We start from the raw sequence: 227,926 nt of genomic DNA, 5'->3' as shown, positions 1-227,926 counted from the left end.
ACGAGGTCAACAATCTGGTTGGCCACAATCTGCGCAGCTATATCGAAGACCTTGAGAAGCGGATGCGTGCAGCCGCCGCCGATCTGGAATTTGAAGAAGCCGGGCGCCTGCGTGATGAAATCCGGCGGCTGGAGAATGACGAGCTAGGCTTGCTCGACGCAGACAAGCGCGCCGCACCCAAGGGCAAGAGCACTGAAGGAAGGCCGGGGACGCGCAAAATGCGCTATGGCAAAACGCAAAGGAAGTTCGGCAAATGATGTGGCGCTGTGCCAGCCTAGCGCTCGTTTTAGCACTATCCGCCTGCAAACCGCCGCCAACGGATGCGGATATTGCGGCGCGCGATGTGACAAGCAACCAGAGCGGTCCATCCGCGCCTATCGACAGCCCGGATACCGAAGGCGCGGTCTGGTCTGACAGCCCGATAACTACAGGCCGCATCATTTACGGCATCCCCGGGCAACCACCGCTGCTTGCGCTGGGCTGCGGCGATATGGGCGACCATCCCAGCATTCTGATCACACGCTATGCGCTGGCAGACGAAGGCGCAGAAGCGATGGCGGCGTTCATCGGCAATGGGCACATTGCCCGTATCCCCGTCGACGCAACCGAGATCGACAATGGATCGTTCTGGCGGACAGAGCTGTCCGCTTTCAGCGAGGATCTGGAAGTGTTGACTGGCACGCGCCAAGTGGCCGTGACGATCCCGGGCGCAGGGCGACTGGTGCTCAACCCGAGCCAACGCCCCGCTCAATTCATTGAGGATTGTCGCGCATCGCCCTCTGTATGAGCATGTCCGGCGTCAGCACCTGCGGTAGCTGTTCGGCTTCCTGTCCTGGCTCATACCATAGGTAAAGCGGCACCCCTGCCGCGCCTTGTTTGTTGAGGAACATGCTGATTTCAGCATCGCGCCGGGTCCAGTCGCCCACCATCGCGATCACGCCCGCTTCTTCGAATGCGGCCTTGGTGGTCTCACGTTCGATAGCGACGCCTTCATTGACTTTGCAGGTAACGCACCAATCGGCGGTGAACCATACGAAAACCGGCTTCCCGCTCGCGCGCGCTTCGGCCAATGCGGCTTCACTGAACGGCCGCGGGCTGAGGATTGACTCAGCAGTGCTCGAGCTTTGCTCGGCATAGGCAGACGGAAGCGCAAAGGCTCCAAACACAAGAAATGGTGCTGAGATAAGGCCAAATGCGGGCCATGCCATCTTGCCTCGCTGCTGAAGCTTGCCGACCACCCACAGCGCCATGATCACGCCGAACACGACGATCAGAGCAAACATCGCAAAGCCGCGTCCGCCCAGCTGCTGTGTCAGCCACACCAGCGCGAGCGCGGTCAACCCCATCGGGATCGCCATCACGCGGCGAAATGTGTTCATCCATGCGCCGGGTTTGGGCAACATCCGGCGCAGCGCCGGGACAAAACCGATCAGCAGGAATGGCAGGGCAAGCCCCAGCCCCAAGGCCGCAAACAGCAGCAAGGCCTGCAAGGGGGGCAATAGCAGTGCCGCGCCCAATGCCACCGCCATAAATGGTCCGGTGCAAGGCGTTGCCGCGAAGGCTGCCAGCAAGCCGGTTGCAAAGGCGCTTGCCGGCTCGCCGCTACGCGTGAATGAAAGTGAGGGCAGCTCGAACACACCTGCAAAGTTTGCTGTTATGACTGCCGCCAGTATCAGCAGGACGACGACAACACTCGGGCTTTGTAACTGGAATGCCCAGCCTACCTGCTCGCCCGCCGAGCGTAGCGCCAGCATCACGCCGCCCAGAGCCACACAGGCCAGCACCACGCCAGCCGTGTAGGCGATGCCTTCACTGCGCGCTTGTGCTTCGCTTTCACCGGCGCGCGCCAGGCTGATCGCTTTCAAGCTCAAGATCGGGAACACACATGGCATAATGTTGAGGATCAATCCGCCTACCAACGCACCCAGGATCAGCGTCCACATCGGCGGCGTGCTGGCTGGCTGTCCGGCGATCAATTCGCCGCCTGCCGGTACTTCGCCCGCCTGCGCGGCAAAGCGAATCCCATTGCCATCGCCAAGCGCCAGAATGCCTTCGAGTGTCTCGAACTCGCCGCGGCCTTTGCGCGGGATTTCAGCGACCAACACATCGCCATTGCGCCGGAAAGTCTGCGACGCAGCATAATCGACCACGCGGGTGTTGCTTACAAAGACATGCGGCGCGCTGAGACTCATCGTCGCCGGGATCGGGATCGCTATGCGCAAAGTGTCCGCTGTAAGTTCGTATGTGCCCTCACGATCAAGCGGAGGTGCAATCGCTGCGCGCCACATGGCAAAGCGCTGGTCGGGCGTGAACGAGCTGTCTTCGGCCGGAATGATGGTGGTCATCCGCCCCTGTTCAGGGACACAGATCGCATCGGTGCAGGCAAGCCATTCGCCTTTTGCCGCAATGGGCAAAGGTCCTGTTGGAACGTAATCAGCAGAAACGCTGATCGGCACCAGGACTGCATATGCGCCTTTGTAGACGTGGTTCATCAGACCGGAGATCGAGAGTTTCTGAGGGACAGGGTACAGCGGCTCGCCCGCTTGCCAGCCTTCGGGCAGTTCCCAGTCCAGCGCCATGCCCAGCCCGGCATCGCCGGGATTAGACCAATAGCCGTGCCATTCTTCCGATACCGGTTCAAAATGGATCGCCAGCGTCAACGTTTCGCCTGCAACGGCTGGTCCCTCTGCATGCAAGCTGCCGACAAGATTGTTATCCTGCGCGCGCGCGGCAGTGGCCAGCGCCAGCATGCCGAGCAGCGACAACAGCAGCCAAAAGGCACCAAAAGACTTGAACATTCTTGCTTGGGTCACACCTGTCCCTCTAGGGGTCTCACATACAGTTCGCAAATCTATACTGAGAGTTACAGTTCCCTATGTCCGATCCACAGCCTCAAAAACACGATCTCCTGATCATCGGTGGCGGCCTAGTTGGTATGACCCTGGCGATTGCGGCGGCGCGCAAGGGATTTTCCAGCCATGTGGTGGACCGCGCCGATCCTGACAGTCTGACAGCCGAAGGCTTCGACGGGCGGGCATCAGCCATCTCGACAGCCAGCTGGAACCTGTTCACCAATATCGGAATTGCGGACGCGCTGGAGCCATATGGCAGCCCGATCGACAGTATCGCGGTGAGCGATCAGATGAAGCCCGGGCGGCTCGACTTCACGCCGGAACCGCATGACGGCACGCTGGGCCGTATGTTTGCCAACCGCCAGTTGCGCTTGGCGCTGTTCGAAGCGGCGGCGCAGGAACCGCTGATCAGCTGGCATGCGCCGGTGAATGTCGCATCGCGTGAGCGCGGCGAATTCGGTGTCTCGGTCACACTGGAAGACGGACGAAAGCTGGAGGCCGACCTGATGGTCGGCGCGGAAGGTCGCTTTTCGCCTAGCCGCGAGGAAGAAGGCCTCAAGATGGCGAAGTGGGACTATGGCCACCGCGCGATCATCGTAGGTCTGACTCATACAAAACCGCATGACAATGTGGCGTGGGAAATCTTCTATCCGGCTGGCCCATTTGCCCTGTTGCCCATGCTTGATGGCGAAGATGGCACGCATCGCAGCTCGCTGGTCTGGACCGTCGACGAAAAGGACGCAGCAGGCATTCTGAAGCTGTCAGACCGCGCGTTTCTGGCCGAGGTTACAAAACGCATGGGTGATCTGCTGGGCGAAGTATCGCTCAACAGCCAACGATCTTCATATCCTTTGAGCCTGCAGCACACTGCCAAGATTATCGGAGAACGGCTTGTCTTGGTGGGTGACAGCGCGCATGGCATGCACCCGATTGCGGGCCAGGGCCTTAATCTGGGCTTGCGCGATGTAGGCGCACTGGTCGAAGTACTGGAAGAAGCGCAGCGGCTGGGCCTCGATCTCGGCAATGAGCAGATGCTCAAGAAATACGAGAATTGGCGTGCGCTCGACTCGCTGATGGTAATGGGCGCGACAGACGGGCTGACCCGGTTGTTCGGCGTGCCCGGCAAGGCAGCATCGGCCGTTCGGCGCCTGGGCATGGCTGGCGTCCAACGAATGCCGGGCCTTAAGCATTGGTTTATGGACGAAGCCCGCGGCGTTTCTGGCGATGCACCCGCTTTGCTGCGCGGCTAACTCAACGCTTTATTCGCCACCGGGTGCTTCAACCGGGCTACGCTGTTCAACAGGCGTACCTGTGCCATCGCGCAAGCGGCCCGGATCAAGCACGGCTGCCATCTCGATGGTTTCCAGCGCACTCATTGCAGCGGCATAGCGTTCCGCATCGGCAATCCAGTCTTCTGCGGTTGCCGCCCCGGGCATATTCTTGATCTCTCCGATAGCGGAATCGATCCGCCCGCTCTCCAGGAACTGCCGCGCGCGTTCCAAACGCCGCGCGGGCTGAGGCGATGGTGTGCTTTCACGCCGCACAACGAACAATTCACTCAATTCGCGCCGGAAATCAGCCCAACTGTTGATCCCTTCGCTTTTCTGAAGCTCTGGAGCGAGGCCATCCAGCCGCGCCAGGAGGGAATCCAGCGTTATCGGATCACGCGAGAAACTGATCACGGTTCGCACCGCATTGGGCCAGCTGTCGCCGAAGCGCAGCCTTAGCTGGTCTGCCAGATAACCCAGCTCTTCGCCGCGCTCGATATAACGGCGCGTGGCAAATGCGATCAACAGACCTTCGGCACGCGCGGCATTACCCGCTGCAGCCTGTGCTTGCAGGTCCAGACGCGCAAGTCGCTGTTCCGCCGCTGCCAATCGCTGATCAAGTCCGCCTTGTTGCTCAGCAACGCGTTCAACCGCTTCGGTTGCTTCTACCGCGGCTACTACCACGGCCGCCTCTTCAGCTGGCGTGGGACTGGGTGCTGGCGCGTCTTCGGCGCTATCGGCGATGGCGGGGAGATTGGCCTGCGCCTGGCCCGCTTCATTGGACAGCGCGACCGGCTCTTCTTCTTTCGTATCTTGCCAGTAGAAAATCCCTACAATCGACGCACCCAGTAGAAACGCAGCCGCAACCGCCCCGAAAATCGGGCCCTTTGAAGGCTTTGTGCGTCGGCTACCAAACCTAGATTCCATATTTTTCCGTTCTACGACCCACAGGCTTTCGCCAGCCTTTAACCACCATCACTCTGTCCCGGTCTTATTCTTGGCACATTGCAATTGCCAAGGCCAAGAGATCGTTCTCGTTGGGACTAGCAGCCGCGCGCGCCGCTTGCCAACCCTCTCCGACCGGTTCGAGAATGCGCGGGCCCAGCGCACAAAGCGAAACATGCGTCCGATCAACGCCCAAACGATTGCATTCATTCACGAAGTGCTGCGCCGCCTCGGCTGAGTGCAACAGGACAAGCGCCCCCTTGGATAGTTGCGCCGCGACCTCTTCTGGCAAGTCGACCTTGCCAATCCGATAGACGATGCGTTCGGTGATCTGCACATCAGCGGGAGAGGAAAGCGTCACATGATCTTCGCCTGAAAGGCGCAAGAGATGCTGAAAATCGCCGCCGATCCCGTCGAGTACTTGCTGCAATCCGCCAGAACCGACCCGTGCGACCGTAAAGCCAGCGTCACGCGCGGCATCCGCGGTCGTTTGCCCTACGGCGAGGACCGGTAGATGAGTGAGAGCGGAAAGCTTGTCCCCGCCATGGCGGAAGGCATTGGCGCTTCCCACCAGAAGTGCATCAAATGCCTCCAGATCCGGCAAAGTCCAACCACTCGGTATCACTTTGAAAAGCGCTACCCCAGCGATGGGTAGCGCGCGCGCCGCACCCGCTGCGATGGTCTTGGAAAGCCCCGGCTCGGGCCGGATGGCGAAGGCCTTTGTCACACCTCGTGTTGCCCGAAATGTGGTGCCATGCCGGGCGTAAGGCGCGCGATCAGTTCTCTCCCCATGGCCGCGACCCATGCGAGGTCCTCCGCTGAGCCGCTATGCGTCGCTTCGATCCGTTCACGACCATCCGGGCTGAACAGGGCGCAGCGCAGCGCCAATACATCATCCTGCGCTGTGGTCAGCATCGCGATCGGGCTATGGCAGTTTCCGCCCAGTGCCTTTAGCAGAGTGCGTTCGGCCATGACTGCGCGGTGACTCGGCGCGTGGTCTATTGCCGCCAAGAATTCTTGCGTCTGTGCATCATCGGTGCGGCATTCGATCCCGATCGCGCCTTGCGCGGGCGCGGGCAACCATATCTCAGGATCAAGCCGCGCGCCGACCGAATCCTCTCCCAATCGATCAAGTCCAGCAGAGGCCAGCAGAGTGCAATCCGCCTCGCCTTTTTCCAGCTTGGCGAGCCGCGTTGCGACATTGCCGCGAAACGACACAACCTTGCAGTCCGGCCGCGCATGCAGCAGCTGCGCCGCGCGGCGCGGCGCGCTGGTTCCCACTGTCGCGCCTTCAGGGATGTCCGCAACCGACTTTGCGCCAACCAAACTATCCGCGGTGTCCGCGCGCGGCATGACCGCCGCGATTGTCAGCGTACCGGGCCGTAGCGTCTCCACATCTTTCATCGAATGAACCGAGGCATCGATTGTGCCATCGTGCAGCCAATGATCGAGCTCCTTGGTCCACAGCGCCTTGCCGCCGATTTCCGCCAGCGGACGATCGAGTACTTTATCCCCGCTCGCCACAACCGGCACCAATTCGACCTTTGATTCATCCCAGCCATGCGCGCCGCATAGTCGCCGCCGCGTCTCATAGGCCTGCGCCATCGCCAGCGGGGAATTGCGCGTTCCCAGGCGGATAATTGGTGTTTCGTCGTTCATCGCTGAGCTTGCTCTAACCTCGCAAACCTCTAAGGGAAAGCGCGATGAACGCGAAGCCGAAAATAGTTCTGGGCATTGAGTCGAGTTGCGACGAAACCGCCGTGGCGCTGGTTACGAGTGATTGGACGATTATTGCCGAAAAAATCGCCTCACAGATCGAAGAGCATGCACCCTATGGCGGGGTCGTGCCCGAAATTGCCGCGCGCGCGCACGCCGAAAAACTCGCGCCGATGCTCAAAGCCGTGATGGACGAAGCGGGCCTTTCGCTGGCGGATTGTGATGCGATTGCGGCGACTGCGGGGCCCGGTCTGATCGGCGGGGTGATGGTTGGCCTCGTAACGGCCAAGGCGCTTGCAATGGCGTCTGACACACCGCTGCTCGCGATCAATCATCTGGAAGGGCATGCGCTCAGCCCGCGCCTTGCGAATCCGGACCTCGAATTCCCCTATCTTTTGCTGCTGGTTTCCGGCGGGCATTGCCAGATTCTGCTGGTCGAAGGCGTCGGTGAATATCGCCGATTAGCCACCACAATCGATGACGCGTTGGGCGAGGCCTTCGACAAGAGCGCCAAGGTGCTCGGCCTTGGCTATCCGGGTGGGCCTGCATTGGAAAAGCTTGCCATGCAAGGCGATCCGCAAGCGGTGCCATTGCCGCGTCCGCTCAAGGGATCGAAAGAACCGCATTTCTCTTTTGCCGGCCTCAAGAGCGCAGTCTTGAGAGCTAAGAACAGCGGCGAACATACCGACGCAGACATCGCGGCCAGTTTCCAGCAAGCCGCCGTCGATTGCCTGATTGACCGGCTTGAATATGCCTTGGAACGTATCGAGACGCCGGGCAATCTGGTCGTCGCAGGCGGTGTTGCCGCGAACCAGACCATCCGCACTGCACTGGAAAAGCTTGCTCAACGGCACGGCATGCGCTTCACTGCGCCGCCAATGGCGCTTTGCACCGATAATGCCGCGATGATCGCTTGGGCTGGCTGCGAACGCTTGCCGCTTGGCGTTTTCGATCCGCTGGATGTCGCCGCGCGTCCGCGCTGGCCGCTCGACCCTCAAGCCGAGCCGGTACGCGGCGCAGGAGTGAAAGCATGACCTCTCACCGACCGGTGGGTGTCCTTGGCGCAGGCGCATGGGGTACGGCCTTGGCGCAAATGCTGGCCAGTGATGGCCGTGATGTGGTGCTTTGGGCGCTGGAGCCTGACGTAGTCGAAGAGATCAACAGCACGCACCGCAACACAACCTATCTGGCGTCGGCCAAACTTGCTGAAACCATCCGCGCGACAAGCGATCTGAGCGAGTTTGCCGAGCTTGAAATTGTTTTCGCCGTCACGCCCGCTCAGCATCTCGGCAGCGTGCTAAGGCAGATGCCCAAGGCGCCGGGCGATCTTGTGCTGTGCAGCAAGGGTATCGAAGCGGGCACCGGCCGCTTGATGAACAATGTCGCGAAGGACGCGCTGCCTGACAGTGAAATTGCCGTTCTGTCCGGCCCGACATTTGCACATGAAGTTGCCGCCGGCCTGCCCACGGCAGTCACACTCGCCTGCACTGGCGGTGAAGCACAATGGGATCGGCTGATCACTGCTATCGCGCGGCCGACTTTCCGCCCCTATTTCACAGAGGATGTGACCGGAGCCGAGATCGGCGGGTCGATCAAGAATGTGCTCGCAATCGCGTGCGGCGTGGTGGACGGGCTTGGCCTGGGCCAGAACGCACGTGCGGCGCTGATCGCGCGTGGCTATGCCGAAATGCTGCGTTTCGGGCAGGCGTTGGGCGGGCAGCGTGACACGCTGTCGGGTCTGTGCGGTCTGGGCGATCTGGTTTTGACTTGCAGCAGTACGTCGAGCCGTAACTTCTCGCTGGGCAAAGCGCTGGGCGAAGGCAAAAGCGCGGCCGAATTGATGGCGGATCGCAAGACAGTTGCCGAAGGGGCGCACACGGCCCCCGTCCTGCATGAACTGGCGCAAGGACGCGAAATCGATATGCCTATCGTTGAAGCGGTCAATGCCATCCTGGGCGGCGCAACCCCTGCCAAAGTTGTTGCGCAACTACTCGCACGGCCATTGACCACCGAACAGGGCGAGCCTGTGTGAGCAGCGCTGATTCTGCACACAAAGACGACATGGCAACTCTCGCCAAGGGCGGGCGAACCAACACGCTTGGCTTCCTGATCCGCTTGATCGGCGGCATCCCGTTCCTGTTCATTGGCTACCGCTTGTATGGCGTCGAAGACATGGGCCGCTTCGCATCGGCCTTCGTCATTATCGAGATATTCGCGCTGTTCTGCGCTCTGGGCGAGAAGCGCGGGCTTGCACAACGATTGACCGAAGGGGCCGATCAAGACGCTCAGAAACCCGTTAATCTCGTGTTCGACGGGATGCTGGCCGCACTCATCGTGTCCGCTTTGGCGGCAGTGATTGTACTGATCTTTCCAGCAATCATGTTCCCGAACGGCGTCAACGGCCCGCTTGACATCCTGATGGTGGCAGCGATCCCTGCCTTTGCGCTGACCGAGATCTTGCTCGCCGCGCAGGCCTATCGATATGATATTACCACAACCGTACGCGCACGCGCGCTTATCGAGCCATGGGTCAAGTCAATCGCTGTGCTCGCATTCTTTTACATACCCGGCGCACGCGAGAGCGGGCTGGCACTCGCCTTTGTCGTTGCGATTTATGCCGCGCTTCTGACAGCCTTGTGGTCATTCATCCGCACTTACGGCTTGCCTGATGGATGGCGCCCCCGCCCGCGCTATCTTGGTTCGATGGTCCTGCGGGCCTTACCGCTTTCCGGCGCCGACGTGATCGAGCGCAGTACGCGATTGCTCGATGTGTTCTTGCTTGGTCAATTCACGTCAGAGCGCGCAGTGGGCATCTACTTCTTCGCGAAAGAAATCGCCACTCTGCCGCAAAAGCTGAAGTCCAGCTTTGAACCCATTCTGTCTCCAGTTGTGACCAAGAACCTGAAGATCGGCAATATGGACGCGATCGCGGCGCAAGTGCGCCAGGTCGGGTTCTGGATCATTGCGGTTCAGGCTGCGATTGCGCTTGCGCTGGCCATTCCTGGCGAAGCGGTGATGGGGCTTGGCGGCCCGGCAATTGTCGGCGGCACAGGCGCGCTCGCAATCCTGCTTGCCGCCGAAGTCGTTGCTTCGATGGCGGTCGTTTCCGAAAGCGTGCTGGTCTATATTGCGCGCAAACGTAACCTCGCGATTTCAATCGGGATCATCGCGCTTCAAGCCGCGCTGACTATTGGCCTCATCATGCTGGCAGAGTATCTGCAGCTGGACGAAGGCTTCAAAGCCGCTGGCGCCGCTGGCGCACTGTTCCTGGCGCTCGGCGCCTCCAGCCTGATAAAGGCATTGCTGCTCAAGAATCTGCTTAAAGCGCCGGTCAGCAATTGGCGCTGGGGCCTTGTATGGGCAACCGCGCCTGCGGTAATTGTGGGCTTCGCGTTCACGCAATTGCCCGAATGGATGGAGTTGATCTTCGGCATTCCGGCGATTCTGGCAACTTATGGCTTTGTGATCTGGCGCAAGGGATTCGGCGAAGAAGACCGGCTGCTGTTTCGCAAGAATGTTGGCGGTGACACGCCGAGCTGAGGAAGATGTTGATTGATGACTGCTGCTGAAATTCTGGAAGCCTATGGAGTCTATATCGCGATCGGATTTGTGGTCGCGATCGCAATTGTCTGGCTGATTGGCCGCGCCAACCGCAAGGCCAAGGTTGTGCGAGAGAGCTCGACCAGGGACGTGCTCGATGAAGGCGCAGAGCGCGCGAGCCGTAATCAGGCGCTGATTGATGCAGGCACACCTGCGCCGCCTCTTGACGCTGGCCCCGCACCAGCTTCGGTTACCGCGCCAACTCCAGCCGGCGCCGATGACCTGACCCGGATTAAAGGCCTTGGACCCAAGATCGCGACATTGCTGCGCGAACAAGGCGTGACGCGTTTCGCAGATATTGCCGCATGGAATGATGCGGATATCGAGCGCATCGATGCCCACCTCGGGCGCTTCCAGGGGCGCATCCGCCGCGATGCATGGGTGGAGCAAGCCAAACTGTTGAGTGCAGGCGACGAGGCCGGCTTTACAAGCAAGTTTGGCCAGAACGGCTGAACCAGTCGCGACACCGGTTCAAGAGAGAAACCTCGATAGGGAATGTGCTCATTCGCGCCTTCCGCATCGCCCCTTTCACGCACACTCTTGAATCGCTAGACAAGACTTGTCGCCGCACGCCATTCCTGCGAATGGAGCCGTAAAATAGTTTCAGGAGTAACTAATGGCCGGAATGGTGCCGTTTAACTGGGAAGATCCCTTTGATCTGGAAACCCAGCTGACCGAAGACGAGCGGATGATCCGTGATGCCGCGCATGGCTTTGCACAAAGCGAGTTGCAGCCGCGCGTAATAAAAGCTTTCGCTGACGAAATCGACGCACCCGAACTTTTCCCGATGTTTGGCCAGGCGGGCCTGCTGGGCGCAACCATTCCGGAGGAATACGGCGGCGCAGGCGCTGGCTATGTTGCGTACGGATTGATTGCGCGCGAGATCGAACGCGTCGACAGCGGGTATCGCTCGATGGCTTCGGTCCAATCATCGCTCGTGATGTTCCCGATCTATGAATACGGATCGGAAGAACAGCGCCGCAAATACTTGCCCGGCCTCGCCTCGGGCCAGCTGATCGGCTGCTTTGGCCTGACCGAGCCCGACGCAGGTTCTGACCCTGCTGGCATGAAGACCGTCGCGAAGAAGGACGGCGATGGATATGTCCTCAATGGTTCCAAGACCTGGATTTCGAACGCGCCTTTCGCCGATGTGTTCGTGGTCTGGGCAAAAAGCGAAGAGCATGGCGGCGGCATTAGCGGCTTTGTGCTGGAAAAGGGCATGAAGGGGCTTTCCGCGCCCAAGATCGAAGGCAAGATTTCACTGCGCGCCAGCACCACTGGCATGATCATGATGGATGATGTGAAGGTAGGTGCGGATGCGCTGCTGCCCAATGTGCAAGGCCTGAAAGGTCCCTTCGGGTGTCTCAACCGCGCACGCTATGGGATTAGCTGGGGCGCGATGGGCGCAGCCGAATTCTGCATGCACGCTGCGCGGCAATACGGGCTGGATCGCAAACAGTTTGGCCGCCCGCTGGCCGGAACGCAGCTTTACCAAAAGAAGCTGGCAGATATGCTGACCGACATCGCGCTGGGCCTGCAAGGCTCGCTTCGCGTCGGTCGCCTGATGGACGAAGGCCGCTTTGCGCCGGACATGATCAGCGTGGTCAAGCGCAACAATGTCGGTAAAGCGCTCGATATCGCGCGTCAGGCGCGCGACATGCATGGCGGCAATGGCATCAGCGGGGAATATCAGGTGATCCGCCACATGGTGAACCTTGAAACGGTCAACACCTATGAAGGTACACATGATGTCCACGCTCTGATCTTGGGTCGCGGGATTACGGGGATCGCGGCGTTTTGATGAAGGAAACGCGCGAGTTGCTGTCCTACGCTGCCAAGAACTGGCATAGGACAGGCATACGTGCCAATCCAGCATTGCGCCCTACATGCTACAACAAGCGCATTTTGCAAGTCCCTGAAAAACGGATGACTTTTCCACCCCTGAACAGTGTTCCATCCTGTAGGAGTTCTGCGTGATGAAACTGTATGGCTACTTCCGCAGTTCGACGACCTATCGCTTGCGCATCGCGCTGGAGCTGAAAGGGATCGACTACGAGTATATCCCGGTGAACCTGCTGACGTCCGAGCAGAAGGGTGAAGCCTTCACCAGCCGCAACCCGTTTGGTAGCGTGCCGATGCTAGAGGCTGACGGGTTCGACCGTGCCCAATCCATGGCGCAGATCGAATGGCTGGATGAAGCCTATCCTGAAAACTTTCTGCTGCCAGCCGATCTAGAAGACCGCTACACCGCGCGCGAGCTTGCCTATGCGATCGCAACCGAGACGCACGCCGTGAACAACCTGCCGGTGCTGAAGTATCTCAAGGATCCGCTCGGCCATTCGCAGGAAGAGATCGACATTTGGTATCGCCACTGGCTGGCGCGTACATTCGCGCCACTGGAAGCGCGGCTGGCGCAGCTCGGAACGGGCGATTTCCTGTTCGACAGGCCCGGCTTCTTCGAGGTCGTGCTGTTGCCGCAGTTCTACAATGCGGAACGCTTCCAATTCGATTTCAGCGACAAACCACATATCGCGCGCATTGCGCAAGCATGCCTCGCCCTGCCTGAGTTCCAGCGCGCGCACCCAGACAATCAACCAGATAATCCCGAGATGTCCTCATGAAACTCGCCTCACTTAATGACGGAACCCGCGACGGTAAGCTCGTCGTCGTATCGAAAGACCTCACCCGCTACTGCGCGGCGGACAATATCGCGCCGACATTGCAGGCAGCGCTTGATAATTGGGAGGAAATCGCTCCCAAGCTCGAAGTGCTGGCCATGGATGTCGAGCATGAGGCGGTGCCGTGCGAACGCTTCCACGAACGCGAAGCCCATTCGCCGCTGCCGCGCGCGTACCAATGGGCCGATGGCAGTGCATACATCAACCACGTCGAGCTGGTGCGCAAAGCGCGCGATGCCAAAGTACCGGAAAGCTTCTATCACGATCCGCTGATGTATCAGGGGGGCAGCGACAGTTTCCTGGCCCCGCGCGAAGACATTCCGCTGGGCGACACTGCCTGGGGATGCGACATGGAAGGCGAAGTGGCGGTGATCACCGACGATGTGCCCATGGGCGTATCGGCAGAGGACGCAGCAAAACACATCAAGCTGGTGATGCTGGTCAATGACGTGAGCTTGCGCGGGCTGATCCCGGGCGAACTCGCCAAGGGTTTCGGCTTCTTCCAGTCCAAGCCTTCCAGCGCATTCTCGCCAGTCTGTGTGACGCCAGATGAGCTGGGCGATGCGTGGAAGGATACGCTGATCCACTTGCCGCTGATGGTCGATTACAATGGCGAAGCCTTTGGCCGTGCCGAAGTGGGCGTGGATGCCACCTTCAACATGGCGCAATTGGTCGCTCACGCGGCAAAAACGCGCAATCTAGGTGCCGGCGCGATCATCGGCTCAGGCACGATTTCGAACAAAGGCGCGGATGGTGGCCCGGGCAAGCCGGTCAGCGAAGGCGGGCTAGGCTACAGCTGCATCGCGGAAATCCGCATGATCGAAACGATCTATGATGGCGCACCCAAGACGCCATTCATGAAGCCGGGTGATCAGGTGCGCGTGGAAATGCGCGATCGTGACAATCACTCAATCTTTGGCGCGATCGAACAGAAGGTTGTGCAGGCCTGAACTAGCGCAGGCTTAGACTTCGATGGGTTTGAATGCCGTTTCCCCATCGCCGGTGTTCGGTGTGCCATCTGCATCCATCACGAACAGCTTGACCTCACCCTTGCGCGCGCAGGGGCGGTGTTCAGTCCCGCGCGGGACGACAATCAGGTCCCCTTGTACAAGATTCTCGGTCCGGTCGCGCAACTCCATATCGAGCTCGCCTTCGATAACTAGGAACAGCTCATCGGTGTCAGGATGCTGGTGCCAGTGATATTCGCCCTCGACCTTGCACAAGGGCACCTCGTTGCCATTGTACCGTGCAGCAAGGGGGGTGCCCAATGTTCTGAAAACAAGGCGAATTTCTCGGACAAATTTACTTTTGTAGCCATCAGTACACCACCACGCTCCGGATGCTCTCGCCTGCATGCATCAGGTCGAAGCCCTTGTTGATCTCTTCGAGGCTCAGCACATGAGTAATCATGGGGTCGATCTGGATCTTCCCGTCCATGTACCAGTCAACGATTTTCGGAACGTCGGTGCGACCCTTGGCTCCGCCAAATGCGGTACCGCGCCAGTTGCGTCCTGTCACCAGCTGAAACGGGCGGGTAGCTATTTCCTTGCCCGCTTCGGCCACGCCGATGATCACGCTGGTTCCCCAACCACGGTGGCAGCATTCCAGAGCGGTGCGCATCACTTCGGTGTTTCCGGTGCAGTCAAAGGTGTAATCCGCGCCGCCATCGGTCATGGCCACCACCTTGGCAACGATGTCGTCGCGGCTCATGCCACGCGTGTTGAGGAAATCGGTCATGCCGAACTTGCGGCCCCATTCCTCGCGGGTCTCATTGATGTCGATGCCGATGATCTTGTTCGCGCCAGCCAGCCGCGCGCCCTGGATCACATTGAGGCCGATGCCGCCGAGGCCGAACACCACCACATTGTCGCCCACCTGCACTTTGGCGGTATTGGTCACGGCGCCGACACCTGTCGTCACTCCGCAGCCGATGTAGCAGCTGGTCTGGAACGGGGCGTCCTCGCGAATCTTGGCCACAGCGATCTCGGGCAGGACAGTGAAGTTCGAAAAGGTCGAACAGCCCATGTAGTAGAAGATCGTCTGCCCCTTGTAACTGAAGCGACTGGTACCGTCCGGCATCAACCCCTGCCCCTGTGTCGCGCGGATCGCGGTGCACAGGTTCGTCTTGCCGGAAAGGCAGGATTTACACTGGCGGCATTCGGGTGTGTAAAGCGGGATCACGTGATCATCTGGCTTCACGCTGGTGACACCGGGGCCGACTTCGCGCACGATGCCCGCCCCTTCGTGGCCCAGCACGCTGGGGAAGATGCCTTCGCTGTCGAAGCCATCAAGCGTATAGGCATCGGTGTGGCAAATACCGGTCGCCATGATCTCGACCAGCACTTCACCCGCCTTGGGGCCTTCCAGATCCAGCTCGACAATCTCAAGCGGCTGCTTCGCTTCGAAAGCCACGGCGGCGCGTGTTTTCATACCTTGTCTCCCCTAGGCGCTTTCATGCACGGTCTTTGAAACGAGACAGGCGGTCACGCCCTCTGCGCCATCTTCCAAGCCGGAACCGGACCATTTGACTCCGCCGAAGGGCGCATCGGCGGCACTGACCGAACCGTTGTTGATTGCGACCATACCCGCTTCGATATCACTAGCCATGCGCATCCGGCGCCCGGCATCTTGTGTCCAGGCATATGCCGCCAAGCCGTATGGCAGCCGGTTCGCCTCCTCGACCATCGCAGCTTCGCCCTTCATCGGGTTGATCAACGCAACCGGACCGAACGGCTCTTCGTTCATGATCTCGGCATCCAGCGGGACTTCGGAGAGCACTGTCGGCTCATGGAAGAAGCCCTGATTGCCGATCCGGTTGCCGCCGGCTTCAAACTTCGCGCCTTTGTCCAGCGCGTCCGCAAGCTTCGCCTGAATACCATCCGGGCCACGCTGACTTGCCATCGGGCCCATCTGCGTATCCCCATCCATGCCATTGCCAACCTTGATCGCTTTTGCTCGTTCAACGAACCCGTCACGGAAGCGTTCGAAGACATCTTCTTCGACCAGAAAGCGCGTTGGGCTGACACATACCTGCCCCGCATTGCGGAACTTGTTGGCGGACATGGTGTCGAGCGCCTTGTCAATGTCGGCATCGTTGAAAATCAGGACTGGGCCGTGGCCGCCCAGTTCCATCGTAGTGCGCTTCAAATCCTCGGCAGCCAATTTGGCCAGATGCTTGCCGACCGCTGTTGATCCGGTGAAGGTCACTTTGCGGATCACCGGGCTGGCCAGCAAGTGTTCGCTGATGTCCGATGGAACGCCGAAAACGCATTGCAGCACCTCTCCTGGAACACCTGCGTCGTGCAGCGCCTTGACGATGCCGAGACCGCCTGCGGGTGTTTCCTCGGACGGTTTGACGATGACTGAGCAACCTGCCGCCAGCGGACCGCCCACCTTGCGCATCACGTTCAATGCCGGGAAATTCCATGCTGAAAAACCCGCCACCGGACCGACAGGCTCATACCTTACTTCTGCGCGCTGACCATCGGGACGAACAAGTGTGCGACCATATAGCCGTTTGCATTCACCCGCATAGAATTCCAGCAGCATGGCGCAGTAAATCGTCTCGCCTACAGCTTCCTTGAACGGCTTGCCCTGCTCTAGGGTGATTGCCGCACCGATTTCCTTGGCGCGTTCGCGGATCAGTGCAGCACCTTTGCGCAGCACTGCTTCGCGTTCGTCAGCAGATGTCTTGCGCCAGCTTTTGAATCCTTTTGAAACTGAATCCAGCGCCGCATCAAGATCCGCCGCGGTCGCTGCAGGCAATGCTGCGATGACATCGCCGCTGGCCGGATCAAGCACGTCGATCGTCTCGCGACCAGCAGCGCCAATTGCTTCGCCGCCAATAAGAAGTTCGAGTTGGGGATAATCAGTCACTTGGGTCTCCTTGGAGTCGGGCGAAGGTCTTACCAGCCTGTGTATCAAGGTCCATCGCCAAGGTGCGACCAAATGACTGTGACTGGACAAATTCAAAGGAAAGCTGCCATGCATTGCCTTGGAGGGGACAGTATGAGCGAACACGAGCACGAATCCGCAGCGGGCGAATCAAATAGCCTCTATTGGACAGCGAATATTCGACTGTTGCTCACGCTCATGGCGATCTGGTTCGCCGTCTCTTTCGGTGCAGGTATCCTGTTTCGAGACTGGCTCGATCAGTTCATGCTGGGGGGCTATCCGCTTGGCTTCTGGTTTGCGCAGCAAGGGTCAATTTACACCTTCATCGCTCTGATATTCTTCTACAATTGGCGAATTCACAAGATCGAACAAAGTTTTAACCTTGATGATGACGACGAAGTCGCTGCCTCTATGGAAGGTGGGGCCGGTTAATGGAGACGCAAACACTGATCTATCTCTTCGTCGGTGCGAGTTTTGCGCTCTACATCGGCATTGCCATCTGGAGCCGCGCAAGCTCGACAAAGGAATTCTACGTCGCTGGCGGAGGTGTAAATCCGGTTGTCAACGGCATGGCAACCGCAGCCGACTGGATGAGCGCGGCAAGCTTCATTTCGATGGCGGGCATCATCGCTTTCGCAGGCTATGATGGCTCGGTTTACTTGATGGGTTGGACCGGCGGCTATGTGCTGCTCGCGCTACTGCTTGCGCCGTACCTGCGCAAATTTGGCCAGTTCACAGTTCCGGATTTCATTGGCACGCGGTATTATTCCAAGGCTGCACGTGTGGTCGCGGTGATTTGCCTGATCTTTATCAGCTTCACCTATATCGCAGGCCAGATGCGCGGCGTGGGCATCGTGTTTAGCCGCTTTCTGGATGTGCCAATCCTGTGGGGCGTGATCATCGGCATGGGCATAGTGTTTGTCTATGCGGTCCTGGGCGGGATGAAGGGCATCACCTACACTCAGGTCGCGCAATATTGCGTACTGATCTTCGCCTATATGGTGCCAGCCTTCTTCCTGAGCTTCATGATCACCGGCAATCCGATCCCGCAGTTTGGGCTGGGCTCACAGGTCAGCGATGGCAGCAGTCTGTACGTGCTGGAAAAGCTCAATCTTGTCCTGATGGACCTAGGGTTCGGGCAATATACTAAAGGCAGCAAGTCGATGATTGATGTGTTCTGCATTACGCTGGCGCTTATGGTTGGCACTGCAGGCCTACCCCATGTGATCGTGCGCTTTTTCACCGTACCCAAGGCATCGGATGCGCGCCGCTCGGCCGGGTGGGCGCTGATCTTTATCGCGCTGCTTTACACCACAGCAGGGCCAGTAGGCGCATTCGCACGGCTCAACTTTGTCGATACCGTCAATGAGACACAATATGCCGAAGCGCCCGAGTGGTTCACCAATTGGGAAGCCAATGACCTGATTGCCTGGCGCGACAAGAATGGTGATGGCGTCATGCAATACCGGGCCGGCGACGCATTCGCAGGCAGCCCCGAATTTAGCGAGAGTGGCGTTGGCAATTCGGGAGAGCGGCTGCTCGACAACATGGCGACGGTCAATGAAAACGAAGTTTATGTCGACCGCGACATAATGGTTCTGGCGAACCCCGAGATTGGCAACCTGCCCGGATGGGTAATCGCGCTGGTGGCCGCTGGCGGCTTAGCCGCCGCGCTGTCCACAGCTGCCGGACTGCTGCTGGTCATTTCAAGTTCGGTCAGCCACGATCTGCTAAAGTCCACTCTCAAGCCCGACATATCCGAGAAGGGTGAACTGTTGGCGGCGCGCATCGCTGCAACTGCAGCTATTGTGGTTGCGGGATATCTCGGGATCTATCCGCCGGGATGGGTGGCGCAAGTGGTCGCTTTCGCCTTTGGCCTCGCTGCCGCAAGCCTGTTCCCGGCGATCTTTATGGGTATTTTTAGCAAGCGTATGAACCGCGAAGGCGCGATTGCAGGGATGGTAGCGGGCCTGACTTCGACATTCCTCTACATCGCTTACTTTAAGCTGTGGGAGCCAGCCGCAAACACAGCCGAAAATTGGCTGTTCGGCATTTCGCCTGAAGGAATCGGCGTGGTCGGAATGGTATTGAACTTCGCCGTTGCGATCGGGGTCGCACGGATGACCGCCAAACCGCCCGCAGAAATCGATGCCTTGGTCGAGAATATCCGTGTACCGCGCGGTTCTGGGGCCGCACGGGTGCATTAGTCTCTACCGATTCTGTCGCCCCTCAATCAGGCTTTCGACCACGCTCGGATCAGCCAGCGTAGAGGTGTCGCCCAGCGAGCCGTAGTCATTCTCTGCAATCTTGCGGAGGATACGCCGCATGATCTTGCCGCTGCGAGTCTTTGGCAACGCGGGCGTTAAGTGGATGTGATCGGGCGTGGCGATGGGGCCGATTTCCTTGCGCACATGCTGGCGCAGCTCAGCGACCAAATCGTCCGTAACTTCAGCATCGGCATTCAGGGTAACATAGCAATAGATACCTTGCCCCTTGATGTCGTGCGGATATCCCACGACCGCCGCCTCGCAAACAAGCGGATGTAATACCAGCGCACTTTCCACCTCTGCAGTGCCCATCCGGTGTCCGGAAACGTTGATCACATCGTCTACGCGGCCCGTGATCCAGTAATATCCGTCTTCATCGCGGCGACATCCATCGCCGGTGAAATACTTGCCATGATAGGTGCTGAAATAGGTCTGCACGAACCGCTCGTGATCACCGTAAACGGTGCGCGCTTGGCCTGGCCAGCTGTGCGTGATGCACAGATTGCCGCTGGTTGCCCCGTCCAGAACTTCGCCTTCATTGCCCACCAGTTGTGGCCGCACACCGAAGAACGGCCTGCCCGCGCTGCCGGGCTTCATGTGATGCGCCGCTGGTAGTGTTGTGATCATGCAGCCACCGGTTTCAGTCTGCCACCAAGTGTCGATGATCGGGCAGCGCCCCTCGCCCACCACTTCGTGGTACCAGCGCCAAGCCTCTGGATTGATCGGCTCGCCCACTGTGCCGAGCAGCCGCAGCGATGACCGGTCATGCACCTCCACGAAGCTATCGCCCTCGCGCATCAGTGCGCGAATAGCGGTAGGTGCAGTGTAGAAAATATTGACCTTGTGCTTGGCGATAACGTTCCAGAAACGCCCATGGTCCGGATAATTCGGTACGCCTTCAAACACGATCTGCGTGGCGCCGTTCATCAGCGGGCCGTACACGATATAGCTGTGGCCCGTGACCCAGCCAATATCGGCCGAGCACCAGAAGACCTCGCCGGGCTGATAATCGAATATGTAGTTGAAGGTGGTCGCGGTCCAGACGCCGTATCCGCCGGTGGTGTGCAGCACGCCCTTGGGCTTTCCGGTCGATCCTGATGTGTAGAGAATGAATAGCGGATCCTCGGCATTCATTTCCTCGCAAGGGCAATCCGCGTCAGATTTCAATTCATGATACCAGTTATCGCGGCACTCACTCATCGCAACATCTGCGCCGGTATGCTTGACCACCAAGACGCCCGATACATCGACGCCGTCGATCTTCAGCGCGGCATCGACATTATCTTTCAGCGGTATCGGTTTTGATCCTCGGAGCCCACTATCAGCCGTAATCACGAACCGGCTGCCGCAATCGACAATGCGCCCCGCAAGCGCTTCAGGAGAAAACCCGCCGAATACCACTGAATGGATCGCACCGATCCGTGCGCAGGCGAGCATGGCCAGTACGCCTTCGATTACCATCGGCATATAAATCGTGACGCGTTCACCTTTGGTCACACCCAGCGATTTCAGCGCATTGGCCATCTGAACCACTTCGGCATGCAACTCGCGATAGGTCAGACTGCGGCCCGGCGATGCTGGATCATCTGGCTCGAAAATCAGCGCAGTCGTATCGCCCCGCCCGGCATCAACATGACGGTCCACCGCATTGTAGCAAAGGTTAAGGGATCCGTCCGCGAACCACTTGATAACGACAGGGTCATACGACCATTCACCGCCTTTGTCTGGAGCCTGCACCCAGTCCAGCAGCTGAGCCTGCTCTAGCCAGAAACCGTCCGGATCTTGGAGCGAACGCGCATACATCGCGTCATATTGTTCGGTCGCACAATGCGTTGGGTAGCTAGGTACTGGGCGGGCAACAAAGCCGGTCATAGAGCTGAATCTCCTTTAGATCCCGCTTTCATAGCGCAAAATGCAACCGACACACCCTGCGCTTTTGTTATCTATTACCTTGGCACTATTCCGTCGGCTCTGTTCGAAATACGTAGACCGGCCCAATATCGACGATCTGCGCATATCCAGCAAAACTAAGCACCAGTTCCGCGGCTCTCGGAGCATAAGCACGCGGCGACTGGGCCCGCAGGCGGATCAGTTGCCAGTCTTCGCCCAATGGGAAAAGCGCCTGCGCAAAATTCCCACGGCCTGGCTCCAGATCGTCGATCTTGGCTTCTACACGCGCACGGCGATCAGGTGTTATGGCCTGTTCGGTCCTTCCGGCCACTGCAATTAGCAGACTATCGCCAGCTTCGATCGAGGCGTCGAGAGGGATCGCTAGCGACAACGAATCCGGATCATCGGAAGGGGTGCCCACAGTGAAACGCGTTGCTCTATTGAGCCATATTGCTGGCTCTTCACGCTGCTCCGCAGCCGCCATATCGCCTATCACCCGCCAATCGCTGCCCCGCGGATCATTGAGCAGTTCGCCTGCACCCTGCAAGGCGTCAGGGATCAAGGGTTCTTCACGAACCAAAGGGATAGGCGTCGGCTTAGGCTTGGGTTCAGCTATAGCTGTGGGCTGAGTTGGCGCTGCGGGGACGTCCGAAGCTATCCGACCTGATCCGGATACCACGATGGTCTGTCCAATTTCGAGCACTTGGCGTGTGCGTCCAAATTGAAGAGCCACGATTCCATCTTGCCTTCGCAAGCCCTGCTCGGCATCAGCGGTTACTTCGTACCATTCCCATTCGTTGCCAATAGAAAGCGTCTTTTCTCCAAAACCGGGATAGGGTGGCGCATTTTGCTGGAAACGAACCCGCAGAACGCCTCTACCATCGTCCGTCTGTGCTCCAATCGCTCGGGCATAGAACCCGATAGTAATGGTATCGCCACGGCGAACCGGTTTGGTCAGAGGCACGTTGGTCCCCGCAGTGTAGATAAACTCGTCCGCCCGCTTGATATCGAAGCGGACAGCAACGCCGCCGCCAGGTATCGCCTCGTCTTGGACGACACTACGCTCTAAATCACTGCCATAACTTTCCCAATCAAGCCTTGTAGGGTCGTTGACCAGTGTTCCTGGAAGTTGCGCATCAAGTTCTGCAATAACATTTTGGTCGGCAGATAGCGGGGCAGCGCTTAGGCCAATAAGTGCCAATGCCGCCACAGCGATTATCGGTTTCCACATTGTGCATGAGCTCCCAAAACCCGGTTTTTGGGAACGTTAACATATGAATGGCATCGTAACAAGATTCGTCTTATCGCGAAGCCGATTTGACTTCAGTTTAGTCGCGCGATTCCAGACCGTGCTCTGCGTGCGCAATCTCATGCAGCCAGTCGGCGTGGCGCGGGGCCTTCTTGGTTTGGCTCCATTCGTCGAGCATCGGCGGCGCTACGCGTTTGAGCTCGGCGTATTGCTCGTCCGTGCCGATATCGGCGGCGAGCTCGACCCGGTGGCCGTTGGGATCGAAGAAGTAGATCGACTTGAAGATGCCGTGATGGGTCGGGCCAAGCACATCGATGCCTTGCGCTTCTATATGCGCCTTGGCAGCGAGCAATTCGTCTTCCGATGCGACCCGAAAGGCGAGATGCTGGACCCATGCCGGGGTGTTTTCATCGCGGCCCATGGTCGGCTGATTAGGCAGTTCGAAGAACGCGAGGATGTTACCGTTACCTGCATCAAGGAAGACATGCATGTAGGGATCATACTCGCCAGTTGACGGTACATGATCCTCAGCAAAGGCCGTGGTGTATTCCATGCCCAGCACACGGCCGTACCATTCGACAGTTTCTTTTGCGTCCTTGCAGCGATAGGCGGCATGATGGATGCCAGATGGCTTTATGGCTGCTGTCATTCTGCAGGCTCCGCAGTCTTTGTGTCGAGTACACCACGCGCGATCTGGTCACGCTCGATGCTTTCGAAGAGCGCCTTGAAATTACCTTCTCCGAAGCCATCGTCGCCCTTGCGCTGAATGAATTCGAAAAACACCGGACCAACTTGCGCTTCTGCAAAAATCTGTAGCAACAGGCGGGGCTGACCACCCTCCGTCGTGCCATCGAGCAGGATACCACGCATCTTCAGCGCTTCAGCATCTTCTCCGTGACCCGGAAGACGCTCATTGAGCATCTCGTAGTACGTGACAGGCGGCGCGTTCATGAAGGGAACGCCCATGTCTTTAAGACGGTCCCAGCAAGCGACCAGATCATCGCAGATCAGCGCGATATGCTGGATGCCTTCACCATTGAATTCGCGCAGGAATTCCTCGATCTGGCCCTTGCCGCCCTCGCCCTCTTCATTGAGCGGGATGCGGATCTTGCCGTCAGGCGCGGTCAGCGCCTTGGACGTCAGGCCGGTATACTCGCCTTTAATGTCGAAGAAGCGGATTTCGCGAAAATTGAACAGGCTCTCGTAATAGTCGGCCCAGTACTTCATCCGGCCGGTGTAGACGTTGTGCGTCAGGTGATCGATCAGCTTGAAGCCTGCGCCTTCAGGGTGTTTTTCAACGCCGGGCAAATATTCGAAATCGATGTCATAGATCGACAGACCCTCTCCATTCTCGTCTTCGTAACGATCAACCAGATATAGGATCGCGCCGCCGATGCCGCGGATTGCAGGGATCGCAAGTTCCATTGGTCCCGTTTCAACTGCGACCGGCTCTGCGCCCAGCTCCATCAGATGGTCCCAGGCCGCGGCAGCGTTGCGCACACGAAACGCCATGCCGCATGCCGACGGTCCATGCTCGCGCGCGAAATACCATGCCGCGCTGCGCGGCTCGTAGTTGGCGATCAAATTGATGCCGCCTTGACGCCACAGATGCACGTCCTTGGAACGGTGCGAAGCCACATGAGTGAACCCCATTGCTTCAAAAACCGTTTCAAGCTGCCCCTTCTCGGGCGCGCAGAATTCAACGAATTCAAATCCATCAAGGCCAGCGGGATTTTCGAAGAGGTCGCCAGAGTGAAGGGTTTCGTGCGTGTTCATGAGCTTAGTCCAGTGAGAATCAATATAGTTTCTTTTGTAACTAAATACGCGAAGCCCGTCATTTTGTCAAAGCGGCGGTGAGACTGGCAGGCGGCACGCCGCCCCACCTATCTGATCTGCCTATTTGCCAGCGTGCAGCGATGCGTGCACGAAGGTGGCGGGAGAAGGCGAGATGATCAAGACCAAAGGTATCAACCATATCGCACTGGTGTGCCGCGACATGAAGGAAACGGTTCGTTTCTACACCGAAGTGCTCAATATGCCGCTGTTCAAGACGGTTGAACTGCCGGGCGGTGGACAGCACTTCTTCTTCGACTGCGGCGGCGGTGCGAGTGTCGCTTTCTTCTGGTGGGCAGATGCTCCGCCCGCTGCCCCCGGCATCGCCTCAGTCAAAAGCTTTCCTGGCGACGCGAAGACCGCCGTCGGATCCATGAACCACTTAGCATTCGACATGGACGAAGATGAGCTTGAAACAGCGCTCGACCGACTTGAGCAAGCCGGTGTCCCTCATACCCATGCTGTCGTAAACCATGACGACAGCCCGATGGGCGTCGCGCGCGAAAAACACGAAGGCGTGTTTGTCCGCTCCGTCTATTTTACTGACCCCAATAGCATCATGCTGGAGTTTGCCGCCACGACAAAAAGCTTCGGGCCCGAAGATGTCGCACATGAACCCGCGACAGCGGCCGATAGAGTGGAGGCCTGAGCCATGCCCCGATTGAGAGAGGTTCCCAAGGCGGAAGCTGACGAAAAGGTCGCATTACCGCTATATAAGCTGTTGTTCGGAGATCGCGATCCAGTCGCAGAGCCAGGTACGCCAACCGGCACGCCGGGCGATTGGTGGACTATCTTTGCCAATTCGCCCGCAACATTGAAGCACGCCGCGCAAGGCTTTGCCTATTATCGCGATCCTTCGCGCAAGCTGGATCCGGTATTGCGCGAGCTGGGCCAGACTTGGGCCGGATGGGCCACGGGCAGCCAGTTCGTATTCTCTCAGCACTGCAAGAGCCTGCGCGGGCTCGCCTATCCCGACGCCAAAATTGAAGCGATCCCGGTGTGGCAAACGGCGCCGTACTTTGATGCGAAAGAACGCCTCGTACTGGCCTATGCAGACAGGCTTGTCACACATCAAGGCCGCGTGCCCGACGCGTTATTCGTTGAATTGAAAGAGCAGTTCTCAGACGAGGAAATCCTCGAGCTGACGTACACCACCGCGATGTATCACATGCATGCGATCATGAGCCGGGCCTTACGCACCGAATTCGATGATCGGGAAGATCCGGTCACGGAAGTTCCTGCGCCTGAAGGCTTTGACGCGCTCGATTTCCTCGGGGGTGAACGCAAGAACGATTAGGCAAGCTTGCCCATATTACGCCCGCGTTCGTCCTGTGTGACGGTCAGCTTTGCACCAAAAGGTTCACCGCCTTCGAATGCTGTGCGAGTAGCTTCGTCGGCAAGGTCGGCGTTGCCGCATACGCGCGCACCCGCAGAATTGCGCCCGATGAACACGGCGTCGCTGCCGGTCTTGCTGTAGTTTATAGTGTAGCTCTCAACCGTGGCGCTATCGAATGGCGCGTCGCTGCACGGCACGCCATTGTCCGCCATCGGCAGTTTCTCAAACCGATCGTTCGCAGACCAGTCGGCAGGTTCAGTCGAGTAAATGCCCGTGGCGTATTTGCTCATCCAGCCGCCATTGGCTCCAACCAGAGCATATGAGCCACGATTGCCGCGCACCCGCTCCACCGCTTCGCAGATTGCATGCGCGGAATAATTGTTCCCTGCCCCGCCGAAGAACGGCAGGCCGCCTGTCAACGTAAATCCGCGAGGGTCATCCACGGCCAATCCAAAGTGATCGCATTGATTGAACACTGGAATTGCAAAGCAGGAATAGAAATCCAGGAATTGCATGTCGTCTATGCCTTTGCCCGACCGATCCAGTGCAGCTTCGACCGAAGCAATTGAGGCTGGGTTTGCGGACAGATCGGGCCGCGCAGATAGCATCAGTTCAGTAGCGGCAGTGACAGAGTGAATGTGTACCCACCTCTCTTCCGGCACACCAAGCTTTCGAGCGAGGCCGGCACTTGCGATGATGATCGCCGCGGCCTGGTTTACCTGATCGCGCGCGACGGTCATTCGTGTATATGGCTCTGCCACGATGCGGTTGCGATCGGTAACTGTCGCAAGCTCTTCAGCACTGCGTTCAACGGGCGCGGCAGAATGCGGGTTGGCCGCTGCAACTTTGGTGAAAGGCTCGAACAGTTCGCCAATGTCGTGACGATATTCATTCAGGCTCTTGCCCAGTTTGGCGCGCCGCGCATTTTCGGCGATGGCATAAAGCGGGATCGCCCCGGTCGCGCCATGCGCGAAAAGCTGCATCTCCATCATACCGTCCAAGCCAAAGCCGCGATCTTCGAACTCGCCGCCGATTTGTTCCGACCAGTCGGGCTTCTCGCCCTTGGCAGCGAGCGCCAACGCCGTTGAAATCACTTCCGAACCGACAATGACTGCGCACTGGCTGTCACCCGCCGCAATGTCGGTTGCAAATTCACCGACATACTGCTGGTTCGTCTGACCACCTGTCGGGGACAGGATTAAGCGCGCAGGCTGGGCATTCACACGCTTCGCCAACGCACCCGGAATATTGTCTGGCCCGCCAAAGGGCGGCTCTTTACCGGGACGCGACATTTCAAACGCCCGGATCGCGGCCAGCGTATCAATCTCACTCGCCAGATCGCCAGTTGCGCCCGCATTGCCAATGGCTGCTGCAAGTGCTCGGCCGCCCAAATCCATGTAGGACAGAGCCTCATAGTTCGGCTCGCCAACGCGCTCCGAAGCTTGTCCTACCCCGATGATGATGGGCGTGTTGTCAGCGATCATAGCGTGAGACTCAGTCGACGAAGTCGTCTACGCGCTCAACGATGATGGCGGGAGCCATTCCGCCCGCAGCGCACATGGTGACTAGGCCATAGCGCTTGTCCTGACGCTCCAGTTCGTCAACGATCGTGCCGATCAAGATCGAGCCGGTTGCCCCGATCGGGTGACCCAATGCGATGGAGCCTCCATTGACGTTGACCTTGTCCCAATCGAGATCAAGATCGCGCACGAACTTGGCGGCGACCACGGCGAAAGCCTCGTTGATCTCGTAAAGATCAATGTCGTCCTTCGTCATTCCGGCCTTTTCGAGAACCTTCTTGGCCGCTGGCACAGGCGCGTTGAGCATCAGCGTAGGATCATCGCCCATATTCGCGGTCGCAACGATCCGTGCGCGCGGTTTGAGACCGTTCTTCTGCGCGTATTCCTTGCTGGTGACCAGCACAGCTGCCGCGCCATCAACCACGCCTGAGCTATTGCCCGCATGGTGGAAATTCTGAATCTCAAGATCGGGATACTTCTGGTTTACCAGTCCGCGAAAAGTGGTACCATTGGCATCCAGCGGCACATCAGCGATCTTGGTGAAGGCAGGCTCCAGCTGTGCCAGCCCTTCCAGCGTTGTTTGGGGACGCGGATATTCGTCATGGTCGAGAATAACATTCCCGTCATCGTCCACCACCGGGATCACTGACTTCGCGAAACGCCCCTCTTCAATTGCTGCGGCTGCGCGTTGCTGACTACGATAACCAACTTCGTCCAGCTCTTCGCGGGTGAAACCTTCCATGCTGGCGATGGCATCACCGCAAATGCCCTGATGGCTTTGCGGGTGAACGCGCTGAAGCCGTTCGTTATAGCTGCCCATCATTGGCGGCTTGATCCCGGCCTGCATCTTCTCCTTGGACATTTGTGCCGTCAGGCTCATCATTTCCGTACCGCCGGCAACGATGCAGTCTTCCATACCGCTCATAACCTGCGCAGCTGCGAGGTTCACCGAAGTAATCCCGCCCCCACAGAAGCGATCAAGCGTGGTCCCGCTGGAAGTGATGTCATAGCCTGCATCAAGCGCCGCCATGCGGCCCATGTCTCCAGCTTGCATCCCGTCTTGGGTCGAAACAGACCAGATCACATCATCTACGGTCGAAGTGTCGAGGTGATTGCGCTCGGCAATTGCTTTCAGAACGGTCGCTGCCAGATGCTGCGGATGTTCAGCTGCCAGCGCGCCCTTGCCTTGCTTGCCAATGCCGCGCGGGGTGCGGACTGCGTCGATGATATATGCTTCGCCCATGGGGAATCCTCTCGCTTATCGAAAATGCGGTTGACGTTTCCGTAAACCCCCTGCACCACTCACACAAGATTTCAGTTGCATTCTGAAATGCCAAAAAGTGATAGGAGAGCGCTTGATGAGCGAAGAAGTTCTGACGCAGGAAGAAGACGGTGTCCTGATCGTCACGATCAACCGTCCAGAAGCCAAAAATGCCATGACAAAGGCCGCAGCCGAAGGAATTGCGGCCGCGATGGACCGGCTCGATTCTGATGACTCGCTGCGAGTCGGCATCCTGACCGGTGCAGGCGGTACGTTCTGCTCTGGCATGGACCTGAAAGGTTTCCTGCGCGGTGAACGCCCGACTGTTGAAGGGCGCGGGTTTGGCGGCGTGGTCGAAGCACCACCGCAAAAACCGCTGATAGCCGCTGTCGAAGGCTATGCGCTCGCGGGCGGCCTAGAGCTGATGATCGCTTGTGACCTTGTCGTTGCCAACAAGGACGCAAAGTTCGGCATTCCTGAAGTGAAGCGCGGGCTGGTGGCGGCTGCTGGCGGCGTGATGATGCTGCCCGATCAGATCCCGCAACGCGTGGCGATGGAACTGGCTCTGACAGGCGACTTTATCGGCACCGAACGCGCGGCGAGCCTGGGCCTGATCAATCAGGTCGTTGATGGTTCTGCACTGGACGGCGCGAAAGCACTGGCTGCCAAGATTGCCGAAAATGGCCCACTGGCAGTGCGCATCTCAAAGAAGATCATGAAGGAATCGCGCGGATGGCCAATGGATGAGCGCTACAAGCGCCAAGGCGAGGCTCTCGGCCCGGTATTCATGAGCGAGGACGCACGCGAAGGCGCCGCTGCCTTTGCTGAGAAGCGCAAGCCTAACTGGAAGGGGAAATAATATGTCAGTCTTAAACGTTCCCCAGCCCGAATTTATGGAGGACGAGGAAATCTCGATCTTCGCAGACGCCGTGGGCAAGTTCTACCAACAACACGCGCCGGAAAAGCGTGTGCTGCAATGGCGCGAAAACGGTCAAGTCGAACGCGGTTTCTGGAACGAAGCAGGCGAAGCCGGGCTTCTCGGCGTATCTGTGCCTGAAGAGTATGGCGGTCACGGCGGAGACTTCCGCCACGATATGGTCGTGATCGATCAGCAGGCAAAGCACGGTGTTGAAGGCTTTGCTGCGTCGCTGCATAACACGGTCATCCTGCCATACCTAGTGCGCCACGGCACTGAAGAGCAGAAGAAGAAGTATTTGCCCAAACTCGTCACTGGCGAGCTGGTCAGCGCGATCGCAATGACTGAACCTGGTGTTGGTTCGGACCTTCAGAGCATCACTACGACGGCCCTGAAAGATGGTAACGGGTACAAGATCAACGGCGCGAAGACCTATATCTCGAACGGTCAGACTGCCGACTTCATCATTGTCGTCGCGAAGACCGATCCCGATGAGCGTGCCAAGGGTATCTCCTTGATGCTGCTTGAAACCGAAGGGGCCGAGGGTTTCCAACGCGGCAAGAAGCTCGACAAAATCGGGCTGGACGCGGCTGACACATCAGAGCTGTTTTTTGATGATGTGTTTGTTCCGGCCGAAAACGTACTTGGCGGCGTGGAAGGCAAAGGCTTCTACCAGTTGATGGGTGAATTGCCGCAGGAACGCCTGATCATTGCGATGGGCGCGATGACCGGCATTGAGAAAGCGCTTGAGACAACCATGGACTTTGTAAAGAACCGCAAAGCCTTTGGACAAACGATCTGGGATTTCCAGAACACGCAGTTCGTGATGGCGGATCTAAAGGCTCGCGCGACTGCAGCGCGAGTGTTCGTCAATGACTGCATCGCGAAGCACCTCAAGAAAGAGCTGAGCGTTGATACCGCGTGCATGGCGAAATATTGGGTCACAGAGCTGCAAGGCGAAGTGGTCGACAAGTGCCTGCAGTTCCATGGCGGGGCGGGCTTCATCAATGATTACCCGATCGCGCGGATGTACCGCGACAGCCGCATCACGCGGATCTTCGGTGGCTCCAACGAAGTCATGAAGATGGTGATTGCTCGGGGAATGTGACCGCCCTATTTCGGACTAAGTAAAAGGGCGGCGGGTTTCCCCACCGCCCTTTTCTTTTGGCTTTAACGCAGAAGTCCTAGAACTTCGTGCGGAGCGTCACACCATACATCCGCGGCTGCTGTGTAAAGGCAGAGCGCGAGGTGCCACGAAGCACTGTGTTGAAGGTGACACCGCGGGTGACTTCATCGGTGAGGTTTGTCACCCACGCTTCAATGCCCCAAGCTTCGTCAATGTCACCGATCCCTGCGCGGAGGTTGATCTTCACATTGCTGTCCTGAACATCGAAGGGTTGCAGCGGAGTACTGCCAAGCTGTGCTGCTGTAGTTGGAACCGCCCGCGCTTGCGTGGTAGTGCGGCGGTCACTCTCGGTGCGAATTTGACCGTTCAGGAAGTACCCCAAACTATCGCCGATCTCCCCTTCATAAGTCGCCCCCATGATCGCAACGATCTTGGGTGCGTTAGTCAATGAGTTCCCACACAGGTTCTGCACACGCAGTGCATCGCTCGAGTCCGCGCAATCGCTCGGATATTCGGCATCAACGTAGGTCAGGCCGGCATTGATCGAGAGGCCATCGGTTGGTCGGATCTGAGTTTCGAGCTCGAACCCTTGGGACTCAGCCGTTGGAACGTTGAACGTCTGGAACTGCGCTCCGGTAAACTCGAGAACCTGGAAATCGGAAAATTCCTGATGGAACAAAGCAATGTTCGCGGTCACGGCGCCGTCCATAAAACGGCCCTTCATGCCGATTTCCCATGCGTCCACTTCCTCTGAATTGAAGCGTGGATCGGCACCACCAGCCGCAGCCGTCGAGTCCAGGTTAAAACCACCTGCCTTATAGCCGTGCGTAAAGCTGGCATATGCATTCAGATCGCCGAAATCATACCCGACCTTGGCGGTGTAGATCAGTTCGTCATCCTTGAACTTGCCACTAAATGTGCGTGGCAACGGGAATGGGTTGGCATCCGATCCAACCGCAGGTGCCACAAACGGGAAACACCCAAGGACAAATACGTTTGTAGCCAATGAGGCCGGGACGTTACCCGCTCCAATCGAACCTTGAATGGCGGGGCAGAGTGGGTTGTTGATTGTCGGCTGCGTAAAGCTGCCGTCCTTGCTTTCATCCGACCAACGAGCGCCAAGCGTAAGGGTTAGATCATCGGTGATCTCGAACGTGTTGTGCGTAAAGATCGACCAGCTCTTGCTGTCCTGCGAATATGCATTTGTTGCCGTCACAACTGAAGGGCTGATCCCGCCGGCTACATTCAAAGGTCCGGCGAAAACATTGCTGTTGGTGAGCAATTGCAGCGGTGCTGGCCCAAATGCGCCGCCGAATAGCGCACCAACCAACCCGTCATAATCATCGCCCAGTCGGAAATTGACTTCCTGATCGATAGTCTCATCAGAATAGTAACCACCGATCATCCATTGCAGGCGACCTGCATCGCCTTGCAAACGGAGTTCGTGCGTCATGGTCTTGATTTCGGTTCCACCACCGGGTGCAACATCAAAAATGTCCAGGGCAGAGAAGTCTGAGTCATAGCTCTCAGCTGACTGATACTTTCTGTACGATCCGATGTAGATCATATCGATTGCATCGCTCAGCGGATATTCAACCTCCGCGGTAATGCCCCATTGATCGGTATTGTTGAGATGCGGCGTATTGATTGACGCGATCTGATTGTCGGTCGCCCTTTGGGCGGCATTGGTATCAAATGGGTCGATCGCGACGTCCGGACCGGCCATCCCCCCTCTTGCACCAAGTCCAACCAAAGCAAAATTGCCTGCTGTCTCAACTGAAGATTGCAGCACTTCTACTGCTGAACAACAGACACCTTCCGACTTCGAATAGTCAGCAATCAATCGGCCACGGAAACCGGTGAGTGTTTCCCAACCGATCTGCCCACGGATAAGATACTGGTCCGCGTCGTTACCTTCGCCAAACTTGGTCCCATTGGCATCGACCCAGTCAACAAACCCATCGCGCTGACGGTAAGCGCCAGTGACGCGCATGGCCACAGTATCACCAGAAAGTGGAACGTTGACCGCACCCTGCAAATTGAAGTGATCGTAATTGCCGTAAGTAGCATTCACAAAGCCGCCGAACTCGCCCAACTCCGGACGCTTGTTGGTAATATTCAGCGCGCCTGCAGAGGTGTTGCGGCCAAACAGCGTGCCTTGCGGACCTCGCAGGACTTCAACGCGTTCCACATCAACGAATTCACTCAAGGCGATACCGGCTCGCGACTGGTAGGCACCATCCACAAACACGCCAACTGCACTTTCAAAGCCGATGTTGTTCGATGTCGTGCCCACACCGCGGATACGCAGCACCACTGTGCCGGACGAGTTCTGCGCTTGCGAAGTCGAGAAGCTAGGCGAAACCTGAGTGATTTCCTGGACGTTGACAACACCCTGCTTTTCCAACTGCGCCGGGCTGACCGCAGTAACCGCGATAGGAATGTCTTGAACATTCTCGGCGCGGCGGGTCGCGGTAACGATGATCACATTGTCATCAAACGACTCATCAGCTTGCGGAGCGCCATCGGCGTCCTGCGCATATGCTGGCGCGACCATAAATGTGCTGGCCAAAAGACCAGCCGCGAGCGGGGTAAGTTTGCGTGACATTGGTTTCCTCTCCCAAAAACCTTATTGATGGGCTGAGAGACTACCAATTGCTTGGATAATACCACAAGAGCAGGCGGCGCCAGCCAGCAAAACCGCAAATGTCACGATGCAAAAATGCAACATCTTGTCGCATTTGGCTTACCGCGAATTTTACGTGACAACTTTAGAAGCCGTAACGTAATCCCGCCCAAATTGTGCGCGGCGTGCCCAAGTCGATCGCACCACGCGAATTGCGTGTGACGATGCGTTCGTCAGTAAGGTTCTCTCCGCGCAGCACGAATCTTAGCTTCTCGGTGACCGGAACTTCGGCAAACAGACCCAGAGTGGTCGCAGGCTCAAGCCGGTCAGTTTCCTGATCATCTTCAAATTGAGCACCGACATGGCGCAGCGTCAGCGCGATGTACCAATCCGGTTTTGGTGACCAGCCCAACGTAGCTGAAGCCGCCCAACGGGGCGTTTGTGGCGGACGATTGCCATCCAGCGCTAATGACGCATCTCGACCGTCAATAGTGGCATCGGCGAACGCGAGTGAGCCATCCAGGCTAATTGAGCCAGTTCGCACGCGCATTACAGCTTCAACACCTTGCGCGTCGATAGCCGGAAGATTCTGCCGCTGCCGCAAATTTGGTTGCAGCGTAACATTGGCAATGGCGTTCTTCACGAGATTGTCGAATGCGGTCAAAGAGAAAGAGACAGCCTCTGTCGGCATAAGATCAAAGCCAACCTCGAACCCTTCAAGACGCTCATTCTTCAGCTCTGCGTTCGCCTGAGTGACAACCGGGAAGACCACGAATGGCCGGTACAATTCGTTGAGCGTCGGCAAGCGCATACCGGTATAGGCAGCCGCACGCAGCGTGAGCGCGTCACTGGTTTCGAATGCTGCACCGGCCCGCCAGGACACTGCCCAATCGCTGCGCGTTGAAGCAATTGTTTCTGTCACCAGTGCGCCAGAGGCGTCGAGCGCGCGATAGAAACCTTCGCTGATCCGCGTGCGATCTGCCCGCAGTCCACCAGTCAGAGTCAGCGCGCCCAGGTTCCAGTCATTCTCCGCAAACAAGCCCAGATTAGTGTTTACACCGCCTGCTCTGCGGCGCTGGGTCAATGCACCTGTGAATGCGGAATAGGCATCTTCCTGCAATTCACCGTCGGCGTGGCGATAATCACCACCAAGGCGCAAAGTACGGTCATTCCCGACCGGAGGGCGCAATTCGAATTTTCCACCAAGTCCGGTTGAAGGCGTATTGCGTTGATCGAGCACACGCACAAAGCGGGTCGAACTGATGACAATGTTCGAGAAGTTGCGCGCTTGCATGTAGGCAAGCGCATCGAATTCCCAATCACCATGGCCGACAATTCTCAGGCTTGCGTCCTGTCCTTCGCTTGATGAATCCGCGCCATCAAAGCGCAAGGTCCGATCATCGCGAAAAGCGGCGGCGCGCATCTGCAACTCGACCGTGTCGGACAATGGCGCGGCACCACGAATGCCGACGGACCAACTATCGAAGCGCGCGCGCGCACTGGCAGGCACACGCTGATCATCGGGTGTTGTAAAGAATCCCTGGCCGCGATCCCAACGTCCGGTGATCACGCCAAAGCCCGCACCCAGCTCCTGCGAAAGACTCGCCGTCGCTTCGGTCGCGCCGCGATTGTTTGCGAGCAGACTCGCATCGAAGGGTCCAAGTGTTGCTGCGTCCGCGCTTTGCAGCTCGATTGTACCGGCTAAGGCGCCCGCACCGAACGGGCCCGAGCCGCCGCCGCGGGTCACGCGGATGCTACTAAGCTGCTCCGGATTGATCGAATTCAACGGGACATAGCCGAAGAACGGATCGGCAATCGGCACTCCATCCAACAGCACAAGCGCGCGACTGGTGGCATTCCCGCCCAGTGCCCGCAAAGTTACGCCTTGCGCACTGGGGTTCGAAGACCGGCTGTCTGAACGGCGAAATTGCTGGAAGCCGGCGACATTGGATAAAACGTCTTCGATTCGCCCGGATGGGGCTGAGATGATCGTCTCGAGCTCTATCTCGCTTGACGAATATGCGACAACCGATGGCGTGTCCTTAAGGCCTTCACCAAGGACAACGATTACGCCCTCTTCTGCTACGTTTTCAGTTTCTTGTGCAGCCAACGGCGCAGCAAGTGCAAAGGTGAGAAGGATCGAAGCAATGGGAGTTAAGATACGCATGAGGCCGCGCTCTAAACGATCCTCTCAATGCAGTCAGTTGCAAAATGCCATTTGCGATCGCATGATGCTTCAGGATGTGCTTACATCTGTGTAAGCAAGGGAGAGAAATCGATGCTCGCAACACCGCCTGATTTTGACGTTCTGATCGTCGGCGCCGGTATTTCCGGCATCGGGATGGCCGCGCATCTTGAAATGATGTGTCCGAACCGAAGCTACGGCATTGTTGAGCGGCGCGCCGATATCGGCGGCACATGGGATCTGTTTAAATATCCCGGCATTCGTTCTGACAGCGACATGCACACGCTGGGCTTTGTTTTTGAACCATGGAAGCATGAGAAATCCATCGCAGATGGCCCTGCGATCCTGGACTATCTCAACCGCATTGCAGACGAGCGCGGCATTCGCGATCACATCCGCTTCGGGCACAAGGTGGTCTTGGCTGATTTCCGTCCTGATGAAGCGCGCTGGCATGTGACTGTGGAACTGGAAGACGGTGAGCGCAAATTACTCACAGCCAACTTCCTATATCTCGGCTCTGGTTACTACGATTACGACGACCCCTATGATGCCGGCTTCGATTTCAGCGAGTTCGAAGGACAAGTCATCCACCCGCAATTCTGGCCCGAAGATCTGGACTATACCGGTAAGAAAGTTGTCGTTGTGGGATCGGGTGCGACGGCAGTGACCATCGTTCCTTCTATGGCGGAGAAAGCGGCGCATGTGACGATGCTTCAGCGCACGCCAACATGGATGTTCTCGCGCCCCGCGAGAGACGCAATCGCTAACTTCCTGCGCAAAATCCTGCCTGAAAAGGTCGCTTATGCGATCACGCGGTTCAAGAATATCCGGATGCAGGATTTCACCTTCAAGACTGCGCGCGACAAGCCGCAAAAGGTGAAGGACGCGCTGCATAAGCGCATCTCGAAGACAATGGGTAACGACTTCGATCTGAAGGATTTCACCCCGCCCTATAATCCGTGGGAACAGCGGCTTTGCCTGGTCCCTGATGACGATCTGTTTGAATCGATCAAAGCGAAGAAGGCGTCTGTCGTCACTGGCCATATCGACAAGTTCGAAGCTGGTGGTGTCCGCTTGAAATCAGGCGAGTTGCTCGAAGCGAATATTATTGTAACCGCCACCGGCCTTAGCTTGGCAATTGCAGGCAAGATTGATCTTCGGATGGCTGGAGAACCGGTCAAGTTCGATGAACGCTTTTACTATAAAGGCGTGATGTTCTCCAACCTGCCTAACCTTGCCGTGGTGTTCGGATATTTGAATGCCAGCTGGACTCTGCGGGCAGATATCAATTCCGAATTTGTCTGCCGAGTTTTGAACCAGATGGAGGCCAACGGCAGCGATCTGGCAACGCCAGTGTTGACGCCTGAAGCCGAAGCACAGCTGGAAGAAGACGATTTGTTCGATTTTTCTTCCGGTTATATTCAGCGCGGGAAGCATATCATGCCGAAAAGTGCCACTGCGTATCCGTGGCGGCTCAATCAGGAATATCTCTACGATCGCAAGGTCATGCGTAAGGGTGATATCCTGGATGGCGTGCTGACATTCACAAAAGCAGGCGCGAATGCACAATCACCCGATGAACAATTGGAAGCAGCGGAATAAACGCTCTTCCCTCGTGTGGCGCAGTTGACTAACGCTTAGGCCATGACCGCATCGGAAAAGATTTGGACCGCAGGACTGGTCGTGATTGGCGACGAAATCCTGTCCGGTCGCACGCATGACAAGAACATCGCCCAGGTTGCAAGCTGGCTGCAAGTGCAAGGCATTCGACTGTCCGAGGTTCGCGTCGTGCCAGACGTTATGGAACGCATCGTCGAAGCCGTGAACGCATTGCGTGAAGGCTATGATTACCTCTTCACGACTGGCGGCATCGGGCCCACGCATGATGACATTACAGTTGATGCCGTGGCGCAAGCGCTGGGCGTCAATGTCATTGTTCACCCTGAAGCACGCGAGATGCTTGAGAATTATTATAGCAACCGGGATATGGAGCTGACTGAAGCCCGACTGCGCATGGCGCGTGTACCGGAAGGGGCAGAGCTTATCCCGAATCGCATGTCCGGCGCCCCCGGCATCAAGTATGGCAAAGTCCATCTGATGGCGGGCGTCCCGCATATCACGGCGGGCATGTTGGACGCTTTAACCGGCACGCTGGAAGGTGGCGCACCGCTTCTGACTGAAACAGTGGGATGCTGGACAGCTGAAAGCGAAGTGGCCGATGTGCTGCGCGAGGTCGAGAAAGCCCATCAGAATTGCCAGATCGGCAGCTACCCGTTCTTCCGCGAAGGCCGAGTGGGCGCGAATTTCGTTGTTCGTTCGACGAGCGAAGATAATCTGAGAAGCGCGGTCGACACGCTTTGCGAAGCGCTGGGCGAAGAAGGCTTAGATTTTACGCCGGGTGGCATCTAGCACCTTGGGCTCATCGGCGCTCGCCATCGCCGGATCAGAGCGAGCGATACCGGCTATGACAATCTCTTTTCCGCCGGAGACTGGACCTATACCGGGCTCAATTACGGCTGCGTGGAAGCTGCGACCATGTCTGGCATGGAAGCATCACGAGCGGTATGCGGCTTTCCCAAGGTCATCTTTGGAGAGAATTACCCCAAGGAAACCGCATAGCAATCGGATCGATTTGCGACCTCCGCGAGGTTTCAGCCTATCTTCAAGGGTTGTGCCGCCCTGCTGGCAAGCGCCGAATATCGAGTTCGGGAAATATCCTTCCCATCGGCTCGATTGAGCTATGCCAAGATCGCGTGCTACGTCGGGAGCATGGTCGGCAAATTTGTAAAAGGGCATTCTTGATGAAGAATTTTTACCAGGGTCTTGCTGTTAGCGCGTCCGCGCTTCTTCTTGCCGCTTGTGGTGGCGAAGCTGGTGATGACGGATCAGCGCAATCAGCTGAAATCGAAGCCCCGACCCAAACCGCCACGGATGCGACAGTAGAAGAAGCAGCGCCGTCTGTTCCGGCGGCAGATGATGTTGCAACAGTCGATGGCACAACTTTGGCTGATTTCACGGGCGACGCGGCGAATGGTGAGAATGCGTTTCTCCAATGCAAAGCCTGTCACGTAGTCGATGAAGGTGTGAACCGGGTTGGCCCCTCACTTGCTGGTATAATTGGTCGCACAGCAGGCACCGTTGATGGCTTCAGCTATACCGAAGCCAATGCAAACAGCGGGATCGTATGGACTCCCGAAAAAATGTTTCAATATCTGGAAGACCCACGCCGCGTCATTCCTGGCACGCGCATGGCTTATGCCGGACTGAAAGACGGGCAAAAAAGGGTTAACCTGATCGCCTATCTGCAAGCGCAATAACTCAGGCCTTGGCGGAGGACCAAACCGGCTGAGCGCTTTGTCCGAGCAGTACCCGGTTCACTAACAGCGACACGAACACCGATAACAGCAGGGTCACCGCCATGCCGTGGATGTAGTGCGCTGGTTCCCAGACCATGCTCCAGAAGCCGTAGATGACCACGCCTGACACCACGCCTATCATGGCCGCAGCAGCTTGCACATTGGTAAAAAGCAGCCCCACAATGAAAGCCGAAAGTATCGGCATGGAAAGCAGGCCGTAGAGCTGCTGTACAGTGTTGATCAGGCTCTCCTGGCTGGCGAAGAACGGCACCAGTGTCAGCGCGAGCAGGCTCATGATGATCGAGACAATCGCACCCAGACGGCCGACTTTCCTCGGCTTGTCGATATAAGCTTCATGCATATCGCAGACATATAGCGCGGCAGAAGCGTTCAGAATCGAATTGAATGTGGTGAGTGCGGCTGCAAACAAAGCCGCAGCAAACGCGCCAGACAGCCATGTCGGGAGAACTTCCGCGACTATCATGCCGTACGCCCCATCGGACGGCACATCGCCGAACAGCTTGTAAGCCACGATACCTGGTACGACCACAATCAATGGAACGATCATCAGTCGGATAGCAGCCGCCACGAGCACGCCCTTCTGGGCTTCCTTCACGGTCGGTGAAGCCATCGCGCGCTGAGTGATCGTCTGGTTCGTTGACCAGTAAAATGTCTGGATGAAGATCATGCCTGTCAGCAACGTGGTCCAGGGTATATCGGAATCGCCATCTCCGATCAGCGTCAAACGATCAGCCGGAATGCCGCTGAAATCGAAATTGATCGCTTGAAGAGCGAGATAGACCACAACCAACGCCAAGCTAAGTATCAGAACCCCTGAATAAGTGTCTGAGACCGCGACAGCGCGCAATCCGCCGAAGACCGCATAGGCTGCGCCCACGATCGCGAGAACCACCGAGACCAGCATGATGTTCTCTATTCCGCCATCATAGCCCAACAGCGAAAGGAAAAATCGCGAGCCGCCATAGAGTATGGCAGGCAAGAATATGAAAAGATTGCCGGCAAGGAACAGCAGACTGATCAGCGCGCGAATGTGCTTGTCGCCATATTTCTTCTGCAGCAGCTCGGTCGTCGTCGTGCAGTTGTTTTTGTAGTAAACTGGCAGGAATACGAAGGCGAGAATGAACAGGCCGACGACTGCGGCCAATTCCCACCAGACGATCAACAACATCTGATTGCCATTCATGCTGACAAGCTGATCCGTAGACAGGTTCGTCAGCGTGATAGAACCAGCAACGAAGTACCAGGCCAACCCGCCATTCGCGAGGAAGTAATCACGTTCATCACCGGTGCCGGTGCCGCGTTTGCCCCTGCAATGAACGAATGTAGCAAAGGCAATTAGAGCTGTGATGCCAAGGAATACCGCGACCTGGATCGGATTGGCCATTGATTTTTCTCCCCTTCCCTCTTCTCGCGCGATAGCGGCCTCAATCGAAATCCGATAGAGCCATCAGCGAAAAGGTATCGGATAGTGAGAGCATGACAGTAGATTCGGGCACAGGTTTCATTGTTCTTCGCGCAAGCGGAACGATGATCGCTGTCGATGCGCGAACAGGTGAACGCCCGCGTATCCTGTATGCTGGACCAGACTTGCCCGATGCCACTCCGGAAGAGCTGGAAGACTTGGCAAAGCGTCAGCATGCGCCGGGCGGACCGCAGCAGCCCATTGCACCCTCCTGGCTTAATTGCATCGGCACCGGGCATCCTTCGCCTCCGGGCCTGCTCGCGCATTTGGCGGGAAAGCATTGGGCGCCCGATCCGCGAGTGACAGATGTTCAAACCGACGGAATAGGGTATTGCTGCATTACTGCAATCGACCGGTCGAGCGGAGTAGCGCTGCACCACTTGATCAATCTGGTCGGTGACAGCGGCGGAGCGCAGTTTGCAACAATTCTCAGCAATGACGGCGATACGCCGATCTCGCTCGAGTGGCTCAGCGCGATATGCCTGCCGCTCGATCCGCGTCTCACTCGCGTCACCAGCTTTACCGGCAAATGGGCCCGCGAATTCCAAACCGAACAACACAATCTGGTGCGCGGATCTTTTGTGCGGGAAAACCGCGCCGGACGAACCAGCCATGACAGCTATCCGGGATTTTACCTTGGCACTGCGCACACAAGCGAAACCCACGGTCTTGCATGCGCTGTGCATCTGGCTGCCAGCGGCAACCACCGTATGCGTGTTGACCGACTGGCCGATGATACCGTGTCACTGCAGGCGGGCGACCTGCTGCTACCGGGCGAGATTACACTGAAAGCAGGCGAGCAGCACATCTGCGCGCCAATCTTCGCGGCCTGGTCGGACGCAGGTTATGGCGATGTCACCCGCAAGCTGCACAGCTTCGTGCGCGATGACCTCGTCAAAGGCCCAAAGTCGCGCCCGGTCCATTTCAACACATGGGAAGCGGTGTATTTCGATCATTCGCCGGAGAAGCTGTTCTCATTGGCAGAGCAAGCCGCCGAAGTGGGCGCAGAGCGCTTCGTGCTCGACGATGGCTGGTTCGGCGCGCGGCGCAATGACCGTGCCGGACTGGGTGACTGGTACGTCTCCAGGGATGTCCATCCCGATGGGTTAAGACCTCTGGCCGATCACGTCCGTTCGCTCGGCATGGAATTCGGCCTATGGTTCGAACCGGAAATGGTCAATCCCGACAGCGATCTCTACCGTGCGCATCCCGATTGGGTACTGCAGGTCGAAGATGCCGAGCCCATCGTCTCTCGCCATCAGCTGCCGCTTGACCTGACCCGGCCAGAGGTCAGCGATTACCTGTTCGAGCGGATAACCACGCTCGTGCAAGAGCTCGACATTGCCTATATCAAATGGGACATGAACCGCGATATCCAGCACCCCGGTGGTGCGGATGGTCGCCCGGTGATGCATGCGCAGACCGCAGCGGTGTCGACACTGATCAACCGAATTCGCGGCGCATGTCCTGAACTCGCCATCGAGACCTGCTCAAGCGGAGGCGCGCGGGCTGATTACAATATGGTTGAGCGAACAGGGCGTGTGTGGACGAGCGACAATAACGACGCCCGTGCGCGCCATTCGATCATGCGCGGCGCGGCATACTTTCTGCCACTTGGCGTGCTGGGCAATCATGTGGGACCAAAGAAATGCCACATTACCGGGCGGCGGTTCGATATGCATTTCCGCGCGGGCACAGCCATGTTCGGGCACATGGGTATGGAGCTCGATCTCGCCAGGGAAAGCGAGGCCGATCGCGAGGTTCTGAAGCGTGCCATCGCGCTGCATAAACAGCATCGCGATCTGATCCATGAAGGCAATTACCACCGGCTGGAGACTAGCGATCATATTGCGGGGATTGCTGTCGTTTCGGCCGACGGACACAGCGCGATCGCCCAGCTGGCCGTTCTCGATCAGCACCCTGCCCCGCATCCGCCGCGGCTCAATTTCGTTGGCCTTGATCCAGCGAAGCGATATCAGGTTGCACTCTTGTGGCCCGAATTTGTGGCGCAGGGCGCAGGTAGCTTTGCCGGATCGGCATTGATGGGCTACGGACTTCAGCTTCCGCAAACTCATCCAGACACCTGCATGATTTACCACTTGGAAGCAGAGACTTGAGCGACGACAACACCTATGATTTGTTGATCATTGGCGGCGGGATCAATGGCGCGGGGATCGCTCGCGATGCCGCCGGGCGCGGGCTGAAGGTACTGCTGGTAGAAAAGGATGACCTGGGTTCGCACACGTCCAGCGCGTCTACAAAGTTGGTTCATGGCGGGTTGCGTTACCTGGAGCATTTCGAGTTCAGGCTGGTGCGCGAAAGCTTGATAGAGCGGGAGCGTTTGCTCAGGATTGCGCCGCATATAATCTGGCCGCTGCGCTTCGTTCTGCCGCATGACAAGGGGCTACGGCCCAAGTGGCTGCTCCGCCTGGGTCTGTTCCTGTATGACAATCTTGGCGGTCGAAAACTGCTTCCACCCACCAGATCGGTCAATCTACGCGATCATCCGCATGGCGAGATCCTAGAGGACCGCCTCTCTCGCGGGTGGGAATATTCGGACTGCTGGGTGGAAGACGCGCGGTTGGTTGCGCTCAATTGCCAGGACGCAAAAGAGCGCGGTGCGGACATCCGAACCCGTACCGAATGCGTGGAGTTGGGGCGCGGCTACGATGTTTGGAACGCGAAGTTGCGCGGCCAGCAAGGCGAAGAAACCGTGTCCGCCAAGATCGTGATCAACGCGGCCGGCCCCTGGGTCGACGATGTGCTCGACACCGCGCAGCCGGGCCGCAATCACACCAATCTGCGGCTGGTGAAGGGAAGCCATCTGGTGTTCCCCAAACTATACGAAGGCAGGCACGCCTATATCTTCCAGAACCGCGACAATCGTATCGTGTTTGCGATCCCCTATGAGCGCGAGTTCACCTTGGTTGGCACAACCGACGTGCTGTTCAAGGATGACCCCAACACTGTTGCTATTTCCGGCGAAGAGAAGAACTACATCTGCGATGCGATTAACGAATATCTGCGGCATGATGTGACCCCTGACGATGCGGTATGGGATTATGCCGGTGTTCGCCCGCTTTATGATGATCACCAATCCGACAACTCCACGGTAACGCGCGATTACGTGTTCGATCTGGATGAGAGTGGCGGCGCGCCGATCCTGTCGATCTTCGGGGGCAAGATCACCACCTATCGCAAGCTGGCCGAGCATGCGTTGCAAAAGCTGGGGTTGGCCGAAGGTGAAAGCTGGACCGGCAGCACCGCTTTGCCCGGCGGAGATATCGATCCCGCACGTTTCGATACTTTCTTTGCCGAAAGCATGGCCAAGTATCCATGGTTTGGCCCCGAGGGCGTACGGCGGCTTTGCCGAGCCTATGGCACCAACATCGATGCGATACTCGGGAAGGCCAAGGGGCTCGAAGATCTTGGCATGCATATGGGCGGCGATCTTTATGAGGCAGAGCTACGCTATCTTGTCGAGAATGAATTCGCACGCGATGCCGAAGACGCGCTGTGGCGGCGCAGCAAGCTGGGCCTGCATCTGGATAAGGCTGCGCAAGAGCGGGTTGCAGTATGGTTCTCAAATGCCGTGGTGCCAGCATGAGCAGGCCATTTGAGCTTGCGCGAAGCGTCGGCGGCGAACCGGTTTACTGCCGCGAACACATCAAGGCGGACGGGCGGATGCTGCGTCTTTATGGGCATGCGCCGCATGGACTCGAGCCCATACCTGAAGCTGCCGAGGACCTGCCGCATGGCGGCGAAATTCGCCACCATCCACTGCGCGACGAATGGAACGTTTACGCAGCACATCGGCAGAACCGTACGTTCAAACCGTCCGCAGCTGACGATCCGCTCGCGCCAAGCAGACCGGGCGGACCTGCGACCGAGATTCCCTTCGCAGATTTCGAGCTGGCGGTGTTCGACAACAAGTTTGCCGCCTTCCATCCGCGGGCCAACGAAGCCGCTTCGCTCGAAGGGATCGCGACTGAGCCGGCACGCGGCAAATGCGAAGTCGTCGTTTATGGGCCGGAAGCTGAAGGGAGCCTTTCAACGATTGGTCAGGACCGACGGCGCGTATTCCTGGCGGCGCTCCTCGATCGATATGAAAGCTTGTTTGCGAGCGGGTGCAAGTATGTTTTGCCGTTCGAGAATCGCGGCGACGAGGTGGGCGTGACGCTGCATCACCCGCATGGGCAGATCTACGGATTTGAACGAGTGCCAATGGTGCAGCAACGCGCGGCGGATGCCTTTGCGGGGGGCTATGATCTGGAGAGCGAGATCTCGACGGCCATGCCCGAATACGGAATTGAAGAGCAAGGCGGGATCGCCGCTCTCGTGCCGCGCTATGCCCGGTTCCCCTATGAAGTCTGGCTTGCTCCGCGCGTCCGCCGCGAGGGGCCGTGGGATTGCTCTGACGAGGAATTGGATGCGCTGGCGCATATGCTGGGCGAAGTTACCCGCCGCTATGATGCGCTGTTCGAAGGACCTGCAGCGACGATGATGGCATTCCACGCCGCGCCGGCAGGCGGTTCGGCTGGTTATCACTTCACCGTGCAGTTCTATCCGCTACTGCGCGCGCCAGGCAGGATCAAATATCTCGCTTCGGTCGAGCAGCATACCGGCGTGTTTACTGTGGATGTGATGCCCGAGGATGCAGCGAAGGCGCTGCGCGATGTCTGAAGTCCATATTCGGGTTCCAGGTCGCGTCAATCTGATTGGCGAGCATACCGATTACAATGGCGGAATGGTGCTTCCCGCGGCACTGTCGGTTGGGCTTGAACTGACACTTAGAGCAAGCAGCGATGATCAGGTCATCGCGCGGTCTATCAGCTATGACAAAGCAGTGCGTGATCTTTCAGATAGCGCGAGCGGAGAATGGTCTGATCCAGTCGTCGGCGCGCTACGGGAAGCCCGTAACATGGGGCTCATCGCGCAGGGCGCAGATGTTTCAATCACTTCGACAATACCGGCAGGCTCAGGCTTATCTTCCTCCGCCGCGCTGATCGTCGCGATACTGAAAGCCGCGCGAGAAGCTGGCGATGGAGCGCAGTCGGACGCTGAGATCGCTATCGCCGCACGCCGGGTCGAGAACGAATATATGGGTGTGCCTTGCGGTATCATGGACCAGATGGCGGTCGCACTCGCGACGCCCGGCACTGCAATGGCGCTTGATACGAAGACTCTTGAATACGAACTGTTGGCTCTGCCGAAGACCCACAAGATCGCGGTCATTCATTCCGGTGTGTTCCGCAAGCTGACCGAAGGTCGCTATGCCGAGCGCAAGCAGGAATGCGACGAGGCCAAGGCCTTTTTCGGGACCGAGGATCTTTGCCTGCTCGACCCCGAGAAGGTGACGCAGTCCTCGCTCGCTGAAATCCCGCGGAAACGCGCGCTCCATTGCGCAACCGAGCATCGCCGCGTGCTGGCAGCGATACAAGCGCTCAAGGCCGATAACATTGCCGCGCTGGGTCAAGCGATGAACGAGAGCCACATATCGATGCGCGACGATTTCGATATGTCGTTGCCGGAGATTGACGCCTTGGTCAGCGATGCACAGGAGTTTGGCGCGCTTGGAGCACGGCTAACAGGCGGCGGATTTGGCGGGTGCATCGTCGCTTGCGTTGAAAACGATGTGCTGGACAATTGGTTGGCCAAGCTGTTGGCTTCACATCCGCAAGCAACGCTGAATGATACCATTCGCGGCGCTTAAATCGCCCCCAGCGCGCCTAGCACCGAGCGCGCACCAAGCCCCGCCGCGATCACCAAAACAGCCACGCCCGCTACATTGGCTGCTATCTTGTTTACGTGCTTACCCAGCAGTTTTTCCTGATTCATGGCGTAAAGCAGGAAGCCCGCGATGACCGGCAGCAAGATGCCATTGGCGAATTGCGCGGAGAGAATAATGGTCACTGGACGAATACCAGTCAGCGAAAGTGCCGCTCCGATCAGGATCACACTTAGCGCCACCCAGCGCATGACATTCGGCTTCGTCTCTTCGCTGACGCCAAGAATTTCGGACATCGCATAACCCGTCGCCAGCGGCGCTGTGATCGCGCTGGTCAACCCGGCTGCGAACAGCCCCACCCCCATCAGATATTTCGCGTTCGAACCGAACAAGGGTTCAAACTGCGCTGCCATGTCAGCCGCGCTGGTAACAGCAATTCCGGCTGCAAACAGGCTGGCAGATGCAGTCGCGACAACCAGCATGGCTATCAAACCACCGATCCCGATAGTCACGACCGTGTCCGTGCGTGCGGCCGGTAGATCTTCCGGCCCGCTGAACCGGTTTCGCACAGCACTCGCGTGGAGAAACAGGTTGTAAGGGACCACAGTTGTGCCGATCAGCGCAACGACGGTCATCAATGCGCCGTCTGGAATAGTCGGCAAGAACGTGCCGCGAAGCATCGCGCCCAAGTCTGGTTGCACGATCAGAAATGTCGCCACGAAAGCAAGCGCCATGACCATCACAAGCGCTATCAGCACACGTTCGATATGGCGATAATTGCCCGATGCAAGCAGCGCTGCCGCCAGCAGCGAAATGGCGCCAATCGAACCGCGAAATGCCCATGCACTCTCCCCGGCAATGGCGGAGAGGCCCAGCGCAGCACCAGCCAGATTGCCACCTTCATATGCGGCATTGCCCATATAGAGCGCCGCGCCGACCAGTACGATCAATGGCCACCGCCAAACGGACGCATGGAATAGCTCTGCCAGTGCATCGCCAAGCCCTTTGCGCGTCACCACACCAAGCCTTGCAGCCATTTCCTGCAGAATGATCGTGGCAAACGTCGCAAACAGCAGTGCCCAGAGCAGCACATAACCAAAGTTCGCACCCGCAAGCGTCGACGTGGTAACGGTCCCCGGGCCGATAAAGGCCGCAGTGACTATCGCGCCCGGGCCCAAATTTTGCCCGATTTCTCGCAGCTTACCAATCATATGCTTCCCTCTGGCTCGCGATCGTGCGGGTCGCCAAACCCGCCCCCGGTTGGCGACCGGATAACAATGCAATCGCCCTCTTCGACTTCGGCCCGTCCGCACCCACCGAGGTCATCCTTGCGTCCATCACCGCGCTCGATCCAGTTCCGGCCCAGGCGACCCACCTCGCCGCCCAACACGCCAGCAGGCGCGACTTTCCGATGTTCGGATAGGATCGAGCATTGCATGGCTTCACGAAAGCGGATCCGGCGGGTGATCCCGTCTCCGGCATTCCACGTTCCCTTGCCACCTGAGCCGCGATCAATGCGGAATTCATCCAGTATCACCGGATATCGATGCTCCAGGATTTCAGGATCGGTCATGCGCGTATTGGTCATATGCGTGTGGACCGCCGACGCGCCATCGAAACCCGGCCCGGCAGGCGCGCCCGAACAAATCGTCTCGTAATATTGATAACGCGCATTGCCGAAGGTGAGATTGTTCATCGTACCCTGGCTGGACCCAAGTCGCCCAAGTGCCCCGAACAGGGCATCGGTGACCGCCTGGCTCGTCTCGACATTTCCTGCCACTACTGCTGCCGGAAAATGCGGATTCAGCAATGACCCTTCCGGCACCTCGATTTCCAGGGGCTTCATGCAACCTGCATTGAGGGGGATCTCGCTATCGACCAGGCAGCGGAAGACATAGAGTACCGCGGCGCGGGTGATCGCTGGCGGTGCGTTGAAGGCATTTGGCATTTGTGCGCTCGTACCGCTGAAATCGATGCGCGCGCTGCCCGCTTCCTTGTCGGCTGAAATCGTAACTTCGATCACCGCGCCGCAATCGAGCTCAAGCCGAAAACCGCCATCATCCAGCTCGCGTATAACCCTGCGAACTGCATCTTCGGCGGCGTCCTGAATGTGTCCCATATATGCGTGGACAATGCGGCGGCCATAATTTGCGACCAGTTTGCGAAGCTCGGCAGCGCCGGCAGCATTCGCGGCAACCTGAGCCATTAGATCAGCGATATTCTGAGACGGATTACGAGCGGGAAATTCGCACTCGGTCAGCGCCTGTTCAATCCGCTTGGTCATGAACTCGCCGCGCTCGACCAGCTTGAGATTGTTGAGCAACACACCCTCTTCATGGATTGTGGTTGCAAAGGGGGACATGGATCCGGGTGAAATCCCGCCGATATCCTCGTGATGCGCGCGGCTCGCAACGAAGAACATAATCTCCTCACCCGCTTCGTCAAAAACCGGAGAAATCACAGTTATATCAGGGAGGTGAGAGCCGCCATTATATGGATTGTTGGAGACAAAGACATCACCGGCATTGATCTCCCCACCGGATTCGATGATCACTTTGACACTCGCATCCATCGATCCCAGATGGACCGGCACATGCGGCGCATTGGCGACCAGATTGCCTGATGGGTCAAAGATCGCGCAGGAAAAATCGAGCCGCTCCTTTACGTTCACCGACTGGGAGGTGTTGCGCAGCACGATCCCCATCTGCTCGGCAATCGACATGAATTGGCTATTGAAGATCTCAAGTATGACCGGGTCCGGTTGAGTAGTGTCCGGCAACTTGTCCTGTGGGACACCGACCTGTGTCAGGATTAAATGCCCAAAGCTATTGACCAAGGCACGCCAGCCGCGCTCGACAATGATCGTATCGGTGTCGCTGATGATGATGGCAGGGCCGAAAAGCTCGTGACCAAAATCAAGCTGGCTTGCCTGATAGACAGAAGCCGAATGCCATTCGCCGCCAGCGAAGATTTCGCGTTGTGAGATTGGGGTGAGCGGTTCTGGCAGGGGTCGCTGTGCCTGCCGTTCGGTATAGGCTTCCCCGCCACATTCAGACACAACTACCAGGGTGTCGAGCAATAGCTCTTTGTCAGGCGCGACGAAGCCGAACTGGCGATTATGTGCACTTTCAAACTCACGGGCCATTTGCCCCAGGTCAACCACAGGCACACTGATCGCTGTCTCAGTTCCGCGATAGCGGAGCAGAGCCGATGCAGTATGGCTAACCGCGCTCGCTGCTACACCTTGCAAGGCGAAACTGGCGACGTTCGCCGCCTCTAATTCGGCAGTTGGGGAACGCAATGCATTGATCGCATCTCCACTAAGCGCCGTATCGATCACGCGCTGCGTCTCGCACTGTGTCTTCGCCAGACCCATCCCCAATGCTGATAGGACACCCGCCATCGGGTGCAGCATTATCGTTTTGATGCCCAGCCGCTCGGCGACAAGGCAAGCGTGTTGGCCGCCGGCGCCGCCGAAGCAGTTAAGCACGTAATTGGACACATCATAGCCGCGCGAAATCGAGATCTTCTTGATCGCTTGCGCCATGTGCTCAACCGCGATCCCTAGAAAGCCTTCGGCAACATCTTCCGCGCTGCGCCCGTCGCCAATTTCCTCCGCGATTTCCGCAAAGCCCGCATGCGAAGCCCGCGTATCGAGCGGCTCATCCTGTACAGGCCCGAAGATCGCCGGAAACAAATCCGGCTGCAGCTTGCCGAGGCAGGCATTTATGTCCGTTACAGTCAGAGGGCCGCCACGCCGATAACAGCGCGGTCCGGGATTGGCGCCCGCGGACTCCGGCCCGACACGCATCCGACCGTCTTGGTAGGACACAATCGAGCCGCCGCCTGCTGCCACCGTGTGAATATGCAGCATCGGGACGCGCATCCGCACACCAGCGACTTCGGTTTCGTAGACCTTTTCGAACTCACCGGCGTAATGCGAAACGTCGGTCGAGGTCCCACCCATGTCAAACCCGATGACCTTGTCAAAGCCGGCCAGTCGCGCAGTTTCGACGCATCCTACGATGCCGCCGGCAGGCCCGGATAGTATTGCATCGCGCCCACGGAACTGCGCAGCATCGGTGAGGCCGCCTGAGGACTGCATAAAGGACAGCTGACCAGGCGCGGGAGAATCGCCAAAGGCCGCAGAAACACGGTCAACGTAGCGTCTCAGGATCGGCGTGAGATACGCATCGACGATCGTCGTCTCGCCGCGCGACACGATCTTGGTCAGCGGGCTTACCTGATGGCTGACAGACACTTGAGTGAAGCCGATGTCATGCGCGATCTGCGCCAGCGCTTGCTCGTGCTGCGTATATTTGCACCCATGCATCAGCGCGATAGCGATGGCGCGATAGCCATCGTCAAAGGCGGTCTGCAAGACTGCAGTTGCCTGCGCCCGATCCAGCGGCATCTCGACAGTTCCGTCCGCCAGAATGCGCTCGTCTATTTCTAGCGATGCCGAGTATAGAGGCGCCGGCTTCACAATATTGAGCGCAAAAGTGTCGGGTCGCGCTTGGTACCCAATCTCTATCGCGTCACCCAGGCCGCGCGTGATCGCGAGCAGTGTGCGCTCGCCTTTGCGCTCAAGCAGGGCGTTGGTGGCGACGGTCGTCCCCATTTTGATCGCCTGAACCTGCCCAAGAGGAATCTCGGCATCTGCATCCAGCCCTAGAAACTCACGAACGGCATGCAGTGCAGCATCCTCGTGATTCTCCGGATTTTCGGAGAGGAGTTTGCGCGTATGCAATGCGCCATCTGGCGCGCGCGCAATCACATCAGTGAACGTCCCGCCTCTGTCGATCCAGAATTGCCACTTTAGGTCCGGCTCTGAAGTGGAGTTCGTTGTCATGCCCGGTCAGTTCCTGAACAAGATGCGCTGCTTTGGCAACGCCTTGCTTGCTAGCTTCGTACATGCCGCTTAGACAACTGGAGCCTGGGTCGCACCATGCTTGCCGGAGACCAGACGTTGCAAACCGCCCTGATTTCATTCGTGCTCGTCGCAGCAACGATACTGATACATTATGAAACGCTCCGTTTCACATCCTCGCGGCTGACCCATCTCAAGATTACACCGCAAATGCGGCTGGTGTTGATGCTGACTGCGGCCCTTCTGTCCCACATCGCGCAGGTTATGCTCTATGCACTTGCGTTCATCGGTCTTGAGGAGATTGGCGGGTTCGGATCTATTGACGCCCCCCGGGACACGGTTTCGATGACGCGTTCTATTTCTCCATAACCAGCTATACCACGCTTGGGATTGGCGATCTTTATCCCACTGGCGCGCTGAGGATTATCAGCGGGATCGAAGCCTTGAATGGCCTTGTCATGGTTGGCTGGACCGCTTCATTGACATATCTCTACATCGAGAAATTCTGGCATCTTGCCCCGCGCAGGCCGCGCGACAAGTAACGGATTCTCGAGCCTAGCCCGCTGTCTCGGTTAGCATGGCTTTCAGCCCTGAAAGTGCCTGTGCGCCAAATGGGTGCATGAGCGTTAATCAGAGTTATTGGTGACGCGCGCGATGGCGGGGGTCAGGAACCGATCATTGGCGGTTCGCGCCGAAGCGACCAGGCGCATCTGGATTATTGGTGCTGGATTAGGGGTTGCTGCGAGAAACAAGGAAAGAACGAGAAGGGGCCGAAGGATTACTCCTCCGGCCCCTACATAACCCACATCGCTGTAAGAAAGACTTGATACGGACCATTCCTGATCACATTAGCCAATGGCCAGCCAGATCAGGCGCCCTCAACCTCTGCTGCGTCGATCTTCAGGCCTGGGCCCATAGTCGAGGTCAGCGAGATCTTCCGGACGTATTTGCCCTTCGAGCCCGACGGCTTTGCCTTGACCACAGCCTGTGTCAGAGCTTCGAAGTTGGCTTTGAGGTCTTCATCCTTGAAAGACAGCTTGCCGATGCCCGAATGAATGATACCCATCTTCTCAACACGAAACTCGACCTGGCCGCCCTTGGCGTCCTTAACGGCCTGCTCGACGTTCGGTGTAACCGTGCCCAGCTTCGGGTTTGGCATCAGGCCCTTTGGACCCAGAACCTTGCCCAAGCGGCCCACAACGCCCATCATGTCAGGTGACGCAATCACGCGGTCATAATCAAGGTTGCCGGCCTGCATGTCTTCCATCAGGTCTTCTGCGCCAACCTTGTCAGCGCCAGCAGCCATTGCCTTGTCCGCATTCTCACCCTTGGCGAAAACAGCGACCTTCACGTCCTTGCCTGTGCCCGATGGCAGTGACACCATGCCGCGAACCATCTGGTCAGCGTGACGCGGGTCAACGCCCAGGTTCATCGCAACTTCAACGGTTTCGTCGAACTTCGCCTTGTGCTCACGCAGCGTCTTGATTGCTTCGTCAAAGGTGTACAGCTTCTCGCTATCGAGCGTAGCGAACGTCTTTTGCTTCTTTGTCAGCTTTGCCATGTTCTTAGCCCTCCACCACGTCGAGGCCCATCGAATGAGCAGAGCCTTCGATGATCTTGATTGCCTGGTCGATGTCATTCGCGTTGAGGTCGGCCATTTTGACTTCAGCGATTTCCTTCAGTTGCGAACGGGTGATCTTGCCAACCTTGTTCTTGTTTGGCTCGCCCGAACCCGATTTGATCTTCGCTGCTTTCTTGAGCAGGAAAGATGCCGGCGGTGTCTTGGTAACGAAGCTGAACGAACGGTCTGCATAAACGGTGATCGTCGTTGGGATCGGCGCGCCTTTTTCGAGGCTGTCCGTCGCGGCGTTGAACGCCTTGCAGAATTCCATGATGTTCACGCCGCGCTGACCCAGTGCCGGGCCGATCGGGGGTGACGGGTTTGCAATGCCCGCGGGCACTTGCAGCTTGATATAGCCTTCAATCTTCTTGGCCACTTGTGGCCTCCTTTCACACTGTCAGATGCAAGCAGCGGAGATCCCGCGAACGCATCTTCATGTTAAGTGGTCAAACAGCGAGTTTCCTCGCCTCCCACACGAATCCCCTTCGGGAAGGCGCGCAGTTAGCGATTTCGCGGCGATTTGCAAGCAATATCGCACCTTCAATCCCTACAGGATGGAACACATGGAACACTGTACTGGGGCAGAAATTCCGCGTGGGGAAAGGCGCCTTGTCAAGAACGATTTGCAACTGGGATTCTGCGATTTTCATGGCCGATCTTAACACAGTTTTTCAGCGAGTAGGAAAGCGGGGCGGATCGTCCGCAATTGGGTCGATTGCGGACACAATCTAACCGACGCGGATCACACGAAACGCTGACATGAAAAAGGGCGCCGCAGCGGGCGCCCTTCTAGATTATCGATAACTGTCGAGGTTACTTGACCAGTTCGACCTGTTCGAACTCCAGCTCAACCGGGGTTGCGCGACCAAAGATCGAAACCGAAACCTTGACCTTCTGCTTGTCGAAATCGAGTTCCTCGACTGTGCCGTTGAAGCTTGCAAACGGACCGTCGAGCACTTTGACCTGATCGCCAATCTCATAATCGACGCTGATCTGTTGTTTCGGAGCAGCTTTCGCTTCTTCGACGCCGCCGAAGTAACGCGCAGCCTCTTTCTCGCTGATCGGCTGCGGCTTTGCACCCGAACCCAGGAAGCCGGTTACCTTGGGCGTGTTCTTGACCAGGTGATAGACATCATCGGTCATCTTCAGCTTCGCAAGAACGTATCCAGGCATGAACTTGCGTTCGACCTGTACTTTCTTGCCCCGCTTGACCTCTGTCACCGTTTCAGTCGGAACCTGGACGTCCTCAACCGCTTCGGCCAAGCCGAGACGCTCTGCTTCATGCAGAATCGCGTCGCGAACCTTGTTCTCGAAACCGGAATAGGCGTGAATGATATACCAGCGGGCCATCGGTGAGTCAGTCCTTCAAACTTAAGCGAGCGAGAGCAGCCATTGCACGACTGCGTTGAAAACCGTGTCGACACCGAGGAAAAACAGCGACAAAATCACCATCATAATGAACACGAAAATCGCCGTGCGGATCGTCTCCTCACGGGTCGGCCACACTACCTTGCTAGTTTCGCTGCGAACCTGGTTCACAAATTCAGCCGGTGATGTCTTGCTCTTTTTCTCTTCGGCCATGATGTCAGCCTTCATCCTCGAAACAAATCGTTGCACTTCCGCTAGCGGGTTTCAGGTAGGGTTTCTCGCCGCCCCGAACAAGGTCCGGGAGGGGCTAAGAACTGATTCCAATGTCGGAAGACGGGGATGCAGATAGGCGGGGGACGGAGCAATTGCAAGCACAAGAAAGGCAGCATTGCGACTTGTGAAGTGCTGGACAGCACTCTAGCGTGCAGCGCTTCTTTACGGGTTGCTTTTGGGGAAGCCACAAATGGCAGTAGCAGATACAGCGGGGGTCAGCATGATCGACCGCGTGACCAACGTTTCCGATTTCATCTGGGGCGGGACATGGAACGGAGAGCTGGTTCCATGGCTATCCGTTGGCGGACAACCAATCCCGCCGATGACAATCATCTTGCTGGGCATTGGCCTGTACATCATGATCGGACTGAAATTCTATCCGATCCGCCAGTTAGGCAGCGCTTTCAAGGGCTTGTTTGCTGGCCGTAAAGGCGAAGGTGATGGTGAAATTTCACCGTTCGCAGCGCTTTCGACCGCGCTTTCCGGCCAAGTGGGCACAGGCAACCTGGCCGGTGTTGCCACTGCGATTGCTCTGGGCGGACCCGGCGCGATCTTCTGGATGTGGGTGACGGCACTGGTTGGCATGGCGCTCGCCTTTGCAGAGGGTTCGCTGGCCATTCGCTATCGTGAAACCACGTCGGATGGTGTGAAACGCGGCGGCCCGATGAGCTATATCATGATGGGCTTGGGGCCGAAATGGACGTGGCTCGCGATCCTGTTCTGCCTCGGCACGCTGTTCAGTGCGATGGTGACGGGCAATTCGATTCAGGCAAACGCGGTCGCTGACGGTCTCAACGAGCTGTTCGGCATCGAAGAATGGCTAGGCGGTCTGATCGTCGCGATTGCCGTCTTTGTCGTGATTATCGGCGGCATCAAGTCGATCGGCAATGTGGCGGAGAAAGTGATCCCGTTCATGGCTGGTGCGTATATTGTGATGGCGGTGATCGCGCTGATCCTGAACGCGTCAGATATTCCGGCCACTTTCGGCCTGATCTTCCACGGGGCGTTCAATCCGCAAGCAGCGACCGGCGGCTTTGTCGGTGCAGCGATTGCGCTGGCAATCCGGGCCGGTGTGGCACGCGGACTGTTCTCGAACGAGGCAGGTCAAGGTTCGACACCAATCGCGCACGCAGTCGCGCAAACCAATGATCCGCAGCAACAGGGCCGCATGGCTATGCTGGGCACGTTTATCGATACGATCGTGATCTGCACCATGACGGCTCTGGTGATCCTGACTGTGCAGGGTGACTTCACCGGCAATGGCGAAGCGGTTGCCCATGCGTGGAATTCGGACTTACAAGGTTTTGCGATGACGAGCGGCGCGTTTGCAGCGGCATTCCCGGTCGAGATTTTCAGCATTCCGATCGGAACGCTGATCGCATCAACCGCACTGATCCTGTTCGTGTTCACGACTTTGCTGACCTGGAGTTACTACGGCGAGCGTGCGATCACCTTCATTTATGACCGTGTCCCGGGATCGACCCGCGGTGGTGAGAAGATCCTGCACATCATCTGGCGGGTGCTGTGGTGCGTGGTGATCTATGTGGGTTCGACGCAGGATCTGACGCTTGTCTGGCGCTTGGGCGACATCTCCAACGCGGCGATGGCTCTGCCGAACTTGCTCGCTCTCGCGCTGCTATCAGGCGTGGTCTTCAAGCTGGCACAGGGTGATAAGACCGCCGGCAAGGATTTCCATGCCTAAACGCCGGAAGAGCCTGAAGAATATTAGGCTCTCCAAACCGGAAACCATAAAGGCCGGCCCAGCGATGGGCCGGCCTTTTGCTTTGATTAGAGTTTTTCGCGAAGCGACCCAAAGGGCGACTACCCGCCCGCAGCGACGCGATCTTCAGATCGCGTGAGCTAGGATTTCGTACGCCGGAAGGCGTGCAGGTCCACAAAAGAGAAGAAATGGCAGGGGCGACAGGATTCGAACCCGTGGCCCTCGGTTTTGGAGACCGATGCTCTACCAACTGAGCTACGCCCCTGCACGAGGGAAAGCCCTCTATCGCCAAGCAAGGCACATGGCAACATCAATAGCGCGCCAAATCCGCACCGGATGCATTTGCGCTTGGATTCCTCGCTCCAAAGCCTGCTATGCTGCTATCCCCATGCATTCACCGTTTCCTCCACCCATACCAGCCGAGATGTTGCTGCTTGCCTATCGCAGCGGCATTTTCCCCATGGCCGACAGGCGCGATGACCCTGAAGTCTTCTGGGTCGAGCCCAAAGAGCGCGCGATCATACCATTGGACAGGTTTCGTGCGTCGAAAAGCCTGCGTAAACTGATCTCGAAAGATGTGTTCCGCGTCTCAGTCGATGAAGCATTTGACGAGGTTATCAACGCATGCGCGCAGCCGCGCGAGGATCATCCTGAAAGCTGGATCAGCGAGCGGATCATCGCCAGCTATCGTCAGCTTCACCGCGCGGGGCATGCGCATTCGGTTGAGTGCTGGGCAATGGAAGATGGAACAGAGAAGCTGGTCGGTGGGCTGTACGGCGTCAGCTTCGATCAGGTATTCTGCGGCGAAAGCATGTTCAGCCAGCGCAGCAATGCCAGCAAGGTCGCGCTCGGTTGGCTCGTATCGCTGATGAATGCAGCGGGATACAGGCTACTCGACTGCCAGTTTATGACCGATCATTTGCGTTCGATGGGCGCGGTTGAGATCACGCAGAAGCAATATCTGGAAGCGCTGGCGCATTGCGGCGGTTCACCCTTTACAACATTGCCGAAAGCGCACGAAACGCTGCTCAGCGATGCTGAGCGCGGTCACTCTTCGCCTGGAAAGCTCATTGCACAATCTTTGACCCAAACGTCATAGACCGGGTGTTCGACGACGTTGAGGCTGGGCGATTCCTTGAATAGCCAGCCTGAGAAAATCCGCTCGAAATTGTCCGAACCGCGTGGTTGCACTGCCACTTGAACGAAAGCACCGGTTTCGCGCTGCATTTCCCATGGCGCGGTACGCTCGCACGCGCTCAGAGTGATGCGGATAGCGCCAAATGTCTGGGTTTCGCCTGGCGCGATCTGGATATCCTGGCTCGAATTGTTGCGTTTATTGAGCAAGCCCAGCGTGGCGACGCGTTCTTGCATCGGCGTGCCGATTTCCGCCCCGTCGGCCACGTCCATCGCGTCCCCAGCCGCAAATTCCTGAACACTTCGCGCCGGCATCTGAGTGGTGACCGAATCTTCAGGAGCGACGTCGCCTTGCGAACAGGCCGCGATCAACAAAGCCGCAAGCGCAACCGATCCAAGGCGCATAACGCGCATGATCAGCCTTCCGGGCTCCATGCCTCATAATCGCCTGTAGCCTTGGCGCGTTTTCCGCCGCGCTCCAGCGCCCCTTGCGGGCGATAGGCAGCGGCCGTTCCCGTCGCATTGGGCGTGTAATCAGCTTCCCAAATCTTGGGCGGCGGCAAATAGCTTTCAGGGACATCGCCAAACGCACCGTGAAGCCAGCCGTGCCATTCAGCCGGCACGCGGCTTGCATCATTATTGCCATCATAGATCACCCAGCGGCGCTCTTGCTGACCCTGCTGGGATTTGGAGCGGTAATATTTGTTACCTTGCGCATCCGTGCCGACATGCTCGCCCTTGCGAGCGGTGTAGAGCATGGTGCCAATGGTCGCGCCATCCCACCAGGTGAATATTTTGTCGAAGATTCCCATAGCGAGGCTGCGCTTAGCCCAATGCGCGTTTATGGCCAAGCAGGAACGTCATTCCGGCAGCGAATATTCCACTTTATCGCCCGGCTTGATGCCAAGCGCGGCCGAGCGCCCTGCGCGCAGCTCAAATACCGCGCTCGTCAATCCGCCTGACGACACCGACAGGAGCGAATAGGGCTCCGTATTGGCGGCGATATTCAAGATCCGACCGTCGGTGCCCACGAAGATGATGTCGAGCGAAAGCGGAGTGTTCTTCATCCAGAAGCTGCGCGGCTCCGGCCCGTCAGACGGGAACAGCATCCCTTCAAAATCGCCCAGCTCGGTACGAAACATCAGGCCCCGGCTTTGCGCTTCATCGGTATCGGCCAGTTCAACCCGAAATGTATGGACTGTCTCACCCGACTGCACGGTCAGATCCATGACTTGCAGCCCCGACAAGGGGTGACGCTCGACCTCGCCTTCTGCAACAGCGGCTTCGCTGGGGCTGGCCACAACATTGACTTCGGACGCTGGCGAGCACCCGATCAGCATGCACGCACTCAACGCCAGCATTGCCCATTTGAAAGTCATGTCCAATCGTCCGCTGCTTCAGAAACCCATTGCTCTGCTTCGTCCATACTGGATGCATCCACTATGGCTTTGGCCGCAGCGAAATCATGGCCTGCGCGCACCATCGCTGCAATCTGTTTCTCACGCTTGGCGAGGTCAATTCCACGAGACGCATCGAAATCACGCCCAAACGGCCCGAACCCGCGTTTGCTGGCCAAGGCCATTGCAGCATGACGGCGATGGCTTTCATCGGGGGCAACATCGCTTCGGATAGTTTCATCCACACCCGCTGAGCGCAGGGCCTGTTCCACGCGCCTGCTCCCATAACCTTTGCGCAGCAAACCGGCAGACTTGGCCTGCGCGTAAGCTGCATCGTCAATATAGCCCAACTCGACGATCCGATCTGCAACCGCGTCGACATCAAGAGTGTCAGCCCCCTCTTCCACTCCGCGTTCGCGAATCTTGCGATGCAGATACGTTACCAGTTTAGCTCGAGTGGTGGAAAATCGCGCGACATATGTAAGCGCCAAATCGCGCAGTTTGGCCTGATCCAACGGCGTTGCGGCGCACGTTTTGCGCGATGAGCGGGTTTGCTTTACGGCCATTTCGCCTTATTCGTGCCACACTCCTTATCAAATGGGAAAGATGGATTGGTTGCGGAATGAGGGTTTTTTCCGCATTGGTGACAAAAATGGTATTGTTTCAGATGCCACAAGTAACGGGTTCCGCTAGATAATTATGACCGACGCCGCATTGCAGCCGACGCCGAATGATTGTCCTTTGCCACGGCGCAAATCGGACTTTTCGACCTTTAATGAAGCGATCGATTACGCCGCACGGAGCCAAAAGGGGCTCAATTTCCACGATATGCGGGGCACTTTGGAGCGCCCCTATCCTTTTTCCGAAATGCGCGACGACGCATTGGTCATGGCACGCCAGCTGATCGCCTACGGAATTGGCAAGGAAGACCGCGTTGCCCTGATCGCGGAAACCGGCCCGGATTTCGCAGCCATGTTCTGCGCCTGCGTTTATGTTGGCGCGTGGCCTGTGCCGCTACCCTTGCCCACATCATTTGGTGGCAAGGAAAGCTATATCGATCAGCTGACCGTCCAACTGAACAGCTCGGACCCAAAGCTTCTGCTTTACCCGGAAGAGATCGGCGAGATGGCAGCCGCCGCGGCTGAGCGTCAGGGTTGTGCAGGCGAAGCCTACGAGCAATTCAAGACACGCGAAGCGCCCGAATGCGAACTGCCGAAGGCTGATCCGGAGGACATTTGCTATCTGCAATATTCATCCGGCTCGACCCGTTTCCCGACCGGCGTAGCAGTGACGCACCGCGCACTGCTGCACAATCTGTACGGCCACTCCACCAGCATGCATGTTGGGGAAGGTGACCGCTGCGTCAGCTGGTTGCCGTGGTATCATGACATGGGTCTGGTCGGCTGTTTCCTCTCGCTGATCGCCAACCAGGTCAGCTGCGACTATCTGAAACCTGATGCCTTCGCGCGGCGTCCACTGGCATGGCTCGATCTGATCAGCCGCAATAAGGGCACAACGCTCTCTTACTCGCCAACATTCGGATACGATATCTGCGCGCGCCGCATCTCCAGCCAGAGCCATGTCGCCGACCGGTTTGATCTGTCGCGCTGGCGCGTGGCCGGCAATGGCGCGGACATGATCCGCCCGGATGTCATGCAAAGCTTCGTGAATGCGTTCAGCGACGCAGGCTTCAAGGCCAGCGCCTTTACGCCCAGCTATGGTTTGGCTGAAAGCGTGCTCGCGGTCACTGTCATGCCCCCAGGTGAAGGAATACGCGTCGAACTGGTCGAGGAAGAACGCCTGTCCGGCACTCCGCGCGATCTGTCACGCCCGGCCCGATACCGTGCCATCGTCAATTGCGGCAAACCGGTGCCTGACATGAAAGTCGAGATCCGCGGCGAGAATGGTGCGGTTAAAGGAGATCACCAGATCGGCAAGGTCTGGTGCGAAGGCCCCAGCGTCATGCATTCCTATTTCCGGAATCCGGAAGCGACTGAGGAATGCCTGGTCGATTGTTGGCTCGACACAGGTGACATGGGTTATACCGACAAGGGTTATCTGTTCATTGTCGGGCGCGCCAAGGACATGATCATCATCAATGGTAAAAACCATTGGCCGCAGGATATCGAATGGGCGGTCGAGCAATTGCCCGGATTCAACCATGGCGATATCGCGGCCTTTTCCGTCGAGAAAGAGAATGGCGAAGAAGCACCGGCGGTGCTGGTCCATTGCCGCGTGTCTGACCCTGAAGAACGGGTCAAACTGCGCAATGAGATCGCAGACAAGGTTCGCGGCGTAACCGGCATGAGCTGCGTTGTGGAACTGGTGCCGCCACGCACGCTTCCTCGCACCAGCTCAGGCAAATTGAGTCGCGCGAAGGCTAAGAAGTTGTATCTGGCGGGCGAGATTGTGCCGCTGGAGATTGCTGCCTAAGCGCCTTTGGCCCGCTATTCGGCAATCCCACCCCAACTGGCTTGCAGCGTCCCGGCGCGTCGCCGAACATTGCTTTCCACGGTCAATCCCGCGGCGGCCAACATCGTTTCGATCGCTTCGACTTCGTCCGCCTGACCTGTAATCGAAACCTGCATATTCAGCCGGCGCGCCGCCCACACAATCAGTTGGACAGACTGAACGCCCGCCTGATCGGGCGCACCATCAGCAAATGTGACCGCAGGCAGTGGCAGCCGTGGCGGGGTCAATTCGATTGTCCAATTAGGCTCGGTCGCAGCGATACGCATCTCGAGCTCGCGATAGGTTGCAAGGGTTGCACCATCAAGCGGGCGGGCGCGGACAATCGCCCGGCGCCGCTGACGGTCAATGGTCAATTCTTCTTCGGAAACGCCAGCGACCAAGGACAAGCGCTCAGCCAATTGCTCGGCTCGTTGCTGGGCCGCTTCCTCTTCGCGCGCACGGGTCGCGGACAGTTCAGCCTGCTGCGCAGCGGCAGCACTCCGGCCCGACTGGACTTGGTTGAGGGACAGGTCGACCGGGCGACCAAGGATTCGCGTCAACGCACGCTCAGAATCAACCTCGGCATCCGCCTCTAGCTGCGGCGTAAAGACAGTCGCATCAACCTGAACGGGTTCGGTATCGAAATTGATATCCACTTGCCCCAACCGCGACCGCGGATCGAAATTATCAAGCAGTTCAGCGCGCACTTGCCTTTGCGCATTGGTTTCAAATGCGATCGATTGAAGCGAAAGAATAAGCGGGAATGCGAGAACCACAAAGACACCGACGACGGCAAAGTTTTGGAAGACAGTCTGTTTGCCGCTCAAAGCGGTGCGAAAGCCGTATAGCCTTGCCATCACCAAGGCTGTGAGCGCTATCGTGATCAAGTTGGTGATGTACAGCAGCAACGCGCCCCAAAACACCGTTCCATTCCAGGTGGCCAGGCCGAAGCCAACCACTGCAAGTGGCGGCATCAAGGCGGTAGCAATCGCCACGCCTACAATCGTGCCTTCGCGGCCGCGAATCATCGCATATGCACCCGCCAGAGCGGAAAAGAATGCCACGAAGAGATCGAAGATGTTGGGCTTGGTTCGCGCCGCGATTTCTGTCGTAATCGTCTGGATCGGCGAGACAAAAACAAGCAGCGCACACAGCAATACGGCCATTACTGTGCCCCAAGCCAGCGAGCGTGCGGATTGCTTGATCCAGTCATAGTCCCAGATCGCCAACGCAAACCCCAATCCCATGATCGGCCCCATCAGCGGAGAGAGAAGCATTGCGCCGATCACAACCGCTGGCGATGAAAGCAGCAGACCTAGGATCGCGATCCCCCCCGACATCGCTGTCATGAACAGGTAACGCTCTGTCAGTCCGCAATCGTCGCGGCGCTTTTCGATCACTGATGCCTGATCGACGGTCCCGACCACATCTTGCAGCCACCACCGGCGCCAGCTGAATATGACGCGGCCAAAATTCGAGACACTGGAAGTTGCTTCGCTGGCCTTGATTTCAGGCGAAACCGGCTTGGGCTCAGGTATCTCGTTCAAGTTACTAATCCGTCCCCATGGAAAATCCCGCCTTCACTTACCCGTTTGCGAAACCAAACGAAAGCATAGACGAACTGATTGGTTTCAGGCAGAATCCTTGAAGTTTGTGTCTTAGGGCACTAATACAGTATCAAAGAGGCGGCGTTTTGTCGCTTGAAGGAGCTGAATACCGATCATGAGCACACAGGAAACGACCACAAAGACGGCCACTGATTTTGACCTGACGCCGCCTGATCCTGTGCCGACCGTTGCACCGGAGAAAGCCGCTGGTCTGGTCCCTGTTGCGGAAGAGAAAAAGTCCAAGCTGGACGAGAAGGTTGACAGTTTTGTCGCTGATCTGGTGGCAGAAGATGCCAACTCACCAGCCTTTGGTGAGAAAGTCGATCAGATCACCCGTATGGGTCAGGAACAAATTCGCGCTGCAGCGGCCATGTCAAACCGTTTCCTTGATCGTCCCGTCCGCGCGATGGATCAGGAGACCGGCGTAGGCAACGATCTGATGGATCTGCGCAAGACAGTTGAAGACCTTGACCCGGGCCGCAAGGGCAAACTGCGCGGGCGCAAGCTGTTTGGCATCATTCCGTTCGGGAATAAGCTGAACCGGTATTTTGACAGCTACACCTCTGCACAAGGGCACATTCAGGCAATCCTGGAACGGCTCGCGTCGGGCAGGAAAGAGCTGCACGTAGACAATGCTGCGATCGATGTAGAGCGGCAGAAGCTGTGGGAAGCCATGGGCGAGCTGGAACAGATGATCCATATCGCCAAGACGCTGGACGAACGCCTCGAGCAGAAAGCCAACGAACTTGATGCTACCGATCCGGCGAAAGCAAAGGCGCTGAGGGAAAGTGCGCTGTTTTACGTTCGTCAACGCACGCAGGACTTACTCACCCAAATGGCCGTCAGCGTGCAGGGTTATCTCTCCCTCGACCTGGTCAAGAAGAACAATATCGAGCTGGTAAAAGGCGTTGATCGCGCGAGCACCACGACGGTCGGCGCGCTACGCACTGCGGTGACTGTTGCGCAGGCGATGACCAATCAGCGGCTTGTTTTGGGCCAGATCACGGCGCTTAACGACACGACCGCGGGCATTATCGATTCGACCAGCACTTTGCTGCGCGAACAGACCGGCCAGATTCACGAACAAGCTGCCTCAAGCACGATCCCCATGGAAACGCTGCAGCGCGCTTTCCAGAACATCTATGACACCATGGATGAAGTTGATGACTTCAAGGTTCGTGCACTTTCGAGCATGAAACAGACGGTAGAGACGCTGAGTGCTGAAGTAGAGAAATCGAAGGGTTATATAGCCCGAGCAGAAGGCCAGGCACAGGCACAGCAGAAGGTTACATCATCTGAGCCTTCGTTGCTGGCGCTCGACAGCTAGGGATCTGAATCCATGTCTGATTCAACTCGTGAATCCGATGCCATACTGAGTGCAGCCGGAAAGAGCCTCGTCGCCAATCGCGATCATGGCGGTACACATCGATCCGCAGAATCAATCGGGCGTTTCTCTGCCGAGGCAAAATCGAAGCATTGGAAGAAAATGATCAAACGGATCCTGATCGCCTTTGCCGGGATTTGGGCAGCAGCAGTGGCCATTGGCCTGATCATCGACGGAATTGGCTTTACAGGTATCATGTTGACTCTGCTAGCGGCGATGGTCGCCGTGGGCGTTATAACGCGCGGTCGCAAGCTCAAGATCCCTCAGCGTCATGAACTCAAGAAAGGCGATGCCAAGCAGATGGTCGCCAGCACCGAGCTCTGGCTGGAAGCACAGCGCCCTGCACTGCCGGCTCCCGCTGTCCTACTGGTGGACAAGCTTGGCGTGCAGCTTGATGCGCTCGGGATGCAACTCCAGACCATCGATCAGGCCGATCCGGCGGTCAATGAAGTGCGTGAGCTGGTTGGCGAATACATCCCTGAAACAATCGACAACTATCGCAAGATCCCTCAGCACCTTCGCCAGGAAACACATGCCGGCAAGACTGCGGACGAGCGCCTGACGGACAGCTTGACCAAGCTTTCCGGAGAGGTCGATCGTGTCACGCGCCGACTGGCAGAAGGCGCGCTTGATGATCTTGCGGTCAAGGATCGATATCTCGAGTACCGCTATGGCGGCCCTGAAGCACTGGAGGATCAAAGCAAGTGAGAGTTGCCCTACCCCATGAACTGGGCCGCGAAGAAGTGCGACGCCGTTTGAAAGAACGGACGCATGAGATCACTGACTATATCCCCGAAGGCATGGCAGATGTCGAGACGGACTGGGTCGAAGAGGATCGAATGGCACTGCATATTACAGCCATGAACCAAACGATTACCGGACATATCGGCGTCTATGACGAACAAGTCGTTTTCGAGATCGAGCTGCCTGGCATGCTCTCTTTTGTTGGCCCCGCGATTGAAAAGGCGATCCGCGCTAACGGCCAGAAAATGCTTGCGGCACCCAAGTAATCGATAATCCGCCTGGTCAGTTGAAGAAGCGCTGCCGGTAATAGAACACCGCCGCAACCGGATCGCCATTGCTGTCTCGCGCGGGTTCGAACCGGATCTGCTCGTAAGCCAGTTTGCAAACAGTCGCATCGGTTTCAGGAAACGGACTGGCGCGGTAGATACTGCAGCTATTCACTCGACCCTGCGTCGAGACCATCAACCTTACGATGACCGATTCACCTACACGCGCCTGGCGGCCACCCGGCGGTATGGGAAACGCGCTTGCATCGGTGATGGTGCGTATCAGCACCGGCTTGCGTGCCATTGTTGAACCTTGCCCGCTTCCCTCATCACCTGCGCCTGTGCCATCGCCTTTGCCGATTGCGCCCGCCCCGTCTCCACCCAAGGTTGCACCTGATGTGTTGGCATCCCCGGATGAGGCGGCTTGAGGCAAGTCACGCGGGCGCTCAGGCGGAATTTGCGGCGTCGGCGCGCTGACAGGTTGCGGCACAGCCTCTTTGCCGGGATTGCCCTGCATCCCTTCATCTAGCTGTTCGGGTTCTTCCGGCGGTGCTGTGATTGTAACGGTGAATGTTTCCAGCACCGAACGTTCGATCGTTTGAGTGAAATCAGGCGCTAATGCGCGGGTCAGCCCGTAAAGGGCGAGGATATGCAAGAGCGCGAGAACAACGATAATGCCAGGCCGTGGCCCGCGTTTGCGCTTCAGATATCCATTGTCGCTCATCCTGCTTGCTAAACTACGCGAAGCAGCATTGGCGATGCAAATGTCATTCGTCTGGACAAAAGCAAACGGCGGAGCCCGAAGGCCCCGCCGCTCAATAGTTAAGCGATCTGTGCGAGTATTAGAACTCGTAACGGACGCCAACCTGGACACGCCATGCTGACGGGTTGATCGCAATGCGGTTCTGATCATCAGGGTTGAACCCATCAATGATGTAACGACCTTCATCGTCCACATCACCATCAGCAACATCAACTAGGCCGTTGAATCCACCGCGCGAACGCAGGATGTTCCAACCGCTATCAAGCAGGTTAAGGAAGTTGGCAACATCAGCGAAAAGCTCAATGCGATCTTCCTTGATGCCGGTTAGGCTTCCGAGGAACGGCAGTTCCTGGCTGAAGCGCAGGTCCATATCGACATGCCAATCGTTGCGGCAGGTGTTGCGCTTGATCGTTGCACCTGGGGTAAACTTACAACCAGAAGCATTCACGTAGTCGACCACAGCCTGAACGGCGTCCGGGTCTGACAGAGGCGATACGTTTGGATCACTCACGCCTGACGGAACATAGAGCAGTGCGTTGTCGCTGCCCGAGGACGAGTCGTTGAACACACCGCCACCATCAAAGGTCAAGCTGTACGGACGGCCTTCGCGTGCGCGGAAGAAGAAGCCCAAGCTGGTGTCGTAGCCATCGATGAACTGCTCCTTGAAGTTAACCGCCGCGGTGAAGTTGTGACGGGTTTCTGTAGTTGCGGTTGAGACCGCTGGGTTCTGACGATCAAACGCTGCGGTAACATCATAAGACGAGGTCGCCGTCGAAGACTGGTTGTTACGTGCGTTGTTCGAGTCAGTGAAAGCGTAGCCGAACGTTACGTTGGTGCTGCCACCTTGAGTGAACAAGCCGCTCTCAAAGCGCTTACGGAGAACAGCTGAGAACGAATGCGAAGTAGAGTTCCCATCATTCGTTAGCTGGATGTTGTCATCACGACGGGTGTTGAAACAGTCCGCCGTAACGTTTGTGTAGACTGGCGGTGTCCCACCGTTGCCCTGAAGAACAGCATTACAACCGGCAGCTGTCGAATCGATGGCCTGATAGATCGGGCGACCGTCAACGGTGAAGCCGTTCAGGCCCTGACGGATATCCGGAGTCTGCGACAGATCGACAAAATTTAGCGCGTTATTGTAACGCGAGTAGATGTAGTCGAGCTGCAGGTTCCAGTTGCTGAAGAAGCCGGTTTCCGTGCCAATGTCGGTTTGGAACGCCAAGCTTGCGCGCGTCACAGTTGGAACTTTGAAGTTCGGATTGGTTGACTGCACGTCGTTGCCGCCGTTTGCCGCCACATTTGCAGCTGCAAGAACTGCACATTGCGGGAAGCCGGCGAACTGACCACCGGACAACACATTGAATGAGCCGTCTGGATTGGTCAGACCAGCACACTCGGAATCAAAAGTGTCGCCATTGGCACTAGCAAAGCCATCATTCGAAAACGCGTTCGAATAGTATACGACCGGGTCACCACCTGAGAAGATGCCGACGCCACCAGTCAACCGGCTGTTCGAGAAGAAGCCTTCGTTGTCGAACTCATAGCTCGCCGAAACACGAGGCAGGAAAACCGGGTCGATCTTTGCGAATGAGTTGGCATTGGTAAAACCATAGCGTTCAAGGAAATTTGGGTTCGCACGAGGAGCATCTCCATCGTACACCTGAACGCGAGCGCCGACGTTCAGCGTCAGCTGATCGGTCGCCTGCCATTCATCCTGAGCGTAGAACGAATAGATCTGACGGCTGAAGCGGGCCGCAGCGTTGTTGATGTCCCCATCGAGGCTAGATGCAATCGTTGCCCCACCCAGTGCGCCGCCGCCGACGAGATCGTCAACGTCGCCGAAAACACTTGAGAAGAAGCCTGGCGCTACGTCGCCAGCTTCGAAAGCATCAAGGCCGTCGAAAAACAACGTTCCTGTCGCATTGATTGCGAACAGGTTAAATACTTCTAGATCGTTATACTCTACGCCGAATTTCAGAAAGTGACCGCTGCCGGCATCGTAGTTAAGCTGGAAACGCAGTTGGTCGATCTTCGTGTCGAGCTGGTTAGCCGAGCGGAAGATACCCGGACCGGTTGAGAGCAAGCCATTGCGGTCAGTTACGCCGCCACCTGACACTGCCGTACCGTCGGGCGCGACGCCGACCGCAAGTCGCGGAGTCGGGTTGCCAGACTGTGCTTCGCCGAAACCTACCGGGCCTTGAACGTCACCAACCTCTGCACGGCTAACGCGCAGTTCGGTCGAGATTGAATCGCTCCATTCCGAGTACAAACGAACCGAGTAATAGTCCGAGATCGTGCCTTCGTCTTCGAAGCTGTTGAAACCGGTCAGGTTCGAACCACCGAAGTCGCTTTCGATGTTGGTTTCTTCCAGACGCTGATAGGTCGCCTCAAGGCGGTGATCATCGGTGATGATCGCGTCAAGACGACCGAAGTAACGCACGTTGCCTTCAGCCAGCGATGTTGGATAACCGCCAACATCCTGACCATACACATCGCGCGCGATCTGTGCGAAACGATCAAATTGAGCCTGGCTCACAAAATCGGCTTCATTGGTGAAGCCGCCACCAGCCGGGCCGAAGTTGTTGCCACCCGACAGGTCAGCTTCCTCGTAACCAAATGCGAAGAACAGGCGATCCTTGATGATCGGACCGTTCAGCGTAGCGCCCCAGCGCTTTTCTTCGTTAGCCGTCAGAGGACGACCATCGATGCTGTTGGCGAAAAGACCACCATCGAAGTAGGTGAAGAATGCCGAACCGCTGAATTCATTGCCACCGCTTTCGGTAACAACGTTGATAAGACAGCCGGTGAATTCCGAATATTCCACATCAAACGGCGCGAATTCGACCGAAATCTGGTCGATCACATCGTAGGGAAGCGGCAGCGAGTTACGCGCTGCGAAAGGTGTGCCATTCAGACCGAAGACGTCCGACTGGACGATGCCGTCAACGGTAAAGGTGTTGGTGCGGTCATTGCCACCCAAGCAAGAGATACGATCAACATCGTTGTTCTGCTCAAGGCTGACGCGCGGGTCGATGCGGATGATGTCGCGAACGTCGCGTGTAAGCGACGGGAAAGCTTCCAGCGTGGCAGTGTCAAACGCTACGCCCGGGCCAACCGCCAGCTGTACCGCGCCTGCACGTGCGCCGGTCACGATGATCACATTGTCCGATGCACCAGCAGCGGTCGATGTCAGGTTGAATGAGTAAGACGTGTTACCCGAAAGGTTGATGAACTGGTTCTCAACAGTCTGACCTTCATAACCAGGTGCGGTTGCAGTCACTGTGTAAGGACCGCCCGGTACAAGCGAACCGACACGGAAGTTGCCGCCTGAACCAGCAGTCAATGTGCGGGTCTGGCCGGTGCGTGTGTCAGTTACAGTAACAGTCGCGCCGGGAATGGCTGCGCCGGTTTCGTCAGCAACCTGACCTTCAACACCTGATGTAATGGTTTGCGCGGCAGCTGGTGTCGCAATCGTCGCAGCAGCCGAAAGGCTGACAACGCTCGCTGCCAAAAGATACTTTAGTTTCATGACAATTAAGCCCCTGGTGAGAATATGAGGATGGGAGATTGATTCTCGACGCCGTCCGATAAAGACGAACAGTGAATCCCAAAAGTCAGTTTTGTGACAGATTTATGAAGCGGGCCGCGTTCGCACCCGCGCTTCATCCTTTCGCAACTGCGAAAAACTTGCAAACCCGCAGATTCCCTAGGATTCCTCGCTGTGTTGCGACTCCGCAACAGAATTGGTTTATTTCAGTTTTTCCACACGGAGCCAGCGCGGCTCAGGCGAGATTTATCTCTCGCAAGCGCTGCTGCAAGAATTCATGGCTTAAGATCGGTTCGGGCGCTTCCGATTCTTTGCCCGGTTCAATGCAGCTTTCCAGCGTTCTGATTTCATAGTCCGGGCGGAAATGCAGGAAAAACGGCATCGAAAAACGCGAACGTTTAGCCGCTTCACCGCGCGGGTTCACAACCCGGTGCGTAGTCGAGCGAAGCTTGCTGTTAGTCAGCCGGTCCAACATATCACCAACATTGATCACCAGCGCGCCGTCAGGAGTATCGACAGCTTTCCACTCACCTTGCTTGGTGAGCAGTTCGAGCCCTGCCTCTTCTGCGCCAAGTAAAAGTGTGATCGTATTGATATCACCGTGTGCTGCTGCACGGATCGCGCCTTCGGGGGCCTCGTCGCCCAATGGAGGGTAGTGCAGCAAACGCATAACCGAGTTGCCATCTTCGACGGTCGGCGCAAAATAGCCGCGATCAAGCCCCAGATGCATAGCGATCGCTTCCAGCACTCGGCCGCCAGCTGTCTCAAACGCAGAATAGAGCTGACTGAAAGTATCCTTGAAACTCTCAATCTCTGACGGCCAGATATTGGGCGCCATGAATTCGGCCAGTGCGTGCCCTTCAGGCAAGCTGCGCCCGACGTGCCAAAACTCTTTCAAGTCCTGCACCTCCGCATCCTTGGCTTTCTCCGTGCCAAACGGCGTGTAGCCGCGCGCACCGCCGCCACCCGGCAGCTGATAATCGCGCTTCACATCTTCCGGCAGGGCGAAGAATTCCTTCGACTTTTGCTCGGCGCGATCGATGAGATCTTGCGGAATTCCGTGATCACGGATCACCGCAAAGCCATATTCGGCAAAACTGCGGCCCAGCTCGTCGGCGATGGTTTCGAGCGGCTGCTCGAGCGAAACGATTGCGATATCTGTCATGGCTCTAACTTAATATGGAAGGAACACACTTGCCAGTGCTGCGCTCATCAAGTTCGCTAAGCTACCGGCGGCGAGCGCTTTTAATCCCAGACGCGCGATCACAGGTCTTTGATTTGGCGCAAGTCCGCCCGTTACTGCCATCTGGATCGCGATCGAGCTGAAATTGGCAAAACCGCACAGTGCAAAGGTAACAATCGCACGGCTTCGGTCGGACAGCATGCTTGCGTCCATCGCACCCAGTTGGATGAAAGCGACGAATTCATTGATCACCACTTTCGTCCCGAACAATCCGCCGGCAAGCCCGGCCTCTTCCCAAGGAATACCGATCAGGAACATGACCGGTGCAAAGATGTAGCCGATGATTTGCTGGAAGCTCAGCTCAGGATAGCCGAATAGACCGCCAACCCCGCCCAAGATGCCATTGGCGAGCGCAACCAGCGCGACAAACACCAGCACCATGGCTCCCACAGCGACTGCGAGCTTTACGCCCGTCTGCGTGCCTTGCGCAGCGGCTTCGATGATGTTGGCGGGATGGTGCCCTTCTTCAAAAGTTTCCGACACTTCGACCGGATCATTGTCATGCGCGTCATCGCCCTCCTCATCGGGGTAGATGATCTTCGCCATCAAGATACCGCCCGGCGCAGACATGAATGCCGCTGCAAGCAGGAATGGCACGGCGTCAGAGCCGATGAAGCTCGCATAGGCTGCAAGGATTGTGCCCGCGACGCCTGCCATGCCCACGCTCATCAAAGTGAAAAGCCGCGCGGGAGGCAATGCCGCCAAATAGGGGCGCACGACCAGCGGGCTTTCCGATTGGCCAACGAAGATGTTTGCCGCGCTGCCAAGGGCCTCGACCCGGCTGATCCCTGTGATCCAGCCAAGCGCGCCGCCGACCCAGCGCACCAGACGCTGCATGATACCCAAGTGATATAGGATTGCGACAAGCGCCGCGAAGAAGACGATCACCGGCAATGCTGCGATCAGGAATGTGTTGGTGAAAGGGTTTGCGTCCATCGGGCCGAACACAGCTTCGATACCGACTTTCGAATAGTCCAGAAGCGCGATCACTCCGTTAGAAAGGCCGCCGATGGCTGCCACTCCGAAGGGTGTCCGTAGCACGAGCAGGGCCATGACGATTTGCAGAGCAAAGGCCGCACCCACCACACGCAATCTGATACGCTTTTTTCCATTCGACAGCAGGAATGCGATGCCAAGAATAGTGAGTATGCCGAACAGGCTGATGACGAATTGCGGCATAAGACCCCTATGTTGCCGTGAAGATCGAGATTGGCGCTGGGTGTTGCCGTTTCTCTTCGCTTAGTCAAACCCTGCGCGTTGGCTCGCCTGAAGACTCCCACAAGGATTTGCGTGGAAAGGCTTTCCTTTTACGCCCTGCGCCGCTTAGAAACCGCGCATGACAGATACCGCAGCTTCATCGACCGACCTGCGCATACCGCGCGCCTTCTTCATTTACGCCATCCTCTATGGCGGGATGACTGTGCTGGCGGGTGTGGTCGCCTTCAAGCAAGTGCAGCTTTGGCCCAGCCAATTGGCAGTCGAGGCTGGAATCTTCCCGTTCCTGATGCTGGTTGTGATCACCAGCACTATTGCGCAGCTCTACGGGCAAAAAATGGCCAATAAGATGGTGTGGATCGGCTTCATCCCCTTGGCTGTTTCGGCGGCGCTGATCTTCCTGGCCTTAAGCTTGCCACCGTCTTTGGAGATGATCGAATATCGCCGCGAAGACCTCGCCGCTTTCGAGCGCGTACTTGGACAAACACCTCGCATCTTGATGGCTGGCCCTGCGGCCTACATCACTTCGCTGCTGCTTAACGTATGGATCTTTTCTAAACTGCGCGGAAATGGCGAAGGCGGCGCGATCAGCCTGATGGTGCGCGGCGCGATTGCCTCAGCGCTAAGCCAAGCGATTGATTCGGTGATTTTCATCACGCTCGCTTTTTATGGTGAGTTCGACATTACCGATCTGATGATCGGACAGGTTATCGCAAAGGTCACGCTCAGCTTTGTGCTGGTGCCGTTCCTGATAACCGGCGGTGTCGCGCTGGCGAAGTGGCTCGACAGCAAGGATTAGTCAGCGGCGAATACTGCATATCGAGCAGGCGCGAGTTCGCGTAAACCGGTGATCGGAGCGCCCGCAATCGCTTCAGGTATCGCAACCTTGTGCGACGAATAATTGAAGACGAAAGTGTATTTCGCAGTCCGCCGAACGCGCAAACCATCGGGCAATTCAATCGCTCGAAGTTCCGCTTCACTGACCGCGCGCGATGTCACTTCGTCAAGCACGGCACCTAGCGGCCAGGTCGCGAGATAGCGCCGGCTGCCAGCGCGCCAAGAAGCCACAGCACCGTCTTTGGCCACCAGCTCTGCCTCCATTGTGCCTTCGACATGGTCCAGCCAGCGCGCAATCGCCCATCCGTCGCCAGCGTGCTCCAGCCCGGGGCGCAAGCTTTCGCTGCGTGTCACCTTCACCGGCATGGTGGATTGCAACGGTCCAGGCGGCAATTCGTCCGGAATGCGGAAATCGATTGTCCGGCTACCCGTTCGAGGGCCGACAATCACCTGCCCTTCGAAGCTCTCGAGCGATGCCGCCAGCGTTTCCGGCACGATCGGCAGGCAGGGGATCACTACGAGCGCGTACGGCGATATGTCCGCATGGGGTGGAACGATATCGACATTCAAACCCAGCTTGCGCAGCGCGCGGTAGCTGTCGAATACCGCCCAAAGTGCAGACAATCCCTCCCCTTGCGGCTGGGTCTGCGTGATCCATTCCGAATCATAAGAAAACACGACTGCGGCTTGCCGAACAGGCTGGCCCACATTGCCCAGCTGCGCGACAATGTCAGCCGCGTGCTGCGCTTCTCCAAGAGCAGGCGCTGGCTCTCCATCAGGCCGTAGCAATCCGGCATGCATTTGCTCCTGCGCGAAAGGTGCCTGCCGCCAACGGAAATAGCTGACCAATTCCGCGCCATGCGCCATGGCTTCAAGCGTCCAGAGCGCAACCATGCCATCAAGCGGTGCGGGATTGTGCCGCGCCCAGTTTACTGGCCCCGGTTGCTGCTCCAGCACCGACCAGCGCTCATCTTTGGCGCAGCCACGATACAGATCGTGATGGAACGCGGCGATGTCGGGCTGGCCCTGCCGCGCGAAATGCAACTTCTCCTGATCCGAAAAGCGGAACATCTCGAGGAAACCGAGCGGATAACTATCCCACCCCAGCACATCGAGGTCACTCGCCAGATCATGATGGTCATAGCCGGTGTAAAAGCCCATCGCGTTGTGGGTAATGTCGCGGCCCGGCGAAAACTCCCGCAAGATTTCAACCTGCATTTGGTTGAAGGCGATTACCTGATCTGAAGAAAATCGCCGGAACGCAAGCCAATGTGCTGGGTTCGCTTCCGTGGCGGTCAAATTCGGCAGCTCGACTTCATCGAAGCCGCGATACTCCATACTCCAGAAAACATTGCCCCAGGCCTCGTTGAGTGCCGTTATGTCGCCGTAGCGCTCGTTCAACCAGAGCCGGAACGCATCGCGCGCAGCAGGCGAGAAGCTCTGAACCGTATCGTGGCAGCCATACTCATTGTCGGTCTGCCAGCTGACGATGCCCGGATGCTCGCCGTAACGCTCCGCGACCGCGCGCGTGATCCGCGCCGCTTGCTCGCGATATCCCGCATGGCTGAAGCAATAATGCCGCCGCGAGCCGAACCCCCGCAGGCGCCCTTGCCGGTCGAGCGCGACCATATCTGGCATGGAGTCGACCAGCCATTTGGGCGGGGTGGCCGTGGGCGTACCCATGATGATGCCCAAGCCTGCCTCATGGAGAACATCTACCGCATCATCGAGCCATTGCCAGTCATAACGACCCGGCTCCGACTCTATACGGCTCCATGCAAATTCGCCAATCCTAACGCGGGCTAGCCCTGCCTCGCGCATCATGCGCGCATCGGTTTTCCAGCGCTCTTGCGGCCAATGTTCCGGGTAATAGCAAACGCCCAAGTGCATGATGCCAGCCTTTGCGCGAGCGACCGTAGCGGTCAAGCCTTCTGCCAACGCGCGACGAAGAAGCTATCCAGTCCGCCTTCGTCCGCCAGCAGACCAGGATGGGTACGCAACCAGCCTTCCGCAGTTGGCTGCAGCCCCGCAGGCAGCTCTCCGGCTGTGATGGCAAGCGGAGCAAGATCGCAATTCGCATTGATCCACTCGGCTTGGTTCTCGCCTTCTTCATGTTCGAGCGAGCAGACCGCGTAAATCAGCACTCCGCCGGGTTTGAGCCATGTGGCAGCTCGTTCCACCAAACCGCGCTGAAGCTTCACCATCTCCTCTATCTGATCTGGACCGATCCGGTGGAGCACATCGGGGTGGCGGCGACATGTGCCCGTTGCTGTGCATGGCGCATCAAGCAATATCGCGTCATACAGGTGCTTCGGCTCCCAAATCAGCGCATCAGCACGCAATGGTGATGCTTTCAGGCCGGTGCGCTCTAGGTTTTCCTTTAGCAGCCCCAGCCGCCGCTTGCTAAGATCGAGCGCCGTTACATTCCAGCCATTGGCCGCAAGCTGCAGAGTTTTGCCGCCCGGCGCGGCGCACAGATCCAGCACATGCTTTGACCCTGATTCATGGGTGCCTTTGCCCAAGAGGCGCGCCGGCAGAGATGCTGCCAGATCCTGCACCCACCATTTCCCTTCGGAAAAACCGGCAATTTTTTCAATTGCTTCACCCCGGGCCAGTCGCAAATGGCCGGGTGCAAGACTATCAGCCGCCAATTGCACAGCCATTGCTTGCGTCTCGCTGGCATCGCGCAGAGTGAGGTCCAAAGGCGGCGGATCGACCAGTCCCGGTGCAATGGCCTCAGCGCGCGCTCCCCAGCGTTCCATGACCGGCCCGGGCAGGCTCGGCGCCTCTGGCAATGCTGCCTCGCGCTTGATCAGTGTCGAGAAGACGCCATGCGCAAGACGGCGCGGGCCGCCAGCAAGCAATGGCAAGGCAGTGGCAATCACTGCGTGTGACGGAGTTTCCAGTCGCAGCGTCTGCGCCAACATCATCCGCAAAACCATCCGCTGCCTTGCATCATCCGGCAGGCGCTGCTTCGTCGCGCTGTCGATCATTGCATCGAAGTCAGTCTGCCAACGCAAACTCTCATTCGCGATCGCCAGCGCCAGGCCCCTATCGGCTGGCTTGCGGACCGAACGAAGCGCTGAATGTTCTGCCTGTTCCAGCGTTTCGCCACGGCGAAGCACTGCATCAAGCATCTGTAATGCGGCGCGGCGCGAATGAATTCCGGAAGGTTGAACCATGCGCGGCTCCTACTCGCGCTTGAAACCAAGCGCCAGTCTGCGCATTTAGTTTGTATGACAATCAAGAAATCCGCCAAGAAATCCAGGGCTGCCAGGGACTTCGAAAAGCCTGCCCATTGGAGCAATGATCCGCCGCCCAAGCCCAAAGCGGGCAAGATCGACGAGAAGCTCTCTCCCACGCGCTACGGTGACTGGGAGAAAGATGGGATCGCGATTGATTTCTAGATCGCGCGCTCCCGCGAAAGCAGGAGCCAAGGGCCACGGTTGACTTGCCAGCCGTTTCAGGTTTCTGCCTCCGCAGGAACTCAGAGGCAGATGGCTAGATCACAACTTCCTGAAACTCACCTTCAGCCCATCTTTCGGCTGAGGGATCGGCCACGCCTGCCACTCCGGTTCATATCCCGGCGCCACTTCAATCGAATATTGTTGTAGCAATTGCGCGAGTAGGATCTTCACTTGCATATATGCAAAGTGCAGGCCCAGACACATATGCGCGCCGCCACCAAACGGCACCCACGCATATTTGTGCCGCGCCTTCACTTTCTCCGGCGTAAACCGCATCGGATCGAATGTGGAGGGATCTGGCCACAGCGTTTCATCATGGTGCGTGTGGTGAATATTGATTCCAACCGGAGTTCCAGCGGGAATGGAACACCCCCCGAATTCAAACGCCTTGAGCGCCCGGCGCGGCATGGATGGGACCGGCGGAATAAGCCGCAACGCCTCCTTGAACGCCATCTCGGTCAATTCAAGCTTGCCCAGATCGTCATAACTCAACGGGCGCGGATTGCCTTCTGCATCCGGGCCGCCGGTGACAGCGATGATCTCGTCGCGGATATTGTCCTGCCACTGCGGATATTTGGCGAGCAGAAAGATTAGCGATGTCGCTGAAGATGTGATCGTATCATGCGCAGCCATCATCAGGAAGTTCATGTGATCGACCACTTCGTCGACCGGCAGCAATGTGCCATCCTCGCGGGTTGCCGTGGCAAACTGGCTGAACATATCCTGCCCGCCGCCTTCTTCGCGGCGGCGATGCGTTTCCTTGGTGAAGTAATCGACCAGGAACTCACGGCCCTTCACACCCTTGCGCATTTTGGTGAAAGGCAAGGGGCGGCGCACCGGCGCAACCGAAGCCTGCACCATGTCGACAAAGGCCGCGTTGATCCTATCGGCCTCTGGCCCCCAGGGGATACCGATGAAACTGTCTGCCGCCAGATCAAGCGTAAGCTTCTTGATCGCCGTATAGAAGGTCATATCACCTTCCCAGCCGGCAATCTCCTTTGCGATCCCGCGATTGAGCGCGCCCGAATAATGCCGCATTGGTTCAGGCTTGAAGGCAATCGACAGCGCGCGCCGGTCAATCCGGTGATGGTCAAAATCCATCAACATCAAGCCGCGCGGGAACAGCTGATCCAGCACCGGCCCCCAACCTTGCTCGCTGGAGAACATCTTGTCCTTGTTGAACAACACCAGCTCATTCGCTTCGGGTCCGACCAGGGCGACATTCCAGCCGCCGAATGCACGTGTCTTGTAGACGCGGCCATATGTTTCAACCATGCGCTTGGTAAAGGCATGCGGATCAGCCAGCATTTTGAAAGTGTTGCCGACAATCGGCCAGCCGCCTTCGCCGGGAATGTGATCTAGATCGGATGGATCAGGATTGCCTTCGGTCCAATGCCGAGGAGCGGTGTCCACAGGCTCGGATGATTTCGGTGTTGGTTGAGCGATGCTTGCCATGGGGGTGGTCCTAGTTTCGAGCGGTTTCGCTATTTACCCCAATGTTAATAGAAAAGGCGCCTAAATCCAGCCTGAAAGTTCGCGGCGCATGATAGTTTCGAGCATTTGCATGCCTGCTTCGGACGTATTGAGGCATGACAAGACGGCGCAATCCTTACCGCCAGCTTCCAAAAACTCGTCGCGACCTTCTAGCGCGAGCTCTTCCAGAGTTTCGACGCAATCAGCGGAAAATCCGGGTGCAACGACCGCGATGCGCCTGGTTCCCTTTTCCGCTTCCGCCACAAGCGTGTGATCGGTTGCCGGCTCCAGCCATTTCGCCTTGCCAAACCGTGACTGGAAACTTGTTTCAATGCGCAAGTCTTCTAGGCCTTCGACTTTTACCAGCCGTTCAGCGAGCAATCGCGCGGTCTTACGACAATGGCAATGATAGGGATCGCCCAGTTCCAACGTGCGCAGCGGCATTCCGTGGAAGCTGAGCAGCAGAACTTCAGGCTTGAAATCGAGTGCGGAGAGCTGACAGGTGATGTCCGCTTCCAATGCCTCGATATAAGCTGGATCGTCATGATAGGCGGGGAGTGTTCGCAACGCCGCTTGCCATCGCGTATCGCCAAGATATTCGGCTGCCTTGTCGACCACGGTGGCAGTGGTCGCACCCGAATATTGCGGGTAAAGCGGTGCAAGCAAAATGCGATCGCACCCGGCCTCTTGCAGCGCTTTCAGTTCCTGCGGGATCGATGGCTGTCCATAACGCATGGCGTGGCGCACAATCACTTTATCGCCCAAACGATTCTGAAGACCGCGTGCTTGATCGCGTGTGATGACCAGCAAGGGCGAACCTTCATCGGTCCACACTTTTGCATATGCCTTGGCGCTCTTTTTCGGGCGCGTGTTGAGAATGATCCCGCGCAGGATCACCTGCCAGATCACAGCCGGTATCTCGATCACACGCGGGTCGGACAGGAACTCCTTCAGATAACGCTTCACATCACGCGGCTCAGGTGAGTCGGGCGTGCCCAGATTGACCACGAGCAAGCCAACACGGCCGCTATTGACTGGCGGGTGATCTGACGGGAGTTGTTGCTGCTGCCAGGTCACGCGGGGAGCATCCCAACCCGGAAGCTGCCGCTAGCGGAGGAGCGACAGAGCGCAGGGTTCTCTAGGGTCCTCGGGACTGAAAGCAGATACGTCATAAGCCGTCTGAAAGTAGGGGCAAGCGGCGCATTCTCAAGCCGGTGGCTGAATAAAGTGCGTTTGCAATGGCTGGCGCGGCCACCACAGCGCCCAATTCGCCCGGATCAAACGCCCGCGCATCGCTCGCGATGAAATCGACGATAATCTCCGGACAATCGGCCAGAGCCGGTAAGTTGAGCGCGCTCAATTGTTGCGATTGCAGCAGTCCGCCAGAATATCGCGTGCTCGCGCCCATCGCAGTTGCGAGGCCGAACACAAGACCTCCTTCGATCTGTTGACGCGCAATGTCTAGATTGACGATCCGCCCAATATCGACTGCCGCCACTATCTGATCCACGCGCACGCCGCCCTCGCCAGCCCGCGCCGTTGCGACGCAGGCAATGCGTCCACCACTCTCCGCATCGCCGATCCGGTGGCATGCAATACCCTGACCACTTTGATCAACGCCGCCGCCCCACTCAGCCAGGCTGGCTGCGCGCTGCAAACATGCGGCGAGCCGTGTGTCGCTGCCTAGCATGGCCATACGGAATGACAGCGGTTCGCGCCCTCTCTCGCTCGCCACTTCATCGATGAAGCTTTCAATCGCAAAAGCCGTGTATGTATTGGCGTTGCCGCGCAGACGAGATACGGGCAAGCCGATCTCCACCGGCACATGATCCACCGCCGCGTCTGGAATTGCGTAAGGCGGCATCGCGCCTTCGCCCGCCAAGCTATCCGCTTTTCCCTCTGTGTCACGAATGGCAGACCACGTGGCGGAGTTTTCAAACAGACGTTGCCCGAACTCCAGGTTGGCTGGCGGCATGGCGATCCGCGTGCGCATGGCTTCGATCCGCGCATCCGCACCTCGATCAATCTTTGCGGCTATCGAGATCGCAGCGGGCGAACGTGGACGCGAAGCCAAAATTTCCTGCCAACGAGACCAGACCAGTTGCACCGGCCGCGCGATCTCTCGCGCGATCAGCGCAACTTCGATGGCGTGATCATGCTCATAGCGCCGGTCAAAGCTACCACCGGCGGGCATCGGGAACAGAACGACATCTTCGACGTCGATACCGATTGCGCGCGCGGCTGCGATCCGGGCGCGCTCGGGCGCTTGGGAAGCGATCCAAAGCTCCAGCTTGCCATCAACAAATCGCGCGGTCGCCGTGCTGGTCTCGTTCGTGGCATGCAGTCCAGGCTCGATATCGTAGCGCAGCTCCAAATCGGGCGTTTCCAGGCGGGCATCGGGATCACCGCGCTCCGCAATGCGCTCAGCTTCGCCAGTGGTGACTGCGCGGTCAAGCTGCTCCTCGATAATGTCGCTATCAACGAGATGCTCCACCCTGAAGCGTGCCCCCATCGTGTCGAGCGCCTGCTCAGCCGCCCACCAGCTTGTCGCCACAACGGACAGCCAGCGTTTGCCTTTTACCGCTCCGACAATACCGCTGATATTGCGCGCGTTGAACGGGTTGAACTCTGTCAACTCAGCCTTGTCGAGCGGACCGTGGCGGATCGCTGCGTAGACCATACCGGGCAGACGCACATCACCTGCGAACAGGAACGAACCATCGACTTTTGATGGCAAGTCCAAACGCGGAAAGGCGCCTTCGCCCCCCGCTTCGCCGGGCAAGGCATCCTCGCTATAGGGCTCCGGCATTAATGGAGGCGGGTCTGGCGGATCGAATTCAGCCGCCTCCATCGCCAGCTCGCCAAAGCTCAAGCTGCGATCCTCATAGACGATAAAGCCCGCACTCGCGCGGCATTCCTCCCACTCGACATTCCAGCGCGCAGCAGCAGCCTGTGCCAGCATGGCCCGCGCCGAAGCCGCAGCTACACGGCATGGCTCCTCGAACGCATCGAGCGATGTCCCATCACCGGTGATGTTGAGCCGCTCGGTTTGCGCAAAACGCGTCGCCAACGTTCCATCTGGGTCGTCGGCCAGGGCCGGAAAGTTTGCCCACATGGGTGCCCATTTCGCAGCCAGCGGGACATTGGCATATTCGCCGCTTACTGGAGCAGGTTCGACCGCAATCTGGCGCCAGTCAGCGCCCAGTTCGGCTGCAACCAGCTGCGGGATCAGCGTGGTAATGCCTTGCCCCATTTCCAACTGCGGCACAGCAACCGTAATAACACCGTCGCTGGCAATCTTGAGCCAGGCATCGAAGATCTGCTCGCCATCGCGCGCTTGCAGCGGATTTGGGAAGCTGCGCGGATACAGCGTCCACGCGATCAGCAGACCGCCGCCCGCTGCCGCTCCTACCAGCAATCCGCGCCGCGTAATCGCCATAGTCAGGCGCTCTCCCTTGCCAGCCAATCAGCGACTTTCTGCGCAACTTGAATAAATGCCTCGCCTTCCGGCAAATCGCGCGCTGCCGGAGGGTTGCCGCTATCGCCGGCTTCGCGGATCGGCAACGCAAGCGGAATGCGGCCAAGGAAGGGAATATCGACCTTGCCTGCCATCTCTTCGAATCCCCCCCTGCCAAAAGGGTGAGACACTTCGCCGCAATGCGGGCAGGTATAACCCGCCATATTTTCGACCAGTCCGATGATCGGGACATGGGCTTGTTCAAACAACTGGCCTGCACGTGCGGCATCGATCAGCGCAAGATCCTGTGGAGTGGATACCAACACGGCGCCGTCGGGTTTTTGCTTTTGCAGCATAGAGAGCTGCACATCGCCTGTGCCGGGCGGTAGATCGATCAACAACAATTCGGTCTCGCCCCATTCAGCATCGATCAGCTGATTTAACGCATTGCCCGCCATCGGCCCACGCCATGCAAGCGCTTGCGCAGGCTTTACCAAAAATCCCATCGACAGGACGGGCACACCATATTCGCTTTCAACCGGGATCAGCTTTTCGCCCGCCGCTTCCGGCTTCATCCCTTCGGTCTTGAGCAATTTGGGCTGAGAGGGGCCGTAGATATCGGCATCAACCACCCCAACTTTCACACCCAGTCTTCGCAAAGCAACCGCGAGATTCGTGGTCAGCGTTGACTTGCCCACACCGCCCTTGCCCGATCCAATCGCAATGATGCGGCGCTTGACCTTGTCAGCCATCATCGCCACGCGCACGTCACTCAAACCTTCTACCGAACTCAACGCATCAATGATCTGCTGTTCGACATGCGTCCGATCTTGAGGCGGCAGGCCGCTTGCATCGAGCACGACAATTGCCCGTTCGCCAACCCTGGTGGCGCTCTTTACCCGTGCGGCAATTGCTTCAGGAAGGTGGGAAATCAGATCCTTCGAATTCATGGGCCAAGCCCCTAGCACCAATTTCCGTAAGACAACCCCTGTTTTTCGCCGGAAGCGCTCCTATAAAAGAACTATGACCAAGTTTATCGACTTTCGAAATTCGATCGTGCTCGCAATGGCTGGAAAAAGCCCCTGGGGCAGTGGGGGCAACAATGACGGCGGCGATGGAGGGGATGACGGCCCTTCTGGTGGCGGCGACAACGGCGATGACAAGGGCGGCGGCCCGCGCAATCCCTGGCTTCCGGGCGGAGGAAGCGGCAAGCGCCGCTCTGCCAATATCGAAGATATCTTCAAGAATCGCGGCCCTGAAGGTCCGCGCAGAGGTGGCGGCGGACCACGCGGTCCGAACTTCCGGATGCCCCAAAGGTCAGGCGGCAAGAGCTGGCTGCCGTTGATTTTGGGCGGCGCAGCTGTGCTGTGGCTCGGCCTTTCGTCTGTTCATTTTGTCCAGCCGCGCCAGCAAGGCGTCGTAACCTGGCTGGGCGGTAAATATGCCGCCACACTCAATCCTGGCACCAACTGGACGCTACCGTGGCCAGTCCAGCAAGTGACGGTCGAGAATGTGAGCCAGATCCGTTCAGCAAAAATTCCGGAAGGCAATCAGGAAAAACTGATCCTGACAGGCGACCAGAACTTGGTTGATCTGAGTTATCTGGTGCGTTGGAACATCAAGAATCTGTCAGATTACCAATTCCAGTTGGAAGGACCGGAAGAAACCATTTTGGAAGCCGCCGAAGCCGCCATGCGAGCGTCGGTTGCCGAGCAGCCGCTTGACCGTGTTCTGTCCGGTGCGGGGCGAGCTGATATCGAGTTGGCCGTGATGACCAGAATGCAGGCGATGCTTGACGGTTATCGTGCAGGCATCGCGGTACAGGGTATCGAAATCGACAAGACCGACCCGCCCCAGCAAGTGATTGAAGCTTTCAATGACGTGCTTGCCGCGCAGCAGGATGCAGAACGTGATATCAACCAGGCGCAGCGTTATGCGCAACAGTTGCTTGCACGCGCTGAAGGTGATGCAGAAGCGTTTAACCAGATCTACGGTGAGTACCGTTTGGCACCGGAAGTCACGCGGAGACGCCTGTACTATGAAACCATGGAAAGCGTTCTGGCGAAGACCGACAAGACCATTATCGAGGCCGATGGCGTGACGCCTTATCTGCCGCTGCCGGAAGTTCAGCGCCGTTCGCGCGAAGCACAACCGCAAGTGGTAACTCCACCTGCAGGAGGTCAGTAAGCCATGGAACATATCTGGGAAAACTATAAGGCCTCAGTGATCAGCATCTTCATGCTAATCGCATTGGCGTTCTCCTCATTGTTCGTTGTCTCCGAAGACGAGCAGGCTGTGATCATCCGGACGGGTGAGCCTCACAGCGTCGTCAATATTTATCGTCCGGATGTTCCGTTTGGCGAGACTAAAGCTGGCATCTGGTGGCGGATTCCGATCGTGGATAATGTACAGATGGTCGATCGCCGAGTGCTCGATCTCGACATGGAACAGCAGGAAGTTCTGACCAGCGACCAACAGCGTCTCCAAGTCGACGCTTATGCGCGTTTCCGCATTATCGATCCGGTCCAGATGATCGAGAACGCAGGCACGGAAGAGAACGTCGCACTGCAGCTTGCGCCGATCCTGACCTCGGTTCTTCGTCAGGAATTGGGCCGCCGGACCTTTGCATCGTTGCTAACCGCAGAGCGCGGCACGGCAATGCAGCGCATTCGTGACACGCTCGACACCCAAGCGCGTCAGTACGGTGCGCAGGTGATCGATGTGCAGATCAAACGTGCTGACTTGCCCGAAGGCACGCCATTGACCGCAGCCTTCACACGGATGCAGTCTGACCGTCAGGAAGAGGCAGAAACCATCCGGGCTCAAGGTCGCAAGAACGCGCAGATCATTCGCGCAGAAGCCGAAGCGGCAGCCGCTTCGACCTATGCGGATGCCTATGGCAAGGACCCGGAATTCTATGACTTCTACCGCGCCATGGAAAGCTATCGCCGTACCTTTGAACAAGGCACAGGCGAAAGCTCCATGGTTCTGGATCAGGATAGCGAGTATTTCCGCCAGTTCCGCGGTCGTCGATGAATGTGGACGGGGCAGCCCGTGCTGCCCCGACCGACGAAAGGTTGATGCACACCTACCGATTACATCTGTCGTTCAAATACGGTTAAGTGCATCCAAGCGCATAAATGCATCGTAATTGAAACCTGCCCAGCAGCGAATCCTAACTAAGCTGCAATGGGAACGAAGTGAGATTGAAAGGACAATAAGCCTGTGCGTTACGTATATGGACTGACCACTGCCCTTCTGATTGGCGGAGCAAGCCTTTCCCTCGCGACCGGCTATCCCGCTGGTGCGCAAGTTGCCCAGAATGATGATGCCGCGATGCAGCAGATTGTGCCGCGTCAGGGCGCACCGGCCAGCTTTGCCGATCTGACCGCGCAGCTACAGCCAGCGGTGGTGAATATCTCGACACGTCAGCGCATTGAAGTGCGCCAACAAGGCAACCCTTTCGCGGGCACACCTTTCGAGAATTTCTTCAACCGCCGCGGTGACGGAAACAACCAACAGCAACAGCCGCAGTTCCGCGAAGGACAATCTCTGGGTTCGGGCTTCATTATCTCGGCCGATGGCTATGTCGTGACCAACAACCATGTTGTTGCGCCGGACAATCGCGCTACGCTGGAAGAAATCACAGTCACAATGCCGGATGGCACGGAGTACGAAGCCGAACTGGTGGGCGCAGATCCCGCGTCAGACCTGGCAGTGCTCAAGATTTCCAGCGGCCGCGACTTCCCGTTCGTGCAATTCGGCGATTCTCAAGGCGCGCGCGTCGGTGACTGGGTGATCGCTATCGGTAACCCTTTCGGACTGGGTGGAACAGTGACGAGCGGTATCGTGTCGTCGGTGCTGCGTAATACTGGCGGCGGCGCGTATGACCGCTATATCCAGACCGATGCCAGCATCAACCGAGGCAATTCGGGTGGTCCTCTGTTCGACATGCGTGGCAATGTGATCGGCGTCAATAATGCGATCATCTCGCCAAATGGCGGCAGCGTAGGGATCGGTTTTGCCATCCCTGCAGAGATTGCAGCACCGATTGTCGCGCAGTTGCGCGATGGTGAAGAGATCGAGCGCGGCTTCCTGGGCGTAAATATCGTGCCGGTGAACGACGATTTGGCCGACTCTCTAGGCCTGCCGAAGAACCGCGGCGAATTTGTGCAAGTTGTTCAGCCCGATGGCGCGGCTGAGCGCGCTGGTATCAAACCGGGCGATGTCGTGACCGCGATTAACAATCAGCCGGTAACAACCGAACAGACGCTGTCATTCCTCGTTGCCAACATCAAGCCGGGCACGCGTATTCCAATCGATCTCATCCGCGATGGCGAAGAGTTGCGCGTGACGGCAACGGTTGCGAAACGTCCGAGCGAAGACGAGCTTCGTCGCCAACAAATGTTCGATCCCGATGCAGAGCCAGACGAAACCCCTGACGAATCAGACGGCACAATCGAGGAAAAGCTTGGCCTGCAGGTTATGACCCTGACCCCGCAAATCGCGCGGCAGTTGGGTGCAGGCGAAGATGTGACCGGCCTAGTCATTGGTGCGGTTGATCAAAACGCAGACGCTGCGCGAAAGGGGCTGCGCCGCGGCGACATCATTCTCTCTGCAAACTACCAAGAGACAGCGAACGTAACCGACTTGGAAGCGGTTGTGGCTGAAGCTGAAAGCACCGGACGGGAGGCTGTGCTTCTGCGCATCCAGCGCCGTGGCGGCTCACCCAGCTACATCGCGGTTCGACTGCGCTAGAATTCACGTAGACCAAGATCGAAGGGCGTTGGGAGCATTGCTTCCCGCGCCCTTTTAATTTGATCAGTTCACGCTTTCGCGACTTGTTTCGCTTGGTCGAATAGTGCGAGGCATTCGCGGCGGAGCCGGTGGTGGCAGATTCTCTCCGGTTGCCTGATCCAGAAAGTCATCGCTTGCGGCCTGCCCGGCTTCGTTAGGTGGCAAGGTGAGTTGCGGGCGTTCGCCAGATCCCGGGACTTGCTCGCCCTCTACCGGCAAGGGGTAGCCATAGCGATCAACTTCGCGTCTTTGCGGGTCGACGAGATTGCCGTCCTCATCGATGAAGTAATAGTCGTCTGGATCGCCGTAGAGATATTCTTCGTCAGGCTCCAACATCCAACCCGGAAGCTGCACTTCTGTATCGAATTCTTCGACCGGACGCCCCTTTACAGCTTCGCGCATGAAGGATGAAAACGCGAGGGCCGGCGCACGCCCGCCCTGAAGCCCGCGCACTGCCTTGGCATCGTCGCGCCCCATCCACACGCCGGTAGTGATCCCGGATGAAAAGCCGACAAACCAGCCGTCCTTGTTGGAGCTGGTAGTGCCGGTTTTGCCTGCCACCGGCCGTCCGATCTGTGCCGCGCGACCGGTGCCTGTGCTAACCGCTGTCTGCAGCAAATCGGTGATCCCGGCGGCGACATAATCAGCCACCAACTGGCGTGAGCGGCCGCGTTGATGTTTGTAAATCTCTTCACCGCTGGCCGCAGTTACGCGGAGCACGCCGTATGGCTCAACCGATTGGCCTTTTGCCGAGATTGAAGCAAACGCGCGGGTCATCTCGATCAGCCGCACATCGCTGGTGCCCAGCACCATGGAGGGATAGGTTGAAATGGGTGACGATATGCCAAAACGCCGCGCCATCGACGCAATCGTGCCGAAACCAACATCCTGCCCCAGATTGGCCGCCACGGTGTTGACGGAATAGGCAAAGGCGGTTCGCACATCTATCTCGCCGCTGAAGCGGCCGTTCGAATTGCGTGGACGCCAGCCATCTATCTCTACCGGTGCATCCTGCACACCATCATCGGGGGTCCAGCCCGCTTCCAGCGCGGCCAGATAGACGAACAGCTTCCACGCGGAACCCGGCTGGCGCTGCGCCGCGGTCGCGCGGTTGTAGCTGCTTTCAACGTAGTCTGTACCGCCAACCAGCGCGAGAATAGCACCATCACGGTCGAGACTGACCAAGGCTCCTTGTGCGCCATCAGGGGCATTCGCCCGGATCGAAGCCGTTGCCTGTTCCTGCAACTCGGTGTCAAGTGTTGTCCAGACTTCGATTGCCTCGAAGGTTTCTGGCAGCAACAGATCAAGCTGCGGCAGAACATAGTCCGTAAAATAGCGGACCGAATTTCCGCCCAAGCGCGTTTTCAGATTGACCGCATCCACATCTACCGAGGCCTGCTGAGGCGTAATGTAGCCCTGCTCTCGCATCAATCGCAGCACGGTTTGCGCACGCGCTACAGCTCTATCGACATCGGCAGTTGGTGAATAACGCGAAGGCGCCTTAACCAGCCCGGCGATGATAGCGGCTTCCGCGACTGAAAGCTCGGTCGCCGGGTGGCTGAAGAAGTTTCGGCTGGCGCTGTCGATGCCATACGCCCCGCCGCCAAAATAGACCTTGTTGAGATAAAGCTCGAGGATTTGCTCTTTGGAAAACTTCCATTCTAGCGCCATTGCCAGCACGGCTTCACGCGCTTTGCGGTCGACCGAACGGTTGTTGTTGAGGAACAGGTTGCGGGCCAACTGCTGGGAGATGGTGGACGTGCCGCCAATCCGGCTGCGATCACCGATGGTTCCTTCCACCACCGCACCTGTCAGGCGGATCGGATCGACGCCGAAGTGCGAATAGAAACGGCGGTCTTCCACGGCGACCATCGCATCCTTCATGACTTGCGGAATCTCGTCGTAGTCCATCCAGTTGCCGAAACTGGGGCCCAGTTCCACAATCGGAGTGCCGTCGCGCGCGCGCACCAGAATGGTCTGATCGTTCTGCGTCGCTTTCAGCTGATAATAGCTTGGCATTGTTTGGACCGCGAAACTAACGGCCACCGCCAGGAACACCGCGCCCAGAACGGCCAGTCCCCCACCCCAAAGGGCAATCCGCTTAGCCCACAACCTAAGACGGCTGTCAGATCCGCCTCCGCCGCGAGATTTGCGCGTGAGCTTGCGGCGCGAACCCGGCTCGCTGCGTTCTGCTGCTGCGCGTCTACTGCCGCGCTTCATCCGCATCTTGGCGCCTCGTTTGGACGTCACTTTATCGCTCTATTGCCCTGATTGCTGGTAGACAAAGTCGTTGCATAGGCGAGTTGTAACCTTGCGTGAACGGGTATCCGGGGGATTTCCTCCGCCGCAATCAGCCTTCGGGGTCAAAGTCGAGCGAGGCCGAATTGATGCAATAACGCATTCCGCCCTCTTCAGGCGGACCATCGGGGAATACATGGCCCAGGTGTCCGCCGCATTTGGCGCAAAGAACTTCTGTACGGATCATACCATGCGAGATGTCGCGCCGCTCTTCGACCATGTCGCTTTCGGACGGCCTGGTGAAGGCCGGCCAACCGCAGCCCGAATTGTATTTGGCATCGCTATCGAACAGCCGGGTGCCGCATCCAGCGCACATATATTCACCGGCGTCGTAGTGCTTGTCATACTTGCCTGTAAACGCGCGTTCCGTGCCTGCTTCACGAAGGATGTGGTATTGCTCCGGCGTAAGTTTCGCCCGCCATTCCGCGTCAGTCAGTTCGGTCTTGTCGCTCATCGTCGGCTCCTCAATCATCAACCTTCGCATAATGCAAAGGCGGCTGGATCACGCCCATACGTTCGGTCAATAACGGGCGGAAACTGGGGCGGCTCTTGAACACCGCATACCAGCCGCGGGTCTGTTCATGACCTGCCCAGTCTATCCCCCCCAGGTAATCGGCAACAGATATCTGGGCAGCCGCCGCCAGATCGGCAAGGCTCATGGTCGATCCTGCCAACCAGGGGCGATTGTCGATCAGCCAATCCATGTAATCCAGATGCCCGTGTGCCAACTTCATCGTTTCGCGCAAGACGCGCGAGTCCGGTGGCTGATTGAGCACGATCCGCTTTTTCATCCGCTCATTGAGCAACGGCGCCGTCACATCGTTATAGAAATTCTCGTCGAACAGCGCGACCAGACGCCGGATTTCTGCGCGATTGGCCGAAGTCCCGTTAATCATTGGCGACTTGTCGACCGTCTCCTCGAAATATTCTGCGATCGCCCGACTGTCACACAAGACAATGTCGCGTTCCTGGTGCGCCAGAACCGGGGTGCGCCCAGCCGGGTTCAAATTCCAGAAATAGTCGCTCGCAGACCAAGGATCCTCGCGCAGCATTTCATAGGCAACGTTCTTTTCCGCCAGCAATAGCCGGATCTTGCGCGAAAAAGGACAAAGGGGGAATTGATAGAGGCGCCACATGCTGGGCGAACTCATGCAGCAATTTGCTGGCTAAATCTACTGACACATTGCTCGATTCGACGCGTTATCAGACCCCGGATGCGTCCAACATCAACAGGCAGCCCGGCATTACATTATCGAGCAAATTGTTGTCGATCAGGCGTTGAGCCTCGGCCTTCGCCATTTGCGAGACCTGTTCGCGCGTCATGCCGGTATCATCGATGATTTTGGCCAGCGATCGCACGAAGAATTCGCGCCCGCGCGGATCGATTCTGGGCCATGCCCGCACGGCTTCGTCACCATTCGCCTGCCCATAGGAAACCAATGCAAAAGCAGCCGAGCACCGCAGCATGGCCGCGTGCTCCTGCGGCAATTGGGCTCGCCCGCCATCCACCGGAGCGGGCTGTAAACTTGCAGCCAAAAGGGCCGCCGCATTGAAAAAAGTCATCATTGCCGGTGCCTATATCACTCAATCTGAACGCAGCTCTTCCAATATGCTTGTTGTGACGCCCAGAGTAACCTAGGCAAATCCAACCAGAGAAGGAGAGGTTACCAAATGTTCAGCCATGTGATGGTCGGATCGAACGACATCGAAGCTTCAAAGAAATTCTATGATGCTGTGCTCGGCGTACTTGGTGCGGGCGAGCCGATGCGCGACGAAAAGGAAGACGGCACAGTTCGCCTGTTCTATTTTCACAATGACAGTATTTTTTCGGTTTCGACCCCGATCGACGGGCAGCCCGCAACCGCCGGTAACGGGTCGACTGTCGGCTTCGCTTGCGACAGTCTGGAGCAGATACAAGCCTTGCATGATGCCGCGGTGGCTAACGGCGGGACAACCATCGAAGATCCACCTGGGCCACGGACCAGCAATATCGGCACATTGAACCTGTGCTATTTCCGCGATCCGTCAGGCAACAAGATTTGCGGTCTGCACCGCGCAGGCTAACGACTTAGCTGGAACACTGCGAATTCGGCGCGCCAGTTAGCTGCTGTCGCGCCGATTTTCTTTTCGCCGGCGAAGAACCATGCGTTCTCGATTCTGGCATCCTTTGCGCGGGCTAGTTCGCGGAAATCGTCAATCGTCACATGGTGGATATTCTGCGTCTCGTACCAACTCACCGGCAAAGCGCGGGTTACAGGCATACGCCCGCCAAACATCAGTGAAGCGCGTGTGCGCCAATGGGCGAAGTTGGGAAAGCTGACGAAAACCTGATTGCCGACCCGCAATAGCTCATCGAGCATCTTGTCCGGCCGTTCGGCGGTTTGCAGGGTCTGCGAAAGGATTGCGTAGTCAAACGCCTTGTCAGGGTAGTTAGCCAGATCGCTGTCGGCATCGCCCTGAACCACTGATAGTCCCCGCGCTACACAGCGCTCTACGCAAGTGGCGTCGATCTCGATACCGCGCGCATCGCATGATGCTTCATGCTCTAGCACGTACATCAGATCGCCATTGCCACAGCCGATATCCAGCACGCGCGAATTCGGGCGCACGTGACTGGCAATCGCAGAAAGGTCCGGCCGCAAGGCGCTACCCATCAAGGAACCCCCTCATCACTCGATCTAGCTGCTCGTGCTCCAGCAAGAAGCTGTCATGTCCATGCGGCGCGCTAAGCTCAACAAAGCTCACCTTGGCACCGGCCGCATTAAGCGCGTGCACGATATGGCGGCTTTCCGCAGTGGGATAAAGCCAATCACTGTCAAAACTGATCAGGCAAAACCGTGCAGATGCGCCTGCAAAGGCATTGGCAAGAGTTCCGCCGTGCTCCTCTGCCAGATCGAAATAATCCATCGCACGGGTGATGTAGAGATAGGAATTGGCATCAAAGCGCTGCGTAAAGCCGCTGCCTTGATAGCGAAGGTAGCTCTCGACCTGAAAATCCGCGTCAAAACCAAAGCTTTTGGTCTCACGGTCCTGCAGATTGCGGCCGAACTTCTCCGTCAGGCCTTCTTCCGAAAGGTATGTGATATGCGCGGCCATGCGTGCCACCGCCAAGCCGTTGTCGGGCGAAGCATCTGATGCATAGTAATCGCCTCCATTCCAATATCGATCAGCCATGATGGCTTGCCTGCCAACCTCGTGAAATGCGATATTCTGCGCCGAATGTCGCGCCGATGACGCAATGACCAGCATGCGTTCGGCTCGCTCTGGCCAGTTCGCAGCCAGGCTGAGCGCCTGCATCCCGCCCATCGATCCACCGATAACCGTGTGTAGCTTCTCGATACCGAGCTCGTCGAGCAAGCCGACCAGCCCGCGCACCATGTCACGGATGGTGATGACCGGAAAACGCATACCGTATGGCTGGCCGTCCGCTGCCAGCGAGGCGGGGCCGGTCGAACCCATGCAGCTGCCGATCACGTTGGCGCAGATGACGTGGTAGCGATCTGTATCAATGACTTTACCAGGGCCAACAATACGCTGCCACCAACCGGGCTTTCCTGTAATGGGATGATCCGACGCGACATATTGATCGCCTGTCAGTGCGTGACAGATCAGGATTGCGTTGCTCTTGTCTGCAGCCAATTCGCCGTAGGTTTCATAGGCGATTTCGACACCTGACAGCACCTGCCCGCAGTCAAGCGGCAAGTCAGCGCTGAGCTTGATGCTCTTCGAGACGATCTCTTGTGCCATTGGGCGTGTCGATTGGGCGAGAGCGGCTTCCAAGTCAATTGCTCAAGGGCATTGGCGCATTTCCATTTTCTTTCCGCGCGCAAAGCGGTTATTCGCCCCGCCCTATGACTGACGCCGATCAAAGTCGCCCCGAAGGCAAACCCTGGATCATGGGCATTCACGCCTATGTACCGGGCAAGGCCGTTAGCGCCGATGGCACGCAACTGATCAAACTGTCCGCGAACGAAAACCCCTTGGGCACAAGCGAAGCTGCACATGCGGCGCGCAAAGCCGTGGCCGACAGCGCGGAGTATCCTGATCCCGACGCGCGCGAATTGCGCTTGAAGATCGGTGAAGTTCACGGCCTCGATCCGGCGCGGATTGTCTGCGGCACTGGTTCCGACGAATTGCTCAATCTGGCCGCGCAAGGTTTTGCCGGACCAGGCGATGAAGTTCTGTTTAGCAAGTTCAGCTTCTCGGTCTATTACATTGCCGCACGGCGTTGCGGCGCGACGCCGGTTGAAGCGCCCGACAATGATTATGCCACGAATGTCGATGCTCTGCTGGCGGCTGTAAGCGACAAGACAAGCGTCGTTTTCCTGGCCAACCCCAACAATCCCACCGGCACCTATCTGCCGCGCAGCGAGGTCAAACGTTTGCATGCCGGATTGCCGTCAGATGTGCTGTTGGTGGTGGATCAGGCCTATGCCGAGTATCTGGAAGCAGACGAAGATGACGGCGGAATGGAACTCGCCATGGCGCATGATAACGTGCTGGTCACCCGTACCTTTTCAAAGATTTACGGGCTGGCCGGCGAACGGATTGGCTGGGCCACAGGCGCACCGCATCTGATTGATGTCCTCAACCGTATTCGAGGACCTTTCAATGTCACCAGCAGCGGACAAGCGGCCGCAGCAGCAGCGCTTGATGATCAGGAATTTGTTTCCCGCAGCCGCGATCACAATGCGCAGGAACTGGCCCGCTTTACCGCCGCAGTCGAAGCATTGGGCAATCACGGACTGCGCCCCATCCCCAGCAAGGCAAATTTCCTGCTGGTGCTGTTTGAAGGCGCAGTCACTGCCGAGCAGGCGCTCAATGCGATCAGCGATGCCGGCTATGCCGTTCGTCATCTGCCCGGCCAGGGACTGCCCAACGCTTTGCGTATCACCATCGGACATCGTGCCGATATGGACCAGATCGCGGCGACACTGCGCGCGCTTTGCGGAGAGAGAGCGTGAGTATTCAGTCTGTCGCGATTATCGGGCTAGGCCTCCTAGGTGGCTCAATCGGTCTTGCGGTGCAAGATCGCGCAAGTGACATTACAACCACCGGCTATGACGCGGACGCGGATGTGCGCGGCAAGGCCACCGAGCGCGGTCTTGTCGGAACCGTTTGTACCAGCGTCTCCGATGCAGTGGCCGAAGCGGATCTGGTGATCCTGTGCGTTCCGGTCGGCGCCATGGGGTCGGCAGCGGCTGAAATTGCAGGCCATTTGAAGCCCGGCGCAATCATCAGCGACGTCGGTTCATCAAAGCAGAGCGTGCTCGAAGATCTGTCCGCGGCGCTTCCGGGACTGACGGTCATTCCCGCGCACCCTGTTGCCGGTACAGAGCAAAGTGGCCCGGAGGCAGGCTTTGCCACGCTGTTCGAGAACCGCTGGTGCATTCTGACCCCGCCTGATGGTGCAGATGAGGCATCGGTTGAAGCGCTGGCCGATTTCTGGCGCACGCTCGGCTCGAAAATCGAGATCATGGATGCCGAACACCACGACCTGGTTCTGGCCGTCACAAGCCATATTCCGCACCTTATCGCCTATACGATTGTGGGTACGGCCAGCGATCTGGAAGACGTAACCCGCAGCGACGTGATCAAATATTCGGCTGGCGGCTTCCGCGATTTCACTCGCATTGCGGCCTCCGATCCGACCATGTGGCGCGACGTGTTTCTGCAAAACAGATCCGCTGTGCTGGAAATGCTGGGCCGCTTCACTGAAGACCTGACTGCGCTGCAGCGCGCAATCCGTTCAGGCGACGGCGAGACCTTGCACGAACTGTTTAGCCGCACCCGCGCCATTCGCCGCGGAATTATCGAGGAAGGCCAGGATGACCCTTCACCCGATTTCGGGCGAGGTCACTAAGCTGCTTTGTTCAGCGCATTCATCGCTGCATGCACGCGTGCTTCGGCCTCAGCACGCGGTAAGCTGGCCGGAACAGGCTCGCCAATTTTGTAGGTGATCGTACCGGAACGTTTCCAGAGCCTGTGATAGAGACGCCCGCTGTTTACCGCGACCGGGATCACTTGCAGGCCGAGTAATTTATAAAGACCGGCAAAACCCGATTGCAAGGGCGGCGACTGGCCCGGCGCCACCCGCGTCCCCTCGGGAAAGATCACCAAGGGCCGCCCTTCGTTCAGTTTCTCTTTCGCGTTGACGATCATCTGGCGAAGCGTCCGTGCGCCTTCGTCACGCGCGACCGGGATCAGGCCGTATACTACCGCTGAGCGCCCCCAGCCGGGAATCATGAACAGCTCGCGCTTGGCAAATACTGATGGCGTATCGAGAAGGGTCGGGGCGTCGATCGCTTCGAAATAGCTTTCGTGTTTGATCGCATAGAGAGCCGGCCCATCGGCAAGTTTTCCTTCGACTACCACGTCTATCCCGACGATGGCTTTGAGGCACCAGCGATGCCACCGGCTCCAGCTGGTTACAACGGCGCGCAATTGCGCCTTGCCCAGGAACAGCGCGATGACAGACCCGATAACCAGCATCGCGCTCCAGCCATAAAAGACCGGGTAATAGACTAGACTTCGAAGTATCGACATGGGCGAGTGCCTAAAGCCCCGTCAGCGCGGTAAACTCGCTCGCTAGAAGCTTGTGATATTCAATAACTACCGTGCTCATGCGAAAACGCGTCGGCAAAGCATCGCTCACCACTACAATACTGCCTGGCAGAAGCCGGTTGAGCTCTGATTCTACCCGGCGCATATGCCAATCGCTGGTCACCAGCCGCAGGGTCTTATGCTTGCTAGCCATCGCCCATTGCGTGATCTCCGTCGCGTTACTGCGGGTATCTGTCGCATCAAATCCCAAATCGACACAGCAGTTCATATGGCGCTGGGACACGCCAAACTCGGCGGCAAATTCCGCAGGGGTCACATCATTATTCACGCCGCTTACCAGCATTTCTTTCGCTAGCCCCCTGTCCAGCACTTCGATGCCGCGTTGAATCCGCCCTGCTTCGCCCGTTGCGACCACGATTGCGTCGGTTTCGATGTCACCGGCGGGGCCGGGGGTGCTGGCGGCAAACCAGACAAATCCGAAAATCCAGATCAGGAATAGTCCTGCTACAAATCGCAAAATCACAGCATCCGCCTCAAGGCTGAAAGCACAGTTGCGCGGGCCGTTAGCATCGCCAAAGCAATCCCGCCAAGTGGAATAGCGAACAATAGCACCCAATCGGTCAAGCGCAGATTGCCCCCCGTTACGATTCCCGAATCTATCGCAGCGAACCGTCCGCCTACAAGCCAAATCGCCACAGAACCCAATGCAAGACCCGCCGCCCCGCCAAGAAGCGCATCAAAGGCCACTGTCCGTTGAAAAATCTGCGCGATCTGCCGGTCTGTCCCGCCAAGCAGGTGTACGATTTCGATTGTTTGCTTATGCGTACTGAAGGCACTTCTGGCAGCGAGCCAGACTGCCGCAGCGCTGCCCAGTGCAAGCAAGACGATCAGCCCGAGCGCCATGTAACGCAGCGACGAAAGCGCGTCATAAACCGGGCGCAGCCATGCAGACTGCGCATCGACGCGGGCTGTCGGTATCTCTTCAAGCAACATGGCATTCAAGCGCGCAGTCTCTTCCGTGCTGGCAACACCGGCCAATTCTGCATCAACCAGCGCGGGGATCGGGATCCCGCCTTGCGAAGCCGCGGTGTCGCCAATCCATGGATCGAGCAATTGAGCCAGCTCCTCCTGAGGCACGACCCGAACGCTAGTCACAGCGCTGTCTGCAATCAAAAGCTCCGCTGCATGCTGCGCTTGCGCATCGCGCACTTCTGCATTGGCTTCGATTATCTGTACCGTCAGCGCGCCTGACAAATCGGATTCTGCCCGATCAATCAAATTACCCAGCGCTATTCCTGCGGCGGCGGCCATGACCGTCAGCGCGATCATGATGGCAATGACCCAGGGGATAGGCCCGCGGCTGCGCGAACGTGGCGCCAATCGATCAACCCGCTTGCCGCCAAACGGTACCAGATCACGCGCGAGCGAGCGGCCGATGAGCGGCGGACGCTTCATTTACCGATCCCTTCGTCCAATGCCCTGCGCCCAATCTGTGGCGGATACCGCAGCGCACCGGTTGGATCGAGCAGATTGCCCTTTTGCAAGCGCATGATGAGCGAATCCGGCATGCTTCGCAGCAAATTCATATCATGCGTCGCTACTATAACCGTCGTGCCCAGGCTGTTCATCCGTTCGAACAATTGCAGCAATCGCTGCGCCATTTCCGGATCGACATTGCCCGTTGGTTCATCGGCGATCAGCAATTGCGGGCGGCCGATTACAGCGCGCGCAATCGCGACACGCTGTTGTTCACCGCCTGACATAGTGGTCGGCACAGCTTCAATCCGATGGCCCAGACCGACCCATTCCAGCATCTCTGTGACGGGATCGGTCAGTTCGGCTTCACGCACCCCCGCCACGCGCAATGGCAGCGCCACATTGTCGAAAGCGGTCAGATGCGAGATCAGCCGGAAGTCCTGAAACACCACCCCCAGCTTGCGGCGCAATTGCGGCATCTGTTCGCGCGGCAGTGTGATCAGATCCTTGCCAAACATCCGGATTGCTCCACGCGAAGGGCGCTGCGCAAGGTAAAGCATCTTGAGCAGGCTCGTCTTCCCGGCTCCGCTGGCACCAGTCAAAAAGTAAAAACTGCCCGGGAAAAGCGTGAAAGAGAGATCGCGCAAGACCTCTGGCTCAGTGCCGTATCTCAGCCCAACATTGTCGAAAGTGACAAGTTCGTGCGCGCGTTCGCTCATCCGGCGGGTCTATCCCAAGCATATCAGCGTGCAAGCATAATCATGGCCAAATGGGGTCCCAGGGGAGTTCCGATGTGGAAAAACACGTCAGAATGGATGCCAGTCCTTGTGTCAGGCTTGTTGCGCCTGCACCGCCCGCCTAGAGGATTACCCCATGATCATTGCCTGTCCCGAGTGTCACACACGATATGTGGTGCCTGATGCGGCGATCGGTATTGAAGGGCGCACAGTGCGCTGCGCCAAATGCAAACGCAGCTGGTTTCAGGACGGAAATGTCCCGGACACTGAACCGGAGCAGCCGACGCCCAGCGAGAAACCGTCTGATCAGGCAGAGACCCGCGCTTCGCCCGAACCGGAAGAAGACACCGCGGTTGCCGGGCCCGGGGATAGCGAGGATCCATCGCAACCGTCGGTGAATTTCTGGAAGACGCCCGAAGCGGAAACCAAAGCTGAGCAGAGTGGACAGGTTTCCGCCGAACCGGAGCCTGAATCTCGACCCGAACCAGAACCAAGTTTTGTCAAGCCGGCAGTCGAGACAGTGTTTGAGACGTACTCTTCCGACGACGACTATTCGCAATTCGATCACGAGCCGCCCTTTCGCCCACGGCGCAATCCGATCAAGATCTGGACTGCGGCAGCTCTTTTGTTTGCTGTGAGCGCCGGCGCTGCGATCGTCGCGGTGAACATTTGGGGCCTCCCCGCCTGGGTGCCGATCGAACGGCCGGTATTCGGAATGCAGCAAGACGGGCTGCAGCTCGACTTCCCGCCAGAGCAGCAAGACGTTCGGACGTTGCCCAACGGGACCGAATATCTCGAAGTTCAAGGCACTGTGACTAATGACGCGCGTGAAAGCCTGAATGTGCCGACGATCTTGATCGTGCTGCGCGATGGGCAGCGGCGGATCGTCTACACCTGGGAAGTTGTGCCACCGAAGAGCGAGCTATTGCCCGGCGAAACCGTGTCGATCACCGAGGCGATGCTGGACGTGCCGCGCTCTGCCGCTGAGATCGAAATCGGCTGGAAGCCACGCTAGAATAACGCCCCGGGCAGCGCTGCCCATTTAATGAGTCCAAAACGCTTGCGAAGCGACACAGTGGTTGCTAGTGGCGCGCTCCTATCCGCAAAGGGATTTACCAACCTTTGTCTGACTCGGTGCGGTCGTGGCGGAACTGGTAGACGCGCAACGTTGAGGTCGTTGTGGGCTAACGCCCGTGGAAGTTCGAGTCTTCTCGACCGCACCAATTACCTTTCACATAGGTGATAATATGTTCGCCAGGTCCCGAGGTGTCACCGAGATTTTTCGGTTACCGATTGCGGTTGCATGAACACTAAATGCAACCGTTTAAGTGGTACGCTCAGTCAATAGCGAGCCCGCCTTTAGGTTCAATTACCGAACTGCCCAGCCTTTACCGAACGAGCGGCTATGCCCAGCCGCGCTATCCGGATATGTCGAAAAACGTGTCCGCGAGTTACAGTGTTTCGAAAGTCAGTCCTGCATTTGCCTCAAGCCGCTCCACCAAAGCATCTCCCATGAGGGAAGCGGGGGTCCAAAACCCTCCCGCATTCTTGCCAGTTTCAGCAGTGTCGAGAATGCACAGCCCCGCCTCTGCAAGCATCTTGGCAGTGGAGCCGTATCCGGGGTCTCGGTCGCCGGTAACCCGCACTCTCACGACCTCACCGCTTGAGGTGGTGCCGGCCAGCTTGATCTTGAAAAAGCCGGCCTCCTGAACCTCTTTCGAAGGTCCTTCGCCTGGCTTTGGCAGAAATTTTTCAGCCAGCCAGCGTGTAGGTGGCAGAGCCAGAACGCCCATGAAACCACCCATGCCCAGTGTCATCGCAATTGACCCCAAGCGGCCCCGAAAGCCATCACCGGTCATTGTGTATTCGGAATAACGAAAATTCTCACCATAGCGATTGCCTTGCAGCGCGTTGGTGCGTTGCACGATCCGCGTGTTGATCCCCGCCATGACAAAGGGCGCACACCATGATTTTAGCGCATCGCTGTAGTAACGTGCCTCTGTGCGTTGTTTGGCTGTGTTGTGATAGTCATCGGGACACATAAGGTAAGGGTCCGCGAGCTTCTTGCGCAAGGACGGATCGGCTCCCGCTTCCTTCAGTACATTAAGCAGGCTGGCGACTGTGCCTCCGCTGAACTCCCCTTTGGCCGCTTCGACCCCGAATTCGACTGTCTCGCAGGGGCCACCGGTAGTCTCCGTCGCATAGTTCTGCAGAAAATGCGTACCAAGGTCGCTTGGTATTGAGTCAAAGCCGCAGCAATTGACGATCAGCGCCCCGCTTTCGCGCGCAGTCTCGCCATACTTATCCAGCATCGCGGAAATCCACTGAACCTCGCCTGTAAGGTCGCAATAGTGGGTGCCACTGGTCGCGCAAACCTTGACCAGCTTTTCTCCATAAAGCGCGTATGGACCGACGGTGGAGATAACGAGGCGCGTTTGCGCGCACACATCGGCAAGCGATGCCTCCTCGTCCGAATTAGCTATAAGCGTTGGCAAATCTGCCGCGCCTTCGCCTAATTTCTCTTTCAGAGCGGCGAGCTTGGCTGGCGAGCGAGCAGCGATGGCCCAGCTCACATCACCACCGATACCGTATTTCGAGAGGATGTATTCCGCTGTGATTGCCCCCACAAAACTGGTGGCACCATAGACGACAAGATCAAATTTGGCTTTCTCGGTCATGGACGTTCCTGCTGTGAACTGGGATGTTTGGGGTCCAAGGCTTGATAGAAAGCTTGGGTAGGTAGGAACACTACTCTGAGTAACGCTCTGACACAATGGAAGCGTTGCTGTGAGGCGTATGCGGTATCCACCAAAGTTGATGAAGGCCCCATCCGAGCCGCTCAAGCAGAGGAAGAACTTTGGCTTACAAGAACGGTAAAAGACGCTTCCGTCTGGCAGGTTCGCACTAATGCAAAAGAATTGACCATGTTACTCGCCCAGTGGGAAGGCGCGCTTAGTTCAAACCAGATCATCGGTTCGTCCGCACGTTTATCTCGATATGCAATCATGCATGCATGAGCAAAGTCAGCTAATTGCGCTGCTCGCTTGCTTGCGTTATGATCGTCGGTGAGTGATGGTTGGATCACTTTGTCTCGAATAGAAATTCTTGTGCAGGCTTGGCACCAAATGCTGGGCTGTGCGTTATTTAAAAGTGTTCCGGCTGAAATTGGAACGATGGAAAGGGTAGATGATGAAGAAGCTCCAACTTGGTCTAATGGCTAGCGCATCGGCATTGTTGCTTGCGGCCTGCGGTGGCGGCGAGAGCGAGCCGGCCGCGACCGAAGAAACGACAACTGAAGAAGTGGGTCCCGCAGAAGAAGCCGCGGTTGAAGAGCCTTCAGCGCCTGCGGCTGACGATGTCGCAACACTCGATGGCACCACACTGGCTGATTTCACCGGCGAGGCAGCGGCGGGCGAAAAGACCTTCATGCAGTGCGCCTCTTGCCATGTGGTCGAGCCGGGCGTGAACCGTGTCGGTCCATCGCTGGCGGGGATTGTTGGGCGTGCAGCAGGCAGCATCGATGGCTACAACTATACCGAAGCCAACGCGAACAGCGGCATTACTTGGACACCTGAGAAGATGTTCCAATATCTGGAAGATCCGCGCCGCGTAATTCCGGGCACCAAAATGGCATTCGCTGGCCTGAAAGATGGCCAGGACCGCGCCAATGTGATCGCATATCTGCAGACGACCGGCAGTTAAACCATACCACTCAAACAAATTAGAAAGAGCGCAAGGCCCATAGGCTTCGCGCTCTTTTTCTTTGTGGGGACCGGATTGAGGCTCAGGCGGCGATCGAGCCCCGCGCCAACTCGCATTGCGACCAGATGTCACTGAGAGCGTGGATCAAGCGGTCCGTGTCCCCGTCATCGTGTACAGGCGAAGGGGTAAGCCGTAGACGTTCGGTTCCAACCGGAACTGTCGGATAGTTTATCGGCTGTACATAGATACCGTGGTTATCCATCAGCCAATCACTGATCATCTTGCACTTCTTGGCATCCCCCACCATTACCGGAATGATGTGACTGGGGTTCGGCAAATGCGGAATACCGAGCATATCAAGCTTGCGGCGCACTTCAGCCACCCGCTCGCGCTGTTGCTCGCGCTCGGCATCGCTGTTCTTCAAGTGCCGAATGCTGGCAGCAGCACCTGCAGCAACTGCGGGCGGCAAAGCAGTGCTGAAGATAAATCCGCTGGCGAAGCTGCGAACGAAATCAACCAGATCTGCTGATCCGGCGATGTAGCCGCCCATGACGCCGAACGCCTTACCCAGTGTGCCTTCGATAACGGTGATGCGGTCCATCAAACCTTCACGCTCGGCCACGCCGCCACCGCGCGGACCGTATAGGCCAACTGCATGAACTTCGTCGATGTAAGTCATCGCGCCATGCTTCTCACACACATCGAGAATTTCGGCGATGGGCGCGATATCGCCGTCCATCGAATAGACGCTTTCGAACGCGACCAGCTTTGGCACATCCGGGCCAAAGTCTGATAGCTTACAATCCAGATCATCAACATCGCTGTGGTTCCAGATCTTATAGGGTGCGCGGCTATGGCGAATGCCCTCAATCATGGACGCATGATTAAGCGCATCTGAAAAGACCACGCAGCCGGGAATCTTGGAGGCGAGCGTGCCCAGGCCGGCCCAGTTAGAGACGTAACCTGAGGTGAACAACAGCGCAGCTTCCTTGCCGTGCAGATCGGCCAACTCGCGTTCCAGCTCGACGTGATAATGATTGGTGCCAGAAATGTTGCGCGTGCCGCCAGCGCCTGCACCGCATTCGTCGAGCACATTGTGCATTGCCTCCAGTACCACCGGGTGCTGCCCCATGCCGAGATAGTCGTTCGAACACCATACAGTCACTGCCTGAGTTTCATCGTCGACAAACCGTGTGGCATGCGGGAAAGACCCACGGTGCCGCTTGATATCGGTGAAGACGCGGTAACGCCCGTCTTCGCGAATTTCGTCAAGCTGCTCCTTGAAAAAGGCATCGAAATCCATGGCTTAACTTTCCTCTTCCAGCGTGATCCTCTTGGGCAGTGCCCAGCCCCACAGCGCGCCATCGCGAAATGGCAACGCCAAAAACAGATGTTCGAGTGCACCAAGTGCAGCGAGCGCGAACAGCAGGCTTGCCCCCACTGCTTCGGCACTGCCAGCTGCCGCTTCCATCGCGCGCAAACCGGTCCAATAGGCAAAGGCGCAGACCGCCGCGATCGAAATCACCAACTCTAACCTTAACCGCTTGGGCCCGTAATATGATTTGAGATAAGACAAATGCGCAGGCAGAATATCCGTCGCCGAATTTGGTACTCCGGCAAAGATATTGAGCTTGGCTGACAGCCGGAGTGTATAGAGCAACACAAAAGTCATCGCCCCGATCTGATTTGGTGCAGTCCACGTCAGCGTGATGAGCATCAAGGCGGACAAGACCAAAGCAATCTCATGATGGATCACCGTTGCACTCGCTTCGGAAAAACGCTGCCAGCCGGTACTGCCAGGCGAAATCTCCTCGCGCCGCGGACCGGTGGCAGCGCCTGTCAGAAAAGCGATTTCTTGCCAGGACCAGACCATCAACGCTCCCATGAACGCCAGATAGACAGCCCAGACTTGCGCATATTGCATGGCGAACAGGATCGCGACCAAGCCAGCCAAACCGACCCCGCCTGACAGCAGCAGGCTGCGCGGAAAAGTCGCGCGTTGGCGATTATCGAGCCACGCGATCATTCCTGTTGCCAGAAACCAGACCGCTACAGTGACAATCACCGGCAGGATATGGCCTTGCCAACTTACCATGCTGGTTGCAGCCGGATTGTTGCTGGCAGCGTGTTGCGCTTGGCTCGATGGAAATACATGCGCGCAAAGTTGAAGCCCGCACCAGCCATACCGCTGATGCGTTTGGCAAAGCCGCCCATACCACCTTGTGCCTTACCTTCTTCGATCCGCAACGCAGCCTGACGCAGCGCTTCCATGCAAGCTCGGAATTTCGGGCTGTCGATGTCGAGTTCGACCGGATAGACCTGGCGGCATATCTGATTGCAGATCGAGAAGACCTTGTAATCATACTCGGTTGGATCGATACCCAATGCCTTGTGGAACACCGGGCGGTTGTGATCACGCACATACATGGTGGCGTAGACCGACAGCAGGAAGAACCGGATCCAAAGCTTGTTGTGGCCTTTCAGCAGCTTGGGATCCGCTCGCATCAGCATCGCAAAGGCTTCACCATGGCGAAACTCGTCATTGCACCATTCCTCGAACCAGTCGAAGATCGGGTGAAACTTGTTTTGAGGGTTTGCTGCCAAGTGCCGGTAGATCGCAATATAGCGCGCATAGCCGATTTTCTCTGACAGATAGACCGCGTACCAGATGAACTTGGGCTTGAAATAGGTGTACTTCTTGGTCTTGGTCAGAAAGCTCAGATCGACCCCGATCCCCGCATCCTTGAGGCTCTCATTGATAAAACCGGCATGGCGACTTTCATCGCGCGCGAGCAGTTTGAAAAGCTGCTTTACGTCCGGGTTCTTCGTCCGCCGGGCAATCTCGGCATAGAGCACACAACCGGAAAATTCAGACGTCATCGAGCTGACGAGGAAATCGGTAAATTCCGCTCGTAGTTTTGGCTCAAGGCCTTCAATGATCCCGGCAAAATCGTTCTTGTGGCGAAAGTGTATCTTGTTGGGATCGCCGACCATTTCCGCGATCAGCTGGTCCCATTCATCTCTCACCAACGAAACGTCTATCGCATCAAGTGCATCGAAATCGGTGGTATAGAAACGCGGCGTCAGCACTGTGTCCTGCGTCGCAAGGGCCATCGCTTCCTCGCTCGTCATCATGCCATTGTTCTGGGCAGTGTCGATCTTTGCGGGCGCGTTCATTTGATCCTCCCTGGGTTGAAGCTGACTTCGTAAAGTTCCTTGAGATCGAAATAGGCCGCGAAGCGCGTCAGCGCGCGTTCAACCGGCCCGGCTCTGGTAACGGTCGCAGTGCGGTGAAATACCTCGCGCCGGCCAAAAGGGATGGAGATAGGATCGCCGTGGACCAGCACTTGGTCACCTGGCTGCATTTCGATGCCATGGGCAAGTTCCACATGTGCATGAAAATGATCTTCACTCTGCTCCACCGCGATCTCACACGGGACATTGAATCTCCTGCGCGCCATTATGCGCCTGCCCCGTCGAGCAGCTCCATGAAGACCACACGGTTGTCATTGCCAAATCCACCCAGTTCAACATCGCGTCCGGTTGCCGTGTCGTGCAGCGACAGCGATCCATCCTGCCATAACGTCAGTTCGAAAGGCGGCACTGATCCGATCCCGTGCATGCGTCGCTCGCGCGCCAATCCGCGCATGACACCGCGAATAAAGCCTCCGCTTTGAGTATCCTGCTCGACGAGCAAGACCAGTTTACCAGTTTCCGCATCAGAGACACGCACATTGCCATTTGCCACATCTTCAAACCGCAGTTGACGCATTTGCGCCGGAGCCACTGCAGCTTTCGCACGCTCGACCTGCGGCACCGCTTCGCGATCGACATAGCCAAACGATACGGTAGCGGTCAGCACAATCGACAGCGCAACCAGCGCGCCTGCCATGATCAGCGCTGGGCGCGGCACAGTGTTTTCATGACTATGCGAGTGGTGCGGCGAAGGTGTGAGTGTTTGATTCATTATGCGACGGCCCTTTCAATGCCGCCCGGTACGGCCAATTCTTCGTTTGGCTGGGTGCGGGTAACCATTGCGCAAGCATCTGCGAGGATTTGCGCTACTTCCTGAGCATTGGGTAAAGCGCGAAGCATCGGTTGAGGTTTGCTGAAACGCAGCGGACGCGCATGCGGCCACAGCATGAGATAGCCAAGTCCGTGCCGCTCCGTCGTTGTCAAAGCGATATCGCCGTGATCACCGCCCAGCGGCCGCAAATCGGCAGAGCCAATCAGCTTCAATGGCAGATTGATGCATTTGTTCAGCGCAACCCCAATTCGCAGCACAACCCGGCGATTGGTTATGGTGTAGACAGTCGTTTTCTCGACCAGCATCGCAAAGCCTATGAGGAGACCGCAGGTTGCGAACCCTGCAACCACGCTTGCCAATGCTCCTCCAAATCCGCCGCTGGCGATGGACCACAACGCCAACAGCGCGAAGTAGCCTGCGATCCATCGCCCGAAGAGCGCGCTGCGCGTGAAGACACGCCAGTCCGGCGTGCCTTGCCACAGGATCCGCTCGCCTTCAGGCAAATTGCCTGGCAGTCCACGGATCGGCTCTGCGTCGTATTCCATCATATGATCGGCTCCTGCCTTGCCTCATTGGCGTAAAGATAGCCGCCACCAAAGTAGCCGCAGATCTTGTCCTCCTCGAGCCGGGTGACCTGACCTGGCGTTGCAAGCTTAGGCGCATCTGCAAAATCGGCTGCGTTGATCGCATCAATCTCAACCGAGTCCTTGTGCACCATCGCCATGGTGATCGGCGCGAGTACGCTGCCACCGCCCGTCTGGATTTCCAGATAGCGCACCACACTCTCTGCACGGTCAACCCACAGGTCAGTCACGGTGCCAGCTTCCTTGCCGTCAGCCCCATTTACTTTCAACCCAACGGGATTACGGCTGAACATGAAGCTTGCGACTGAGAAATGATCGTCGCTTCGCATCGGTACGATCCGTAATGCCCCATCGGCATATTGGTCCGGGAAGTCTGAGCGCTGGGCATAGGCAGCCGGGCCAATGCCGTCTTTCAGTGGATTCCCGGTCGGGATGATTGGCGAACCAGCATGGTTTTCAAACCGCTTCGCCGCAATATCGACAGGCTCGCGGCCCTTGGTCGGCGCAGTCACGCTGCCTTTGCCGAACGGTAGCTTGAAGGTCTTCGTGCTTGCCGTGTGCAGGGGGCCACCTTCGCCGTGGACCAGGCCGGTCATCTCATCCTCCAGCGGATAGCCTTCGCGCCGATCCTCGCGCCTTAGCCAGAAAACCAGAGCCAGGAAAAATAGGAAAAACAGATAAAGCGCCAATTCAGCGACATCTATCGTGCCCACAATATTGCCGTCAGTCATCACAACATCCTTTCGCGCGCTGTCATGTCGGAAACTCTTGCAGTCCGAACGGGCCCGATTGGCCCAGAAGCTCCTCCGAACGGCCGCGCCCGACCAAAGGACCAAGCACGATTAGTGTGCCCAGCAGGAGGAGAATTTCGAGAACGTAGACGGTGCCGTAGCCGGTCGAGCGAACCGCAAGTGTTTCGCCCAGTCCGTCTGCCATCACATACGCTGTGGTAAAATCACGGATCAGGCCGCCCGCAGCGATGCCCAAGCCCGCACAACTGGCCTGGACAGCGCCCCAGGCCCCCAATGCCAAGCCAGCGCCGCCATCTTTTGCAAGCGCCATCGAGGCAACCAGAGTGCCGACCGAAAACAGGCCAACACCCAATCCTATGGTCAATGCACCGGTGTAAATGAGCGCAGGCGCATCCAGAGGCGCTGCAAACAAGACCATCGCAAAGGCGGAAATTCCGGCGACTGCACCGAAACCGGCCATACGAAGCGGGTTGCGGCCCTTACCAAGGGCACGGGCCGCCAGCGCGAAGCCAACCAATGCTCCAAATGCCCACGCGCCGGTCAGGCTGGTGGTTGCACCCACTGACATGCCGAGAATCTCGCCGCCAAAGGGTTCAAGCAGTGCATCCTGCATCGAGAAGCCAGCGGTACCCAGCCCGATCGCAAGCAGAAGACGGCCCGTATCCGGACGATCAAGATACTCGCGCCACATCTGCTTGAACGGTGGTCGCGGAGTTTCCTTGGAGATAACCGCTGGGCTGCGTCCCTCTTGCTTCCACAGCGCAATCAGATTGAGTATCGCCGTCAACATGGCCGCGCTTTGGATGACCTGAACCAATCGCGTGGGAGTAAAGTCACGCAGCATGGCACCCATCACAAGCGCTGCGAACATCATGCCGATTAGCAGCATCACATAAAGCAGCGCGACTGCGCGGGGCCGCTTGTCCGGCTCTGCCATATCGGTTGCCAGCGCCAGGCCCGCCGTTTGCGTCATATGAATACCTGCCCCTGTCAGCAGGAAGGCTGCGATGCTCGCGGTAATGCCGAGCGTAAAATTCTCTGGACGGCTCAAGAGCAGAAGCGCGAAGGGCATGATCGACAGCCCGCCAAACTGCAGTGTGGTCCCAATCCAGATATAGGGCACACGTTTCCATCCGATCGCCGAACGGTGAGTATCTGACTTGTGACCCATCAGCACACGCAGTGGTGCAATCAGCAGCGGCAGCGCGATAAGCAACGCGACCAGCCATGTCGGAACGCTCAGCTCGACGATCATGACGCGGTTGAGTGTGCCGTTGAGCAGCACTGTCGCCATACCGACACTGACCTGGAACAGTGACAGCCGCAATAGACGTGACAATGGCAAGTCAATACTCGCAGCATCCGCAAAGGGCAGCCAGGTCATCGCTACCCGGCTCCATCTCAGAAAAAGAGGATCGCTTGCCGCCATCAGAGCTTCACCAGTTCCATCGCTTGCGAAGTGTAAAAGCCGCTCGAAATCCGCTGCGTCCGTCCAATCTGCCAACCAGAAAGGCTAGCGAGCCGCTGGCGCAGATCACTTTCGGCAACTGGAATGATAGCTGGCGAACGGTCCGAGCGCGGGAAAATCTTGCCGATCTTGTGCATCGCGCCAAGCGCAGCTGTATGCGGCGCAAAGGTGAAAACAATAGACCCGTGACACCGCTTGGAAAGCTGCGCAAGTGTCGAAACAATATCTCCCGCTAGGTAGTGGATCAGCGAGTCCATCAAGACGATATGATCGAATTCGCCAAAAGCTGGATTCAGCATATCGCCCGCATGCCAATCAATTCGGCCGTGCCCTATAAAGCTGGGCGTACGTTCGCGGGCAATGTCGACAAGGCCTGAAGCAACATCGACTCCGGTGACTTCAGCGCCGCGACATGCGGCAGCGACGCTCAGAGCACCTGTCCCACAGCCGGCGTCAAGAATTCGCGTCCTGCGCAGATCTTGAGGCAGCCAGCCAAGGAGAGTATCACGCATCCGCTCGCGCCCAGCGCGCACAGTCGCGCGGATACCGCTAACCTTTGCATCGCTGGTCAGATCGATCCACGCCTTGCGCGCAGTGCGATCGAAATACTCAGCCAGCTTCTCGCGCTGCGCGTCGTAGTTAGTGGGAGCATGCGTTGCCATCACTCAAACCCCAGAAAGTCAAAGATTTCGCGATCCTTCATCGGATTGGCTTCCAGCGGTTCAACGCCGTCCCACAGCATCCTCGCGAGCCGCAAGTATTCGGCCTGCGCTTCCAGAACGCCTTCCTCCGCCTCATCCATTTCGAACAGCGTGCATTTTTTGAGACGGGAACGACGGATCGCATCAACATCGCGAAAGTGCGCTAGACGCTCGAGCCCTGTGGCTGCCGCGAACCGGTCAATCTCATCAGTCTCACGCGAGCGATTGGCAATAACGCCTGCCAGCCGCACTTCGTAATTCTTGGACTTCGCTTTGATGGCAGCGGCGATGCGGTTCATCGCGAAAATGCTGTCGAAATCGTTGGCAGCGACAACCAGCGCCCGCTCGGCGTGTTGCAATGGCGCTGCAAAACCGCCGCAGACCACGTCGCCCAGTACATCGAAGATCACCACATCGGTATCTTCAAGCAAGTGGTGCTGCTTCAGCAATTTCACGGTCTGCCCCACAACGTAGCCGCCGCAGCCCGTACCAGCTGGCGGCCCGCCCGCTTCAACACACATCACACCGTTGTAACCTTCGAACATATAGTCTTCCGGCCTCAACTCCTCTGCATGGAATTCGACCGTTTCCAGAACATCGATCACAGTCGGCATGAGCTTCTTCGTGAGCGTGAATGTGCTGTCATGCTTGGGATCACAGCCGATCTGCAGCACACGGTGACCGAGCTTTGAAAAAGCGGCTGAAAGGTTGGACGAAGTAGTCGATTTGCCGATCCCCCCCTTGCCATAGACCGCAAATACCTTCGCGCCCTTGATTTCGTCTCGCGGGTCGAGTTGGACCTGCATTGATCCTTCGCCATCCGGCGGGGTAAAGCGTGATTTGGGGTCTAGCAGGTTCATAGTCTCATCCTCATTCCGCAATCACGCCTTCGAGACGATCCTCGAGGTCGTTATTGGCTTCGCGCAACGCCTCGAGCGTTGCTTCGTCAGGCTCCCACAGATGTCGCTCGCAGGCTTCGATCAGCCGGTTCGCAACTCTTGCAGAGCTTTTGGGGTTCAGCTTCGAGAGACGCTCGCGCATCTCCCTGTCGAGCACGAAAGTCTCACTGATCTTCTGGTAGACCCAAGGTTCGACCTGGCCCGTGGTGGCAGACCAACCCATCGTGTTGGTCACATGGCCTTCGATACTACGCACGCCTTCGTAGCCATGCTTGAGCATACCTTCGAACCATTTGGGGTTAAGCGTACGAGTCTGTGTTTCATGGCCGATCTGTTCGGCGAGTGTGCGCACCTTGGTGCGGCCTTGCGTCGAATCGACGATATAAATCGGCGCTTCCTTGCCGCGCGCGCGGGCGATCGATCGGTTGATCCCGCCAAGCCCATCGAAATACTGATCCAGGTCAGTGATGCCGACTTCGACGCTTTCTAGATTTTGATACGAAAATTCCACTTCCGCAAGAGCGCTGCGCAAGAGTTCGCGCTGCTGCACCGGCGTGCCCTTTACCCCGTAGGCAAAGCCCTTTTGCGTCTCGAAAGCATTCGCCAACTCGTCCGGATCGGTCCAGACGCCGCCATCGACCAACTGATTTACATTCGCACCATATGCACCTTCGGCATTGGAGAAGACCCGCAAGCTAGCTGTCTCGAAATCGCATTGATGGGTGCTTTGGTGGGCTAGGCTGTGCTTACGCACAAAGTTCATTTCCAGCGGCTCATCCGCCTGCGAGGCCAACAACGCACCTTCAGCCAGCATACGCGTTTGCAGCGGCAGCAGATCGCGGAAAATGCCCGACAACGTCATCACCACATCGATGCGCGGGCGACCAAGTTCTTCCAGCGGGATCAGCTCAGCTCCGGCCAGCTTGCCATAGCCATCCAGCCGCGGCCGGGCACCGATCAGTCGCAGCGCTTGCGCGACTTGCACGCCCTCGCTCTTCAAATTGTCCGTGCCCCAAAGAACCATTGCCAAGCTCTCCGGGAAAGCTTCGCCCGCTTCGCTGTGCCGTGAGAGCAATTCTTCTGCCTGCGCTGCACCCTGCTCGCACGCAAAGCGGCTGGGGATGCGGAAAGGGTCAAAGCCGTGTATGTTGCGCCCGGTCGGCAATACCTCGGGGTTGACGAGGATATCGCCGCCGGGCGCAGGCGCAACGTAACCTGCGTCGAGAGCGTGGATGAGTCCGCCCAATTCGTCACAAGCGTCAATACGCGCGCTTAGTTGTTCTGTGTCAGCTTCAGGATCAAATTCGACGAACGCGGCTTGCCAGTCGGCTCGCTCGGCATCGATTGGTTTCTTGCCCAGCACATGCAAGCCATTGGGAATAAGTGCATTTTCAAGCTCATAGAGCTGTTGGGCGAGGTCTTCTAGCGCAATATTCTCAAATCCAAGATCCGTCGCTTGCTCTGTCAGCAAGGCTGTGAGCTGCTTCCGCTCTTCACCTTCTTCCATCGTGCGCCAGCGGTCATGGCTCGCTTTGAGCTCGCTCAGCCCTTTGTACAGCCCCGCCTGCGCAAGTGGAGGGGTGAGATAGCTAACCAAAGTCGCGCCAGAGCGTCGCTTGGCCAGAATACCTTCGGAAGGATTGTTGGCAGCATAGAGATAAAAATTCGGCAGATCGCCTATCAACCGCTCAGGCCAGCATTCGCCAGACATGCCTGATTGCTTACCCGGCATGAATTCCAGCGCTCCGTGTGTACCGAAATGAAGCACTGCATGCGCGCCATAATCTTCGCGCAGCCAGCGATAAAAAGCATTGAAGGCGTGAGTCGGCGTGAATGTTCCGTCGAACAGCAACCGTACAGGATCGCCTTCATAACCAAACGCGGGTTGCACTCCAACAAACACATTGCCGAAATGTGCGCCAAGCACATGGATGCCGGTCCCGTCCGATTGCTGGCGACCAGGCGCGGGTCCCCATTGCGCTTCGATCTCTGCCAAATGCGGTTCGCTGCGCACATAATCGTCAGTCGCGATGCGCGCTGCAACATTGGCATCGCTGCCAAACCGTTCCGAATTTCCCTTGAGGATCGCTTCGCGCAAGGCCTCGACAGTCTCAGGCACCTCTACCGAGTACCCCTCATCACCGAGCCGTTTCAACGTTGCATGCAGCGATTCAAACACCGCTAGGAACGCGGCAGTGCCGGTTGCGCCTGCATTTGGCGGGAAGTTGAACAGCACCATGGCAAGTTTGCGCTGTGCGCGCTTTGACTTGCGCAACGCTATCAATTTGACAACTTTGGCCGCCAAAGCTTCTGCGCGCTCGGGGCAGCCCTGCATGGCGCGAAGGCCGTTATTGTCCGGCAGTTGGCACTTGCGCTCGCAACCTTCGCAGACGTCTGTCCCCTTGCCCGAGCGGCCGCCGTAGATGCTCGGCAAGATCGCTCCGTCCAGTTCTGGAATCGCGACCATCATCGTCGCTTCGAGCGGCAACAAGCCTTGGTGCCGGCCGCGCCATTCTTCGACACTCTGAAACTCGAGCGCATGGGCGGCTATGTAAGGGATATCGAGCTCGGAAAGTGTTTCGACCGCGGCATCAGCATCATTGTAAGCCGGCCCTCCGACGAGCGAAAACCCGGTCAGATTCACGATGGCATCGACAGATGGGCATCCGTCACGGTCGACAAAAAATTTCTCGATCGCTGCTCGTGCGTCGAGCCCGCTCGCGAAGACCGGAACAACTTTCATTCCGGCATTTTGGAGAGCTTCAATAGCTGCGTCGTAATGCCCGGTGTCGCGGCCAAGAAGGTACGAACGCAGCAGCAGCAGCCCGACTGTACCATGCTTGCCCTGTTTGCGCGGTAGCAAGCGCAGGCTTTCCGAAATGCGCTGTCGTGTGTGCGGGTGGTAAACCCCGACTTCAGGGTATTCGACCGGCGCATCCGCTGGCGTCATGCCGCGCCGCGTCAGCCGGTCGCCTGAAGCGTAGCGGTCGATCAGGCAGCGCACCATCGCAACGACGTTCTCATCTGACCCGGCAAGCCAATACTGCAACGTCAGGAAATAGGCACGCACGTCTTGCGCGGTGCCTGGGATGAAGCGCAGGATCATAGGGAGTCGGCGCAGCATCTTCATTTGCCCCGCGCCAGAGCTTGCACCCGCCTTTTTCGAACCGCGCAGCTTTTTCAGCATGGCAAGCATGCCCTTGGCGGGCTTGTTCATGTCATAGCCGCCCATGCGAGTGAGTTTGACCACTTCGCCGGCTGACATCAGGCCCAGCATCGCATCGCAATTGTCGCGCCGCGCCTCCAGCGCAGGCAGAACCATGCGGATATGATCATCCAGAAACAACATGGTCGCAATGATGATGTCCGCGTGCTCGATCGCATCGAGCGTACGTTTGTAAGCGCCGTCCTCGCGCTCCCAATCGGATGCTGCATGCAAGCTTAGCAAGACATTGTCTGCCGCCAGCTCAGCACTGGCGCGATCTACCGCCCCTTTCAAGTGGTTGTCCAGCGTCACAATCGCGACGCGCACAGGAGGGTGGCCTCTACCGTGCATAATGCGCCTTCGCGTCATAGAGCGTTTCGAGGTCGATCGCCGCGCGCCCCTGTTCAACGGCGAATGCTTCTGTGTTCCGGCGGGCCTTTCCACGCACGAAAAATGGAATCTTCTTGAGTTCGCGCTCGGCTTCTTCCGTCCATTGCGCTTCATTGGCGGCGATCGGCGTTTCCTCGGGCGCTGAGGTCTCAACGTGCGCTTTTGATGCGTGCGCGGCATGATGCGATGGACCAGCTTCATCGGAAAATTCGAAGTCTTCGCGGAACATGGTCAGCAAATGCTCTTCCAGGCCCATCACCAACGGATGAACCCACGTGTCAAAGATCACATTTGCACCCTCGAAACCCATTTGTGGGCTATGACGTGCGGGGAAATCCTGCACATGCACCGGCGCGCTGATCACAGCACAAGCGAGCCCCAGCCGCTTGGCAATATGGCGCTCCATCTGCGTGCCAAGCACCAGCTCGGGGGAAGCGGCAGAAATGGCCTCCTCGACCTCCAAGTGATCGTCGGAGATTAGCGGTTCGATGCCGTATTTTGCGGCAGCTGCGCGCACATCGCGCGCGAATTCGCGATTATAGCAGCCAAGTCCGCAGATTTCGAAGCCCAGTTCCTCGCTTGCAACGCGAGCAGCCGCCACAACGTGCGTCGCATCGCCAAAAATGAAGACGCGCTTGCCAGTGAGATAGGTCGAGTCGACAGAGCGGCTCCACCACGGCATACGCGAGTTTGTGTCTGCCAGCGCAGGCTCCGGATCAACCCCGGCAAGCTCTGCCACTTCGCGGATAAAATCGCGCGTTGCGCCGACACCGATTGGAACAGTTCGCACGGCCTTCTGGCCGAACTCCCGCTCCAGCCAGCGCGCGGCTTCATCCCCAATCTCAGGGTACAGCACGATGTTGAAGTCTGCCGCACCAATGCGGGTAATGTCTTGCGGCGACGCGCCGAGCGGAGCGACAAGGTTTACTTCGCATCCCAGTTGATCAAGCAGCTTGCGAACCTCCGCCACGTCGTCGCGATGACGGAAGCCTAGCGCGGTCGGACCGAGCAGGTTTACTTTGGCACAGCGCCCTTCGGTTGGCCCTGCGGATACCTCCGGATCAGCCAACTTGCGGACAATCTGGTAGAAGCTTTCTGCCGCCCCCCAGTTTTCCTTGCGCTGATAACTTGGAAGCTCGAGCGGGATCACCGGGCAATCAAGCCGCATGGCATCGGCAAGACCTGCCGGATCGTCCTGAATTAGTTCTGCCGTGCATGAGGCACCGACCATCAGCGCTTGCGGCTTGTAGCGTTCCAATGCATCGCGCGCAGCCTGCTGGAACAGTTCGGCTGTATCCTTGCCCAAGTCGCGCGCCTGGAAGGTTGTATAAGTGACCGGTGGGCGCTTGCCGCGCCGTTCGATCATCGTAAACAGAAGATCGGCATAGGTGTCACCCTGCGGCGCATGCAACAGGTAATGCATGCCAGTCATCGCTGTCGCCACGCGCATTGCGCCGACATGCGGCGGACCTTCATATGTCCAGACAGCCAGCTGCATCGCTAAACCTCCAGCACATCGCGCCGCCGGAGCGGGCGCGCAAAGAGTTCAGCAAGATCGCCGGCCTGTTCAAAACCGTGAATCGGCGAGAAAACGAGTTCGATCGCCCATTTAGTGGTCAGGCCTTCGCTCTCAAGCGGGTTGGCAAGGCCTAACCCGCATACAGTAAGATCAGGCTTCTCGGCACGTACACGGTCGAGCTGCTTATCGACGTCTTGGCCCTCGCTCAGCCGGGCGGTTTCAGGCAATGCGATCAGCTCATCTGCCAGATGTGCCCGGTGGAGGTACGGTGTGCCAACTTCAAGCGGCTCCATCCCGCATTCATTTGCAAGGAAACGTGCCAGTGGCACTTCTAGCTGAGAATCGGGCATGAAGAAGATGCGCTTTCCGTCGAGCCTTTCGCGCATCGGCGCGAGCGCCCGCTTGGAGCGTTCACGGCCCGGCGCGATCACACGGTTAAAATGCATTTCGTCCACGCCGAACACTTCGGCCGCTGCCTTGAGCCAGGCGGTCGTGCCTTCGGCGCCAAAAGGGAATAGCGCCGGCAGATGCACCGCACCGCGGCGCTCCAAGGCCAAACCGGTTTCTCCCAGGAAAGGCTGCGCCAGCAGAAAGCGTGTGTTTATACCAACCGGCGGTAGCTCACCAGACCTGCGCGCTGGCAGCACACCGACCCGCGCGATTCCGAGCTCTGCAAAAAGACGTAGGAACTGGTCCTCGACGATATCTGGCAGCGATCCAACCAGCAGCAGTTCGAGGGCCGCATCAGGAACCGAGGCAGGCATTTCCGGCACCAGCGAAGCGAGGCACGCGTCTTCGCCTTGCGTGAATGTCGTTTCGATACCGCTGCCGGAATAATTGAGGATGCGAACCTCCCCCGCATGGCGTGCACCAAGCTTCTCGGCTGCCTTAGCTAGGTCAAGCTTGATCACTTCGGACGGGCACGAGCCGACTAGGAACAGCGTCTTGATCTCAGGGCGACGCGCGAGCAGCCGTTCTACCACGCGCTCCAGCTCTTCATGGCAATCCGCCATGCCCGCCAGATCGCGTTCTTCGATAATCGCTGTCGCAAAGCGCGGCTCAGCAAAGATCATCACGCCCGCAGCCGATTGTAGCAAATGCGCACAGGTGCGTGAGCCGACGACAAGGAAGAACGCATCCTGCATTTTGCGGTGAAGCCAGATAATTCCTGTGAGCCCGCAAAAAACCTCGCGCTGGCCGCGTTCACGAAGGATCGGCGCGTAATCCGCACGATCAAGCCCCGCAGGCGCGAGGCCGCTCACCCGGTCACCGCCAAAGTCTCACTCGCTTGTAAGCGGGCCGCGCGCAGCTTCAGCAGGAATTGACCGGCATTGATGACGTAGGCTGCATAAGCTACAAGCGCGACCAGCATCCGCTCCTGCAAGCCCCCGATCCCTCCGAACAGCATCACGAGATAAGCCGTGTGCAGCGCGAGCACGAGCATTGAGAACACATCCTCCCAGAAGAACGGCTCGGCAAACAGCCATTTGCCAAACACGACTTTCTCCCAGATCGAGCCTGTCACCATGATGGTGTAGAGAATCAGGATTTTAGCAACGATTGACATGTCTGCCGCATATGCGCCGTCGCCTGTCAAAAGCGTGCGCGCGACCAATACAAGACTGAGAAGAAAAACAAGGAACTGGATCGGTGCGAGTATTCCCTGAACCAGAGTCCAGCCAGATTCGTCCCGCCGCCGGCGCTCTTCTGGAGTGTAGAGCGCCAATGCCGTTTGCCCAATTCCGCCGCTATCTCGCGCGGTATGGGACCCGAAACTATCCCCTCTAGATTGCAAAGCTTTCTGCCTCTGCTGAACTAAAGTGAAACTAAGCTTGGACACCCCCAAGTGTCAAGCTATCTTGACGCCAAGCGAAATTGACACATCTGCATTGCAGGGCTTGACATTTAAGCGTAAGAAAAGCGGGCAAGTGTCGAGTCGAATTACATCAATCGACCTGACCGAGCTGTCGCAATCCGCGCCGCTATAATTTAGGGAGGGCCTTTGATGGAGTTGGTGAATCGCTCTGGCTCTTCGGCCTCACGCATGGAAAACGACTTAAGCGATAACAGCCCGGCGAATGACCCTCGCCCGGCCAACGGAAGCAATTCTGATCCGGATCAGATAAGATCCATTAACGGATTGATTCAAAGTGAAATTATCCCCCGTCTACTGGTCGTTCATTCTGCTGGAAGCAAGCGCTCGGAATTCTTCGAAGGCCGGCGGGCGAAGCAAGCGGAGATCAAGCGATTCGCTCCACTTGCTCTTGAACGCGAAGCAGACGATCTGCACAGCGAAGTAGACAAGCTGCGCCAAGCCGGGGTCAGCACCGAGTCGATCCTTGTGGATGTCTTGCCAGAATCTGCACGACTGCTCGGCAAGCTCTGGGAAGAAGATCAATGCGACTTTGTAGATGTCACCCTTGGACTTTGGACACTCCGAGGGGTCTTGCGCGAATGTGCAATGACCATCAGCAAACAGTTTGATTCGCTGGATGCGCATCATAGCGCGCTATTCTCTCCGTTCCCGGACGAACGACACAATTTCGGTTCACTGGTTGTCGAAGAGATTTTTGCCAATGCAGGTTGGCAAACAGAAGTTTTGCTTGAGCCGCAACGGCACGAGCTCATTCATATTTTAGCTGAACGTTCATTCGACTTGGTCGGATTGACCGTCAGCTGCGATTGCCTTACCGCTTCGATCTCAGATCTGATTACTGCAATTCGAAGCGTGTCCAAAAATTCCAACGTGCGTGTCATCATTGGTGGACCACTGATTAATGCTGATCCTTCCCTAGCGCTGAGGGCAGGAGCAGATGGGACTGCTGAAGATGCACGTTCAGCCTTGGCACTAGCGGAGAGAATTGTAGCAGGATCATTGCCTGTCACTTCACCCGTGCCGTAACTGTAACCGGAGCAGCGCATGCCTCCAAAGCGCAGCATCGCAGACCATCGAAGTTTCGATGATACTGCCTTATTGAAAGATGAGATCGCGCCGGAAGACGCGGTTCATCTGGCTATGAGCGCAGGCGATATTGTGCTCGTGATCGATGAGGCTGGAACCATTGTTGACGGTTCTGCTGATTTGACTGGCTTTCCCGATCTGCCGCAATGGATCGGCGAGAAATGGCAGGACACCACCACTTCCGAGAGCTGGCCCAAGATCGAAGCCTTACTCGCAGTCAAGAAGACCAATGGCGAAGCACCTGCGGCACGACAAGTCAATCACAAGGGTTCAAGCGGCGATATTCCAGTAAGTTACCGCTTACTCAGGCTGAGCGGGGGGGCACTGCGACTGGCGCTAGGGCGCGACATGCGGGATGCTGCCGCATTGCAGCTCCGATTGTTACAAGCCCAACAGTCGCTGGAACGTGATTATTTGCGGCTCCGCCAGCTCGAAACCCGTTACCGTCTATTGTTCGAAATGTCCGGCGAACCAGTGCTGATCCTAGACAGCGAAAACCGCCGCATTGTTGAAGCCAATCCCGCGGCCCACACCTTGCTTCTAGCGAAACCGGGAAGCTTGATCGGCAGCAAATTCTTGGCATGGTTTGACCGCACAGCGCGCGAACCGCTGATTGGACTGCTAGGCGCAGCACTGACTTCAAGCTCTGTATCGCCAATCAATGCCAATCTTGCCGTGAAAGGCACCAAACTTGAGCTCAACGCGACGGGATTCCGTCAAATCGGCAAGCTTTTCGTGCTGATTCGTTTTAACAGGCATGCGCGAGTTGAAAACGCGCCAGAAACAGCGGTCATGGATACTCTTGAGGCCATGCCCGATGCTTTCGTGCTGACGGACGCAAATTGGCATATTGTCGCTGCCAACACGGCCTTCGCAGAGTTGACTGGAGTGGCCAGCATCAATCAGATTCGCGGGCAGCCGTTGGGTCAGTTTGTGGGTCGCCCAGGCATCGACCTCGACTTGATTTCAAGCCAGCTACAAAAGCAAGGTTATGCTCGCAATGTGAACAGCGTAATCGGCGCAAACGACGCAGGCCAAGGTGAGCCGATTGAGCTATCCGCTGTGCAGACCGGCAAGGAATCTCCGCATATCGGCCTAGTGATCCGGCCGATCGCGCGACGCTTGGGCGACCTGCCGCCAATGCCGCAGGAAATGCCACGCTCAGTCGAGCAATTGACTGAATTGGTTGGTCGAATGTCACTGAAAGACATCGTGCGAGAGAGCACCGATCTGATCGAACGGCTGTGTATCGAAGCAGCGCTTAAGTACACCTCGGATAACCGTGCCTCGGCTGCGGAAATCTTGGGGCTCAGCCGGCAAAGTCTGTACTCGAAATTACACCGCTACGGGCTCGGCAATTTGCCTGCAGATGCCGAGTAATAACAGATTGACACAAGGAGTGTCAAAATGATTTGACGCATGCTTGTAGCAGGCATAGCCTGCCTGCATGTCCCGTTCGGCAGTCTCGATTCCGTCAGCATCGCCGCCAGCGGCGCGCGATGTTCTTGAGCTGCTCAAACCCATAACCTGGTTTCCCCCAATGTGGGCCTTTATGTGCGGTGTTGTGTCCTCGGGCGTTGGCATGGAAGGACGTTGGTGGTTTCTTGTCGCCGGTATCGCGCTGACCGGCCCATTGGTTTGCGGCACCAGTCAAGCGGTGAACGACTGGTTTGACCGGCATGTCGATGCGATCAACGAACCCAACCGCCCGATCCCTTCTGGCCGTGTTGGTAGCGATTGGGGACTGCGAATTGCGATCATCGGCACGCTTTTGTCGCTTGTTGTCGCCTGGTTTACCGGGCCATTTGTGCTTGCAGCGACGGTTGTCGGCCTGATCTGCGCTTGGTGCTATAGCGCCCCACCCTTCCGCTTCAAGACCAGCGGCTGGCTCGGGCCGGCAGTGGTCGCGCTCACCTATGAAGGGCTTGCTTGGTTCACCGGCGCAAGCGTGATGGCAGGGGCTTTGCCAAAGGCCGAAGTGCTGATTGTACTCGCTCTTTATAGCTTGGGCGCGCACGGCATTATGACGCTCAACGATTTCAAAGCTGTCGAAGGCGACCGGGCAACCGGATTGCGTTCCCTGCCGGTCACATTAGGCGTTAACAAGGCAGCTCGGCTTGCGTGCGCGACCATGGCGCTGCCACAGTTCGCGGTTATCGCACTGCTATACAGTTGGGGCTACCTGTGGTCAGCGATAGCCGTCAGCGCGGTTTTGCTCGCACAGTTGGCATTGATGCCGCGCCTGCTTCGCAATCCCAAGGCCCACGCACCATGGTACTCAGCAACCGGCGTCACGCTTTACGTCCTGGGAATGCTCGGTAGCGCGCTAGGCCTTGGAGGATACATCTGATGGCGCGCGGGTTCGGCTGGCTATCCGTTATCCGCATAGGCGCGGTCCAAGCTTCGATCGGCGCGATCGTTATGCTGGCAACTTCGCTGCTGAACCGCTTGATGGTGGTCGAGTATGGTCTCGTCGCAGCCATCCCTGCCGGGCTGGTCGCCTGGCATTATGCCGTCCAGCTATCACGCCCTATCTGGGGTCACGGCTCGGACAAAGGCCGCAAGCGCACCCCATGGATCATTGGCGGCATGGCTGTGCTGGCACTCGGCGCGCTGATGGCCGTGAATGCGACAGTGATGATGTCCACCTACCCAATTGGCGGAGGTGTGCTCGCAGTTATTGCATTCACATTGATTGGCGCGGGCGTGGGCGCTTCAGGTACAACCTTGCTCGCGTTGTTGGCCTCAGGTGTTGCGCGCGAACGCCGAGCGGCTGCCGCTGCCGTAACCTGGATCATGATGGTTTTCGGGATCGTTGTATCGGCAGCAACCGCAGGCCAATTGCTTGATCCCTTCTCTGAACAACGCCTGGCGCTTGTATCAGGCGGCGTTATCGCGTGCGCCTTTGCGCTGACGGTGATCGCCGTGTTCCGGCTTGAACAGCATGCCCTAATCGAAGCGGAAGAAGACCGCGCAGGTCCCGCCCCTGATTTCCGCGAAGCAATCCGCGAGATATTGCACGAGCAGGCTGCACGCCGCTTCACGACATTCATCTTCGTCTCAATGCTGGCCTACAGCATGCAGGACCTGATCCTGGAACCATTCGCCGGCCTCGTTTTCGAGATGACTCCCGGCCAATCGACATCGCTCGCGGGCATCCAACACGGCGGCGTTCTGGCAGGTATGATTGCAGCGGGCGTTGGCGGTAGCGCGTTTGCCGGGCGAATGCCGGTCGAACTGCGCGCCTGGATTGTTGCGGGATGCGCCGGATCGGCACTGGCTTTGCTGGGCTTGGCGGCGGCAGCAGTTGCCGGCCCCGGATGGCCACTTGAAGCCAATGTATTTGCATTGGGATTCTGCAATGGCGCATTTGCCGTTGCCGCTATCGGCGCGATGATGGGTCTGGCAGGGGCTGGCGAGCGGACCCGCGAAGGCGTGCGTATGGGTGTTTGGGGAGCATCACAAGCCATCGCATTCGGCATGGGCGGCCTGCTGGGCGCGCTTGGTGTCGACATTGCACGCCGGTCTGGCGGTGATGATACAACCGCCTTTCAACTCATTTTCGTGATCGAAGCGACAGCCTTTATGCTCGCTGCGTTCCTGGCCTTACGCGCGACAAGCAGCAGCAAACGAACTAAAGCCAAGGAGGCAGCAATCCTATGACCAATGAACTCTATGATGTTGTAGTCGTAGGAGGCGGGCCTGCAGGGGCAACAGCGGCAAGCGATTTGGCGAAAGCCGGCCACAAGGTCATGCTGCTTGACCGTGCTGGCCGGATCAAGCCGTGCGGCGGTGCAGTGCCTCCGCGTTTGCTGGAAGATTTCGATATCCCGCACTCTTTGCTTGTTGCCAAAGCGCGATCCGCGCGCATGATTGCACCGTCCGGGCGCAAAGTAGACATGCCGGTTGGCGAAATCGGCTTTGTTGGAATGGTCGACCGCGACGTATTCGACGAATGGCTACGCCAACGCGCGGCGAATGACGGGGCGGTACGCTGTACCGGAAGCTTCGAGACAATCGAGCGAGACGGACAAGGAACGCATGTGTGTTTTCGCACCAGTCGCGGCGGAGAACTTGAGAAAGTGCGAGCCAAGTTGGTGATCGGTGCGGAAGGCGCCCGTTCGAAAGTCGCACGGCAGAACATTGATGGCGCGGAAGACATGAAATGCGTGTTCGCCTATCACGAAGTGATCGAAAGCCCGCCCGCAAACAACCGAGGCTTTGATCCAGCGCGCTGCGATGTCTTCTATCAGGGCAAACTCTCGCCAGATTTCTACGCCTGGATATTCCCCCACGGGCACACCTCCAGCATTGGTCTTGGCAGTGCGAACAAAGGCTTCCCCTTGCGCGCCACTGTATCTGACATGCGCGACGAGCTAGGTCTCGATGCCTGCAAAACGATCCGAAAGGAAGGCGCACCGATCCCATTGAAGCCGCTCAAGCGTTGGGACAATGGCAAGGATGTGCTCGTCGCTGGCGATGCGGCTGGTGTCGTCGCACCAGCGTCAGGTGAAGGCATCTATTATGCTATGACTTGCGGTCGGATTGCAGCTGAGGCCGCGAGCGAGTTCGTCGTCTCTGGCAATCCGACTGCACTCAAGGGAGCTCGCAAGCGTTTTATGAAGGAGCATGGCCGCGTGTTCTGGATCCTGGGGATGATGCAGTTTTTCTGGTATTCCAGCGACAAGCGCCGGGAGCGTTTTGTCGACATGTGCGATGATGCGGACGTTCAGCAGCTGACCTGGCAAGCCTATATGAACAAACGCCTGGTCCGCGCCAAGCCGCTTGCGCATCTGAAAATTTTCCTCAAGGATACAGCGCATCTGCTGGGATTGAGGCCGATGGCTAGATGAACACAAACTGGGTTATTCCATTTATTGTTGCAGCGGTGGCTGCGATGTGCGTCGCATTTCTAGGGGCAACGATCACTGATCTTGGCCCGTGGTATCAATCGCTTGAAAAACCGAGCTGGAATCCGCCAGATGTGATCTTTCCGATCGCTTGGACAACAATCTTCGCGCTGGTTTGCATTTCAGCTGTAATTGCATGGGAACGAGCCCCTACTGCCGGCAAGCGCGACTGGGTAATTGGCCATTTCGCACTGAACGCCTTTCTCAACATCCTGTGGAGCCTGATGTTCTTCCGCATGCAACGCCCGGATTGGGCCTTTGCCGAACTGTTGTTGCTTTGGCTCTCGATCCTGTTCCTGCTCATCTATACCGGGCGGATTTCGCGGCTATCCAGCCTCTTGCTGGTGCCCTATCTGATCTGGGTGACGATTGCTGGCGCGCTTAACTGGCAGGTTATTGAACTTAACGGTCCCTTCGGCTGACGATACAGTTTGATGGAGCAATTCTTCTCCAGCGGCACGGCAGTCGATATAGTGCTCGCAGTGCTGGCGATTGAATTCGTGATCCTGTGGCGCAAAGGGTGGTCGCCATTGAATGCGCTTCTGCTTTTGTTGCCTGCCGCGTTGATCGCACTCGCTTTACGGGCGGCGTTGGTCGATGCCCATTGGATCTGGATTGCCATTCCCCTGACGCTCGCATTCCCAGTGCACTTGGCCGACCTGGCACGGCGCAAGCGCTAGACTGCGAACGCAGATACCAAAAGAAAAGCGGCCCGAACGCCATTGCGCGCGAGCCGCATTCAAGCCTTGAATGCAAATGCAATCAGTCTTTTTCTTATGTCGCCTCTTCAGCGTCAGCTTCTGCTTCCTGCACCGTTGCAGCCGGAACAGACAACAACGCAGGATAGTCTTTCGCCATCTGCGCGCCGCCCATCGGCTTGTTCACACCTTGGTGGCAAGTCGTGCAATTGACCTTGAACGGGTCACCTGCATTGCCAAGCCGGTTCTCGGGGAAGACCGGAGCCAGCGGAGTGATATATTCCTGATTCATACGCGCGACCATACGCGTGCCGTGCCAAGCAACTGCACGCTGCGCCGGGCTGATGTTCCAGGCTCCGAAGCTTTGCGTATTGTGGCAGAAGGTGCAGTTCACACCGAGCGAGTCTGACATATGCAGCATTAGTGCATAGGTGTTCTCGGTTTCCATGGTGGACAACGTATTGTCTTCGCTTGGGTAAAGCCCGGTCGATGCGACGCGGATATTCTGCACTGTCTCGTCATTCAGAAAATACCGCGCGACCGCATTCACAGGAAGCGAGCTATATGCGGTTTCGGGAGTTGGACTGTTCTGCCCCCGCTTCGTGATCTTGACTGAATTGTGGTTGGCGTCTTCCGGCAAGGTCCAGTAATTTTCCGGAATGTTGTTCCCACGGTGGCACGTCCAGCATGTGACACCTGTATCGGCCACGTGGCTTTCGTAATTCGCATTGATCGTCTGATTCATCTGGATCATGCGCCTTGCTACAACTTTGGTATAGACTTCGTCAGACGCCATATTCGCCGGGTTGTGGCAATAGTTGCAGCCTTCATCAGGTGCTACCCATTCGGTGATCGCAGCCATCAGATAATTGAACTCATCAGCTGAGATGTCGCCAAGGACCTGGACGTTCTCATAGACTTCGCCAGCTGAAGGGCCACCAGGTGGCGGCAGTTCATAGGGCGGTGCCGGAACATCGTACTCGGCCTCTGCCACCGAACGCAGCGCAACTTGGTTCATACCTGTGCCGCGAAAACCATTCTGCTCAGAAACCTTTGGCTGGATCTCGCAAGCTGCTAGAACAAGGGGAAGAGCAGAAAGCACTACAATTTTAACTGTCGTTTTCATCCTACTCACTCCCCTGGAATGGCGGCAGGGTCAACGACCCCGGTGTCGGGATAGGCCGGGGCAAAACCATGTTGCTGCGCCCATAGATACCAATTGTCGACCACAGTGCCGGTCAGCAATATGCCGATCCCGCCGGTCAGCGTGGTCAGCACCGCAAACCACCATGCCCATCGGTGGATTGATTCCATCGTCGCGTTGAAACCCATGGTCCAGCGCCAGAACAGCGCTGCACGCTCTGATGCAGTGCCTCGATCGGTAATCTGCTCGATCTCGCGTTCACCCCCATAACGGCCAACAGCAAGAATCGTCGCCCCGTGCATCGCGAAGAGCAGCGTCGAACCGTAAAGGAACACGATCGAAAGCGCGTGGAACGGGTTGTAGAACAGGTTGCCGTAGCGGATCGAAAATGCCGCCGTCCAATCAAGGTGCGGGAAGATGCCATACGGCACCGCTTCGGCCCAACTCCCCATGAACATCGGCCGCAGGAAGCCCAAAACCAGAAACAGCCAGATCGCTGAGGCAAAAGCCCAGGGCACATGCATGCCCATGCCAAGCTCTTTTGCGCGCAGATAGGTCCTTAACCACCAGAGCAGCACCGAGATGGTAAGAAATGCGCCGGTCAGAATGAACCAGCCGCCTTCATTAAGCGGGACGAATGGCGAAAAGCCATATTGCGGGCCGGGCGGTTCAAGCGAGAGCCAAAACAGCTGGCGGACAAACTGGATCGGATCCCAGCCAACCGAAGCCCACATATTCATCCCGATGATGAAGAATGCCAGCAAGCCAAATGCTAGCGCTCCGATGCCAGTCCACCCAAGATAGAACGGGCCGATCTGCGCATGACCGATCGTGCCGAGCCAGCGATTGATGAAAGTGATATTGAAACGCGGTTCGTGCTGTCCGTCTGGCAGTGGGATGCCGAGTTCAGGCGGATGGTTCAGTTGAACCTGTGTGAAGATGTTTTGATAAGTCGCCATGGTTCAGTCTCCCCTCACGCCCAGATCGGCAGATTGAGCCACCAGGTCCACCACTCGGGCCAACCTTTGGTCCACAAAGGACCACTGATTACGATGCAGACTGCGCTCCAGAAGCCGGCGTTAAGCGCGAGAAGCAAGCCCACGCGGTGAATGCCGAGCGTTCCAACCGAATAACCGATCAGATCCCGGAAGAAGGTGTCTTCATATTCCGGCGTTTTCACTTCGCCGCCGCGCTCTGGATTGACCGCTGACAGCACCAAGGCGCCATGTAATGCCAGGGCAAGTGTGGTCGTAAAGAAGAACGACACCGCCAGCATATGCGCCGGGTTGTAGTGGAAATGCAGGTATTGGTACCCCGTGTTGGATACCCAGTCCAAGTGGCTGAATATCCCGTAAGGAAAACCAAAATGCCAGCCACCCATGAGTACGGGCCGGATGACAACGAGCGTCACATAAGCGAAAATTGCAACCCCGAACGCAACCGGGACATGGTAACCCATTCCCAGCTTGCGGCAGATCTCAACCTCTCGCAGCGCCCATGAAACGAAAGAGATGATCGCGCAAACCGTGATGACTTGCCAGAACCCTCCTTCCTTCAACGGCGCCATTGACAATCCGTAGCTCAAATCCGGTGGTGCGATACTTATGAGCCAAGGATTCCAGGTCGGGCCTTGTGACGCAGCGTAGAATATCAACGCTGTCCCTAAGGTCGCGAAGATCGCGGTGACGACTCCGAAAAAGCCGACGTAAAATGGGCCGACCCAGAAATCGAACAGGTCCCCGCCGATCAGCGTGCCACCACGCACGCGATACTTTCGCTCAAAACTGAGGAGCGCCATAACCCAATCCTCCCCCGCCTCAAAATGGCGAGATCAATGTTTCTCGAATTCGACCTGTGAGGCGGGGCCGACCAAATTTGTCGGCCGTCGCCCTCGCACTGTCGAATGTTTATCTCTTCGCTAAGAGCCTCAGCTACTCGACCAGCTCGATGGTTGCCCGCGCATTGGGGCCATCCATCCAGTTGTAAGTGTCCGTGCTCAGCAGGATGAAGTGAATAGTGAACGCGAGCACAGCCAAGTAGACGTGAAGGCCTACCAAAACTCTGCGCGGATCATATGTTAGCCAAGTTCTCCACATGGTCTAATTCCTTATTTTATATTGAACTTTGCCGCTTGACGGCCGCCAAGCAGCTCCAGTTGGTTCAGATGCCTATCCACGGACGCCAGGTCCACACCAGCAGGTGCGCCACGACAGCGATCCCGGTGTGAGCGGCGAACCAAAACATAAAGAGTTTGTGGAACTCCTTAGCTTCTTCGGGGGTGAGATATGTGCTCATTCCCACATCACTCATAGCCTATTCTCCCATTTTGGGTTGTTGTGCGAGAGGCGACGTGCCTCCGTCGGTATCCGTGCGAAAATGATCGCATGGATTGCTGGGCTCGCATTGCTGCGAGCGATCTGTGTGAGCGCACTCATGCGCTGTGTCCTTCAAGCAGGGCGTCCGCCAGCCGGTCGGATGAGACCTGGGTTTCGCCTGCACGCCGCGTGGCGCGTTCAGCAGCATCGCGAAGCCGTTTGGCAGCGGAAATCCGGATCAACACGGGCTGTGCTTCGACCAGCGCGTCAAGCTTCGCTTTGGCGTCTTCGTCCCAAGCAAGCTCTTCATATTCGCGCGCCGGCGTGGCGTCGCCTGCGTCCATTTGCGTCGACAGTGGCAGGATGTGGAACAGCGCATCAAACAGCGCATTGCACACTTCCTGCACGAGATAGGTCGCCCCAGAATAGCCCATAAAGGGCGTGCCGGTATGACGGCGTATGGCAGCGCCGGGGAAGCTCGCGGGGATATAGATCCCGCGCGCGCCGCATTCGGCCATGTACATTCGTTCGTTATAAGATCCGAATACTACGAGCGGCGGATTGGTATGGATCGCTTCGCGCACAGCCTGATTGTCGGGTTTCACCCCAGCCGACCGGCTAAAGGCAAAGCTGCACGGCAGCCCCATATCGCCCTCCAGGAAGTTGCGAATGCCGCGTGCATAGGTCTCGTTCGCAACGATTCCGAAATTGGCAGTGCCGAAGAAATCTTGAGTGACCGAACGCCACAGGTCCCACAGCGGCTTGATCGTAGTGTGCTTCTCACGTTCGATAAAGGGCGCCGGGTCGAGATCCAGCTCCTCGCCAAGCGCCTCAAGAAATTTGGTAGTGCTCTCCAAACCGATTGGCGCTTGGAAATAGGGCCGCTCAAGAAGCTCACAAAGGTTCCGGCCGAACTCGCGGTAAAGACAGACATTCGCATCTGCCATGCCCAGCTTCTTGATATCGGCCAAATGGCTACCCAGCGGGAAAGCCATGTTCACTTCCGCCCCGATGCCCTCAACCAGGCGGCGAATCTCGGCGAGATCTGACGCCATATTGAACATGCCGTAGGACGGGCCAATGATATTGACCTTCGGCTTTTCGCCTTCCTTGCGCTCGCGCTGCTTCGGCATCTTCTTTGGCCCAAATTCGGTCCAAAGCCAGCTCAGCGCCCGATCAGCCGATTCCCACTGATCTTCATCGATAGTGCGCGGCAGGAAGCGCTTGAGAGTGGTGCCTTCAGGTGTAACGCCGCCGCCTATCATTTCGGAGATCGAGCCAGTCACCACCACGGATGGCAAATCCGGATCGAGCGTTTCCCATGCGCGTTTCATCGCGCCTTCTGTCCCGGTTTTGCCCAGCTCCTCTTCGCCGATGCCCGTAACGACGATCGGAAGTTCGTGGGGCGGCAAACCGTCTGTATAATGCAGGACTGAGGTGACTGGCAGGTTCTCACACCCGACTGGCCCGTCGATCACGACTTGCAAGCCTTTGATTGCGGTAAAGGCATAAATCGCGCCCCAATATCCGCCCGCGCGGTCATGATCGAGGATCAGCGTCATGTACCCACCGCCTCACTGGCCTTGCGCGCGGCGATGTTTTGCGCGGCGAATTTCTTCTTGAACAGCGGGCGGTCCTGCGGGGTGTCTTCCCACACACCTGCACTCATATCCTTGCCGACCCCTTCAAAGAAGGCAGTCATCTTCGCAAAGCGATTCTTATTGGCAATCGCGGCATTGATGACTTGCGCCAAGCTGCCTGCGCCAGCGACACCCATAAGCGGGCGCGCTGAAATCAAGTTCGTGAAATACATGGCCGGCATGCCGTGCTGTTTGGCGTGCTGTACAACCGGTGTAGTACCGATCGCCAAGTCCGGGCGATACTCGTCTACTGCTGCGATATCCTGCTCCAGGCTCGCGCGGTATTGCACTTTCACGTCTTTGGCTTCGAGCCATTGACGATCGGGTTCGGACCATGGCGTACGTGGACAGGCAGTGCCGACATAGGGCACGTCCGCGCCGCTTTCGATTAGCAGGCGCGCAACCAAGAGCTCGGAACCCTCATAGCCAGAGACTGTCACTCGGCCTTTTATGGGAGCTGCTGCCAGTGCAGCTTCGATCGCTGGAAGCGCTGCATTTTTGGCTGCGTCGATCTGGTCTTGCGCCACACCGCAAGCAGCGCCGATCGCATCCAGCCACGCGACCGTGCCATCGCGACCGACTGGCGCGGAGCCAACTACTGAACGACCCGCGGCTTCGAATTCGCGAATGCTGGCCGTGTAGAAGGGATGAATTGCAGCCACTACCGAACAGTCGAGGGCAGCGTAGAGCTCTCGCCATTCGCGGGTTGGCACGACTGGGCCCGTCGCAAGCCCCATTGGCGCAATCAACTGCGCCAGGCCGACCGGATCTGCTGGAAACATCTCTCCGAGCAAGGTCACCGTCGGCCTGTCCGAGCGCTGTTTCGGAACGGCGACAGGACCTTGCTCGGCCTCGTTGCGCGCATATTGCAGCATAGCGCCAGCGAGTACGTCCTTGGCCTCGGCATGGGTTGGAATACCGAAACCAGGTACGTCGATACCGATAATGCGCACTCCGTTGATTGCCTTGGGCAACAGCCGCAAGGGCACACCGCTGGCAGTGGGTACACAGAGATTCGTCACGACAATTGAATCGTAATTGGCAGGATCGGCCAACTCCTCGACCGCTTCCTTGATGTCTTCGAACAGCTTGCCCGTAACAAGCGTTTCGGAGTTGAACGGCACGTAACCAACCGTGCGGCGTGCGCCGTAGAAATGCGAAGTAAAAGTCAGCCCGTAAACGCAGCAGGCCGAACCGGACAGAACCGTGGCGGTGCGTTGCATGCGCAACCCGACGCGGAGCGATCCGAAGGCTGGACACATTGATTGCGGTTGATCATGTGGTCCGCGCGCCGGGTCGACCGGATAATCTGCGGCATAGCGATCCAGAATGTCGCTCTTGCCAGCTTTGCGTGCGGCTTCAAGCATGGTGTCCTTGCTGGAGCAGGCGCCAGCCGTCGGCTCCCCGCCCGATCCAAGATCAAGTTGGTCACGCGTCCGTTCTTCAGGGCGCATCGATGCGTTCAGATCAGTCAAGCGTCACACCTCATCGTAAATAACTTCGAGGCTGGGCTTCGGCTCAAAAGTGCCGCCGCGCATATCGGCCTGGGTCGCCGGAACGAGTTTGACATCGCCTCCAGTGTCTTCGGGGGAGAAGAGGCCAAGCAACCCGTCCTGGTCTAAGGGAGCAGGTTGGCGCGGCGGCGCCTTGGCAACGTTTTCAGCCAGCTGTTCAAACAGCCCACTCCATTCGCCGCCTGGCTTTCCGATGATCTGATAATTGGCGGATTTGCGGCGGATATCTTCATCTGCCGGAATTGCTGTCAGCACGGGAATGTCGACCGCCTTCGCGAAGGCTGCCGCCTCTCCAGTACCGTCGTCCTTGTTTACTATCATGCCGGCAACACCGACATTGCCACCCATCTTGCGGAAGTATTCGACCGCTTGGCAGACATTGTTTGCGACATAGAGCGATTGCAAATCGTTCGAGCCGACGACAATCACTTTCTGGCACATATCGCGTGCAATCGGCAGGCCGAAACCGCCGCAAACTACGTCGCCCAGAAAATCCAAAAGGACGTAGTCGAAACCCCATTCATGGAAGCCGAGCTTTTCCAGCAACTCGAAGCCGTGGATGATCCCGCGCCCGCCGCAGCCGCGACCGACCTCAGGTCCGCCAAGCTCCATCGCAAAGACGCCGTCACGCTGGAAGCATACGTCTTCGATAGTGACTTCTTCACCCGCAAGCTTTTTCTTCGAGGAAGTTTCAATGATGGTTGGGCAGCTCTTGCCGCCAAACAACAGGCTGGTAGTGTCAGACTTGGGGTCACATCCGATAAGCAGCACACGTTTGCCTTGCTGCGCCATCATGTAGCTGAGGTTCGACAAGGCAAAGCTCTTCCCAGAGCCCCCCTTGCCGTAAATCGCGATAACTTGCGTTTCGCTGGTCACTTCGCCTGTGTGGACGGGGTCCGGCTCCTGAGCCGCCTCATTCCTTAAGGCTTGAGTATCAAGCATTGTCATTCGTAGCTGCTCCAGTCCAACACCATCTTGAGACAGTCGATTTCAGTGAATGCTGTGGGATAAGCCGTTTCAGCTTCACTCGCGGGACGAACGTCAGTGATCAGGCCATCAAGGTTGAGAGCCCCGGTTTCGATTAGCGCTCGAGTCGAAGCCAAGTCCTCAGGGGTCCATTCAGCTGCCACGCGCAAGCGCGCCTCTGCCTGGAATGCGGGGGCGAAGCCGAAGCTAAGCCGGTCCGAATAGAATCCTGCAAGAACGATCTCGCCGCGTTTGCCCAGCCGCCCGATCAGATTGTCAAGCCCGTGAGCATAGCCGCTAACGTCATATATCGAGCTGTAGTCGTGTCGATCGTCGTCCTTGGGCGCGATACATTCGTAGCCAATTGCGCCTTCGCGGCGCTCGGCCTTGTTATCCCAAACTGTGGGAGCAGGTGCGCCTGACGCGATGGTAAGTCGGGCAAGCAAACGCCCCAGAACGCCATGGCCAATAATAAGTTCAGGTGGATCGCCAGCGGCCAGCGCGTGCAGCGCTGTAGCGGCCAGTGCCATCAGCACGCCTTTTTCGGCCAGATCTTCAGAAATGGTGAGCGCGCGCTCGGATGGGACGATTAAGCGGTTTGCGGTTCCACCAAACAATCCGCGCGCGTCAGCAAAGCAGTTCGCACCCGGTACAAACACCCATTCACCAATGCGTCCTTGGAATTCAGGCGCGGCATCGACAATGCGGCCGACAGACTCGTAACCCGGCACAAGCGGATACCCCATGCCGGGGAAACGCGGCATTTCGCCGGTCCACAAGAGCTTCTCCGTGCCACTGCTGATCCCGCTCCACACGGTTTCAACGATGACGTCTGATGAGGTCGCGGGATTCAGCGACAACTGCCTTACAGACAGCCGTTTTGGCGCATCAAGAATCACCGCGATCGCGTCCATCTTGTGGACTTCCCCTAATGGTCGCGATCAACCCTTTCGCGATAGATTTTTTCACCCACTGTCATCATAGCCTGACAGTTGAAAGTGTCAATAATGTAAGACAAGTTTACTGTCAGGCAAATGCGACAGTCAGGCTGGTGATGAGCGGCTGCCCCGTCTTGATAGCTCGAAAATCGCGGAATCCTGCGGCTCTCAGCATCTTGTATAGCTCCATCCGCGTGCGTGGGCGCCCTGATCGCATTGCCCACAGATAGAGTCCGAAATAAGCATCACCCATATTTTTTGCACCGCGGGTATCCGCCATTGGCTCCGCGATGACGAGTCGCCCGCCAGGCTTAAGCGCAGCACGAGTCGCAGCGAGAAGGCGATGTGCCTGCGCATCGTCATGATCATGCAGGATCCGGACCAGCGAGATGCAATCATAGCCTTGCGGTAGCGGATCGCAGAAGAAGTCGCCTTCATGAAACTCGAACCCGGAGTCGAGGCGGGCGCGTGCGCCTTCAACAACGCCCGGCAAATCGAAAATGCCAATCAGCATTTGCTGATGCTTTGCCGCTAAGGCACTTGCGAACGCGCCATGTCCCCCACCGACGTCGAGTACCGAGCTTACGCCATTGAAGCGATAGGACCGCAGCACTTCATCAGCGACCATGCCCTGCGAAACTGCCATCAGTTCGGAATAGGGGGCAACCATCTCAGATGGCTCTGCATCTGGATCGGCGCGTGCCGCATAGCGCCAGAATTCGGATAGTTCTGTCGGCTGTTCGCGATTCTGGCGTAGCAAAGCCATCGGATCCGCCAGATCACGATAAAGGAGCGTGTGATGCAGGATCATCGCCTGCGCGCCTTCCTGCGGAATAAGCGACGCGCCTCTCTCGCCCAGCATCCACAAACCCGGTGATACCTCTTGAGCGAGCTTCAGCGCAGCTGCTGCGCGCAGCAAACGTTCAGCAGCCCCCTTGCTCAGATCCGCTACTTGTGCCGCTTCACTCACATCGGTTGGAGCTTCGGCGAGCCGCTTTAGCAATCCGCTCTCGACCATGGCGAGAAGCGTCTGCGTGTATGTGAAACCTGCCACGAGAGCGAACAGTTCAGCCGCCTTTCGCCGCGCGAACGGACGCAAGAACCAATTCCTTGCGGCCCATTGCTGGAAGCGCGGGTTGCTCAGCACGCTGTTGCGCCAAGCGACCCAACGCTGCTTCCACAATGATGCTTGCTTGCCTTCGGAGCGAGACATAGGTGACTCCTTATGTCCATTTGATTGGACATCTGTTATGTAAAGGTCAAACACCTTTTGGGGAGCGAGGCTTGAACGCTGGGGTAGTCGTTATCGGTGCAGGCATGGGCGGTTTGGCCTGTGCAACGCTATTGGCTGCTCGCGGCGAACGCGTAACCGTCATCGAAAAAGACAGCTGGGTTGGCGGAAAAGCACGCCGAGTCTCACTCGATGGCGCGGAAATCGATGGCGGCCCGACGGTCTTCACTCTGCGTGACGTGTTCGATGGAATTTTTCGTGCCGCAGGTGCGGAGCTTGATGACTACGTCACCACTCGCCGCGCAGGAGTCCTCGCGCGCCACGCTTGGGATGACAGCGCCTATCTTGATCTTCATGCCGATCCGCAGCGCAGCGAAGAAGCGATCGGCGATTTCGCAGGCGCCGAGGCCGCAGCAGGATTTAGAGCCTTCCGTCAAGAAGCCCGCTCCATTTATGCCTCGCTTAATGACACAATGATGCGCGCGCCCAAGCCGGCTACGCCGCTGTCGCTGGTCTGGCGTATGGGGCTGAGCAATGTTGCCGGCTTCATGGGTACGCATCCTTACGTCAGCCTATGGAACGCGCTCGGCAAGCATTTTGGTGACCAACGCCTGCGTCAGCTGTTCGCGCGCTATTCGACATATTGCGGCTCATCGCCTTTCAATGCGCCTGCGACACTTATGCTGATCGCGCATGTCGAGGCTATGGGCGTGTGGTTGATCGACGGCGGGATGGCGGCGCTGGCGAAGGCGCTGCAGGATTTGAGCAAAAGCCAAGGTGCCACGTACCGGCTCGGAACGGCAGTCGAGCGGATAGATGTCACTGGTGGTCGCGCTTCTGGAGTTATCCTGGCAAATGGCGAACGCATCGCCGCAGACGCGGTGATCGCCAACGCTGATCCTGCAGCCATCGCGAGCGGACTTTTCGGCCAGAATGCTTCACGCGCAGTTTCACAATTTGGAACGAGCGAGCGCTCGCTCTCCGCCTTTGTCTGGTACGCCAAGGCGCGGGCTCAAAGCTTCCCGTTGGTGCGCCATAATGTGTTCTTTTCGCCGGATTACCCGCGCGAATTCCTCGATATCGCGGCAGGTACACCGCCGAGCGATCCAACCGCTTATGTATGCGCGCTGGACCGCGACCCAGGGCGGGGCGAAGCGCCCGGCCGCACAGAGCGTTTCCAGATAATCGTCAACGCACCCGCCAATGGCGACAACCACTGTTATACTCCCGAGGAGATCGACCAATGCACGAAAGCGATGATGCGCAGCCTGACACGTTGCGGGCTGAAGCTGGACGATCCGTTCACCCACGAAGTGGCGACGCCGAACACGTTCGAGAAGCTTTGGCCCTCAACCGGAGGAGCGCTTTATGGACGAGCCTCGCACGGATGGGCGGCATCCTTCCGCCGGCAGGGAACGCTTACGAAGATCCCTGGGCTTTATTGCGCGGGCGGCAGCACCCATCCGGGGGCGGGAGTGCCAATGGCGGCCTTGTCCGGGCAACTGGCAGCAGCGAGAGTGTTGCAAGACCTTGCTTCGATGCGGAAATCGCACCCGGTGGTTATGGGTGGTGGTATGTCGACGCCATCAGCGCAGACGGGAAGCACGGGCTGACCATCATTGCCTTCATCGGCAGCGTTTTCTCTCCTTATTATAAAAGTTCAGGGCGGCGTGAGCCGGAGAACCACTGTGCGCTCAATGTTGCGCTTTATGGGCCGCGGGCGCGCTGGGCCATGACAGAGCGGCAAAACGACGCGTTGTCCCGCGATCGTGACACGCTTATCCTTGGCCCCAGCAATGTGCGTTGGATGGACGATCACATGGAGATAGAAATCGCTGAGCGCGACAAGCGCTTATTCAATCCGTACCGCAGGCAGATACGCGGCACAGTGCGGGTCTATCCGCAAATGCTGAACTCAACCGCTTTCGCACTTGACCCGCAAGCCAAGCATATCTGGCATTGCATCTCGCCGCGCGCGCGCGTGGAAGTCGACATGCGCGAACCAGGGATAAATTGGCGCGGTGCGGGCTATCTGGATTCCAATTTTGGCAGCGAGTCGCTGGAAGAAGGGTTTCGCATTTGGCATTGGTCGCGGGCGCACATCGGTAAAGAAGCGATTGTTTGCTATGAAGGCATACGCCGCAACGGCAGCGGGTTTGCCAGTGCGCTGCGTTTTCGCGCGGACGGTACGCCGCAGGAGACTGAGCTGCCAATGGTTGCCCCGCTTCCAAATTCTGTGTGGCAGATTACTCGCAAAACGCGGTCTGATCGTGGCGACGCCAAGATTCTTACTACGTGGGAAGATACTCCGTTTTACGCACGTTCTACGCTGGCTTCTCGGTTGGACGGCGAGAAAGTTGTCGCTGTTCAGGAAAGCCTGGATATGGACCGGTTTGCTTCCGGAATTGTCCAATTCATGCTGCCCTATCGCATGCCCCGGTCGGACCGTTAATTTTCCGAGGATGAGTCCTTCTCCGCCGCTTCGCGTTCAGCGCGATCTTTCTTGAGTTCGCGATCGGTCGACCAGATCTGGTAGACACAAAATCCGATCACAAGGAAGAAAGTCATCCCGATCTCGATCAGCCCCATGTTGGGGACCACCAAGGCGCGCCACTGCTCCCACAAGCTATCGGCCATACCTATTTCGCTCCCTGGATATGCGCTTCTGCGAATTGCGCGATCACTGCTGCGGCGCGCTGAGGCGCTTCCTCATGCGCAATGTGCCCTAGATTTTCCCAAACGTCCAATCGCGCATTTGGCAGCTTGGCCGCCGCGCCTTCGACTGAACCCAAAGGCACTGCTTGATCACTGCGCCCGTGCACCAGAAGCACTGGGTTGCTGATGCCAGACAACCCCTTGGAAAAGGTGTTCAAATCCCAGTGCGCCATCATCGCAAGCGCGCCCCGCGCGTGGTGCGAATTGGCGAACAGCTTCGCATAGCACGCCAGCGATGTCGGATCGGTCTGAGAGCCAGTTGATCGCTGGAGGAAACGCTTGGGATCACCGGCAAATCTGGAAACGCCCGCGAACACCTTTGGCACAAATGGGTTGAGCAGCAGCAATCTTGCAAGGCCCGGGAATATCTGTGCTGCCGCACCCGGGAAAGGCGTAAGTGCAGGGCTGAACCCAATGACTGGTGTACTCTCGTTCACTACACCTGTTCGCGCCAATTCGAGCGCGATCGCCGCACCGGCGGAATGCCCAACCAGTCCAGCCGGCTTTGCATCAAGCGTATCGATTAGAGCCGCGAGCGAGCGCACCATTCCTGCCAGGCTGGCTCTGCTGCTCACCGGTTCGCCGCCAGTGAAGCCATGTAGAGGCAAGTCGGGGGCAACTACGGTGTAGTGGGAGGCCAACCGCGGTATGATAGCATGCCAGCTGTGTGTAGAACCTCCAGTCCCATGCAGCAGAAGCAGAACTGGCCCCTCACCCATTTGCTGGACATGGAAACGCAGACCGTCAGCATAAATGAAACGGCTATGCTCGCGATTTGGCCAGCTTCGTCCCTCACGCTCCCAGTTGAGCGCACTCATCGTACGAGCTGCGGGCCAGGCTGCGCGGCATTGACCGCACGCTCAAGCGCGGCCGCATCCGCCGTGGGAAGCGGTAGATAACGCGCCTGCATGGCTTGTGCGAGCTCCGCTGCTTCAGCGCGCGGGCGAGGTGAAATATCGATCACGATGCTGTCGATGCCGCGTAGGGCCAATGCCCGTGCAGCTGCGTGCGCGTTTTCCTTTGCTTGCGCGCGACCAGGTGTGCCATCTGCGGCAATATTGGCGCTGCCATCAGTCAAGCACACGAGGAACGGCGTACGCCCGCGTGAGGAAATTGCTTCAGCCATTTGTAGCCCAAGCTGTAATCCCGACGCGAGCGGTGTTCCGCCACCTCCTGGCAATTCGGACAAAGCTCTGCGCGCCCTGGTAAGCGAGCGCGTTGGCGGCAACAGCATTTCCGCACCCTCACCGCGAAACGCGATCAGCGCGACCTCACTGCGTTTGACATAGGCTTGCGCGAGAATACGCTCGACCGCCCCCTTGGCCTCTGCAAGCCGCGCAACGGCGGCAGAGCCCGATGCATCAACGCAAAAGATTGTGACAGAGCCCGCGCGTTCTTCAAATCGCCGGATCCGCAGGTCGTCCTTCTCGACAAACAGCGCTGTTGGGGAGTCATCCCCAAGTTCATGCCGCCGCAACGGCTGCCATGGTGCTGCTGCACGCAGGCTGTCGATCAGCGCCAACCGTGCCCCGCCACGCGGGATACCGGGCCGTGCGCCCAGCGGTTTGCCGCGCAGCTTGGACTTACTGCGTTTGCCGCTTGTGCCGCCTCCAGCGCTGCGCCGTAATTTGCCCGCTGCGATTTTCGCCAAAACATCCGGCGGGATCGATGCGAGCGCGGCTTCGATCAGCATTTCTTCAGGCGGTAGCTCGCTCGGCTGCTCTCGGTCGTTGTTACCCGGATCATCGGCTCTATCTGGCGGCGGGGCAGGCTCACTTTCCTGAAGCTGCTCCTGCGGCAATTGCGTTGCGCGCGGGGCTAGTACCAATGACACTGCCGCGCTCAAATCTTCATGTCGCACTTTCTTGCGGCGATGGAGCGCAGCATGCGCTCGCGCCGCTGTCAGCGCAAACAGCAGTGGACGCACAGAACCGATCCCCAGCGCGACAGACACTGCTGCCAGCGCTGCCAGCTGTTCATCTTCCAATTCAGCAACATGACTAATCGAAAGCGGTTTGGGCACGATCTTGTCATGATCCAACGAGGCTGCGCGCGACAAATCGCACTTGAACGCCACCCGATCCAGCAAGGCATCAGCTGGCCCTTCATCGGATTCGCGGCCATCATCAAGCGCCACCAGCGCGATGTCCTTGTCATCAAGCGTTTGCGCCAATCGCCCGGCGGTCGCCTCTCGAAGCCGCTCAGCCATCGGCACCACTACCACGCCACCGCGCACCTCGCTGAGCAATCCAGCGCGTTCTACCGCTCTGCCCTCGGCTAAGCTTGCAGCGATATCCACACCGCCGAGCAGGCCTTCATCGTCGATATTGGCTGGCAAACGCCGCGAAGGCGACGTTTCGGGCAATGCAACTTTCAGATAGCCAAGCACCAAGTCGCGCGCCGGCCCTCCCCCCCGCAAGCAAATCCCGCCAAGCTTTTGAGGAGCGATTGCCAGCAGGCGAACTGCGAGCAGCGCGTCGGCCAAGGGGTCGAGATCGGACTCCGGCGCGGGCGCGCCGCGCGTCATCCGAACAGCTCTGCCACCGCGCGTTCGATGCGAACTGTCGAACCTGTTTCATCGAGCACATCGCGGCGCAAGCGGTGCCGCAGCGCCAATGGGGCAACTTCAAGCATATGCTCGCGTTTGACCTTGCGCGCGCCGCTCAGCGCAGCAAAAGCGCGGGTGGCCCGCATCAACGTCAGTTCTCCGCGCAAGCCGTCAACGCCGACCATCATGCAAAGATGAGCCGCATCGGCGAGCACATCATCCGGCACATCTATTGTCTGCACGCGCTTTTGCCCGCGCGCGATCTGCTTGATGATCTTGTCGTCTTCGGCTTGCCATGCTTTGGCAAAGCCTTCAGGATCGCGTTCCTGCGCGCCGCAGCGTCGCATGATCTCGACGCGTTCCTCGATTTCGCTGGGCGTGCGTACGTCAACGGAAAGTCCGAAGCGATCAAGCAGTTGCGGGCGCAATTCGCCTTCTTCCGGGTTTCCGCTTCCGATCAACACGAACCTGGCGCGGTGGCGCACGGACAGCCCTTCGCGCTCGACCACATTCTCACCTGACGCCGCCACATCGAGCAGCAGATCAACGAGATGGTCCTCAAGCAGATTGATCTCGTCAATATAAAGGAAACCGCGATGCGCCTTGGCCAGCAGGCCCGGCTCGAACGCTTTTTCACCCTTGCGCAGCGCTTTCTCCAAGTCGAGCGAGCCCACAACCCGGTCTTCAGTCGCACCCAAGGGCAGATCAACGAAAGGCAAAGGTCGTTTTACTTTGCGCTTCGATGTGCAGGGATCGGGGCAAGTGCCGGCTTGATCAGGTGTACAGCCGTACCGGCATCCCTCCACCACCAGCATCGGCGGAAGCAGCGCAGCCAGCGCGCGGCTGGCCGTCGATTTGCCCGTGCCGCGATCACCGAAAACCATTACGCCGCCGATCGTAGGATCGACCGAAGCAATCAGCAGCGCGAGCTTCATCTCGCTCTGACCGACAATCGCTGAGAAAGGAAAACGCGCCATGTGTCCACAAGTCTGGACAAATTCCCGCTTCAGGACAAGTAATTAGTGCTCAATCGTGTTTTGCGCGGTTTGCGAATAGGCGTTTGCGTAGCATGCGCATCCCGATCCAGATGCCGGCGACGACCGGGATCACCAGGGCAGCCAGCACCCAGTTCTTCTCCAAGCCGTATCGATCAAGCGGCAGGCCACCAAGCAAATAACCGACCAATCCGATCAGGTAATAGCTCAGCGCCACGACCGAGAAACCTTCAACCAACTGCTGCAGCCTGACTTGCATCCGCGTGCTCTGATCCATCGAGTGGAGCAGTTGCGCATTCTGGTTCTCAATCCGCGTCTCGATCCTTGCGCGCAAGAGAGATGCCAATTGCGCAGCGCGAAGAGCCAATTGGCGAACCCGCGCTGTGGTGGCTTTGCACGTGTTCATCGCGGGGAAAAATCGCCGCTGGGTAAAGTCCGCCAGCGAAGCATAACCGGGAATGGGACGCAGATCGACTTGTACCAACCGGTCTTTGACCAATTGTGCGTATGCGCGGGTTGCGTCCATCCGGAATGAAATAGAGGTTTCAATTGCCGCTAGCTCCAAAGAGAGCTTGGACAAAATATCCATCAGCTGGTCATCGGTTTCGTCGCGATTATCGATTCGCGCTGCGAGATCGCGCAAACGCGCCTCGGCTTCATCAAGCTTTGGCCAGCATTCGCGCGCAATTGGAAGTCCTAGAAGTGCGCGATTGCGATAATTGCCTAGTTCCTGCAAGCGCTGGACCTGGCGTGTGATGTCAGCAGGGTCCGCGCCATTGGCGGCAACCAACAAACGCCCGAAGCCATCGTCCTGAATACGAAAGTCCGACCACATGCGGATCTGACCGCCCAAATGACAGGAAACAAGCTCCGCACGCTCCAGATCGACTTTCGGTAAAACTGCTTCGACATGCTGATCGCTTCCTGCAACCCAGATGCGCGTGCAACGTACAATCTGACCCGGTAGCTGGCTTACCCAATCGAGCGCTGCTGCCAGTTCGGAATGTGATAGTGGATCCAGAAACGCCTGCGCATGAGAATTCGCCGCGAACAGAGAGAGGCTAGTTCCTTCGCTGTGCCGCTCCCATACGAATTTCACATGTTCGCCCAGCCGGCCCGCTCGATAGGCCGGATTGCCAACCGGATCGTCAGACTTGGCTTTGGCTTCGATCACAGAAAGCTCTGCTGCGCGTTCATCATCGTCAACGATCAAGACCCATTGGACGATCACACAAGGCACCTCAAGCACCGGCCAGCGACGCAGATGCATCTCGCCTACAGCTTTCTTGCGCAGTTCATGATCACGCATAGATGTCCTTTCTCGCTAACCGAATGCTCTCGCCAGTCGCAGGTTAGCCTGACGGTACTCTCCCAAAACACTTATTTTGAGCCTGCATGCCTCGGGAAACCTTCACATGTTGAAACCTTGCAAGGGGTTGCTGGGTTCCCGTACAATTGGTTTGACCCATCCTACAACAACTTCTGCTCATACTTCGATGGGTCAGCGCACAAAAATTTTGCCAGTAACCGTCTGGCCCGCGTCACGGATGTGCGAACATCTCCCATGTCATTTGCCATCGACGACAATAAAATGGAATATGACTACTTCGGTAAGATATTCCAGTAACACACCCCGACACCAGTTCTATAAGTTGGCCTATCTCGTAGGGTCGAAAAATTCAACATCTCTACAATGCCCATCAAAATTCGTGATGAAATCTCCGTAAGAGCTAGAGTAGTGTAATGTCTTAGTGTTATTTGAAATAATGACGCTAACTTTTTCATATTGATTATTATCTTCAAACTGAATGAGATAAATACTTTCCCAAATGGATTCCGGTTCTTTATCTTTATCGATGATTAGGTTCTTTATTGTTCTGGAGCCAAAACCTAAATCCGTTATGTCCCCCAGCATTAGCATATGAACATACGCTCCATCACCCAGCAAAGTGTCGAAGCGGCTTACAGCAATGCCAAATACCGCACCCTCTGCCCTCTCGACCTCGTTACCTTCTACATCGGTTACCCTCTTAGTGCCCCTGCAGACCTGATGGAGTTGATATTCAGCAGTAGTCAAATTGAGATAGAGTAAACTCAAGCCTATCACCAAAAAAAAGCAAAAAACAAACCTTTCGGTTTAAACTTTCTCATGATAATAAATCCCTTTTATCGAAAAGAATCAATCAATAGGCAAATATCAATTTTAAAAACGTCAGATATTTATTTTGAGAATATGTAGATAATAAAGATAGATATCAGTACGCCTACCTAATTGTTACATGGCAAGAGCCGATGAGCTGATACGGTGCTACTGACCTACATTTTATTGATCTCACTACGGACTCTCACTTGTTTTATTCTGATGGTGCTGGAGGCTGCTGAATCTAACTACACCGCCATTCATCCAACGCTGAAGGTCCAAATGCTCCTGTTCAGTATAAGGCGGCTCATGAAAGGCGGACCCGTCCTTTGTATATACTTTAACCACGGGTCGGCTCCTTATCGTTATCTTTGTTGAGGGCGGGAACAGGTTTGCGTGGATGTCGCAGGCTACTAAAAGCCACCACCCCTCCGTTAGAGCGGCGCGCGCCCTCGAGGATCTCCTCTTCCGTGTAGGGCGGCTCCTTGTACGGATTGCCCTTGGCAGTGTATTTAGTCACCATGTGTGCTCCAATGCATTGCATCGAAAGCTCACGCGAAACGGATATTGCCGGATAAGCCCTAGTGGTTGCTGCCCGGCCACATCCCCTTTTCGGGTGACCACCTTGCCCGGGCTGGGCAGGTTGGCGAGGACTTCATATCCTACTCTTGATGCTTGCAACTATATAGCATTAATGTCGTAATATAGCAAATTGCTACGGAGTTGGGTTGTGAGCTCAAAGCTAAAAAGCAGGTTCCGCAATTTGGTTTGTGGGTGCGTCGCATCCATAGCAGCAACCCTTTTGCTTTGGGTGGCCATGGCTTTTTATTTCTATGAGGAAATATATTATTCTTGCGAAGTGCAGCCGGAAGGTAGCGCTGACCCAGATCCGCTAATACCACTTAATTTTGCAATCGAGTTTACGTACATGAACCCACACCGGCCTTGGGAAAAAGAGGTGTGGTACGTGGACAATGACATAGCAGGTATCGCTGGGCATCGCGGCCATTGGCTTGAATCTGCATTATCAGATCGCACAAAGTTCTATGGCCGGCACACCAAAGGTTACAACGAACTGACCGGTAAACCTGGCAATGACGAAATTATCTTTAATCGTCTAACCGGAGAGCTAACAATCTTTGAACCGGACGATTTTCTCGATCTAAGTGTCAAGGCGCGATGCTCTGAGATAGAAGGCGCTCATTAGTCAAGGACAGCGCAAATCGACTGAAGACCACGTAGGCGCCATGCTCGCCGAAGCTACCCGCCTGCACAAAGAAGCGCTCACTTACCTAGATAAGCCGAAGGCTGATCCCCTGCCGCAGCTACGCGAAGCAGAAAGGCTCTTGAACGAAGCCGAGATACTCGCCGCAGACGCCGCTTCCTACGTAGACGCAAATAAGATGGATACTGCCTTGGCCGAACTACACCGCCAACAGGGTGCAGTCAGGGCTATGATAGTCCGATTGGAGGCCGCCAAGGGCCGGCCGCACGGTTGGTCGGGTATTTAGTGCCGATTGTGGTTTTGGTATTGATGGCTATCGTAGCTGCATGATCCGAGATTCTTATTACTCCGCTCCAGTCGGAGCTTTTTTAACGTCAAGCAATGATGCTGTTCTTGGTGAGCTAACACGTGCGCATCATCACGCTCTTGAGCACCAGCAGAGAGACGCATGGCTAGCCCAGATAGATTTTCTGAAAGACCAGTTGGCTGGCGTTTACGAAGGACACCTCTTCCTAGAATTTTCGATACCGCGCATGGGAAAGCGAGCAGACGCAGTCCTGCTCTTGAATGGCCTAGTTTACGTTGTTGAATTCAAGGTGCACGCTGTCGCGTATGACCGCTATGCGATAGACCAAGTCCACGATTATGCTCTCGACCTAAAAAACTTCCATCTTGGCAGCCACAGTCTTCCGATTGTTCCTATCCTATGCGCCACAGATGCGACCGATAGGCCCTTAAGCGACCTTATTTGGGCCGATGATGGCGTTTGCCAACCAGTGCTCGTGGGCAAAAGGGGATTGGATCGGGCGCTCGATATCAAGCCAGAGAACTTTTATGCCGCCGATGTGGACGTGAATTGGTGGCGGACGGCAGGCTATAGACCCACTCCAACAATTATCGAAGCTGCTGAGGCTTTATATCGAAGCCACGCAGTCGAAGAAATATCGAGGTCAGACGCGGGTGCAAAGAACCTTCAAAGCACCTCAGACAAGATTGCCGAAATCATCGATCAATCGAAACGGTCATCAAACAAATCCATTTGTTTTATCACTGGCGTGCCCGGCGCGGGTAAGACGCTAGCTGGATTGAATATCGCAGCGAAACGCGCCGAGGGTCACGAAGAGGAGCATGCCGTTTTCCTGTCTGGCAATGGCCCCTTGGTTGATGTTTTGCGCGAAGCGCTAGCCCGAGATCAGGTAGCCAGAGAGTGCGTTAGGAAGTCCGACGCACTTCGTTCGGTTCGCCGCTTTGTCCAAAATATCCATCACTTCCGAGATCACTACCTCAGCAGCAATGAGAAGCCGTTTGAAAAAGTTGTTGTCTTCGATGAAGCGCAACGCGCATGGACTAAAGAACAGGCATCCAAGTTTATGCAAACCAAGCGAGGGCATGCCGACTTCGCGATGTCTGAACCCGAATTTCTCATCAGTGTCATGGACCGGCATACTGATTGGTGCACGATCATTTGTTTGATTGGCGGAGGGCAGGAAATAAATACCGGCGAAGCGGGGCTATCAGAATGGCTTAGTGCTTTGCGCGAGCGCTTTCCCGACTGGAATGTTCACGCATCCTCTTTGCTCGAAGATCGCCACTATACCGTCGATGACGAAGCGTCACGGTTGCTTCAGTCCCCAACGATCGAAAAACACCCAGAACTACACCTTTCTGTTTCGATGCGGTCATTCCGTGCCGAGAAACTCTCGGCTTTTGTCGGGCACTTTCTGGATGGCGATGCGGATCAGGCCCGGACTGCGCTCTCAGATTTGAATGACCGATATCCCATAGCGGTGACTAGAAATCTTGAAGTCGCGCGCAATTGGCTAAGGAATCATGCTCGAGGCACTGAACGTTTTGGGCTGATTGCATCATCGGGAGGCTATCGCCTAAGGCCGGAAGGCATCCACGTTAAGGCCAAAATTGACCCTGCGAGTTGGTTCTTGAATGATCGTTTCGACGTTCGCTCTTCTTACTACGTTGAGGAGGTAGCCACCCAATTCGATGTGCAGGGCTTAGAACTAGATTGGGCCGGCGTCTGTTGGGATGCCGATTTGAGGCGGGCGAACGGTCAATGGGCGCACTATTCCTTCAAAGGAACGAAGTGGCAAAACGTAAATGACGCTACAAAGCAGGTTTATCTCCTGAACGCTTACCGGGTTCTCTTGACGCGAGCACGCCAAGGCATCGTTATCTTTGTGCCAAATGGGGAATTGCGGGACCATACGAGGCCACCATCGTTTTACGATGGAGTATACGATTACATGCTAGCTTGCGGCATCAGCCCAGCCTGACCCTTTTTATATCTTTCCCACGAGGTGCCGAGCAATGGGAATGTCGGCTGGCGCCAGTTGATAACCGGTCAAGTCAGCCACATTCACCCACTCGGCTCTGTCATGAACAGTGAGCGTCAAGTCCTCTGATTCCAGTCTTACCTCTACAGCGATCAACTCAATGTGCCGGTGGACAGATCTAGTCAGTTCAGCTCCCGGAATGGCTATAACGGACAACTCCTCAGCCAATTCCCGAACAATGCACTGTTGGGCTGTTTCAGCACTGTCTAGTTTACCGCCCGGGAATTCCCAGAACCCCGCGAGCTTCTCTCCGGACGCTCGTCTTGCAATCAAAACCTTGCCATCCTTGATTGCAACGGCCGCAGCAACCTTGATTGTTTGGTGCACAACCACCTCGAACTAATCCTCATCCTCGGTTTCAGCAAACCTATGGACGCGTTCCGCAAGGGTCTCGTCGTTCTTCATCCAGTATGTCCAGCCGTTCGCTTGTTTCCATTTATACCCGTCGCGGTGGAGCAGCACGAGGGCGGCCCGGCTTACGCTCATAACTTCGCCTTCAAACTCAATCTTTTTATCGGCGACCACGGTGGCAGTTATACTATCATCTCTGGCGTAAGTTAGAACGTCACCGACGTTCACGTGAGCATCTGCAAAGCTATAGCTTTTCCGCTTAGCCACGGAGCGCTCGAGGGCTTCAATGCCCTCCTGATCCGCTGCTACATCCTCTTTGGGCGTTACGTCTCTGCCGCCAGTAAGTTTTAGGGCTGCGATGACCCGCTGGGCCTCTATCTCGAAGAATTCTCGGTTGCTGCGAACTCGCACGTCGGCAAATGCCATATGGACTAAGCGTTCAGCCTGAACTTCATCATTCACCTCAATTGCAAATTCGCAACGAAATGGGAGAGGCACGCTGGTGTTGTCGAGTTGGCGGAGCCGCTGCTCCAGATCAACTGTTCTTCCAACTTTCACGTAGCCTTCGAAGGCTGGATTACTGAGCACATAAACAATCGGCATACGGACCCAAATACATTTTTTGACGTTATTCCAACGCCTGCTTCTCAGCTTGTTTAAACATGGCTAGCGCAGAGACGTACAAGCCTCTCCTAATTATTCACCGCAGCTTTCATTCTCGCGCCTCGAGCTTTGAGAAAGCCCATCGTTCTCTCAGCGTATGCACGGTATTCATCACCACTAACAGGAAAAGGTGTTCTTTGGAAATTGTCGAAGGCCAGCAGAAATTTTACTTCGCTCGCATCTTGGCTGACCAAATCTTGCAGGTGAAAGAACTCAGTGTAATCTCGAAAGCTTCGGAAAATTTCGAAAAAATACCCGTAACGTTGCAGCACTTCCGACAGGGGGCTTTCTTGTTGAGCATAGTGGCGGCGGATGCATTCGAGCGTTAGGTCAAATCTGTCACCAATTTTACGATTGCATCCTCTGGCACCGTTGATTGTCATCTTATTATCAATCCGGTTTCCTGGAAAAACTATGAACCCGCCAATCCTATAGGCTTGGCTCTGAACCTCTTTCGGTAGACTCTTTGGAACCTGCTCAAGAACAGCTGCCATACGTTTAATGTTAAGATATGAAGGCATCATGCTATCGCTAGACAGATAAAATTCACCAATGCTGGATTGGTGAAAGAGGTAACCCTTTGCCTTTGATATCTTTAATTCGAAACTGGCACCGTCAGGAAGTGGCTTGCTCCAAAGGCGCCTATGGTATTCTCTCAGTGTCGAACTGAATTTGTCAGGATCTTTGCCTGGCGGAGTATCTGAGCGGACGTCAAAGCTAATGTCTATCATCGACCTAAAAATCTCTCTCCAGCCAGAAGCGCGCGATCAACGGTAGCGCTTATACCCCTTCCACTTTGCGTCCTCGGGGAAATCCCAATCAAAACCCCCAACGCGATTACTCCGCATGCTATAGTAGAGCATGCCGTTGCCAAACATCCTCTCCGGTAAAACAACCCGTTGCAAGGCCAAATGCAAAGCGAGGGGTGACCGATGCCGCAACCCAGCCGCCTACGGCATGACCACGTGCAGGTACCACGGGGCTAGAAAGCCAGAGACGATCAGGAAGGGTGCAAGCCATCCGCAGTATAGACATGGACAAGAAACGCTCGCGGCTAAGGCCGAAAGAAGCAAGGTACTTGCAGAACTGCGAGAAATTGAGGCACTATCATTCGCATACGGGCTAGTGCCCGCAGGGACGCCGCGATGGCGGGGTAGGAAGCCAAAGTGTAGGTGAGGGTGATTTGAGGCGATTTATAATTGCAATATTTTTGAGCCTAATTTTGTCTGCCTGCGGGCAAACCACACAGGAAGAGTGTCGCGCAGACAGTGCTCGCGAAGCGGCCACACCTGAGGCCTTGGAGGTTCTGGTCACAGAGTGTGTGAGAAAGTACCCAGCTGTACAGCTCTCCGATGGGACATTTTTGTTAAACGTACCGGATTTGGGTCATAGCGTAGAGGTATCCGGAGCCACCCCAACTGATGAAGATCGCGAGATGATTGCCGCGCTGATTGAGGAAAAGCGGACACGCGACGCAGAGATGGCCAGGGAGAGGTTTGAGATGGCCAGGGAGAGGTTTCAGCGTATATCCGAAGCTAACAGTCAACTGAGGATTATCGATCTCGGGATAACATGTCAGTCATATTGCGTTGGCCATAATGCTCATTTTACAATTGAAAACGGTTCAAACAGCCAGATTGAGCAAGTGGCAATACAGTATGAGCTCGGAGCAAATGTAAGCTGCCAAGGAAATTACAGCAAAAGGGTTGTGCAAAACATAACCATACCTCCAGGGGAGATAGGTAGCGCCGAGTTTGAACTTCCTTATATGGATTACCAAGGGCGACGGCATTGCATTAAATTGGATGTTACTGAAGTTTGGTAGGCCCTAAAGCATTGAGCATGGTGAACGATCCCAGAGATCACCCTCCGGACATCGAACGAGCAAAATAGTAAGTAAGAGGAAGCGTGGGTCCCATTTCTGAGATTTGGGGGGTACCCCCTTTCAATTATTACCCTGTCAGATCTTTAAGGGGGTGGGGGTGTCGATTCAATAAGCAGACCGGACGGTGGCTGGTTGCGCTATCGATAAATCTTTTAGGGAACGGTTTTGGTAACCAGCGCCCATTTCACCAAAAAGACCATATAAAACAATAAGAAATGGCGGAGAGACAGGGATTCGAACCCTGGGTACTCGTGAAAGCACAACGGTTTTCGAGACCGCCCCGTTCGACCACTCCGGCATCTCTCCGCATTCTTGTCTGCACGCGGTTGACGCGGACGAGCCGCGCGTAAAGCGTCGTCATATCCAGCCTGCGACAAGAAGCGCGCCAGTTAGCTGACCCCCCTGCCCTTGCCAAGCACAAATTCGCCGCAAAACTGGGGACGGTTTGCCGATGCGCCCTTGTCTCCCGCGACCTATCACCCATATCCTCGGTCATTATGGAGAGAGCTGTGTTCTTTTCCAGCCAAGCTGGACGTACCATCGAGGCCCCGCGTCACGTCAAGTCGCGCTTCGGGATTGGCGATGTTGTGCGCCACCGGATGTTCGATTTTCGCGGTGTGATCTTCGATGTTGATCCGGTCTTTGCCAATAGCGAAGAATGGTACCAGGCTATCCCTGAGGACATCCGCCCAAGCCGCGAGCAACCATTTTATCACTTGCTGGCTGAGAATAACGACAGTTCCTACGTCGCCTATGTCAGCCAGCAGAACCTGCTTACCGATGCAAGCAGCGGACCGATTGATCATCCGCAAATCGCGCAATTGTTCGAACAGTTCGACGGCAAACGGTATCGCATGCGCCGAGCGCTGACCCACTAATGCGTCTAGCCACGGTCAACGGCGCATTTGACATTAGTATCACACATACCTGCTAGAACGTCCGGCATGGACAGAATGACCATGATATCAGCTGTCGACGAGCCTGCCCTTTAGTCCTTGAGTTTCCAGCCGGAACGCAAGACCAGATAAACGATGATGGCAAGAGCAAGGTTTAGTACCCCAAGCGCAACCGCCGCCTGAACAACCGCGTCGGCACCCTCGCCGATATCGCTTTCTCCTAAGAAGCCGTAGCGGAAGCCAGAGATCACATAGAAGAACGGGTTTGCCCGGCTGACAGCCTGAAACGCCGGCGCAAGGTTGTCGATTACATAGAATGTACCGGAAAGCAGCGAGAGGGGTGCAACTACGAAATTGGTAATGGCCGCGTTGTGATCAAACTTTTCCGACCAGATCGACGTTGCCAATCCCATGAGCGACAGCATGATCGCGCCCATCAGGCCAAACCATATCACGGCCCATACATGCGCTATGGACAGCGAAACTCCCGGCCACAGCGCCATCGCCAGCGCAACCGTGCTGCCCACCATCACCGCGCGGGTCGCAGCTGCGCCGATAATACCTGCCATCAGCTCTCCATGCGAAAGCGGCGGCATGAGCAAATCCATGATTGTTCCCTGGATCTTGCCAGCGAGCAGCGAGAAGGACGAGTTTGCAAAAGCATTTTGCATCATGCCCATCATGATCAAGCCTGGCGCGACAAAGCTGGCGAATGGCGCGCCCAGCACTTCGCGTCCGCCACGCCCTAAAGCGACCGTGAAGATGATCAAGAACAGCAGTGTCGTGACGGCCGGGCCCCAAATTGTCTGCGTGTGCACCTTGAGAAACCGCCGAACCTCCTTAATATAGAGACTCCACAAGCCGACGCGGTTGACGCCGGAGATTACCGGCACGCCGCGCGGCGTAAAACGGGTCCCTTCGCCCGAATTTGTCTTGTCGAGGGGTGCCTCCGATTTCGGACGGGCAGGAGGTGCTTGATCGGCCATGCAGGCGCGCCTAGTGCGATGGAGCGGCTGTGACAAGTCACACAGTAAGATTCGTTGTGCTGTTTGCTGATCGAAAACGGGCAACCAGCGCGGGACACAGGAACTGGAATTTAGATGAGTTGGACTGACGAGCGTATCGCTACGCTAAAGAAAATGTGGGAAGGCGGATCAACCGCTAGCCAGATCGCTGAAGAGCTTGGGGGAGTGAGCCGTAATGCCGTAATCGGCAAGGCGCATCGGTTAGGTCTGAAATCACGCCCTTCCCCGGTGAAAGCAGGCGAGAAGAAGAAGAAAGCTCCGGCTAAGAAGCCCGTGCCAAAGACCGCCATCAAGAAGACCGCGGCCAAGCCAGTAGCAAAACCGACAGAAAAGCCGGCTGACAAGCCGGTAACTGCACAGGCATCGGGTGCGAGTATCCCGTCGCAACCAATTCCTAACAAGACGCCTGATCTGCCTAAGATCGTATCAGTCGGCCCTGGTGGCTTCTTGCGTCAGGGGCCGGGCGATCAGCAAGCGCCGATCCCGCCTGCTCCGCCGCGTCGATTGGTGCCCGCGAAACCGAGCCCGGCAATCGCGGACAAAACGAGCTTGCTCGATCTGACCGAGAAGGTTTGCCGCTGGCCTATGGGTCACCCTGGTGAGCCTGACTTCCACTTCTGCGGCGAAACAGTGAACCCGGGATATCCCTATTGCGTTGAGCATTGCGGGCGCGCCTATCAGGCACAGCTGCCGCGCGGCGCGCGCAGACCCCCTCCACCGCTTCCCTTCGGTGGCCCCCGCGTAAGGTAGGTCGGGCGCGCTGAGCAAAGACTTTCGAGGCCCGGTTGTCCCTGTGGATCGCCGGGCCTTTTCAAATCTCACGGAGCATTCGCATGGCCATTACCCCTTACGACGCCTTCGTCCAAAGCTGTCAGCAGATTTTGAGTGGGCTCTCAGGCTTGATCGCCAAAGGCGAGGCGCATGTGAAGGAGAATGGGCTTTCGGATAACGACCTGATCGGCGCGAAGCTTGCAGAGACGATATGGACACTGCCGCGGCATGTCCGCGCATGCTCGATGCATTCAGCCTGCACCTTTGACCAAATGCCAACGGGCGAATTTACGGCAGATTTCACGATCGTACCGGATAGTTGGCAGTCATACGCGCAATGATTGCGGATGCGCAAAGCAAGCTGGCAGCGTTCTGAGCACACGCTTCTCTTAAGCAATCGAGTATGACAGCAGCCCTCTAGCAGGCTCCGAGCAAACCGACACGCTTAGCCGGGTGACTCTAATCTACGACTTTTGACCTTCAGCGCTGTCTAGGGCGGGCGAACCAGATCGTGTGCCGCGGGCCCTTATTGTTAGGCCGGGCGCGGAAGAAGCGTTCTTCAACATCAAATCCGGCATCGCGCAGTTTTCTGGTGAAGCGGTGGTCTGATGCTGCAGACCATATCGCGAGTATGCCACCCGGCTTTAGGGCATCCCGCGATTTTCCCAGCCCCGTGGGTGAATAGAGGCGGTTGTTTTCCTCGCGGACAATACCATCGGGTCCGTTATCGACATCGAGAAGAATGGCATCGAATTTGTCGCAAGTGCCGTCATTTGCATCGTCGATCAGGGCCGCGACATCGCAAATCTTCAGGTCCATTCGCGGATCTTCCAGACAGCCACCCGTCAGTTCTGCCATCGGACCCTGCGCCCATTCGACAATTTCCGGTACAAGTTCTGCTACGACCGCCTGACCGTTGGAGCCCATGCGCGCCAGCGCGGCCCGCAAGGTGAAACCCATGCCGTAGCCGCCTATCAATATTCGCGGCGCGTCATTCCCAACGCGCTCCATGGTCTGCACTGCCAGCTGCTCTTCGCTGAACTGCATACGCGTGCCCATCAGCTCGTTCCGCCCGAGCATGATGATGAAATCGCGGCCATGGCTAACGAGCGACAGCTCGTCGCCATCGGGTATCTGCGCTGTGGCCAGGGTCTCACGCGGAAGCATCAGGCTGAATACCCCCGCTTTTTGAGATTGTGACCAACCTTAACGATCGAATCGAGCGCTGGGATCGATCCGCCGCCCAGTTCAGTCAGCGAATACTCAACCGATGGCGGCGAGGTGTCGCAAACCTTGCGAGTGATGACGCCTCGCTGCTCAAGCTCGCGCAGCCGTGCCGGCAACACCTTGCCGCTGACAGGGGAAATAACATCCATCAATTCGCTGAAGCGGCGTGGCCCGGCCCGCAGGCACCACACCACATTGGGTGCCCATGTACCGGCAATAACCGCCATGCATTCGGTTAACGCGCAAGGTTCGGGCGGCTTTGGGCTGTGATTTATGCGACGCTTGAGCATGATCTTCCAATCGACGTGTTTCGCGAGGTTACCCATGGGTAACCTAGAAATCCAGTTACCAATAGAAAGTAGGTGGCATTGGGAAAGTGAGAGTAATAGCTGGGCGGCGTCTTGATTGCGTTTTATGCCATATCAATCACATTTATCGGCCCACGTTTCGGCATGGGCAATGCGATCTTCTTCGTCTTGCTTGGCCAGATCATCAGCGCAGTCATCATCGATCATTTCGGCCTGATGGGCGTACCAGTTGCACGAATTGATCTAATAGGCATCGCGGGAATCACGCTGATGGTTGTCTGGGTGCTACTCGCCAGAAGGTAGCCGGCAGACCTGCTCAAAAAAGAAGGCCCGCCATGATCTCTCCGGCGGGCCTCATCATTTCAATTGAAAAGAGCTTAGTCTTTAAGGAAGTCCGGCACGTGGGCAGAGCCGTCATCGCCGCCGCCCTTGTGGCCATCATCACGGCCACCGCGACGACCGCCACCACGGCCACGACCGCCGCCGCGATCATTCCTCGGACCACGGCGATCGCCACGATCACCGCGAGGCTTGCTTTCGCGTGGAGGACGTGTGTCTTCCAGCTCTTCACCGGTTTCCTGGTCGACGACACGCATCGACAAGCGAACCTTGCCACGCTGGTCGATCTCGAGGACCTTGACCTTTACTTCCTGGCCTTCTGAAACAACGTCAGTTGGCTTCTCGACGCGCTCGTTCTTCATTTCGCTGACATGGACGAGACCGTCCTTGCCACCCATGAAGTTCACGAATGCACCGAAGTCAACGATGTTGACGACCTTGCCGGTGTAGATCTTGCCGACTTCAGCCTCTTCAACGATGCCTTCGATCCACTTGCGCGCGGCTTCGATTTCATCGGCATTTGAAGAGCTGATCTTGATCACGCCTTCATCGTCGATGTCGACCTTTGCGCCGGTTTCAGCAACGATTTCACGGATAACCTTGCCGCCCGTGCCGATAATGTCACGGATCTTCGACTTGTCGATCTGCATGGTTTCGATGCGCGGAGCGTGCTTGGAAACGCCTGTACGCGCTGAGCCAAGAGCTTTCGCCATTTCACCAAGGATGTGCGTGCGGCCGGCTTTCGCCTGCTCCAGCGCCTTGGCCATGATTTCCTGCGTGATGCCGGCAACCTTGATGTCCATCTGCATGGTGGTGATACCTGCTTCTGAACCGGCAACCTTGAAGTCCATGTCACCCAGGTGATCTTCGTCACCCAGAATGTCTGACAGAACAGCAAAGTCCTCGCCTTCAAGGATCAGGCCCATCGCAATACCAGATACAGGACGTTCGATCGGAACGCCTGCGTCCATCATCGACAGACAGCCACCGCAAACGGTCGCCATCGAGCTCGAGCCGTTGGACTCGGTGATGTCTGAGAGCACGCGGATGGTGTAGGGGAAGTCTTCATGGTTGGGCAGCACAGGGTGCAGCGCGCGCCATGCGAGCTTACCGTGGCCGGTTTCGCGTCGACCGGTAAAGCCAAAGCGACCCACTTCGCCAACCGAATAGGGCGGGAAGTTATAGTGCAGCATGAAGTGGTTGTAAGAGAGACCCTCGAGACCGTCGATCATCTGCTCGGCATCTTTGGTGCCCAGCGTGGTGGTGCAGATTGCCTGCGTTTCACCGCGCGTAAACAGCGCTGAACCGTGTGTGCGTGGCAGCAAGCCAACCATAGCTTCGATCGGGCGAACCTGATCAAGCTTACGGCCGTCGATACGAGTGCCATCCTTGATGATGGCGCCGCGAACGATTTCTGCCTCCAGCTTCTTCACTGCCTTGTTGGCAACCAGCTGCGTTTGCGCTTCTTCGTCAGCGAAAGCTTCCTTCGCCTTAGCACGTGCTTCATTGAGCGCGTCCGAACGGGCCGACTTGTCAGTCAGCTTGTAAGCGGCTGCGATATCGTCACCAACGATGCCGCGCAGCTTTTCCTTGATCGCTGCGGTATCGTCCGATGTGTCGATAACCCATGGTTCCTTGGCAGCCTGTTCAGCCAGATCGATGATCGCGCCGATAACCTTGCGGCTCTCTTCATGCGCGAACATAACTGCGCCGAGCATTTCTTCCTCGGTCAGTTCCTTCGCTTCGGATTCAACCATCATCACAGCATCTTGTGTTGCTGCAACGACCAGGTCCAAACGGCCTTCGTCGTCGAGCGCAGTCTGCAGGCTCGGGTTGAGTTCGTATTCGCCATTGCGGAAACCGACGCGCGCTGCACCGATCGGGCCCATGAATGGAACGCCCGAGATGGTCAGTGCGGCCGAAGCTGCGATCATCGCAACAATGTCCGGTTCGGTTTCGCCATCATAGGACAGAACCTGAGCGATAACATTGATTTCGTTGTAGAAACCTTCAGGGAAAAGCGGGCGAACCGGGCGGTCGATCAGACGGCTGGTCAGCGTTTCTTTTTCCGTTGCGCGGCCTTCGCGCTTGAAGAAGCCGCCCGGGATACGGCCGGCTGCAGAGAATTTTTCCTGATAGTGAACAGTGAGCGGGAAGAAGTCTTGCCCTTCACGAACACTTTTTGCGGCGGTTACAGCGCAGAGCACTACGGTTTCGCCATAGGTGGCCAGAACGGCGCCGTCTGCTTGACGGGCAATCTGACCGGTTTCGAGAGTGAGGGTTTTTCCGCCCCATTCAATCGACACGGTTTTCTTATCAAACATGTATTTTCCTTTTGAACCCGCGGGGCCTTATTGCCGCGCGGGGCCTACAAATCCCGGGAAATCCGCCCCGGTGCGGTGTGGGACGTTTATCTGCCCCCGGGCCAGCAACCGGATGTTGCTCGGCTCCTTATGCAAGAAGCGGCCCGAAAGGGGGCCGCTTCGAGAAATTCTTACTTACGAAGACCCAGCTTCGCGATCAAAGCGTTATAGCGCTCTACGTCTTTCTTCTTGAGATAGGCGAGCAGGCTGCGACGCTTGTTGACCATCTGCAGAAGACCACGGCGTGAGTGGTTGTCCTTGTGGTGGCCTTTGAAATGCTCGGTCAGGTTGCGGATACGCTGCGTGAGGATCGCTACCTGTACTTCCGGGCTACCCGTGTCACCTTTGTCGCGGGCATTTTCTTCGATAATCTTCGTTTTCGTTGCGGCATCAACCGACATAATAATTCTCTCTTACTCAGCGACATCGGGTAGGTTAAAGCCCCTGACGACTTTCGCCGTCCCATCCTCAATTTCCATCAACGCTACCGGCACATCGTCCAGCATCGCACAATAGAGCCCGGATGGTTGGGGCAGTTCAGACAGGACCCGGCCCTGACGGACCGCCTGCCCACTTGTCTGATCGAGAATGAGAGCCGGGATGTCGTCCAGCCCCACCTCGAGCGGCAGGAGTAGGTCTTGAAGGCTCGCGCCATTAGCGATTTCGTTGAGTTTGTCCAGCGAAATCGCCTGACTTTCAAGGAAGGGGCCTGCCTTTACACGCCGCAGATAAGTCACGTGACCAAAGGTCCCAAGCGCGCGCGCGATATCGCGTACCAGAGAACGGATATAGGTCCCTTTGGAAACATGCGCGATGAGAGTGACGCTTTCAGCCAATTCGAGTGGCGCGGAAGGATCATAGGGATCAGGCCGGCCGCGTGATGTTGCAAAAGCGGAATCAAGTTCAGACCCCGACTGATATGAGGATGCCATCTCCAGCGAGTGGATCGTTACCAACCGCGTTTTGATCTCTACCGTTTCTCCAGCTCGCGCCCGGGCATAGGCGCGTTTACCGTCCACCTTTACCGCTGAATAGGCAGGCGGCACTTGCTCGATTTCCCCTGTGAAATGTTCAAGGATCGCAGCCACGGCGGCCATTGGTGGTCGCCTGCCCGAGCGGTCAACAACTTTGCCCTCCGTATCGAGCGTGTCTGTCTCTTCACCGAACCGGATCGTAAATTCATAGATCTTGTCGCTATCCAGCATGCGTCCAGCCAGTTTGGTCGCCTCGCCCAGTGCTATTGGCAAAACCCCTTCGGCAAGCGGATCAAGCGTGCCACCGTGGCCAACCTTGGTCTTGGCATATCCACCTTCGCGCAGATTGCGCTTCACGGCAGCGACAGCCTGCGTCGAGCCGAGCCCACGCGGTTTGTCGAGGATCAGCCAGCCGGAAACCGGATGCTCGCGCGGATCAGCCACCAGCCACCACCGTCGCAATGTCGAGATATTGTTTGAGCGCCCAGTTCACAGGCGGTCCAATCGTGTTCTCCAGCACGCCCCATTCCGGGGCAAACCATGTCAGCGCGACCAGACCAAAAAACAAAGCCATCCCGTAAGGTCTCAGCTTGCGATAGCTGCGCGCCAACGAAGGTGGCAGCAGCCCTTCAGCTATATGCGAACCATCGAACGGCGGGATTGGCAACAGGTTGAAAACGCCCAAGAACACATTGATCAGGATGAAATAGAACATGCCGCTTTGCAGCAGCAGCGTTTCACCTGCCCCGTCCGCAATCAGCGACATGCCGCCACCAGTGCTTGTGATCTGAGCTCCAGCAGGGAGGAATAGCCCCAAGGCGATTGCGCCAATCAACGCCAGTACAAAATTCGAACCCGGCCCCGCAGCTGCCACCGCCATCATGCCATAGCGCGGATTGTCGAGCCGATCCTGCCGCACTGGAACAGGTTTGGCCCAGCCGAACACAGGAGCCCCCGCCAGCGCCAATGCGCCTGGCACCAGCAAAGTACCAACAGGGTCGACATGGCGAAGCGGGTTAAGACTTAAACGTTGCGCGTCGCGCGCGGTCGTATCGCCGAGCAGCAACGCGGAATATCCATGCGCGACCTCGTGGAACACGATCGCGACGATCAGGCAAGGGATCAGCACCAGCGCCATTGTGAGAGTATCTGTCATTTATTGAAGATAGTGGCGGGCAGGTCAACTCGCCAGTGCCTCTGAAAAGTGCTTGCGGCAGAGCGCAACATAGCGGTCATTGCCGCCTATCTCCGTTTGCTCGCCTTGCTTGACCGCTTTGCCGCTTTCATCGACGCGCAGGTTCATTGTCGCTTTGCGCCCGCAATCACAGATTGCTTTTAGTTCAACGAGCGAATCCGCAATACCCAGCAATGCCGCAGAGCCAGGAAATAGCTTGCCCTGGAAGTCAGTGCGCAACCCATAGCAAAGCACCGGCGTACCGGTCTCATCCGCCAACCTGGCGCATTGCCACACTTGCTTCTCGGTCAAAAACTGCGCTTCATCGATCAACACGCAATCGACGCGACCTTGGGAGTGCTCTTCCAACACATGCTCAAGGATATCTGTATCGCTTGTAAAGCGGTTGGCATCGCTAGAGAGACCAATGCGGCTGCTGATCGCACCAAAGCCCGACCGGTCATCGATCGCTGCGGTCCAGCAGGAAACGCGCATACCACGCTCGCCATAATTGAATGCGGCCTGGAGCAAGGTCGTGCTCTTCCCTGCATTCATGCTGGCATAGTAGAAATAGAGCTTGGCCATACGCCGCGTGCCTTTGCAGATTGACAATACCTGCACGTCTTGCAGCCGTTCTACCGCTGCGCAAGCGCGCGCAAGAAGTTTTCGGAAACAAAAATGGGGTTTTGCGGATTAAGCTGTAAGACAGGCGCAAGACGCAATGATATTGTACAAACCAATTCGCTAGAATTTGAGGGGTTGTCACAAAATGGCTGAAGCAAGCGCACCTGCGCAAAGCGGCATTCTGGGATGGATCGAACGCACGGGCAACAAATTGCCCGATCCGGTATTCCTGTTCTTCTATCTGATCGCAGGGCTGGTTGTCGTGTCGATCGTAGCCGCACTGACAGGCGTTTCGGCACTTCACCCGACGGAAATCGACCAAACAACCGGCAGCGCTCTGGTTATTGAATCGGTCAGCTTGCTGAGCGCAGACAATATTCAGCGCTTGTGGGTCGAAATGCCCAAGACATTCACACACTTCCACCCGCTGGGATATGTTCTGGTGGTCATGCTTGGTGCCGGTGTGGCGGAACGTTCCGGCTTTTTCGCCGCCGGCATGGCCAAGGCGGTAAAGAGCGCGCCAAAGGCGCTGCTGACCCCGGTTGTGGCGCTGGTCGCCATGCTCGGCAACCACGCGGCTGATGCTGGCTATGTTGTACTGATCCCGCTCGCCGGTATTCTGTTCGCAGCAGCCGGGCGGCATCCTCTGGCAGGGATTGCAGCGGCATTCGCAGGCGTTTCAGGCGGTTTCTCGGCCAACATCTCACCGGGGCAACTCGACGCATTGCTGTTCGGGATCACCGAAGAAGCTGTTGCCGCGAGCTCGCTTGACCCGGCATGGACCGCCAATATTGCGGGCAATTGGTACTTTATCAGCGCGATGACGGTGCTGTTCCTGCCGATCATCTGGTACGTGACCGACAAGATTATCGAGCCACGCCTTGGCCCTTGGGTCGGCAATGTAGCGGCCGAGTTCGAGGACGGCACTAGCCCAGACCCCACGCAGCACGATGGAGAGCTCGCCTCAAAGGGCCTGCGTCATGCTGGCCTCGCGGCTCTGTTTGTCGTGGGCCTTTGGCTGCTGATGGTGTTCGCGCCGGGCACGCCGCTGATCAATGAAGCCGCGTGTCTGGCAGAGGATGGTGCACCGATCCCTGACTGCTCGATCCACAGCGAACTCAGACCGCTCTACCAATCGCTAGTGGCGGCATTCTTCCTGCTGTTTCTGCTGACCGGCTGGGCCTATGGTCGAGCAGCCGGAGTGATCACAAATCACCGCGATCTCGTAAACATGATGGCGGAGAGCATGAAAGACATGGGCTATTATCTGGTCCTTGCCTTCGCGGCCTCACACTTTGTGGCAATGTTCGAATGGTCCAACCTCGGCTTGATCTCGGCGGTTCATGGAGCCAGCGCGATTCAGGCAACGGGCCTGCCTTTGCCGATCGTATTGGGTCTGATGGTAATCTTCGCTGGTTTGCTGAACCTGTTTGTTGGCTCGGCCAGCGCGAAATGGGCGCTGCTTGCACCGATCCTGGTGCCGATGCTCATGCTGCTTGGTATCAGCCCTGAGGGTGCAACGGCCGCCTATCGAGTGGGCGACAGCGCAACCAACATCATCACTCCGTTGATGGTATATTTCCCGCTGATCCTGGTCTTCGCGCAGCGCTGGCAAAAGGATTTCGGTCTTGGAAGCCTGACCGCGATGATGATGCCATATTCGGTGTGGCTGCTAATCTCCGGCACATTGCTGATCGTGATCTGGTTCTATCTCGGTATTCCACTCGGCCCGGATGCACCGGTCACCTATGTGCTGCCAGGTAGCGGCAGCTGATCGGGCAAAGGCTGGTTAAGGGAACAGACATGAGAGCGGAGCATAGTGATCAAATGTCCTGGCTCCGCTCCATAACTCTCCTGCTCGCAGCAGCCCTGCTCGGCGCGGCAATGCCTGCAGGCCAGATGTATAGGGTAGATGCCGTTGCCAGCAATCTGTCCGCCAAGGTCCCCTTCCTTGGCCTTGGCAGCAAGACCGCCGGTTTTCCCGATGTGGCCGGAACAATCCAGCTGGACCGCAGTCGTCCGCAAGACATCGCTCTGGATGTGACCATCGACGCGACCAAGCTGACTGCGAGCGATGATTTGACACTCAGCCGCTTAAAGGGTGAGCGGTTTTTTTGGGTGGAGCGTTATCCGACGGTGCGCTTTGTGGGCCGCGAAATTACTATGACCAATGCCACACAGGGCACTGTCGAAGGCGACTTAACCGTGCGCGGAGTGACTAAGCCAGTTACATTGGGTGTCACGTTCAGCAAGTCGCCGGCCGAAATCGCGCCACGCGAAGCAATCACGCTGACGGGCAAAACGCGCATCAACCGTTATGAATTCGCGATGACGTCATATCGCTTGATCGTGGGCAAGCATGTCGAAATCGAGCTGACCGCTCGGATGGTGCCGCAAGGCTAGGCCCGAGCGCCAGACCTCAAAGCTCGAGCAGCCAATGCTCGCTTATCTCTTCCTTGCCGAATTCGGTCTGCACTTCTGTAGACGTGACCTTGTATCCCTCTGCGGCGTAGATCTTTCGCGCACTTCCAAGCACCTGATGTGTCCAAAGCACGATACGTTTGTACCCGGCATCGCGGGCGAATTCGGTACATTGGCGCACAAGGGCCGATCCTACCCCTAGCCCGCGCGCTTCGGGTTCGACATAGAGCATGCGCAGGCGAGCGGTCTCGTGATCTTCACTTGCAACAAAAACGGATCCCAGCATGCGTCCGCCCCGCTCCGCGATCCAGCATTGCTCCTTCCCGGGTTTGAAGTGGCGCAAATAGGTTGCGCAAATTTCCATCATCAACGCTTCGAGTTTATCGCCCCAGCCCCAATGTTCGCGATAGAGGATGGCTTGCCGTGCGCAGAAATGCCCCAGATCGCCGGGACGAAATTCTCGCAAGAACCACTCGAACTGATTGTTGCCAAACAACAAATCGCTCGCCTCACTGAGCGCGTTGGTAAGGCGATTTGCGCCATCTTCACCAAGCGGAGCCAAAAGTTTCTTAGTCTCAGCCAAAGTAACGGCATCAAGATCTTGATAACGTTGCTCTCCATTCAAAGTCAGCGAAAGCGGGCGCTCACGCGCATCCTCGCCTCTGCCGCGCTCAATCCATCCATGCTTCTCGAGCTTCGCAACCGTTCGGCTGAGATAGCCCGGATCAAGATTTAGCACCTTCGCGATATCGCGGGCGAGCACAGGCTGTCGCTCACGAATCTCGTAGGCCACGCGCGCTTCGATCAGCGACAACTCACCGCCCATATAACGCGGCTCCAATAAGCCCATCAGTTGAGAGAATTGTCGATTGAACGCACGAATAGCGGGCACGGCTTCTTGGATCGCGACAGTCATTCAGACGGCATCGCGATATTAGTTGTCAAAGTCAACTATAATTCAGTTGGATTTATTCGCCCTCGCCCAGATCGCGCGCCACCTTGGGATCGCGCAACAGCTTTTCGATACGGTCCGCTTCGTCAAAACTCTCATCGGCGCGAAACTTCAGCTTGGGAGCGAATTTGAGGCCCAGCCGCTTGGCAACTTCACGCTGCAGGAACGCTGTGTTCTGTTGCAACGCCTTCACAACCACCGCTTCTTCCAACCCAAGGAGCGGCTTCACATAGGCGGTCGCGTTGCGCAGATCTGGTGTCATGCGAACTTCAGTCACTGATATGTTTGCTGCACTGACGACATCGTCATGCACTTCCTGCCGTGCGAGCAGTTCGGAAAGAATATGCCGCAAGCGCTCTGACACCTTCAGGACGCGGACAGAGTGTTGTTCAGGTGTAAATTGCTGGCGAGCCATTATCCCATCCCCGTTTCGGTTGGCGTCGGGCGCATGGTCGGGATTGCAGTAGATGTCGCGCGGGCAAGCAATTGCCCCTCTTCGGTTTGCAATTCGCCTTCAAGAAAGATCACTCGCCGCCCGCCGCGCACCACGCGGCCCTTGCCGATGATCGTCGCGCCCTCTGGCAAGAGCCCCAGCAGTTGCATCGAAATTTCCAGATTGAGCGGAGCTTGCTCGCCGCCGGTCATCGCTACGTAGGCATAGCCCATCACATCATCGAGATAACCCGCAACAAGCCCGCCTTGCACGCCCCCTCGCCAGGTGGTCATCTCTCGCTTCACAGTGAAGCGCATGGTTGCTGTCGCGGTTTCTTCATCGAAACCAACAAACTCGGAACCAAGCAGCGAGCTATGCGGAGAATCCGCACCATCTGCAGGGTAGAATTGCTGATCGCTCATCGGGTTGTGCCCACCAGGCCTGCTGAGGGCGAACGCTGACCTATGTGGATCCTGTTCACCCTCTAGCTCCTTTAACCAACTTCGAGCGTCCGCTCACGCTCCTCGACTTCGAAGACTTCAAGCTGGTCACCCGCCTGAACGTCGTTCGTATCTTCGAGCACGACACCGCACTCGAGCCCTGCGCGGACTTCATCGACATCGTCCTTGAACCGACGCAGCGAAGCGATAGTCGTCGCCGAAACGATAACATCTTCGCGGGTAAGGCGCGCGAACAGGCCTTTGCGAATGACGCCTTCTTCGACCAGCAAACCGGCCGCCTTGTCGCGCTTGCCTGACTTGAAGACCTGCTTGACTTCGGCACGGCCGACCACGGTTTCGATCCGCTCTGGACCCAGCTCGCCAGCCATTTCCTTCGCGACTTCCTCTGTCAGGTGGTAGATGACATCGTAATACATCATCCGCACGCCATCGCGCTTCAACATTTCGCGCGCCTTGGCATTCGGACGTACGTTAAAGCCAATGATTGGCGCGTTAGAAGCTGCAGCCAATGTGACATCGCTTTCGGTGATTGCGCCTACACCTGCATTCAGCACGCGCACCTTGATCTCGTCATTAGAGATATTGTGCAACGCTGTGACGATGGCTTCGACCGAACCCTGGACGTCCGCCTTTACCAGAACCGGCCATTCGATGACGTTCGACTGAAGGTTGTTGAACATCGTATCGAAGTTGGTCGGAGCAAGCGCTGTTCGCTTCTCTGTCGCTTTTTCCTGACGATACTGGGCAACTTCGCGGGCGCGCTGATCATTCTCGACAACTGTCAGAATGTCACCAGCTCCCGGCACACCGTCGAGGCCAAGGACCTCGACTGGCATGGAGGGGCCAGCTTCCTTGATCTGCTTGCCTTGATCATTGACTATCGCACGCACCTTACCGCTTTGTGTACCAACAACGAATGTGTCGCCACGCTTCAGCGTACCGCGTGTGATGATCACCGTTGCGACCGGGCCGCGGCCCTTGTCGAGCTGCGCTTCGATCACAGTGGCTTCAGCGTCGCGGTCCGGGCGAGCTTTCAATTCAAGCAATTCTGCCTGCAGCTCGATCTTCTCGACCAGCTCATCCAGATTGGTCTTTTCCTTAGCCGAGATCTCGACGTCCTGCACGTCACCTGACATCGCTTCCACGATCACTTCGTGTTCGAGCAAGCGCGACCGGATATTGTTCGGATCGGCTTCCGGCTTGTCGCATTTATTGATCGCAACGATCATCGGGACGCCAGCCGCCTTGGTGTGCTTGATCGCCTCAATCGTCTGGGGCATCACACCATCATCGGCAGCAACGACCAACACCACAATATCCGTCACATTCGCACCGCGCTGGCGCATCTCTGTGAAGGCGGCGTGTCCCGGCGTATCGAGGAAGGTGATCTTTCCGCCCGACTTGGTGTCGATCTGATAGCTGCCGATATGCTGCGTGATCCCGCCAGCTTCGCCTTTGGTCACATTCGTTCCGCGAAGGGCATCGAGCAGCGAGGTCTTCCCGTGATCGACATGGCCCATGATCGTGACCACCGGAGGACGCGGTTTCAACGTTTCTTCCGGATCGACATCCTTTTCCGTCGTAATATCGACGTCGGCTTCAGACACCTTCTGGATATTGTGACCGAACTGTTCGACAAGCAGTTCAGCGGTATCCTGATCAATCGTCTGGTTGACGGTGACCATCATGTCCAGATTGAACAGTTCCTTGACAAGGTCAGCACCCTTTTCGCCCATCCGCTTGGCCAATTCGCCAACGGTGATCGCTTCAGGAACAACAACATCGCGAACCTGCTTCTCGCGCGGACGATTGTCGCCCCCGCCTTGTAACCTGCGCTCTTTCTCACGCGCACGTTTGAGCGCCGCGAGCGAACGTGCCCGGCGGCCTTCGTCTTCATTCAGCGCTTTAGTGACAGTCAGTTTGCCAGAGCGGCGCTTGTCTTTGCCGCCAGCGCCTCGTTTGGGCTTTTCTTCACGCTTTTTCTCAGGGCGCTTGGGCTCAGGGCGAGCAACAGGCGTAAACTTGCGTGCTGCCGGTGTTGGAGTGCTCTCGTCCGCAACAACAGAAGCATCGGCGGCTTCTTCGACATCTTTTGTCTCAGCCTCGGCAGCCGCCTTGGCTTCTTCGGCCGCACGCTTCTCTGCTTCTTCCTCAGCCTTGCGGTTTTCTTCCGCACGCTTTTTCTCGCCGGCCTTGGATTCCTTGGCCTTCTTGTCGTCACGCTTGCGCGCTTCTTCAAGTGATTGCAGGCGCGCCTCTTCCGCTTCGCGCGCCAGACGGGCAGCCATTTCCTGAGGCGTTTCCTTAGGCGCGGCCGGCTTCTTCGGTGCAGCCTTCTTGGCGACCGGCGCAGGTGTCGGCTCTGGTTCGGGCGCAGGTGCAGGCGCCGGCGCTGGTGTTTCACCCGGCTTCAACAGCTTGCGGCGGCGCTTGACCTCGACCGCAACCTTGTTGGTGCGGCCATGGCTAAAGGTCTGCTTGACCTCTCCAGGCTGCGCACCCTTCAGGGTCAGCGGTTTACGGGCAGGTTTTTTTTCTTCGTCGCTCATCTAGCTATTGCGTCCTTCACACATTCAATTCTTCGTCCTGGCGACCCGGAGAGGCCCGATCGCCATCAGTTTCGGAAGGCAAAGTGCCCTCCAGATATTGCAGCAGCCGCGCCAAAGCCCCTTCGACCCGTCCCGCTGCAGCGCCATTGCAAAGCGCTAGGTGGACGACATTCTCGCGGCCCAATGCCACAGACAAAGCCGCCCGGTCTAGTGGCAACACGGTTCCCCGTTCGCCGCTACCTTCTGCATCGCGCCCCACGCGCCATGCCTGATCAAGTTTCTTGCGCCCGTCTTCGCTGGCATCCGAAGCATGCAAGAGCAATTCCGCGCGCCCGCTTCGCGCCTGTTCATCGATCCGTGACGTGCCAAGCACAACATTTCCGGCGCGCAGCTCAAGGCCCAAACGATCCAACAACGCCTTTGTCAGAGCATGTTGCACCAGATCAGGCAAGTCAGCGGGAAGTTCCAGCTTAGCGCCTTTGAACGCACGCGCCAGAGCGCCTTTGAGCTGGCCCTTGGCAAGCGCGGTTTCAAGCTCAGGGCGCGAAACACCGATCCACGCGCCGCGCCCGGGGGCCTTCGCGTGTGGATCGGGCAGAACGAGCCCGTCGGGAGATATCGCCAATCGCAACAAGCTGTCACGCGGTGCGTGTGCACCGGTCAAAATGCATCTGCGCTCTGGCCCTGGATTCGCCGTCTTTGTTGCGCAAGCTTCGCCGCGCATCGATTTACGATGCCGCGGCTTCTTAGCGATGTCGGAGCTTACGCGCTCATTGGGTGGAGTCCGCATCGGCGGCCTCCTGCGTGTCGGGGGCTGCGGCAGTTGCCGGAGCTTCCTCTTCATCTTCAAACCAGTGTGCGCGCGCGGCCATGATGATCTCATTGCCTTGCTCTTCGGTTAGACCGTATTCGCCCAACACGCCGCCTTTGTCCTGCTCACGGACCGACGGACGACGCATCGGAGGGCCATCCGCATTGTTGCGACGGCGCGGCGCTTCACGCTTCTTCGCGATCAGTTCGTCAGTTGCCAAGTCTGCCAGATCGTCGAGCGTCTTGATGCCCGCTTTGCCGAGTGTCACCAGCATAAACTCAGAGAGATGCGGAATTTCTGCCAGATCATCTTCCACGCCAAGCTCTCGGCGTTCTGTTCGCGCAGCTTCTTCGTGGCGTTCCAGCGCTTCCTTGGCGCGGTTTTGCAGTTCCTCGCCCAGCTCTTCATCAAAGCCTTCGATTGATGCCAGTTCGGCGAGTTCGACATATGCGACTTCGTCCAGCTCCGCGAAACCTTCGGCAACCAACAGCTGAGAGAGAGTTTCATCGACGTCGAGTTCTTCTTCGAACATCTTCGAACGCTCAGCAAATTCCTTGCTGCGCTTTTCTGAAGCCTCTTCCTCGGTCATGATGTCAATCTGGTGACCCGTGAGCTGGCTAGCGAGGCGCACATTCTGACCGCGGCGACCGATGGCGAGCGAAAGCTGATCATCGGGCACGACAACTTCGATGCGGCCTTCCTCTTCGTCCAGAACCACGCGGGACACCGTTGCAGGCTGCAAGGCGTTCACGACAAACGTCGCTGTGTCTTCCGACCACGGAATAATGTCGATCTTTTCGCCCTGCAGTTCCTGGACAACGGCCTGAACGCGGCTGCCTTTCATACCAACGCAGGCGCCAACCGGATCGATCGAGCTGTCGTGGCTGATCACACCGATCTTGGCGCGGCTGCCCGGATCGCGCGCAGCTGCCTTGATCTCGATAATGCCATCGTAGATTTCAGGTACTTCCTGCGCGAATAGTTTGCGCATGAAGTCAGGGTGGGCGCGACTGAGGAAAATCTGTTGGCCGCGATTGTTGCGTTCAACCTTGGTAATGATCGCGCGGATGCGCTCACCCACACGGGCCGCTTCACGCGGAATCTGTTGGTCGCGACGGATAACGCCTTCTGCGCGGCCAAGGTTCACGATCACGTGACCAAACTCAACCGACTTGATCACCCCGGTGATCACTTCGTTTGCGCGGTCCTTGAACTCTTCATACTGGCGCTCACGCTCGGCATCGCGAACCTTCTGGAAGATCACTTGTTTGGCGCTCTGCGCGTCAATGCGGCCCAGGTCGACCGGCGGCAGCGGATCAACGATGAAGTCACCGATCTTGGCATCATCCTGAAGCTTCTGAGCCGCTTTCAGATCAACCTGCTTGAAGTAATCTTCGACTTCTTCAACCACTTCAACCACACGCCAAAGGCGCAAATCGCCGGTTTGCGGGTCAAGCTTAGCGCGAATATCGTTTTCCGCACCATAGCGGTTGCGTGCGCTTTTCTGGATCGCTTCTTCCATCGCTTCGATAACGATCGTCTTGTCGATCATCTTTTCCGAAGCGACCGCATTCGCAATCGCAAGCAGTTCAGCTTTATTCGCAGAAATTGCCGTGGCCATCAGTCTTGAGCCTCTTCTTCTTCAACTATGTCTTCAGCGCCGCTCGTATCGAGCGGCTGGGTGGCGGCGATCAACTCGTCGGTCAAGACAAGCTTCGCTGAATGAACCATTTCGAGCGGGTAGGAAACCTCTCCCGCCTTCTTGTCATCGATAGTGACTGTGTCACCTTCGATACCTTTCAGGATACCGCGCAAATTGCGCTGGCCATCCCAATCCTTGGTCAATGAGACCTTGGCTTCGTGCCCGGTCCAATTGGCGTAATCCTTGGCCCGGGTCAGAGGGCGGTCGATACCTGGCGAGCTGACCTCCAGGTGATACGCACCTTCGATCAGGGTTTCGCCGGCCTCTTCGCACTCGTCCATCTTGGCAGACACCGCGCGCGACAGAGCCGCGCATTGTTCAATGATCAGCTGTCCCGTCGCCGGGTCCTCCGCCATGATCTGAAGCGCTTGTGCGCCATCGCCGGCTTCCGATGGCATCATCTTCACGCGCACGAGATCAAAGCCGAGGGATTTCGCCTCGGGTTCGATAATCTCAATAAGGCGCGCTACATTCGCCATCTGTGCTCCAATTGGTCATCAACTTGCCGACAATAGATGATTGGGGCCGGCCCCTTGCGGCGCCAGCATCACAACTTTGTATCGACAATGTCGGGATGAGAAGCAGATAGGCGCGGGTTGCCCGCATTGCAAGCGGCAAACGATATGGCGGCTCAAAAAATAAAAGGGGCCAGCCCTACGGCCAGCCCCCTCAGGTACCGAACCTTGGAATGAGAAATTAGTGGTGTTCAGCATCGTGATGGTGATCGCCGCCCTGCGGACCTTCACCGATGGCCCAGGTGACATGCGTCACTACAAGCGCGCCATCCATCTCGCGGACGAAAACGTTGGGACGACCATCGCCATCATAGTCGGTCGGGCGCCCCCAGTCCTTTGGGGTATTTCCCAGACCAAACTTCTTGCCTTTACCGCCGCCTTTACCGCCGCCATTGCCACCGCCCTTTCCAGGCTTTCCGCCGCCGCCGTCACCGGTGTCTCCGCCTTCACTATGCGCATAGATCAGCGCCAACTGTTCGTAGTCATGCGCATCGGGGCCTTCATTGCCCGCCGGCTGGCTGGTATACTCCATGCACGATGTGGTCACATCCGTGCTGAAATTCTCGTTCTGGTGACCAAGCCCATAGTCATGACCGATCTACTGACACGTCACCAATTGGCGCCAGGTGTCGTTGTTGTAGCGATCCTGATTGAAATAGTAATCGTTGAGCAGCGTTGCCCCGCCAGTGATGTGACCGCTGGAGATAGTAATGCGGGCAAGACCGAGCCAGCCGACAGAACCGTAGTCATCATTGCAGACATTGATCTCGTCGCGCACGATCGCGCAAGCGGGATCGGCATTCCCTCGAACCAATGGCGCTTCGATATATGGCGAAACATTCCAGTCAGCGACCGCAATCCCCGTATGGTTGCGCTGGGCCCAGATGCCGGTGGTATTGTCTATTACGGGAACCGTGATCTCATTGCTGGTCCGGACCCAGTGATAAGTGCTCCAGGAATGGTTTGCCAACAGCGGAGACCCCGCTGCCATCGCGCATATCGCGGCAGTTGCGGTTGCAAATCTCTTGCTCAATTTCATGTTCGCCAAGCCCCCAATCAGTCACGCCCGATCCGGCGCAAATCGGATTTGCCCCGTGAAAGGCAAAAGCCCGCTTAAGCAGTTTGATTATCAATTAGCTCTAACCGAGCTTAACCATCTTCGCTCTGCTCTTGCATTAACCCGTGCTTCTTGATGCAATGACGTAACTGATCATAAGTCAGTCCAAGCGCCTTTGCGGTCTGGCGTTGGTTCCAGCGGTGCTTGCCTAATGCGTGCTCGACTATCGAGCGCTCGTGCGCATCCACCGCGGCGCGCAGATCATCGACATTCTCCAGATCGGCGGCGGCAGGAGATTGAGGTGCCATTCCATCCGACGACACCTTCGCAGGCGCTGCCATAGGGCTGCCCGGTTTGCGGTGGCTTGGCACAAACGGCTTCCACGGACTATCGAAAGGATCAAACTGGACATGCGCAATCGCTTCGCGCCAATTGTCCCAGCGATAAACCGCGCGTTCAACCACATTGCGAAGCTCGCGGACGTTGCCCGGCCAGGCATATTCATCAAGTTCCCGTCGAACGTGATCAGCAAATCCTGGCCACGCATCCCACTGCAATTCGGCCGCCATGCGCCGCCCGAAGTAATCTGCCAGAACATCCACATCGCCTTCGCGCACACGGAGCGGAGGCAAAGTAATCACTTCAAAGCTCAGACGGTCCAGCAAGTCAGCGCGAAACTCGCCTTGCTCCGCCAGTGCGGGCAGATTGTCATTTGTGGCTGCAACAATCCGAACATCGACGCGAACTGGACGCGACGATCCAATGCGCGTTACTTCGCCATATTCAACCGCGCGCAGCAGCCGCTCTTGCGCGCCCATCGACAAAGTGCCCAGTTCGTCGAGAAATAGGGTACCTTTGTGGGCTTCCTCAAACCTTCCGACCCGCGCTTTGGTAGCCCCTGTGAAAGCCCCCGCTTCGTGGCCGAAAAGCTCGGCTTCGATCAGCGTCTCTGGCAATGCGGCGCAGTTCATGGTGACGAGCGGCTCGCCCCATCTTGGTGACAAGCGGTGGAGGCGCTCTGCGATGAGCTCTTTGCCGGTGCCGCGTTCGCCTATTACGAGAACGGGACGATCCATCGGTGCCGCACGCGAGGCGCGCTCTACCGCGTCGAGAAAGGCGCCAGATTGGCCAATAAATTGATTTTCGCGTTCCAATTTCGGTCTCTTGACCAACCTATAGTGAAAATTCCCAATCTTTGGCAAGAGAAACCAAACAGTGACTTCGAACAATTACTCAAACCATTGTTTTATATATATTTTACAAGTTTGGCACAGCCCTTGTTACTTACTGAACATACCGCAAGGGAGTTTAGAAAAATGTTCAATCGCGAATTCATCCAGAGCAAGCTTGGCAAGGCTTCTGTCGCCAGTATTGCAGCGATAACTTTGTTCGTCGCGCTTAGCACGCAAATGCATATCGCACCTGCAGTCTCAGCAACTCCGGTTGCTTCGGGTCTGCTGGTCGAGATGGCATGACCAAGCCTGACAATAATACCCCCTTTGGGCCGGAGAGCTCTGTCCCCCCCGCGAGCAAACCTGCCGGCGCGCATTCCAGTCGCAGCGCCGCTTCTCCGGCCCAATCTCTTTCCCCTGAGCGTCCGAAACGTCGCTCGCGGCTTGATGCAGAAATCGAACGCCTGCGCCAGAGCCCAACCCCCACTCAGAGCACTGGGCGTTCGAACACTGAAGAGAATTTTTTCAACGGAGCAGCCTTCATGGGCATTTTCAGCCGTACCCGCGATATCATCGCAGCTAACTTTACAGATATGCTGGACAAGGCAGACGACCCAGCGAAGATGATCCGCATGATCATCCTCGAAATGGAGGAAACGCTGGTCGAAGTTCGCGCCAGCGCGGCGCGCACTATAGCTGATCAAAAGGAAATGCACCGCCACGTGGTGAATCTGGACCGGCTGCAAGCTGACTGGGGCGAGAAGGCACAGTTGGCGCTGAGCAAGGATCGCGAGGATCTTGCTCGAGCAGCTTTGGTCGAGAAGAAGAAAGCCGCCGATATGGGCGACCAGCTGCGCCAGGAAATCGGCGTATTGGATGACGCGCTTCGGGCCTACGAAGAAGATATTCAGAAATTGCAGCATCGCCTGCGCGAAGCCCGCAGCCGCCAGACCGCAATTGCTGCTCGTCTCGAAAGCGCTGAGAACCGCGTGAAGCTGCGCACGGTTATGAGCACTGAACGCACAGACGAAGCCATCTCGCGCTTCGACCAGTTGGAGCGCCGGGTCGATTATGCCGAAGGCCGCGCCGAAGCGCTGAGCATTGCTGATCAGTCCGGTACGCCAAGCCTGTCGGATGAGATCGCAGCGCTCGCAGGCGCGGACGCGATCGATGATGAATTGGAACAGATGAAGAAAGCGCTGGGCAAAGACAGCGCTGACAAGAAAGGGGCTTAAGCCGTGGATCCGGAATTTGTAATTTTACCAATGGTTCTTATCGGCCTGCCGTGGCTGATTCTGCACTACGTCACCAAGTGGAAGACCTCCGCGACGATCACCACCGATGATGAAGTGCTCCTGGACGAACTCTATCAGCTTGCCCGCAGGCTGGATGACCGGATGGATACGGTCGAACGCCTGGTTGCGAGCGACAACCCTGAATTCCAGCCCAAGCGCCTTCAAGCCAATCTGGAAGCTGACAATCAGCAGTTGCGCGAACTGGACCGTCTGATCGCCGAGAAGAAAGGAACCGCCAAGTGAATAGCCCCCGCACAACCCTTTACCGCGACAAGCACAACGCGAAGCTGATGGGCGTTTGCTCCGGCATCGCTGACTACACCGGGGTCAACGCGCTGTGGGTGCGTCTGGGTTTCCTTGTTTTGCTCTTCACTGTCGCACCTATCTTGCTTCCGGCTTATTTCATTGCCGGCATGCTACTCAGCAAGAAGCCGCCGCACCTTTATGTCGACAAGGAAGAACAACAGTACTGGCAGCGCGTACGGCAGAGCCCGAAGCGCACCGCGCGCGAAATCCGCGCACGCTTCCGCGATGTGGATCGCCGCCTGGCTGAGGTCGAGCATCACTACGTCAGCAGCAATCCGCGGCTAACCGCTGAGATCGAGCGCCTGCGCTAAGACCAAAAGGGCAGGAACACGACAATGGGTGAGTTAATTCCAATAGTCGCGATTATATTCGGTTGCACCATCCCGATGGTCGCGATCTGGGCAAAGCACAAAGAGAAAGTGGCTCAGATGCAAATCAGCACGACTGCGGAACATACCGCTGAAAAATCGGCACAATATGCCAGTCAAGTGCAACGCCTTGAAGATCGTGTCCAAGTGCTTGAGCGCATTGCAACTGACGGCAAGCAGGATCTGGCGCTGCAGATCGAAAGCCTGCGCGATTTGCAAGAAATCGACGATCTGACTGCCGATACAACGAACAACAGGGAGGCCGTTCGATGAGCTGGGCAACCGCCGTTGTTCTGATTGTGCTGATCAGTGCAGTTGCAGGGGTAATGCGCTCTCGCAATCGCAATAGCGGCCGCCCGAACGGGCAAAGCGAAACCAATGCAATTGCGCGCGATGAAGAGGTGCAACGCGAGATCGAAAACCTGCGTGAACGCGTGAAAGTACTTGAAAGAATTACAGTGGATGGCCGCGAAGCGCGCGCCATCGCAGACGAAATCGAAAGCTTGCGCAGCAAGCCGGATAAACAGGACGGATAGGGCCACAAGTTTACGGAGGATATGAGGGAATGTTTGAGCCAACAATAATCATTGCCGCAGCATCTATAGTCGGCTTGTGTGTCGTAGCATTTGCATTGCTAAAGGCCTGGCATGGCTGGCTTGCGCTGAAGCAGCGAGAGCTCGACAGCGCCTCTGGTGAAATCGAAGGGGGTGTAGGCAATAGCGCAGCACGGATTGAGATTGCGGACCTTAAAGAACGCATCAAAAAGCTGGAAGCGATCGCCAGCGGGGTGGATTTGTGAGCCAAAGCGCTTAGATGCGCTATCATGCGATACCTTGATGACATACGCGAAGAATATGATTTTCTCGAAGGCGATGAGCGCTATCGTCTGCTGATCGAGCTGGGCCGTGAGCTGGACCCGATGCCCGATGCCCTCAAAACCAATGCTACACTGGTGCGAGGCTGCTCTGCCAGCGTCTGGGTCTATCCCACTGACAACGGCGGCAAACTGCACTTCCTGGCTGACAGCAATGCTGCGATTACCAAAGGCATCGTCGCGCTGGTGATTTCAGCTGTGCAGGACAAACCAGCCCATGAAGTCGCAGCTATGGACGTAACCGCCATGCTTGCGCCGTTCGATCTTAAGAACCAGCTTTCCTCCAACCGCACACAAGGCGTGCCCAACATGATCGCGCTGGTCCGCGAACATGCCGCGCGGCTTGCCGATGCCTGACCCGGAGATTTGACATGCGCCCGCTTTATGCAGCGGGGGGGATCATCGCAGTGGGTCTGGCGGCGGTCGGAGCATTCCTGCCGATCATGCCGACAGTGCCGTTTCTGCTTGTGGCCGTATTCTGCTTTGCGCGCAGCAACCCTGCGTGGGAGCAGAAGATCCTCGATCACCCGCATTGGGGGCCACAGGTTCTCGATTGGCGAGAGCGGCGCACGATAAATCGTCGCGCCAAATATATGGCAATTGGCGCAATGAGCGTCGGCGCGATCTTCACATGGTATGCTCTGGGCGATCCGTGGCATTGGGTTTCGATTGCTATTCTTGTGACTGCAGGCGGTTGGATCTGGACTCGCAATGAGTAAGCGCGTCGTTCTTTTCGGAGCGAGCGGCACAATAGGCAAAGCCGTTGCGAAAGAGCTGCTTCGATGCGGATACGAAATAGTCTGCGCGCTGCGCAGCACCAGCGATGTCCCAGACGACCTCTCTGGATGCCGAATCAGGTCTGGAGATCTCGTGGATGTGTTTGGGACCGAGAAATTCGATGTTGCGATCTCATGCATTGCATCGCGTACAGGCGTGCCTGAGGATGCATGGGCCGTGGATTACCAAGCAAACAGTGACATACTGAAGGCTGCGCAGACACACGACGTAAGACATTTCATACTGGTGTCTGCAATCTGTGTGCAAAAGCCCAAACTGGCTTTTCAGCACGCTAAACTCGCCTTTGAAAAAGAACTAATCGAAAGCGGCCTTACCTACTCCATTGTGCGCCCCACGGCTTTCTTCAAATCGCTGTCTGGTCAGGTCGAGCGCGTGAGATCAGGTAAACCCTACCTGCTTTTCAGCAATGGCGAGCTAACGCGGTGCAAGCCGATCAGTGATAGCGATCTGGCGCGCTATATCGTCGGCTGCATCGATGATCCGGCGCGACACGATCGCATGCTGCCCATCGGCGGACCCGGCCCCGCGATCACGCCATTGGAACAAGGCGAAGAGTTGTTTCGATTGACGGGATGCAAACCACGCTATCGCCGCATGCCCATTGTGCTGATGAATGCAATCATCGGCGCGCTCAGCCTAGTGGGCCTAGTATCAAAGCGCGCAGCCGCAAAGGCTGAATATGCCAAGATCGGCCGCTATTACGCCACGGAAAGCATGCTGGTTTGGGATGAAAAACAGCGACGATACGATGCGGACGCCACGCCCGAATTCGGTCGTGAAACGCTATTCGATTATTATGAAGAGCTCGTCCGTGCGTCCTAACTCAAATCAGCTTCGCGGACCTTGGCAATACCGGCTGTGCGCTGTTCTTTCAGTTCCGCCTTCAACTTTACTGGATCACGCGCGAAGACAAATCCGAAGCTGACCCCACCTTCCTTGCCGATTGTGGCGTGGTGTAACTTGTGCGCCTGCACGAGCCGTTTGGCATAGCCTTTCTTAGGCACCCAGCGGAAATAACGTTGATGCACGAGCCCGTCGTGAACCAGTGTGTAGATCACGCCATAAAGCGTGATTCCCAGCGCAAACCACCATAGCGTATCCGAATAGAGCGCACCGTAGATATACATTACCGCGTTGATTGTGCCGAAGACGACAGCGAACAGATCATTCTTTTCCAGAGTATTGTCATGCGGCTCATGATGGTCACGATGCCATGCCCAGCCCCAGCCGTGCATGATGTATTTGTGCGCATACCAGGCAAAGAATTCCATACCGATCAGCGCGGCAAGGACGATTGCGATGATTTCCCACCAGCTCATGCGGCTACTCCTGCACGCCGCGCGCCAGGCAATGCCCACCAGGGGACATCGGGGCGACGGTGATGCTCCAGATGATAGCCGAAATGGAAACAGCTGGCGAGGCTTGCAAGCGTGCTGAAATTGTCAGAGCGCGCATTGTGCCCGTCAGCGAACGCTCCCTCGCCATGCCGATGTGGGCGATAGGTGCCGAAATAAAATAGCTGAAGTGAGGATAGCAGCGCTGGCGCCCCATACAGCAGGAATATCTGCATAAACGGTATGTCAAACACGAACAGATAAATGCCGACCACGGTGTTGACGTAAATCAGTGATTGCCAGCCGAAATACCGCCTGAAGAAGGTCCAGTACCATGCCCAGAATTGTGTCGGGTGCGCGGTGTCGAAATCGGGATCGCCGTCCTCACCGGTGTGCTTGTGATGCGCGAAATGTGCATCGCGTATCTTTCGCCAGGCAAAGCCCGCATAGAGGAACAACAGGATTGCACCGATTCCGGAGTTTGTACTTTTCCAGCCCGGTGCAAGCGAACCATGCATCGCATCGTGACACACGATAAAGACCCCGACCGATAGCCAACATTGCAGTGCGGCCATCAGCAGCACTTGCGGCCATGCGTTCCAGCTCAGTTCAAAAACAAACATCGCATAGAAATGAATGCCCAGCCAGCTGCCAGCGATAAGTGCGCCCAGGACAAGGCCGAACATACGCTGAGAATTGCGCGAAGGGAGAGATACCGGATACGACACGATAGGCGCCGTATAGGGCATTACACTTCAGGAAAAAAGAACTCACGCAAGTGATCGCCAATCTTGGCCGGGCGCAAGGTCTTCGCATCGATGCAGCACCAGCTTGATTGCACTTCAGCCAGCACTTCCTCGCCGCGGCTGATCACAGTCTTGTAGAACGCCCGTGCGCCCTGAAAATGCTCCAGCACAGTTTGCGCAATCACATCATCCTCGCGGAACGCTGGTTTGCGATAGGTGATCTCGTGCTTGAGCGCGACCCATGCCTTGCTCGCCACATCATCGGCAGGTGCCAGCTTGTTCCAATGCGCTAACACAGCATCTTGCACCCAGTTGAGATAGCGGGCGTTGTTCACATGCCCCATGAAGTCGATATCTTCCGGGAGGACTTTGATCGGAAATCTAAATGGCGTTGCTGACATCTGTGTAAGTTAAGCACGAATAGATTGCTTTTCCATGACTGAAGCAATCGTGGTCTCTAATCAGCTTGCCAGTGTTGCGCGAAGGCCGCTAATCCGGTCTGATCAGAGGATAACCCAATGGCCAGCAAACCCCGCACATTATACGAAAAGATCTGGGATACCCACGTTGTCGAGACACGCGATGATGGAACATCGCTGATCTATATCGACCGGCATCTGGTGCATGAAGTCACCAGCCCGCAAGCGTTTGAAGCGCTGCGACTGCAGGGACGCAAAGTGCGCCGACCTGATCTGACGCTGGCTGTGCCGGACCACAACCTGCCCACTACGCCGCGGGTCGATGCAGGCGGTAAGCGCATTCCCATCGCTGATCCTATGAGCGCGCAACAGCTTGAGGCTCTTGAAGCCAATGCACCCGCATTCGGCATCCGTTACATCGATGCCACGGCCGCTGCTCAGGGAATTGTGCATGTTGTCGGGCCGGAACAAGGCTTCTCTCTGCCCGGCACAACCATTGTTTGCGGCGACTCGCACACCGCCAGCCACGGCGGGATTGGCGCGCTGGCCTTTGGCATCGGCACCAGCGAAGTCGAACATGTTCTGGCGACGCAAACGCTGCAGCTGAAGCGCTCCAAATCGATGGAGGTGCGGGTTGAAGGCGAACTTGGCGAAGGGGTGACCGCGAAGGACTTGATCCTGCATATCATCGGCACAATCGGCGCAGCCGGTGGCACAGGCTACGTGATCGAATATCGCGGTCCTGTGTTCGAACAAATGAGTGTCGAAGAGCGCCTGACCGTCTGCAATATGAGCATTGAAGCGGGTGCGCGCGCTGGCTTGATTGCGCCGGATGAAACTGTGTTCCGCTATCTCAAAGGCCGCCCTCTTGCACCCAAGGGCGATGAATGGGACGAAGCGGTCGCTTACTGGAAAACGCTGCATAGCGATGAAGGGGCGAGTTTCGACAAGTCGGTCACTATCGATGCGCGCGACATTGAACCTACGGTAACCTGGGGCACCAGCCCCGAAGACACTGTCGCGATTGGCGGCGTAGTGCCTGATCCCGCCAGTTTTGCTGACCCGTCGAAGCAGCAAGCAGCAGCCAAGAGCCTGGAGTATATGGGACTTACGCCGGGGCAGCGCATCGAGGATATTGCGGTCGAGAATATCTTCATTGGCAGCTGCACCAACAGCCGGATCGAGGATCTGCGCGCTGCCGCCCACATCCTCCAAGGCCGCAAGAAGGCAGACAACGTTAAATGGGCCATAGTTGTGCCGGGATCTGGCCTCGTAAAAGCCATGGCGGAAGACGAAGGTCTGGACCGGATTTTCAAGGATGCAGGATTTGAATGGCGCGAACCGGGCTGCTCAGCGTGCCTGGGCATGAACCCGGACAAAGTACCGCCGGGCGAACGATGTGCGTCGACCTCCAACCGTAATTTTGTCGGTCGACAAGGCCCGGGGGCCCGCACTCACCTCGTTTCACCAGCGATGGCTGCCGCAGCAGCCGTTGCCGGACACCTCGCCGATGTGCGACAGTTCGCTTGAGTGAATTGCCCAAACATTTAAGGATTGGGTTTCCACCTACGGTAATGTCGGCGTCTGGAAAGGATCAATGAGATGGATGTGATGAAGGGAATTCGGGTCCCCGAACGGCTCTATAAGGGCGTCCTTTGGCTCGTTTCGATTGTGTTCGCCGCATTCCTGGTCGGTTTCGGCAATCTGATCATTGGCGATCTTCCTCAAGTCGAAACCCGTGTTGAGCGTAGCGATTTCGTTGAGACACCTGAAGTTATTCAACTTCGCAGCGAGATGCGTGCAATCAATGATGATCGCGCAACGGTCAGCGACCGGCTTGATCTTCTGCGTATCCAGCAACGACAAGCCGAGTCGGAAACTGCATCTGCAAAACAGACGTTCGAAGCCTGGATACAAACACGCAGAGCAACAACCGATCCCACTCAGGATCCAGAGGTCATTCGCCGAACCAGAGAGCTGGAACAGCTCCAGCAGAATGAACGCTCTGTAGGCAATTCGGTCAGCGCACTCGAAACCGAACTGACAGAGCTTGATCAAAGATCGAATGCGGTTTTCGACCGGCTATCCACCGCGGAACTTAGCGGCATTCCCGCATATGAGAGAGCACAATTCTGGCAGGAATTGCGCATCTTTGCTCTAAGATTGCTGATTACGCTGCCGATGCTGGCCTTTGCCGCCTGGCTGGTAGCGAAGCGCCGGAAGGGTGAATACTGGCCAATTTCGCGCGGCTTTGTACTTGCATCAATCTTTGTCTTCTTCGTCGAGCTTGTGCCCTACCTGCCCAGTTATGGTGGCTACGTTCGTTATGGCGTTGGCATAATCCTGACCTTTGCTGCCGGGCACTTCCTCATCAAAAACATGCGCCAATATCTGGCCAAGCGGCAAGAGGTGGAACAAAAGGCTGAGGATGAACGTCGCAAACTTGTGTCACACGATGACGCATTCAAGAAGATGTCTTCCAGCGTGTGTCCCGGATGCGATCGCCCGATTGCGAAAATGGAAGGAATAGAGACCAATTTTTGCGTTCATTGCGGCATGACATTGTTCGACACATGCAGCTCTTGCGACACGCGCAAGATGGCATTTTTCCGCTTTTGTATGAAATGCGGAACAGTTGCACAGGAAGAGCCGAAGGCTGAGTCATCTGCTCAAGCCCCCTCCTAGCTCTACAACCGTTTTCGCGCTTGTTAACTTCAGCCCCCAACGCCAAGAAGAAACTATGACCAAGAAATCCAAAGCCGCCATTGGCGCCGCAGCAATCGGTTCCGCAGCAATCGCCGCTGCGCTTCTTTACGCCAACAAGCGCAAAAAGAAGGAAGAGCCCAAGCCAACGGTTCCGTCAGGCGAAAAGCCCGAGACCGATTGAAAGCGCAGCTCAAAAAGGGAGAGCCGACCGTGAAACCAATAATCTTTTCGCTTGCCATGGCCACCAGCTTGGCAGCTCCGGTTAGCGCACAAGAAGCTCCTGATCTTGAGATGTGGCAGCTCGACTGCGGCACGATTGAGCTAAGCGACGCGGGCGATTTCTCTGATGCCCACCTTTATGACGGTGAGGAGCGCACGCTGGTCGTCAATTGCTATCTGATCCGGAACGCCGATCAGTACATGTTGTGGGATGCAGGCCTGTCGAAGGACCTGATCGGCATCAGTTACACAGAAGGCGCTTTCACAGTTTCAATGAAACGATCGCTGGTCGATCAGTTGGCTGAACTCACGCTGAGCCCCGAGGACATAAACCTTGCTGCAGTAAGCCATTATCATTTTGACCACACGAGCCAGCTTGCCGATTTCCCCGATGCAACGCTCTTGATCGGCGCTGCTGATTGGGATGTGGTGAAGGCAGCACAGGAACCCAATCAGTTGGTCGATCCACGTCCTTTCACGCCATGGCTGGGCGAAGATACAGCGCCGGTTACAGCGATTGCACAAGACCACGATGTTTTCGGTGACGGATCGGTCTTGATCAAGGCAACGCCGGGCCACACACCGGGCCACGCCAGTTTGCTGGTCCGCCTTCCCGAGAAAGGTGACGTCTTGCTGACCGGGGATCTTTATCACTTCGAAGAACAGGTAACGAACCGCGGGGTACCCCAGTTTAACACCAATCGCGCGGACACACTCGCTTCGATGGCGCGTTTCGACGCAATAGCCAAGTCGCTTGATGCGACGGTGATCATCCAGCATGACTCGCGTCACCTAGATCGGCTCCCGACCTTCCCGGAGGCAGCCAAATAATGGAAAAAGTACGCGAAATCGAAGGCCGCGCTTACCCGTATGGGGCTAAAAACGTCGATACGGACGTCATCATTCCGGCTGAATGGCTCAAGACCATCACGCGAGAGGGATTGGGCAAAGGCGCATTTGAAAGCGTGCGTGCGCAGCCGGACAATGTGTTCGATGACGAACGCTACGCCGGCTCACCAATCCTTATGGCGGGCGACAATTTCGGCTGCGGATCCAGCCGCGAACACGCGGCCTGGGCGCTGGGCGACCTGGGCATCAAGGCGGTCATCGCGCCGAGTTTTTCCGACATATTCTCAGGCAATGCGTTCAAGAACGGCATCCTGACCGTTGTGCTGCCACAAGAGGCAGTGGACCGCCTGCTGGAAGTGGCAGAGACGGACGAGATCACAATCGATCTGGAAAGCCAGACCGTGACCACGCGATTTCAGGATCGCTTCACATTCGAAATCGACCCTTTCCGCAAGCAATGTCTGATGGAAGGGCTGGACGAGATCGGGCTAACGCTGGCGCGCGATGCGGCCATTGCAAATTACGAACAACGCCGGGGTCAAGAGATGCCCTGGATCGAGAGAGGGACACAAGTCACATCATGAAGGCACTACGTACGCACCAAATTGGCGGCCCGGAAACGCTCACGCTGGACGAAGTCGAGGTCCCTACCCCGGGCAAGGGCGAAGTGCTGGTTGATGTAAAGGCTTGCGCGATCAACTATCCCGACACGTTGATGATCCGCGACATGTACCAGTTCAAGCCAGAGCGTCCGTACTCTCCGGGTGGCGAGATCGCGGGCGTGATCGAAGCAGTGGGCGAAGGCGTGGAAGGCTATGCCGTGGGCGACAAGGTCATGGCCGGGATTGGTAATGGCGGACTGGCAGAGAAGGTTATCGTCCCCGCTGGCCGCATGTTTCCGATCCCAGATGGCGTGGCATTCGAAAAGGCAGCCAGCCTGCTGATGACTTACGGCACGACGATCCACGGTTTGAAGGATCGCGGACACATCAAGGAAGGCGACACCGTGCTGGTGCTTGGTGCGGCAGGCGGCGTTGGCCTGTCAGCCGTAGAACTTTCCAAGGCTTTTGGTGCGCGCGTAGTAGCGGCGGTATCCTCTGAAGAAAAAGGCGAGGTCGCCAAGCGCGCAGGTGCAGACGAGGTCGTGATCTATCCCAAAGGCGAGATGGACAAGGACGCGTCAAAGGCGCTCGCCAATGCGTTCAAGGCGGCTTGCGGCCCGGAAGGCGCAAACATCGTCTATGACATTGTTGGCGGGCAATATTCCGAGCCTGCGCTGCGTTCGATCGCTTGGGAAGGAAAGTTCCTGGTGGTCGGCTTCCCGGCAGGAATCGCCAAGATGCCGCTCAACCTGACGCTGTTGAAAAGCTGTGACATTGCGGGTGTCTTCTGGGGCGCGTTCACCGCACGCGAACCGGTGAAGTTCCGCCAGCAAGTGGAAGAGCTGTTCCAAATGATGAAGGACGGGAAGATAGACCCGCTGGTGTCAGAAACATTCCCACTGGAGCGCGGCGGTGACGCAATTGCGAAACTTGAAAACCGGCAAGCCGTCGGCAAGCTTGTAGTGACGATGGACTAAAGCGCCTTGCCGCATGCGGCGGTGAACCCTATTTCGCTTTTAGAGACAATCCCGAGGGGACTGACACAATGACCGATTTCAAAGACCGCGAGCGCGCAGAAGAAGCCAAGTTCGCGATGGACGAGGACACCGCGTTCCGCGTGGCCGCACGCCGCAACCGCTTGCTGGGTGAGTGGGCAGCGTGCCTGATGGGCCTGACCGAAGAAGAAACCGATGCCTATAAGAAGGCAGTAGTGCAAGCTGACTTCGAAGAAGCGGGCGACGAAGATGTAATCCGCAAGGTTCTGGGCGATCTGACCGCAGCAGAGAGTGATGTCAGCGAAGCCGACATCCGTGCCAAGCTGGATGAATGTTCGGTCGAAGCGCGCCGCCAACTCATGAGTGAGAGCTGATCACATGCCGATGTCGGCATCCGAAATCACTAGCATGATCACTGCCGCGCTTCCCGGCGCGGTGGTGGAGATGACTGATCTTGCCGGAGACAATGACCATTGGGCAGCCAAGGTTACCGCTCCGCAATTCGCAGGCAAGAACCGCGTCCAGCAACACAAGATGGTCTACGAAGCCTTGGGTGGCCGTATGGGCGGAGTTCTGCATGCCTTGCAACTGACGACCGCAATTCCCACTTCGGATTGAGCAAGAATTTCAACTTTCAGGTTTTAGCCACCATGTCTGACACTGACGTACGCATTTCCACTCTCGTGAATGACAACGATGTTGTCCTGTTCATGAAAGGCACCCCCCTGTTCCCGCAATGCGGCTTTTCCAGCCGCGCCGTGGCCATTCTGGATCACTGCGGCGTTGCCTATGAAGGCGTGGATGTGTTGCAGGACATGGAAATCCGTCAGGGGATCAAAGCCTTCTCTGACTGGCCAACCATACCGCAGCTCTACGTAAAAGGTGAATTCCTTGGCGGTAGCGACATCATGATGGAAATGTTCGAAGCAGGCGAATTGCAGCAACTGCTGGATGAAAAGCAGGTGGCGAAAGCAGACAGCTAAAGCCAGACCCAATCGACCAGGACAAAAAGAAAGCCGCCCCGGGGTACCAGTGGGGCGGCTTTCTTTGTTTCGGGGAAGCGGGCCAGGGAGACTGCGGCACTGCCTCATTCACGAAGACTAACTCGTATGCCAATTACTATGCATCGAGCATGCCAGTTTCACGGATTGGACCTTTTCCGCGCCTTGCGATGGTTGCCAATTCCTTACCCGACCCTCGAGTGTTAGAATTTCCGACAGCTTGGCGATTTTGCTGGGTGGCAATTGCTTGCCGCTATGCGCATAAGATTGCCGATGAACCCACCTGACACCCAAGCGCCTGACGCCATTCCTGCTGCAACCGTCATAATTTTTCGCAACGGACCGGACGATGGCCCGCCCGAGATCCTGATGACGATCCGCAGTCGCGAAATGGTGTTTGCCGGCGGCATGGCCGTGTTCCCCGGTGGCCGGGTCGACCCGGCCGACTTTGAGCTTGGGGCGATGATGGGCGGGTCGCTCGAGCCAGATGAAGCCGCGCATCAGATAGCGGTGGTTCGCGAAACTCTGGAAGAGACCGGCCTTGTTATCGGCCTTTCCGGTGATATCGACGCCAGCAAAGCGCAGGCAGCCCGGCACTTCCTTCAGGAAACCGGTGAGCTTGCGCCAGTGCTTGACCACTTCGGCTGGGAACTCGATCTCGATCAGTTAACGCCCTTTGCCCGATGGTATCCCAAGAACGAGCGTATTCCGCGCGTCTATGACACGCGGTTTTACCTTGCGAATCTGGGAACCGGGGCGGTCGATATTGCTGCTGACCTTTCTGAGAATACGCATCTATTCTGGGTATCTGCGAAGGGAGCCCTGGAGGCTGCCGAGAAGGGTGACATCAAGGTCATCTTTCCGACTCGCCGCAACCTGGAACGGCTTGCACTTTTCAGCACTTTCGAAGAGGCCAAGGCTCAAGCTGAGGCGATCCCCGTGCGCACAATCACGCCGTTCATGGAAGACTTGGAAGGCAAAACGTGGCTCCAGATCGGTGAAGATCTCGGCTATCCTGTGACAGGAGAGCCGTTGGACAGCGTCATGCGGGGCTAGCCTCGCCCAGCCGGTGTGTGTTGAAAACTGGCGCGCCCGGCAGGACTCGAACCTGCTGCCTCAAGATTAGAAGTCTCGCGCTCTATCCAGATGAGCTACGGGCGCGCGCCGAAACTGCCATTAGCGTGCTTTGCAGCGGGTTCAAATGGCGTTAGGTCTTTCGCCCATGGAAAAATCGCCTCAACGCGTCACTAGCGACTCCGCCCCACAAGCATTCCGCTATTATGACCTGGTCATGGCGGCGTTTGTCGCGATCCTGCTGCTGTCCAACCTGATCGGCGCCAGTAAACCGAGCTACATCACTCTACCCGGCGGCGAATCATGGATCTTTGGCGCAGGTGTGCTGTTCTTTCCGATAAGCTACATTATCGGCGATGTTTTGACCGAGGTCTACGGCTATGCTCGGGCGCGCCGCGTAATCTGGACCGGGTTTGCCGCATTGCTGTTCATGGCGTTCATGGCGTGGGTGGTTGTCTCCCTGCCCCCGGCAGATGGCTGGCCATTCCAGAGCGACTACGAGAATGTGTTCGGCAATAGCTGGCGCATTGTGCTTGCCTCTATGACCGCATTCTGGGTTGGCGAGTTCGCCAATTCCTATGTGCTTGCAAAGATGAAGGTCTGGACGGAGGGGCGATTCTTGTGGATGCGCACCATCGGGTCGACCGTGGTCGGGCAAGGGCTCGACAGCATGATCTTCTATCCATTGGCGTTCTGGGGCCTCGCTGGCTGGCCGCCTGAGACGCTTGTCCAGGTCGTAATCTCGCAATGGATCATTAAAACGCTGTGGGAAGCTTTGCTTACCCCGTTCACTTACATCGTGATTAACCGGTTGAAAGCGGCGGAGGGCGTCGATCTATACGATACGCAAACGGACTTCTCCCCGTTCGCAAGCAGCGGAAAACGCGATGACTAGCGGCTATTGAACGGCTTCGAACCAGTCATCTTCCACCGCAGTTTCCCAAACTGTGCCGTCAGGCACAATCTCGACCTCCGGTTCCAGTTGCAGGCGCTCTGCCAACAGCTTCAGGTCTTTCTCAACCGGTATGCCATAAAGATCACGATGGCTTTCCTGCAGCCGCAAAACCAGCCTGTCTTCATCTCGCAAGAGACGGCTGACTTGCAGTGATTTGGGTGAGCGGGCACCAATTCTTCGCGCAAGGCGGATCCCAAGTCCCCAGCAGATTGCTTCTTCGAGCGCCTCGCGCGAAGCAAGAAGCATAAGCTGCTTTGGCAGATCGAGCTGGTTACCGTTTGCCGCCAACGTTGCCGCCATCATCGCGCGCCCTTCCGCGTCGACCGCAAGCCAGCGCTTGTGCAATGCCCAGTCGATTGCCAGCGGAACGCGCAGGTTAGGTTCAATCTGCATACCGGCCAGAGCCAGCATTGTTGCAGAAAGGCGCAGCCGTTCGCTGCCGGAATCGCCGGTCGGCACGGCTTCCGATGCCCAGCCCGCAATCCGGGTCGCCAATTGAGGTGGTGCGCCGCGCGACGCCGCAAAGTGCGACACCCCGGCCAATAGTGGATCCTGCGCACGCATGTGTTCAGCAAGGCGTGAATAGATCAGCCCTTCGCGAAGTCCCCAGGATGAGAAAACGACCGTCTCTGGCTTGAGTGTTCGCAGGAGTGCTTGCAACAGCACCGCTGCGTGCGGAAGGATTTCCGAGCGCATCGCCGTGATACGTGGAACCCGCTTGAGGTTGTCCGGATCCTCTTGCGCCAGCTTTCGGGCCAGGGCCAGCACCTGTTGCCGGCTCAGCTCAAGTGCGTGCGGGTCAGTCAAAGGAAACTTGCGCATTTCCATCGCGTAGACAGCCATCGCGCGCCAGGTACCACCAACCAGATACAGCGGGGAATTGATGCGCTTGCTCCACCCGCCGTCTTTCAGCTTGCCGGCCAGGCGTTGCCGCATAGCCACGACCCCGTTGTCGCTGTCTTCGCGATATTCACGCAGCCGCAAAGTACCAAGCGGGAATGTGGTGGCACCCTCGCTTGCTCCGCCAGCAACGCGGATCAGTTCAAGACTGCCCCCGCCCAGATCGGCAACCACTCCTTCGGCTCCGGGAAATGCCCCTATCACCCCCTGGGCGCTGACCTCAGCCTCTTCTTCGCCAGCCAGAAGCTTGGGCGCAAAACCAAGCGCCCGCACTTCTTCCAGAAACTCCGGCCCGTTTTCAGCATCACGCGAAGCTGCTGTCGCTACCGTTTCGACATCGTCGACACCCAAATCTTCAAGAAGCAGGGCAAAACGTTTTAGCCCGCGCATAGCCAGGTCAATCGAATCCTGCGCCAACCGTCCGGTCGCTTTGATTTCGCGCCCCAGCTGCGCAGCAACCTTTTCGTTCAACAGCGTAACCGGCGCCCGCATAGTCCCGCCATAAACAACCAATCGAACAGTATTGGACCCGATGTCGATAATTGCACGCTCTGCCGCATTGCCCGAGAAGCTGCCCGCCCAGTCGCTGCGCCGCCGCGTCGAACTCATGCGTCGCGCCCCTTGCGCAAGGAAAGCTTTGGTACTGCGTCCGGATCCAGCGCATCACCCCGGCCCGACAAAGAAGGGTTGGTCATGAAGTAATGGTGACAGTTGAAGGGTTTATCAGGGGTTTCGGCTCGCAGATATTCGCCGTCTTCGCGCAGCCACCAGCTTTGTTCGCTATCAAGAACATTGGCAAGCAACACCTGTTGCAGAACCTGATCATGCACGGTGCGGTTTCTGATCGGGATTAGGGCCTCGACACGTCGATCAAGATTACGTTCCATTAAATCAGCTGAGGAAATGTAGACTTTTGCATTGCTGCTTGGCATCGCATGTCCATTGGCGAACGCGTAAATTCGTCCATGCTCCAGAAAGCGTCCGATGATCGATTTGACGCGGATGTTATCGCTGACCCCGGCAACGCCAGGGCGCAAACAACAAATACCGCGCACGATCAGCTCTATCTCGACACCGGCCTGGCTCGCTTCATAGAGCTTGGCGATCATGTCCTGATCAGTGATCTGATTGCATTTCCCCCAAATCGCTGCTGGCTTCCCCGCGAGTGCGTTTGCAATCTCTGCATCAATCAATCCGTACAGATGATCGCGCAAATGGATGGGTGATATGACCAGCGCTTCTGTACTGCGCGGTTCAACATAGCCGCTTACAAAGTTGAAAAGCTTTGCCGCATCGCGGCTGAATTCCGGTTCAGCGGTAAAGAAGCTGAGGTCGGTATAGGTGCGGGTGGTAACCGGGTGATAATTACCCGTTCCAAAGTGGCAATAGGTGCGGAACCCATCTTCCTCGCGCCGCACGACCATCGCAACCTTCGCGTGTGTTTTCCAGTCGACGAAGCCGTAAATCACCTGGACCCCGGCGCGCTCCAGCTTGCTCGCCCACATCAGGTTTTGCTCTTCATCAAATCGCGCTTTGATCTCAACCACCGCGGTAACCGATTTGCCTTCTTCTGCAGCAGCTATGAGCGCGCTGATAATGGCCGACTGGTTGCCTGCACGATAGAGTGTTTGCTTGATCGCCACGACATCCGGATCTGCCGCGGCCTGCCGGATGAAGTCCACCACCACTTCAAAGCTTTCATAAGGGTGGTGGATGACGATGTCTTTCTCGCGGATGGCAGCGAAACAGTCACCATCGTGTTCCCGAATGCGTTCAGGATAACGAGGGTTATAGCTTTCGAATTTGAGATCGCGCCGGTCCGCGGCCACAATCTCGCTCAATGAACTCATCCCGATAATACCATCGGTCCTCATTACCATCGCATCGGACACGCCCAATTGTTCGAGCAGGACCTGCTCGGCAACGGGATCGAAATCCTCTTCCAGTTCGAGTTGGATCACACGCCCTCTGCGCCGGCGCTGGATTGCGCTGCGGAATGTGCGGACAAGGTCTTCGGCTTCTTCCTCGATCTCTATGTCGCTGTCACGCAGCACACGGAACAACCCGTCGCCTTCGATCGTAAAACCGGGAAATACATGATCGGCGAAACGGCAAATCAGGCTGGCGACAGAGATAAACAACGCATCGTCGCCCGGAACCTGCACAAATCGAGGCAAAGCAGGCGGGATCAAGACCATCTCGATAACTTGCTCATCATCTGCTTGCCGTGTGAGCGTGAAGAGAAGGCCCAAGCCGCCATTGGTGACAAATGGAAACGGATGGGCCGGATCCAGCGCCTGCGGTGTGAGAACCGGCATAATTTCCTCGAGGAAGTATGTCTCGAGCCAATCAATTGCATCGGGCGAGATGCGGTGCTCGTCAGCCACATGGATGCCGTTGGCGGACAATTGCTCATGCAGCTCTCGCCAAGTCTTCTCCTGAGTGAGCGAAAGCCGCACGACCCGCTCTCTAACCGCGGCAAGCTGCTGCGATGGCGTGCTGCCATCAATCGACAGGCGTTCAATCCCGCGCTGCACCTGTCCCGCAAGGCCGGCAACGCGGATCATCACGAATTCATCAAGATTGCTTCCGGAGATCGCCAGGAACCGAAGGCGTTCCAGCAGCGGATAGTTCGGATTGCTCGCTTCTGCGAGAACGCGCTCGTTAAACGCCAGCCAGCTCAGTTCCCTGTTGAAATAGAGATCGCCGCTGGTCGCCGCGGGACGGCTTTGTTGTAGATTGACCGGTTCGCTGCCCATGGTGGTCTGTTCTAACTCCCGCACGATACATTGTCGAAGGATTCAGATAAGCGAGCTGCTATCAGCAATTTCCGTAATCCCGCGCTTGCCGGTCCCATCGCGGCCAAGCTGAACAATCACATCAATTACAGAAGCTGCGTAGGCAATCGTATCGCTGCGCGTAAGGCCGATACCGGTCTGCATGACCATTAGCGACAATTGTTCCAACGCACCGCGCAGACTGTTGGCGTGGATCGTAGAAAAGCTGCCCGGGTGACCAGTGTTGATAGCACGCAGGAAACTTACGCTTTCCTGGCCACGTAGCTCGCCCAAGACGATCCGGTCCGGGCGCAATCGCAGCGCGGCTTGCAACAATTCGTTGGCGGACACCTTGGCTTCACCCAGTTCGCCCTTCACAGCGACAAGCCCAACACCGTTCTCTCCCGGCAGTTTCAGTTCCGGTGTATCCTCCACCAGAACCACGCGTTCATCGCGCGGGATTTCCTTCAACATGGCGTTGAGGAAAGTCGTCTTGCCTGTGCTTGTGCCGCCTGAGATCAGAATTGTTCGCCTTTGGCGGATCGCTTCACGGAGATAGGCGATTGGCTCAGCTTGCGGGTCAGGCATTTGCGGGGGCACAGGTTTGGAAAGCGGTCCGGCATCATAGGCGTCTAGCGGTAAATCGAGCCGGCGATGACGGCGGATCGCCATCGTCCAGTGCTTACGCGCCGCCGGCGGACCGCAAAACTGGATACGCGCGCCATCCGGCAATGTTGCGCCCAGCAATGGGTGTTCGCGGTTGATCCCCTGGTGGCTTACCCGCGCAACCTGCTCCGCAAGCCGCTGAACAAGCGCATCATCGATGTCAGGCGTTTCGACCCGCTTCATTCCGGGATCTGTGGCATCTTCGATCCATACTTCGCCCGGGCGATTGACCATAATCTCGGTTATTGTGTCGCGATCCAACCATTGCCGGAACGGCGCCAAATACGCCTCCAGATACACACTGTGCTCACCCGCAGGCGCCTTAACGTCATTCGGCAAAGGATGGACTTCAGCGGACATCGTCTTTTCGCTCAATTCGGAACCTGAGAGAAATCCAGATCTCGCGATGTAAATACGCGGATTGGTTCACCCTGGCGGACGCGGACTGTCGGGCCGATCTTGCCGTCCTGCTCAATCGCCGCTGCTGCCGCCGAGCTGCCACCGCCCAGCACGACAGACGCACCCCCTGATGCAACCGCAGCGAGGCCATCGACCACGGATAGCAGAAGTGCAGAACCGAAGCGGCCGAAGAAATTCGAATTCACATCGCCTTCAAGCCCGGTGGTGCCATCGAAGCCGACAGCAGGCGATGCGAGATTGACCGAAGCGCCGTCTGGGCGGATCAGCCGCGTCCAGATAACAAAGGCACGCTTTTGTCCGCCTTGCAGACCGGATTGGTATTGCCCGACGAGCCGTGATGATCGTGGAACCAGAATGCGGGTGCCGTCAAAGCTACGCACATCCTCGCTCACGACTGCACGGACAAATCCCGGAACATCTGTGTCGATTGCAGTCTCAAGGATTGCCGGGATCAACGTGCCTTGCGTGACCGTGGTGGACGGGTTGGTCATCGGCGTTGCTTGCGCAGGCGCGCCGCCAACGCCGCCAATGCGGCTCGCGAAGTCGGCGGCTGAATTGCCTGTCGATGCCGGCGATGCCGAGCCTGTCGCAACGGCCGCGTCTGGCGCAACAGCCTCTACCGCATTTCCGGCCGCGCTCGAATCGAACACCACCGTCGGACTGGAGTATGGATTCGTGCTTGGTGCTATTGCGACAGCCGCTCCGCTCTCATCAATGGGTTCTGGTACAACAATTGGCGGCGGCAACGCTTGCACAGGTTCTGGTGCTTCGACTTCTTGAGGCGCCGGGGCAACAGGGGTGGGATCAGCGGACAAAGCTGGCTGTTCCTCCAGTTCCGCCGATGTCATCGCCCAGAATGCGACTGCACCAAGCCCGGCAACAATGGCGACACCAGCGGCGAGCCCCAAGGCATCCGAGCCCGGTTTTTGTTGAGCTACCGCTGGATAAGCTGTGCGGCTTGCCAGATCGATAATTTCAGCTGACTCCTGATCGCGCGGATCTTTGCCCGTAACTTGGCTGGCCAAACGCATCAGTTGTTCTCCCGCGCTTCAGCTTCGATCTGAGCGAGCGCCGGCTCATCACGTAGCGGCGGCGACGGGCGGACCGGGCCGTTGTTGATCAAAAGAGCGGATTCTTCGCCATGCCTGAGCACAATCTGGCGCGGCACCGCCTGAACCACGATTGTCTCGCCGCGCACGGTGAAATTCACCGGCCCTTCAGTTCCCTCTGAATCCGTGATCAATATGGCGGGCACCGCCCGATCAGTCGGCCAACTTAGGAATGTGGCACGGCCATCGTCAAAAGCGCGTACCGGATGCAGGCTGGCATCCCCGCGCTTGTCCCATGCGAAATTGAGATCAGCGGGATCAAGCACTGCGAAAGGATCGGTGGCTGCCGCCATCTCGCTGGCATTTGCCTGACGGCGCGCTTCCAGTTCGGCAGCAGCAGCCTTAGCCGCTTCGAGTTCCGGATAGCGGAAGCTCATGACATAGACCGGGCGATTGCGCGGGCTCGCAACCAGATCGAACAGGTAAGTTCGCTGGCTGGTGACAACGGTCAGATTGGTCACGGCATTATCGGCCAATGGCTTCACGAACAGTAGGTTCGCCCGCTTGTTGGGCGTGACTTGCCAGCTTTGCGAATCCCCGATCGCGACATTCTCGATCACTTCGTCTTCAGCGAACATGATTGTCGCCTGGACACGCGCCTTGCCATTGATGCGCACGACTTGTGCTGGATCATATTCCAGCTCAACCAGACGCGGATCATCAGCCATCGCCGGGGTAGTTGCCAGCGTTGCCGTTGCAAGAGCGAGCGCAAATGCTGCTGCGCGGATCATGATGAAGTCTCCGATTTGCGCGCTAAAGCGCGCGCTTGAACAGGGCGGAAGCGATTGCCGATACCACGCGTGCGTGACGTGGATTGTCTCGTGTCAGAATGCGGGGCTGCACTGCCCCCGGATGTGGCGTACACCCGTGTTTCGCGCACCCTTGCCGTGCTGCCAGTGCCGCCGCCATCACTGGCCATATTGGTCATAGTCGCTGCTGCAACGTCCACACGGCGAGCGCCCGAGGCGGTTGCAGCTATCGTTGCGTTGCGCGCCTCAGCCACACGGGCCGAGGTTTGGTTAAAGGTGCTGACCGCCGCAGCATCCACCGTGTCGCCTTGCGGTGCAAGCCCGAACACCTGCCAGCCGGCAACCATGGTGCCGGTCACTTTGAGTACCATAAACATCAATGCGACATGTACCGCACCGATCAGGAAAAACGCCATCGCCGCACGCGGTGATACTTCGCCGGGTATGGCAACCAATGCGGACAGCACCGGCACTGCCAACTCCAGCATGATTGTGCCGCCCAGCACGGCAAACAGCGGAACCAGCGCCAGCATGACCAAGCCTTTAAGCCAACCGGTGAATAGGCCGCGTGTACCGTTGAACAAAGCCATCACAACGAAGGCAGGACCAATTGCCACCAGCAATGCCAAGGCAATTTTCGATGTGGCCAGGATGCCAACTGTCCCCAGCAACAATAAGACTGCCCCCAACCACATCAAACCAGGCGGCGAGAATGCTTCAAAGTTCTCCTGACCCTGGCTCGCTTGCTGTACAGCCTCGAATACCACATCCAGCTTTTGCCCGAATACCAGGGTGGCCGGGCCATCGCTGCCCGTAAGAACTCTGGCCAACCATTCCGGACCCCATACGATAAGGTTCCAGACGACGCCTTGGTAGGCGACCCAGCTTGTCGCAAAGGTAAGAACAAGGCCCAGAGTCATCATGCGCGGAACCAGTGCCCGGACGCTCAAGCTGGAGCGCCCCAGCATCAAGCTGATCCCGAAGAAGGCTACATAGAAGGTCAGCAGAATGACCAGGGTTGTTTGCAGCGCCCCGCCGGGAGCGAACAGGCTGCCGAACATACCCGCTGCGCCTTGCTGAGCCATGCATTCGATGGCCTGCAGCGCAGAGGCAATGCCCCCGCCCATGCCCTCTAGCGCAGTATCGCAAGTCCCCGCCATTACTCTGCCGCCTGCCACAGCGGCAATTCGCCGCCGGCATCATTGTCTGCATGTTCGGGCCACACGCGGCCGGTCAGCGGCGGGAACCATTCCGCCGGATCATCGCCAACCGATGCGCGCAACTGGTCCAGCTTGCGCACTGAAGCTTCGCGACCAGACAGGATCGTCAAAACTTCCGGAGCGCCTGAAAGGTCAAGCCGCACCACAACGCTCGCGTCGGGCTGACGAACCAGGAAGCAGCGGCTGTGTGCCGGAAGCGACCGGATCAGCGCCAGCTCATGATCGGTCAGGCCAAAGCCATCGCAATAATCCTCTGCCCGCGCGCGGCTGTTGGGCATGAAAATCATCGTCGCGGTCTGTTCCACCAATGCAGCCGAGATCCGGCTTTCGAGTGCGTCGCTGGCACTTTGTGTGGCAAACCCAACCAGCGCATTGCGCTTACGCAACGTCTTCAACCAGTCGCGGATACGCGCAGCGAAGACTTCGTCATCCAGCGCCTTCCACCCTTCATCAATCAGGATCATGGTCGGCTCACCGTCCAACCGCTCATCAATGCGGTGGAACAAATACATCATGGTCGGCGTGCGGAGGCGCGGATTTTCAAGCAGCGCGGTCATGTCAAAGCCAAGCACACGGTTCGCCAGATCAAGCTTGTCGCTTGCGTTGTCGAACAACCAGGCGTGCTCACCATCACCGATCCATGCCGAGAGCCGGTCCGCCAGATCGCCGGGCTGCGGCCTGCGCGATCCGGCCAGCAATTCCTTGAAATGGCGCAAGCGGCGCAGCGATGCATCATTGCTGTAAGCGGCGTCCACTGCAGCCGAAATCGTGGCTAACTCTTCCGGCCCGTTCGCTTCCAGAATTACACCCAGCCAATCGCGCAAGAATGCCTTGTTCTCTGCCGTGTCGGGTAGCGCGAGCGGGTTGAAACCAGTTGGTTCGCCCGCGCTGATCCGGTCATATCGCCCGCCAATCCCGCGAATGAACAGCTCTGCACCGCGATCCTTGTCGAACAGGACTGTGCGTGGATTGAATTTCTGCGCCTGCGCAGCGAGGAAGTTCATCACCACCGTCTTGCCTGAACCGGATGGGCCGATGACCGAGAAATTGCCCAGATCGCCATTGTGAAAATTGAAGAAAAACGGAGTCGCGCTGGTCGTTTGCAGCAGTGTTACCGCTTCACCCCAGTGGTTGCCATTTGCCTTGCCCAGCGCAAAGCCATGCATTGAGCCGAAGCCAGCCATATTCGCGCTGCTGATCAGTGCGCGGCGCACCACATATTGCTCATTACCCGGAAATTGTGCCCAGAAACCGGGCTCCAAATTGATGTCTTCGCGAACAGCAATCGCGCCGGCATCTGCCAAAGCCGCAGCACAAGATGCCGTTGCCTCATCAAGCCGGGCCAGATTGCTTTCACGGACCAGCACTGTCAGGTGATGATCGCCGAAGCCAACCGAGCCATTGCCCAGCTCGTCCCGCGCGGTAAGCATGTCAGCACGCTCGGCCGCTGCCTCTTCATCCACCGCGCGCAGACGCCGCAGCGCCAAATCAATCCGCTCTCGTGCCGTGGTTCGTTCGGTAGGCGCGTAGCTTTCCGTGACGATCATCTCGTACGGCTGGCGCAGCAAGCCATCAAGCAGGCCCGGCGATGTGGCGTCGGGGTATTCTTTAAGGCCCAGAAGAGCTGCGAATTCTACCTCGCCTGAACCGCGAAGCTCCATCGCATCCAAACCGAAACTTGCGCGTCGATAGGGCAGCATTTGACCTACGTCAGTGTCATGCTCCGGCTCGCGCACGGGGCGCATCTCGCCATTGTAGATCGCCGAAAGCAGCTCGAGCATTTCCGAATTGGTGCCCGTCAGCCCCTCGTATTGGCCGAGCACCTGCGCGCCGTAACTTTGCAGCGATGCGACAAGCCCGGTGACCGCGGCCTTCAGTGTGCGAACATCCTTGGTATCGGCTTCGACTTCGCTGCTGCGCGCCCGATTGAAAAAGCGTGAAACACGTTCTGCCAGGCCCGCCTTGCCACGTGCGGGGCGGCGGATTAGCGTGATAAACTGGTCATTGATGAACAGAGAACCACCTGCGAGCCGTTCTTTCCAACGCGTATCGATATGACGGCAGAGCGGATCATCAAATTTCGCATCTAGCTCTACCTCTACCCGGCGGCGGATGACATGGTGGTACAGCACGAAGCGTGAATCGAGTGTCGAACGCAGCACCACTTCGCGCGTCGCCGCATGGGCATTCAGGCTGTCTGTGTCCTCAGTTTCGAACAACAGGCCAGGCACTTGAATGGAGGACATGACCGATCCATCGCGCAGCAACAGCGTGTTTTCGTCGACCATCCGCAGATAGGGTAAACGGTCGCCAGCCTTGGCTTCCTTGGGGGCCCAGCCCGCCGCTCCGATCCATTTGCTCATATCAAATCAGTTCCTGCGTCACGGCGTGTAACTATTGCAGCCCCAACGCTTGTAATTCTTTACCCGCGGGCACTGCGACACCTTGGTGATCCAGAGATCGAAAATGCGCGGTTCCCTCAAACAAGCGAAGTATCCGATGATGTGCACGACAATCGGCACCATTATGATCCACAGGCTGCTGAGGATCAGAAACGCAATCGTCGTCACCATCAGATTGATGATGAAGAAATTCATCGTCACCCCGGCGAACATCTGTGGCCGGGTCAATGCACGGTGCACGCTATGGCGAACGAGATTGCTCATCGACTAATCAAAAGCCCCCGATCGAGGCGACCAGACGCGGCGCGCCGAAGATAATGAACACACCGATGATGACCGTGCCGCCATAGCGCCAGTTCATCCGGCCGGTCAGCATCATGAAGCCAACACCCGCAACCGCCATCACGGCCAGACTCGTCGCAATCGGGCCCAGCAGAATGCCCTGCATCCAGACCAATGCGCTGGTAATCGGATCGTCGCTCTGCTGGACCTGCTGCGCAAAAGCAGCGCTGGGCATAGCAAGCAGCATAAGCCCGGCTGAAAGTCTCACAATTGCGTTGCGGATATTTGAAAACATCTAGGTCATCCCGTTCTGTCTGTTGCGATGATGCGCCGCAAGACGGCCCAAAATCGATCTAACGTAATTCTGTGTTTCACGAATTTGCGGAACACCGTTCGCGCGCTCGACGCGTCCCGGACCCGCATTGTAAGCAGCGAGCGCTTTTACCAGATCACCGTCAAAGCGGTTGAGCTGCATGCGCAGGTAACGTGCGCCGCCTTCCAGATTGGCGTGCGGATCGTCTGGATCGACACCCAGATATCGCGCCGTGGCTGGCATCAATTGGGCGAGGCCCCTGGCCCCCTTCGGCGAAATCGAGCGGTGACGCCACCGGCTCTCTTGCCAGACCAGAGCTTCCAGCAAAGCCGGGCTGAGGTCATAGCGGGTGCAGACATCAGCCACAGTTGCCGAGTAGGCTTGCGGCACCCCTACGGCGAGGACTTCCACCAACATTACCGGGCTAACCGAGTATTGCGGGCGATCAGGAATAATAATGGCTTGCGATAAATTGTTGGCAATCTGAGCGGAAACGGCTGATTGGGTAATAGGGCCGCCAGCAATCCATTGCGCGCCATCGCTCCCGATCTCCATCACATCGGCCTGCGCAGGCGCTGCCACCGCAACAGCGCTTAACAGCCCTGCGGCAAATAGCCCGCGCGCGGGAAAGAGAATCAGCTCACTATCATTCATTAACCCCGAATGCTTAGCTCAAATGACAGTGACGTGACAGAACAGGGTTACCAAGCCAGATAGATTTCTTGCGAAAAACCGCAAAAATTGCACAACTGGGTCGTACAACCCCCATAATTACCTGATTTTGATGATTAACCGGCTTTTACAGAAACTTGGTTCATAAGCGGCAATGCCATGCCCATTCCAGTCGGCGACTTTGGTCTATAGGGAGCCTCAAGCGCTGCGAGTTCTTCTGTCGAAAGATCGATATCGAGCGCGGCGATAGCTGCATCGATATGATGCTCCTTTGACGCGCCAATAATGGGAGCCGCAACGGCAGGCCTGGTGAAATGCCAGGCAAGAGCCACACTGGCACGGCTGACCCCGCGAGTTTTCGCAACTTCGCCCACCGCCTCGATGATAGCTCGGTCAGCCTCGTCATCGTCCTTGTAGAGCGCCTTGCCCACTCCATCGGTCTTGCTGCGCACGGTCTCTTCATCATTGGCCCGCGCCAGTCTGCCGCGCGCAAGAGGGCTCCAGGGGATGGCACTGACGCGTTGATCTTCGCACAGGGGCAGCATTTCGCGCTCTTCCTCACGGTAAAGCAGATTGAGCTGATTCTGCATCGAGATGAACCGGGTCCAGCCATTTGCACGCGCCAATTCCTGCGCCTTGGCGAATTGCCAAGCGTACATAGAGGACGCGCCGATATGCAGCGCCTTGCCCGATTTCACGATGTCATGCAGCGCCTCCATCGTTTCCTCGATCGGCGTTTCGTTATCCCAGCGGTGGATCTGGAACAGGTCGACATAATTCGTACCCAGCCGCACCAGACTGTCATCAATTGCCTGCATCAATGCCTTGCGCGAATTGCCGCCCGCGTTGGGCGCTGGGCGCCACGGGAAATAGGCTTTGGTCGCGAGCACAATCTCGTCACGCTGGGCCATCTCCCTAAGCAGATTTCCGGTGATTTCCTCCGAGGTTCCGCCCGCATAGACATTGGCAGTATCGAAGAAGTTTATGCCGGATTCCAGAGCCTTGCGGAAAAATGGGCGGCTTTCCTCTTCGTTCAAAAGCCAATCGCCATGCCAGCCCTTGGTCGTGTCACCATAGGTCATGCAGCCGAGGCAAAGGCGCGAGACAGTCAGCCCCGAAGTTCCCAGTTTCGTAAACTTCATCATGTTCCCTTTACAGCGATAGGCCGCCGTCAACGATCAGCGATTGCCCGGTAATGTAGCTTGCAAGCGGCGACGACAGGAACAGCGCCGCACCGGCCATATCCCGAGGCGTGCCCATCCGGCCCAACGGAATGCGGGCGATTGCGCCATCGCGGCGTTGCTCGTTCTCGGTTGTAACTTTGGTCATCTTTGTCGGGACGAAACCGGGCGCAATGCCGTTCACACGAATGCCATCTCGCGCCCAGGCTTGCGCCAGCGAGCCTACCAGACTGGCAGCGCCCGCCTTGCTTGCGCCATAGGCGGGGTTGCCGATCATGGCATGGAACGCGCCGGTCGAACTGACAATGATGATTGAACCGTCGCGTTTTGCGAGCCCCAGATGAAAGGCGCGCGCACAATCCATCACCGAGTTCAGATTCACGTCGATCACCGCGTCCCAGCCTTCACGTTCGAACTCGCGGCGTCCATATCGCACCGCGCCCTGGCACAGGACCAGCACGTCAATGGGATCGAGCTTGGCTGCAAGCACATCGGGCGAATCCCGATCAGTCACATCAAGCTGATGATAGGTCAGCCCGGTAAAATCGCTGTCCTCAGCTTCCAGATAATCACCTTCATCGGGCCGCGTACCTGTAACATGCGCCTCTGCCCCACGCTCGGCAAATCCGCGTGCAATGCCATTGCCGATCCCGCTCGAGCCACCGATCACCATCACGCGCTTGCCAGAAAAATCGAGCGGGTCAGACATAGCTTAAGCTCCTCAAATGGAACGCGAAATCACTTCTTTCATGATTTCGTTTGTACCGCCAAAAATGCGCGTCACGCGCGCATCGCGCCACAACCGGGCAATGGTATACTCATTCATATAGCCCGCACCACCATGCAGTTGCAGCGCTGTGTCGCACGCCTCCCATTGCAGATCGGTGTGCCACAGTTTCGCCGCGCTGGCTTCATCGGTTGTCAGCTCGCCGGCCAGATGTTTGCGGATCGCCCAGTCGAGGTGCGCCCAGCCCACTTGCAGTTTGGCCTTGAGGTCTGCCAGTGTGAATTTGGTGTTCTGGAACTCGAATACTGTCTTTCCAAATGCCTTACGGTCCTTCGTAAAACTAACCGCTTCATCGAATGCGCGCTGCGCGGCGGCCTGTGCACCAACTGCGATGCCCAAACGTTCCTGAGGCAATTCTTCCATCAGATGGATGAAGCCGCGGCCTTCACCACCCAGAATATTGGTCTTGGGAACGCGGCAATCGTTGAAGAACAGCTCTGATGTATCGGCCGAATGCTGCCCGATCTTGTCGAGGTTACGACCGCGTTCAAAACCCGGCGTACCTGCATCAACCAGAATCAATGTCGTGCCCTTTGCGCCTTGAGTCGGGTCTGTCTTGGCAACCAAGATGACGCAATCGGCGTTCTGGCCATTGGTGATGTAGGTCTTGGAGCCGTTGATCACGAGGTGATTGCCGTCTTCAACCGCAGTCGTGCGAATACCCTGCAAATCGGACCCCGCGCCTGGTTCAGTCATGGCAATGGCCGTAATGATATCGCCAGAGACCATTCCGGGGAGGTATTTCTGCCGCTGCTCCTCAGTACCCAGCCGTTCAAAGTAATTGGCCGTGATGTCGCTTTGCAGAGTGAAGCCTGCCGCAGAACCCAGATACGAAAGCTCTTCACACAGCACGCAGTTAAAGCCGAAATCGAGCCCCAGCCCGCCATTTTCCTCTTTCACAGTAGGGCACAGCAGGCCCGCCTCACCAACAGCCTTCCAGACCTCGCGCGGGACAATACCTTCTGCTTCATGCTGGTCCAGATTAGGCTCGAGATGTTGCGCGAACACCTTGCGCACGGTGTCACGGAAAGCCTCATGGTCTTCGTTATAGGCGGTGCGATAGCTTGTATCGAGCATGTGAATTCAACTTCCCTGATATTGAGATGGAAACATTATGGCAGCGTGCGGCCGATGTGCACACTTGGTGAAACTGACAATGCAGGTGGATATGCGCGCGCGCAGTCCCGGCGTGTTAGTCGCGTTAAGCTAAACTTGCCTAGCGCCCAACAAGGGCGAGACGGTGAGGAACTCGATGGAACCGATTGATACTGGTGCGCTGGTCGGCTGGAAGCTGGATGATCTTGGCAAACGCATGGTGTTGCACATGCAAACAATGCACCGAACCGAGAGCGAAGAGAAGGAAGTCCGCGAACGCGCAGTGTTGCTCGATCGCAATCAGGCATTCCTGCTCGCAAATTATCTGTTTGAGATGACCGGCCAGTCAAAACCCAAGCGACGCAGCGTGTTGCAAGCCCTGTTCGGAAATTAGCCCGTACAGCCAACGCTTTACTCTGCCAGAATGTCACGCAGGCTGCCGTCGAAGGCCCACGTCTTGTTGGCATTGATTAAATGCAATCGCCAGTGTTTGGCCGCCCCGTCACCATCTCCAGCTTCGATCAGGTCGATCAGCTTTCGCATGCTTTTCAATGCCGTACCACTGTCCGCGATCCGCCCTTCGGCATCGCGCCGTATCAGCCGCAACTTCACCTGATCCATCAGATCGTGCAGCATCTGGATCATGAAGTGGAGCGTGCGATTGCCACCTTGTTCCACCAGCAATTCATGAAACTCTGTCAACGCCGCGATAAAGCCGCGCGTGTCGCCCGCCTCATCCAGGCGCTCCAAACGGTCAATCTCGTTTCGAAGTATCTCTAGTGAAGCCTTAGCACCCGTTCGCGCCAAACGGCGAACCACATACAGTTCCAACGCCAGCCGGGCTTCAAAGATATCCGGTACAGTGGTTTCATTCGCTTGCAGAACGAAGCTTGCATAGCGCGACACACCGCTCACTTTCGGGCGACTGACGCGAGCCCCACTGCGCGATCCACGCGTAACGGAAATCAACCGCTCGGCCTCCAGAATACGAAAGGCTTCGCGCAGAGTCGGGCGCGACACGCCAAATTGTTCCAGCAGTTGGCCCTCTGGCGGCAAAGACGAACCTTCATCCAGATCGCCGGAGATGATCCGCTTGCGGATCCGGTCTGCAACAATCTCAGCGGTCTTTGGCACCCGCAGTTCTTCGCGTTGACCAAGATCCAGGATGTTGGGTTGGTCGGCAACCAAACTGCCGCGCCCCAATGCGTTGTCGTCAGACCTCGCCATTTATTGTCAGATACCTCTCGTCCGCCCGCGATGTCTCACTTAGTTAGCGAAGTCGGCCCGCCATGTCATGGGGCTATTGTTAGCGCTCTTGGTTCGAGAAGATGGGTTCGCGCTTGCAAAACAGGGTGGTCCTGCGCACATGGGGCGCATGAATGCCAAGGCTACGACAACTTATCGCGCCGGATCAGACAGCGTCATGCTTCGCCGCGCCATGGGCTGCTACGCGACGGGGATAACAGTGGTTACCGCGCGCGCACCCGACGGCGAGCCCGTTGGTCTGACCGCCAACAGCTTCACTTCGGTCAGCCTTGAACCCCCGCTCTTGCTGGTTTGTCCGGCTCTATCCGCGGCCACCACACAAGTGCTGTTGGAAGCAGATCATTTCGCAGTGAATGTCCTGTCAGACGAACAGGCCAACCTTTCTCGTCTGTTCGCCACGAAAGGCACAGACCGTTTCGCAGAAACGCAGTTCGAGACCTGGCATCACGACGTGCCTATCATTCGTGACGCACTCGCCAATTTCGAGTGCAAACGCTACTCAGTCGCTGACGGAGGCGATCACGCGATCCTGGTAGGGCAGGTCGAGCATGTTCGCTTTGCCGACGAAGGCGATCCGCTCCTCTATTTTCGCGGTGAGTACCGCAGTCTGCAACGCGACTGATCCGATCTGCAAACAAAAAAGGGCCGGCGCGAAGCCGGCCCTTCCCCCCAATTCTGATCCTTAGGGAGAGAGGAATCCCCTCTAACGGATCAGAAATTCACGCCCACGGCCACACCGTAACGGCGCGGATCAAGCGTAAAGATATTGCTGAACAAGCCCGAGCTTGCATCCGTCACATACAGACCCGTAACCGAGTCACTGTCAAAGATGTTCTGGACGAAACCGCGTACGAACCAGTTCTCTTCAGCCGAGTTCAACTGGATCTGCGCATTCGCCTGAACGAATGGTTCAAGCCGGTTTACATTGCCGTTAAAGACATTGCCGTATTGTTCACCGGTCATCGAGATATCGAAGCGCGGCACCAGTGTCATGCCGCTGTCAAATTCAGCGGTCCATTGGACACCGGCCGATGCTTTGATTGTTGGTGCCTGAGGCAGCTTGTTGCCTTTCAAGTTCACCTCAACACCAGGGCTTAGGACCTGCAGACCTGCAGGAGCATTCGCTTCAAGTACACTGCAGATACTGAATGCACCGGATGAAGCGATGTTACCATCAGCCGGGAACGACGTTGGGCCTTGCAGCCCAAGACCGCCATTTACGGCTGTTACGAAACCGGCGGTCGCTGCCTGCGATGGACCGGTAACAGCGCAAAGCGCGCCATTGGTAACGTCCTTGATGATCACCGCATTAGGATCGCCACCACCGGGATCGCGCGGGTTGGAGAAGAACTGATCGCCAGCCACTTCTGCGTTGAGATAGCTGAAGTTCATATTGACCAGCCACGCTGGATCAGGCCGCAGCACAGATTCGAGCTCAATGCCCCAGATATTGGCGTCAATCGTATCGTTGACCGACGTGCGCGCAATGATCCGGCTCAGCTGAAGGCCTTTGTACTTATAATAGAACGCGGTCGCATTCAGCTGGATCATGCCATTGGCGAAGGTGTTCTTTGAGCCGACTTCGAATGCATCGATCTGCTCTGGTCCGAAGCTATCTGGAACCGAAAAGATCGGCTGCAATGGCGGGTTGATACCGCCCGATTTATAGCCACGCGAATAAGATGCGTAAATGTGGTTGTCTGGAGACAAGGCATAATCGACCACGAAACGGCCTGTTATCTCATCGAAGCCAACTGAGCGATCGGCGGTAAGCTGATTTCCAGCAATCCCCGGATCGGCATCGTAAGAACCGACAAATGGTGAATCAAAGGGGTCACCATCGTTGGAGTAAGGGTTTAGGAAACTCGCCAGCGTCGAGCGCGCAGAGGTCGACTTTTTATCGTCATTGTAACGAATGCCGGCCGTTACCTTCAGCCTATCAGTAACGTCGAAATAACCCTCTGCAAAAATGCCGTAGCTTTCCAGATGGAAGTTACGCGTGTTGTTGCGGAAGAATGACGTTGCCAGATATGACGGCGGCAGGCTGCCGCCCAATGACGTGAATGAACCGAGCACACCAGCGATGTAATCGATCGCAAAGGCATTCACGTAATAGCTGTTCTCGAGCACTTTGGAGTCTGCGTAGATACCGCCGAGCAGGAAGTTAAACGGACCATCCAGATCAGACGAGATAATCGCCTCAACCGAGTAGCTTTCGTTGTCCTGGTTCGAACGGTCAAACTGCGGTCCGTTTGGCGTACAGATCCTGAAGCCTTCGAAGGATCCCCGGCCATCAAGACGGGTGTCTGACGTACACAGATTGCCGCTGCCATCAAACAAAGCTGCTGTGACCGGCGTGAAGTACGCCTCTGTGCCCGGGCCGAGCAGACCGCCAGCGAACGCATTCAGAGTTCCGAATGCCACTGCAGCATTCGGAATCTCGCCAACACCCTGGTTGTAGTCCTGCCGGGAATCGACGCTGGTTTCCTGATAGGTGCCAGTGACAGCAACCTGGATATTGCCAAAATTGTGTTCGATATGCGCTTGCAGTTGCAGCTCGTCTGTGAAGTACTCCGGAACAAATTCAGTGCGGATCTTGCGAACATCGTTCGGTTCATCAAAGTTCGCATAGGCATCCGGTCCATAAAGGCTGTTAAGCCCGAGCGAGGCCGGAATACCGTTGATCGCGAGGAATTCCGACGAACCCAGCGTACCTGTGAAAGTCGAGTTGGCATTCAACTTGTCAAAGTCGCGCCGCGCATTGAGGCATCCCAACACGCCCGTCGGGTCACGTTGACACAATTGCTTCTGGATACGCGAACGGTTGTCATCCTCTTCGAAGTAATAGGCCATCAGATCGATGGTCGTATCGGGGCCCGGCTCGAATCGAAGCGAACCGCGGATCGCGTACATGTCACGGTCGTCAAAGTCGCTGCCAGTAGTCAGGTTTTCCGTGTAACCATCGCGTTTCAGATAGAAGCCGGCAACGCGCGCACCGATAGATTCGCCAATCGGCAGGTTGAGCATGCCCTTGGCTTTCATGCTATTGAAGTTGCCGTATTCGAACTCAGCTTTGCCAGAAAAGCCGGACAGATCAGGTTTTGCGGAGACGACGTTCACAACGCCTGAAGTCGCATTACGCCCAAACAATGTGCCCTGCGGACCACGCAATACCTCGATCCGTTCAAGATCGAAATACTCGGTCTCGAACAGGCGCGTTCCGAACAGCGGCGCGGAATTCAAGTGGATCGCGGTGGCGCTGTCACAGCTAACACCCACGCAAAGGTCACCGATACCGCGAATGGTAAAGCTGGAGGCGGTAAAGTTGCTTTTTGTAAAAGAGACGTTCGGAAGCGTCAGCTGCAAATCGCTGGCGTTTTCAATTTGTTGGGAATCCAAAGCTTCGGCATCAAATGCGCTAACCGCGATCGGGACTTCTTGCAGACTTTGTGCCTGACGTTGTGCCGTAACAACAATGACAGGCCCTGCACTCTGGAATGCGTCTTCGTCCGCCTGCGCATCTTGCGCAAGAGCAGGTGTCGCGATTGTGCCCGCGCAGATGCCGGACAGCAGCAATGCTTTCAATTTCATGTAACCCTCTCCCAAATTCCCAGACCGCTTTTGCGGTTCTGATTTGGAAGCTACCTTATTTGATAGGCATTCGACAAACTGATTCTTCAACTCGTTGTCGGATAACTCAAGATCAGACCCAGCCAACCCGCTCCGGATCGAAGGCTACATCAACCTTATCGCCGACCTTCATTGTGACGTCTGTATGACCGGAAATCCTCAGAATTTCGCCATTTTTTTCCTTTATCGTGACAAAACGATATCCTGCAGAAAATTCTTTTTCGATGACGGTCCATGGGCCATTTGATGAAGAGACGAGCGAAAGGGCCGAGGGACGGAAAAGTGCCGTTTGAGGCTCATGCTCCGTGATTTCAGATAGTCTCATGTCGCCAATCGCCGTTTTCAGAACGCCATCCTGCCACGTCCCGGACAGCGCATTCACTTCCCCCAATAACCGTGCAGCGACAATGCTTTTTGGCCGCCAATAGAGATCTTCCGGCGCGCCTTCCTGCACAATGCGCCCATCGTTCAGCACAACGATTGTGTCAGCCAGTTCAAGCGCTTCATCGGGATCATGGGTGACAACCAATACTGCGGCACCAGCCTCTTTCAGCAAGAGCTTTGCATCGCGCCGCATGGATTTGCGCAATTGCTGGTCAAGACTGGAGAAGGCTTCATCAAGCAGAACGACATCTGGCTGACTGGCTAGCGCACGGGCAAGCGCAATGCGCTGTTGTTCTCCCCCCGACAATTCGTGCGGGTAGGCATTGGCGCGGTCTGCCAGCTCGACTTTGGCGAGCCATTCCTGCGCAGAGCGCGGGCCGTCAGAACGATCCATCCCGAAGCGCACATTCTCGGCAGCTGTCATGTGCGGGAACAATGCGTTGCTTTGCACCACAACGCCAATCCGGCGCTTTTCCGGCGGCAGGGTGACACTGGGCGAGGACAGGATGTCAGCCGGCGAGGTGATCGTGCCCGCACTCACAGGCTCGAAGCCGGCAATCGCGCGCAGAAGTGTGGATTTGCCAGCACCCGATGGCCCCAGCACAACCGTGATCGCTCCGCGCGGAAGATCCAGATCTATACCGTCCAGAATGCGCTTGCCTGCAATCTCGCAGGCAACATCCTTCAAGGAGATTTGCAGTTCAGTGGCGCTCATGCGTTGGGCCTCACCAGATTCAGTAAAGCCGTTGCAGGAACACAGATCGCGATAAGGATCAATGCCGGTAGCGCCGCTTGCGCGAGCCGTTCGTCACTGGCGAAATTGTGTGCTGTGACTGCCAGCGTATCAAGGCTGAAGGGCCGCAGGATCATAGTCGCGGGCAATTCCTTCATCACTTCGATTGCCACCAGAAGTCCGGCAGTTGCCAACCCGGTCAAGACGAGCGGCAGGTGAATTTTTGTGACCACGCGCATGGGCGACGCGCCAAGGCTGCGCGCTGCCTCGTCCAATTCCGGGCGAACCTTCATCAAGGCCGCTTCCGAAGGCAGGATTGCTACCGCCGCAAAGCGGGACTGATAGGCCAGCAACAAAGCGATTATGCTGCCCCCTGTAAGTATGGCCGCCTGCGCACCGGACAGAGCATTCAGTGCGGACTGTCCGATTGCCAGCGCTGACAGAATGGCAATTGCTGCAACCGCGCCCGGCACCGCATATCCTGCCTGCAAGACACGCACGGAAGCGCGCGCCACGCGGTTGCCGCTGCGTAATACATAAGCGGCGGTTAGCCCCAGAAAAACCGCCAGAACGGCAGAGCCGATCGCTAGCAACAATGTGCCCTGCAAGGCGGGCAAAACCGAACCTGATGGCCGTGTATTGATCGCCAACCAGGCCAGATTTCCCGCCGGAATGAGCAAGCCCAATGCGATGGGCAGCATAGCCAATCCTGCCACGACTGCGCTGCGCCAGCCGGTCAATTGCGATCGCGGGCTGAGCTGAGTGTCGCTCGCTCCGGTCGAAGCGAACTGTCTGCGTCCACGCGCAGCGCGCTCTGCTCCCAGCGCCAGCAAAGCACCAAACAGCAACAGCACAGCCAACTGCGCAGCGGCAGCCGGATCGCTGAACGAAGACCATGCACGCACGATACCCACGGTTAGCGTCGAAACCCCCAGGAAATCGGCCACGCCATAGTCCGCGAGCACTTCCATTATGACCAAAGCTGTGCCCGCCGCAGCGGCCGGCCATATCAGTGGCAAAGTGATTTGTCGTAAAGCGCGCCACGGGCCTGCGCCCAGGCTGCGGGCGATGTCCCAGCTGAGCCGGCCATGCGCTTCCATCGCATTGCGACTGAGCAGATAGACATAAGGGTAGAGCGTTAGGGCGAAAATGAACGCCGCGCCGGAAATGCCTGAGACAGTCGGCAAATCCCAGCCACTTGCGGCCTCGAACTTGCTGCCCGGCGCCGTGATCGCATACCAGCTATAGGCGGCCACATAGCCCGGCATGGCAAGCGGCAAGATCAGCAGCCAACTCAGCGCCCGGCGCCCGGCAAATTCGTATCGCGTGACAAGCCAAGCGCAGCCGACACCGATCAATGCCGCAAGCGCCCCTGACATGATCGCAAGCTTTGTCGACTTTATCGAAAATTCGCCTAGCCTGGTCGAAGCGATGTGATCAAGGTATTCGCTGTCGCCCGACAGCGCGAGCGCGATCAGCGCAATGATCGGCAGCGCGAAAAAAGCGGCAAGTACTGTGCCGACAACCGCGGGATCCAGTCGGCGCAGAATCCCTCCAGCCGCGAAGGCTGCCCGATTGCCAATGCTATTCGTTATTGCCGCCAATGCGCCTTACCGATTGCCCTGCTGATCAGGGCCAGCCGGCCCGATCGAACAAACGTTGCGCTTCTTCCTGGCGCGAACCGATTGTCGTCCCGTCCAGCGGATCCGCCTTGAACGCGCCCAGTGCGTCCAGCACTGCATTGTCATAGGTGACAGTCGGAACCGCCGGATATTCGCTGGTCAGCTCTGGAAACAACTTCTGCGCTTCGTCTGAAACCGCAAATTCGATGAATTTCTTTGCCAGTTCGGGATGGCGCGCATTCGCCGCAACACCGGCACCCGAGATGTTTACATGCACGCCCGGATCGGCTTCGGGCCAGTACACTTCAACGTTGCTCACATCTTCATTCGTGTCCAACGCCATGCGCGCATAGTAGTAATGATTGACCAGTGCGAGATCGCATTCGCCAGCCACTAGGGCACGGATCTGGTCGCTGTCGCCGCCTTGCGGATCGCGCGCAAAATTCCCCGCGACCTTGCTGGCCCAATCCTGCGCGCGCCCTTCACCCCAGCGGGCGATCAGCGCAGAGAGAAGCGAAATATTGTAGATATTGCCGGAGCTGCGCGCGCACACGCGGCCCCCGAATTTTGGATCGGCAAGGCTTTCATAGCCGGTCAGCTCGCTCGCCTGCACGCGGTCCTTCGCGTATACCAACACACGTGCACGGCTGGAAATTCCGTACCAATGGCCGTCAGGGTGGCGCATCGATGCAGGTACACGCTGGTTGAGAATGTCAGAGCTCGTCGACGCAAACAGACCTTCCTGATCGGCCTTCCATAGCCTGCCGGAATCGACTGTAATGATTACGTCCGGCGGATTGCTGTCGCCATCAGCCTTCACCCGCTCGATCAGCAGATCGCCATCGGCTTCGACCACTTCGACTTCCACCCCTGTCGCATCGGTAAAAGCTTCGTACAGCGCATAGTCGGAATCGTAGTGCCGCGAGGAATAGATGACCAAGGTGTCATCACTCGTCTCTGCCTCCTGCGAGCAGGCACCAAGAACAACAAGCGGAGCGAGCACAAGGCCCAAAGCAAAACGGTTGGTCATCAGCACTTCCTTCGACTCGGTGAATTCCGATCCAATGCGGCCATAAGCGCGAGCGAGGCTTTCTGTCGAGAGTTTTATTGCGAATAATTCTCATTAGTGACAAGTAGCCCATACAATGTCGCCAGCTTGCGCCTCACAATTAATCGCTTAAGGCCAGCTAAATGGACGGGGGGCTCGCATTCACATTCACCAGCTGTGTTGCAGTGATGGCTCTGATCGCTTGGATCAGCTGGCGCAAAACTCGCGGGCAAACTGACACGCGAGAGGGCTATTTCCTCGCCGGGCGCGGTCTGACCGCCGGTTTCATAGCAGGTTCGCTATTGCTGACCAATCTGTCGGCAGAGCAGCTGATCGGCCTCAATGGATCTGCCTATGGCCACAATCTTTCCAGTATGGCTTGGGAAGTAACCGCAGCCATCGCGACTGTCGCCATGGCATTCCTGTTCTTGCCGCGATATCTCGCCGGTGCATTCACCACTTTGCCGGAATTCCTCGCTGAACGGTTCGATCCAACCGTTCGGCGCATGTCCGTGCTGCTGTTCATGCTCGGATACGGGCTCGTGACGATCCCTTCGGTGCTCTATTCCGGATCGCTGGCGGTGATGCAGTTCTTCGATGTGCCACAGCTAACCGGGCTGGACATGTTTCCCGCGCTCGTACTGACAGTGATCGTGATCGGGCTGACAGGCGCCGCATATGCTGTGTTTGGCGGTTTGCGCGCGGTGGCAGTATCCGACACGCTCAACGGTATCGGGCTGCTGTTTATCGGACTGCTTGTGCCGATACTGGGCCTGACCGCGCTGGGCGAAGGCAGTTTCTCAGATGGGCTGTCTCGCCTGACCAGCGATCACCCGGAAAAGCTGAATGCGATCGGCTCTGCCACTGACCCGACACCGTTCGGCACGATTTTCACCGGCATGATCTTCGCCAACCTGTTTTACTGGTGCACCAACCAATATGTGATTCAGCGCACATTGGGGGCGCAGTCTTTGGCGGAAGGGCAGAAGGGCGTGCTGACGTCCGGCTTCTTCAAGATCATGGTCCCGTTCATGATGATGATCCCGGGCGTGATCGCATTCCATCTTTATGGCCCCGGATTTGGATCGATTGATGAGGCGTACCCGCGGCTCGTTTCAGACCTGCTTCCCGCCTATCTTGGCGGAATCTTTCTTGCGGTCCTGCTGGGTGCAGTCTTAAGCTCGTTCAATTCGTTGCTAAACAGTGCCGCGACGCTGTTCACGCTCGATATCTATGCACCGTCACGCAAGCAGGCGAGCGATGCGTATCTTGTGCGCGTGGCGAAGATCGCCAGCGTCATCATCGCGTTGTTCTCTTTCACCGTGGCACCTCTGCTCTATTTCGCTGAGGAAGGCCTGTGGCAAGTGGTGCGCGTCTTCACCGGTTTCTACAATATCCCGACAGTCGTGATCGTGATCATGGGGCTGTTCACAGCACGCGTTCCGGCGCTGGGCGCAAAGGTTGTGATCATCTTCCACGTTACAGCATACGGCTTGCTGCGGTTCGTATTCGACGATGTCGTGACGCTGCACTTCATCCATCAATACGCCATCCTGTTCGTGATTGAAGTCGCCATAATGCTGGCGGTGGGATATTGGCAGCCACGCGAGGCACCGTACCAGCCGGTCAACCGGCATGAGGTCGACATGACGCCATGGCGCTTTGCCCGACCGACGGCATTCACGTTGCTATCTGGCGTGGTGACGCTCTATCTGGTCTTCTCACCCATTGGCCTGGCGTACACCGCTGGTCTGTCTGCGCTGTTCGCGCTGTTGATGGGCCTGCTAGTCGCGGCGAACCTGGCTGCATGGGTGATGGCGGTTAGGAAGCAAGCCGTTAGCTGATCAGCGAGGCCAGCACGCGGCGCTTGCCCGCAAATGGCCGCCGCCCATGCATCACCGAAAAGTTGTCGATCAAAGCCACGTCGCCTGCTTGCCACGCAATGTCAGCCGTCAGCTCATCTGCAATCGCTATCACATCGGCCATCGCAGCAGCTGAAATCGGCTCGCCATTGCCAAGCATGATCGCGCGGTTCGGATCATTGCGGCTATCCGACCAGCCGCGATAGGCGGCAATCAGTTGATTGAAGAAAGTCTCCCGCCCATCCTGAAGCTGTCGGATGGCAGGCAGCACTGGCGTGGTCGCGCGCAGCACATCCCCGTCCAGCCATTCCCACTCATAGCCTAGTTCCGCCAGTCGCGATTCCGCTCGCTCGCGCGTATCCACGCTCAGCGTACTTCGCCAACTGCGCCCCTGGCCTGAACCCGCATCATCGCTGCCCGGCATGACATTAGTGTAGCGTACGCCATGATCGCGACAATCGCCGTAGAATTCCGGCGCTTCCGCCTTCAAACGATCGAGCACCCAATCCGAGCGGCACACAGGCGTCGCGCCGCCTTCGCCCGGTGCGATCTCGCAATAGAAGAACAGCTTGCCGGGATAGAGCGGCGTTTGCGCCATTTCGTGATGCAGAAAGATCTCGGTCGTGGGCGGCGCTTCGTTTGCGGTGAAAACGCGCGGCGTCACATTGGTGCGCACTGCGTTCGAAAGCGAGTCTTCGTAGGTGAAGCCCGCTTCACCGTAGCCATTGATCGCCGCATCGAAAGCCAAGGGATCGGGCACATCGAATCCGCGAAACAACAGCGCGCCTGCATCGGCGAGCGCCGCATCAACCGCGCTCTTGTTGCAAGACAGAAATTCGGAGAGGTCGCCTCCTCCGGTGATGATGGCGGGAAAGTCAGTCATAGATCGGGTGGAATGTGTTGAAGGCCGCTTCCGTGAAGGTGCCTGGATCATTGAAGCGGCGGTTCTGGTTGAGTGCGCTGATCGCGTTCATCTCTTCTTCGCTCAGCGCGAAGTCCATGATGTCCAGGTTCTCGCGCATCCGCTCAGGCTTGGATGTCTTGGGAATGATCGATGTTCCGCGCTGCACGCCCCAGCGCAACACCACTTGAGCCGGCGTTTTGCCATGCGCCTGCGCCGCAGCGAGCACGGCAGGTTCAGTCAGCACGCTATCGCCTTGGCCCGCCATATCGAGCTCGACATAGGATAGTGCACCAAGCGGCGAGAAAGCCGTGACTTCAATCCCATAGTCCTTGGCCAGCCGGATCAAGCGTTCCTGTGTCAAATAGGGATGCGCCTCGATCTGAAGAGTATGCGGATGCACGGTCGCATAGCTCATGAGATCATGGATCAGGCCGCTGTTATAGTTACAAACGCCAATCCGCTTAGTGAGGCCCTTTCCCACCAACGTCTCCATCGCCCCCCAAGTAGCGTGCAGAGGCACCTTCGCACGTTTCATGCCGCTCTGCGCGTCCGGGTCATGCACCCATTCGGGGGGATAACGCGTGTCGATTGGCACATACTCCAGCGCGATCGGGAAATGAACCAGGTAGAGATCAAGGTAGTCGAGCCCTAGGTCCGACAGAGACTTTCGACACCCTTCCTCAACGTGCTCAGGCGCATGGAAAGTGTTCCATAGCTTGGACGTGATCCAAAGATCCTCACGGGTCACCAGCCCGTCCGCGATGGCGCGCGCGATCCCCTGCCCTACTTCGGTTTCGTTGCCATAGTCAGCCGCACAATCGAGGTGGCGATACCCCGCAGCAATCGCTTCATAGGCGACATTGGCCGCGTCCTGGCACGCGACCTTCCAGAAGCCAAAACCGATCGGGGGCAAAGTGTCAGCCAATGCTGTCTCCTGAAGATAAAAAGTCGAGTTCAACCGGCAAGCCGGTGGTGATCGATTGCTGCGCGGCTGCGCCCATTTGAACAGAGCGCAACCCATCGACAGCGCTCAGCGTGGGTGCGCCGCCAGAAATCAGCGCATCGTGGAATTCCCGCAACTGGAAATAGGTCGCGCCGTGATGATCGCCTGCTGCCAATGCTTCCTTGGGCGTATCGATATGCTCGACAATCGGTCCGCTCTTGTCGCGTGGCGACCAAGTGACGTTCGCAGCAGGGATCTCCACATCCAGCCGCCCCTCTGCGCCAAGCGCGTAAATCTCTTCCTGCTGTTCTGCCCCTTCGGCGAACATACACAGATCCAGCACAGCCCGTGCGCCACGCGCAAAATCCACCGTCACAAATGCGTTGTCGAGAATGTCCGGCACTTCGCCGCCATAGCTCTCGTCGAGATGATTTTCATCCTGCCCACCGCTCGCAAAAATCCGCACCGGCTCATCGCGTAATGTGTGTCGCATCAGATCGAAGAAGTGACAGCATTTCTCAACCAGCGTACCGCCCGTGTTGCGGTTGAAACGGTTCCAGTCACCAACCTTGGACAAGAAGGGAAAACGATGTTCGCGGATATACATCATCCGCACATCACCGGTTTCGCCAGCGTGCACACGCTCAATAAACCGCGCGACCGGAGGCATATAGCGATATTCCAGACCGACCCAGAAGAGGGCAGGATAGTCAGCCGCCAGTGCCGCGATCTCTTGAGCATGTTCTACGGTCGTACACAGCGGCTTTTCGACCAGAATTGCGAGCTCGCGCGGCATGATCTCTTGCAGAACTGCATGATGCGAAAAATTGGGAGATGCGATGATCACAGCATCGGGGGAAAATGCATCCAGCATCTCGGCGGTATCCGCGAAGGCTCCGATGCGCTGGCCCAATATGCCCGCCAGCGCCTTAGCTGCCTCACGCGAGCCAGCATCAGGGTCCGCAATCGCGACCAGATCAGCTTGCGGCAATAGTGCGAGATTGCGCATATGTTCGCGGCCCATCATCCCGCATCCGATTATCGCATATCGCCGAGTGTCACTCATGCACTCGCCATGCGGCGAAGCGGCGGCGCTTTCAAGCGCGATCTTCAGCCAGTCTATAGATGAGCGAAGTGCATGGTTTGCCAGCCTGTTCGATCATCATCTCGATTGCGCCTTCGGCGCGGTTCGTCAGCGCAATCGAGAACGGAACATTCATTTCGACATAGCGGGTGAAGCTGATCTCTCCGCCTGACAACTGGACATCGGGCTGCCCCAAAAGGAGCGCGCAAAACTGCCGCCCGACCTCCGCCAGATGGACCGCGTTAACGTGATCGCCTGATCCATCGAGAAAACGGCTGCCCGGCGGCATGCCGTTTGCATTCGTGATCAAAGCCTCTGTCTCTGTTGCACCGTCATCCAGCGGAGCAATCAGCGTATGCTCGCAATCCAAAGCGCCCACCGCCTCGCGCGGGGCGAATGCAAATGGCGGCGGCTTTTTGTCAGCGTCGAGTTCCTTTTTGGCCTTGCTGCGCCAGCCTTCGAAATTGCGGGTGTGAAAGACAACGCCCTTGCCGCCAGTACGATAGACCAGTCGGTCCTCCGCATCGAACAATTCAATGCCGAAGCCGATCTTTTCGCCGTCCGCGCGATTGCCCATGGTCCCGCGCACGGGAATGCCAGCGCCTGCCTCACCGATCTCCCAGCTCATCCAGGTGAGCGCACTCCATTTGGACGGATCGAGCGTGCCGCGCGCCGCCGAGCATTCAACACTGATGAAGTAATTGAACGTCTGGATGACAATCGGGTGACTTGGTGGCAGCTTCACCCAGCGCCAAGCATCTGGATCGGTGGAGCACTTGAACGTGACCGATCCATCCTCGCTGACCTCGTGATCGCTGGTATAGGTAATCCCTTCAGGTGCGGGCATGGAGCATCTGCGCTACACTTTGACCTTGGCGGCAAAGCTCTTTCTCAGCTTCTGCAGCTTGGGCGGTATCACAGCAAGGCAATAGGGATTGCGTTGGCCTTCGCCTTCCCAATATTCCTGATGATAGTCCTCGGCTGGATACCATGTCGCAGGGCCTTCAACAGTTGTGACAGCTTCACCAGCATTGTCCGCGTTCCAACGCGCAATCGCGGCTTCGGCGGAAGCTTGGTCAAGATCATCAGAAACAAAAATCGCGCTGCGATACTGCGTGCCAATGTCGTTGCCCTGACGATTGAGCTGGGTCGGATCATGTGTGCCCATGAATACATCGAGAATCTCTTCCATGGAGATTACATCGGGATCAAAGGTCACACGGATCGCCTCTGCATGGCCGGTCTGACCGGAGCAGACTTCTTTGTAAGTAGGATTGGCATTGGTGCCACCGATGTAGCCGCTTTCGACTTCGCTTACGCCCACAACGTCTCGAAACACCGCTTCCGTACACCAGAAACATCCGCCCGCTACGATTGCCTGTCGCATCTTGCTCATTGAAATCTCCTTTGCTTCGGAGAAATAGGGAACCGCATGGACAATGTCATCGTTTCGCTTGTGTTTCACCGATTTTGCAGACGATTTCCGGAAAAGGACTGACTGAATGAAGAAAATGATTCTGGCGGCGGCGCTGCCCGCGCTTGCGCTAGCAGGTGCCGCGAATGCGGGCCATCACGAGGATGGTAACCACCCTCATCACGGCGATCACGCCGGACACGGTGAAGCGATGTTCATGCAGCATCACGGTGAAGCGCTGTCGAGCGCACTCAACCATCCGACCCGCGCCGAAGACAAGGCTCGCGACCAGTACCGCCATCCCGCTGAAACGCTCGCCTTTTTCCATGTCGCGCCGCATATGAAGGTGGGTGAATATTCACCCGGCGGCGGCTGGTACTCGCGCGTGCTGGGCCATTACCTGGGCGGGGAAGGCCAGTTGGTTGGAATATTCCCAAACGCTACGCTCGCTGCGAACACGCCGGAAAGGCAGCAGAGCATTCGCGACGCTGCTGCAGCATTCCCTACACAGGTTGAAGGTTGGACCGGACTCTCCGCTGATCGATTCAGCGGTCTGACGCTTGATGCGATCTCTGAAGACCAAGTTGGCACGCTCGATCGCATTCTCGTGATCCGCGGTCTGCACGGACGTATCCGTGACGGGATTGCGGACAGCGAAGTCAGAGCGATGCGCGTCTTGCTGAAAGAAGATGGCATGCTCGGCATTGTACAGCACCGCGCCAAGCCGGACGCTCTCTTTGCCTATGCCAACGGTTCGCGCGGCTACTTGCGCCAAGCCGATGTGATTGCATTCATGCAGGTTCATGGCTTCGAGCTGGTGGGCAAAAGTGAGGTGAATGCCAATCCAAAGGATACTGCCGATCATGAACGCGGCGTATGGGAAATGCCTCCGGTGTGGGCGACAAAGCGCGAGGAACTGAAGGACCTCGGCGAAAGCGATCGTATGACGCTGTTGTTCAGGAAGGCGGACTGACGTCCTCTAGGCTGTTCAAGAAGCCAGACTGAGCCTAAAGGGCGGCATATGAGAGAAATCACGGTTGCCGCCCTTCAACTCTCGCTGGGCAGCGAGGACGAACAGGAAAACATCGCCGCTGTCAGCGAGCTGGTGGAGCAAGCCGCCGCGCGCGGAGCGCAAATCATTCTGCCGCCTGAGCTGTTTTCGGGCCCTTATTTCTGCAAAACCGAAGACGAAGCGCTGTTCGCGCTCGCGCGGCCAACGCTCGAGCATCCGTCGGTCATTGCCATGCGCAAGCTTGCCGCGAAGCTGAAGGTAGCGATCCCGACCAGTTTCTTTGAGCGTGACGGCCATCACTATTACAACACGCTCGCGATGATCGGCCCGGACGGCGACGTGATGGGCACTTACCGCAAGAGCCACATCCCTGACGGGCCAGGCTATGAAGAGAAATTCTACTTCCGTCCGGGTAATGACGGATTCAAGGTGTGGGACGTGTGCGGTGCGCAGATCGGCGTCGGCATATGCTGGGATCAATGGTACCCCGAATGCGCGCGGGTAATGGCTCTCAAAGGCGCAGAATTGCTGTTCTACCCCACCGCGATCGGGTCAGAGCCGTATGACGCCGATCTTGATACCAGCCGTATGTGGCAGCGCGCGATGCAGGGGCATTCGGTGTCCAACTGCATGCCGGTGATCGCCGCCAACCGGATTGGCGTAGAGCAGGGTCAAGCCTTCTATGGGCACAGCTTCATCACGAATGAATGGGGCGATAAGGTGTGCGAATTTGGCGCGGAGGAATCAGGCGTACTCGTCGCAACGCTAGACCTTGATCAAGCTGCAACGCACCGCGCCGGCATGGGCTTTTTCCGCGATCGCCGTCCTCAGCTCTACGGCCGGATCAGCGAAGACATCTGACCCCGGGTTCAGTCTCCGGCGAGTTCTTTCAACATGATCACCCAATGGTCGAGGCCGTTGAGGAACGCGTCCACATACATCCGCTCGTTCAAGCCGTGGGCAAACATATCCTGCGGACGTGAGCCCGCACCGCTGATGGCCACAGTGTCATACCCAAGCGTGCGATAGTGCATGCCATCAGTCCCGCCGGATTCCATGTAGGGAATGATCGGAATCTCCTTGCCGAAGCGAGCCAACAGGCTGGTCGCCAATGCCGCGCGCACATCGTCGCGCAATTGCGATTCGGGGCTTTCCGTCACATCCGTGATCAGGTTGAAGGCGACATTGTCATTACCGACGACTTCTTTCAGCTTCGCTTCGGTTGCAGCCGCACCAACGCCCGGGAAAATGCGGCAATTCACGGTCGCGGTCGCGCTTTGCGGCAAGGCGTTTTCGGCATGTCCGGCGCGAAGCATAGTCGCAATGCAAGTCGTTCCGAGCGTGCCTACAGTCTCCGGATTGGATTGCAGCATGGCAATAGCCTCTGAATTTTCAGGGTCGTCAGCGAAAGTACGCATCGCTGCGCCCAGATCACCCGGCACGCTTTGCCCCAAGGCTGCAAAATAGCTGCGGGTTAGTGCGGTTGCGCGAACCGGGAATTTATGGTCGCGGACCCGTGTCAACGCATCAGCCAGTTCATAGATCGAATTGTCGCTGCGGGGGCGCGACGAGTGTCCGCCCGGATTAGTGATAGTCAGCTCCCATGTGGCAAACGTCTTCTCCGCGGCCTGCACGCGCATAGCCATCGGCGTGTACTCGTCAGCCAGCGCCAGTCCGCCAGCGTCGCTATTCAGCACAAACTCCGGATCGACATTTTCTGCCACCCATTTCGCCTGCGCACGGGTAGAGATCATCCCTGTTTCTTCGTCTCCGGAGAACACGAGGTAAAGATCGCGATTTGGCGTCCAGCCTTCGCGCTTCAGCCGCAAGAAAGTCTGCGTCAGGTTCATCACGCCATATTTGTTGTCCAGCGTGCTGCGCCCAAAGAAATAGTCATCTTCAATGATCAGCTTGAACGGTGGGCGCTCCCAATCCTCTGGCAGCGCATCGACCACATCCATATGCGCCAGCAAAACGAGCGGTTTCTTGCCGGACGACCCGTCACCGCGATAGCGCACGACCAAGCCCTGCGTCGGCTCGCCATCGCTATCATAGTTGGTGACCATTACATCTTCATCGGCAAAGCCTTCTCCTTTAAGCCACGCAGTCAGATAGCTGACCATGGCTGGTACCTGTTGGTGACCACGCGCCGTGCGGAATGCGATAATGTCTTGGTAGATATTGATCGCAATCTGTTGCTCGGTCGTCAGATCCTGAACATGGCCATCGTGTGCTTGCACAGGCTGCGCCGCAGCAGATGCGAGCAGCAGAGCCGCTCCAGTCGAATACATTGCCTTCATTTATCCCCCCTGACCGATATCCCTTCCCTTTGCGTAACAGCGCTATCGAGCAAAGTCGATTTGGATTGTTTGCATCGTTCGGCGTGCAAGCTACAACACGGTATGGCGAAGCCCTCTCACCTCTATCTGATCGCACTTGGTTCCAATGTCCGGACTGTCTCCGACGGTGCGCCAAAACGGGTTCTGGAAAATGCGATCGAAGTCTTGGAAGACCTCGGACTGCTATTCCACGCGGTTGCACCCATCATTGCAACTGAGCCCATTGGACCTTCACAGCGCAAATTCGCCAATGGCGCAGCTGTTATCGAGACACACCGCGAGCCCGAAGAGCTGCTGCAATTGCTGAAGGCCACAGAGCAAATCTTTGGCCGCAAATCGCATGGTCAGCGTTGGCGTGCGCGTGTGCTCGACCTGGATATTGTGCTTTGGGAGGGCGGCATCTGGGAGAGTCACTCGCTGATCATTCCGCATCCCGAATTCCGAAACCGCGACTTCGTTTTGCGACCAGCAAGCGCCATTGCGGACGATTGGCGCGACCCGATCACAAATTTGTCGCTCGCACAGCTATATGCACGCTTGACCAAGCCGCGCCCTGCCCCTAGGTGACGCGCCTCGTGCAACGCTACCGAACGGTGTTGCGCATCAGGTGGGCCGTTAGCTCAGTCGGTAGAGCAACTGACTTTTAATCAGTAGGTCGCTGGTTCGACCCCAGCACGGCTCACCACCCATTCCTCTCGAACGATGAATAGGGCGATAGCCACCATTGTGGCGAAAATTATCCGCGCACAGTGATAGCCGCCTTCACTAATAGGCACAGGCTCGGTGCTCGCCTGGATTGATCCGGCATAGAACCTCAATATGGCGTGGCGGCCATAGAGGCACGCTGGCGCACCCCCGATCTCAAGCTGGGCCAATCAGAATTCGTATCCCACCTCAACTCCGAACCGGCGCAGGCCGCCGGGCGAATTGAACGATCCGCCAAATTCGATCGCCGGAATAACTTCGTTGAGATATTCGCGGTTGAGCAAATTGTCGGCAAATGCGGTGATGTTCCAATTCTCGCCTTCCAAACCGAACCGGAGATCAAGCACCCCAAATGCTTCCCGCTCTGTGATGGAGTAATCCGCGTCACCGACGAAAGCCGGCAGCGCGAGCGCGGAGATAGGCAAAAGTCCGCTGAACAATGTTGGCGATGTGTTTTCCTGCACAGTGTGGAACCAGGTCGGGCCAGTGATGCGATAGTCTGCGCGCATGACCAGATCGAGGCTGTTATTCAGCGGCTTATCGACCTGCGTACCGAGGTTAATGGTGTAATCAGCGGTATAGGGCGACTTATTGCCAACCGTAACAGGGCGCGAGGCGTTTTCCTTGATCTCGCTCTCTGTCACATTGACCGAACCGAACAAATCCCAGCCATCGATAATCTCGAAAGTGAGGTTTGCTTCCGCGCCGTAGATCTCGACCTCATCGATGTTCGACACCACGCGCAGCAAGCCGAACCCGCCCACGAAGAATTCAAAGAACTGCATGTCATCGACCGTGGTATGATACCCCGCGAGGTCAAAGGTGATGCGGCCATCGGCAACATTGCCCTTTACACCAAGCTCGAATGCGCTGGAGGTTTCCTTGCGGAAGATATCTTCGATCAGTACATCGGTGCCGATGAACTGGTTGAACGCCTGGTCGACAATCGCGGCCGAACCCTGGTTGTTGAAACCGCCTGACTTAAAGCCTACACCCCAGTTAGCATATGCATTGATATCGTCGCTCAAGGCATAGCGCAGCGAGATCTTGGGCTGAAATTGTTTGAACTTGCGCGACTGGTCAGGGATCGGGCCAAAGGCTTGCCCCGGATTGATCGGTCCGCCGGTGATCGGATCATCGATCGTCGGAACAAGATTGTCGACCCGGCGGTCTTCGATGTCATAACGGCCAGCAAATCCGATTTCGAACCGGTCGCTTACTTCATAATCAACCGCAGCAAACAGTGCGTAGACATCAGTTGAGAAATCATCATTGAACAGCTGGGTGGTCGGGTTTCCGGTACCCGGTGCATTGTACAAATCACGGCTGATCCCATTGCCCAGATCCGCGCCCAGGCTGACGCCGGTCTCACGGCTGATGTTGAGATAATAAGCGCCGACCTGCCACTGCAGCGGACCGATATCGTTCGATGCCAGGCGGATTTCCGCGCTGACATCGGTCTGCTCGCGTAGCTGCAACTGCGTGCCGTCGCATGTCGTCGGGCTATACGGGCCGAAGGTTGAGCCCGCAGCCGGATCGAAAATGAACGGCACGGGTGTCTGCCCGATGAAGCCCGGCTGATTGACCGGGTAGCCAGTAAGTGCCGCAGTCGTGGCAAAACACTGTCCCGCCACATCCGCTGCGGTCTGCGTTGGCGCGGGGAACGGGATGAAGCGCGCGAAATCTGCTGATGTACCGTCCGCGCCAAGGATCTGATCAACATCGCTGTAAAGCGCCCAGGCGGTCAGGGTGACGCTTTCAAACTCGTGCTCGATCTTGGCCGACACTTCGAATGACTGCTGCTCGTTGAACGACGCGATATTCGAATAATAGTTGAACGGGTGGTCGTTCACATCTTCAAAGAAGGCGGGGTTCACACCGGCGAAATTGGGCAAGTGGAATGCAGCGTTAAAATTGATCGCGTTGCCGGTAAGGTCAGAATAGCGCGCCTTTACGTCCAATTCCGTTCCAGGGCCGATTTCCGCAACAAGGCGTCCGTCGACCGACCAGATCTCTTGAGAGTCCACGGTGTTGGCGTTTTGGAAATCGTCGCGATAGAAACCGTCAGTAGTAGAGTAGCTGCCGGAAACAACCAGGCCCACGCCTTCACCAAGCGGTGTCGAGACATAACCGCTGGCCGAATAGCTAGTGTCTTCAGCTGCGCTAACGCGGACGCCGCCTTCCATGAGGTTGCTAGGCTTCAATGTCTGAATGACAACCGCACCGGCTGCAGCATTGCGGCCATAAAGCGCGCCCTGCGGACCTTTGAGAATTTCGATCTGACGTAGCGTGCCCTGATCCTGGTTAAGCTGTGCGGTATTGGTTTTGAGGATACCGTCCACCACCAGCGCAACAGAACTTTCCGCATCGCGCGCACCGTTGATGCCGCGAATGTTGATCTGCGTATCGCCTGCTTCGGCTGTGCCAGTCACAATCGTTACGCCTGGGGTTAGCTGTACAAATTCATCCGCCTTCTGGATCCCCGTCTTCTGCAGCGCATCAGCGGTAAAAACTGTGATGGCCGTCGGAACTTCAGCCAGCGTTTCAGACTGCCGGCGCGCCGTAACAATGATGGCATTGCTTTCCTCGGCTGCTTCCGCGCTATCTCCGAAGTCTTGCGCAATGGTTGGGTTTGCAGTGACCAGTGCGCCAAGAGCGATGCCTGATGCGAGTGTGACCTTGAAGTTCCTCATCTTCTATACTCCCTATGCCGCGTTATGCAGATCGGCTGTGTTATGGAGGCAATGACGAAAACGTCTGCCGAGAATAAACTTATTTCTCTTGACGAACCCTCTATTGTATACAATTTAAGTACGTCAAGCGAAAACAGCCACGTAATCAACACGTCTTGTCAAAACTTTCCGAGGGGTTGGTCTTGAGAACCGCAGAGAAAAGCGCGCAGCATGGCGTGGCCAGAACAGTTTTGGATCCGATTACCCTGAGTACATCCAAATGAGCCGCGCCTCCGACACAGCCTATGACAAGATCCGCGGCCATTTGCTGAGCGGCGAAGTTTGGCCCGGAGAGCAGCTGACCGAAGAAAGGCTGGCAGAGATAACAGGTGTCAGCCGCACACCGGTGCGCGACGCAGTGCGGCGCCTGGAGAGCGAGATGCTGCTGGTGCGCAATGAATCAAAACGCATCTTTGTTGCCGACTGGAGCCGCGACGACATCGACGAGATGTTCACGCTGCGCCAAATGCTGGAAGGGCATGCTGCCGAGCGCGCCGCACAGCGCATCACACAGGAGCAGATCGACCATCTGGAGGAAGTCAATCGCGAGCTCCACGAAGCGGTCGAATTGGCAGAACCTGATGTCGCAAGCTTCCTCAATGCGAACCGCATTTTTCACGAGATCATCACCGATGCGGCGCAGTCACCGCGCCTGAAACAGGTTCTGGCGATGCTGGTCGAAACGCCCGTGGTGCTGCGAACTGCGCGCAATTACTCGATCAATGATCTGCAGCAGTCGGCGCGCGACCACGACGAGCTCATCTCGGCCTTTCGCGCCGCCGATGCCAGCTGGGCGCGTGCGGTGATGGGCAGCCATTTGCGCCGTGCCTTCCACACATTTGCTGATGCTACCGAGGCCGCGGAATGATGCTACCCGCCCTAAAATGACTGACAGAGGATTCACGCCTGCCAAAAACTGTCTATTTGCATTTGTATACAATTTGCGTATCAGGCGCGATCCCTAACCGTCTCACAGAGCGACTCAGATGACGCACAATGCGATTGAATTGGTCGAAGTCGGTCCGCGCGACGGGCTTCAAAACGAACCGGACATCATCTCGACGCGAAGCAAGCTCGAGTTGATCGAGCGCATGCTTGGTTTCGGCGCGCGTCGGCTTGAGGTCGCAAGCTTCGTGCACCCGGCGCGCGTGCCGCAAATGGCCGATGCGGAAGATGTGATTGCCGGCCTGCCTGATCGCGCCGATGCAACCTACATCGGGCTGGCCCTGAACAAACGCGGCGTGATGCGCGGGATCGCAACCCGCGAAGGCGGCAAAAGGGGGATCGACCAGATCGGCTGTGTACTGGTGGCCAGCGACACCTTCGGCCAGAAAAACCAGGGGCAAACCATCGCAGAAGGGATCGCGGAGAACCGCGACATGATCCGCTTCGCCAAGGCAGAGGGAATACGCGCGCAGATCACGATCAGCGCAGCGTTCGGCTGTCCATTCGAAGGTGAAGTAAAGCCGGAAACAGTGCTGCAGATCGCCGAAGAGATGGCCGCTGAAGCCCCGGAAGAGATTGCGCTGGCCGACACAATCGGAGTGGGCACGCCAGCACAGGTGAGCGATCTGTTCGGCAAGCTTGGCGAATTGCTCGGCGGAAAAATCCCGATGCGGGCGCATTTTCACAACACCCGTGGCACTGGTATCGCCAATGCTTGGGCGGCCTATCAAGCGGGCGTGCTTATCTTCGACGCATCGCTGGGCGGCCTTGGCGGATGCCCGTTTGCCCCCAAGGCGACCGGAAATATCGCTACCGAAGACCTGATTTACATGATGGAGCATTCAGGGATCGACAGCGGCGTCGATCTGGAGGCAGCCATTACAACCAACCACTGGTTCGCTGAAAAGCTGGGCCGGCAATTGCCATCCATGGTCGCACGCGCGGCCTGACAGACACACGTCACGGAGAGAGTATGACTTATCGTTTGGGCGTCGATGTAGGCGGAACATTCACCGATCTGCTGTTATTCGACGAAGAAAGCGGCAAATTCTGGCGGCACAAGACACCTTCGACACCGCACGATAGCTCTGAGGGGATCCTCAACGGGGTCAAGGCGATCACCGCCGAAGCAGGCGTATCTGCTAGCGACATTGCCTACTTCCTGCATGGAACCACTGTCGCGACCAATGCCGTGCTGGAAGGCAAGGGCGCGAAGGTCGGCCTGGTCACCACCGAGGGCTACCGCGACATCATGCAGATCGCGCGCAGCTTTGTGCCTGGCGGACTGGCGGCATGGATTGTGTGGCCCAAGCCGCAACCGCTCGCGCATCTGGAAGATACGGTCGAGGTGCCCGAACGCATGAGCGCGGATGGCGCGGTGGTTCGCGAGCTGGACGAGGAGGCAGTGCGTGCAGCGCTGCACAAGCTCAAGGGGCAGGGCATCGAAGCGCTGACCGTCAGCCTGATCAACGCTTACGTCAACGGGGCGCATGAAAAGCGCATCGGCGAGATCGCGGAAGAGGTGCTGCCCGGTATCCCTGTCTCGCTCAGCCATGAAGTGCTGCCCGAAATGCAGGAATATGAGCGCACACTGTCAACCGTGGCCAATGCGGCCGTGCGACCGGTGGTGAGCAAATATGTATCCAACCTGCGTAACAAGCTGGAAGACGAAGGGCTGGAAGGCAAACTCTCGCTGCTGCGCTCTGATGGCGGTTTGATGAGCAGCCACAAGGCAGAAGAACACCCGGTCAACATCCTGATGTCCGGCCCAGCCGGCGGTGTGACCGGTGCCAAATGGGTGGGCAAGAACGCGGGCCTTTCCAACATTCTGACGCTCGACGTCGGCGGCACATCGACGGACGTGGCGCTGATCGAAGGTTTGGAAGCACGCCGCGTGCGCACGACAGAGGTCGGCCACTTGTCTGTCCGTGCCTCCGCGCTCGATGTGAAAACAGTGGGCGCTGGCGGCGGCTCGATCGCGCACGTCCCTGAACTGACCAAGGCTTTGCGCGTTGGCCCGGAAAGCGCAGGCGCAGTGCCGGGCCCCGTCGCATACAACAAGGGTGGCACTCTGCCGACCGTCACCGACGCCAATGTCGTGCTCGGCTATCTGCCCGAGGATTTGCTGGGCGGTTCGTTCAAGCTTGACCGCGAAGGCGCGAAGGCAGCGGTACAGACCATTGCCGATGCGCTGGGCATCGGTTTGATGGAGGCCGCGCGCGGCATCATCGACATTGTGAACGAGAACATGTTCGGCGCGCTGCGCATGATCAGCGTTCAGCAAGGCTATGACCCGCGCGAATTCGCGCTGATGGGCTTTGGCGGTGCTGGCCCGTTACACGTGAACGCCGTTGCCAAGCTGATGGGTAGCTGGCCTGCCGTGTCCCCTGTTTCGCCGGGAGTGCTATGCGCACTGGGCGATGCGACCACGCAAATGCGCACCGAAACCGCGCGCAGCTTCTCAAAACTCGCCAAGGACACCAGCATCGCTGACCTTGAGGCGGTGCTAGATGAAATGGCGGCTCAAACGCGCCGGGAATTGCTGGCTGACGGTGTGCCCGAGGAACAGATCACGACGCAATTCGAAGTCGACATCCGCTATGCCGGTCAAGCCTTCGAAGTGCCGCTGACAATCGACAAGGCCGTGCTTGCAACGGATGGGATCGAAGGCATTCTAGCCCGATTCGACCAGGAGCATTTGCGGCTTTTCACATTCAACATGGATACCCCGCACGAAATTGTGAACCTGCGCGCGGTGGCTCTAGGTGAAGCGCCGGCTCTACCCGCCGCCGAACTGCCCAAAGGCGGTGACGATCCTTCGGCTGCGAAGATACGCGATCACACGCTGTGGATGGATGGCAAGGAACAAGCTGCAGTGATCTACGACCGCGCTCTGCTTCGCCAGGGCAATGTGATCCCCGGCCCCGCGATCATCACAGAAATGGACTCAACCACGCTGGTCGAAAGCGGCTGCATTGCCACAGTCGATGCCGTCGGCAACATCCTTATCAATCCCGTGCAGGAGGGCTGAACCGATGCCAGCACAGATCATTGAAACCAATGACATCCCGTTCGAGAAGATCGAAATAGACCCGGTTACGCTCGACATTATCGAGAACGCCTTGCGCAATGCGCGGATCGAGATGGACGCCACGCTGGTACGCACCGCGATGAGCCCCGGTATTCGCGAACAGGGTGATGCCTTCCCCCTGATCGCTGACCCATCGGGCAAGATGATCGTCGGCCAGTTCGGCAGCTTCATCGATGGCTTCCTAAAGGGTTTCGACGGCACGCTGGAAGATGGTGACATGATCTTCCTGTCAGACCCTTATTCATGTGACGGTGCGGTCAGCCACTCGAATGACTGGCTGGTGCTGTTGCCGGTGTTCAAGGACGGGCGGCTGATCGCCTTTACAGCTATGTTCGGTCACCAGTCGGATATCGGCGGATCGGTACCCGGCTCTATGCCAATCGGTGCAAGCTCGATTTTCGAGGAAGGCGTGCGTATTCCACCGGTCAAGATCTGGAAGAAGGGCGAATATAATGAAGACCTGATGAAACTCGTCATGCACCAGACGCGCAAGCCCGACTGGTGTCAGGCAGATCTCAACGCGCTGATCGCCAGCTGCCGGGTGGCCGCCAAACGCGTGGTCGAAATGGCGGAGCGGTTTGGCGATGATGTCTATGTCTCGGCAACGCAGGAATTGCTGGCGCGCAACCACCGCGCGATGAAGGCCTTGTTGTCGCAAGCTGTCGCGGAAAAGCCGGTCAGTTTCGAAGACTATATCTGCGACGACGGCAAGGGATTTGGCCCGTACAAGATCAAATGCACCATGTGGCGCGAAGGCGACAAGGTCATTCTCGACTTCGACGGCACCGATCCGCAATCCGCCGCCTCGATCAACTTCCTGCTCAACGAGAACATGTTCAAGATGTTCTTCGGCATCTACATGATCATGGTCTTCGATCCGCAGATCCTGTTCAACGATGGCTTCTACGATCTGATCGAGGTTCGCATTCCCGAAGGATCGCTGCTGAAGCCGCAATTCCCGGCTGCATTGTCTGGCCGCACCCATGCGCTGGGCCGGATTTTTGACATTCTGGGCGGACTGCTGGGCCAAGGCACGCCGGAATTCCTCAACGCTGCAGGCTTCAGCTCATCGCCGCATCTGTTCTACTCCGGCTGGGACAACCGGCCAGCCAGCGAAGGTGAATGGTTCCAGCTGTTCCAGATCGGCTTTGGAGGCATCCCGGGCAGACCGCTGGGCGATGGGCCGGACGGGCATTCGCTGTGGCCGGGCTTTACCAATGTCCCTAACGAATTCCTGGAGAAGTACTTCCCGCTGCGGATCGAGCGATATTCAACCGAACCCGACAGCGGGGGCGCAGGCCTGCACCGCGGCGGCAATGGTATTCACATGACCTACCGCTTTCTGGCCGATGGCGAGATCGCTGTGCATGATGACCGTTGGTTCGTGCCCCCTTGGGGCGTCAATGGCGGGCATCCGGGCATGCGCGCCAGAAAAGTGCTCGAACGCGCGGATGGCACGACTGAAATCGTGGGCAACAAAGTGGAAGATGTGCCGGTGAAAGAGGGCGATCTCTTGCATTACATCACCTGGGGTGGTGGTGGCTGGGGCGACCCGCTGGATCGCGATCCAGAGCTGGTCGGGCTGGAAATTCGCCAAGGTCTCGTCACGCCCGAAGGCGCCAAGCACTATGGCGTAGTCGCGGACGAGAACGGCGTGATCGACAGCGCCGCAACAGAAGCTCTGCGCGCTGAGATCAAGGCCAAACGCGGCGAGCTGCCGCTGTTCGACTACGGTCCGGCAATCGATGATCTGCGCGCGCGATGCGAAGAGGAAACCGGCCTGCCCGCACCGATTCAGCCGGTCTGGAGCCACACTCAGATACGCGAGGCAGCCGAATAGTGGGTGCGCTTGATGATATTCGCGTGGTCGAGATGGGCCAGCTTCTGGCCGGACCATTCTGCGGCCAATTGCTGGGCGACATGGGCGCTGACGTTATCAAGATCGAGCCACCTGGTGCGGGCGATCCGATGCGCCTGTGGGGCCAGGGCGAAGAGAAGGTGCAATGGGAAGTCATTGCCCGCAACAAGCGCTCTGTCACTTGCAATCTGCGTATTCCCGAAGGTCAGGAGCTGGCCCGCAAGCTGATCGCGAAGGCAGATGTACTGGTCGAGAATTTCAAGCCCGGAACGATGGAGAAATGGGGGCTTTCGCCGGAAAGCCTTCTGGCTGAAAACCCCGGACTGATCATCGCGCGCATGTCTGGTTACGGGCAGGATGGCCCCTATTCGAACCGCGCCGGCTTTGGCGGAATTGGCGAGGCGATGGGCGGGTGGCGCTATATTGTCGGCGACCCTGACCGGCCGCCCGCGCGCATGGGCATCTCTATCGGCGACACGCTGTGCGCCACCTATGGCTGCATGGGCGTGCTCGCCGCGTTGCATCACCGCGAGAAGACAGGCCAGGGCCAGGTGGTGGATACCGCGCTCTACGAGGCCGTATTGCAAGTGATGGAAGGCCTGGTGCCCGAATATGACCGCAATGGCTTTATCCGCGAACGTTCCGGCTCGATCTTGCCCGGTATTGCCCCGTCAAATGTCTACAGGTGCAAGGACGGGCATTTCATGATCGGCGCGAACAAGGACGAAATCTTTGCCCGGCTGGCGCAGGCGATGGGTCAACCCGAATTGGCAAGCGATCCGAGATACGCCACGCATATCGCGCGCGGGAAAAACCAGATCGAACTGGATGAGCTGGTGAATGCCTGGACCGGCACGCTGACCGTTGATGAAGTCGAACAGTCGATGATTGACCATTCGATCCCGGCTGGGCGCGTATATCGCGCGCCAGACATGATCGCTGACCCGCATTTTCAGGCGCGCCAGGCGATCATCGAGGTTGAGACCGAAACTCGCGGCAAGCTGAAAATGCAGAACGCGTTTCCCAAACTGTCGCAAACTCCATCGGGAGTGCGCCGCCCCGCACCATCAAAGCCGGGCCAACAGAACCATGAGGTTTTGTCCGAACTGCTTGGCTATGACACGCAGATGATCGATACTATGGCGGATGCTGGTGTCATCTGACATCCAGCCTTTCCGACACCAGGCTGTGGTGCAAGACCAATAGCGAGACTGAATAATGTCCGATTCTCTCGATGCCAATTACGCCAAGGCTTATGGCGGCAAGGCCGGGTTCGGCACCTCACCGGCTTTGCTGATGATCGATTTTGTCGAGGCCTATTTCGATCCCGATTGTGATCTCTTCGCCGATGTCGATGACGCACTGCAGTCTGCCTTGCGCGTGCGCGAGGCCGCACACAAAGTGGGCATACCCGTGATCCTGACCAATGTCGTGTATCAGGACGGCGGGCTTGATGGTGGCCGCTTCTTCGAAAAAGTACGCCCGCTGCGCAATTTCCTCCGGGGCAACCCGATGGGTGACTGGCCCAGGGGATTGACGCCAACTGAAAACGAGCTGGTTATTTCAAAGCAGTATCCCAGCGCATTTTTCAGCACATCGCTCGCCTCAACTCTGACCGCGATGGGCGTCGATAATGTGATCCTGACAGGCCTGACCACCAGCGGATGCGTTCGCGCATCCTGCGTCGATTCCATGTCGCATGGATTCATCACGACGGTTGTGCGTGACGCATGCGGCGATCGCCATTCAGAGCCGCACGAAGCAAACCTTTTCGATATGCAGGCCAAATATGCCGACGTTGTCTCCGAGGAGGAGATTATCGCTCATTTGAACGTTTTGTAACGATGGCTCCGGCTGCCTTGTCATGCAATCTAACAATAGCGGACCGTCTGGTAACGACCCATTTGCGGATAATCTAACACGCTCACATTACCAACTGAATGCATCGCTTCGATTAGCCGAACCGGCATTCAACTGGAGTGGCTGATTTTCATTGTGCAGCGAACCATCTGCCTTCAAAAATGACGCCGCGAACCTGCACGTCGTTCAACGCTCTTGCTCCGCTCGCAAAGGGGTCACGATCTAGCACTACGAAGTCCGCTTTTTTGCCTGACGCGATGCTCCCGACTTGATCGTCAAGCCCGATGACCTGCGCCGCCTCAATCGTTATCGCACGCAAGGCCTTGTGCAGACTAAGCCGCTCCTCTGGAGCCTTTTCATTTCCTTCGAGCGTAATCCGAGTGCTTGCGACCCATGCCAGATAGAGAGGGTCAATCGGGGCCATGTTGAAATCGCTGTGAAGGCCGATTGGCACTTTTTTGCGTTCGAGTGAGCCCAGGCGGTTCATCTGAGCTGCTCGATCAGGGCCGAGGCCGTATCGGGCGTAGGCATCACCTAGAATGCGGATGTAATTCGGCTGCGCGGAAACCATCAATTGCATCTCGCCAATTCGCCGATTTTGCGCTTCGGTTGAATAGCCCAGATGTTCGAGCACGCGGTCCTGTGCCTCGCGTGTCGAGAGGCGCTCAAGAATGCCAAGCACGACATCAACGCCTTTGTCACCGTTCACATGGGTGTGCAGGCTCCATCCCTC

At 57.3% G+C, this 227,926-nt stretch carries 221 protein-coding genes, 5 tRNA genes and 1 riboswitch (2 of these 227 cut by a window edge); of the genes, 95 read left to right on the top strand and 131 right to left on the bottom strand.

Annotated features, from left to right (window positions below; genetic code table 11):
- Together uvrB and QZ487_RS05375 are read left to right on the top strand one after the other, a co-directional pair.
- A protein-coding gene (uvrB, locus tag QZ487_RS05380) for an excinuclease ABC subunit UvrB (protein WP_296023675.1) crosses the window boundary here: on the top strand, positions 1-257 show its final stretch. 1,930 nt of this gene lie to the left of the window's left edge; 257 of the gene's 2,187 nt are visible here — the last part of the coding sequence; its start codon lies beyond the left edge, outside the window; it ends in the stop codon at positions 255-257.
- A complete protein-coding gene (locus QZ487_RS05375; protein WP_285976731.1) occupies positions 254-787 on the top strand; it encodes a hypothetical protein in 534 nt (177 codons plus the stop codon). Before uvrB ends, QZ487_RS05375 begins: the two co-directional genes overlap by 4 nt.
- Here the strand turns inward: QZ487_RS05375 and QZ487_RS05370 are convergent.
- Positions 753-2,798, bottom strand: a complete 2,046-nt coding sequence (locus QZ487_RS05370; protein WP_296023674.1) for a thioredoxin family protein — start codon at positions 2,796-2,798, stop codon at positions 753-755. The two genes, QZ487_RS05375 and QZ487_RS05370, sit on opposite strands and share 35 nt — an antisense overlap.
- Positions 2,799-2,875: 77 nt before the next feature.
- Here QZ487_RS05370 and QZ487_RS05365 point away from each other — a divergent pair, with 77 nt between their 5' ends.
- Positions 2,876-4,102, top strand: coding sequence for a UbiH/UbiF/VisC/COQ6 family ubiquinone biosynthesis hydroxylase (locus QZ487_RS05365; protein ID WP_285976729.1), 1,227 nt, complete (start codon positions 2,876-2,878; stop codon positions 4,100-4,102).
- Between the two features lie 9 nt (positions 4,103-4,111).
- Here QZ487_RS05365 and QZ487_RS05360 read toward each other — a convergent pair whose 3' ends face one another.
- The 3 genes from QZ487_RS05360 to hemC form a co-directional block, all read right to left on the bottom strand.
- Positions 4,112-5,047, bottom strand: coding sequence for a hypothetical protein (locus QZ487_RS05360; protein ID WP_285976728.1), 936 nt, complete (start codon positions 5,045-5,047; stop codon positions 4,112-4,114).
- Positions 5,048-5,111: 64 nt separating this feature from the next.
- On the bottom strand, positions 5,112-5,792 hold the full coding sequence (locus QZ487_RS05355) for a uroporphyrinogen-III synthase (protein WP_285976727.1): 681 nt from the start codon (positions 5,790-5,792) through the stop codon (positions 5,112-5,114).
- The gene (gene hemC, locus QZ487_RS05350; RefSeq protein ID WP_285976726.1) at positions 5,789-6,724 is read right to left on the bottom strand and encodes a hydroxymethylbilane synthase; all 936 of its coding nucleotides are present in this window, start codon (positions 6,722-6,724) and stop codon (positions 5,789-5,791) included. Before hemC ends, QZ487_RS05355 begins: the two co-directional genes overlap by 4 nt.
- 44 nt (positions 6,725-6,768) lie before the next feature.
- Between hemC and tsaD the strand changes: the two genes are divergently transcribed.
- The 7 genes from tsaD to QZ487_RS05315 all read left to right on the top strand — a co-directional run bounded on the left by tsaD (position 6,769) and on the right by QZ487_RS05315 (position 14,009).
- Positions 6,769-7,815 carry a tRNA (adenosine(37)-N6)-threonylcarbamoyltransferase complex transferase subunit TsaD gene (gene tsaD / locus QZ487_RS05345; protein WP_296023672.1) on the top strand — a complete coding sequence of 349 codons (1,047 nt, stop codon included), beginning with the start codon at positions 6,769-6,771 and terminating at the stop codon, positions 7,813-7,815.
- Positions 7,812-8,813, top strand: coding sequence for an NAD(P)H-dependent glycerol-3-phosphate dehydrogenase (locus QZ487_RS05340; protein ID WP_296023671.1), 1,002 nt, complete (start codon positions 7,812-7,814; stop codon positions 8,811-8,813). The genes tsaD and QZ487_RS05340 overlap by 4 nt, the downstream gene beginning before the upstream one ends.
- 29 nt (positions 8,814-8,842) lie before the next feature.
- A complete protein-coding gene (locus QZ487_RS05335) occupies positions 8,843-10,321 on the top strand; it encodes a lipopolysaccharide biosynthesis protein (protein WP_296024117.1) in 1,479 nt (492 codons plus the stop codon).
- A gap of 15 nt (positions 10,322-10,336) precedes the next feature.
- On the top strand, positions 10,337-10,834 hold the full coding sequence (locus tag QZ487_RS05330) for a helix-hairpin-helix domain-containing protein (protein ID WP_285976723.1): 498 nt from the start codon (positions 10,337-10,339) through the stop codon (positions 10,832-10,834).
- Between the two features lie 172 nt (positions 10,835-11,006).
- Positions 11,007-12,182: an acyl-CoA dehydrogenase gene (locus QZ487_RS05325; protein ID WP_285976958.1), complete on the top strand. Its 1,176-nt coding sequence runs from the start codon at positions 11,007-11,009 to the stop codon at positions 12,180-12,182.
- A gap of 175 nt (positions 12,183-12,357) precedes the next feature.
- Entirely contained in the window at positions 12,358-13,002 is a 645-nt protein-coding gene (maiA, locus tag QZ487_RS05320; RefSeq protein ID WP_296023669.1) for a maleylacetoacetate isomerase, read from the top strand.
- Positions 12,999-14,009 (top strand): fumarylacetoacetate hydrolase family protein, encoded by a 1,011-nt coding sequence (locus tag QZ487_RS05315; RefSeq protein ID WP_285976721.1) that lies wholly within the window; start codon positions 12,999-13,001, stop codon positions 14,007-14,009. Before maiA ends, QZ487_RS05315 begins: the two co-directional genes overlap by 4 nt.
- A 12-nt stretch (positions 14,010-14,021) precedes the next feature.
- Here the strand turns inward: QZ487_RS05315 and QZ487_RS05310 are convergent, their stop codons facing one another.
- The 3 genes from QZ487_RS05310 to QZ487_RS05300 are packed head-to-tail and all read right to left on the bottom strand — an operon-like array spanning position 14,022 to position 16,935.
- The gene (locus QZ487_RS05310) at positions 14,022-14,327 is read right to left on the bottom strand and encodes a cupin domain-containing protein (RefSeq protein ID WP_296023667.1); all 306 of its coding nucleotides are present in this window, start codon (positions 14,325-14,327) and stop codon (positions 14,022-14,024) included.
- Positions 14,328-14,376: 49 nt separating this feature from the next.
- Positions 14,377-15,489, bottom strand: coding sequence for an S-(hydroxymethyl)glutathione dehydrogenase/class III alcohol dehydrogenase (locus tag QZ487_RS05305; RefSeq protein WP_285976719.1), 1,113 nt, complete (start codon positions 15,487-15,489; stop codon positions 14,377-14,379).
- Between the two features lie 12 nt (positions 15,490-15,501).
- Positions 15,502-16,935, bottom strand: coding sequence for an NAD-dependent succinate-semialdehyde dehydrogenase (locus tag QZ487_RS05300; RefSeq protein ID WP_296023665.1), 1,434 nt, complete (start codon positions 16,933-16,935; stop codon positions 15,502-15,504).
- Positions 16,936-17,067: 132 nt separating this feature from the next.
- Between QZ487_RS05300 and QZ487_RS05295 the strand changes: the two genes are divergently transcribed.
- Together QZ487_RS05295 and QZ487_RS05290 are read left to right on the top strand one after the other, a co-directional pair.
- The gene (locus tag QZ487_RS05295) at positions 17,068-17,385 is read left to right on the top strand and encodes a DUF4212 domain-containing protein (RefSeq protein WP_296023663.1); all 318 of its coding nucleotides are present in this window, start codon (positions 17,068-17,070) and stop codon (positions 17,383-17,385) included.
- Positions 17,385-19,160: a sodium:solute symporter family protein gene (locus QZ487_RS05290; RefSeq protein ID WP_285976716.1), complete on the top strand. Its 1,776-nt coding sequence runs from the start codon at positions 17,385-17,387 to the stop codon at positions 19,158-19,160. The genes QZ487_RS05295 and QZ487_RS05290 overlap by 1 nt, the downstream gene beginning before the upstream one ends.
- Before the next feature lie 3 nt (positions 19,161-19,163).
- On the opposite strand, the gene acs is transcribed toward QZ487_RS05290, so the two are convergent.
- From acs to hppD, 4 genes are all read right to left on the bottom strand, one after another.
- Complete coding sequence (acs, locus tag QZ487_RS05285; RefSeq protein WP_296023660.1) at positions 19,164-21,092, bottom strand: acetate--CoA ligase; 1,929 nt, start codon at positions 21,090-21,092, stop codon at positions 19,164-19,166.
- A gap of 85 nt (positions 21,093-21,177) precedes the next feature.
- Positions 21,178-22,341, bottom strand: a complete 1,164-nt coding sequence (locus QZ487_RS05280) for a hypothetical protein (protein WP_296023659.1) — start codon at positions 22,339-22,341, stop codon at positions 21,178-21,180.
- 97 nt (positions 22,342-22,438) lie between these two features.
- A complete protein-coding gene (locus QZ487_RS05275; protein ID WP_296023658.1) occupies positions 22,439-23,008 on the bottom strand; it encodes a VOC family protein in 570 nt (189 codons plus the stop codon).
- Positions 23,005-24,135 carry a 4-hydroxyphenylpyruvate dioxygenase gene (hppD, locus tag QZ487_RS05270; RefSeq protein WP_296023657.1) on the bottom strand — a complete coding sequence of 377 codons (1,131 nt, stop codon included), beginning with the start codon at positions 24,133-24,135 and terminating at the stop codon, positions 23,005-23,007. The genes QZ487_RS05275 and hppD overlap by 4 nt, the downstream gene beginning before the upstream one ends.
- A gap of 172 nt (positions 24,136-24,307) precedes the next feature.
- Between hppD and QZ487_RS05265 the strand changes: the two genes are divergently transcribed.
- Together QZ487_RS05265 and QZ487_RS05260 are read left to right on the top strand one after the other, a co-directional pair.
- Positions 24,308-24,841, top strand: a complete 534-nt coding sequence (locus tag QZ487_RS05265; protein WP_285976711.1) for a VOC family protein — start codon at positions 24,308-24,310, stop codon at positions 24,839-24,841.
- 3 nt (positions 24,842-24,844) lie between these two features.
- Positions 24,845-25,489, top strand: a complete 645-nt coding sequence (locus QZ487_RS05260) for a carboxymuconolactone decarboxylase family protein (RefSeq protein WP_285976710.1) — start codon at positions 24,845-24,847, stop codon at positions 25,487-25,489.
- On the opposite strand, the gene QZ487_RS05255 is transcribed toward QZ487_RS05260, so the two are convergent.
- Complete coding sequence (locus QZ487_RS05255; protein WP_296023656.1) at positions 25,486-27,012, bottom strand: acetyl-CoA acetyltransferase; 1,527 nt, start codon at positions 27,010-27,012, stop codon at positions 25,486-25,488. The two genes, QZ487_RS05260 and QZ487_RS05255, sit on opposite strands and share 4 nt — an antisense overlap.
- A gap of 10 nt (positions 27,013-27,022) precedes the next feature.
- Positions 27,023-28,291, bottom strand: a complete 1,269-nt coding sequence (locus tag QZ487_RS05250) for an acetyl-CoA C-acetyltransferase (protein WP_285976708.1) — start codon at positions 28,289-28,291, stop codon at positions 27,023-27,025.
- A 115-nt stretch (positions 28,292-28,406) separates the two neighbouring features.
- On the opposite strand from QZ487_RS05250, the gene QZ487_RS05245 reads away from it, so the two are divergent.
- Positions 28,407-29,168 carry a crotonase/enoyl-CoA hydratase family protein gene (locus QZ487_RS05245; RefSeq protein WP_285976707.1) on the top strand — a complete coding sequence of 254 codons (762 nt, stop codon included), beginning with the start codon at positions 28,407-28,409 and terminating at the stop codon, positions 29,166-29,168.
- A gap of 1 nt (position 29,169) precedes the next feature.
- On the top strand, positions 29,170-30,333 hold the full coding sequence (locus QZ487_RS05240) for an acyl-CoA dehydrogenase family protein (protein ID WP_296023654.1): 1,164 nt from the start codon (positions 29,170-29,172) through the stop codon (positions 30,331-30,333).
- A 76-nt stretch (positions 30,334-30,409) separates the two neighbouring features.
- Here QZ487_RS05240 and QZ487_RS05235 read toward each other — a convergent pair whose 3' ends face one another.
- Positions 30,410-32,959: a TonB-dependent receptor gene (locus QZ487_RS05235; protein ID WP_296023652.1), complete on the bottom strand. Its 2,550-nt coding sequence runs from the start codon at positions 32,957-32,959 to the stop codon at positions 30,410-30,412.
- 163 nt (positions 32,960-33,122) lie between these two features.
- A complete protein-coding gene (locus QZ487_RS05230; RefSeq protein WP_296023651.1) occupies positions 33,123-35,144 on the bottom strand; it encodes a TonB-dependent receptor in 2,022 nt (673 codons plus the stop codon).
- Positions 35,145-35,255: 111 nt separating this feature from the next.
- Here QZ487_RS05230 and QZ487_RS05225 point away from each other — a divergent pair, with 111 nt between their 5' ends.
- The 3 genes from QZ487_RS05225 to QZ487_RS05215 all read left to right on the top strand — a co-directional run bounded on the left by QZ487_RS05225 (position 35,256) and on the right by QZ487_RS05215 (position 38,479).
- Positions 35,256-36,764, top strand: a complete 1,509-nt coding sequence (locus QZ487_RS05225) for an NAD(P)/FAD-dependent oxidoreductase (RefSeq protein ID WP_285976703.1) — start codon at positions 35,256-35,258, stop codon at positions 36,762-36,764.
- Between the two features lie 42 nt (positions 36,765-36,806).
- Positions 36,807-37,571, top strand: a complete 765-nt coding sequence (locus QZ487_RS05220; RefSeq protein WP_296023650.1) for a molybdopterin-binding protein — start codon at positions 36,807-36,809, stop codon at positions 37,569-37,571.
- A 392-nt stretch (positions 37,572-37,963) separates the two neighbouring features.
- Entirely contained in the window at positions 37,964-38,479 is a 516-nt protein-coding gene (locus QZ487_RS05215) for a cytochrome c family protein (RefSeq protein ID WP_296023649.1), read from the top strand.
- A gap of 1 nt (position 38,480) precedes the next feature.
- On the opposite strand, the gene QZ487_RS05210 is transcribed toward QZ487_RS05215, so the two are convergent.
- Positions 38,481-39,923 carry an SLC5 family protein gene (locus tag QZ487_RS05210; RefSeq protein WP_296023647.1) on the bottom strand — a complete coding sequence of 481 codons (1,443 nt, stop codon included), beginning with the start codon at positions 39,921-39,923 and terminating at the stop codon, positions 38,481-38,483.
- A 92-nt stretch (positions 39,924-40,015) separates the two neighbouring features.
- Here QZ487_RS05210 and QZ487_RS05205 point away from each other — a divergent pair, with 92 nt between their 5' ends.
- From QZ487_RS05205 to galK, 4 genes are read left to right on the top strand one after another with little or no spacing between them, the layout of a single operon-like run.
- On the top strand, positions 40,016-42,118 hold the full coding sequence (locus QZ487_RS05205) for an alpha-galactosidase (protein WP_296023645.1): 2,103 nt from the start codon (positions 40,016-40,018) through the stop codon (positions 42,116-42,118).
- Positions 42,115-43,608 (top strand): glycerol-3-phosphate dehydrogenase, encoded by a 1,494-nt coding sequence (gene glpD / locus QZ487_RS05200; RefSeq protein ID WP_285976698.1) that lies wholly within the window; start codon positions 42,115-42,117, stop codon positions 43,606-43,608. The genes QZ487_RS05205 and glpD overlap by 4 nt, the downstream gene beginning before the upstream one ends.
- On the top strand, positions 43,605-44,684 hold the full coding sequence (locus QZ487_RS05195; RefSeq protein ID WP_296023644.1) for a galactose-1-phosphate uridylyltransferase: 1,080 nt from the start codon (positions 43,605-43,607) through the stop codon (positions 44,682-44,684). Before glpD ends, QZ487_RS05195 begins: the two co-directional genes overlap by 4 nt.
- Entirely contained in the window at positions 44,677-45,714 is a 1,038-nt protein-coding gene (gene galK / locus QZ487_RS05190) for a galactokinase (protein ID WP_296023642.1), read from the top strand. The genes QZ487_RS05195 and galK overlap by 8 nt, the downstream gene beginning before the upstream one ends.
- On the opposite strand, the gene QZ487_RS05185 is transcribed toward galK, so the two are convergent.
- Both QZ487_RS05185 and QZ487_RS05180 read right to left on the bottom strand, forming a co-directional pair.
- Positions 45,711-46,940, bottom strand: coding sequence for an Nramp family divalent metal transporter (locus QZ487_RS05185; RefSeq protein WP_296023641.1), 1,230 nt, complete (start codon positions 46,938-46,940; stop codon positions 45,711-45,713). The genes galK and QZ487_RS05185 overlap by 4 nt on opposite strands.
- Positions 46,937-50,581: a hydantoinase B/oxoprolinase family protein gene (locus QZ487_RS05180; RefSeq protein WP_285976694.1), complete on the bottom strand. Its 3,645-nt coding sequence runs from the start codon at positions 50,579-50,581 to the stop codon at positions 46,937-46,939. The genes QZ487_RS05185 and QZ487_RS05180 overlap by 4 nt, the downstream gene beginning before the upstream one ends.
- Positions 50,582-50,722: 141 nt before the next feature.
- Here QZ487_RS05180 and QZ487_RS05175 point away from each other — a divergent pair, with 141 nt between their 5' ends.
- Entirely contained in the window at positions 50,723-50,968 is a 246-nt protein-coding gene (locus tag QZ487_RS05175) for a hypothetical protein (RefSeq protein WP_296023640.1), read from the top strand.
- On the top strand, positions 50,965-51,141 hold the full coding sequence (locus QZ487_RS05170; RefSeq protein WP_349665860.1) for an ion channel: 177 nt from the start codon (positions 50,965-50,967) through the stop codon (positions 51,139-51,141). Before QZ487_RS05175 ends, QZ487_RS05170 begins: the two co-directional genes overlap by 4 nt.
- Positions 51,142-51,467: 326 nt before the next feature.
- On the opposite strand, the gene rplA is transcribed toward QZ487_RS05170, so the two are convergent.
- From rplA to secE, 4 genes are all read right to left on the bottom strand, one after another.
- Positions 51,468-52,160: a 50S ribosomal protein L1 gene (gene rplA / locus QZ487_RS05165; RefSeq protein WP_285976692.1), complete on the bottom strand. Its 693-nt coding sequence runs from the start codon at positions 52,158-52,160 to the stop codon at positions 51,468-51,470.
- A 4-nt stretch (positions 52,161-52,164) separates the two neighbouring features.
- The gene (gene rplK / locus QZ487_RS05160) at positions 52,165-52,596 is read right to left on the bottom strand and encodes a 50S ribosomal protein L11 (RefSeq protein WP_285976691.1); all 432 of its coding nucleotides are present in this window, start codon (positions 52,594-52,596) and stop codon (positions 52,165-52,167) included.
- Between the two features lie 437 nt (positions 52,597-53,033).
- Positions 53,034-53,570 (bottom strand): transcription termination/antitermination protein NusG, encoded by a 537-nt coding sequence (nusG, locus tag QZ487_RS05155; RefSeq protein WP_285976690.1) that lies wholly within the window; start codon positions 53,568-53,570, stop codon positions 53,034-53,036.
- 21 nt (positions 53,571-53,591) lie between these two features.
- Positions 53,592-53,801 (bottom strand): preprotein translocase subunit SecE, encoded by a 210-nt coding sequence (secE, locus tag QZ487_RS05150; protein WP_285976689.1) that lies wholly within the window; start codon positions 53,799-53,801, stop codon positions 53,592-53,594.
- Between the two features lie 250 nt (positions 53,802-54,051).
- On the opposite strand from secE, the gene QZ487_RS05145 reads away from it, so the two are divergent.
- On the top strand, positions 54,052-55,563 hold the full coding sequence (locus QZ487_RS05145; RefSeq protein WP_296023637.1) for a sodium:alanine symporter family protein: 1,512 nt from the start codon (positions 54,052-54,054) through the stop codon (positions 55,561-55,563).
- A gap of 207 nt (positions 55,564-55,770) precedes the next feature.
- On the opposite strand, the gene QZ487_RS05140 is transcribed toward QZ487_RS05145, so the two are convergent.
- A tRNA-Trp gene (locus QZ487_RS05140) sits at positions 55,771-55,846 on the bottom strand.
- Positions 55,847-55,969: 123 nt separating this feature from the next.
- On the opposite strand from QZ487_RS05140, the gene aat reads away from it, so the two are divergent.
- A complete protein-coding gene (aat, locus tag QZ487_RS05135; RefSeq protein WP_296023635.1) occupies positions 55,970-56,680 on the top strand; it encodes a leucyl/phenylalanyl-tRNA--protein transferase in 711 nt (236 codons plus the stop codon).
- Here the strand turns inward: aat and QZ487_RS05130 are convergent.
- Genes QZ487_RS05130 through QZ487_RS05115 form a run of 4 tightly spaced genes read right to left on the bottom strand, consistent with a single transcriptional unit; the run spans position 56,629 to position 58,678 of the window.
- Positions 56,629-57,129 (bottom strand): DUF2155 domain-containing protein, encoded by a 501-nt coding sequence (locus QZ487_RS05130; RefSeq protein ID WP_296023634.1) that lies wholly within the window; start codon positions 57,127-57,129, stop codon positions 56,629-56,631. The two genes, aat and QZ487_RS05130, sit on opposite strands and share 52 nt — an antisense overlap.
- A 2-nt stretch (positions 57,130-57,131) precedes the next feature.
- Positions 57,132-57,527, bottom strand: coding sequence for an NADH:ubiquinone oxidoreductase subunit NDUFA12 (locus QZ487_RS05125; protein ID WP_285976685.1), 396 nt, complete (start codon positions 57,525-57,527; stop codon positions 57,132-57,134).
- A 48-nt stretch (positions 57,528-57,575) separates the two neighbouring features.
- Positions 57,576-58,094, bottom strand: a complete 519-nt coding sequence (locus QZ487_RS05120) for a DUF192 domain-containing protein (protein WP_285976684.1) — start codon at positions 58,092-58,094, stop codon at positions 57,576-57,578.
- Positions 58,091-58,678, bottom strand: a complete 588-nt coding sequence (locus QZ487_RS05115) for a regulatory protein RecX (RefSeq protein WP_296023632.1) — start codon at positions 58,676-58,678, stop codon at positions 58,091-58,093. The genes QZ487_RS05120 and QZ487_RS05115 overlap by 4 nt, the downstream gene beginning before the upstream one ends.
- A gap of 133 nt (positions 58,679-58,811) precedes the next feature.
- On the opposite strand from QZ487_RS05115, the gene QZ487_RS05110 reads away from it, so the two are divergent.
- On the top strand, positions 58,812-60,545 hold the full coding sequence (locus QZ487_RS05110; protein ID WP_285976682.1) for a fatty acyl-AMP ligase: 1,734 nt from the start codon (positions 58,812-58,814) through the stop codon (positions 60,543-60,545).
- A gap of 14 nt (positions 60,546-60,559) precedes the next feature.
- Here QZ487_RS05110 and QZ487_RS05105 read toward each other — a convergent pair whose 3' ends face one another.
- Positions 60,560-62,110 (bottom strand): TIGR00341 family protein, encoded by a 1,551-nt coding sequence (locus QZ487_RS05105; protein WP_296023629.1) that lies wholly within the window; start codon positions 62,108-62,110, stop codon positions 60,560-60,562.
- Positions 62,111-62,285: 175 nt separating this feature from the next.
- Between QZ487_RS05105 and QZ487_RS05100 the strand changes: the two genes are divergently transcribed.
- The 3 genes from QZ487_RS05100 to QZ487_RS05090 are packed head-to-tail and all read left to right on the top strand — an operon-like array spanning position 62,286 to position 64,564.
- A complete protein-coding gene (locus QZ487_RS05100) occupies positions 62,286-63,497 on the top strand; it encodes a toxic anion resistance protein (RefSeq protein ID WP_296023627.1) in 1,212 nt (403 codons plus the stop codon).
- A gap of 12 nt (positions 63,498-63,509) precedes the next feature.
- Positions 63,510-64,262: a hypothetical protein gene (locus tag QZ487_RS05095; RefSeq protein ID WP_296023625.1), complete on the top strand. Its 753-nt coding sequence runs from the start codon at positions 63,510-63,512 to the stop codon at positions 64,260-64,262.
- Positions 64,259-64,564, top strand: coding sequence for a polyhydroxyalkanoic acid system family protein (locus tag QZ487_RS05090; protein WP_296023622.1), 306 nt, complete (start codon positions 64,259-64,261; stop codon positions 64,562-64,564). Before QZ487_RS05095 ends, QZ487_RS05090 begins: the two co-directional genes overlap by 4 nt.
- Before the next feature lie 16 nt (positions 64,565-64,580).
- On the opposite strand, the gene QZ487_RS05085 is transcribed toward QZ487_RS05090, so the two are convergent.
- The 4 genes from QZ487_RS05085 to QZ487_RS05070 form a co-directional block, all read right to left on the bottom strand.
- A complete protein-coding gene (locus QZ487_RS05085; protein WP_296023620.1) occupies positions 64,581-65,288 on the bottom strand; it encodes a TonB family protein in 708 nt (235 codons plus the stop codon).
- 118 nt (positions 65,289-65,406) lie between these two features.
- Entirely contained in the window at positions 65,407-68,856 is a 3,450-nt protein-coding gene (locus QZ487_RS05080) for a TonB-dependent receptor (RefSeq protein ID WP_296023617.1), read from the bottom strand.
- 253 nt (positions 68,857-69,109) lie between these two features.
- On the bottom strand, positions 69,110-70,039 hold the full coding sequence (locus QZ487_RS05075; RefSeq protein WP_296023616.1) for a 2-oxoglutarate and iron-dependent oxygenase domain-containing protein: 930 nt from the start codon (positions 70,037-70,039) through the stop codon (positions 69,110-69,112).
- 9 nt (positions 70,040-70,048) lie between these two features.
- The gene (locus QZ487_RS05070) at positions 70,049-71,296 is read right to left on the bottom strand and encodes a nucleoside transporter C-terminal domain-containing protein (RefSeq protein ID WP_285976674.1); all 1,248 of its coding nucleotides are present in this window, start codon (positions 71,294-71,296) and stop codon (positions 70,049-70,051) included.
- A gap of 157 nt (positions 71,297-71,453) precedes the next feature.
- On the opposite strand from QZ487_RS05070, the gene QZ487_RS05065 reads away from it, so the two are divergent.
- Positions 71,454-72,131, top strand: a complete 678-nt coding sequence (locus QZ487_RS05065; protein WP_296023614.1) for a queuosine precursor transporter — start codon at positions 71,454-71,456, stop codon at positions 72,129-72,131.
- On the opposite strand, the gene QZ487_RS05060 is transcribed toward QZ487_RS05065, so the two are convergent.
- Positions 72,128-74,059 carry a beta-galactosidase gene (locus QZ487_RS05060; protein ID WP_296023612.1) on the bottom strand — a complete coding sequence of 644 codons (1,932 nt, stop codon included), beginning with the start codon at positions 74,057-74,059 and terminating at the stop codon, positions 72,128-72,130. The genes QZ487_RS05065 and QZ487_RS05060 overlap by 4 nt on opposite strands.
- A gap of 32 nt (positions 74,060-74,091) precedes the next feature.
- On the bottom strand, positions 74,092-75,351 hold the full coding sequence (locus QZ487_RS05055; RefSeq protein WP_296023611.1) for an RsmB/NOP family class I SAM-dependent RNA methyltransferase: 1,260 nt from the start codon (positions 75,349-75,351) through the stop codon (positions 74,092-74,094).
- Between the two features lie 54 nt (positions 75,352-75,405).
- On the opposite strand from QZ487_RS05055, the gene QZ487_RS05050 reads away from it, so the two are divergent.
- Positions 75,406-75,576, top strand: a complete 171-nt coding sequence (locus QZ487_RS05050; RefSeq protein WP_285976670.1) for a DUF1674 domain-containing protein — start codon at positions 75,406-75,408, stop codon at positions 75,574-75,576.
- A 99-nt stretch (positions 75,577-75,675) separates the two neighbouring features.
- Here the strand turns inward: QZ487_RS05050 and QZ487_RS05045 are convergent, their stop codons facing one another.
- The 4 genes from QZ487_RS05045 to QZ487_RS05030 form a co-directional block, all read right to left on the bottom strand.
- Positions 75,676-77,091, bottom strand: coding sequence for a cytochrome P450 (locus QZ487_RS05045; protein WP_296023609.1), 1,416 nt, complete (start codon positions 77,089-77,091; stop codon positions 75,676-75,678).
- 60 nt (positions 77,092-77,151) lie between these two features.
- The gene (hemH, locus tag QZ487_RS05040) at positions 77,152-78,186 is read right to left on the bottom strand and encodes a ferrochelatase (RefSeq protein WP_285976668.1); all 1,035 of its coding nucleotides are present in this window, start codon (positions 78,184-78,186) and stop codon (positions 77,152-77,154) included.
- Between the two features lie 91 nt (positions 78,187-78,277).
- Complete coding sequence (locus QZ487_RS05035; protein ID WP_296023607.1) at positions 78,278-80,548, bottom strand: molybdopterin cofactor-binding domain-containing protein; 2,271 nt, start codon at positions 80,546-80,548, stop codon at positions 78,278-78,280.
- Between the two features lie 2 nt (positions 80,549-80,550).
- Positions 80,551-81,516 carry an Mrp/NBP35 family ATP-binding protein gene (locus tag QZ487_RS05030; protein WP_285976666.1) on the bottom strand — a complete coding sequence of 322 codons (966 nt, stop codon included), beginning with the start codon at positions 81,514-81,516 and terminating at the stop codon, positions 80,551-80,553.
- A 115-nt stretch (positions 81,517-81,631) separates the two neighbouring features.
- On the opposite strand from QZ487_RS05030, the gene hflK reads away from it, so the two are divergent.
- The 3 genes from hflK (at position 81,632) to QZ487_RS05015 (ending at position 85,324) form a co-directional block, all read left to right on the top strand.
- Positions 81,632-82,753, top strand: a complete 1,122-nt coding sequence (hflK, locus tag QZ487_RS05025) for a protease modulator HflK (RefSeq protein WP_285976956.1) — start codon at positions 81,632-81,634, stop codon at positions 82,751-82,753.
- Between the two features lie 3 nt (positions 82,754-82,756).
- Complete coding sequence (gene hflC / locus QZ487_RS05020; RefSeq protein ID WP_285976665.1) at positions 82,757-83,602, top strand: protease modulator HflC; 846 nt, start codon at positions 82,757-82,759, stop codon at positions 83,600-83,602.
- A 189-nt stretch (positions 83,603-83,791) separates the two neighbouring features.
- Positions 83,792-85,324 (top strand): Do family serine endopeptidase, encoded by a 1,533-nt coding sequence (locus tag QZ487_RS05015; protein ID WP_296023606.1) that lies wholly within the window; start codon positions 83,792-83,794, stop codon positions 85,322-85,324.
- Between the two features lie 63 nt (positions 85,325-85,387).
- On the opposite strand, the gene QZ487_RS05010 is transcribed toward QZ487_RS05015, so the two are convergent.
- The 4 genes from QZ487_RS05010 to QZ487_RS04995 all read right to left on the bottom strand — a co-directional run bounded on the left by QZ487_RS05010 (position 85,388) and on the right by QZ487_RS04995 (position 89,227).
- Positions 85,388-87,583: a transglycosylase domain-containing protein gene (locus QZ487_RS05010; protein WP_296024116.1), complete on the bottom strand. Its 2,196-nt coding sequence runs from the start codon at positions 87,581-87,583 to the stop codon at positions 85,388-85,390.
- A gap of 130 nt (positions 87,584-87,713) precedes the next feature.
- Positions 87,714-88,115 carry a peptide-methionine (R)-S-oxide reductase MsrB gene (msrB, locus tag QZ487_RS05005; RefSeq protein WP_285976663.1) on the bottom strand — a complete coding sequence of 134 codons (402 nt, stop codon included), beginning with the start codon at positions 88,113-88,115 and terminating at the stop codon, positions 87,714-87,716.
- 10 nt (positions 88,116-88,125) lie between these two features.
- Positions 88,126-88,797 carry a glutathione S-transferase family protein gene (locus QZ487_RS05000; RefSeq protein ID WP_296024115.1) on the bottom strand — a complete coding sequence of 224 codons (672 nt, stop codon included), beginning with the start codon at positions 88,795-88,797 and terminating at the stop codon, positions 88,126-88,128.
- Between the two features lie 67 nt (positions 88,798-88,864).
- Positions 88,865-89,227 (bottom strand): hypothetical protein, encoded by a 363-nt coding sequence (locus QZ487_RS04995; protein ID WP_285976662.1) that lies wholly within the window; start codon positions 89,225-89,227, stop codon positions 88,865-88,867.
- Between the two features lie 105 nt (positions 89,228-89,332).
- Between QZ487_RS04995 and QZ487_RS04990 the strand changes: the two genes are divergently transcribed.
- Positions 89,333-89,725: a VOC family protein gene (locus QZ487_RS04990; protein ID WP_285976661.1), complete on the top strand. Its 393-nt coding sequence runs from the start codon at positions 89,333-89,335 to the stop codon at positions 89,723-89,725.
- Here QZ487_RS04990 and metW read toward each other — a convergent pair.
- Positions 89,722-90,315 (bottom strand): methionine biosynthesis protein MetW, encoded by a 594-nt coding sequence (gene metW / locus QZ487_RS04985; protein WP_285976660.1) that lies wholly within the window; start codon positions 90,313-90,315, stop codon positions 89,722-89,724. The two genes, QZ487_RS04990 and metW, sit on opposite strands and share 4 nt — an antisense overlap.
- Positions 90,308-91,408, bottom strand: a complete 1,101-nt coding sequence (locus tag QZ487_RS04980) for a homoserine O-acetyltransferase (protein WP_285976659.1) — start codon at positions 91,406-91,408, stop codon at positions 90,308-90,310. Before QZ487_RS04980 ends, metW begins: the two co-directional genes overlap by 8 nt.
- 104 nt (positions 91,409-91,512) lie before the next feature.
- On the opposite strand from QZ487_RS04980, the gene hisC reads away from it, so the two are divergent.
- Both hisC and QZ487_RS04970 read left to right on the top strand, forming a co-directional pair.
- Positions 91,513-92,625 carry a histidinol-phosphate transaminase gene (hisC, locus tag QZ487_RS04975; RefSeq protein ID WP_285976658.1) on the top strand — a complete coding sequence of 371 codons (1,113 nt, stop codon included), beginning with the start codon at positions 91,513-91,515 and terminating at the stop codon, positions 92,623-92,625.
- Positions 92,622-93,524, top strand: a complete 903-nt coding sequence (locus tag QZ487_RS04970; protein WP_296023602.1) for a prephenate/arogenate dehydrogenase family protein — start codon at positions 92,622-92,624, stop codon at positions 93,522-93,524. The genes hisC and QZ487_RS04970 overlap by 4 nt, the downstream gene beginning before the upstream one ends.
- Here the strand turns inward: QZ487_RS04970 and QZ487_RS04965 are convergent.
- From QZ487_RS04965 to ftsE, 4 genes are read right to left on the bottom strand one after another with little or no spacing between them, the layout of a single operon-like run.
- Positions 93,521-94,207 carry a 1-acyl-sn-glycerol-3-phosphate acyltransferase gene (locus QZ487_RS04965; RefSeq protein WP_296023600.1) on the bottom strand — a complete coding sequence of 229 codons (687 nt, stop codon included), beginning with the start codon at positions 94,205-94,207 and terminating at the stop codon, positions 93,521-93,523. The two genes, QZ487_RS04970 and QZ487_RS04965, sit on opposite strands and share 4 nt — an antisense overlap.
- 10 nt (positions 94,208-94,217) lie before the next feature.
- Entirely contained in the window at positions 94,218-94,748 is a 531-nt protein-coding gene (locus QZ487_RS04960; protein WP_285976655.1) for a YdcF family protein, read from the bottom strand.
- On the bottom strand, positions 94,745-95,680 hold the full coding sequence (locus tag QZ487_RS04955; protein WP_296023599.1) for an FtsX-like permease family protein: 936 nt from the start codon (positions 95,678-95,680) through the stop codon (positions 94,745-94,747). The genes QZ487_RS04960 and QZ487_RS04955 overlap by 4 nt, the downstream gene beginning before the upstream one ends.
- A complete protein-coding gene (ftsE, locus tag QZ487_RS04950) occupies positions 95,677-96,420 on the bottom strand; it encodes a cell division ATP-binding protein FtsE (RefSeq protein WP_285976653.1) in 744 nt (247 codons plus the stop codon). Before ftsE ends, QZ487_RS04955 begins: the two co-directional genes overlap by 4 nt.
- A 154-nt stretch (positions 96,421-96,574) precedes the next feature.
- Between ftsE and QZ487_RS04945 the strand changes: the two genes are divergently transcribed.
- Both QZ487_RS04945 and QZ487_RS04940 read left to right on the top strand, forming a co-directional pair.
- Complete coding sequence (locus QZ487_RS04945) at positions 96,575-97,453, top strand: MJ0042-type zinc finger domain-containing protein (RefSeq protein WP_296023597.1); 879 nt, start codon at positions 96,575-96,577, stop codon at positions 97,451-97,453.
- Between the two features lie 121 nt (positions 97,454-97,574).
- Positions 97,575-97,661, top strand: a tRNA-Leu gene (locus tag QZ487_RS04940).
- 228 nt (positions 97,662-97,889) lie between these two features.
- Here the strand turns inward: QZ487_RS04940 and QZ487_RS04935 are convergent.
- Positions 97,890-99,116: a saccharopine dehydrogenase NADP-binding domain-containing protein gene (locus QZ487_RS04935; RefSeq protein WP_285976651.1), complete on the bottom strand. Its 1,227-nt coding sequence runs from the start codon at positions 99,114-99,116 to the stop codon at positions 97,890-97,892.
- A 508-nt stretch (positions 99,117-99,624) separates the two neighbouring features.
- On the opposite strand from QZ487_RS04935, the gene QZ487_RS04930 reads away from it, so the two are divergent.
- Positions 99,625-100,140 carry a cytochrome c family protein gene (locus QZ487_RS04930; RefSeq protein WP_367114430.1) on the top strand — a complete coding sequence of 172 codons (516 nt, stop codon included), beginning with the start codon at positions 99,625-99,627 and terminating at the stop codon, positions 100,138-100,140.
- Between the two features lie 82 nt (positions 100,141-100,222).
- Here QZ487_RS04930 and hemA read toward each other — a convergent pair whose 3' ends face one another.
- The 14 genes from hemA to bchF are packed head-to-tail and all read right to left on the bottom strand — an operon-like array spanning position 100,223 to position 115,411.
- Positions 100,223-101,443, bottom strand: a complete 1,221-nt coding sequence (gene hemA, locus QZ487_RS04925; RefSeq protein ID WP_285976650.1) for a 5-aminolevulinate synthase — start codon at positions 101,441-101,443, stop codon at positions 100,223-100,225.
- A 3-nt stretch (positions 101,444-101,446) separates the two neighbouring features.
- Entirely contained in the window at positions 101,447-102,235 is a 789-nt protein-coding gene (puhE, locus tag QZ487_RS04920) for a putative photosynthetic complex assembly protein PuhE (RefSeq protein WP_285976649.1), read from the bottom strand.
- Positions 102,229-103,317 carry a magnesium-protoporphyrin IX monomethyl ester (oxidative) cyclase gene (acsF, locus tag QZ487_RS04915; RefSeq protein WP_296023595.1) on the bottom strand — a complete coding sequence of 363 codons (1,089 nt, stop codon included), beginning with the start codon at positions 103,315-103,317 and terminating at the stop codon, positions 102,229-102,231. Before acsF ends, puhE begins: the two co-directional genes overlap by 7 nt.
- Positions 103,314-103,601: a hypothetical protein gene (locus QZ487_RS04910; RefSeq protein ID WP_285976647.1), complete on the bottom strand. Its 288-nt coding sequence runs from the start codon at positions 103,599-103,601 to the stop codon at positions 103,314-103,316. Before QZ487_RS04910 ends, acsF begins: the two co-directional genes overlap by 4 nt.
- Positions 103,601-104,107, bottom strand: a complete 507-nt coding sequence (gene puhC, locus QZ487_RS04905; RefSeq protein WP_296023591.1) for a photosynthetic complex assembly protein PuhC — start codon at positions 104,105-104,107, stop codon at positions 103,601-103,603. The genes QZ487_RS04910 and puhC overlap by 1 nt, the downstream gene beginning before the upstream one ends.
- A complete protein-coding gene (puhB, locus tag QZ487_RS04900) occupies positions 104,107-104,715 on the bottom strand; it encodes a photosynthetic complex putative assembly protein PuhB (protein ID WP_296023590.1) in 609 nt (202 codons plus the stop codon). Before puhB ends, puhC begins: the two co-directional genes overlap by 1 nt.
- Complete coding sequence (gene puhA / locus QZ487_RS04895; RefSeq protein WP_296023587.1) at positions 104,712-105,482, bottom strand: photosynthetic reaction center subunit H; 771 nt, start codon at positions 105,480-105,482, stop codon at positions 104,712-104,714. The genes puhB and puhA overlap by 4 nt, the downstream gene beginning before the upstream one ends.
- 22 nt (positions 105,483-105,504) lie before the next feature.
- A complete protein-coding gene (locus tag QZ487_RS04890) occupies positions 105,505-106,887 on the bottom strand; it encodes a BCD family MFS transporter (protein WP_349665849.1) in 1,383 nt (460 codons plus the stop codon).
- Positions 106,888-106,931: 44 nt separating this feature from the next.
- Positions 106,932-107,633 carry a magnesium protoporphyrin IX methyltransferase gene (gene bchM / locus QZ487_RS04885; RefSeq protein WP_285976642.1) on the bottom strand — a complete coding sequence of 234 codons (702 nt, stop codon included), beginning with the start codon at positions 107,631-107,633 and terminating at the stop codon, positions 106,932-106,934.
- Positions 107,633-108,532: a ferredoxin:protochlorophyllide reductase (ATP-dependent) iron-sulfur ATP-binding protein gene (bchL, locus tag QZ487_RS04880; protein ID WP_285976641.1), complete on the bottom strand. Its 900-nt coding sequence runs from the start codon at positions 108,530-108,532 to the stop codon at positions 107,633-107,635. Before bchL ends, bchM begins: the two co-directional genes overlap by 1 nt.
- Before the next feature lie 10 nt (positions 108,533-108,542).
- The gene (locus tag QZ487_RS04875) at positions 108,543-112,127 is read right to left on the bottom strand and encodes a magnesium chelatase subunit H (RefSeq protein WP_296023585.1); all 3,585 of its coding nucleotides are present in this window, start codon (positions 112,125-112,127) and stop codon (positions 108,543-108,545) included.
- Positions 112,117-113,664, bottom strand: coding sequence for a ferredoxin:protochlorophyllide reductase (ATP-dependent) subunit B (bchB, locus tag QZ487_RS04870; RefSeq protein WP_285976639.1), 1,548 nt, complete (start codon positions 113,662-113,664; stop codon positions 112,117-112,119). Before bchB ends, QZ487_RS04875 begins: the two co-directional genes overlap by 11 nt.
- 2 nt (positions 113,665-113,666) lie before the next feature.
- Entirely contained in the window at positions 113,667-114,947 is a 1,281-nt protein-coding gene (locus tag QZ487_RS04865) for a ferredoxin:protochlorophyllide reductase (ATP-dependent) subunit N (protein ID WP_285976638.1), read from the bottom strand.
- Positions 114,944-115,411, bottom strand: coding sequence for a 2-vinyl bacteriochlorophyllide hydratase (bchF, locus tag QZ487_RS04860; protein WP_296023583.1), 468 nt, complete (start codon positions 115,409-115,411; stop codon positions 114,944-114,946). Before bchF ends, QZ487_RS04865 begins: the two co-directional genes overlap by 4 nt.
- Before the next feature lie 318 nt (positions 115,412-115,729).
- Here bchF and QZ487_RS04855 point away from each other — a divergent pair, with 318 nt between their 5' ends.
- From QZ487_RS04855 to QZ487_RS04825, 7 genes are all read left to right on the top strand, one after another.
- A complete protein-coding gene (locus QZ487_RS04855; protein ID WP_296023582.1) occupies positions 115,730-116,587 on the top strand; it encodes a B12-binding domain-containing protein in 858 nt (285 codons plus the stop codon).
- Between the two features lie 18 nt (positions 116,588-116,605).
- Positions 116,606-118,027, top strand: coding sequence for a transcriptional regulator PpsR (gene ppsR / locus QZ487_RS04850; protein ID WP_296023581.1), 1,422 nt, complete (start codon positions 116,606-116,608; stop codon positions 118,025-118,027).
- Positions 118,028-118,094: 67 nt separating this feature from the next.
- Positions 118,095-118,997: a chlorophyll synthase ChlG gene (chlG, locus tag QZ487_RS04845; RefSeq protein ID WP_296023579.1), complete on the top strand. Its 903-nt coding sequence runs from the start codon at positions 118,095-118,097 to the stop codon at positions 118,995-118,997.
- A complete protein-coding gene (locus QZ487_RS04840) occupies positions 118,997-120,310 on the top strand; it encodes a BCD family MFS transporter (protein WP_296023578.1) in 1,314 nt (437 codons plus the stop codon). Before chlG ends, QZ487_RS04840 begins: the two co-directional genes overlap by 1 nt.
- Entirely contained in the window at positions 120,307-121,500 is a 1,194-nt protein-coding gene (locus QZ487_RS04835; RefSeq protein WP_285976632.1) for a geranylgeranyl diphosphate reductase, read from the top strand. The genes QZ487_RS04840 and QZ487_RS04835 overlap by 4 nt, the downstream gene beginning before the upstream one ends.
- Entirely contained in the window at positions 121,497-121,979 is a 483-nt protein-coding gene (locus QZ487_RS04830; RefSeq protein ID WP_285976631.1) for a TspO/MBR family protein, read from the top strand. The genes QZ487_RS04835 and QZ487_RS04830 overlap by 4 nt, the downstream gene beginning before the upstream one ends.
- Before the next feature lie 12 nt (positions 121,980-121,991).
- A complete protein-coding gene (locus QZ487_RS04825; protein ID WP_285976630.1) occupies positions 121,992-122,237 on the top strand; it encodes a hypothetical protein in 246 nt (81 codons plus the stop codon).
- A gap of 94 nt (positions 122,238-122,331) precedes the next feature.
- Here QZ487_RS04825 and pufC read toward each other — a convergent pair whose 3' ends face one another.
- From pufC to QZ487_RS04775, 10 genes are all read right to left on the bottom strand, one after another.
- The gene (gene pufC / locus QZ487_RS04820; RefSeq protein WP_296023575.1) at positions 122,332-123,381 is read right to left on the bottom strand and encodes a photosynthetic reaction center cytochrome PufC; all 1,050 of its coding nucleotides are present in this window, start codon (positions 123,379-123,381) and stop codon (positions 122,332-122,334) included.
- A 5-nt stretch (positions 123,382-123,386) separates the two neighbouring features.
- Complete coding sequence (gene pufM, locus QZ487_RS04815; RefSeq protein ID WP_285976628.1) at positions 123,387-124,358, bottom strand: photosynthetic reaction center subunit M; 972 nt, start codon at positions 124,356-124,358, stop codon at positions 123,387-123,389.
- A 14-nt stretch (positions 124,359-124,372) separates the two neighbouring features.
- Entirely contained in the window at positions 124,373-125,197 is an 825-nt protein-coding gene (gene pufL, locus QZ487_RS04810) for a photosynthetic reaction center subunit L (protein WP_296023571.1), read from the bottom strand.
- A 133-nt stretch (positions 125,198-125,330) separates the two neighbouring features.
- Positions 125,331-125,495: a light-harvesting antenna LH1, alpha subunit gene (pufA, locus tag QZ487_RS04805; protein ID WP_285976626.1), complete on the bottom strand. Its 165-nt coding sequence runs from the start codon at positions 125,493-125,495 to the stop codon at positions 125,331-125,333.
- 64 nt (positions 125,496-125,559) lie between these two features.
- Positions 125,560-125,709, bottom strand: coding sequence for a light-harvesting antenna LH1, beta subunit (pufB, locus tag QZ487_RS04800; protein WP_118054814.1), 150 nt, complete (start codon positions 125,707-125,709; stop codon positions 125,560-125,562).
- A 121-nt stretch (positions 125,710-125,830) separates the two neighbouring features.
- On the bottom strand, positions 125,831-127,276 hold the full coding sequence (gene bchZ / locus QZ487_RS04795) for a chlorophyllide a reductase subunit Z (protein ID WP_285976625.1): 1,446 nt from the start codon (positions 127,274-127,276) through the stop codon (positions 125,831-125,833).
- Positions 127,273-128,808, bottom strand: coding sequence for a chlorophyllide a reductase subunit Y (gene bchY, locus QZ487_RS04790; protein WP_296024113.1), 1,536 nt, complete (start codon positions 128,806-128,808; stop codon positions 127,273-127,275). The genes bchZ and bchY overlap by 4 nt, the downstream gene beginning before the upstream one ends.
- 24 nt (positions 128,809-128,832) lie before the next feature.
- Positions 128,833-129,816, bottom strand: coding sequence for a chlorophyllide a reductase iron protein subunit X (locus tag QZ487_RS04785; protein ID WP_285976624.1), 984 nt, complete (start codon positions 129,814-129,816; stop codon positions 128,833-128,835).
- Entirely contained in the window at positions 129,813-130,748 is a 936-nt protein-coding gene (bchC, locus tag QZ487_RS04780; RefSeq protein ID WP_285976623.1) for a chlorophyll synthesis pathway protein BchC, read from the bottom strand. Before bchC ends, QZ487_RS04785 begins: the two co-directional genes overlap by 4 nt.
- A 112-nt stretch (positions 130,749-130,860) precedes the next feature.
- Positions 130,861-131,985 (bottom strand): methyltransferase, encoded by a 1,125-nt coding sequence (locus QZ487_RS04775; RefSeq protein WP_296023566.1) that lies wholly within the window; start codon positions 131,983-131,985, stop codon positions 130,861-130,863.
- Between the two features lie 71 nt (positions 131,986-132,056).
- Between QZ487_RS04775 and crtD the strand changes: the two genes are divergently transcribed.
- A complete protein-coding gene (gene crtD / locus QZ487_RS04770; RefSeq protein ID WP_296023565.1) occupies positions 132,057-133,616 on the top strand; it encodes a 1-hydroxycarotenoid 3,4-desaturase CrtD in 1,560 nt (519 codons plus the stop codon).
- Between the two features lie 119 nt (positions 133,617-133,735).
- Positions 133,736-134,455 (top strand): hydroxyneurosporene dehydrogenase, encoded by a 720-nt coding sequence (locus QZ487_RS04765; protein WP_296023563.1) that lies wholly within the window; start codon positions 133,736-133,738, stop codon positions 134,453-134,455.
- On the opposite strand, the gene QZ487_RS04760 is transcribed toward QZ487_RS04765, so the two are convergent.
- From QZ487_RS04760 to QZ487_RS04735, 6 genes are all read right to left on the bottom strand, one after another.
- Positions 134,452-134,640, bottom strand: a complete 189-nt coding sequence (locus tag QZ487_RS04760) for a hypothetical protein (protein ID WP_285976619.1) — start codon at positions 134,638-134,640, stop codon at positions 134,452-134,454. The two genes, QZ487_RS04765 and QZ487_RS04760, sit on opposite strands and share 4 nt — an antisense overlap.
- Positions 134,641-134,642: 2 nt before the next feature.
- Positions 134,643-135,536, bottom strand: coding sequence for an alpha/beta fold hydrolase BchO (gene bchO / locus QZ487_RS04755; RefSeq protein ID WP_296023560.1), 894 nt, complete (start codon positions 135,534-135,536; stop codon positions 134,643-134,645).
- A complete protein-coding gene (locus QZ487_RS04750) occupies positions 135,533-137,245 on the bottom strand; it encodes a magnesium chelatase subunit D (protein ID WP_296023558.1) in 1,713 nt (570 codons plus the stop codon). The genes bchO and QZ487_RS04750 overlap by 4 nt, the downstream gene beginning before the upstream one ends.
- Entirely contained in the window at positions 137,242-138,243 is a 1,002-nt protein-coding gene (gene bchI, locus QZ487_RS04745; RefSeq protein WP_285976616.1) for a magnesium chelatase ATPase subunit I, read from the bottom strand. Before bchI ends, QZ487_RS04750 begins: the two co-directional genes overlap by 4 nt.
- Before the next feature lie 49 nt (positions 138,244-138,292).
- Entirely contained in the window at positions 138,293-139,570 is a 1,278-nt protein-coding gene (locus QZ487_RS04740; protein WP_285976615.1) for a DUF3422 domain-containing protein, read from the bottom strand.
- Between the two features lie 348 nt (positions 139,571-139,918).
- On the bottom strand, positions 139,919-140,359 hold the full coding sequence (locus QZ487_RS04735; protein ID WP_296023554.1) for a hypothetical protein: 441 nt from the start codon (positions 140,357-140,359) through the stop codon (positions 139,919-139,921).
- Between the two features lie 616 nt (positions 140,360-140,975).
- Positions 140,976-141,081: riboswitch (SAM-I-IV-variant riboswitch) on the bottom strand.
- A 137-nt stretch (positions 141,082-141,218) separates the two neighbouring features.
- Here QZ487_RS04735 and QZ487_RS04730 point away from each other — a divergent pair.
- From QZ487_RS04730 to QZ487_RS04720, 3 genes are read left to right on the top strand one after another with little or no spacing between them, the layout of a single operon-like run.
- Positions 141,219-141,608, top strand: coding sequence for a hypothetical protein (locus QZ487_RS04730; protein WP_296023553.1), 390 nt, complete (start codon positions 141,219-141,221; stop codon positions 141,606-141,608).
- Positions 141,609-141,648: 40 nt separating this feature from the next.
- On the top strand, positions 141,649-141,912 hold the full coding sequence (locus tag QZ487_RS04725; RefSeq protein ID WP_296023551.1) for a hypothetical protein: 264 nt from the start codon (positions 141,649-141,651) through the stop codon (positions 141,910-141,912).
- A gap of 40 nt (positions 141,913-141,952) precedes the next feature.
- Positions 141,953-143,914 (top strand): DUF2075 domain-containing protein, encoded by a 1,962-nt coding sequence (locus QZ487_RS04720; protein WP_296023550.1) that lies wholly within the window; start codon positions 141,953-141,955, stop codon positions 143,912-143,914.
- Positions 143,915-143,920: 6 nt separating this feature from the next.
- Here the strand turns inward: QZ487_RS04720 and QZ487_RS04715 are convergent, their stop codons facing one another.
- From QZ487_RS04715 to QZ487_RS04700, 4 genes are all read right to left on the bottom strand, one after another.
- Positions 143,921-144,301: a (deoxy)nucleoside triphosphate pyrophosphohydrolase gene (locus QZ487_RS04715; protein ID WP_296023548.1), complete on the bottom strand. Its 381-nt coding sequence runs from the start codon at positions 144,299-144,301 to the stop codon at positions 143,921-143,923.
- A gap of 12 nt (positions 144,302-144,313) precedes the next feature.
- Positions 144,314-144,928: a GIY-YIG nuclease family protein gene (locus tag QZ487_RS04710; RefSeq protein ID WP_296023547.1), complete on the bottom strand. Its 615-nt coding sequence runs from the start codon at positions 144,926-144,928 to the stop codon at positions 144,314-144,316.
- An 89-nt stretch (positions 144,929-145,017) separates the two neighbouring features.
- A complete protein-coding gene (locus QZ487_RS04705) occupies positions 145,018-145,719 on the bottom strand; it encodes a hypothetical protein (protein ID WP_296023545.1) in 702 nt (233 codons plus the stop codon).
- Positions 145,720-147,089: 1,370 nt separating this feature from the next.
- A tRNA-Ser gene (locus tag QZ487_RS04700) sits at positions 147,090-147,179 on the bottom strand.
- Between the two features lie 191 nt (positions 147,180-147,370).
- Here QZ487_RS04700 and hspQ point away from each other — a divergent pair.
- Entirely contained in the window at positions 147,371-147,751 is a 381-nt protein-coding gene (gene hspQ, locus QZ487_RS04695; protein WP_285976614.1) for a heat shock protein HspQ, read from the top strand.
- 110 nt (positions 147,752-147,861) lie between these two features.
- On the opposite strand, the gene QZ487_RS04690 is transcribed toward hspQ, so the two are convergent.
- The gene (locus QZ487_RS04690) at positions 147,862-148,755 is read right to left on the bottom strand and encodes an ABC transporter permease (protein WP_296023543.1); all 894 of its coding nucleotides are present in this window, start codon (positions 148,753-148,755) and stop codon (positions 147,862-147,864) included.
- A 114-nt stretch (positions 148,756-148,869) separates the two neighbouring features.
- Here QZ487_RS04690 and QZ487_RS04685 point away from each other — a divergent pair, with 114 nt between their 5' ends.
- From QZ487_RS04685 to QZ487_RS11465, 3 genes are all read left to right on the top strand, one after another.
- Positions 148,870-149,544 (top strand): GcrA family cell cycle regulator, encoded by a 675-nt coding sequence (locus QZ487_RS04685; protein WP_296023541.1) that lies wholly within the window; start codon positions 148,870-148,872, stop codon positions 149,542-149,544.
- 83 nt (positions 149,545-149,627) lie between these two features.
- Positions 149,628-149,906: a DUF1993 family protein gene (locus tag QZ487_RS04680; protein WP_296023540.1), complete on the top strand. Its 279-nt coding sequence runs from the start codon at positions 149,628-149,630 to the stop codon at positions 149,904-149,906.
- A 55-nt stretch (positions 149,907-149,961) separates the two neighbouring features.
- Positions 149,962-150,042 carry a DUF481 domain-containing protein gene (locus tag QZ487_RS11465; protein WP_367114440.1) on the top strand — a complete coding sequence of 27 codons (81 nt, stop codon included), beginning with the start codon at positions 149,962-149,964 and terminating at the stop codon, positions 150,040-150,042.
- A gap of 3 nt (positions 150,043-150,045) precedes the next feature.
- On the opposite strand, the gene QZ487_RS04675 is transcribed toward QZ487_RS11465, so the two are convergent.
- Complete coding sequence (locus QZ487_RS04675; protein ID WP_285976610.1) at positions 150,046-150,732, bottom strand: spermidine synthase; 687 nt, start codon at positions 150,730-150,732, stop codon at positions 150,046-150,048.
- Complete coding sequence (locus QZ487_RS04670; RefSeq protein ID WP_285976609.1) at positions 150,732-151,019, bottom strand: helix-turn-helix domain-containing protein; 288 nt, start codon at positions 151,017-151,019, stop codon at positions 150,732-150,734. The genes QZ487_RS04675 and QZ487_RS04670 overlap by 1 nt, the downstream gene beginning before the upstream one ends.
- A 174-nt stretch (positions 151,020-151,193) precedes the next feature.
- Here QZ487_RS04670 and QZ487_RS04665 point away from each other — a divergent pair, with 174 nt between their 5' ends.
- Complete coding sequence (locus QZ487_RS04665; RefSeq protein WP_285976608.1) at positions 151,194-151,403, top strand: DMT family transporter; 210 nt, start codon at positions 151,194-151,196, stop codon at positions 151,401-151,403.
- A gap of 74 nt (positions 151,404-151,477) precedes the next feature.
- On the opposite strand, the gene pnp is transcribed toward QZ487_RS04665, so the two are convergent.
- The 5 genes from pnp to QZ487_RS04640 all read right to left on the bottom strand — a co-directional run bounded on the left by pnp (position 151,478) and on the right by QZ487_RS04640 (position 156,535).
- The gene (gene pnp / locus QZ487_RS04660; protein ID WP_285976607.1) at positions 151,478-153,763 is read right to left on the bottom strand and encodes a polyribonucleotide nucleotidyltransferase; all 2,286 of its coding nucleotides are present in this window, start codon (positions 153,761-153,763) and stop codon (positions 151,478-151,480) included.
- A gap of 170 nt (positions 153,764-153,933) precedes the next feature.
- Positions 153,934-154,203, bottom strand: a complete 270-nt coding sequence (gene rpsO, locus QZ487_RS04655; RefSeq protein ID WP_285976606.1) for a 30S ribosomal protein S15 — start codon at positions 154,201-154,203, stop codon at positions 153,934-153,936.
- A 12-nt stretch (positions 154,204-154,215) separates the two neighbouring features.
- Positions 154,216-155,220, bottom strand: a complete 1,005-nt coding sequence (truB, locus tag QZ487_RS04650; protein ID WP_296023537.1) for a tRNA pseudouridine(55) synthase TruB — start codon at positions 155,218-155,220, stop codon at positions 154,216-154,218.
- Positions 155,213-155,932 (bottom strand): site-2 protease family protein, encoded by a 720-nt coding sequence (locus tag QZ487_RS04645; RefSeq protein ID WP_296023535.1) that lies wholly within the window; start codon positions 155,930-155,932, stop codon positions 155,213-155,215. The genes truB and QZ487_RS04645 overlap by 8 nt, the downstream gene beginning before the upstream one ends.
- A 24-nt stretch (positions 155,933-155,956) precedes the next feature.
- Positions 155,957-156,535, bottom strand: a complete 579-nt coding sequence (locus QZ487_RS04640) for a thymidine kinase (RefSeq protein ID WP_296023532.1) — start codon at positions 156,533-156,535, stop codon at positions 155,957-155,959.
- Positions 156,536-156,719: 184 nt separating this feature from the next.
- Here QZ487_RS04640 and QZ487_RS04635 point away from each other — a divergent pair, with 184 nt between their 5' ends.
- On the top strand, positions 156,720-158,348 hold the full coding sequence (locus tag QZ487_RS04635; RefSeq protein WP_296023530.1) for an AbgT family transporter: 1,629 nt from the start codon (positions 156,720-156,722) through the stop codon (positions 158,346-158,348).
- A 53-nt stretch (positions 158,349-158,401) separates the two neighbouring features.
- Positions 158,402-158,977 carry a YceI family protein gene (locus tag QZ487_RS04630; protein WP_285976602.1) on the top strand — a complete coding sequence of 192 codons (576 nt, stop codon included), beginning with the start codon at positions 158,402-158,404 and terminating at the stop codon, positions 158,975-158,977.
- Between the two features lie 16 nt (positions 158,978-158,993).
- Here QZ487_RS04630 and QZ487_RS04625 read toward each other — a convergent pair whose 3' ends face one another.
- From QZ487_RS04625 to pspF, 10 genes are all read right to left on the bottom strand, one after another.
- Positions 158,994-159,911: a bifunctional helix-turn-helix transcriptional regulator/GNAT family N-acetyltransferase gene (locus QZ487_RS04625; protein ID WP_296023527.1), complete on the bottom strand. Its 918-nt coding sequence runs from the start codon at positions 159,909-159,911 to the stop codon at positions 158,994-158,996.
- Positions 159,912-159,963: 52 nt separating this feature from the next.
- Positions 159,964-160,362: a 30S ribosome-binding factor RbfA gene (gene rbfA / locus QZ487_RS04620; protein ID WP_285976600.1), complete on the bottom strand. Its 399-nt coding sequence runs from the start codon at positions 160,360-160,362 to the stop codon at positions 159,964-159,966.
- Entirely contained in the window at positions 160,362-160,802 is a 441-nt protein-coding gene (locus QZ487_RS04615; RefSeq protein ID WP_296023524.1) for a PaaI family thioesterase, read from the bottom strand. Before QZ487_RS04615 ends, rbfA begins: the two co-directional genes overlap by 1 nt.
- Before the next feature lie 71 nt (positions 160,803-160,873).
- Positions 160,874-163,390 carry a translation initiation factor IF-2 gene (infB, locus tag QZ487_RS04610; RefSeq protein ID WP_296023523.1) on the bottom strand — a complete coding sequence of 839 codons (2,517 nt, stop codon included), beginning with the start codon at positions 163,388-163,390 and terminating at the stop codon, positions 160,874-160,876.
- Between the two features lie 16 nt (positions 163,391-163,406).
- Positions 163,407-164,180 carry a DUF448 domain-containing protein gene (locus QZ487_RS04605; protein WP_296023521.1) on the bottom strand — a complete coding sequence of 258 codons (774 nt, stop codon included), beginning with the start codon at positions 164,178-164,180 and terminating at the stop codon, positions 163,407-163,409.
- Positions 164,161-165,822: a transcription termination factor NusA gene (gene nusA / locus QZ487_RS04600; RefSeq protein ID WP_285976596.1), complete on the bottom strand. Its 1,662-nt coding sequence runs from the start codon at positions 165,820-165,822 to the stop codon at positions 164,161-164,163. Before nusA ends, QZ487_RS04605 begins: the two co-directional genes overlap by 20 nt.
- Positions 165,822-166,382, bottom strand: coding sequence for a ribosome maturation protein RimP (rimP, locus tag QZ487_RS04595; protein WP_285976595.1), 561 nt, complete (start codon positions 166,380-166,382; stop codon positions 165,822-165,824). The genes nusA and rimP overlap by 1 nt, the downstream gene beginning before the upstream one ends.
- A 217-nt stretch (positions 166,383-166,599) precedes the next feature.
- Positions 166,600-166,965 (bottom strand): hypothetical protein, encoded by a 366-nt coding sequence (locus tag QZ487_RS04590; protein WP_296023520.1) that lies wholly within the window; start codon positions 166,963-166,965, stop codon positions 166,600-166,602.
- A 51-nt stretch (positions 166,966-167,016) separates the two neighbouring features.
- Positions 167,017-167,409, bottom strand: a complete 393-nt coding sequence (locus tag QZ487_RS04585; RefSeq protein WP_296023519.1) for a hypothetical protein — start codon at positions 167,407-167,409, stop codon at positions 167,017-167,019.
- Between the two features lie 158 nt (positions 167,410-167,567).
- Complete coding sequence (gene pspF / locus QZ487_RS04580) at positions 167,568-168,629, bottom strand: phage shock protein operon transcriptional activator (protein ID WP_296023517.1); 1,062 nt, start codon at positions 168,627-168,629, stop codon at positions 167,568-167,570.
- 162 nt (positions 168,630-168,791) lie between these two features.
- Between pspF and QZ487_RS04575 the strand changes: the two genes are divergently transcribed.
- Genes QZ487_RS04575 through QZ487_RS04530 form a run of 10 tightly spaced genes read left to right on the top strand, consistent with a single transcriptional unit; the run spans position 168,792 to position 173,110 of the window.
- A complete protein-coding gene (locus tag QZ487_RS04575) occupies positions 168,792-168,950 on the top strand; it encodes a hypothetical protein (protein ID WP_285976591.1) in 159 nt (52 codons plus the stop codon).
- Complete coding sequence (gene pspA, locus QZ487_RS04570; RefSeq protein ID WP_296023516.1) at positions 168,947-169,882, top strand: phage shock protein PspA; 936 nt, start codon at positions 168,947-168,949, stop codon at positions 169,880-169,882. The genes QZ487_RS04575 and pspA overlap by 4 nt, the downstream gene beginning before the upstream one ends.
- Positions 169,883-169,885: 3 nt before the next feature.
- Complete coding sequence (gene pspB / locus QZ487_RS04565; protein ID WP_285976589.1) at positions 169,886-170,185, top strand: envelope stress response membrane protein PspB; 300 nt, start codon at positions 169,886-169,888, stop codon at positions 170,183-170,185.
- A complete protein-coding gene (gene pspC, locus QZ487_RS04560; RefSeq protein ID WP_285976588.1) occupies positions 170,182-170,559 on the top strand; it encodes an envelope stress response membrane protein PspC in 378 nt (125 codons plus the stop codon). The genes pspB and pspC overlap by 4 nt, the downstream gene beginning before the upstream one ends.
- A 24-nt stretch (positions 170,560-170,583) precedes the next feature.
- On the top strand, positions 170,584-170,889 hold the full coding sequence (locus QZ487_RS04555) for a hypothetical protein (RefSeq protein ID WP_296023514.1): 306 nt from the start codon (positions 170,584-170,586) through the stop codon (positions 170,887-170,889).
- Positions 170,886-171,152, top strand: a complete 267-nt coding sequence (locus tag QZ487_RS04550) for a hypothetical protein (protein ID WP_296023513.1) — start codon at positions 170,886-170,888, stop codon at positions 171,150-171,152. The genes QZ487_RS04555 and QZ487_RS04550 overlap by 4 nt, the downstream gene beginning before the upstream one ends.
- Before the next feature lie 29 nt (positions 171,153-171,181).
- The gene (locus QZ487_RS04545) at positions 171,182-171,415 is read left to right on the top strand and encodes a hypothetical protein (protein WP_285976585.1); all 234 of its coding nucleotides are present in this window, start codon (positions 171,182-171,184) and stop codon (positions 171,413-171,415) included.
- A gap of 24 nt (positions 171,416-171,439) precedes the next feature.
- Positions 171,440-171,847, top strand: coding sequence for a SufE family protein (locus QZ487_RS04540; RefSeq protein WP_285976584.1), 408 nt, complete (start codon positions 171,440-171,442; stop codon positions 171,845-171,847).
- A gap of 14 nt (positions 171,848-171,861) precedes the next feature.
- A complete protein-coding gene (locus tag QZ487_RS04535) occupies positions 171,862-172,209 on the top strand; it encodes a YbaN family protein (RefSeq protein WP_285976583.1) in 348 nt (115 codons plus the stop codon).
- Complete coding sequence (locus QZ487_RS04530) at positions 172,202-173,110, top strand: NAD(P)H-binding protein (protein ID WP_296023511.1); 909 nt, start codon at positions 172,202-172,204, stop codon at positions 173,108-173,110. Before QZ487_RS04535 ends, QZ487_RS04530 begins: the two co-directional genes overlap by 8 nt.
- Here QZ487_RS04530 and QZ487_RS04525 read toward each other — a convergent pair.
- The 3 genes from QZ487_RS04525 to QZ487_RS04515 form a co-directional block, all read right to left on the bottom strand.
- Positions 173,107-173,607, bottom strand: coding sequence for a sterol desaturase family protein (locus QZ487_RS04525; RefSeq protein ID WP_285976581.1), 501 nt, complete (start codon positions 173,605-173,607; stop codon positions 173,107-173,109). The genes QZ487_RS04530 and QZ487_RS04525 overlap by 4 nt on opposite strands.
- Positions 173,604-174,308 carry a fatty acid desaturase gene (locus tag QZ487_RS04520; RefSeq protein WP_285976580.1) on the bottom strand — a complete coding sequence of 235 codons (705 nt, stop codon included), beginning with the start codon at positions 174,306-174,308 and terminating at the stop codon, positions 173,604-173,606. The genes QZ487_RS04525 and QZ487_RS04520 overlap by 4 nt, the downstream gene beginning before the upstream one ends.
- A 62-nt stretch (positions 174,309-174,370) precedes the next feature.
- Entirely contained in the window at positions 174,371-174,769 is a 399-nt protein-coding gene (locus tag QZ487_RS04515; RefSeq protein ID WP_296023509.1) for a thioesterase family protein, read from the bottom strand.
- A 117-nt stretch (positions 174,770-174,886) separates the two neighbouring features.
- On the opposite strand from QZ487_RS04515, the gene leuC reads away from it, so the two are divergent.
- The 10 genes from leuC to QZ487_RS04465 all read left to right on the top strand — a co-directional run bounded on the left by leuC (position 174,887) and on the right by QZ487_RS04465 (position 182,215).
- The gene (gene leuC, locus QZ487_RS04510) at positions 174,887-176,317 is read left to right on the top strand and encodes a 3-isopropylmalate dehydratase large subunit (RefSeq protein ID WP_285976578.1); all 1,431 of its coding nucleotides are present in this window, start codon (positions 174,887-174,889) and stop codon (positions 176,315-176,317) included.
- Between the two features lie 72 nt (positions 176,318-176,389).
- Positions 176,390-177,472 carry a zinc ribbon domain-containing protein gene (locus QZ487_RS04505; RefSeq protein ID WP_296023508.1) on the top strand — a complete coding sequence of 361 codons (1,083 nt, stop codon included), beginning with the start codon at positions 176,390-176,392 and terminating at the stop codon, positions 177,470-177,472.
- A 55-nt stretch (positions 177,473-177,527) separates the two neighbouring features.
- Positions 177,528-177,674 (top strand): isopropylmalate isomerase, encoded by a 147-nt coding sequence (locus QZ487_RS04500; protein ID WP_285976576.1) that lies wholly within the window; start codon positions 177,528-177,530, stop codon positions 177,672-177,674.
- Between the two features lie 29 nt (positions 177,675-177,703).
- The gene (locus QZ487_RS04495; protein WP_296023506.1) at positions 177,704-178,543 is read left to right on the top strand and encodes an N-acyl homoserine lactonase family protein; all 840 of its coding nucleotides are present in this window, start codon (positions 177,704-177,706) and stop codon (positions 178,541-178,543) included.
- Entirely contained in the window at positions 178,543-179,145 is a 603-nt protein-coding gene (leuD, locus tag QZ487_RS04490) for a 3-isopropylmalate dehydratase small subunit (RefSeq protein ID WP_285976574.1), read from the top strand. The genes QZ487_RS04495 and leuD overlap by 1 nt, the downstream gene beginning before the upstream one ends.
- A complete protein-coding gene (locus QZ487_RS04485; RefSeq protein ID WP_296023505.1) occupies positions 179,142-180,140 on the top strand; it encodes an NADPH:quinone oxidoreductase family protein in 999 nt (332 codons plus the stop codon). Before leuD ends, QZ487_RS04485 begins: the two co-directional genes overlap by 4 nt.
- A gap of 68 nt (positions 180,141-180,208) precedes the next feature.
- Positions 180,209-180,532 carry a DUF1476 domain-containing protein gene (locus tag QZ487_RS04480; protein ID WP_285976572.1) on the top strand — a complete coding sequence of 108 codons (324 nt, stop codon included), beginning with the start codon at positions 180,209-180,211 and terminating at the stop codon, positions 180,530-180,532.
- A gap of 4 nt (positions 180,533-180,536) precedes the next feature.
- Complete coding sequence (locus QZ487_RS04475; protein WP_285976571.1) at positions 180,537-180,776, top strand: BolA family transcriptional regulator; 240 nt, start codon at positions 180,537-180,539, stop codon at positions 180,774-180,776.
- 32 nt (positions 180,777-180,808) lie between these two features.
- Entirely contained in the window at positions 180,809-181,141 is a 333-nt protein-coding gene (gene grxD, locus QZ487_RS04470) for a Grx4 family monothiol glutaredoxin (protein ID WP_285976570.1), read from the top strand.
- A 291-nt stretch (positions 181,142-181,432) separates the two neighbouring features.
- Complete coding sequence (locus tag QZ487_RS04465) at positions 181,433-182,215, top strand: NUDIX domain-containing protein (protein WP_296023503.1); 783 nt, start codon at positions 181,433-181,435, stop codon at positions 182,213-182,215.
- 28 nt (positions 182,216-182,243) lie between these two features.
- Here QZ487_RS04465 and QZ487_RS04460 read toward each other — a convergent pair.
- Positions 182,244-182,320: transfer RNA gene (locus QZ487_RS04460), tRNA-Arg, on the bottom strand.
- Between the two features lie 61 nt (positions 182,321-182,381).
- Here QZ487_RS04460 and QZ487_RS04455 point away from each other — a divergent pair.
- Positions 182,382-183,128, top strand: a complete 747-nt coding sequence (locus tag QZ487_RS04455) for a queuosine precursor transporter (RefSeq protein WP_285976568.1) — start codon at positions 182,382-182,384, stop codon at positions 183,126-183,128.
- 3 nt (positions 183,129-183,131) lie between these two features.
- On the opposite strand, the gene QZ487_RS04450 is transcribed toward QZ487_RS04455, so the two are convergent.
- The 13 genes from QZ487_RS04450 to QZ487_RS04390 form a co-directional block, all read right to left on the bottom strand.
- On the bottom strand, positions 183,132-184,697 hold the full coding sequence (locus tag QZ487_RS04450) for a Ppx/GppA family phosphatase (protein ID WP_296023501.1): 1,566 nt from the start codon (positions 184,695-184,697) through the stop codon (positions 183,132-183,134).
- Positions 184,694-186,847 (bottom strand): RNA degradosome polyphosphate kinase, encoded by a 2,154-nt coding sequence (locus QZ487_RS04445; RefSeq protein WP_285976566.1) that lies wholly within the window; start codon positions 186,845-186,847, stop codon positions 184,694-184,696. Before QZ487_RS04445 ends, QZ487_RS04450 begins: the two co-directional genes overlap by 4 nt.
- Before the next feature lie 42 nt (positions 186,848-186,889).
- Entirely contained in the window at positions 186,890-187,891 is a 1,002-nt protein-coding gene (gene virB11 / locus QZ487_RS04440; protein WP_285976950.1) for a P-type DNA transfer ATPase VirB11, read from the bottom strand.
- Positions 187,892-187,902: 11 nt separating this feature from the next.
- On the bottom strand, positions 187,903-188,982 hold the full coding sequence (locus tag QZ487_RS04435) for a TrbI/VirB10 family protein (RefSeq protein WP_296023500.1): 1,080 nt from the start codon (positions 188,980-188,982) through the stop codon (positions 187,903-187,905).
- Entirely contained in the window at positions 188,982-189,791 is an 810-nt protein-coding gene (locus tag QZ487_RS04430) for a TrbG/VirB9 family P-type conjugative transfer protein (protein WP_285976564.1), read from the bottom strand. The genes QZ487_RS04435 and QZ487_RS04430 overlap by 1 nt, the downstream gene beginning before the upstream one ends.
- Positions 189,788-190,969, bottom strand: a complete 1,182-nt coding sequence (locus QZ487_RS04425; protein WP_296023498.1) for a type IV secretion system protein — start codon at positions 190,967-190,969, stop codon at positions 189,788-189,790. The genes QZ487_RS04430 and QZ487_RS04425 overlap by 4 nt, the downstream gene beginning before the upstream one ends.
- On the bottom strand, positions 190,969-193,392 hold the full coding sequence (locus QZ487_RS04420) for a VirB4 family type IV secretion/conjugal transfer ATPase (RefSeq protein WP_296023496.1): 2,424 nt from the start codon (positions 193,390-193,392) through the stop codon (positions 190,969-190,971). Before QZ487_RS04420 ends, QZ487_RS04425 begins: the two co-directional genes overlap by 1 nt.
- Positions 193,393-193,410: 18 nt before the next feature.
- Positions 193,411-193,695 carry a VirB3 family type IV secretion system protein gene (locus QZ487_RS04415; RefSeq protein ID WP_285976561.1) on the bottom strand — a complete coding sequence of 95 codons (285 nt, stop codon included), beginning with the start codon at positions 193,693-193,695 and terminating at the stop codon, positions 193,411-193,413.
- A gap of 7 nt (positions 193,696-193,702) precedes the next feature.
- Entirely contained in the window at positions 193,703-194,008 is a 306-nt protein-coding gene (locus QZ487_RS04410; RefSeq protein WP_296023494.1) for a TrbC/VirB2 family protein, read from the bottom strand.
- Entirely contained in the window at positions 194,009-194,608 is a 600-nt protein-coding gene (locus QZ487_RS04405; RefSeq protein ID WP_296023492.1) for a lytic transglycosylase domain-containing protein, read from the bottom strand. It abuts the gene before it with no gap.
- A 206-nt stretch (positions 194,609-194,814) separates the two neighbouring features.
- Positions 194,815-195,840, bottom strand: a complete 1,026-nt coding sequence (locus tag QZ487_RS04400) for an aldo/keto reductase (RefSeq protein ID WP_296024112.1) — start codon at positions 195,838-195,840, stop codon at positions 194,815-194,817.
- 10 nt (positions 195,841-195,850) lie between these two features.
- On the bottom strand, positions 195,851-196,588 hold the full coding sequence (locus QZ487_RS04395; RefSeq protein WP_296023491.1) for an SDR family NAD(P)-dependent oxidoreductase: 738 nt from the start codon (positions 196,586-196,588) through the stop codon (positions 195,851-195,853).
- Positions 196,589-196,600: 12 nt separating this feature from the next.
- On the bottom strand, positions 196,601-197,743 hold the full coding sequence (locus tag QZ487_RS04390; protein WP_296023490.1) for an acyl-CoA dehydrogenase family protein: 1,143 nt from the start codon (positions 197,741-197,743) through the stop codon (positions 196,601-196,603).
- Between the two features lie 175 nt (positions 197,744-197,918).
- Here QZ487_RS04390 and QZ487_RS04385 point away from each other — a divergent pair, with 175 nt between their 5' ends.
- Positions 197,919-198,155, top strand: a complete 237-nt coding sequence (locus QZ487_RS04385) for a hypothetical protein (protein WP_296023489.1) — start codon at positions 197,919-197,921, stop codon at positions 198,153-198,155.
- A gap of 17 nt (positions 198,156-198,172) precedes the next feature.
- On the opposite strand, the gene QZ487_RS04380 is transcribed toward QZ487_RS04385, so the two are convergent.
- The gene (locus QZ487_RS04380; protein WP_296023487.1) at positions 198,173-198,988 is read right to left on the bottom strand and encodes a FadR/GntR family transcriptional regulator; all 816 of its coding nucleotides are present in this window, start codon (positions 198,986-198,988) and stop codon (positions 198,173-198,175) included.
- Positions 198,989-199,136: 148 nt separating this feature from the next.
- Between QZ487_RS04380 and QZ487_RS04375 the strand changes: the two genes are divergently transcribed.
- Complete coding sequence (locus tag QZ487_RS04375) at positions 199,137-199,649, top strand: flavin reductase family protein (RefSeq protein ID WP_296023486.1); 513 nt, start codon at positions 199,137-199,139, stop codon at positions 199,647-199,649.
- 89 nt (positions 199,650-199,738) lie between these two features.
- Here the strand turns inward: QZ487_RS04375 and QZ487_RS04370 are convergent, their stop codons facing one another.
- From QZ487_RS04370 to QZ487_RS04355, 4 genes are all read right to left on the bottom strand, one after another.
- Entirely contained in the window at positions 199,739-202,618 is a 2,880-nt protein-coding gene (locus QZ487_RS04370; RefSeq protein WP_296023485.1) for a TonB-dependent receptor, read from the bottom strand.
- 112 nt (positions 202,619-202,730) lie between these two features.
- Positions 202,731-203,756, bottom strand: a complete 1,026-nt coding sequence (locus tag QZ487_RS04365) for an ABC transporter ATP-binding protein (RefSeq protein ID WP_296023482.1) — start codon at positions 203,754-203,756, stop codon at positions 202,731-202,733.
- Positions 203,753-205,378 carry an iron ABC transporter permease gene (locus tag QZ487_RS04360; RefSeq protein WP_296023480.1) on the bottom strand — a complete coding sequence of 542 codons (1,626 nt, stop codon included), beginning with the start codon at positions 205,376-205,378 and terminating at the stop codon, positions 203,753-203,755. Before QZ487_RS04360 ends, QZ487_RS04365 begins: the two co-directional genes overlap by 4 nt.
- Before the next feature lie 25 nt (positions 205,379-205,403).
- Complete coding sequence (locus QZ487_RS04355) at positions 205,404-206,426, bottom strand: extracellular solute-binding protein (RefSeq protein ID WP_296023479.1); 1,023 nt, start codon at positions 206,424-206,426, stop codon at positions 205,404-205,406.
- Between the two features lie 161 nt (positions 206,427-206,587).
- Here QZ487_RS04355 and QZ487_RS04350 point away from each other — a divergent pair, with 161 nt between their 5' ends.
- Positions 206,588-208,288 (top strand): solute:sodium symporter family transporter, encoded by a 1,701-nt coding sequence (locus QZ487_RS04350; protein ID WP_296023477.1) that lies wholly within the window; start codon positions 206,588-206,590, stop codon positions 208,286-208,288.
- On the opposite strand, the gene QZ487_RS04345 is transcribed toward QZ487_RS04350, so the two are convergent.
- The 5 genes from QZ487_RS04345 to msrA are packed head-to-tail and all read right to left on the bottom strand — an operon-like array spanning position 208,281 to position 212,624.
- Positions 208,281-209,189, bottom strand: a complete 909-nt coding sequence (locus QZ487_RS04345; protein ID WP_296023476.1) for a TauD/TfdA family dioxygenase — start codon at positions 209,187-209,189, stop codon at positions 208,281-208,283. The genes QZ487_RS04350 and QZ487_RS04345 overlap by 8 nt on opposite strands.
- A complete protein-coding gene (locus QZ487_RS04340) occupies positions 209,182-210,135 on the bottom strand; it encodes an aldo/keto reductase (protein ID WP_296023473.1) in 954 nt (317 codons plus the stop codon). Before QZ487_RS04340 ends, QZ487_RS04345 begins: the two co-directional genes overlap by 8 nt.
- The gene (locus QZ487_RS04335; protein WP_296023472.1) at positions 210,128-211,219 is read right to left on the bottom strand and encodes a Gfo/Idh/MocA family oxidoreductase; all 1,092 of its coding nucleotides are present in this window, start codon (positions 211,217-211,219) and stop codon (positions 210,128-210,130) included. Before QZ487_RS04335 ends, QZ487_RS04340 begins: the two co-directional genes overlap by 8 nt.
- A gap of 31 nt (positions 211,220-211,250) precedes the next feature.
- The gene (locus QZ487_RS04330; RefSeq protein ID WP_296023471.1) at positions 211,251-212,084 is read right to left on the bottom strand and encodes a hypothetical protein; all 834 of its coding nucleotides are present in this window, start codon (positions 212,082-212,084) and stop codon (positions 211,251-211,253) included.
- 12 nt (positions 212,085-212,096) lie between these two features.
- Positions 212,097-212,624: a peptide-methionine (S)-S-oxide reductase MsrA gene (gene msrA / locus QZ487_RS04325; RefSeq protein ID WP_296024111.1), complete on the bottom strand. Its 528-nt coding sequence runs from the start codon at positions 212,622-212,624 to the stop codon at positions 212,097-212,099.
- Between the two features lie 115 nt (positions 212,625-212,739).
- Here msrA and QZ487_RS04320 point away from each other — a divergent pair, with 115 nt between their 5' ends.
- Positions 212,740-213,624, top strand: a complete 885-nt coding sequence (locus QZ487_RS04320) for a methyltransferase (RefSeq protein WP_296023469.1) — start codon at positions 212,740-212,742, stop codon at positions 213,622-213,624.
- A gap of 48 nt (positions 213,625-213,672) precedes the next feature.
- Entirely contained in the window at positions 213,673-214,524 is an 852-nt protein-coding gene (gene aguB / locus QZ487_RS04315; RefSeq protein WP_296023468.1) for an N-carbamoylputrescine amidase, read from the top strand.
- 8 nt (positions 214,525-214,532) lie between these two features.
- On the opposite strand, the gene QZ487_RS04310 is transcribed toward aguB, so the two are convergent.
- Positions 214,533-215,963: a M20/M25/M40 family metallo-hydrolase gene (locus QZ487_RS04310; RefSeq protein WP_296023467.1), complete on the bottom strand. Its 1,431-nt coding sequence runs from the start codon at positions 215,961-215,963 to the stop codon at positions 214,533-214,535.
- A gap of 102 nt (positions 215,964-216,065) precedes the next feature.
- On the opposite strand from QZ487_RS04310, the gene folK reads away from it, so the two are divergent.
- Both folK and QZ487_RS04300 read left to right on the top strand, forming a co-directional pair.
- Positions 216,066-216,569, top strand: a complete 504-nt coding sequence (gene folK, locus QZ487_RS04305) for a 2-amino-4-hydroxy-6-hydroxymethyldihydropteridine diphosphokinase (RefSeq protein ID WP_296023466.1) — start codon at positions 216,066-216,068, stop codon at positions 216,567-216,569.
- A gap of 42 nt (positions 216,570-216,611) precedes the next feature.
- Positions 216,612-216,687, top strand: a tRNA-Lys gene (locus QZ487_RS04300).
- A gap of 190 nt (positions 216,688-216,877) precedes the next feature.
- On the opposite strand, the gene QZ487_RS04295 is transcribed toward QZ487_RS04300, so the two are convergent.
- Positions 216,878-219,400 carry a TonB-dependent receptor gene (locus QZ487_RS04295; protein WP_296023464.1) on the bottom strand — a complete coding sequence of 841 codons (2,523 nt, stop codon included), beginning with the start codon at positions 219,398-219,400 and terminating at the stop codon, positions 216,878-216,880.
- 259 nt (positions 219,401-219,659) lie between these two features.
- On the opposite strand from QZ487_RS04295, the gene QZ487_RS04290 reads away from it, so the two are divergent.
- From QZ487_RS04290 to QZ487_RS04265, 6 genes are all read left to right on the top strand, one after another.
- A complete protein-coding gene (locus QZ487_RS04290; RefSeq protein ID WP_296023463.1) occupies positions 219,660-220,307 on the top strand; it encodes a GntR family transcriptional regulator in 648 nt (215 codons plus the stop codon).
- 118 nt (positions 220,308-220,425) lie between these two features.
- Positions 220,426-221,334: a hydroxymethylglutaryl-CoA lyase gene (locus tag QZ487_RS04285; RefSeq protein WP_296023462.1), complete on the top strand. Its 909-nt coding sequence runs from the start codon at positions 220,426-220,428 to the stop codon at positions 221,332-221,334.
- Positions 221,335-221,357: 23 nt separating this feature from the next.
- A complete protein-coding gene (locus tag QZ487_RS04280; RefSeq protein ID WP_296023461.1) occupies positions 221,358-223,415 on the top strand; it encodes a hydantoinase/oxoprolinase family protein in 2,058 nt (685 codons plus the stop codon).
- Positions 223,416-223,419: 4 nt separating this feature from the next.
- Positions 223,420-225,315 (top strand): hydantoinase B/oxoprolinase family protein, encoded by a 1,896-nt coding sequence (locus tag QZ487_RS04275; RefSeq protein ID WP_285976535.1) that lies wholly within the window; start codon positions 223,420-223,422, stop codon positions 225,313-225,315.
- Positions 225,315-226,496 (top strand): CoA transferase, encoded by a 1,182-nt coding sequence (locus QZ487_RS04270; RefSeq protein ID WP_285976534.1) that lies wholly within the window; start codon positions 225,315-225,317, stop codon positions 226,494-226,496. Before QZ487_RS04275 ends, QZ487_RS04270 begins: the two co-directional genes overlap by 1 nt.
- A gap of 55 nt (positions 226,497-226,551) precedes the next feature.
- A complete protein-coding gene (locus QZ487_RS04265) occupies positions 226,552-227,175 on the top strand; it encodes an isochorismatase family protein (protein WP_285976533.1) in 624 nt (207 codons plus the stop codon).
- A gap of 148 nt (positions 227,176-227,323) precedes the next feature.
- Here QZ487_RS04265 and QZ487_RS04260 read toward each other — a convergent pair whose 3' ends face one another.
- Positions 227,324-227,926, bottom strand: the 3' end of a protein-coding gene (locus tag QZ487_RS04260) for an amidohydrolase family protein (RefSeq protein ID WP_285976532.1). 1,134 nt of this gene lie beyond the right edge of the window; only the last 603 of its 1,737 coding nucleotides appear in the window; its start codon lies beyond the right edge, outside the window; it ends in the stop codon at positions 227,324-227,326.

The organism is uncultured Altererythrobacter sp. (genome assembly GCF_913057185.1).
GTDB classification, from domain to species: Bacteria; Pseudomonadota; Alphaproteobacteria; order Sphingomonadales; family Sphingomonadaceae; genus Erythrobacter; species Erythrobacter rubellus.
The sequence above is the reverse complement of the archived record's forward strand: the minus strand, read 5'-3'. Positions and strand labels throughout refer to the sequence as shown.

Bases quoted from the DNA above. Each gene is read 5' to 3' on its own strand.
- QZ487_RS04875 (WP_296023585.1), bottom strand. From the start codon at position 112,127: ATGCACGGTAGAGGCCACCCTCCTGTGCGCGTCGCGATTGTGACGCTG.
- QZ487_RS04435 (WP_296023500.1), bottom strand. From the start codon at position 188,982: ATGCGTTTGGCCAGCCAAGTTACGGGCAAAGATCCGCGCGATCAGGAG.
- QZ487_RS05110 (WP_285976682.1), top strand. From the start codon at position 58,812: ATGACCGACGCCGCATTGCAGCCGACGCCGAATGATTGTCCTTTGCCA.
- infB (WP_296023523.1), bottom strand. From the start codon at position 163,390: ATGAGCGACGAAGAAAAAAAACCTGCCCGTAAACCGCTGACCCTGAAG.
- rbfA (WP_285976600.1), bottom strand. From the start codon at position 160,362: ATGGCTCGCCAGCAATTTACACCTGAACAACACTCTGTCCGCGTCCTG.
- QZ487_RS05235 (WP_296023652.1), bottom strand. From the start codon at position 32,959: ATGTCACGCAAACTTACCCCGCTCGCGGCTGGTCTTTTGGCCAGCACA.
- QZ487_RS04705 (WP_296023545.1), bottom strand. From the start codon at position 145,719: ATGATAGACATTAGCTTTGACGTCCGCTCAGATACTCCGCCAGGCAAA.
- QZ487_RS04445 (WP_285976566.1), bottom strand. From the start codon at position 186,847: ATGGGCAGCGAACCGGTCAATCTACAACAAAGCCGTCCCGCGGCGACC.
- QZ487_RS04855 (WP_296023582.1), top strand. From the start codon at position 115,730: ATGGAAAACGACTTAAGCGATAACAGCCCGGCGAATGACCCTCGCCCG.
- QZ487_RS04555 (WP_296023514.1), top strand. From the start codon at position 170,584: ATGGGTGAGTTAATTCCAATAGTCGCGATTATATTCGGTTGCACCATC.
- bchB (WP_285976639.1), bottom strand. From the start codon at position 113,664: ATGCAGCTGGCTGTCTGGACATATGAAGGTCCGCCGCATGTCGGCGCA.
- QZ487_RS04370 (WP_296023485.1), bottom strand. From the start codon at position 202,618: ATGAAATTGAAAGCATTGCTGCTGTCCGGCATCTGCGCGGGCACAATC.
- QZ487_RS05210 (WP_296023647.1), bottom strand. From the start codon at position 39,923: ATGGCCAATCCGATCCAGGTCGCGGTATTCCTTGGCATCACAGCTCTA.
- acs (WP_296023660.1), bottom strand. From the start codon at position 21,092: ATGACCGGCTTTGTTGCCCGCCCAGTACCTAGCTACCCAACGCATTGT.
- msrB (WP_285976663.1), bottom strand. From the start codon at position 88,115: ATGAGCGACAAGACCGAACTGACTGACGCGGAATGGCGGGCGAAACTT.
- QZ487_RS04605 (WP_296023521.1), bottom strand. From the start codon at position 164,180: ATGCGGACTCCACCCAATGAGCGCGTAAGCTCCGACATCGCTAAGAAG.
- QZ487_RS04690 (WP_296023543.1), bottom strand. From the start codon at position 148,755: ATGGCCGATCAAGCACCTCCTGCCCGTCCGAAATCGGAGGCACCCCTC.
- ftsE (WP_285976653.1), bottom strand. From the start codon at position 96,420: ATGAGCGAACGCGCGCACGAACTTGTCACTTTCGACAATGTTGGGCTG.
- hppD (WP_296023657.1), bottom strand. From the start codon at position 24,135: ATGAACACGCACGAAACCCTTCACTCTGGCGACCTCTTCGAAAATCCC.
- QZ487_RS04365 (WP_296023482.1), bottom strand. From the start codon at position 203,756: ATGAGCGCCACTGAACTGCAAATCTCCTTGAAGGATGTTGCCTGCGAG.
- QZ487_RS05045 (WP_296023609.1), bottom strand. From the start codon at position 77,091: ATGGCAAGCATCGCTCAACCAACACCGAAATCATCCGAGCCTGTGGAC.
- QZ487_RS04515 (WP_296023509.1), bottom strand. From the start codon at position 174,769: ATGTCAGCAACGCCATTTAGATTTCCGATCAAAGTCCTCCCGGAAGAT.
- QZ487_RS04835 (WP_285976632.1), top strand. From the start codon at position 120,307: ATGACCAATGAACTCTATGATGTTGTAGTCGTAGGAGGCGGGCCTGCA.
- pufM (WP_285976628.1), bottom strand. From the start codon at position 124,358: ATGGCGACTTATCAAAACATCTTCACACAGGTTCAACTGAACCATCCG.
- QZ487_RS05035 (WP_296023607.1), bottom strand. From the start codon at position 80,548: ATGGCGATTACGCGGCGCGGATTGCTGGTAGGAGCGGCAGCGGGCGGC.
- QZ487_RS04670 (WP_285976609.1), bottom strand. From the start codon at position 151,019: ATGGCGGTTATTGCCGGTACATGGGCACCCAATGTGGTGTGGTGCCTG.
- hflK (WP_285976956.1), top strand. From the start codon at position 81,632: ATGGCTGGAAAAAGCCCCTGGGGCAGTGGGGGCAACAATGACGGCGGC.
- QZ487_RS04645 (WP_296023535.1), bottom strand. From the start codon at position 155,932: ATGACAGATACTCTCACAATGGCGCTGGTGCTGATCCCTTGCCTGATC.
- QZ487_RS05335 (WP_296024117.1), top strand. From the start codon at position 8,843: ATGGCAACTCTCGCCAAGGGCGGGCGAACCAACACGCTTGGCTTCCTG.
- QZ487_RS05180 (WP_285976694.1), bottom strand. From the start codon at position 50,581: ATGACAACGAACTCCACTTCAGAGCCGGACCTAAAGTGGCAATTCTGG.
- QZ487_RS04630 (WP_285976602.1), top strand. From the start codon at position 158,402: ATGTCCTGGCTCCGCTCCATAACTCTCCTGCTCGCAGCAGCCCTGCTC.
- QZ487_RS04720 (WP_296023550.1), top strand. From the start codon at position 141,953: ATGATCCGAGATTCTTATTACTCCGCTCCAGTCGGAGCTTTTTTAACG.
- QZ487_RS04520 (WP_285976580.1), bottom strand. From the start codon at position 174,308: ATGTTCGGCCTTGTCCTGGGCGCACTTATCGCTGGCAGCTGGCTGGGC.
- QZ487_RS04320 (WP_296023469.1), top strand. From the start codon at position 212,740: ATGAAGAAAATGATTCTGGCGGCGGCGCTGCCCGCGCTTGCGCTAGCA.
- bchC (WP_285976623.1), bottom strand. From the start codon at position 130,748: ATGGACGCGATCGCGGTGATTCTTGATGCGCCAAAACGGCTGTCTGTA.
- QZ487_RS05365 (WP_285976729.1), top strand. From the start codon at position 2,876: ATGTCCGATCCACAGCCTCAAAAACACGATCTCCTGATCATCGGTGGC.
- puhE (WP_285976649.1), bottom strand. From the start codon at position 102,235: ATGGTAAGTTGGCAAGGCCATATCCTGCCGGTGATTGTCACTGTAGCG.
- QZ487_RS04740 (WP_285976615.1), bottom strand. From the start codon at position 139,570: ATGCGTGATCATGAACTGCGCAAGAAAGCTGTAGGCGAGATGCATCTG.
- QZ487_RS04930 (WP_367114430.1), top strand. From the start codon at position 99,625: ATGATGAAGAAGCTCCAACTTGGTCTAATGGCTAGCGCATCGGCATTG.
- QZ487_RS05070 (WP_285976674.1), bottom strand. From the start codon at position 71,296: ATGCCGCAATTCGTCATCAGCCTGTTCGGCATACTCACTATTCTTGGC.
- puhA (WP_296023587.1), bottom strand. From the start codon at position 105,482: ATGACTGACGGCAATATTGTGGGCACGATAGATGTCGCTGAATTGGCG.
- QZ487_RS04965 (WP_296023600.1), bottom strand. From the start codon at position 94,207: ATGTCGATACTTCGAAGTCTAGTCTATTACCCGGTCTTTTATGGCTGG.
- QZ487_RS04710 (WP_296023547.1), bottom strand. From the start codon at position 144,928: ATGCCGATTGTTTATGTGCTCAGTAATCCAGCCTTCGAAGGCTACGTG.
- pnp (WP_285976607.1), bottom strand. From the start codon at position 153,763: ATGTTTGATAAGAAAACCGTGTCGATTGAATGGGGCGGAAAAACCCTC.
- pufA (WP_285976626.1), bottom strand. From the start codon at position 125,495: ATGTGGAGAACTTGGCTAACATATGATCCGCGCAGAGTTTTGGTAGGC.
- bchI (WP_285976616.1), bottom strand. From the start codon at position 138,243: ATGGCGCGTTTTCCTTTCTCAGCGATTGTCGGTCAGAGCGAGATGAAG.
- maiA (WP_296023669.1), top strand. From the start codon at position 12,358: ATGAAACTGTATGGCTACTTCCGCAGTTCGACGACCTATCGCTTGCGC.
- QZ487_RS04990 (WP_285976661.1), top strand. From the start codon at position 89,333: ATGTTCAGCCATGTGATGGTCGGATCGAACGACATCGAAGCTTCAAAG.
- pufB (WP_118054814.1), bottom strand. From the start codon at position 125,709: ATGAGTGATGTGGGAATGAGCACATATCTCACCCCCGAAGAAGCTAAG.
- QZ487_RS04585 (WP_296023519.1), bottom strand. From the start codon at position 167,409: ATGGCAGCGGGGTCTCCGCTGTTGGCAAACCATTCCTGGAGCACTTAT.
- ppsR (WP_296023581.1), top strand. From the start codon at position 116,606: ATGCCTCCAAAGCGCAGCATCGCAGACCATCGAAGTTTCGATGATACT.
- QZ487_RS04785 (WP_285976624.1), bottom strand. From the start codon at position 129,816: ATGACAATGCTTGATACTCAAGCCTTAAGGAATGAGGCGGCTCAGGAG.
- QZ487_RS04615 (WP_296023524.1), bottom strand. From the start codon at position 160,802: ATGAGCGATCAGCAATTCTACCCTGCAGATGGTGCGGATTCTCCGCAT.
- QZ487_RS05315 (WP_285976721.1), top strand. From the start codon at position 12,999: ATGAAACTCGCCTCACTTAATGACGGAACCCGCGACGGTAAGCTCGTC.
- hisC (WP_285976658.1), top strand. From the start codon at position 91,513: ATGACTGACGCCGATCAAAGTCGCCCCGAAGGCAAACCCTGGATCATG.
- QZ487_RS04290 (WP_296023463.1), top strand. From the start codon at position 219,660: ATGAGCCGCGCCTCCGACACAGCCTATGACAAGATCCGCGGCCATTTG.
- QZ487_RS04625 (WP_296023527.1), bottom strand. From the start codon at position 159,911: ATGACTGTCGCGATCCAAGAAGCCGTGCCCGCTATTCGTGCGTTCAAT.
- QZ487_RS04945 (WP_296023597.1), top strand. From the start codon at position 96,575: ATGATCATTGCCTGTCCCGAGTGTCACACACGATATGTGGTGCCTGAT.
- QZ487_RS05185 (WP_296023641.1), bottom strand. From the start codon at position 46,940: ATGATTGGTAAGCTGCGAGAAATCGGGCAAAATTTGGGCCCGGGCGCG.
- bchL (WP_285976641.1), bottom strand. From the start codon at position 108,532: ATGAACCTGCTAGACCCCAAATCACGCTTTACCCCGCCGGATGGCGAA.
- QZ487_RS04355 (WP_296023479.1), bottom strand. From the start codon at position 206,426: ATGACCAACCGTTTTGCTTTGGGCCTTGTGCTCGCTCCGCTTGTTGTT.
- QZ487_RS04275 (WP_285976535.1), top strand. From the start codon at position 223,420: ATGCCAGCACAGATCATTGAAACCAATGACATCCCGTTCGAGAAGATC.
- QZ487_RS05205 (WP_296023645.1), top strand. From the start codon at position 40,016: ATGACAGTAGATTCGGGCACAGGTTTCATTGTTCTTCGCGCAAGCGGA.
- QZ487_RS04935 (WP_285976651.1), bottom strand. From the start codon at position 99,116: ATGACCGAGAAAGCCAAATTTGATCTTGTCGTCTATGGTGCCACCAGT.
- pufC (WP_296023575.1), bottom strand. From the start codon at position 123,381: ATGAAAACGACAGTTAAAATTGTAGTGCTTTCTGCTCTTCCCCTTGTT.
- QZ487_RS05330 (WP_285976723.1), top strand. From the start codon at position 10,337: ATGACTGCTGCTGAAATTCTGGAAGCCTATGGAGTCTATATCGCGATC.
- aguB (WP_296023468.1), top strand. From the start codon at position 213,673: ATGAGAGAAATCACGGTTGCCGCCCTTCAACTCTCGCTGGGCAGCGAG.
- QZ487_RS04455 (WP_285976568.1), top strand. From the start codon at position 182,382: ATGGAAAAATCGCCTCAACGCGTCACTAGCGACTCCGCCCCACAAGCA.
- bchY (WP_296024113.1), bottom strand. From the start codon at position 128,808: ATGCGCCCTGAAGAACGGACGCGTGACCAACTTGATCTTGGATCGGGC.
- chlG (WP_296023579.1), top strand. From the start codon at position 118,095: ATGTCCCGTTCGGCAGTCTCGATTCCGTCAGCATCGCCGCCAGCGGCG.
- QZ487_RS04430 (WP_285976564.1), bottom strand. From the start codon at position 189,791: ATGATCCGCGCAGCAGCATTTGCGCTCGCTCTTGCAACGGCAACGCTG.
- QZ487_RS05055 (WP_296023611.1), bottom strand. From the start codon at position 75,351: ATGGTTCAACCTTCCGGAATTCATTCGCGCCGCGCCGCATTACAGATG.
- QZ487_RS05245 (WP_285976707.1), top strand. From the start codon at position 28,407: ATGAGCGAAGAAGTTCTGACGCAGGAAGAAGACGGTGTCCTGATCGTC.
- secE (WP_285976689.1), bottom strand. From the start codon at position 53,801: ATGGCCGAAGAGAAAAAGAGCAAGACATCACCGGCTGAATTTGTGAAC.
- hflC (WP_285976665.1), top strand. From the start codon at position 82,757: ATGGAACATATCTGGGAAAACTATAAGGCCTCAGTGATCAGCATCTTC.
- QZ487_RS05370 (WP_296023674.1), bottom strand. From the start codon at position 2,798: ATGTTCAAGTCTTTTGGTGCCTTTTGGCTGCTGTTGTCGCTGCTCGGC.
- QZ487_RS04775 (WP_296023566.1), bottom strand. From the start codon at position 131,985: ATGTCTCGCTCCGAAGGCAAGCAAGCATCATTGTGGAAGCAGCGTTGG.
- rimP (WP_285976595.1), bottom strand. From the start codon at position 166,382: ATGGCGAATGTAGCGCGCCTTATTGAGATTATCGAACCCGAGGCGAAA.
- QZ487_RS05260 (WP_285976710.1), top strand. From the start codon at position 24,845: ATGCCCCGATTGAGAGAGGTTCCCAAGGCGGAAGCTGACGAAAAGGTC.
- QZ487_RS05225 (WP_285976703.1), top strand. From the start codon at position 35,256: ATGCTCGCAACACCGCCTGATTTTGACGTTCTGATCGTCGGCGCCGGT.
- QZ487_RS04380 (WP_296023487.1), bottom strand. From the start codon at position 198,988: ATGGCGAGGTCTGACGACAACGCATTGGGGCGCGGCAGTTTGGTTGCC.
- QZ487_RS04890 (WP_349665849.1), bottom strand. From the start codon at position 106,887: ATGACCTGGCTGCCCTTTGCGGATGCTGCGAGTATTGACTTGCCATTG.
- QZ487_RS05030 (WP_285976666.1), bottom strand. From the start codon at position 81,516: ATGAATTCGAAGGATCTGATTTCCCACCTTCCTGAAGCAATTGCCGCA.
- QZ487_RS04840 (WP_296023578.1), top strand. From the start codon at position 118,997: ATGGCGCGCGGGTTCGGCTGGCTATCCGTTATCCGCATAGGCGCGGTC.
- QZ487_RS04910 (WP_285976647.1), bottom strand. From the start codon at position 103,601: ATGGCGCGCAGGAGATTCAATGTCCCGTGTGAGATCGCGGTGGAGCAG.
- QZ487_RS04830 (WP_285976631.1), top strand. From the start codon at position 121,497: ATGAACACAAACTGGGTTATTCCATTTATTGTTGCAGCGGTGGCTGCG.
- QZ487_RS04535 (WP_285976583.1), top strand. From the start codon at position 171,862: ATGCGCCCGCTTTATGCAGCGGGGGGGATCATCGCAGTGGGTCTGGCG.
- QZ487_RS05250 (WP_285976708.1), bottom strand. From the start codon at position 28,291: ATGGGCGAAGCATATATCATCGACGCAGTCCGCACCCCGCGCGGCATT.
- QZ487_RS05130 (WP_296023634.1), bottom strand. From the start codon at position 57,129: ATGCGCGTTATGCGCCTTGGATCGGTTGCGCTTGCGGCTTTGTTGATC.
- QZ487_RS05065 (WP_296023614.1), top strand. From the start codon at position 71,454: ATGACAGATACCGCAGCTTCATCGACCGACCTGCGCATACCGCGCGCC.
- QZ487_RS04575 (WP_285976591.1), top strand. From the start codon at position 168,792: ATGTTCAATCGCGAATTCATCCAGAGCAAGCTTGGCAAGGCTTCTGTC.
- grxD (WP_285976570.1), top strand. From the start codon at position 180,809: ATGTCTGACACTGACGTACGCATTTCCACTCTCGTGAATGACAACGAT.
- QZ487_RS05075 (WP_296023616.1), bottom strand. From the start codon at position 70,039: ATGACAGATATCGCAATCGTTTCGCTCGAGCAGCCGCTCGAAACCATC.
- hemA (WP_285976650.1), bottom strand. From the start codon at position 101,443: ATGGATTTCGATGCCTTTTTCAAGGAGCAGCTTGACGAAATTCGCGAA.
- QZ487_RS04750 (WP_296023558.1), bottom strand. From the start codon at position 137,245: ATGACGCGCGGCGCGCCCGCGCCGGAGTCCGATCTCGACCCCTTGGCC.
- QZ487_RS04265 (WP_285976533.1), top strand. From the start codon at position 226,552: ATGTCCGATTCTCTCGATGCCAATTACGCCAAGGCTTATGGCGGCAAG.
- QZ487_RS05325 (WP_285976958.1), top strand. From the start codon at position 11,007: ATGGTGCCGTTTAACTGGGAAGATCCCTTTGATCTGGAAACCCAGCTG.
- QZ487_RS04635 (WP_296023530.1), top strand. From the start codon at position 156,720: ATGGCTGAAGCAAGCGCACCTGCGCAAAGCGGCATTCTGGGATGGATC.
- QZ487_RS05100 (WP_296023627.1), top strand. From the start codon at position 62,286: ATGAGCACACAGGAAACGACCACAAAGACGGCCACTGATTTTGACCTG.
- QZ487_RS04390 (WP_296023490.1), bottom strand. From the start codon at position 197,743: ATGCTCGATACAAGCTATCGCACCGCCTATAACGAAGACCATGAGGCT.
- QZ487_RS05360 (WP_285976728.1), bottom strand. From the start codon at position 5,047: ATGGAATCTAGGTTTGGTAGCCGACGCACAAAGCCTTCAAAGGGCCCG.
- QZ487_RS04725 (WP_296023551.1), top strand. From the start codon at position 141,649: ATGCTCGCCGAAGCTACCCGCCTGCACAAAGAAGCGCTCACTTACCTA.
- aat (WP_296023635.1), top strand. From the start codon at position 55,970: ATGCATTCACCGTTTCCTCCACCCATACCAGCCGAGATGTTGCTGCTT.
- acsF (WP_296023595.1), bottom strand. From the start codon at position 103,317: ATGAACGCGCCCGCAAAGATCGACACTGCCCAGAACAATGGCATGATG.
- QZ487_RS04825 (WP_285976630.1), top strand. From the start codon at position 121,992: ATGGAGCAATTCTTCTCCAGCGGCACGGCAGTCGATATAGTGCTCGCA.
- QZ487_RS05000 (WP_296024115.1), bottom strand. From the start codon at position 88,797: ATGTGGCGCCTCTATCAATTCCCCCTTTGTCCTTTTTCGCGCAAGATC.
- QZ487_RS04285 (WP_296023462.1), top strand. From the start codon at position 220,426: ATGACGCACAATGCGATTGAATTGGTCGAAGTCGGTCCGCGCGACGGG.
- QZ487_RS04400 (WP_296024112.1), bottom strand. From the start codon at position 195,840: ATGAAGTTTACGAAACTGGGAACTTCGGGGCTGACTGTCTCGCGCCTT.
- hspQ (WP_285976614.1), top strand. From the start codon at position 147,371: ATGGAGAGAGCTGTGTTCTTTTCCAGCCAAGCTGGACGTACCATCGAG.
- QZ487_RS05340 (WP_296023671.1), top strand. From the start codon at position 7,812: ATGACCTCTCACCGACCGGTGGGTGTCCTTGGCGCAGGCGCATGGGGT.
- QZ487_RS04480 (WP_285976572.1), top strand. From the start codon at position 180,209: ATGACCGATTTCAAAGACCGCGAGCGCGCAGAAGAAGCCAAGTTCGCG.
- QZ487_RS04540 (WP_285976584.1), top strand. From the start codon at position 171,440: ATGCGATACCTTGATGACATACGCGAAGAATATGATTTTCTCGAAGGC.
- QZ487_RS04525 (WP_285976581.1), bottom strand. From the start codon at position 173,607: ATGAGCTGGTGGGAAATCATCGCAATCGTCCTTGCCGCGCTGATCGGT.
- pufL (WP_296023571.1), bottom strand. From the start codon at position 125,197: ATGGCGCTCCTCAGTTTTGAGCGAAAGTATCGCGTGCGTGGTGGCACG.
- QZ487_RS05120 (WP_285976684.1), bottom strand. From the start codon at position 58,094: ATGACTTTCAAATGGGCAATGCTGGCGTTGAGTGCGTGCATGCTGATC.
- QZ487_RS04760 (WP_285976619.1), bottom strand. From the start codon at position 134,640: ATGGCCGATAGCTTGTGGGAGCAGTGGCGCGCCTTGGTGGTCCCCAAC.
- QZ487_RS04415 (WP_285976561.1), bottom strand. From the start codon at position 193,695: ATGAGCAATCTCGTTCGCCATAGCGTGCACCGTGCATTGACCCGGCCA.
- QZ487_RS05290 (WP_285976716.1), top strand. From the start codon at position 17,385: ATGGAGACGCAAACACTGATCTATCTCTTCGTCGGTGCGAGTTTTGCG.
- QZ487_RS05375 (WP_285976731.1), top strand. From the start codon at position 254: ATGATGTGGCGCTGTGCCAGCCTAGCGCTCGTTTTAGCACTATCCGCC.
- QZ487_RS04640 (WP_296023532.1), bottom strand. From the start codon at position 156,535: ATGGCCAAGCTCTATTTCTACTATGCCAGCATGAATGCAGGGAAGAGC.
- QZ487_RS04550 (WP_296023513.1), top strand. From the start codon at position 170,886: ATGAGCTGGGCAACCGCCGTTGTTCTGATTGTGCTGATCAGTGCAGTT.
- QZ487_RS05145 (WP_296023637.1), top strand. From the start codon at position 54,052: ATGGCAGTAGCAGATACAGCGGGGGTCAGCATGATCGACCGCGTGACC.
- QZ487_RS04335 (WP_296023472.1), bottom strand. From the start codon at position 211,219: ATGAGTGACACTCGGCGATATGCGATAATCGGATGCGGGATGATGGGC.
- QZ487_RS05265 (WP_285976711.1), top strand. From the start codon at position 24,308: ATGATCAAGACCAAAGGTATCAACCATATCGCACTGGTGTGCCGCGAC.
- QZ487_RS04420 (WP_296023496.1), bottom strand. From the start codon at position 193,392: ATGAGCAAATGGATCGGAGCGGCGGGCTGGGCCCCCAAGGAAGCCAAG.
- QZ487_RS05295 (WP_296023663.1), top strand. From the start codon at position 17,068: ATGAGCGAACACGAGCACGAATCCGCAGCGGGCGAATCAAATAGCCTC.
- pspA (WP_296023516.1), top strand. From the start codon at position 168,947: ATGACCAAGCCTGACAATAATACCCCCTTTGGGCCGGAGAGCTCTGTC.
- msrA (WP_296024111.1), bottom strand. From the start codon at position 212,624: ATGCGACAGGCAATCGTAGCGGGCGGATGTTTCTGGTGTACGGAAGCG.
- QZ487_RS04680 (WP_296023540.1), top strand. From the start codon at position 149,628: ATGGCCATTACCCCTTACGACGCCTTCGTCCAAAGCTGTCAGCAGATT.
- QZ487_RS05095 (WP_296023625.1), top strand. From the start codon at position 63,510: ATGTCTGATTCAACTCGTGAATCCGATGCCATACTGAGTGCAGCCGGA.
- QZ487_RS05305 (WP_285976719.1), bottom strand. From the start codon at position 15,489: ATGAAAACACGCGCCGCCGTGGCTTTCGAAGCGAAGCAGCCGCTTGAG.
- bchO (WP_296023560.1), bottom strand. From the start codon at position 135,536: ATGAGTGCGCTCAACTGGGAGCGTGAGGGACGAAGCTGGCCAAATCGC.
- QZ487_RS04485 (WP_296023505.1), top strand. From the start codon at position 179,142: ATGAAGGCACTACGTACGCACCAAATTGGCGGCCCGGAAACGCTCACG.
- tsaD (WP_296023672.1), top strand. From the start codon at position 6,769: ATGAACGCGAAGCCGAAAATAGTTCTGGGCATTGAGTCGAGTTGCGAC.
- QZ487_RS04425 (WP_296023498.1), bottom strand. From the start codon at position 190,969: ATGGCGGGGACTTGCGATACTGCGCTAGAGGGCATGGGCGGGGGCATT.
- QZ487_RS04280 (WP_296023461.1), top strand. From the start codon at position 221,358: ATGACTTATCGTTTGGGCGTCGATGTAGGCGGAACATTCACCGATCTG.
- QZ487_RS04530 (WP_296023511.1), top strand. From the start codon at position 172,202: ATGAGTAAGCGCGTCGTTCTTTTCGGAGCGAGCGGCACAATAGGCAAA.
- bchM (WP_285976642.1), bottom strand. From the start codon at position 107,633: ATGGCAACGCATGCTCCCACTAACTACGACGCGCAGCGCGAGAAGCTG.
- QZ487_RS05240 (WP_296023654.1), top strand. From the start codon at position 29,170: ATGTCAGTCTTAAACGTTCCCCAGCCCGAATTTATGGAGGACGAGGAA.
- QZ487_RS05050 (WP_285976670.1), top strand. From the start codon at position 75,406: ATGACAATCAAGAAATCCGCCAAGAAATCCAGGGCTGCCAGGGACTTC.
- QZ487_RS04765 (WP_296023563.1), top strand. From the start codon at position 133,736: ATGACAGAGCGGCAAAACGACGCGTTGTCCCGCGATCGTGACACGCTT.
- QZ487_RS05215 (WP_296023649.1), top strand. From the start codon at position 37,964: ATGAAGAATTTTTACCAGGGTCTTGCTGTTAGCGCGTCCGCGCTTCTT.
- leuC (WP_285976578.1), top strand. From the start codon at position 174,887: ATGGCCAGCAAACCCCGCACATTATACGAAAAGATCTGGGATACCCAC.
- nusA (WP_285976596.1), bottom strand. From the start codon at position 165,822: ATGGCCACGGCAATTTCTGCGAATAAAGCTGAACTGCTTGCGATTGCG.
- galK (WP_296023642.1), top strand. From the start codon at position 44,677: ATGTCTGAAGTCCATATTCGGGTTCCAGGTCGCGTCAATCTGATTGGC.
- QZ487_RS04410 (WP_296023494.1), bottom strand. From the start codon at position 194,008: ATGTTTTCAAATATCCGCAACGCAATTGTGAGACTTTCAGCCGGGCTT.
- QZ487_RS05080 (WP_296023617.1), bottom strand. From the start codon at position 68,856: ATGAAACTAAAGTATCTTTTGGCAGCGAGCGTTGTCAGCCTTTCGGCT.
- QZ487_RS05255 (WP_296023656.1), bottom strand. From the start codon at position 27,012: ATGATCGCTGACAACACGCCCATCATCATCGGGGTAGGACAAGCTTCG.
- QZ487_RS04295 (WP_296023464.1), bottom strand. From the start codon at position 219,400: ATGAGGAACTTCAAGGTCACACTCGCATCAGGCATCGCTCTTGGCGCA.
- QZ487_RS04310 (WP_296023467.1), bottom strand. From the start codon at position 215,963: ATGAAGGCAATGTATTCGACTGGAGCGGCTCTGCTGCTCGCATCTGCT.
- QZ487_RS04395 (WP_296023491.1), bottom strand. From the start codon at position 196,588: ATGTCTGACCCGCTCGATTTTTCTGGCAAGCGCGTGATGGTGATCGGT.
- leuD (WP_285976574.1), top strand. From the start codon at position 178,543: ATGGAAAAAGTACGCGAAATCGAAGGCCGCGCTTACCCGTATGGGGCT.
- virB11 (WP_285976950.1), bottom strand. From the start codon at position 187,891: ATGTCCGCTGAAGTCCATCCTTTGCCGAATGACGTTAAGGCGCCTGCG.
- QZ487_RS05195 (WP_296023644.1), top strand. From the start codon at position 43,605: ATGAGCAGGCCATTTGAGCTTGCGCGAAGCGTCGGCGGCGAACCGGTT.
- QZ487_RS05060 (WP_296023612.1), bottom strand. From the start codon at position 74,059: ATGCACTTGGGCGTTTGCTATTACCCGGAACATTGGCCGCAAGAGCGC.
- QZ487_RS04450 (WP_296023501.1), bottom strand. From the start codon at position 184,697: ATGAGTTCGACGCGGCGGCGCAGCGACTGGGCGGGCAGCTTCTCGGGC.
- QZ487_RS04385 (WP_296023489.1), top strand. From the start codon at position 197,919: ATGGAACCGATTGATACTGGTGCGCTGGTCGGCTGGAAGCTGGATGAT.
- QZ487_RS05220 (WP_296023650.1), top strand. From the start codon at position 36,807: ATGACCGCATCGGAAAAGATTTGGACCGCAGGACTGGTCGTGATTGGC.
- QZ487_RS04955 (WP_296023599.1), bottom strand. From the start codon at position 95,680: ATGAAGCGTCCGCCGCTCATCGGCCGCTCGCTCGCGCGTGATCTGGTA.
- QZ487_RS04545 (WP_285976585.1), top strand. From the start codon at position 171,182: ATGTTTGAGCCAACAATAATCATTGCCGCAGCATCTATAGTCGGCTTG.
- QZ487_RS04375 (WP_296023486.1), top strand. From the start codon at position 199,137: ATGAATGCCAAGGCTACGACAACTTATCGCGCCGGATCAGACAGCGTC.
- QZ487_RS05125 (WP_285976685.1), bottom strand. From the start codon at position 57,527: ATGGGAATCTTCGACAAAATATTCACCTGGTGGGATGGCGCGACCATT.
- QZ487_RS05010 (WP_296024116.1), bottom strand. From the start codon at position 87,583: ATGAAGCGCGGCAGTAGACGCGCAGCAGCAGAACGCAGCGAGCCGGGT.
- QZ487_RS05275 (WP_296023658.1), bottom strand. From the start codon at position 23,008: ATGACAGCAGCCATAAAGCCATCTGGCATCCATCATGCCGCCTATCGC.
- QZ487_RS04500 (WP_285976576.1), top strand. From the start codon at position 177,528: ATGACCAAGAAATCCAAAGCCGCCATTGGCGCCGCAGCAATCGGTTCC.
- QZ487_RS05230 (WP_296023651.1), bottom strand. From the start codon at position 35,144: ATGCGTATCTTAACTCCCATTGCTTCGATCCTTCTCACCTTTGCACTT.
- QZ487_RS05115 (WP_296023632.1), bottom strand. From the start codon at position 58,678: ATGGCCGTAAAGCAAACCCGCTCATCGCGCAAAACGTGCGCCGCAACG.
- rplA (WP_285976692.1), bottom strand. From the start codon at position 52,160: ATGGCAAAGCTGACAAAGAAGCAAAAGACGTTCGCTACGCTCGATAGC.
- QZ487_RS04675 (WP_285976610.1), bottom strand. From the start codon at position 150,732: ATGCTTCCGCGTGAGACCCTGGCCACAGCGCAGATACCCGATGGCGAC.
- QZ487_RS05085 (WP_296023620.1), bottom strand. From the start codon at position 65,288: ATGAGCGACAATGGATATCTGAAGCGCAAACGCGGGCCACGGCCTGGC.
- metW (WP_285976660.1), bottom strand. From the start codon at position 90,315: ATGGGTAGCGCCTTGCGGCCGGACCTTTCTGCGATTGCCAGTCACGTG.
- QZ487_RS04345 (WP_296023476.1), bottom strand. From the start codon at position 209,189: ATGACTGACTTTCCCGCCATCATCACCGGAGGAGGCGACCTCTCCGAA.
- QZ487_RS04465 (WP_296023503.1), top strand. From the start codon at position 181,433: ATGAACCCACCTGACACCCAAGCGCCTGACGCCATTCCTGCTGCAACC.
- QZ487_RS04730 (WP_296023553.1), top strand. From the start codon at position 141,219: ATGGCTTTTTATTTCTATGAGGAAATATATTATTCTTGCGAAGTGCAG.
- QZ487_RS04330 (WP_296023471.1), bottom strand. From the start codon at position 212,084: ATGCCCGCACCTGAAGGGATTACCTATACCAGCGATCACGAGGTCAGC.
- QZ487_RS05280 (WP_296023659.1), bottom strand. From the start codon at position 22,341: ATGTGGAAACCGATAATCGCTGTGGCGGCATTGGCACTTATTGGCCTA.
- QZ487_RS04685 (WP_296023541.1), top strand. From the start codon at position 148,870: ATGAGTTGGACTGACGAGCGTATCGCTACGCTAAAGAAAATGTGGGAA.
- puhB (WP_296023590.1), bottom strand. From the start codon at position 104,715: ATGATGGAATACGACGCAGAGCCGATCCGTGGACTGCCAGGCAATTTG.
- bchZ (WP_285976625.1), bottom strand. From the start codon at position 127,276: ATGACGCTGATCCTCGATCATGACCGCGCGGGCGGATATTGGGGCGCG.
- nusG (WP_285976690.1), bottom strand. From the start codon at position 53,570: ATGGCCCGCTGGTATATCATTCACGCCTATTCCGGTTTCGAGAACAAG.
- QZ487_RS04505 (WP_296023508.1), top strand. From the start codon at position 176,390: ATGGATGTGATGAAGGGAATTCGGGTCCCCGAACGGCTCTATAAGGGC.
- QZ487_RS04980 (WP_285976659.1), bottom strand. From the start codon at position 91,408: ATGGCACAAGAGATCGTCTCGAAGAGCATCAAGCTCAGCGCTGACTTG.
- hemC (WP_285976726.1), bottom strand. From the start codon at position 6,724: ATGAACGACGAAACACCAATTATCCGCCTGGGAACGCGCAATTCCCCG.
- QZ487_RS04475 (WP_285976571.1), top strand. From the start codon at position 180,537: ATGCCGATGTCGGCATCCGAAATCACTAGCATGATCACTGCCGCGCTT.
- rpsO (WP_285976606.1), bottom strand. From the start codon at position 154,203: ATGTCGGTTGATGCCGCAACGAAAACGAAGATTATCGAAGAAAATGCC.
- QZ487_RS04995 (WP_285976662.1), bottom strand. From the start codon at position 89,227: ATGATGACTTTTTTCAATGCGGCGGCCCTTTTGGCTGCAAGTTTACAG.
- folK (WP_296023466.1), top strand. From the start codon at position 216,066: ATGGCGAAGCCCTCTCACCTCTATCTGATCGCACTTGGTTCCAATGTC.
- QZ487_RS04350 (WP_296023477.1), top strand. From the start codon at position 206,588: ATGGACGGGGGGCTCGCATTCACATTCACCAGCTGTGTTGCAGTGATG.
- puhC (WP_296023591.1), bottom strand. From the start codon at position 104,107: ATGAATCAAACACTCACACCTTCGCCGCACCACTCGCATAGTCATGAA.